211 protein-coding genes, 1 tRNA gene, 2 pseudogenes and 1 riboswitch (2 of these 215 running past the window's edge) are annotated in these 227352 nt (G+C 67.4%); of the genes and pseudogenes, 92 read left to right on the forward strand and 122 right to left on the reverse strand.

Annotated elements, in window-relative coordinates; all coding sequences use genetic code 11:
- From ABD104_RS07010 to ABD104_RS07040, 7 genes are all read right to left on the reverse strand, one after another.
- On the reverse strand, window positions 1–181 hold the start of the coding sequence (locus tag ABD104_RS07010) for a type II and III secretion system protein family protein (RefSeq protein WP_279814104.1). Its footprint begins 1139 nt before the window's first position; only the first 181 of its 1320 coding nucleotides appear in the window; it begins with the start codon at window positions 179–181; the stop codon falls past the left edge of the window.
- 14 nt (window positions 182–195) lie between these two features.
- On the reverse strand, window positions 196–1158 hold the full coding sequence (cpaB, locus tag ABD104_RS07015; RefSeq protein ID WP_087839326.1) for a Flp pilus assembly protein CpaB: 963 nt from the start codon (window positions 1156–1158) through the stop codon (window positions 196–198).
- 48 nt (window positions 1159–1206) lie between these two features.
- Window positions 1207–1737, reverse strand: coding sequence for a TadE/TadG family type IV pilus assembly protein (locus ABD104_RS07020; protein ID WP_087839325.1), 531 nt, complete (start codon window positions 1735–1737; stop codon window positions 1207–1209).
- The gene (locus tag ABD104_RS07025) at window positions 1734–2369 is read right to left on the reverse strand and encodes a TadE/TadG family type IV pilus assembly protein (protein WP_087839324.1); all 636 of its coding nucleotides are present in this window, start codon (window positions 2367–2369) and stop codon (window positions 1734–1736) included. The genes ABD104_RS07020 and ABD104_RS07025 overlap by 4 nt, the downstream gene beginning before the upstream one ends.
- Window positions 2370–2391: 22 nt before the next feature.
- Window positions 2392–2937: an A24 family peptidase gene (locus ABD104_RS07030; RefSeq protein WP_087839323.1), complete on the reverse strand. Its 546-nt coding sequence runs from the start codon at window positions 2935–2937 to the stop codon at window positions 2392–2394.
- Window positions 2938–2988: 51 nt separating this feature from the next.
- A complete protein-coding gene (locus ABD104_RS07035; protein WP_343927323.1) occupies window positions 2989–3162 on the reverse strand; it encodes a Flp family type IVb pilin in 174 nt (57 codons plus the stop codon).
- A gap of 136 nt (window positions 3163–3298) precedes the next feature.
- Complete coding sequence (locus ABD104_RS07040; RefSeq protein ID WP_132979974.1) at window positions 3299–4096, reverse strand: MHYT domain-containing protein; 798 nt, start codon at window positions 4094–4096, stop codon at window positions 3299–3301.
- Window positions 4097–4585: 489 nt separating this feature from the next.
- On the opposite strand from ABD104_RS07040, the gene ABD104_RS07045 reads away from it, so the two are divergent.
- From ABD104_RS07045 to ABD104_RS07055, 3 genes are all read left to right on the forward strand, one after another.
- Entirely contained in the window at window positions 4586–6142 is a 1557-nt protein-coding gene (locus tag ABD104_RS07045; RefSeq protein WP_243724552.1) for a ShlB/FhaC/HecB family hemolysin secretion/activation protein, read from the forward strand.
- Between the two features lie 278 nt (window positions 6143–6420).
- On the forward strand, window positions 6421–8613 hold the full coding sequence (locus tag ABD104_RS07050) for a collagen-like triple helix repeat-containing protein (RefSeq protein WP_279814087.1): 2193 nt from the start codon (window positions 6421–6423) through the stop codon (window positions 8611–8613).
- Between the two features lie 32 nt (window positions 8614–8645).
- On the forward strand, window positions 8646–9224 hold the full coding sequence (locus ABD104_RS07055) for a MarR family winged helix-turn-helix transcriptional regulator (protein ID WP_243724551.1): 579 nt from the start codon (window positions 8646–8648) through the stop codon (window positions 9222–9224).
- A 144-nt stretch (window positions 9225–9368) separates the two neighbouring features.
- Here the strand turns inward: ABD104_RS07055 and ABD104_RS07060 are convergent, their stop codons facing one another.
- Window positions 9369–10607 (reverse strand): MFS transporter, encoded by a 1239-nt coding sequence (locus ABD104_RS07060; RefSeq protein ID WP_343927324.1) that lies wholly within the window; start codon window positions 10605–10607, stop codon window positions 9369–9371.
- Window positions 10608–10716: 109 nt separating this feature from the next.
- Window positions 10717–10867: riboswitch (FMN riboswitch) on the forward strand.
- Window positions 10868–10976: 109 nt separating this feature from the next.
- Between ABD104_RS07060 and ribB the strand changes: the two genes are divergently transcribed.
- On the forward strand, window positions 10977–11642 hold the full coding sequence (ribB, locus tag ABD104_RS07065) for a 3,4-dihydroxy-2-butanone-4-phosphate synthase (protein WP_087839315.1): 666 nt from the start codon (window positions 10977–10979) through the stop codon (window positions 11640–11642).
- Between the two features lie 15 nt (window positions 11643–11657).
- The gene (locus ABD104_RS07070; RefSeq protein ID WP_343927325.1) at window positions 11658–12515 is read left to right on the forward strand and encodes an SIR2 family NAD-dependent protein deacylase; all 858 of its coding nucleotides are present in this window, start codon (window positions 11658–11660) and stop codon (window positions 12513–12515) included.
- A 3-nt stretch (window positions 12516–12518) separates the two neighbouring features.
- Here the strand turns inward: ABD104_RS07070 and ABD104_RS07075 are convergent, their stop codons facing one another.
- The gene (locus ABD104_RS07075; protein WP_279814072.1) at window positions 12519–13184 is read right to left on the reverse strand and encodes a GntR family transcriptional regulator; all 666 of its coding nucleotides are present in this window, start codon (window positions 13182–13184) and stop codon (window positions 12519–12521) included.
- Between the two features lie 85 nt (window positions 13185–13269).
- Here ABD104_RS07075 and ABD104_RS07080 point away from each other — a divergent pair, with 85 nt between their 5' ends.
- From ABD104_RS07080 to ABD104_RS07105, 6 genes are read left to right on the forward strand one after another with little or no spacing between them, the layout of a single operon-like run.
- Window positions 13270–14148, forward strand: coding sequence for a fumarylacetoacetate hydrolase family protein (locus ABD104_RS07080; protein ID WP_343927326.1), 879 nt, complete (start codon window positions 13270–13272; stop codon window positions 14146–14148).
- Entirely contained in the window at window positions 14145–15020 is an 876-nt protein-coding gene (locus ABD104_RS07085) for a polysaccharide deacetylase family protein (protein WP_343927327.1), read from the forward strand. Before ABD104_RS07080 ends, ABD104_RS07085 begins: the two co-directional genes overlap by 4 nt.
- A gap of 28 nt (window positions 15021–15048) precedes the next feature.
- Window positions 15049–16020 carry a tripartite tricarboxylate transporter substrate binding protein gene (locus tag ABD104_RS07090; RefSeq protein WP_343927328.1) on the forward strand — a complete coding sequence of 324 codons (972 nt, stop codon included), beginning with the start codon at window positions 15049–15051 and terminating at the stop codon, window positions 16018–16020.
- A 52-nt stretch (window positions 16021–16072) separates the two neighbouring features.
- Complete coding sequence (locus ABD104_RS07095) at window positions 16073–17053, forward strand: tripartite tricarboxylate transporter substrate binding protein (RefSeq protein ID WP_087839310.1); 981 nt, start codon at window positions 16073–16075, stop codon at window positions 17051–17053.
- A 16-nt stretch (window positions 17054–17069) separates the two neighbouring features.
- The gene (locus ABD104_RS07100; protein ID WP_343927329.1) at window positions 17070–18773 is read left to right on the forward strand and encodes a CocE/NonD family hydrolase; all 1704 of its coding nucleotides are present in this window, start codon (window positions 17070–17072) and stop codon (window positions 18771–18773) included.
- 42 nt (window positions 18774–18815) lie between these two features.
- The gene (locus tag ABD104_RS07105) at window positions 18816–19235 is read left to right on the forward strand and encodes a carboxymuconolactone decarboxylase family protein (RefSeq protein ID WP_087839309.1); all 420 of its coding nucleotides are present in this window, start codon (window positions 18816–18818) and stop codon (window positions 19233–19235) included.
- A gap of 63 nt (window positions 19236–19298) precedes the next feature.
- Here the strand turns inward: ABD104_RS07105 and ABD104_RS07110 are convergent, their stop codons facing one another.
- From ABD104_RS07110 to ABD104_RS07120, 3 genes are all read right to left on the reverse strand, one after another.
- On the reverse strand, window positions 19299–20987 hold the full coding sequence (locus ABD104_RS07110) for a tannase/feruloyl esterase family alpha/beta hydrolase (protein WP_338618537.1): 1689 nt from the start codon (window positions 20985–20987) through the stop codon (window positions 19299–19301).
- Between the two features lie 509 nt (window positions 20988–21496).
- Entirely contained in the window at window positions 21497–22339 is an 843-nt protein-coding gene (locus ABD104_RS07115) for a sulfurtransferase (RefSeq protein WP_132979966.1), read from the reverse strand.
- A gap of 37 nt (window positions 22340–22376) precedes the next feature.
- Complete coding sequence (locus ABD104_RS07120) at window positions 22377–23159, reverse strand: tripartite tricarboxylate transporter substrate binding protein (protein ID WP_165963190.1); 783 nt, start codon at window positions 23157–23159, stop codon at window positions 22377–22379.
- A gap of 8 nt (window positions 23160–23167) precedes the next feature.
- On the opposite strand from ABD104_RS07120, the gene ABD104_RS07125 reads away from it, so the two are divergent.
- Window positions 23168–23641 carry a LysE family translocator gene (locus ABD104_RS07125; RefSeq protein WP_087839305.1) on the forward strand — a complete coding sequence of 158 codons (474 nt, stop codon included), beginning with the start codon at window positions 23168–23170 and terminating at the stop codon, window positions 23639–23641.
- A 48-nt stretch (window positions 23642–23689) separates the two neighbouring features.
- Here the strand turns inward: ABD104_RS07125 and ABD104_RS07130 are convergent, their stop codons facing one another.
- From ABD104_RS07130 to ABD104_RS07160, 7 genes are all read right to left on the reverse strand, one after another.
- Window positions 23690–24529 carry an alpha/beta fold hydrolase gene (locus tag ABD104_RS07130; RefSeq protein WP_087839526.1) on the reverse strand — a complete coding sequence of 280 codons (840 nt, stop codon included), beginning with the start codon at window positions 24527–24529 and terminating at the stop codon, window positions 23690–23692.
- Window positions 24516–24962, reverse strand: coding sequence for a carboxymuconolactone decarboxylase family protein (locus ABD104_RS07135; RefSeq protein WP_207958651.1), 447 nt, complete (start codon window positions 24960–24962; stop codon window positions 24516–24518). Before ABD104_RS07135 ends, ABD104_RS07130 begins: the two co-directional genes overlap by 14 nt.
- 3 nt (window positions 24963–24965) lie before the next feature.
- Window positions 24966–25904 carry a DODA-type extradiol aromatic ring-opening family dioxygenase gene (locus ABD104_RS07140; RefSeq protein ID WP_087839304.1) on the reverse strand — a complete coding sequence of 313 codons (939 nt, stop codon included), beginning with the start codon at window positions 25902–25904 and terminating at the stop codon, window positions 24966–24968.
- Window positions 25901–26833: a PdxA family dehydrogenase gene (locus tag ABD104_RS07145; protein WP_165963188.1), complete on the reverse strand. Its 933-nt coding sequence runs from the start codon at window positions 26831–26833 to the stop codon at window positions 25901–25903. Before ABD104_RS07145 ends, ABD104_RS07140 begins: the two co-directional genes overlap by 4 nt.
- A gap of 71 nt (window positions 26834–26904) precedes the next feature.
- Window positions 26905–27384 carry an aromatic-ring-hydroxylating dioxygenase subunit beta gene (locus ABD104_RS07150; protein ID WP_243724548.1) on the reverse strand — a complete coding sequence of 160 codons (480 nt, stop codon included), beginning with the start codon at window positions 27382–27384 and terminating at the stop codon, window positions 26905–26907.
- 1 nt (window position 27385) lies between these two features.
- Window positions 27386–28612 carry an aromatic ring-hydroxylating oxygenase subunit alpha gene (locus ABD104_RS07155; RefSeq protein ID WP_087839302.1) on the reverse strand — a complete coding sequence of 409 codons (1227 nt, stop codon included), beginning with the start codon at window positions 28610–28612 and terminating at the stop codon, window positions 27386–27388.
- Between the two features lie 43 nt (window positions 28613–28655).
- A complete protein-coding gene (locus tag ABD104_RS07160) occupies window positions 28656–29321 on the reverse strand; it encodes a GntR family transcriptional regulator (protein WP_087839301.1) in 666 nt (221 codons plus the stop codon).
- Between the two features lie 177 nt (window positions 29322–29498).
- On the opposite strand from ABD104_RS07160, the gene ABD104_RS07165 reads away from it, so the two are divergent.
- Window positions 29499–30467, forward strand: a complete 969-nt coding sequence (locus ABD104_RS07165) for a Bug family tripartite tricarboxylate transporter substrate binding protein (protein ID WP_087839300.1) — start codon at window positions 29499–29501, stop codon at window positions 30465–30467.
- Window positions 30468–30470: 3 nt separating this feature from the next.
- Entirely contained in the window at window positions 30471–30863 is a 393-nt protein-coding gene (locus ABD104_RS30315) for a Rieske 2Fe-2S domain-containing protein (protein ID WP_369597221.1), read from the forward strand.
- A 51-nt stretch (window positions 30864–30914) separates the two neighbouring features.
- Here the strand turns inward: ABD104_RS30315 and ABD104_RS07170 are convergent, their stop codons facing one another.
- The 9 genes from ABD104_RS07170 to cysS form a co-directional block, all read right to left on the reverse strand.
- Window positions 30915–31646: an ABC transporter substrate-binding protein gene (locus ABD104_RS07170; protein ID WP_140416868.1), complete on the reverse strand. Its 732-nt coding sequence runs from the start codon at window positions 31644–31646 to the stop codon at window positions 30915–30917.
- Window positions 31619–31813, reverse strand: coding sequence for a hypothetical protein (locus ABD104_RS07175; protein WP_087839297.1), 195 nt, complete (start codon window positions 31811–31813; stop codon window positions 31619–31621). Before ABD104_RS07175 ends, ABD104_RS07170 begins: the two co-directional genes overlap by 28 nt.
- Before the next feature lie 51 nt (window positions 31814–31864).
- Complete coding sequence (locus ABD104_RS07180) at window positions 31865–32185, reverse strand: Arm DNA-binding domain-containing protein (protein WP_132979964.1); 321 nt, start codon at window positions 32183–32185, stop codon at window positions 31865–31867.
- A gap of 176 nt (window positions 32186–32361) precedes the next feature.
- A tRNA-Ser gene (locus tag ABD104_RS07185) sits at window positions 32362–32453 on the reverse strand.
- Between the two features lie 102 nt (window positions 32454–32555).
- Window positions 32556–33815, reverse strand: coding sequence for an aspartate kinase (locus tag ABD104_RS07190; RefSeq protein WP_087839295.1), 1260 nt, complete (start codon window positions 33813–33815; stop codon window positions 32556–32558).
- Window positions 33816–33986: 171 nt separating this feature from the next.
- Window positions 33987–35423, reverse strand: coding sequence for a tRNA lysidine(34) synthetase TilS (tilS, locus tag ABD104_RS07195; RefSeq protein ID WP_343927330.1), 1437 nt, complete (start codon window positions 35421–35423; stop codon window positions 33987–33989).
- Window positions 35392–36360 carry an acetyl-CoA carboxylase carboxyltransferase subunit alpha gene (locus ABD104_RS07200; protein ID WP_087839293.1) on the reverse strand — a complete coding sequence of 323 codons (969 nt, stop codon included), beginning with the start codon at window positions 36358–36360 and terminating at the stop codon, window positions 35392–35394. The genes tilS and ABD104_RS07200 overlap by 32 nt, the downstream gene beginning before the upstream one ends.
- Window positions 36361–36532: 172 nt before the next feature.
- Window positions 36533–37195, reverse strand: a complete 663-nt coding sequence (locus ABD104_RS07205) for a DNA-3-methyladenine glycosylase family protein (protein WP_087839523.1) — start codon at window positions 37193–37195, stop codon at window positions 36533–36535.
- 33 nt (window positions 37196–37228) lie between these two features.
- A complete protein-coding gene (gene cysS / locus ABD104_RS07210) occupies window positions 37229–38611 on the reverse strand; it encodes a cysteine--tRNA ligase (protein ID WP_132979962.1) in 1383 nt (460 codons plus the stop codon).
- A gap of 196 nt (window positions 38612–38807) precedes the next feature.
- On the opposite strand from cysS, the gene ABD104_RS07215 reads away from it, so the two are divergent.
- From ABD104_RS07215 to ABD104_RS07230, 4 genes are all read left to right on the forward strand, one after another.
- Window positions 38808–39542 carry a tetratricopeptide repeat protein gene (locus ABD104_RS07215; RefSeq protein WP_087839291.1) on the forward strand — a complete coding sequence of 245 codons (735 nt, stop codon included), beginning with the start codon at window positions 38808–38810 and terminating at the stop codon, window positions 39540–39542.
- A complete protein-coding gene (locus ABD104_RS07220) occupies window positions 39539–40105 on the forward strand; it encodes a peptidylprolyl isomerase (protein ID WP_087839290.1) in 567 nt (188 codons plus the stop codon). The genes ABD104_RS07215 and ABD104_RS07220 overlap by 4 nt, the downstream gene beginning before the upstream one ends.
- A complete protein-coding gene (locus ABD104_RS07225) occupies window positions 40102–40605 on the forward strand; it encodes a peptidylprolyl isomerase (protein ID WP_087839289.1) in 504 nt (167 codons plus the stop codon). Before ABD104_RS07220 ends, ABD104_RS07225 begins: the two co-directional genes overlap by 4 nt.
- A gap of 124 nt (window positions 40606–40729) precedes the next feature.
- Window positions 40730–41494, forward strand: coding sequence for a UDP-2,3-diacylglucosamine diphosphatase (locus ABD104_RS07230; protein ID WP_279814240.1), 765 nt, complete (start codon window positions 40730–40732; stop codon window positions 41492–41494).
- A 24-nt stretch (window positions 41495–41518) separates the two neighbouring features.
- Here the strand turns inward: ABD104_RS07230 and ABD104_RS07235 are convergent, their stop codons facing one another.
- Complete coding sequence (locus ABD104_RS07235; protein ID WP_087839287.1) at window positions 41519–42667, reverse strand: PrpF domain-containing protein; 1149 nt, start codon at window positions 42665–42667, stop codon at window positions 41519–41521.
- On the reverse strand, window positions 42654–43424 hold the full coding sequence (locus ABD104_RS07240; protein WP_087839286.1) for an RNA methyltransferase: 771 nt from the start codon (window positions 43422–43424) through the stop codon (window positions 42654–42656). Before ABD104_RS07240 ends, ABD104_RS07235 begins: the two co-directional genes overlap by 14 nt.
- Window positions 43425–43477: 53 nt before the next feature.
- On the opposite strand from ABD104_RS07240, the gene ABD104_RS07245 reads away from it, so the two are divergent.
- The 4 genes from ABD104_RS07245 (at window position 43478) to cls (ending at window position 47406) form a co-directional block, all read left to right on the forward strand.
- Window positions 43478–44293, forward strand: a complete 816-nt coding sequence (locus ABD104_RS07245; protein WP_087839285.1) for an inositol monophosphatase family protein — start codon at window positions 43478–43480, stop codon at window positions 44291–44293.
- A 136-nt stretch (window positions 44294–44429) separates the two neighbouring features.
- Window positions 44430–45242 (forward strand): undecaprenyl-diphosphate phosphatase, encoded by an 813-nt coding sequence (locus tag ABD104_RS07250; protein WP_087839284.1) that lies wholly within the window; start codon window positions 44430–44432, stop codon window positions 45240–45242.
- A gap of 128 nt (window positions 45243–45370) precedes the next feature.
- The gene (locus ABD104_RS07255) at window positions 45371–45958 is read left to right on the forward strand and encodes a GTP cyclohydrolase II (RefSeq protein WP_087839283.1); all 588 of its coding nucleotides are present in this window, start codon (window positions 45371–45373) and stop codon (window positions 45956–45958) included.
- Between the two features lie 8 nt (window positions 45959–45966).
- The gene (gene cls, locus ABD104_RS07260) at window positions 45967–47406 is read left to right on the forward strand and encodes a cardiolipin synthase (protein WP_087839282.1); all 1440 of its coding nucleotides are present in this window, start codon (window positions 45967–45969) and stop codon (window positions 47404–47406) included.
- Window positions 47407–47418: 12 nt separating this feature from the next.
- On the opposite strand, the gene ABD104_RS07265 is transcribed toward cls, so the two are convergent.
- Window positions 47419–49083, reverse strand: coding sequence for a Na+/H+ antiporter (locus ABD104_RS07265; protein ID WP_087839281.1), 1665 nt, complete (start codon window positions 49081–49083; stop codon window positions 47419–47421).
- Window positions 49084–49156: 73 nt separating this feature from the next.
- Window positions 49157–50770, reverse strand: coding sequence for a glutamate--cysteine ligase (gene gshA, locus ABD104_RS07270; RefSeq protein ID WP_343927331.1), 1614 nt, complete (start codon window positions 50768–50770; stop codon window positions 49157–49159).
- A 289-nt stretch (window positions 50771–51059) separates the two neighbouring features.
- Between gshA and ABD104_RS07275 the strand changes: the two genes are divergently transcribed.
- The gene (locus ABD104_RS07275) at window positions 51060–52628 is read left to right on the forward strand and encodes a gamma-glutamyltransferase family protein (RefSeq protein WP_343927358.1); all 1569 of its coding nucleotides are present in this window, start codon (window positions 51060–51062) and stop codon (window positions 52626–52628) included.
- A gap of 111 nt (window positions 52629–52739) precedes the next feature.
- Window positions 52740–53153 (forward strand): hypothetical protein, encoded by a 414-nt coding sequence (locus ABD104_RS07280; RefSeq protein ID WP_140416867.1) that lies wholly within the window; start codon window positions 52740–52742, stop codon window positions 53151–53153.
- A 63-nt stretch (window positions 53154–53216) separates the two neighbouring features.
- Here the strand turns inward: ABD104_RS07280 and ABD104_RS07285 are convergent, their stop codons facing one another.
- The 9 genes from ABD104_RS07285 to glgA form a co-directional block, all read right to left on the reverse strand.
- Window positions 53217–54515 carry a solute carrier family 23 protein gene (locus tag ABD104_RS07285; RefSeq protein ID WP_087839278.1) on the reverse strand — a complete coding sequence of 433 codons (1299 nt, stop codon included), beginning with the start codon at window positions 54513–54515 and terminating at the stop codon, window positions 53217–53219.
- Window positions 54516–54614: 99 nt separating this feature from the next.
- Complete coding sequence (gene treY / locus ABD104_RS07290; RefSeq protein ID WP_087839277.1) at window positions 54615–57302, reverse strand: malto-oligosyltrehalose synthase; 2688 nt, start codon at window positions 57300–57302, stop codon at window positions 54615–54617.
- Complete coding sequence (gene malQ / locus ABD104_RS07295) at window positions 57299–59419, reverse strand: 4-alpha-glucanotransferase (protein ID WP_279814002.1); 2121 nt, start codon at window positions 59417–59419, stop codon at window positions 57299–57301. The genes treY and malQ overlap by 4 nt, the downstream gene beginning before the upstream one ends.
- The gene (gene treZ, locus ABD104_RS07300) at window positions 59416–61206 is read right to left on the reverse strand and encodes a malto-oligosyltrehalose trehalohydrolase (RefSeq protein ID WP_279813999.1); all 1791 of its coding nucleotides are present in this window, start codon (window positions 61204–61206) and stop codon (window positions 59416–59418) included. The genes malQ and treZ overlap by 4 nt, the downstream gene beginning before the upstream one ends.
- Complete coding sequence (gene glgX / locus ABD104_RS07305) at window positions 61203–63290, reverse strand: glycogen debranching protein GlgX (protein ID WP_279813996.1); 2088 nt, start codon at window positions 63288–63290, stop codon at window positions 61203–61205. Before glgX ends, treZ begins: the two co-directional genes overlap by 4 nt.
- Before the next feature lie 2 nt (window positions 63291–63292).
- The gene (gene glgB / locus ABD104_RS07310; RefSeq protein WP_132979952.1) at window positions 63293–65488 is read right to left on the reverse strand and encodes a 1,4-alpha-glucan branching protein GlgB; all 2196 of its coding nucleotides are present in this window, start codon (window positions 65486–65488) and stop codon (window positions 63293–63295) included.
- Window positions 65469–68843, reverse strand: coding sequence for a maltose alpha-D-glucosyltransferase (treS, locus tag ABD104_RS07315; protein ID WP_132979951.1), 3375 nt, complete (start codon window positions 68841–68843; stop codon window positions 65469–65471). Before treS ends, glgB begins: the two co-directional genes overlap by 20 nt.
- Before the next feature lie 40 nt (window positions 68844–68883).
- Window positions 68884–71925 carry an alpha-1,4-glucan--maltose-1-phosphate maltosyltransferase gene (locus ABD104_RS07320; RefSeq protein WP_132979950.1) on the reverse strand — a complete coding sequence of 1014 codons (3042 nt, stop codon included), beginning with the start codon at window positions 71923–71925 and terminating at the stop codon, window positions 68884–68886.
- A complete protein-coding gene (glgA, locus tag ABD104_RS07325) occupies window positions 71925–73451 on the reverse strand; it encodes a glycogen synthase GlgA (protein ID WP_132979949.1) in 1527 nt (508 codons plus the stop codon). The genes ABD104_RS07320 and glgA overlap by 1 nt, the downstream gene beginning before the upstream one ends.
- A 330-nt stretch (window positions 73452–73781) precedes the next feature.
- On the opposite strand from glgA, the gene ABD104_RS07330 reads away from it, so the two are divergent.
- Window positions 73782–74180, forward strand: coding sequence for an ankyrin repeat domain-containing protein (locus ABD104_RS07330; RefSeq protein WP_087839269.1), 399 nt, complete (start codon window positions 73782–73784; stop codon window positions 74178–74180).
- A gap of 21 nt (window positions 74181–74201) precedes the next feature.
- Here the strand turns inward: ABD104_RS07330 and ABD104_RS07335 are convergent, their stop codons facing one another.
- Window positions 74202–75392 (reverse strand): MFS transporter, encoded by a 1191-nt coding sequence (locus tag ABD104_RS07335; protein ID WP_087839268.1) that lies wholly within the window; start codon window positions 75390–75392, stop codon window positions 74202–74204.
- Between the two features lie 140 nt (window positions 75393–75532).
- On the opposite strand from ABD104_RS07335, the gene ABD104_RS07340 reads away from it, so the two are divergent.
- Window positions 75533–76948, forward strand: a complete 1416-nt coding sequence (locus tag ABD104_RS07340) for an MFS transporter (RefSeq protein WP_132979948.1) — start codon at window positions 75533–75535, stop codon at window positions 76946–76948.
- On the opposite strand, the gene ABD104_RS07345 is transcribed toward ABD104_RS07340, so the two are convergent.
- From ABD104_RS07345 to ABD104_RS07370, 6 genes are all read right to left on the reverse strand, one after another.
- Entirely contained in the window at window positions 76949–78559 is a 1611-nt protein-coding gene (locus tag ABD104_RS07345; RefSeq protein WP_132979947.1) for a sulfite reductase subunit alpha, read from the reverse strand.
- Entirely contained in the window at window positions 78556–79554 is a 999-nt protein-coding gene (locus tag ABD104_RS07350; protein WP_243724547.1) for an FAD:protein FMN transferase, read from the reverse strand. Before ABD104_RS07350 ends, ABD104_RS07345 begins: the two co-directional genes overlap by 4 nt.
- Before the next feature lie 166 nt (window positions 79555–79720).
- The gene (locus tag ABD104_RS07355) at window positions 79721–80524 is read right to left on the reverse strand and encodes a DUF4198 domain-containing protein (RefSeq protein ID WP_371695861.1); all 804 of its coding nucleotides are present in this window, start codon (window positions 80522–80524) and stop codon (window positions 79721–79723) included.
- A 37-nt stretch (window positions 80525–80561) separates the two neighbouring features.
- Window positions 80562–81074: a DUF2271 domain-containing protein gene (locus ABD104_RS07360; RefSeq protein WP_087839264.1), complete on the reverse strand. Its 513-nt coding sequence runs from the start codon at window positions 81072–81074 to the stop codon at window positions 80562–80564.
- 13 nt (window positions 81075–81087) lie between these two features.
- On the reverse strand, window positions 81088–81726 hold the full coding sequence (locus tag ABD104_RS07365; protein WP_087839263.1) for a PepSY-associated TM helix domain-containing protein: 639 nt from the start codon (window positions 81724–81726) through the stop codon (window positions 81088–81090).
- Between the two features lie 129 nt (window positions 81727–81855).
- Complete coding sequence (locus ABD104_RS07370) at window positions 81856–82071, reverse strand: dodecin (RefSeq protein WP_087839262.1); 216 nt, start codon at window positions 82069–82071, stop codon at window positions 81856–81858.
- A gap of 100 nt (window positions 82072–82171) precedes the next feature.
- Here ABD104_RS07370 and mdtD point away from each other — a divergent pair, with 100 nt between their 5' ends.
- A complete protein-coding gene (gene mdtD, locus ABD104_RS07375; RefSeq protein WP_087839261.1) occupies window positions 82172–83632 on the forward strand; it encodes a multidrug transporter subunit MdtD in 1461 nt (486 codons plus the stop codon).
- 51 nt (window positions 83633–83683) lie between these two features.
- A complete protein-coding gene (locus tag ABD104_RS07380) occupies window positions 83684–84592 on the forward strand; it encodes a recombination-associated protein RdgC (protein WP_087839260.1) in 909 nt (302 codons plus the stop codon).
- A gap of 30 nt (window positions 84593–84622) precedes the next feature.
- Here ABD104_RS07380 and ABD104_RS07385 read toward each other — a convergent pair whose 3' ends face one another.
- The 3 genes from ABD104_RS07385 to ABD104_RS07395 all read right to left on the reverse strand — a co-directional run bounded on the left by ABD104_RS07385 (window position 84623) and on the right by ABD104_RS07395 (window position 88652).
- A complete protein-coding gene (locus ABD104_RS07385) occupies window positions 84623–86017 on the reverse strand; it encodes an MFS transporter (RefSeq protein ID WP_132979945.1) in 1395 nt (464 codons plus the stop codon).
- 24 nt (window positions 86018–86041) lie between these two features.
- On the reverse strand, window positions 86042–87760 hold the full coding sequence (locus ABD104_RS07390) for a sulfatase-like hydrolase/transferase (RefSeq protein ID WP_087839258.1): 1719 nt from the start codon (window positions 87758–87760) through the stop codon (window positions 86042–86044).
- Window positions 87761–87932: 172 nt separating this feature from the next.
- Window positions 87933–88652: a TerC family protein gene (locus ABD104_RS07395; protein WP_087839257.1), complete on the reverse strand. Its 720-nt coding sequence runs from the start codon at window positions 88650–88652 to the stop codon at window positions 87933–87935.
- 389 nt (window positions 88653–89041) lie between these two features.
- Between ABD104_RS07395 and ABD104_RS07400 the strand changes: the two genes are divergently transcribed.
- Window positions 89042–90019 carry a threo-3-hydroxy-L-aspartate ammonia-lyase gene (locus ABD104_RS07400; RefSeq protein ID WP_087839256.1) on the forward strand — a complete coding sequence of 326 codons (978 nt, stop codon included), beginning with the start codon at window positions 89042–89044 and terminating at the stop codon, window positions 90017–90019.
- Here the strand turns inward: ABD104_RS07400 and ABD104_RS07405 are convergent.
- Together ABD104_RS07405 and ABD104_RS07410 are read right to left on the reverse strand one after the other, a co-directional pair.
- Entirely contained in the window at window positions 90007–90360 is a 354-nt protein-coding gene (locus ABD104_RS07405) for a hypothetical protein (RefSeq protein ID WP_132979944.1), read from the reverse strand. The genes ABD104_RS07400 and ABD104_RS07405 overlap by 13 nt on opposite strands.
- A gap of 161 nt (window positions 90361–90521) precedes the next feature.
- On the reverse strand, window positions 90522–91448 hold the full coding sequence (locus tag ABD104_RS07410) for an AraC family transcriptional regulator (protein ID WP_087839254.1): 927 nt from the start codon (window positions 91446–91448) through the stop codon (window positions 90522–90524).
- Window positions 91449–91599: 151 nt separating this feature from the next.
- Here ABD104_RS07410 and ABD104_RS07415 point away from each other — a divergent pair, with 151 nt between their 5' ends.
- Genes ABD104_RS07415 through ABD104_RS07445 form a run of 7 tightly spaced genes read left to right on the forward strand, consistent with a single transcriptional unit; the run spans window position 91600 to window position 97633 of the window.
- Window positions 91600–91809, forward strand: coding sequence for a hypothetical protein (locus ABD104_RS07415; protein ID WP_243724573.1), 210 nt, complete (start codon window positions 91600–91602; stop codon window positions 91807–91809).
- Window positions 91810–91826: 17 nt separating this feature from the next.
- Complete coding sequence (locus ABD104_RS07420) at window positions 91827–92831, forward strand: amino acid ABC transporter substrate-binding protein (RefSeq protein WP_343927359.1); 1005 nt, start codon at window positions 91827–91829, stop codon at window positions 92829–92831.
- A 55-nt stretch (window positions 92832–92886) separates the two neighbouring features.
- A complete protein-coding gene (locus ABD104_RS07425; protein WP_132979943.1) occupies window positions 92887–93759 on the forward strand; it encodes a branched-chain amino acid ABC transporter permease in 873 nt (290 codons plus the stop codon).
- A complete protein-coding gene (locus ABD104_RS07430; RefSeq protein WP_087839251.1) occupies window positions 93756–94703 on the forward strand; it encodes a branched-chain amino acid ABC transporter permease in 948 nt (315 codons plus the stop codon). The genes ABD104_RS07425 and ABD104_RS07430 overlap by 4 nt, the downstream gene beginning before the upstream one ends.
- Window positions 94700–95425 (forward strand): ABC transporter ATP-binding protein, encoded by a 726-nt coding sequence (locus ABD104_RS07435; protein ID WP_132979942.1) that lies wholly within the window; start codon window positions 94700–94702, stop codon window positions 95423–95425. Before ABD104_RS07430 ends, ABD104_RS07435 begins: the two co-directional genes overlap by 4 nt.
- A complete protein-coding gene (locus ABD104_RS07440; RefSeq protein WP_132979941.1) occupies window positions 95418–96134 on the forward strand; it encodes an ABC transporter ATP-binding protein in 717 nt (238 codons plus the stop codon). Before ABD104_RS07435 ends, ABD104_RS07440 begins: the two co-directional genes overlap by 8 nt.
- A gap of 47 nt (window positions 96135–96181) precedes the next feature.
- Window positions 96182–97633 (forward strand): aldehyde dehydrogenase, encoded by a 1452-nt coding sequence (locus ABD104_RS07445; RefSeq protein ID WP_132979940.1) that lies wholly within the window; start codon window positions 96182–96184, stop codon window positions 97631–97633.
- Window positions 97634–97693: 60 nt separating this feature from the next.
- Here ABD104_RS07445 and ABD104_RS07450 read toward each other — a convergent pair whose 3' ends face one another.
- From ABD104_RS07450 to ABD104_RS07480, 7 genes are all read right to left on the reverse strand, one after another.
- Window positions 97694–98203: a hypothetical protein gene (locus tag ABD104_RS07450; protein WP_165404699.1), complete on the reverse strand. Its 510-nt coding sequence runs from the start codon at window positions 98201–98203 to the stop codon at window positions 97694–97696.
- Between the two features lie 132 nt (window positions 98204–98335).
- On the reverse strand, window positions 98336–99625 hold the full coding sequence (locus ABD104_RS07455) for an MFS transporter (RefSeq protein ID WP_132979939.1): 1290 nt from the start codon (window positions 99623–99625) through the stop codon (window positions 98336–98338).
- 84 nt (window positions 99626–99709) lie between these two features.
- Window positions 99710–100423 (reverse strand): ABC transporter ATP-binding protein, encoded by a 714-nt coding sequence (locus ABD104_RS07460; RefSeq protein WP_087839245.1) that lies wholly within the window; start codon window positions 100421–100423, stop codon window positions 99710–99712.
- Window positions 100420–101199: an ABC transporter ATP-binding protein gene (locus ABD104_RS07465; RefSeq protein WP_087839244.1), complete on the reverse strand. Its 780-nt coding sequence runs from the start codon at window positions 101197–101199 to the stop codon at window positions 100420–100422. Before ABD104_RS07465 ends, ABD104_RS07460 begins: the two co-directional genes overlap by 4 nt.
- Before the next feature lies 1 nt (window position 101200).
- Window positions 101201–102058, reverse strand: a complete 858-nt coding sequence (locus ABD104_RS07470; protein ID WP_087839243.1) for a branched-chain amino acid ABC transporter permease — start codon at window positions 102056–102058, stop codon at window positions 101201–101203.
- A gap of 15 nt (window positions 102059–102073) precedes the next feature.
- A complete protein-coding gene (locus ABD104_RS07475) occupies window positions 102074–102955 on the reverse strand; it encodes a branched-chain amino acid ABC transporter permease (protein WP_132979938.1) in 882 nt (293 codons plus the stop codon).
- 239 nt (window positions 102956–103194) lie between these two features.
- A complete protein-coding gene (locus ABD104_RS07480) occupies window positions 103195–104346 on the reverse strand; it encodes an ABC transporter substrate-binding protein (protein WP_087839241.1) in 1152 nt (383 codons plus the stop codon).
- Window positions 104347–104542: 196 nt separating this feature from the next.
- On the opposite strand from ABD104_RS07480, the gene epsC reads away from it, so the two are divergent.
- A complete protein-coding gene (gene epsC / locus ABD104_RS07485; RefSeq protein WP_087839240.1) occupies window positions 104543–105463 on the forward strand; it encodes a serine O-acetyltransferase EpsC in 921 nt (306 codons plus the stop codon).
- A 26-nt stretch (window positions 105464–105489) separates the two neighbouring features.
- Here the strand turns inward: epsC and ABD104_RS07490 are convergent, their stop codons facing one another.
- The 6 genes from ABD104_RS07490 to ABD104_RS07515 form a co-directional block, all read right to left on the reverse strand.
- The gene (locus ABD104_RS07490) at window positions 105490–106005 is read right to left on the reverse strand and encodes a GDYXXLXY domain-containing protein (RefSeq protein ID WP_243724545.1); all 516 of its coding nucleotides are present in this window, start codon (window positions 106003–106005) and stop codon (window positions 105490–105492) included.
- Window positions 105998–107035, reverse strand: a complete 1038-nt coding sequence (locus ABD104_RS07495; RefSeq protein ID WP_132979937.1) for a DUF4401 domain-containing protein — start codon at window positions 107033–107035, stop codon at window positions 105998–106000. The genes ABD104_RS07490 and ABD104_RS07495 overlap by 8 nt, the downstream gene beginning before the upstream one ends.
- A complete protein-coding gene (locus ABD104_RS07500) occupies window positions 107032–108033 on the reverse strand; it encodes a DUF2157 domain-containing protein (RefSeq protein ID WP_132979936.1) in 1002 nt (333 codons plus the stop codon). Before ABD104_RS07500 ends, ABD104_RS07495 begins: the two co-directional genes overlap by 4 nt.
- A complete protein-coding gene (locus ABD104_RS07505) occupies window positions 108030–109517 on the reverse strand; it encodes an HDOD domain-containing protein (RefSeq protein ID WP_087839236.1) in 1488 nt (495 codons plus the stop codon). The genes ABD104_RS07500 and ABD104_RS07505 overlap by 4 nt, the downstream gene beginning before the upstream one ends.
- Window positions 109518–109538: 21 nt before the next feature.
- Window positions 109539–111197 (reverse strand): putative bifunctional diguanylate cyclase/phosphodiesterase, encoded by a 1659-nt coding sequence (locus ABD104_RS07510; protein ID WP_165963187.1) that lies wholly within the window; start codon window positions 111195–111197, stop codon window positions 109539–109541.
- Between the two features lie 186 nt (window positions 111198–111383).
- Window positions 111384–112565 carry an HPP family protein gene (locus ABD104_RS07515; RefSeq protein ID WP_087839234.1) on the reverse strand — a complete coding sequence of 394 codons (1182 nt, stop codon included), beginning with the start codon at window positions 112563–112565 and terminating at the stop codon, window positions 111384–111386.
- Between the two features lie 184 nt (window positions 112566–112749).
- Between ABD104_RS07515 and ABD104_RS07520 the strand changes: the two genes are divergently transcribed.
- The gene (locus ABD104_RS07520; protein WP_087839233.1) at window positions 112750–113859 is read left to right on the forward strand and encodes an alkene reductase; all 1110 of its coding nucleotides are present in this window, start codon (window positions 112750–112752) and stop codon (window positions 113857–113859) included.
- Between the two features lie 81 nt (window positions 113860–113940).
- On the opposite strand, the gene ABD104_RS07525 is transcribed toward ABD104_RS07520, so the two are convergent.
- The 4 genes and pseudogenes from ABD104_RS07525 to ABD104_RS07540 form a co-directional block, all read right to left on the reverse strand.
- A complete protein-coding gene (locus ABD104_RS07525; protein ID WP_087839232.1) occupies window positions 113941–114147 on the reverse strand; it encodes a hypothetical protein in 207 nt (68 codons plus the stop codon).
- Between the two features lie 20 nt (window positions 114148–114167).
- Window positions 114168–115069, reverse strand: a pseudogene (locus ABD104_RS07530) (DUF4382 domain-containing protein).
- A gap of 134 nt (window positions 115070–115203) precedes the next feature.
- Window positions 115204–116067, reverse strand: coding sequence for a hypothetical protein (locus ABD104_RS07535; protein WP_343927332.1), 864 nt, complete (start codon window positions 116065–116067; stop codon window positions 115204–115206).
- 66 nt (window positions 116068–116133) lie between these two features.
- Window positions 116134–117174 (reverse strand): LacI family DNA-binding transcriptional regulator, encoded by a 1041-nt coding sequence (locus ABD104_RS07540; RefSeq protein ID WP_087841771.1) that lies wholly within the window; start codon window positions 117172–117174, stop codon window positions 116134–116136.
- Window positions 117175–117389: 215 nt separating this feature from the next.
- On the opposite strand from ABD104_RS07540, the gene ABD104_RS07545 reads away from it, so the two are divergent.
- The 4 genes from ABD104_RS07545 (at window position 117390) to ABD104_RS07560 (ending at window position 122866) form a co-directional block, all read left to right on the forward strand.
- Window positions 117390–118361, forward strand: coding sequence for a Bug family tripartite tricarboxylate transporter substrate binding protein (locus ABD104_RS07545; RefSeq protein ID WP_087841772.1), 972 nt, complete (start codon window positions 117390–117392; stop codon window positions 118359–118361).
- A gap of 22 nt (window positions 118362–118383) precedes the next feature.
- Window positions 118384–119733, forward strand: a complete 1350-nt coding sequence (gene gudD, locus ABD104_RS07550) for a glucarate dehydratase (RefSeq protein ID WP_087841773.1) — start codon at window positions 118384–118386, stop codon at window positions 119731–119733.
- Window positions 119734–120405: 672 nt separating this feature from the next.
- Window positions 120406–122139, forward strand: a complete 1734-nt coding sequence (locus ABD104_RS07555; RefSeq protein ID WP_343927333.1) for an MBL fold metallo-hydrolase — start codon at window positions 120406–120408, stop codon at window positions 122137–122139.
- 40 nt (window positions 122140–122179) lie between these two features.
- Window positions 122180–122866 (forward strand): tetratricopeptide repeat protein, encoded by a 687-nt coding sequence (locus tag ABD104_RS07560; RefSeq protein ID WP_279813881.1) that lies wholly within the window; start codon window positions 122180–122182, stop codon window positions 122864–122866.
- Window positions 122867–122873: 7 nt separating this feature from the next.
- On the opposite strand, the gene dmeF is transcribed toward ABD104_RS07560, so the two are convergent.
- On the reverse strand, window positions 122874–123851 hold the full coding sequence (gene dmeF / locus ABD104_RS07565) for a CDF family Co(II)/Ni(II) efflux transporter DmeF (protein ID WP_087841776.1): 978 nt from the start codon (window positions 123849–123851) through the stop codon (window positions 122874–122876).
- 73 nt (window positions 123852–123924) lie between these two features.
- On the opposite strand from dmeF, the gene ABD104_RS07570 reads away from it, so the two are divergent.
- The 3 genes and pseudogenes from ABD104_RS07570 to ABD104_RS07580 all read left to right on the forward strand — a co-directional run bounded on the left by ABD104_RS07570 (window position 123925) and on the right by ABD104_RS07580 (window position 125448).
- Complete coding sequence (locus tag ABD104_RS07570) at window positions 123925–124200, forward strand: metal/formaldehyde-sensitive transcriptional repressor (RefSeq protein WP_087841777.1); 276 nt, start codon at window positions 123925–123927, stop codon at window positions 124198–124200.
- 25 nt (window positions 124201–124225) lie between these two features.
- Window positions 124226–124600, forward strand: a pseudogene (locus tag ABD104_RS07575) (YkvA family protein); the annotation flags it as partial.
- Between the two features lie 17 nt (window positions 124601–124617).
- Window positions 124618–125448: an arylamine N-acetyltransferase family protein gene (locus tag ABD104_RS07580; RefSeq protein ID WP_132980418.1), complete on the forward strand. Its 831-nt coding sequence runs from the start codon at window positions 124618–124620 to the stop codon at window positions 125446–125448.
- On the opposite strand, the gene ABD104_RS07585 is transcribed toward ABD104_RS07580, so the two are convergent.
- The 4 genes from ABD104_RS07585 to ABD104_RS07600 all read right to left on the reverse strand — a co-directional run bounded on the left by ABD104_RS07585 (window position 125419) and on the right by ABD104_RS07600 (window position 128376).
- Entirely contained in the window at window positions 125419–126096 is a 678-nt protein-coding gene (locus tag ABD104_RS07585; protein ID WP_132980417.1) for a DUF4276 family protein, read from the reverse strand. The genes ABD104_RS07580 and ABD104_RS07585 overlap by 30 nt on opposite strands.
- 15 nt (window positions 126097–126111) lie before the next feature.
- Entirely contained in the window at window positions 126112–127542 is a 1431-nt protein-coding gene (locus tag ABD104_RS07590; RefSeq protein WP_132980416.1) for an AAA family ATPase, read from the reverse strand.
- Between the two features lie 153 nt (window positions 127543–127695).
- Window positions 127696–128109, reverse strand: coding sequence for a type II toxin-antitoxin system VapC family toxin (locus tag ABD104_RS07595; protein WP_132980415.1), 414 nt, complete (start codon window positions 128107–128109; stop codon window positions 127696–127698).
- A gap of 9 nt (window positions 128110–128118) precedes the next feature.
- A complete protein-coding gene (locus ABD104_RS07600; RefSeq protein ID WP_087841819.1) occupies window positions 128119–128376 on the reverse strand; it encodes a type II toxin-antitoxin system Phd/YefM family antitoxin in 258 nt (85 codons plus the stop codon).
- A 216-nt stretch (window positions 128377–128592) separates the two neighbouring features.
- Between ABD104_RS07600 and mutS the strand changes: the two genes are divergently transcribed.
- Both mutS and ABD104_RS07610 read left to right on the forward strand, forming a co-directional pair.
- Window positions 128593–131217 (forward strand): DNA mismatch repair protein MutS, encoded by a 2625-nt coding sequence (gene mutS, locus ABD104_RS07605; RefSeq protein ID WP_425543318.1) that lies wholly within the window; start codon window positions 128593–128595, stop codon window positions 131215–131217.
- On the forward strand, window positions 131214–132251 hold the full coding sequence (locus tag ABD104_RS07610) for a hypothetical protein (RefSeq protein ID WP_132980414.1): 1038 nt from the start codon (window positions 131214–131216) through the stop codon (window positions 132249–132251). The genes mutS and ABD104_RS07610 overlap by 4 nt, the downstream gene beginning before the upstream one ends.
- A gap of 16 nt (window positions 132252–132267) precedes the next feature.
- Here the strand turns inward: ABD104_RS07610 and ABD104_RS07615 are convergent, their stop codons facing one another.
- Window positions 132268–132870: an FKBP-type peptidyl-prolyl cis-trans isomerase gene (locus tag ABD104_RS07615; RefSeq protein WP_243724628.1), complete on the reverse strand. Its 603-nt coding sequence runs from the start codon at window positions 132868–132870 to the stop codon at window positions 132268–132270.
- Between the two features lie 79 nt (window positions 132871–132949).
- Here ABD104_RS07615 and ABD104_RS07620 point away from each other — a divergent pair, with 79 nt between their 5' ends.
- A complete protein-coding gene (locus ABD104_RS07620; protein ID WP_087841782.1) occupies window positions 132950–134095 on the forward strand; it encodes a JmjC domain-containing protein in 1146 nt (381 codons plus the stop codon).
- A 22-nt stretch (window positions 134096–134117) separates the two neighbouring features.
- Here ABD104_RS07620 and ABD104_RS07625 read toward each other — a convergent pair whose 3' ends face one another.
- The 3 genes from ABD104_RS07625 to ABD104_RS07635 form a co-directional block, all read right to left on the reverse strand.
- On the reverse strand, window positions 134118–134588 hold the full coding sequence (locus tag ABD104_RS07625) for a GlcG/HbpS family heme-binding protein (protein WP_343927334.1): 471 nt from the start codon (window positions 134586–134588) through the stop codon (window positions 134118–134120).
- A gap of 91 nt (window positions 134589–134679) precedes the next feature.
- Window positions 134680–135297, reverse strand: coding sequence for a response regulator transcription factor (locus ABD104_RS07630; RefSeq protein WP_132980413.1), 618 nt, complete (start codon window positions 135295–135297; stop codon window positions 134680–134682).
- Window positions 135294–136898 (reverse strand): sensor histidine kinase, encoded by a 1605-nt coding sequence (locus ABD104_RS07635; protein ID WP_343927335.1) that lies wholly within the window; start codon window positions 136896–136898, stop codon window positions 135294–135296. Before ABD104_RS07635 ends, ABD104_RS07630 begins: the two co-directional genes overlap by 4 nt.
- Before the next feature lie 138 nt (window positions 136899–137036).
- On the opposite strand from ABD104_RS07635, the gene ABD104_RS07640 reads away from it, so the two are divergent.
- Together ABD104_RS07640 and ABD104_RS07645 are read left to right on the forward strand one after the other, a co-directional pair.
- The gene (locus ABD104_RS07640) at window positions 137037–137327 is read left to right on the forward strand and encodes an ArsR/SmtB family transcription factor (protein WP_087841786.1); all 291 of its coding nucleotides are present in this window, start codon (window positions 137037–137039) and stop codon (window positions 137325–137327) included.
- Between the two features lie 274 nt (window positions 137328–137601).
- A complete protein-coding gene (locus ABD104_RS07645) occupies window positions 137602–137826 on the forward strand; it encodes a hypothetical protein (RefSeq protein WP_087841787.1) in 225 nt (74 codons plus the stop codon).
- Window positions 137827–137932: 106 nt separating this feature from the next.
- On the opposite strand, the gene ABD104_RS07650 is transcribed toward ABD104_RS07645, so the two are convergent.
- From ABD104_RS07650 to ABD104_RS07675, 6 genes are all read right to left on the reverse strand, one after another.
- Window positions 137933–138715, reverse strand: a complete 783-nt coding sequence (locus ABD104_RS07650) for an MBL fold metallo-hydrolase (protein ID WP_279813852.1) — start codon at window positions 138713–138715, stop codon at window positions 137933–137935.
- 131 nt (window positions 138716–138846) lie between these two features.
- Window positions 138847–140034 (reverse strand): NlpB/DapX family lipoprotein, encoded by a 1188-nt coding sequence (gene bamC, locus ABD104_RS07655; RefSeq protein ID WP_087841788.1) that lies wholly within the window; start codon window positions 140032–140034, stop codon window positions 138847–138849.
- An 84-nt stretch (window positions 140035–140118) separates the two neighbouring features.
- Window positions 140119–141018 carry a 4-hydroxy-tetrahydrodipicolinate synthase gene (gene dapA, locus ABD104_RS07660; protein WP_087841789.1) on the reverse strand — a complete coding sequence of 300 codons (900 nt, stop codon included), beginning with the start codon at window positions 141016–141018 and terminating at the stop codon, window positions 140119–140121.
- A gap of 170 nt (window positions 141019–141188) precedes the next feature.
- The gene (locus ABD104_RS07665; RefSeq protein WP_087841822.1) at window positions 141189–141836 is read right to left on the reverse strand and encodes a site-2 protease family protein; all 648 of its coding nucleotides are present in this window, start codon (window positions 141834–141836) and stop codon (window positions 141189–141191) included.
- Between the two features lie 64 nt (window positions 141837–141900).
- Window positions 141901–142530 carry an L-threonylcarbamoyladenylate synthase gene (locus ABD104_RS07670; RefSeq protein ID WP_087841790.1) on the reverse strand — a complete coding sequence of 210 codons (630 nt, stop codon included), beginning with the start codon at window positions 142528–142530 and terminating at the stop codon, window positions 141901–141903.
- A gap of 72 nt (window positions 142531–142602) precedes the next feature.
- Window positions 142603–143961, reverse strand: a complete 1359-nt coding sequence (locus tag ABD104_RS07675; RefSeq protein WP_087841791.1) for a tryptophan--tRNA ligase — start codon at window positions 143959–143961, stop codon at window positions 142603–142605.
- Between the two features lie 119 nt (window positions 143962–144080).
- Here ABD104_RS07675 and ABD104_RS07680 point away from each other — a divergent pair, with 119 nt between their 5' ends.
- The gene (locus ABD104_RS07680) at window positions 144081–144296 is read left to right on the forward strand and encodes an RNA-binding S4 domain-containing protein (protein WP_087841792.1); all 216 of its coding nucleotides are present in this window, start codon (window positions 144081–144083) and stop codon (window positions 144294–144296) included.
- A 37-nt stretch (window positions 144297–144333) separates the two neighbouring features.
- On the opposite strand, the gene polA is transcribed toward ABD104_RS07680, so the two are convergent.
- Entirely contained in the window at window positions 144334–147054 is a 2721-nt protein-coding gene (polA, locus tag ABD104_RS07685; RefSeq protein ID WP_343927336.1) for a DNA polymerase I, read from the reverse strand.
- On the opposite strand from polA, the gene ABD104_RS07690 reads away from it, so the two are divergent.
- The 5 genes from ABD104_RS07690 (at window position 147053) to infA (ending at window position 150754) form a co-directional block, all read left to right on the forward strand.
- Window positions 147053–147844 carry an LOG family protein gene (locus ABD104_RS07690; RefSeq protein WP_132980405.1) on the forward strand — a complete coding sequence of 264 codons (792 nt, stop codon included), beginning with the start codon at window positions 147053–147055 and terminating at the stop codon, window positions 147842–147844. The genes polA and ABD104_RS07690 overlap by 2 nt on opposite strands.
- 85 nt (window positions 147845–147929) lie before the next feature.
- A complete protein-coding gene (locus ABD104_RS07695; protein ID WP_279813835.1) occupies window positions 147930–148898 on the forward strand; it encodes a homoserine kinase in 969 nt (322 codons plus the stop codon).
- A gap of 77 nt (window positions 148899–148975) precedes the next feature.
- Entirely contained in the window at window positions 148976–149761 is a 786-nt protein-coding gene (locus ABD104_RS07700; RefSeq protein ID WP_279813832.1) for a BPSS1780 family membrane protein, read from the forward strand.
- 247 nt (window positions 149762–150008) lie between these two features.
- The gene (locus tag ABD104_RS07705) at window positions 150009–150212 is read left to right on the forward strand and encodes a cold-shock protein (RefSeq protein ID WP_087841797.1); all 204 of its coding nucleotides are present in this window, start codon (window positions 150009–150011) and stop codon (window positions 150210–150212) included.
- Between the two features lie 275 nt (window positions 150213–150487).
- Window positions 150488–150754, forward strand: coding sequence for a translation initiation factor IF-1 (gene infA / locus ABD104_RS07710; RefSeq protein ID WP_087841798.1), 267 nt, complete (start codon window positions 150488–150490; stop codon window positions 150752–150754).
- Between the two features lie 40 nt (window positions 150755–150794).
- Here the strand turns inward: infA and ABD104_RS07715 are convergent, their stop codons facing one another.
- The gene (locus ABD104_RS07715) at window positions 150795–153083 is read right to left on the reverse strand and encodes a UvrD-helicase domain-containing protein (RefSeq protein WP_279813825.1); all 2289 of its coding nucleotides are present in this window, start codon (window positions 153081–153083) and stop codon (window positions 150795–150797) included.
- A gap of 178 nt (window positions 153084–153261) precedes the next feature.
- On the opposite strand from ABD104_RS07715, the gene leuS reads away from it, so the two are divergent.
- The 7 genes from leuS (at window position 153262) to ABD104_RS07750 (ending at window position 161630) form a co-directional block, all read left to right on the forward strand.
- Window positions 153262–155922, forward strand: coding sequence for a leucine--tRNA ligase (gene leuS / locus ABD104_RS07720; RefSeq protein WP_343927337.1), 2661 nt, complete (start codon window positions 153262–153264; stop codon window positions 155920–155922).
- Window positions 155923–156179: 257 nt separating this feature from the next.
- Entirely contained in the window at window positions 156180–156674 is a 495-nt protein-coding gene (locus ABD104_RS07725) for an LPS-assembly lipoprotein LptE (RefSeq protein WP_343927338.1), read from the forward strand.
- A 199-nt stretch (window positions 156675–156873) separates the two neighbouring features.
- Complete coding sequence (holA, locus tag ABD104_RS07730; protein ID WP_279813818.1) at window positions 156874–157908, forward strand: DNA polymerase III subunit delta; 1035 nt, start codon at window positions 156874–156876, stop codon at window positions 157906–157908.
- A 34-nt stretch (window positions 157909–157942) separates the two neighbouring features.
- Window positions 157943–159202, forward strand: a complete 1260-nt coding sequence (locus ABD104_RS07735) for a glutamate-5-semialdehyde dehydrogenase (RefSeq protein ID WP_343927360.1) — start codon at window positions 157943–157945, stop codon at window positions 159200–159202.
- Between the two features lie 100 nt (window positions 159203–159302).
- A complete protein-coding gene (locus tag ABD104_RS07740) occupies window positions 159303–159725 on the forward strand; it encodes a CopD family protein (RefSeq protein WP_087841804.1) in 423 nt (140 codons plus the stop codon).
- A 12-nt stretch (window positions 159726–159737) separates the two neighbouring features.
- Window positions 159738–161237 carry a THUMP domain-containing class I SAM-dependent RNA methyltransferase gene (locus ABD104_RS07745; protein ID WP_087841805.1) on the forward strand — a complete coding sequence of 500 codons (1500 nt, stop codon included), beginning with the start codon at window positions 159738–159740 and terminating at the stop codon, window positions 161235–161237.
- A 201-nt stretch (window positions 161238–161438) separates the two neighbouring features.
- Entirely contained in the window at window positions 161439–161630 is a 192-nt protein-coding gene (locus ABD104_RS07750; protein WP_132980396.1) for a hypothetical protein, read from the forward strand.
- Between the two features lie 133 nt (window positions 161631–161763).
- On the opposite strand, the gene adeC is transcribed toward ABD104_RS07750, so the two are convergent.
- From adeC to ABD104_RS07765, 3 genes are all read right to left on the reverse strand, one after another.
- Window positions 161764–163215 carry an AdeC/AdeK/OprM family multidrug efflux complex outer membrane factor gene (adeC, locus tag ABD104_RS07755; RefSeq protein ID WP_087841807.1) on the reverse strand — a complete coding sequence of 484 codons (1452 nt, stop codon included), beginning with the start codon at window positions 163213–163215 and terminating at the stop codon, window positions 161764–161766.
- 1 nt (window position 163216) lies between these two features.
- Complete coding sequence (locus ABD104_RS07760; protein ID WP_087841808.1) at window positions 163217–166399, reverse strand: efflux RND transporter permease subunit; 3183 nt, start codon at window positions 166397–166399, stop codon at window positions 163217–163219.
- Window positions 166400–166550: 151 nt separating this feature from the next.
- A complete protein-coding gene (locus ABD104_RS07765) occupies window positions 166551–167759 on the reverse strand; it encodes an efflux RND transporter periplasmic adaptor subunit (protein ID WP_087841809.1) in 1209 nt (402 codons plus the stop codon).
- Between the two features lie 490 nt (window positions 167760–168249).
- On the opposite strand from ABD104_RS07765, the gene ypfJ reads away from it, so the two are divergent.
- Window positions 168250–169101: a KPN_02809 family neutral zinc metallopeptidase gene (ypfJ, locus tag ABD104_RS07770; protein WP_343927339.1), complete on the forward strand. Its 852-nt coding sequence runs from the start codon at window positions 168250–168252 to the stop codon at window positions 169099–169101.
- Between the two features lie 79 nt (window positions 169102–169180).
- Here ypfJ and ABD104_RS07775 read toward each other — a convergent pair whose 3' ends face one another.
- Window positions 169181–170434: a class I SAM-dependent methyltransferase gene (locus ABD104_RS07775; protein ID WP_087841811.1), complete on the reverse strand. Its 1254-nt coding sequence runs from the start codon at window positions 170432–170434 to the stop codon at window positions 169181–169183.
- A 192-nt stretch (window positions 170435–170626) separates the two neighbouring features.
- On the reverse strand, window positions 170627–171169 hold the full coding sequence (locus ABD104_RS07780) for a YaeQ family protein (RefSeq protein ID WP_087841812.1): 543 nt from the start codon (window positions 171167–171169) through the stop codon (window positions 170627–170629).
- A 265-nt stretch (window positions 171170–171434) separates the two neighbouring features.
- Here ABD104_RS07780 and ABD104_RS07785 point away from each other — a divergent pair, with 265 nt between their 5' ends.
- On the forward strand, window positions 171435–171794 hold the full coding sequence (locus ABD104_RS07785; protein WP_338618463.1) for an H-NS histone family protein: 360 nt from the start codon (window positions 171435–171437) through the stop codon (window positions 171792–171794).
- Window positions 171795–171917: 123 nt separating this feature from the next.
- On the opposite strand, the gene ABD104_RS07790 is transcribed toward ABD104_RS07785, so the two are convergent.
- The gene (locus tag ABD104_RS07790; protein WP_087841814.1) at window positions 171918–172262 is read right to left on the reverse strand and encodes a DMT family protein; all 345 of its coding nucleotides are present in this window, start codon (window positions 172260–172262) and stop codon (window positions 171918–171920) included.
- Between the two features lie 167 nt (window positions 172263–172429).
- Here ABD104_RS07790 and ABD104_RS07795 point away from each other — a divergent pair, with 167 nt between their 5' ends.
- A complete protein-coding gene (locus ABD104_RS07795; RefSeq protein WP_165963284.1) occupies window positions 172430–173068 on the forward strand; it encodes a TetR family transcriptional regulator in 639 nt (212 codons plus the stop codon).
- A 10-nt stretch (window positions 173069–173078) separates the two neighbouring features.
- Here the strand turns inward: ABD104_RS07795 and ABD104_RS07800 are convergent, their stop codons facing one another.
- Window positions 173079–173762, reverse strand: coding sequence for a DUF4136 domain-containing protein (locus tag ABD104_RS07800; protein WP_279813797.1), 684 nt, complete (start codon window positions 173760–173762; stop codon window positions 173079–173081).
- Between the two features lie 142 nt (window positions 173763–173904).
- Between ABD104_RS07800 and pepN the strand changes: the two genes are divergently transcribed.
- Both pepN and ABD104_RS07810 read left to right on the forward strand, forming a co-directional pair.
- Window positions 173905–176601: an aminopeptidase N gene (gene pepN / locus ABD104_RS07805; RefSeq protein WP_132980394.1), complete on the forward strand. Its 2697-nt coding sequence runs from the start codon at window positions 173905–173907 to the stop codon at window positions 176599–176601.
- The gene (locus ABD104_RS07810) at window positions 176598–177614 is read left to right on the forward strand and encodes a class 1 fructose-bisphosphatase (protein WP_087841818.1); all 1017 of its coding nucleotides are present in this window, start codon (window positions 176598–176600) and stop codon (window positions 177612–177614) included. Before pepN ends, ABD104_RS07810 begins: the two co-directional genes overlap by 4 nt.
- 166 nt (window positions 177615–177780) lie before the next feature.
- Here the strand turns inward: ABD104_RS07810 and ABD104_RS07815 are convergent, their stop codons facing one another.
- Both ABD104_RS07815 and ABD104_RS07820 read right to left on the reverse strand, forming a co-directional pair.
- On the reverse strand, window positions 177781–179226 hold the full coding sequence (locus ABD104_RS07815; RefSeq protein ID WP_132980393.1) for a glutamine synthetase family protein: 1446 nt from the start codon (window positions 179224–179226) through the stop codon (window positions 177781–177783).
- A gap of 8 nt (window positions 179227–179234) precedes the next feature.
- Window positions 179235–180539: an aromatic ring-hydroxylating dioxygenase subunit alpha gene (locus ABD104_RS07820; RefSeq protein ID WP_087841030.1), complete on the reverse strand. Its 1305-nt coding sequence runs from the start codon at window positions 180537–180539 to the stop codon at window positions 179235–179237.
- Between the two features lie 311 nt (window positions 180540–180850).
- Between ABD104_RS07820 and ABD104_RS07825 the strand changes: the two genes are divergently transcribed.
- Both ABD104_RS07825 and ABD104_RS07830 read left to right on the forward strand, forming a co-directional pair.
- A complete protein-coding gene (locus ABD104_RS07825; RefSeq protein ID WP_087841029.1) occupies window positions 180851–181579 on the forward strand; it encodes a GntR family transcriptional regulator in 729 nt (242 codons plus the stop codon).
- A 3-nt stretch (window positions 181580–181582) separates the two neighbouring features.
- Window positions 181583–182785 (forward strand): MFS transporter, encoded by a 1203-nt coding sequence (locus tag ABD104_RS07830; RefSeq protein WP_279813785.1) that lies wholly within the window; start codon window positions 181583–181585, stop codon window positions 182783–182785.
- A 62-nt stretch (window positions 182786–182847) separates the two neighbouring features.
- On the opposite strand, the gene lpxO is transcribed toward ABD104_RS07830, so the two are convergent.
- Both lpxO and ABD104_RS07840 read right to left on the reverse strand, forming a co-directional pair.
- Window positions 182848–183747 (reverse strand): lipid A hydroxylase LpxO, encoded by a 900-nt coding sequence (gene lpxO / locus ABD104_RS07835; RefSeq protein ID WP_087841027.1) that lies wholly within the window; start codon window positions 183745–183747, stop codon window positions 182848–182850.
- Window positions 183748–183763: 16 nt separating this feature from the next.
- On the reverse strand, window positions 183764–184738 hold the full coding sequence (locus ABD104_RS07840) for a quinone oxidoreductase family protein (protein WP_279813782.1): 975 nt from the start codon (window positions 184736–184738) through the stop codon (window positions 183764–183766).
- Between the two features lie 109 nt (window positions 184739–184847).
- Here ABD104_RS07840 and upp point away from each other — a divergent pair, with 109 nt between their 5' ends.
- The gene (upp, locus tag ABD104_RS07845) at window positions 184848–185498 is read left to right on the forward strand and encodes a uracil phosphoribosyltransferase (RefSeq protein WP_087841025.1); all 651 of its coding nucleotides are present in this window, start codon (window positions 184848–184850) and stop codon (window positions 185496–185498) included.
- Window positions 185499–185517: 19 nt separating this feature from the next.
- Here the strand turns inward: upp and ABD104_RS07850 are convergent, their stop codons facing one another.
- The 6 genes from ABD104_RS07850 to ABD104_RS07875 form a co-directional block, all read right to left on the reverse strand.
- Window positions 185518–186381 carry an N-acetylmuramoyl-L-alanine amidase gene (locus ABD104_RS07850; protein WP_303395847.1) on the reverse strand — a complete coding sequence of 288 codons (864 nt, stop codon included), beginning with the start codon at window positions 186379–186381 and terminating at the stop codon, window positions 185518–185520.
- 82 nt (window positions 186382–186463) lie between these two features.
- A complete protein-coding gene (locus ABD104_RS07855) occupies window positions 186464–188077 on the reverse strand; it encodes a DHA2 family efflux MFS transporter permease subunit (RefSeq protein ID WP_087841024.1) in 1614 nt (537 codons plus the stop codon).
- Between the two features lie 25 nt (window positions 188078–188102).
- Window positions 188103–189413, reverse strand: a complete 1311-nt coding sequence (locus tag ABD104_RS07860; protein WP_087841023.1) for an HlyD/EmrA/EmrK family protein — start codon at window positions 189411–189413, stop codon at window positions 188103–188105.
- A gap of 57 nt (window positions 189414–189470) precedes the next feature.
- Complete coding sequence (locus ABD104_RS07865) at window positions 189471–190895, reverse strand: efflux transporter outer membrane subunit (protein ID WP_087841022.1); 1425 nt, start codon at window positions 190893–190895, stop codon at window positions 189471–189473.
- Between the two features lie 94 nt (window positions 190896–190989).
- Entirely contained in the window at window positions 190990–191478 is a 489-nt protein-coding gene (locus tag ABD104_RS07870) for a MarR family winged helix-turn-helix transcriptional regulator (RefSeq protein ID WP_087841021.1), read from the reverse strand.
- A gap of 106 nt (window positions 191479–191584) precedes the next feature.
- Window positions 191585–193105, reverse strand: a complete 1521-nt coding sequence (locus ABD104_RS07875; protein ID WP_343927340.1) for a helicase HerA-like domain-containing protein — start codon at window positions 193103–193105, stop codon at window positions 191585–191587.
- Window positions 193106–193338: 233 nt separating this feature from the next.
- Here ABD104_RS07875 and ABD104_RS07880 point away from each other — a divergent pair, with 233 nt between their 5' ends.
- The 10 genes from ABD104_RS07880 to ABD104_RS07925 all read left to right on the forward strand — a co-directional run bounded on the left by ABD104_RS07880 (window position 193339) and on the right by ABD104_RS07925 (window position 201150).
- On the forward strand, window positions 193339–194073 hold the full coding sequence (locus ABD104_RS07880) for a YebC/PmpR family DNA-binding transcriptional regulator (protein WP_132980387.1): 735 nt from the start codon (window positions 193339–193341) through the stop codon (window positions 194071–194073).
- On the forward strand, window positions 194070–195365 hold the full coding sequence (gene purD, locus ABD104_RS07885) for a phosphoribosylamine--glycine ligase (protein WP_132980386.1): 1296 nt from the start codon (window positions 194070–194072) through the stop codon (window positions 195363–195365). The genes ABD104_RS07880 and purD overlap by 4 nt, the downstream gene beginning before the upstream one ends.
- The gene (gene hemF, locus ABD104_RS07890; RefSeq protein ID WP_087841017.1) at window positions 195362–196270 is read left to right on the forward strand and encodes an oxygen-dependent coproporphyrinogen oxidase; all 909 of its coding nucleotides are present in this window, start codon (window positions 195362–195364) and stop codon (window positions 196268–196270) included. The genes purD and hemF overlap by 4 nt, the downstream gene beginning before the upstream one ends.
- Entirely contained in the window at window positions 196267–196896 is a 630-nt protein-coding gene (gene nadD / locus ABD104_RS07895; protein WP_254914665.1) for a nicotinate (nicotinamide) nucleotide adenylyltransferase, read from the forward strand. Before hemF ends, nadD begins: the two co-directional genes overlap by 4 nt.
- 2 nt (window positions 196897–196898) lie before the next feature.
- A complete protein-coding gene (gene rsfS, locus ABD104_RS07900; RefSeq protein ID WP_087841015.1) occupies window positions 196899–197258 on the forward strand; it encodes a ribosome silencing factor in 360 nt (119 codons plus the stop codon).
- A gap of 91 nt (window positions 197259–197349) precedes the next feature.
- Window positions 197350–197823 (forward strand): 23S rRNA (pseudouridine(1915)-N(3))-methyltransferase RlmH, encoded by a 474-nt coding sequence (gene rlmH / locus ABD104_RS07905; RefSeq protein ID WP_087841014.1) that lies wholly within the window; start codon window positions 197350–197352, stop codon window positions 197821–197823.
- A gap of 146 nt (window positions 197824–197969) precedes the next feature.
- Window positions 197970–198566, forward strand: a complete 597-nt coding sequence (locus tag ABD104_RS07910) for a Maf family protein (protein WP_132980384.1) — start codon at window positions 197970–197972, stop codon at window positions 198564–198566.
- A gap of 67 nt (window positions 198567–198633) precedes the next feature.
- A complete protein-coding gene (gene rng, locus ABD104_RS07915; RefSeq protein WP_087841012.1) occupies window positions 198634–200100 on the forward strand; it encodes a ribonuclease G in 1467 nt (488 codons plus the stop codon).
- A 124-nt stretch (window positions 200101–200224) separates the two neighbouring features.
- Window positions 200225–200719, forward strand: coding sequence for a GNAT family N-acetyltransferase (locus ABD104_RS07920; protein ID WP_343927341.1), 495 nt, complete (start codon window positions 200225–200227; stop codon window positions 200717–200719).
- Between the two features lie 20 nt (window positions 200720–200739).
- The gene (locus ABD104_RS07925) at window positions 200740–201150 is read left to right on the forward strand and encodes an acyl-CoA thioesterase (RefSeq protein WP_087841010.1); all 411 of its coding nucleotides are present in this window, start codon (window positions 200740–200742) and stop codon (window positions 201148–201150) included.
- 257 nt (window positions 201151–201407) lie between these two features.
- Here the strand turns inward: ABD104_RS07925 and ABD104_RS07930 are convergent, their stop codons facing one another.
- Complete coding sequence (locus ABD104_RS07930; protein WP_087841009.1) at window positions 201408–202307, reverse strand: LysR family transcriptional regulator; 900 nt, start codon at window positions 202305–202307, stop codon at window positions 201408–201410.
- Between the two features lie 91 nt (window positions 202308–202398).
- Between ABD104_RS07930 and ABD104_RS07935 the strand changes: the two genes are divergently transcribed.
- From ABD104_RS07935 to ABD104_RS07950, 4 genes are all read left to right on the forward strand, one after another.
- Complete coding sequence (locus ABD104_RS07935) at window positions 202399–202824, forward strand: GlcG/HbpS family heme-binding protein (protein WP_132980383.1); 426 nt, start codon at window positions 202399–202401, stop codon at window positions 202822–202824.
- Between the two features lie 29 nt (window positions 202825–202853).
- Entirely contained in the window at window positions 202854–203756 is a 903-nt protein-coding gene (locus ABD104_RS07940; protein WP_343927342.1) for a VOC family protein, read from the forward strand.
- Window positions 203757–203859: 103 nt separating this feature from the next.
- Window positions 203860–205404, forward strand: coding sequence for a bifunctional 3-(3-hydroxy-phenyl)propionate/3-hydroxycinnamic acid hydroxylase (locus ABD104_RS07945; RefSeq protein ID WP_279813736.1), 1545 nt, complete (start codon window positions 203860–203862; stop codon window positions 205402–205404).
- A 22-nt stretch (window positions 205405–205426) separates the two neighbouring features.
- Complete coding sequence (locus ABD104_RS07950) at window positions 205427–206410, forward strand: Bug family tripartite tricarboxylate transporter substrate binding protein (protein ID WP_165963283.1); 984 nt, start codon at window positions 205427–205429, stop codon at window positions 206408–206410.
- Window positions 206411–206486: 76 nt separating this feature from the next.
- Here ABD104_RS07950 and ABD104_RS07955 read toward each other — a convergent pair whose 3' ends face one another.
- The 8 genes from ABD104_RS07955 to rpsP form a co-directional block, all read right to left on the reverse strand.
- Window positions 206487–206867 carry a DUF3597 domain-containing protein gene (locus ABD104_RS07955; protein ID WP_087841004.1) on the reverse strand — a complete coding sequence of 127 codons (381 nt, stop codon included), beginning with the start codon at window positions 206865–206867 and terminating at the stop codon, window positions 206487–206489.
- Between the two features lie 109 nt (window positions 206868–206976).
- Window positions 206977–207228, reverse strand: coding sequence for a hypothetical protein (locus tag ABD104_RS07960; protein ID WP_130359865.1), 252 nt, complete (start codon window positions 207226–207228; stop codon window positions 206977–206979).
- A gap of 106 nt (window positions 207229–207334) precedes the next feature.
- Complete coding sequence (locus ABD104_RS07965; RefSeq protein WP_087841002.1) at window positions 207335–208330, reverse strand: CobD/CbiB family protein; 996 nt, start codon at window positions 208328–208330, stop codon at window positions 207335–207337.
- A 68-nt stretch (window positions 208331–208398) separates the two neighbouring features.
- Window positions 208399–209181, reverse strand: a complete 783-nt coding sequence (locus tag ABD104_RS07970; protein ID WP_087841001.1) for a CoA pyrophosphatase — start codon at window positions 209179–209181, stop codon at window positions 208399–208401.
- 142 nt (window positions 209182–209323) lie between these two features.
- The gene (gene rplS / locus ABD104_RS07975; protein WP_087841000.1) at window positions 209324–209707 is read right to left on the reverse strand and encodes a 50S ribosomal protein L19; all 384 of its coding nucleotides are present in this window, start codon (window positions 209705–209707) and stop codon (window positions 209324–209326) included.
- A gap of 122 nt (window positions 209708–209829) precedes the next feature.
- The gene (gene trmD / locus ABD104_RS07980) at window positions 209830–210603 is read right to left on the reverse strand and encodes a tRNA (guanosine(37)-N1)-methyltransferase TrmD (RefSeq protein ID WP_087841053.1); all 774 of its coding nucleotides are present in this window, start codon (window positions 210601–210603) and stop codon (window positions 209830–209832) included.
- Window positions 210604–210651: 48 nt separating this feature from the next.
- Window positions 210652–211260, reverse strand: a complete 609-nt coding sequence (rimM, locus tag ABD104_RS07985) for a ribosome maturation factor RimM (RefSeq protein ID WP_087841052.1) — start codon at window positions 211258–211260, stop codon at window positions 210652–210654.
- Window positions 211261–211267: 7 nt separating this feature from the next.
- A complete protein-coding gene (gene rpsP, locus ABD104_RS07990) occupies window positions 211268–211528 on the reverse strand; it encodes a 30S ribosomal protein S16 (RefSeq protein ID WP_087840999.1) in 261 nt (86 codons plus the stop codon).
- A 126-nt stretch (window positions 211529–211654) separates the two neighbouring features.
- On the opposite strand from rpsP, the gene ABD104_RS07995 reads away from it, so the two are divergent.
- Complete coding sequence (locus ABD104_RS07995; protein WP_243724625.1) at window positions 211655–212101, forward strand: TM2 domain-containing protein; 447 nt, start codon at window positions 211655–211657, stop codon at window positions 212099–212101.
- A gap of 7 nt (window positions 212102–212108) precedes the next feature.
- On the opposite strand, the gene ABD104_RS08000 is transcribed toward ABD104_RS07995, so the two are convergent.
- Window positions 212109–213245 carry a PA0069 family radical SAM protein gene (locus ABD104_RS08000; RefSeq protein ID WP_243724624.1) on the reverse strand — a complete coding sequence of 379 codons (1137 nt, stop codon included), beginning with the start codon at window positions 213243–213245 and terminating at the stop codon, window positions 212109–212111.
- Window positions 213246–213365: 120 nt separating this feature from the next.
- On the opposite strand from ABD104_RS08000, the gene ABD104_RS08005 reads away from it, so the two are divergent.
- Window positions 213366–214232, forward strand: a complete 867-nt coding sequence (locus ABD104_RS08005) for an alpha/beta hydrolase (RefSeq protein ID WP_338618426.1) — start codon at window positions 213366–213368, stop codon at window positions 214230–214232.
- Between the two features lie 39 nt (window positions 214233–214271).
- Here the strand turns inward: ABD104_RS08005 and ABD104_RS08010 are convergent, their stop codons facing one another.
- Window positions 214272–214973 (reverse strand): GntR family transcriptional regulator, encoded by a 702-nt coding sequence (locus tag ABD104_RS08010; protein WP_087840996.1) that lies wholly within the window; start codon window positions 214971–214973, stop codon window positions 214272–214274.
- A 201-nt stretch (window positions 214974–215174) separates the two neighbouring features.
- On the opposite strand from ABD104_RS08010, the gene ABD104_RS08015 reads away from it, so the two are divergent.
- From ABD104_RS08015 to ABD104_RS08030, 4 genes are read left to right on the forward strand one after another with little or no spacing between them, the layout of a single operon-like run.
- The gene (locus ABD104_RS08015; protein ID WP_338618424.1) at window positions 215175–216164 is read left to right on the forward strand and encodes a Bug family tripartite tricarboxylate transporter substrate binding protein; all 990 of its coding nucleotides are present in this window, start codon (window positions 215175–215177) and stop codon (window positions 216162–216164) included.
- 18 nt (window positions 216165–216182) lie between these two features.
- Window positions 216183–216929, forward strand: coding sequence for an SDR family NAD(P)-dependent oxidoreductase (locus ABD104_RS08020; RefSeq protein ID WP_338618423.1), 747 nt, complete (start codon window positions 216183–216185; stop codon window positions 216927–216929).
- 30 nt (window positions 216930–216959) lie between these two features.
- Window positions 216960–219104, forward strand: a complete 2145-nt coding sequence (locus ABD104_RS08025; RefSeq protein WP_343927343.1) for an ATP-dependent helicase — start codon at window positions 216960–216962, stop codon at window positions 219102–219104.
- Window positions 219101–219490, forward strand: coding sequence for a YbaN family protein (locus ABD104_RS08030; RefSeq protein ID WP_425543320.1), 390 nt, complete (start codon window positions 219101–219103; stop codon window positions 219488–219490). Before ABD104_RS08025 ends, ABD104_RS08030 begins: the two co-directional genes overlap by 4 nt.
- 92 nt (window positions 219491–219582) lie before the next feature.
- Here ABD104_RS08030 and ABD104_RS08035 read toward each other — a convergent pair whose 3' ends face one another.
- The 7 genes from ABD104_RS08035 to ABD104_RS08065 are packed head-to-tail and all read right to left on the reverse strand — an operon-like array spanning window position 219583 to window position 226414.
- The gene (locus tag ABD104_RS08035; RefSeq protein ID WP_343927344.1) at window positions 219583–220905 is read right to left on the reverse strand and encodes a sulfate adenylyltransferase subunit 1; all 1323 of its coding nucleotides are present in this window, start codon (window positions 220903–220905) and stop codon (window positions 219583–219585) included.
- Window positions 220905–221819 carry a sulfate adenylyltransferase subunit CysD gene (gene cysD / locus ABD104_RS08040; RefSeq protein WP_087840991.1) on the reverse strand — a complete coding sequence of 305 codons (915 nt, stop codon included), beginning with the start codon at window positions 221817–221819 and terminating at the stop codon, window positions 220905–220907. The genes ABD104_RS08035 and cysD overlap by 1 nt, the downstream gene beginning before the upstream one ends.
- Window positions 221820–221822: 3 nt before the next feature.
- Window positions 221823–222569, reverse strand: a complete 747-nt coding sequence (locus tag ABD104_RS08045; RefSeq protein WP_087840990.1) for a phosphoadenylyl-sulfate reductase — start codon at window positions 222567–222569, stop codon at window positions 221823–221825.
- Window positions 222570–222572: 3 nt separating this feature from the next.
- Window positions 222573–223631, reverse strand: coding sequence for a sulfate/molybdate ABC transporter ATP-binding protein (locus ABD104_RS08050; protein ID WP_087840989.1), 1059 nt, complete (start codon window positions 223629–223631; stop codon window positions 222573–222575).
- 22 nt (window positions 223632–223653) lie between these two features.
- Window positions 223654–224553: a sulfate ABC transporter permease subunit CysW gene (cysW, locus tag ABD104_RS08055; RefSeq protein ID WP_279813691.1), complete on the reverse strand. Its 900-nt coding sequence runs from the start codon at window positions 224551–224553 to the stop codon at window positions 223654–223656.
- Window positions 224550–225428 (reverse strand): sulfate ABC transporter permease subunit CysT, encoded by an 879-nt coding sequence (cysT, locus tag ABD104_RS08060; protein ID WP_371696078.1) that lies wholly within the window; start codon window positions 225426–225428, stop codon window positions 224550–224552. Before cysT ends, cysW begins: the two co-directional genes overlap by 4 nt.
- 8 nt (window positions 225429–225436) lie before the next feature.
- Window positions 225437–226414, reverse strand: coding sequence for a sulfate ABC transporter substrate-binding protein (locus ABD104_RS08065; protein ID WP_243724631.1), 978 nt, complete (start codon window positions 226412–226414; stop codon window positions 225437–225439).
- 292 nt (window positions 226415–226706) lie between these two features.
- Here ABD104_RS08065 and ABD104_RS08070 point away from each other — a divergent pair, with 292 nt between their 5' ends.
- Window positions 226707–227352 carry the 5' portion of a CysB family HTH-type transcriptional regulator gene (locus ABD104_RS08070; protein ID WP_087840986.1) on the forward strand. It continues 314 nt past the right edge of the window, so only the first 646 of its 960 coding nucleotides appear in the window; it begins with the start codon at window positions 226707–226709; its stop codon lies off the right edge, out of view.

Consider the following 227352-nt stretch of genomic DNA (forward strand, 5'->3'; position numbering starts at 1 on the left):
CGACCACCGACACCCGCTCCAGGTTGCCGGGAATGTTCAGTTGATATTGATCGCGCACCGCCACCGAGATCTGGCGCGGACCGCTCTCGTCGGCAGCGCGCGCCGGCACGGCGAAGGACAGCGTCAATGCCATGGCCAGGGGCGCCAGACGCCGCACGAAAGCCTGTTTGCTGATTTTCATTGAGGTTCTACCCGTTAAAACCCGACGACTTCACGCTTGGTGCCGCGCACCACTTCCACCGTATTGCTCTCGACCTTGGGCGCGGGGGCGGGTGGCCGCGGGCGGTATTGCACAACCGGCGCCGGCCGCTTCGTCGCCCCACCCGACAGGCCCGTCAGTTCCAGGCCGGCATACGCCTGGTTGTCGGCCAGCTCGAGCGCCTCGCGCTGCTCCTTGGTCAGGCCGCTCTTGCCGGCCAGCACCGGAGGCGGCTCGGGAAACAGGCTCGCGTCGGGCGCGGTGGCATCGGTGGGATTGCGCAGCACCAGTTGCAGCTTGCCGTTCTGCGTTGCCAGCAGCAGGCGGTTCACATCGGCGGTGGGCACCGCAAGCACCGCGGTGCGTGCCGGTGGAGGCGGATTGTTCGCGCGCACCATCGTCGCGCCGTCGTCCGATGGCGCATCGCCCGCGGCCGACGCGCTGCCATAGGTCAGCACCCGCAAGCGCGACAACAGCAGCCTGGCCTGGGTCCGCGAGACATCCTGCCCCTGGCGGAGCGTGAAGAACACGTCCACGAAATCGCCCGGCGAAACACGGTTGCCCGTGCCGACGACCTCGTCGACCGGCACCGCCACCGCGCGTTCGCCGTCGTTCAGCAGCAGCGTCAGGCCCTTGACCAGGATGCTGTCGGTCACGGGCGTGCCGGGACCGATGTCGAACTTGGGAATCTTGCCCGACAGATCGCTGGTCGCGCGGTAGGCGCCGGCCGGATCGATAGGCAACTCCACGACCTTGAGCGCGCCCGTGTCGATGGGCACCCCGCCCGGCAGCAGCTTGTCCGCCACGACCACCGGAATCCGCTTTTCGGACAGCGGCGTGGGGGCAGCAGCCGGCTTGGCTACCGGTGCCGGCTTGGTGGCCAACACGAAGGCATAGCCCCCCAGCAGCACGGCCAACAACACCAGCATGGCCGCGACGATCTTGGTTACGTTGTTCATCTGCTTGTCGCCTCGATACTCGAAAAAAACCTCACGCGTCGGCCCCGGTCACGAGCCCGACGTATTCCTTCCCAATTGCACGGTTGCCGCGGCCGACAGATGCTGCGGGATCCAGGCCGTGTTCTCGCCGAACAGCGACTGCAGCCAATTGCCCAGCGGCAGCAGTTCCGGTATGAGCGGATATTTCCGGTAGTCGACATAGGTCACGACCAGCGACGCGCAGCGCAGCCCCGCGGCGTAGGTACATGCCTGCGAGGGCTTGAGCTCGCAGGACACGGGCGCCAGCCCCATCGCCGCGCGGCGCCGCGTCAGCCAATCGACCGACTGCGCCACGGCCCCGCAGGCCTCGGCCTGCAGCGACGCCCCTTCCGGCAATCCCGCCAGCCTCGACTGCAGGGCCACGCGCGCCCCTTCTTCGGCCGCGCGCGACAGCGATTGCTGGGCGACGAAGATGCAGCCATAGCTGATGATCCCGAACAGGACCACCAGGAACAGCACGCATACCAGCGAAAACTCCAGCGCGGCGATGCCTCGCTGCGACCGGGTCGTCCGGACGGATTCGAACAGGGCGCATTTCATGCACCACCTCCGGACGAACCCAGTTGCAAGGCGCCGGGATCCAGCGCCACCCTGGCCGTTGCGCTCAGTACCTCGGGAATGACGAGAAAGGTGCCCGGCAGCGACGGCACGAGGGGGTTCGCGCTATAGGCATAGCTCACGTTCAGCGTCGCGAAGCACATTTCTTCCTGCCTGTAGCCGCAGGCCACCGATGATCCGGCGGCGGGCGTCCCCAGCGTCGCGGAGCACGACGATGCCGTGTCGATGGTGCCGTCCGCCTTCAGGCAAGGCCCCTTGATCGAGGCGGTGCACGTCGGCGTGACCGCCCCGCCCCCAATCTCGCCCAGCCATGCCGCGCGCAGCTTCGCCACTTCGCAGCCATGCTCCAGACGCCCCTGCATCTGCGCCATGAAACCGGCGCCCGCCGTGGCAGGCATGTAGTACCGCAGGCTGGCGCGCGCGCCCTCCTCGACCGCCAGCGTCAGCGACTGCTGGGTCGTGAAGATCAGGCCGAAGCTCAGCACGCCGTAGAAGACCAGGAAGAAAATGGGGAAGATCAAGGCGAATTCGGTCGCATAGGCACCCCGCTGCGAGGCGGCGCCATGCCGTCGAACCTTCTTCGCCACCGTGCTCATGTCAGCGCGTTCCACCATTGCTTCGATTTCCGCCCAGTTTCTATGCCGCATGAACGGCCCATATCGCGCCCAGCGCGAGATACGCTGCATAGGGAATGCCAACGCGTCCAGCCCGGACACCCGACACCCACGACGCCATCCGCTGCACCGCGACAGGACTGCATATCCTTTCCTGCACGCCGGCCAACTGCAGGACCGCCCAGTTGCCCAGCGGATGATTCCGGTGAACCACCGAAACCAGGGCATGGATGCCCGCCATTCCGCTGCCCAGCAACCAGGCAACGAGCAAAGGCGTCGGCTCCAGCCAGAAACCCAGTACCGCAAAGAACTTCACATCCCCGGCGCCCATGGCCTTGAACACATAGAGCGGCACGAGAAAGACCAGCGCCAGCAGCACGCCCATGCCGGCATTCGCCCACTGGGCGGTAAAACCCTCCGGCGCCGTTGCGCCCAGGGCCAGCCACCCCAGTTTGGCCAGCAATCCCGCCAGGACCAGCCAGTTGAAAACCCGGCGGAAAAGCAGGTCGCTGCCGATTACCAAGGCACAAAAAAAGAAAAACGCGAGAATCTGGCTGCTATTAACCATGATTACTAGCCCGGACCGGATCGGTCCGGGCAATTTCTCAGTCCTTCGGTATCACTCCGGCGTGGTCGGCAGCTCCTTGACCACTTTTCCAAACATTTCCTTGAGTCCGGTGCCCAGCTGGGTCAGGACGCCGATGATCACGACGGCAATCAATCCCGCGATCAGGCCATATTCAATGGCGGTCGCGCCATCGTCTTCCTTCAGGAACTTCATCACTTGATTCATTCTAATCTCCATCTCTGAAAAAAAAGGAAACATTTACATCGGCATTAACAGCCGATTCATTCATGACTGCATTCTTATATTTTCGATGACACCTCCCCTGAGAAAATGCCAGAAAAGCGAATATCTCCATGGCCGGTTATTTGCGATTTTCCGGGCGTTGGCGCGAGTAAATGACGTGGTCGACCCGGTGCGCGGCATTGGACCGCACCTCTTCGGAACTGCGGTGCAGCTCGATGCGCATGACGACCAGCGTCACGACGGAAATCAGGAATACCGCATAGGGCAGCACGCTGCCGTCCAGCTGCCAGCCGGCGAAGGTGCGCGGGGTGGAACAGATGATGGTGCCGGCGGCCACGCCCGTGTAATGCATGCCGCAGACCGCCATGGCCATGACCACCGCGGCGATGACGCGCTGCAGCTCGCTGGTCAGGTTGAAGGCCAGCCAGATGGCCGCGGTCGCGGCGGCCATGGCGATCGCCACGGAGAGCAGCACCAAGCCGATGTTCCAGTCGAAGAAGGCGTCCATGCGCATGGAGCCCATGCCGATGTAATGCATGCCGGCCACACCGAATCCCCCCAGCATGCCGGCCGTCAGGCAGCGGTCCAGAGAAAACCGCGCGCTGCCCACGTACCAGAGCGCGGCGCCGGCAAACACCACGGCGACGAGCAGGCTGAGCAGGTTGAGCCAGAGTCCGTACGCCACGCCCAGCGGAATAACCTGGGCGAGCATGCCGATGAAATGCATGCTCCATATACCCACTCCGCCGAGGGCTATGCCGGCCACGATGACATACCCTACGTGCACGCCGCCATCCAGCGTTCGGATACGGCTGGCAGCCAATAACGCCACGTACGCGCCCAATGCCGAAATCACAAAGGACAGCGCGACCAAGCTAGCGTCAAAACGTAGAGAGAGAATATCCCCAGGCTGCATAGATTCTCTTTATGTAACGCTCGGTTACGCACACCCTACAGGCATCGTTCCGAGCTTGTCAATATCTGCTTTCCCAAGAATCCCTATTAATCGGATGAAGGCAAGCGCCAGGAAATCGCTAATCTTTCCCGGCATCTTCGTTAATGGCCAGATAATCGCAAGTTTGCGATTATTTATTCCGATCGAAAGACGTCCGATTAAAAGAGTTTTAGTATCTGCCGGTAACGTCCTACAAACGTCCCACTATGAAAAACACCGTCCTACCCTTGTTGAACGCACCCTAAGGGGGTATTCATATGGCACACTTCGCGCGATGACGATCGTTTACGCATATTTGCTTCATATTCCCCAATGACCTCGTTTTCATCGGGAAAACCCGAACTCCGCACACTTAATCTGGCCTTGCTGGCCGCGGTTGCCATATATCCGTTAGCGGCACCGGCTGCCGATAGCCCCCTTCGGGGAAACCCGGCGGAATCGCTGCCTCCGGTGTCGGTCCCGGCTCCGGCGCCGGCCCCGTCGGTATCCGTTCCGGCGCCCGCGCAGAACGAGGCCATCCAGGCCTTGCTGGCGCACAGGCTGGTGCCCAGGCAGTTCGACGTATCCGGCGTCACGGCGGTCGACTTCCAGAAGGTGGTCGACCTGCTGGAGCCGCTGGCGGGCAAGGAGATCACCGTCGCCGAGCTGATCCAGCGTACCGATGCCATCACCCAGCTCTATCGCGACGCCGGGTACGCGCTGTCCTTCGCCTTGATCCAGTCGCAGGACTTCCGCGACGGGCTGGTCAAGGTGACCGTGGTCGAAGGCTATGTGGGCAGCACCCGCATCGAGGGCGACGCCGGCAACGCCGCGGCCAAGATCCGCGACTACGCCGCGCGCATCGAGGCCGAGCGGCCCCTGACGCGAGCGACGCTCGAGCGCTACCTGAACCTGATGACCACGGTGGCCGGCGCCACGGTCAAGCCGGAACTCTCGCTTCCCAAGCGCGCCGACGGCTCCACGGAACTGGTCGTGAACGTCGGCTACAAGGCGTTCCGGCTGGACACCGGCATCGGCAACCTGGGTACCGGCGTCCACGCCATGCTGACCGCGACGGCCAACAGCCTGACGCCGCTGGCCGAACAGATCCAGGTCACCACGGCGGTGCCGCGCGGCAGCGATCACCTGGAGTACTACGCGGCCAATGTCGCCGTGCCGGTGGGCAGCGACGGCATGACCGTACGCGCGGAGGCCTACAGCTACGCAGCCAACCCCGAGAACGACAGCCTGAACGCGCAGAACATCGACCGCCGGGTCCGCAACCAGCGGGCCGGGCTCAGCGTGAGCTATCCCTTCCTGCTGGCCAATCGGGAATCGCTGACAGGAACGGCGGGCTTCTACGCCTCGCGCAACAACGACACGTACAGCAGCCGCATCACCGGCAACCAGGTCACGCTCAGCAACCACCTGCGCGTGCTGCGCGCCGAGCTGGCCTACGCCCAGGCCAGCGATACGCAATCGCGGCGCATCACGGCCGGGATCTACAAAGGCGTGGACGGACTGGGCGCCGAGCAAAGCGCCAACAGCAGCTATGACCTGGGCTTCACTCGCTATACGCTGGCGGCCAACCAGAACTTCACGCTGCCTCATCAGTTCGGAATCTCGCTGGCCGCGCTGGGCCAGTACAGTTCCGACTCGCTGCCCACGTCCGAACAGCTCACGTTCGGCGGACAGCGCTTCGGGCGCGGCTATCCCGCGGGCGAACTGGGCGGGGACAAGGGCTACGGCGCCTCGATCGAGCTGAACCGGCGCTTCGCGGTGGGCCTGCCCTACCTGCAGAGCGTCACGCCCTACGTGCTGGCCGACTATGCCCACGTCAGCCTGAACAACAAGAACTTCACGCTGGCCACGGACACGCTGACGTCGCTGGCCCTGGGCCTGCGGGTCACCGACCAGCGCCACTACGCGTTCGACGTGAACCTGGCCAAGCCCGTCGGCGACAAGCCGGTCAACAGCGGCAACCGGCCGCTGCGACTGAACGCCAACTACTCGCTGCGGTTCGACTGACCCGCGCTCGTCTTCGTTACGTAACAGGGGGTTCCCTGCTACGTAACGAACCCCCGCCTCCCCCGTCTTTTCGCCCCGCTTCCCAGGGAATTTCGGCCCATCGTCTCAGCCGCACGAATTCCCTGAGTTTTCGATTTATCCCCTGTTTGCAAGGTTTTCCGGGTGTTCCGAGGCGATTGCCCCGCTTCTCCGTCCGCTTGCGGTTGCACATTGGCACAGCTTTTGCTCGATAGGCGCAGCAGGCAGTGTCGCCGCTTCAGCGATAAAGGGGAATAACCATGCATAAAGAACAAACGAAGCCGGGCCCTCGCGTCCTGGTAGCCGCCTTGGTACTCGCACTCTCGACATTGGCCGGTTGCTCCGGATCCGGTGCGATCACCTCCGGATTGGGAGGAGGTTCCGACCCCACCAATCCCAACAACCCCAACAATCCGGGTGATCCGAACAACCCCAACAATCCGAACAACCCCGGCAACCCCGGTGACCCGGGCAATCCGGGCAATCCGGGCAACCCCGGCAATCCTGGCAACCCGGGTGATCCCGGCAACCCCGGAGATCCTGGCAATCCTGGCGGCACGCCCGTCACGGGCGTCCTGGCGCCCACGCTGGGCAATGTCGGCCAGGCGGTCGACAACGTGGTCGACACCGGACTGGCCGGCACGCTGCACAACGTCGGCACCAAGCTCGACGGCGTGGTCGCCCCCGTAGGCAACACGGTGACGGGCCTGACTCAACAAGTGGGAGCCGCGACCGGCCTGGGCGCCCCCGTGGACAACTTGCTGACCTCGGTAGGCGGCTCGGTGAAGGACTTGGGCCAATCGCTGGACGACACCGGCCTGCCCGTCAAGCTGGGCCTGGGCGGCGTGGTCGCGGGCCTGGGCGACACGGTCGCCAGCGCCGGTGGCCTGGTGAACGCGACCGAAGGCAATCCCAACCCCCTGGGCAATGTGCTCAACAACCTGAGCGGCACGGTCTCCACCCTGACCGGCACGCTGGCCTCCGACGATGGCCTGCTGAGCCCGGTCTCGCAATTGCTCAACGGCCTGGGCGAAGGTGGCACCGTTCAGAACCCCGTGCTGCAGCCGGCCCTGACCAACACGGGCAGCGCCGTGGACAACCTGGTGGACCTGAAGCTGGGCCAGACGCTGGGCCAAGTAGGCGCCGGCCTGGATCCGGCGGTCAGCCCCATCGTCGGCACCGCCACGCAGCTCACGCAACAGGTCGGCGACAAGACCGGCCTGGGCGCGCCGGTGAATGATCTTCTCGTCTCCGTGGGCGGCGCCGTCTCCAACCTGGGTGAGAGCCTGGGTGGCAAGCTTCCGGTTGCCGGCACCGGCGTGAGCGGCCTGGTATCCGGGCTGGGAGCGACGGTCGCCAGCGCCGGCGGCGTGGTGCATGCTTCCGATGCCAACAAGAACCCCGTCGGCAACGTGCTGGCCAACCTGACCGGATCGGTGGACAGCCTGACCGCCGGCCTGGGCCTGAGCATCGAAGGCGGACTGGTCGACAAGGCCGGCAGCGCCACGTCGCCCTCGGCCGCCGGCGCCGACGGCGGCCTGCTCTCACCCGTCACCGGCCTGCTCGGCGGCGTCGCGGGCGGCGAAGGCGGTGTGCTGGCTCCTGTCACCAACCTGCTGAACGGCGCCACCGGCGGCGAAGGTGGCGTGCTGGCTCCGGTCACCGGTCTGCTCGGCGGCGTCACCGGCGGCGAAGGCGGCGTGCTGGCCCCGGTCACCAACCTGCTGAACGGCGCCACTGGCGGCGAAGGCGGCGTGCTGGCTCCGGTCACCAACCTGCTTGGCGGCCTGACCGGCGGCACGGGCGGCGAAGGCGGCGGACTGCTGCAACCCATCCTGTCCGGCAATCTCGAAGGCCTGCTGGGCGGCAGCAACGGACTCCTCGCCCCGATCACCAGCGGCCTGCTGGGCGGCATCGGCAGCGACGCCAAGCCGATCCTCCATCCCTCGCTGGCCAATACGGGAAGCGCGGTCGACAACCTCGTTCCGCTCAACGCCAAGGAAACCCTGGGCAATGTCGGCACGGCTCTCGACCCGGTCGTCACTCCGGTCGCGAACCTGGTGTCCGGCACGACGCAGACGGTGGGCGCGGCCACCGGCCTGGGCGAACCGGTCAACGGCCTCCTGACCTCGCTGGGCAGCAGCCTGAGCGGCGTCGGCACCAACCTCGGCGGCAACGTGCCTGCCGTCGGCACCGGCCTGGGCGGCCTGGTGAACGGCCTGGGACAGACCGTCTCCAGCGTGGGAGGCCTGGTGCATGCCACGCCCGAGAACACCAACCCCGTGGGCAACGTCCTGACCAACCTGACCGGCGCCGTCAACAGCCTGACCGCGGGTGTCGGACAAGGCACCGGCCTGGGTGGCGGCACGGGAGGTGGCGAAGGCAACGGTGGCCTGCTGAACCCGGTCACCGGATTGCTGGGCGGGCTGCTGGGCGGCTTGGGCAAGCATTGAAAGGAGAGGCCATGCTTCACTGGGAGAACGTAATGAGTTCCTCGAGCCATTCGGTCCACGGATCGATACCCCGGGAACCCGAGGAAACGGACAGCGACAGCCAGGAGATGCTCAACAGCATCGTCACGATGCTCGGCCGCCGCCTGACGGTCTACACCTCGCTATACCAGACAGCATTGGCCGAACGACTGGGGCTGGGCATGGTCGACGTGAAGGCGCTCGAACTCGTCATCGAGTTCGAGCCCATCACGACCGGCCAGCTGGCCTGCCTGGCAGGCATCAGCTCGGGCGGGACGACGGCGGTGATCGACCGACTGGAAGCCACCGGCTTCGTGGTCCGCGACAAGCATCCGTTGGACCGGCGCATCGTCGTCATTCGGCCGGTGCGCGAGAAGTGCGCGGAGATCGAACGCCATATGCGCGCGGTGGCCGAGGACGTCGCGCACATCGGCGCCCGCTACGAGCGCGATCAGTTGTCCGCCGTCCATGGCTTTCTGGCGCAATGCGTGCATGCGCTCAAGACCGAGGCCCTGGGCATGCTGGGAGAAGGCGGCAACGCCCCGAACCTGGAAGGACGCCGCCATCCCGGGGACGACAAGCGGCGCAACTGATTTGCCCTCCTGACCGACATCTCCATCTGCCCGCGCAAGCGGGCATTTTTTTGCCGCCGGGCCGCCCCAAGGCAAAAAAGCGCCCCCTCGGGGGGCAGCGCCGCCGCATAGCGGCAAGCGTGGGGGCATTTTCTACCGCGAGGCTCAGCCGGCCTTGCGCCCGCGGACGAACCATCCCAGCGACGCCATCTGCAATACCCCCAGTGCGGCGAACGCCACCGCGAACGCCGCGCCCCGCCCCAGGCCGGCCTGCGTCAATCCGTCGACGACCACGCCTATGCCCCACTGGATCACGAAGGCGCCGACGAATACGAACATGTTGTAGAGCGTCACCAGCCGCCCCGCCGCCTCGCGGGGAAACTGCGTGGACAGATAGGGCTGCATCAGCATGATGGGCGCAACGCCCGCCGCCATCACCAGCCAGAGCAGCCAGGCCAGCGGCCCGCCGGCGAAGGCCAGCAGGAAGATCACGACGAAACAGCACAGATAGCCCGCCAGCGCGATGTTCAGCAGACCGAAGCGCCGCTGCAGCGGTGGACTGGCGAAACCCATGACGACGTAGCCCAGCGTCATCACCAGCATCATGACCAGCAGCATCGAGGCGCTGCCGGCGGGGCTCATGCCCAGGACGTCCGTCATCCATGGTCCGGCCCACAGCGTCTGCAGGGCGATGATGCCGCCCTGCCCGATGGCCGACAGCGGCATCACGCGCAGGATCTCGGGGTGCCTGAGCAGCCCCCACAGCGAGACCTGCGCCGCGCCCGGACGACCGGTCCCCAGCACGCTCACGTCATGATCAGGCACCACGCGCCACAGCAGGACCGCGACCACCGCCAGCGACAGGCCTGACAACAGATGAACGCTGCGCCAGCCGAAATGCCCGGCCAGCGTGGCCGCGGGCGACGTGAAGAACACCGCGCCGCCGGTGCCGGCGACCAGCAGCCACAAGCCCAGTTGCGCCTGCCGCTCCACCGGATAGCAGCGCCGGAAATACGAGAACGGCGCCATCAGGCTGGCCGCCACGCCGGCACCGATGAGAACGCGGCCCGCCGAAGTGACCGCGAAGCTGCCTGCCCAGACCATGACGAAGGAACCCAGGGCGGCGATGGCCAGCAGGCAGGCCTCGACCCGCCGAGCACCGTAGCGGTCCAGCCAGACGCCCAGCGGCGCCTGCATGGCCGCCAGGGAAACGAAGAACGCCGACGACAGCCAGCCGAGCTGCGATTTGCTGAGCGACAGGTCCTGCGTGATGAACGGCGCCAGCGCGGCATTGACCGAGCGCAGGCCGTAGGAAAAGAAATAGGCGGCGGCGAAACAGGCAAAGATCAACAGGGACTGCCGTCCGCCGATCTGGGGCGGCCGCATATCGTTATCGTTGGGCATGGGCAAAGACAGGTCTCCTCGAACGGCAAGAATACCCGAGGCGCCGTGAGGGCGTTCGCCAAGGCCCGGCGGCACATCTGCTACGATAGCCCTGCCGCCTGTCTGGGCGGTGCGTCTTCAGGGCGGGGTGGAAATCCCCACCGGCGGTAGGGTGTCCTCGCACACCGAGCCCGCGAGCGCTTGCCGGCCCTCCGGCAAGGTCAGCAGATCCGGTCCCATGCCGGAGCCGACGGTCATAGTCCGGATGAAAGAAGACGGGAACACGCGCCGCGTCCCGGCCTGCGTCCGCGCAGCCATGGGCGGCGCGCCTCCTACGGCGCCCACCAGCGCCATGCCCTGAACGCTTCCTGTTTCCTACGGAGCGTTTTCATGCAGTCCCTGCAACAGTACTTCGAAGCCACCACCGCCGAACAACGGCTGCTCGCGGCCCTGGCCGCGCTGAAACTCGGCCAGCCTGTCGTGCTGCTGGACGACGAGGATCGCGAGAACGAGGCGGACCTCATCATCGCCGCCGAATCCATCACCGAACCCATCATGGCGCGCATGATCCGCGATTGCAGCGGCATCGTCTGCCTGTGCCTGACGCCCGAGAGCGTGGATGCGCTCGGGCTGCCGCAGATGACCTCCCGCAACCGCAGCCGCAACGGCACCGCGTTCACGGTCAGCATCGAGGCCCGCGAGGGCGTCAGCACGGGCGTCTCCGCGGCGGACCGGATCACCACGGTGCGCGCCGCGCTGACCGGCGATCCGGCGGCCCTGGTCAGCCCCGGCCACATGTTCCCGCTGCGCGCCGATCCGCGCGGCGTGCTGGGCCGCCGCGGCCACACCGAGGGATCGGTGGACCTGGCTGCGCTGGCCGGCCTCGCCCCCGCCGCGCTGCTGTGCGAACTGATGCACGAGGACGGCAGCATGATGCGCGGCGACGCGGCGCTGGCCTATGCCCGCGAACACGGCTGGCCGCTGCTGACGATCGAGGACATCGTGACGTGGCGTTCGCGCGCCGACCTGCCGGCCGAGGAAGCCATCGCGGCCTGAGGGGGACACGGCCCCATGCCATTCCCCATCCGCCAGCCTGATATCGAACAGGCCGCCCGGCTCATCGACGAGGCCGACTGCCTCGTCATCGCCGCCGGCGCGGGCATGGGCATCGACTCGGGCCTGCCCGACTTCCGCGGCCAGCACGGCTTCTGGCGGGCCTACCCGGCCCTGGGGCGCCACGGCCTCGATTTCACCAGCATCGCCTCGCCGCGGGCCTTCAGGCGGGATCCGCGGCTTGCCTGGGGTTTCTATGGCCACAGGCTGGCGCTGTACCGCACCACCGCGCCGCACGCGGGCTTCGCGCTGCTGCGCGACTGGGCCCGCGAACTGCCCCGGGGCTGCGTGGTCTTCACCAGCAACGTCGACGGCCAGTTCCAGCGCGCCGGATTCGACGACGGCGACATCACCGAATGCCACGGCTCGCTGCATTTCCTGCAATGCCTGGCCCCCTGCTGCGAAGCCATCTGGCCGGCCACCGACTTCATCCCGGACGTCGACGAGGAACATTGTCTGCTGCGCGGCGAACCGCCCGCCTGTCCGCGCTGCGGCGGCTGCGCCCGCCCTAACGTGCTGATGTTCGGCGACGCGGACTGGATCGATGACCGTGCCCAGGCCCAGGCCCGCCGCCTGGAGGCGCGGCTGCGGCTGTCGTCGCGGCCGGTGGTGGTGGAGATAGGCGCCGGGCAGGCCGTCCCCACCGTGCGCCACTTCAGCCAGCAACTGGCCTTCGACAGGCGGGCGCCGGTCATCCGCATCAATCCCCGCGAACCGGAAGTCCCCGGGCTGCCCCAGGCCGTCGGCCTGCCGCTGAATGCGCTGGAAGCGCTGCGCGCCATCGACGCGGCCCGCGAGGGCCGTGCCGATGGCTAGGCCCTAACCCTGCTGGCCCGACAACGCGGCCGTCCGCTCGTAGTGCCGGGCCAGCAACTCCTTGGCCGCTTCCAGGTTCCCCGCCATCACGGCCTCGAAGATGGCCCGGTGCTCGTCCAGTTCGTTGCGCCGCTTGTAGGCCTTGCGCGCCGCCAATTGCCGATAGCGGTAGGCGCGGTCGTAGAGCTGCTCGCAGAATCCCATCAGCGTGGGCGACCCGCACGCGGACAACAGGGCGAAGTGGAACGCGCGATGCTGCCGTTCCCACACCGGGTTTTCTTCATAGCTGTCCTCGTCCACCGAGCGCGGCGTGCGCGACAGGCGGTGGAAGGCGAGCAGCAGCGCTTCCTCCCATTGCGGACTGCGCCGGGCCAGCCCCTGCTCGAGCGCCAGCGACTCCAGCGCCACACGGTTGCGCAGGATGTCCTCCAGTTCGTCGGCCGATACCGACGCGGCCGCGAATCCGCGCTGGTCGTTGTGCACGGCCAGGCCCTCGGCGACGAGGCGGCTGAGCGCCTCGCGCAACGGGCTCGCGCCTATGGCGTAATGCTGCCGCAGTCGATGCATCGGCAGCTTCTGCCCGGGGGGCCACAGACCGTCGAGCAGATCGGCGCGCAGGCGTTCGTAGATCTGCACGGTCATGCTGGGAGCGATATCGGCATCTAACATGCGGGGGTTTTCCTCAGGTTACCGACATTATTTTAGCTCGATAGAATTTTGTCGATATTTTTCTCCATACGGAGTTTTATCGACAATGGCTCATCCTTTTGTTTCCTTCACACTCCCAGGCCAGGACACCGTCCGCATCGGCGTGGTCGCGGACGGCAGCGTCGCCGAAATCGCCGATTCCGGCCATCCGTTCAAGCCCGGAGGCGCGCTGGCGGCGCTGGCCTCGCAAGGCCCGCAAGCCATGCGGGCAGCCGCCGACTGCGCCCTGGCGGGCGTCAAGCGCGTCCCGCTGGCCGAGGTCCGCCTGCTGCCCCCCGTACCCCAGCCCGGCAAGATCATCTGCCTGGGCCTGAACTACGCGGACCACGCCGCCGAAGGCGGCAACGCCAAGCCCTCGTATCCGAGCTTCTTCATGCGCGGCGCCACCTCGCTCATCGCCCACGGCGCGCCGCTGCTGCGCCCACGGGTATCGGACAAGCTGGACTTCGAGGCGGAACTGGCGGTGGTGATCGGCAAGCGGGCGCGGCACCTGACGCCGGACGACGCCCTGTCGGCCGTCGCCGGATACGCATGCTTCAACGATGCGACCCTGCGCGACTACCAGCGCCGTACCGCGCAATGGACCATAGGCAAGAACTTCGACGGCACGGGCGCCTTCGGACCGTGGCTGGTCCCGGCCGACGCCCTGCCCCCCGGCGCATCGGGCCTGAAGATCGAATCGCGCCTGAACGGCCGCGTCATGCAAAGCGACAACACCTCGAACATGCTGTTCCCGGTGGCCGAGACCCTGTGCCTGCTGACCGAGGCGCTGACGCTGGAGCCCGGCGACGTCATCGCGATGGGCACGCCCGCCGGCGTGGGGTATGCGCGCAAGCCGCCGGTATGGATGCAACCCGGCGACCGCATCGAGATCGAGATCGAAGGCCTGGGCACCCTGGCCAATACCGTGAAGGACGAAGCATGACCGACATCGCAGCAAGCGCAGCCACCCCGCGCATTACCCGACTGCCCGACGATTTCCGCTGGCCGGGCGGCAAGCGCATCGCCGTGATCTTCAACATCGCGTTCGAGGCCTGGTCGGATGGCCAGGCGCCGGGCATCGGCCCCATGGGCAACGTGCTCAAGCCGGGCTACTTCGACACCAATGCGCACTCGTGGGCATCGTTCGGCGTCAACCGCGGCATCCACCGCCTGATCGGCATCGCCGAAAAGCACGGCATCAAGACCAGCGTGATGGTCAACGGCGTCATCTGCGAACGCGACCCCGCCACCGTGCGCCGCATCGCCGAGCTCGGCCACGAGATCGTCAATCACTCGTGGGGCATGGACGTGATTCCGGTCTACCTGGACGAGGCCGCCGAACGCGCGAACCTGCGCCGCAACCACGACCGGCTGGCCGGCACCTCCGGCACGGCACCCACCGGCTGGATCAGCCCGCGCGGCACGGGCAGCCTCATCAGTTCGCGGCTGCTGGCCGAGGCCGGCTATCTGCACCACGGCGACATGAACGACGACGACCGGCCCTACGTCATGGACTTCGGGCAGCACCGCATCGTCGCCATCCCGCTCACCATGGACGTCAATGACCTGCCCACCTGCATCCGCTACGGCCAGGGGCCGCGGCACATGCTCGAGACCTTCGAGGACTGCTTTGCCGCCTTCCGGGAACGCGAGACCGCGCCCCTGATGCTGGACGTCACGGCCCACACGCACGTCATGGGCCGTCCCTCGGGAGCCTGGGTCTACGACGAGATCATGGGCCGCGTGGCCAAGGCCGATGACGTCTGGATCGGCACGCGACAGGAGATGGCCCGGTACGTCCTCGACACGATCTGAACAGCGCACCGCGCACGGAGGAGACAACATGAAATCCCTGAGCATGGCCGCGGCGGCGCTGGCCGCCTGCGGCCTCGCATCCCCTGCCCTGGCACTGGCCGAACCGGCCTGGCCCGCCAAGCCTGTCCGCTTCGTCGTCGCGTTCGCGCCCGCCGGCCCGGCCGACATCATCGCCCGTCTGCTCGGACATCGCCTGGGCGAAGCCCTGGGCCAGAGCATCGTGGTGGAGAACCGGCCGGGGGCCGGTGGCTCGGTGGCTTCGGCCGCCGTGGCGCGCGCCGATCCCGACGGCTACACCCTGCTCATCAACACCAGTTCCTATGCCGTCAATCCGGCCATGCAGCGCAACCTGGGCTTCGATGCCGAGAAGGACCTGACGCTGGCGGCGCTGGTGGCCTCGAGCCCCAACCTGATCGTGACCGCGCCCAACCTGAAGGCCAGGACGCTGCAGGAGGTCATCGCCACGGCGAAGTCCGGCGACTACAACTACGGCACGGCCGGCGCCGGCACCACGCCGCACCTGACCGCCGAATACCTGTTCAAGGTGCTGGCCCGCACGCCCGTCACCCACATTCCCTACCAGGGCGCCGGCCCCGCGCTGACGGCGGCCGCGGCCGGGCAGACGCAGCTCGCCAGCGTGGCCCTGCCCGCGGCGGTGGAACTGGTCAAGGCCGGCAAGGTGCGCGGCCTGGTCGTGACCGGCAGCAAGCGCTCGGCGGCGCTGCCCGAGGTGCCCACCGTGGCCGAGTCGGGCTTCCCCGGTTTCGAGGACGTGACCTGGGTGGGCGTATTCGCGCCGGCCAGGACGCCCGATGCGGTGCTCCAGCGCCTGAACGACGAGGTCGCGCGCATCCAGCGCGACCCCGAGTTCCAGGCCAGGCTGGCCGCCACCGGCTTCGAGCCGCTGGGCGGCACGCTGCCGCAGGCCAGGAAGTACCTGCACGACGAACTGGCCAAGTGGGCCAAGGTCGTGAAGGAAACCGGCGCCCAGGCGAACTGACCGACAAACGAACCGGCGGCGCCCCCGCCGCCGATCCCAGGAGAAGACCCTCATGCCTCATCGCAGACAAGCCCTCGCCCTGCTGGGCGCGCTGCCGCTGGCGGCTGCGCTGCCGGCCCGCGCCCAGGGCGATTTTCCCTCGCGTCCCATCAGGCTCCTGGTGGCCTTCGCGGCCGGCGGCAGCCCCGACCTGCTGGCGCGCCTGATCGGCAACCAGGTCGGCAAGCAGACGGGCCAGAGCGTGGTGATCGAGAACCGCGCCGGCGCCAACGGCATCATCGCCGCCGAGGCAGCCGCCCATGCCGCCCCGGACGGCTACACGCTGCTGCTGACCACCGGTTCGCAGGCGATCAACCCCAGCATCTACAGCAAGCTTCCATACGACACGGTGCAGGACTTCACGCCGGTGAGCCTGCTGACGGTGGCCCCGGCGTTGACACTGGTGGTCAATCCCAAGTTCCCCGGCAAGACCTTCGCCGAGTTCCTCGACATGGCGCGCAAGCCCGAAAGCCGCATCACCTTCGGCTCGCCAGGCACCGGCAACACGCTGCACCTGGTGGGCGAGCTGCTGAACGCGACGGCCGGCACGCACATGCTGCACGTGCCCTACAAAGGAGGCGCGCCCGCGCTGAACGCCGTGATCGCCGGCGACGTCAGCGCATGCTTCCTGAGCACGGCCGCGGCCATCATCGCGGTCAAGGCCGGGCAGGTCCGCCCGCTGGCGGTCACCAGCCGCCAACGCATCGCCGCGTTTCCCGACGTCCCGACCATGGCGGAAAGCGGTGTGCCCGACATGGACTACAACGGCGGCTGGGTCGGCATCTTCGCGCCCGGAAAAACGCCGCCCCCCATCGTGCAGCGCCTGTACGCCGAGATCGACAAGGCCATGCGGGTGCCCGAGGTGAAGGAAAAGATGGAAGCCTGGGACAGTCCGCCCGCGCAATCGTCGCCGCAGGAATTCACCCGCTTCTTCCAGGCCGAGATGGACAAGTTCGCGCGCATCGTCAAGCTTGCCCACGTACCCATGCAATGAAGAGATTCCCCGCACCATGATCCCGACCCGCACCACCACCGAGAACGGCATGATCTTCGAACGCGACGTCGCGCTGGCGATGTCCGACGGCACCGTGCTGCGCGCCAATGTCTTCCGGCCCGAGGCCGCGGGCCGCCTCCCGGTGGTCATGGCCATGGGCGCCTACGGCAAGGACGTCCATTTCGCGGATGCCTACCAGCCCCAATGGCAGGTCCTGAAGAAAATCTACCCGGGTCTGGACACCGAGGGCACGACCGGACGCTACCTGCGCTGGGAAGTCGTCGACCCCGAGCGCTGGGTGCCCGACGGCTTCGTCGTGATCCAGGTCGATTCGCGCGGCACGGGCCGCTCCGAGGGCTACCTCGATCCATTCGGGCCCATCGAGACGCGCGATCTCTATGAATGGATAGAGTGGGCGGGCGGCCAGCCATGGTCCAATGGCAAGGTAGGCCTGATCGGCGTGTCCTATCTCGCGATCAAGCAGTGGCAGGTGGCCGCCTTGCGGCCCCCGCACCTTGCCGCCATCGTGCCTTGGGAAGGATCCAGCGACCTGTACCGCGACGGCAGCTATCACGGCGGCATCCTGAGCAACAGCTTCACCGAGGCCTGGTGGCCGCGCCAGGTGCTGGCCAATCAGTACGGCAGCGGCGCCAGCACCCACCGCGACCGCCTGACCGGCGAACGCACCACCGGCCCCGACCTGCCCGAAGCCATCCTGCGGGGCAGCCGCGCGGACCACCCGCGCGACCGCCTGGAGCATCCACTGGACGACGCCTGGAACCAGGCCCGCGAAGCCGACTTGTCCGCGATCCAGGTACCCATCCTGTCGGCCGCGAACTGGGGCGGACCGGGCATGCACCTGCGCGGCAACTTCGAAGGTTTCCTGCGTGCCGGATCGCGGGACAAATGGCTGTTCGCCCACATCGGCACCCACTACGAGAGCTTCTACCTGCCCCGCTACGTCGCCCTGCAAAAACGTTTCTTCGACCACTATCTGCGCGGCGCGGACAACGGCTGGGACCGCGAGCCTCGTGTCCAGCTGGCCATCCGCCGTCCCGACGGCACCGCCGAGCTGCGCCAGGAACACGAATGGCCGCTGGCCCGGACACGATGGACGCGCTTGCATCTGGACGCGGACGCGCTGATGCTGGCGCCGCAGGCGCCCGGGGCAGGCGGCCGGGCGGTGTTCGACGCGATGGGCGAAGGCTTGCACTTCTCGACCGCGCCGTTCGAAGAGGACGTCGAATTCACCGGCCCCGCGAGCCTGCGCCTGTGGGCGTCGTCATCGACCGCCGACATGGACATCTTCGCCGTGCTGCGCGTGTTCGACCCGGAGGGCAAGGAAGCCAGCTTCATCGGCGCGCACGAACGGGTACCCATGGCGCTGGGCTGGCTGCGCGCCTCGCGCAGGAAGACGGATCCCGCCCGCAGCCTGCCCTACCGGCCCTGGCATACGCACGATGAAATCCAGGAACTCGAGCCGGGCCAGGCCTATCCGCTGGATATCGAGATCTGGCCCACCAGCATGGTCTTCCCGCGTGGCTGGCGCCTGGTGCTGACGCTGCAGGGCCATGACTTCATCGTCGACCCGCCGGGGCGCTTGCGCCACGACCATCCGCAGGACCGGCCGGCCGGGATCTTCGACGGCCGGACCACCGTCCACACCGGTGGCGAACGGGACAGCTACCTGCTGATGCCCCTGATCCCGGCCCGCGGTTGAAGGAAGGGTTATGCTCGCGCAGTACCGATCCAGGAGACGAGCATGACCCGATCCAACCGTACCGCGCTTGGCGGCAGCTACAACGAAGCCTTGTTCGAACAGGGCCTGGCCACCCGCCGCGAGGTGCTCGGCCGCGAATACGTGGACGCCTCGCTGGCCAAGGCCGCCGAGGACCCGCTGCGCATGGAACTGCAGCAGCTGGTCACGCAGCATTGCTGGGGCGACGTCTGGAACCGGCCCGGGCTCGACCGGCGCACTCGCAGCTTCCTGAACCTGGCCATGATCACGGCACTGAACCGTCCGCACGAGCTGCGGCTGCACGTGCGCGGCGCGATCAACAACGGCCTGACCAAGGAAGAGATCAACGAGGTCTTCCTGCAGGCCGCCATCTATTGCGGCGTGCCCGCGGCTCTGGACGGGCAGCGGGTGATGCTGGAGGTGTTCGCGGAAATGGGGATCTGAGGAAAAACCATGGCCGGCGCGGCGGGGCGGGCGCGAAGGCCGCCTCGCCGGCTCGTGCACGGTTTACGCCGGATCGGCTACGGGCAGCGTGCACGTGAAGCTGGCGGCGTCGTCTATCGACCCGGTTCCCTTGTAGCGCGGGTACGCGGGATACGGGCAAAGCGGACGCGTCCGGCTGGCCGGAATCGCGGGCGTCACCGCGGCGAGATCGGCGTTGCCCGGTGTTGCCTGCGCAACGATGGCATCCGGTGCCTTGCCACGCTCGACCCAATCCATGATGGGTGCCAGCCGGTCGAAGGTGTCGGTGCTGGGACCTCCCCTGCAATGGCCCATGCCCGGCACAAGGAAAAGCCTGGCGAACCGGCCCGTTTGCTCGCGGCTCGAATTGAGTGCCACGACGGATTCGTAGTAGTCGATGGTGTCGACGGCGTTCGGTCCGCTGTCCCCCGTGCCGTGATAGAAGATCATCTTGCCTCCCCGGTCGCGATAGCGCCCCAGATCCGGGTCCGACATCAGCCACGGCGCATTGACGGTCATCGAATTGCCCCAGGTATCCCAATCGACATCATCCAGGGGCCGGAATCCCGGCTGGGGCGGGGTCATGAACAGGATCGGCGTCGGGTCGATATTCAGTTTCCACTGGATATCCAGAATCGGCCCCTGCCCCGTGATGCGCGCAGCCTGACCGGAAGACGTCATCCAGGCGGCGTCGATGCGATAGCCGCGGACCGGGACCTCGCCTGGGGCTCGATAGCCCGGCACCTTGAACGCGGCGCCACCGGAGTCGACCGGCCCGTCCAGGACGGCTTCCCAGATACCCACCTGTTCGGCCGACAGGCATTCCGGGGTCTTCTCTCCGGTGCAAAGCAGCGCTTTCGGGCGGAACGTGCAGGCGGCCACATTGCTGATCATGCCGTCGACCGCGCCATCCTGCGCGTCGCAGGCAGCCAGCAGCTCGCGCTGGAACAACTGGCGATCGGCCTGCGGCATCGCCTCGTGGAAGCGCGGCATGCCATTGATATCCCGGGACACCACCGCGGCGGCCTTCTGCCAACCCCAGATCCGGGCCGCCACGACCCGGCCGAAGTCGAATACCGGAGCGCCCGCGACGATGCCATCGAACTCGTCCGGAAAACGCTGCGCAAAAGCCATGCCCTGCCGCCCCCCGGTGGAGCATCCATCGAAATACGAGCGCTCGATCGCGTCGCCATAGTAGTCCGCGATCAGGCTTTTGGCGGCCTTGGACGTCTTGATGATGGCCCCGTAGCCGAAATCCACCCTCGCCTGGGGATCGAAGCCGAAGGCCTCGGGCGCCGGCAGGTCGGCATTGTCGTGGCCGCCGTTCTGGGAAACCACCGCGAAACCCTGCTCCAGGGCCGTCTTCGCTCCGCCCGTCGGTCCATACGCGGGAGCCAGCGTGCCTTCGAGCCCGCTGCCGCCTTGAAAGAGGAAGCGCCGATTCCACTCGAGCGGCAGACGAAGTTCGAACTTCGTCGCGTAGCGCTTTCCGTCCACGCCTGTCCGGGGTTCCAGGGAACCCTGGACCACACAGTGGGCCGGCAGGAAGGTTGCCGCGGTCGGAGCGGACTTCTCCGTGGCGGCCGGTACCCAGGTGGCGCTGGTGATGACACCCTTGTGCTCTGCGCTGCTGAAATCCTTGACTGCCGCGCAGGCTGCCTCTCCGGTCAGCGCCTGAGGCTCAGGCACCGCGCCCGACCCACCGCAGCCGGCAACCGCCAGAACCGCCGCCAAACCTCCGGCGCCCCACCCAACAGCCAGATATCCACCCGATGCATGCATAGTGCGGTCCCCCTTATTGGCGCCGATGGCGGCGATATTTATAAAGTATCTTGATATAAAAATACCTTACATAAAACTGAGACTTACGCGAATAGGGTTAGTCCTGAATGGCGCAGGTAACGTGCCGCGGCGGCGCAACTGCCGCGATCGGCCACGCCATGCGGAGAAGCAGACGACAACAAAAAACCCCTTGATTTCTCAAGGGGTTTCTTGGCACATCTGATCTGGCGAGCGGTGTCATTCAAAAGATGGCCTATGATCCGCATGAATGCTTGCTCTAGCTGGTTTTGTTTTTGGCAACTACCCCCATAAATACCCCCACCCTCTCGCGCTGCTAAATCGCCATCAGCCGGTAGGGGTTCAGCAGCCGCTCATAGGGAAAGCCATGGACAGCCCGACCGGACCGCCGCCGCAAACCACCACGTCGAAATGGTCGACGGCGCGGTGCCTGGAATGCTGCGTCATGCTTGCCCCCTTTCAGCGGCGCTGCGCGCCATGCGCTCGGGACTCTTGTTCCATTCGGACCACGAACCCACGTACAGGCGCGGCTCGACTCCCAGCGCGTTAAGCGTCAAGACGGATAGCGCCGACAACACCCCGCCGCCGCAGTACACGACGACATCGCGGCCGGCTTTCACGCCGGCGTCCTCGTACAGCGACTCGATTTCGCTCACGGTGCGCAGCACGCCCGCCGGCGTCCACTGCTCGGCGGAAGGCAGGTTCCTGGCGCGGGGGATGCTGCCCGCAAGAAATGAATTCTCGTCGCGCGCATCGATGAGCAAGGTGCCGGAGCCCAGTTGCTCCACCTCGTCGACGAGGATCTGCGGCATGTTCCCCGGCTGCAGCCTGAGCTGCTCCGACGCGGCGGTCGCGACGCGATGGGTTTCGCCCTGGGCCACCGGCCCGCCATGATTGATCCACGCTTCCAAGCCGCCGTCGAGCACCTTGACGTTCTTGAGCCCCGCCCAGCGCAGCACCCACCAGCCGCGCGCGGCCAGCGCCACCGACGGCCCGTACACCACGACCTCGGTCTCGGCATCCACGCCCCAGGCCCTGAGCCGGTGCTCGAGTTGCTCGCGCTCCGGCAAGGGCAGATTGCCGGAATCCGGCGCAGGCTGCGCCGCGAAGACCTCGCGTATCTGTCCGTACACGGCGCCGAGAATGTGGCAATCGCGGTAGTCCCTGAACTCGTCCTCGGGCTCGCCCAGCCTGACGTCGATAAACAGCCGGTTCGCGTTGGCGCGTTCCAGCAATTGCTCGGGCTGCACGATATCGCCCGACAGGGACGACAACTTGTGTTTCATCGATCGAATCCTTCGCTCATCCAGGCCGGCCGGAACGTCAATCCGCCACCGGCAGATTCCGCTCCTTGATCAGTTTCTTCCAGAATTCCGTTTCCGAGCGCACCACGTCGGTCAGCGCGGCGGTGCTGGTATCGGGCAGTTCCGCGGCCCAGCCCTTGACCGTTTCCTGGGTGGCCGGAGATTTGGCGATCGCGGTGATTTCATCCGCCAGGCTCTTCGTAACCGCGGGATCCATGTTCTTGGGACCGAACACGGCGATCCACGCGCCGATGGCGGGCACGTCGCGCAGCCCCAGTTCATGCAGCGTAGGCACGCCGGTGGCCACGGCGCTGCGTTCGGCGGAGCTCACGGCAAGCGCTTCCATCGTCCCCGCACTGATGTACGGCCAAGCCGTCACCAGGGAAATGATGGCGATGTCCACATCTCCCGCCATCACTGCCTGCAACTGCCTGGAACCCGTGCTGTAGGGAACGTGCACCATGTGCGTACCCGCGCTGATGTTGATCAGCTCGCCCAGGTAGTGCATGCCCGTGCCCACGCCGGCAGAGGCGAAGTCGATCTTGCTGCCGCTCGGTTTGGCCTGGTCGATCAGATTCTTGAAGGTCTTGAACTTCCCCGCTTTCGCGACGATCACGTAGGGCGTCGTCGTGATCTGCGCGATCGGCTGCAGATCGCGCAGGCCATCCGCATTCTTCTCATTGGAGGCCGCGCGGATCGTGATCGAGGATCCGGTCACCAGCAGGTTGTACCCATCGGCGGGAGTTCCCATGATGTGTTTGGCCGCCACCTCGCCGCCCGCGCCCGGTTTGGGCTCCACCACGAAGCACGCTGGCCCTTGCCGCCTTGGTCGGCATAGGCGGCGTGCTGGTCGCGTCCAGCATCGGCTATGCCGCCCTGCAATTGGCCGGCGCGGCCTACCTCGTCCATCTCGGCATCAAGAAATGGCGCACCGCCTCCGCGCCCCTGCAAACCGCGAGCCGCGAAAGCATGCCGTCGCCCGCCAGCCTCTTCACCCAAGGCATGTTCGTCGCGCTATCCAACCCCAAGGCCATCCTGTTCTTCCTGGCCCTGCTGCCGCAATTCATCCAGGCCAATCGCCCCTTGCTGCCGCAGTTCGCCGCTCTTACCTCGATACTGCTGGCTTTCTCGTTTTCGGCGCTGATGGGCTACTCGGTGCTCGCGCGCACAGGGCGACGGCTTGCGCCGGGAAGTGCAGGCCTGGTGGCGGCGAATCGCATCATCGCCATCGTTTTCGTGGGATTGGGCGTATTCATGCTGGCCAGGGCCGTCACCGGGCGTTAGCAAGAGTCCCGTTCAAGCGAGCAAGGCGCCTGGCTTTCCATACGCTGCTCAAGGAGCGGCGAGGAAATCACCGACAAGACGGTTGAACGTCGCCGTCCATTCGATTTGTGTCCAGTGCCCGCAATGAGGGAACACATGCAGTTGAGCGCGCGGAAGAAGCGACGCTAATTTGATTGAATTCTGCAGAGGAATTACCTGATCTTCACGCCCATGGACGACAAGCGTCTCATGCTGCAGGGTTCGCAGCTGCTCCTCTGGTGTCGCTAGCGCCTCTATGTAACGCTGCCGAGGGCCGGGCGAGAACATGCGGCCGAACCGTTCCTGCACCCCGGGACGGATACTCGCCCGATAGCGCAACTCAGCCAACTCATCGGACACCAACTTGCGGTCATAGGCGAACACATCCAGCAATCCCTTCATATTCTGAAGCGATGGCTCATAGCCCCACACGGCGTCAAGGCCGGGCGTGAGCGGGAACGACGTCCCCACGCTCCCCATCAGCACCAGGCGGCGAACCCGGTCGGGATGGCGACTCGCAACCGCCAGTGAAACACCTCCGCCGAACGAGTTGCCAACCAAGTCGACCTGGGGAAGAGAGAGGGCATCCAGGAAGCCGATCAGATGATCGACCCAGGTATCCAGATCGTATGAAACAGACGGCGGCGCTTCGGTGTATCCGAACCCTACCATGTCGGGCGCCAGGACGCGCGCACGCTCGGCCAGGGGACCGATATTCAGGCGCCAATTCGCCCAGGCCGTAACGCCCGGCCCTGAACCGTGAATCAACAGTACCGGATGGCCTTCGCCCTGGTCGTGGTAGTTCGTATCGATCTGGCCAACTCGCAACCTCAGGCCAATTTCAGGATTCTCGGAATTAGTCACGGCCAGTCCCCTCCTCCTGTTCGCAGATGCGAGCGAGGATCTCCGCACCTCGATTGGCGGCAGACAAGCCGCGGAACAAATAGCACAGGTTCACGACCGCTTGCATTTCGTCCCAGCTCGCTCCCGCCTTGCGGGCAGCGATACCGTGCAGAACGGCGGCATCGCTGAGATCCATGAGCAACATCCCGAACAACAAGAGCTGCGCCGTCTTTACATCGAAGCACTTCGGATACATCCCATGCTCTCGCGCCTCTTCCTGCAAGCGCAGCATCGTCGGATCGATCGCCCCGGTCACATGGAAACGCGCTTCGATACGGGGCGGGAGAAAACCTACCAACTCTTCATATATCTTGGTACGACTTTCAATACTCCGGCTTTCGTCGGAATAGGAGCCCATCCGCTTGCTCACGCTCCCGACGTCGATTCGTGCAGGCAACATGTCTTACTCCTTGGGTTGTTGCGGCCAATACGCAAACCCCAACCCAGTCTTCGCATGATGGGCGGGAATGTAATCGACTATCTCGCCTTTCCATTGGCACGCGGCAGCGGCAACGATCCATGCGCGGATCTCGCCGGAGCCGCCACGCATGGTGGCCGAGTCCATCGTAAAGAGATGCTGGAGGTCTCGGCCCCTGTTGGTTGCGATGCGATCAAGAATCCATTTGTCCATGGGCGTATCGATCCATCCGGCTCTTGGACCGACCGGATCATGCGACAACCCTCCGGACGCATAAATGGCGACGCGTTCTTTGCGCGTGGCCAGGATGCGCGCAAGCGCCTCGCCGAGCTGCCAACACCGGGCGGCGGTTGGCAAGGGCGGAAAGTAGCAATTCAGGTACAGGGGGATGATCGGCACGTCCAACCTGGGAAGCAGGCGCTTGGCCGGATAGACGATCATGTGCGAGGTGCCCCGCTCCGAATGCGGCCCCATGGGATTCATGACCGAGGAGCTGGCCATATCGAAACCATCGTTCAGAAGCTCTTCGAGCAAATGGTTCGACAATTCCTTGTGCACCGGCACATGGATCCGCGACGCTCGAGGCGGTTGATCGACATAGAACGGCGCTTCGGAACCCCACACCTCATCGCCGGTAAACAGGCACATCGCCGGATTGCACCGTGCGTCGAACATGTCCTCCTGATCGTCGCCGACGAAAATCACCGCGTCGGGTCGATACGCTTCCAGCTGTTTCCGCAGGACCTCGAAGGCTGCATCGATCCGATTCACGTAGCTGCGAATGACCTCCGGCGTTTCGAGCTTCGCAGTATGCGGCTGCGAATCCTTCATGTAGTCGGGAATCGCGCCATAGACCTTCGGCCACAGCTCAGGTGGGCAGAACATCGCCGGCGCGTGGGAGGATGCCAGACCAAGACCTATCATTCTCCGTCTCCAGTGGGAAATGTATTCGAAACATGGAGCAATGCTTGGACCAAGGCTTCCGGATTCGCAACTCCCTTGCCCGCGATGTCCATCGCCGTTCCATGTCCTACCGAGGAAAACACGACCGGGGTGCCGATCGACATCGCGGCAGCCATGTTAGGCGCCGCCACCCTTGCAGCGACATGTCCCTGGTCGTGCAGCATGACGACGAACGCATCGCAGTCCTTCCTGGGCAAGAGCGTATCGGCCCCGATAGGTCCGATAAGATCCATGCCATCGTCACGCAGCTTGCCAATCGCTGGCGCGATGATTTCGATCTCCTCGCGGCCGAACAGGCCAGACTCGCCAGCATGCGGATTGACGCCCGATACGCCTATCCGCGGCCGGGCGATACCCAGCCGGCCCAGAGCCTGTGCAGTCGTACGAATGACCTTCTCTACCCGGTCTTGCGTAATGGCAGTCAAGGCGTCCCTGACACTGAGGTGCAGGGTCACGTGAGCGACTCTGGTTCTTTCCCAGCAGAGCATCAATCCGACTTCATCGACCGGCGTCCCCGTACGGCGCGCCAGGTACGACGGATGTCCGTCGAACGCAATGCCTGCTTGTTTGATGGCGGTCTCATGGATCGGCGAACCGACCACTGCATCGACCACTCCTGCTTTCGCCGCATCGACCGCTGCATCCAGCGCCGCGATGGTTGCCGCACCCGACGCGGCCGACACCTCGCCGATTCGAAAGCTTTCGTCCAAGCTCGGGACGTCCATCAGGGCCAGCCCCTGGTCCAGGCTGGCAATGTCCGCCATTGACCGCAGCAGGCGGTAGTCGGCCCGCAGTCCGCAAAGCTTCGCGTGCGCGTCCAACGCCCGTTTGTCGCCAAACAGAACCAGACTCAGGCTGTTGCGGATACGCGGGTCGTCGGATGCCTTCAATGCGATTTCCGGTCCGATCCCCGATGGATCTCCCAACGTAACCGCGATTCTTTTCAGCGCCATTGAGAAACTCACAAAGGCAATGCCAGCAATGTGTCGATACGCGAGCTGTCACAGACCACGATGCGCTCCGCGAAAGCCGGCTTGGAGGCTCTAAGCGAGACCACATCGCGATAGACGCCTGCCGCGAACATGGACATTTCACCGGTCCGCATTGTCCGCACCACCAGAAAGCTGGTTTCGGCATGAATCAGCGGGCCGTCAACCGACAACACCACCGGACGCCCCATGACGTGCCGGTAGCGTTGCCCCTCGTAGACATTCGCCTCGCGCAGCGACTTGACCCGATCCGCCAGCATTCCTCTGGAGTCGGCACATAGCACGCCAAACGGATAGCCGCTTTGCTCGTTATCGATCGAGGTGATCTTGTAATTGCACTGTTCTTCGAAGAAATCAGGCCAGCGCTCCAGCTCGTCCCTATCTATGGCTCTGCCGTAGTCTTCCATCAAAGCCGCCAGCGCGGACACCAGATGTTCTTTGTTCTCTTCCATCTCACAGTCCCATATGGTTACGGTACTCTTTCCAGAAACCCCGGATAGAGGTCTCGGAAGCACGGGAAGACGAAGACTCGGCCCCTTCTCCCCCCATAAGAACCACAGACTCGGCGTCGTTGGATCCAGCGATTCCTCGTTGGACGAATCCACCCACAGCACCGTCCTCCATCGAGACGTAACCAGCCGGCCCCACGAGGTTGGAGTGCTTCATGCGCAGCTTCTGCAGGGCCTCGTCGTCATCCGTGAAACCTATGAGCGTCCACACGAGGTCTGTGCGGTCCGGGCCCTTCGGAACGATTTGCCGAACGGCCAAGCTGTTGTGAATCGCCTGCAACACGAACCCCGGAAATATCGACAGAATCTGTACGTGGCAACCGTCGCCGAATTCGTCAACGATGTTGAGAACGCTCTTGTCGTTAAGAAGAAAGTTCTCTTCCTGATTGCTGCGCAACCCTTCCTTCTTGAACTCGTCGTCCTGGCCCCCGCTATGGCTCAGGGAATAGCTGACATGGTGCCCGCCGCTTTCGGCCACGATCACCCCTCCTCCCTGCGAGAGCCGAGAGACCTTGAACGTTGCGAAAAAGGTATGCAGCAAGCTGGAGTGGTACGTATCTTTCGCGTTCTCGAAGTAGAGCTTCCAATTGTTGGGAAGCGCCTGGGTGTACTGGCCGTAGATTCGCAGCGGCTTGTGCAGAACCCGCTTCACCCGGCTGGCGACTTCGTCACCCAGATATTCTTCAACAGGCGGAGTCTTCTCACTCAAGGTTCCGAAGATCAGACCACAGTACACTTCGACACGCAGTTTTCGCGGCCCGTGGTCGGCCGTATCGAAACTGTCCGGCATACCGCCGGCGCCATTCACGCCGCGGCGGAAGGCCACCGTCTTGAGATTGCCCTGCAAATCATGCGTCCATGCGTGGTAGACACACGTGAACTTGCGGGCCTTGCCCTTGTTTTGCAGGGCCAGCAGCGAGCCCCGGTGCGAACAACGGTTTTCGAACGCTCGGATGACGCCGCCCTCATCACGGCATACGATCACCGGCATGTCGCCGACAAACGTCGTCTTGTAGTCCCCCGACTCGGGCAACTCTGCCTCTAGGCCGAGAAAGCTCCATGTATCGCCTTGGTAAATGCGTTCTTGTTCCTGTCGATAGATCGCATCGTCTCCATAGACCCAATAGGGAACGCGGGTCAGATCTCCTTTTGTCCACTCGCGATACTGCATGCTGCACCTCCGATGACTGATTTGCCGTGTGTTGTTATAGGATTCAACTCGACTCGCGCATGAATGCCTGGACAGCCTGTCCCGTCTGCAGGCTGTGCGCGCGCAGCAACTCGCAAGCGCGGTCTGCATCCCGGGCCAGGACGGCATCGACGATTGCGGCATGCTCCTGAGCCACGTTCCGCTGGGGCGGCCGCTCCTTGAGGAACAATCTCCGGAACCGATCGGACTGGTCATGCAGCACGGAGCAAAACTGCGTCACCATCGGCATGTCGCAGCCCGAGACCAGGCAAAGATGGAATTCACGGTGCGTCCGCTCCCACTCGTCCAGGAACGGGACGAAACCGTCGCGTTGCTCGATCCGGGTGAGGCGATGAAAAACCGCGACAAGCTTTTCTTCCCAGGCCAGATCGCCCAGCTCGATCGCATGGCGTAAGGCAAACGGCTCCATATGGGCCCTAAGTGCCGTGACTTCGGCCAGCTTCTTGATCGACGCTTCGACGACACGAAAACCGCGCTGGTCTTCGGCAACGACAAAACCCTCCGCCATCAGGCGAAGCAACGCCTCTCGAACAGGGCTGAGACTGACGCCGTACTGCTCCCCCAGCGACTCCAGATGGAGCCGCGACTCGGGGAGCACCTCGCCGGTCAGGATCGCTTCCCGCAGACGGGTAGTGAGGGTAGTCGCAATGCTGGTTTTAGAACTTGCCATGCTTGGCCTCTCCGCGCCCTTAGCTTCCCTTCAGGGTTTCGGCCAAGAGCAATTTCGAAATCACTTTATTTTTTTGAATCCTATCATCACAAATCGAATCAGACAAATAATTTCGAATTTATTGACAAGAATATTGAAACTTCATACAGTGGCCGGCATAAAGCCAAGGAGACCTCCATGCCACGCAAAGCCGCCATAGCACTAGCCCTCAGCGCAGCCTTCACGGCCGGTGCTGCCCATGCCCAATCCCCCTACCCTGATCGTCCCGTGAAAATCGTGGTGCCCTATCCCGCCGGCGGGTACTACGATCACGTCGCGAGAGTCATCGCGGAAGCGCTTCGGGCGTCGCTCAAACAAGGCTTCATCGTCGAGAACAAAGTCGGGGCGAACGGCATCATTGGTGCCACCCAAGTGGCCAAAGCTCCGGCCGACGGCTACACACTGCTGCTGGCCGCCGTAGGACCCAATGCCATTTCCCCCGCGTTGACGCCCAATCTGACGTACGACCCTATCGCGGACTTCTCGCCGATTTCTCTGCTCGTTTCCGCACCGAACGTACTCGTCGTACCGGCATCTTCGAGCGCGCGGAATCTTGCAGACCTGGTTGCCGCCTCACGCAAGGCCCCTATGAACTATGCGCATAACGGGGTCGGCAGTTCCGTGCACCTGGGGATGGAGCTATTGAAGGGAGCAACGGGTATGCAAATGGTGGGGGTGCCCTATCGCGGCAGCGCCCCTGCAGTCGTCGCGGTGATCGGTGGAGAAGTCCAGGCGTCGTTTGGCTCGGTCCTGGACGTTCTGCCACAGATCCAGGCGGGACGGCTACGCGCGCTGGCGGTCGGCAGCTCCACCAAGATCGCCGCCATCGGCGGCGTTCCGACAGTCGCGGAACAAGGCATCTCCGGCTTCGAGTCTTCAGCCTGGAGTGGTTTGATGGCTCCCGCGCGCACCCCCAAGCATATCGTCGACACACTCAATCGTGCCGTCAACAGCGCGCTGAAAGACCCCGCCGTCGTCAAGCAACTATCTCCCGGCGGAGAACTTCAGACTCTGGGAGGCAGCCCGGAGGAGTTCGCCTCTTATCTGAAGAGCGAACTTGCAAAATGGCAGAAGGTAGTGACGGACAACGACATCAAGACAGACTGAGCCGTGCCGCACGCGACGCCCTGTTCAACCGTTCCGGAAGACAGGGACGGTTCGAACGCGAAGCAGATCTACCTCTGCCGCATGTCCGACGTGCGCGAAGGACGCCCCGCATCGGTCGCCGTACCGGGGCTTTCGCGCCTGGTGATCTTCCAGGTAGGGCACGCGTACTTCGCTGCCCATGATCGTTGCACGCATGGCAACGCATTGCTCAGCGAAGGCGCGCAAATGGGGAGCGTGGTTTATTGCCCGCTGCATGGAGGAGCGTTCGATATCGCTAGCGGAGCTGCGATATCACCCCCCTGCCGTACTCCACTCTCCCTTCTCCCCATCCGTCTTGAAGGTGGAGGCATCTGGCTTTGCCGAAATTGGAAACAGCCTTGGGCCTCGGAGCGGTAGAGACGCAACGCCCCGACTCTCACCCTCGATACTGTTGTTCTTCTCGTACCGTCACAACGGTACGGGAAACAACTCCTCCACCGTCATGGGCCGCGCGATCATGTCCTGGCGCAACAGGTAGCGCAGCAGCGTCTCCAGCGCCGGCCGGTTCGGCTCGACGCCGTAGACCCAGGGATCTCCGCCTGGAAACAGACGCTTCATCTCTTCCACATCCTGCCGCATCCACGGCAGCATGCAGGCCAGCGTCCCGGTATCTTCCAGCCGCCGCCAGGCCGCGCGCCTGGCCGACTCGAAGGCGTCGAACAGGCTGCGGGCCACGAAGGGATGGCGCTGCAGCACGTCCCTGCGAATCACTACCAGGTGCATGATGGGGAAAATGCCCGTGCGCGACAGGTATTCGCGCTCCACGGCCCTGAAGTCCGGGAAGAGCCGCTCGACGTTGCCCCGGTCCAGGGACGCGGGCAGGCGGGAACCGAGGTACGCGTCGATGGCCCCCTCGTCCAGCAAATCGCTCAGCGACCGTCCGTCGTCGTTCCGGACGATGTCGACCGGCTTGAGCAGGGGCGGCGCCTGCGGATCGCCGTGGCTGCCGGTGCCGTTCACCGCCCCCTGCACCCACTGGACGTTCGAAAAATCGACGCCGTATTCCTCTTGCAGCACGCCGCGGATGTAGACCGCCGCGGTCATCGTGTAAAGCGGCACGCCTATCCGCTTCCCGGCCAGATCGCGCGGGCTCGCGATGCCCGCGCCGCGGTTCACGCACACGTAGCCATGGCGGAACATGCGCGACGGGAAACCGGTATGCCGACGAACCGGTCGTCGCCGCGCGCCAGGCCGCAGGCGTATTCGGACAGCGACATTTCCCCCGCATCGAACTCCAGGTTGGCCATGCGATCGAAGATCGAGCGGGGGTCCAGGTCATGGACATACTGCAGGTCGACACCCGGCACGTCGACTTCCCCCAGGACCAGGGGCAGCGTCCGGTCGTATAGCGTGCAGGCTCAATGCGCCCACCATTCCCGGGCGGCCTGCTCAAACGTCAGGGCCTCGGGCGCGCTGGCCTGCTGCTTGCGCGCCGCCACTGGATCAGCTCCCGAAGCCAGGATCTTCCGCCCTTTTTGGTGCCGCTCGCGGGCCTGAGCCAAAGAAACGTCGGGATAGACGCCCAGCGCCAGCACCTTTTCCTTGCCCTGGTAACGGTATTTCCAGCGCCAGTACTTGCCTACCTGGTTGACCAGCAAGTACAGCCCTCCTCCGTCCGCCATCTTCCGGGGCTTGTCCTGGGGCTTCGCCTGTCGCACGGCGGTATCTGTGAGCGGCATTGGGGGTATCTGTGAAGACGGGGTATCTTGATGATACCCCCAGAAATACCCCCAAATACCCCGGCTGTAGGCGAACTCTGGCGAACCGTTCCGGGCAAGAAAAAACCCGCATCGCCTTAGCTGATGCGGGTTTCTGGACTTCTACGAACTTTGGCGAATCACCAAAAATCGATAACTGGCGGAAGCGGTGGGATTCGAACCCACGATGCAGTTTTAGCCGCATACTCCCTTAGCAGGGGAGCCCCTTCGGCCACTCGGGCACGCTTCCGAAAGAGCCGGCAGTGTACCACGGTCCGAGGGGGGATCCAGCCGCTGGCGGCCGAAAAATTTGCAGTTTCCCCTCGCGGCCGGGTGCCCCGCGGCCCCGCTTTTACTGCGCGGCGCCCTGGTCCAGGCCGAACGCCTTGTGCAGCGCGCGCACGGCCAGTTCCATGTACTTGTCCTCGATGACCACCGAGGTCTTGATCTCGCTGGTGCTGATCATCTGGATGTTGATGCCCTCTTCCGACAGGGTCCGGAACATCAGGCTGGCGATGCCGGCGTGCGAACGCATGCCGATGCCGACGATGGAAACCTTGCAGACCTTGTCGTCGGACACGACTTCGCGCGCGCCGATGGCCTGGACCACCTTGCCGTTCAAGACGTCCAGCGCCTTCTTGAACTCGCCGCGGTTGACGGTGAAGGAGAAGTCGGTGGTGCCGGCGACGGACTGGTTCTGGACGATCATGTCGACGTCGATGTTGGCGTCGGCGATCGGGCCCAGGATGGAGAAGGCGATGCCGGGCTTGTCCGGCACGGCCACGACCGTGATCTTGGCTTCGTCCCGGCTGAATGCGATGCCGGATACAACGGCGGCTTCCATTTTCTCGTCTTCCTCAAAAGTAATCAGGGTGCCCGACTTCATTTCTTCGTCGAGCGAAATCATCGGATCGGTCAGCGACGACAGCACGCGGGTGGGCACGCGGTACTTGCCCGCGAACTCGACCGAGCGGATCTGCAGGACCTTGGAGCCCAGCGAGGCCATCTCCAGCATTTCCTCGAACGACACGACGTTCAGGCGCCGGGCCTCGGGCACGACGCGCGGGTCGGTGGTGTAGACGCCGTCGACGTCGGTGTAGATCAGGCATTCCGCGGCCTGGAGCGCGGCCGCGACGGCCACGGCCGACGTGTCCGAGCCGCCCCGGCCCAGGGTGGTGATGTTGCCGGCGTCGTCCACGCCCTGGAAACCGGTGACGATGACCACGCGGCCGGCATCGAGGTCGGCGCGGATGCGGGCATCGTCGATCGACGAGATGCGCGCCTTGGTATAGGCCGAGTCGGTGCGCACGGGCACCTGCCAGCCGGCGTAGCTGCGGGCGTCCACGCCCTGCGCCTTCAGCGCCATGGCCAGGAGACCCACGCTGACCTGCTCGCCGGTCGAGGCGATCATGTCGAGCTCGCGCGGATCGGGCTGTTCCTGGATTTCCTTGGCCAGGCCGATGAGCCGGTTGGTCTCGCCCGACATGGCCGAGGGGACCACCACGATCTGGTGCCCGGCCGCGTGCCATTTGGCCACGCGCCGAGCCACGTTCTTGATGCGCTCGACCGAGCCCATCGACGTACCGCCATACTTGTGAACGATTAGTGCCATTGTCTTGTGTCGCTTAACGCATGCTTGTGCCTGGGCTGCCGCGGAATGGCCTGCCAAGCCGGTTTGGCCAGGAAAAAGGCTAACCATAAATGGTAGCCCAGCTGCGCCAATTCCGCAAAACGGCGGGATGTTGCCACCCCGTCCCCCGGGGCGCGCGGACCTCGGCCGCCGTCAGGACGTCACGGTGGCGCCGGGATGGTCGGGCACCCATTCCAGGCGGATGCCCGGCGAAGCCTGCGGCAGCCGCGCGTCGGCGCCCAGCCCCGCGGCGTAGGCCATGATCTCGCCGCGGTACAAGAGCGGCAGTCGCTCGCGTTCCCAGGTGGGAATGCCCCGCTCCTGGTAGAGATTCTTCAGGCTACGGCTGGGGCTTTGCGCCGTCACCTTCAGCCGTTCGCGGCCCCGGCGCCAGCGCATGGTCAAGGCCGTGTTGCGCAGCCAGTCCGGGGCGATGCCCGACTCCTCGACCGCGAACACCAGCGTGCCGCCCATGGCCTCGAGCCGGATGGCGGGTTCGCCGGCCCATCTGAATTCCACACTGGCCGCCTGTACCGCCAGCGGCGCGCGCTCCCTGCTCTCCACGATGACATAATCCCGATAACGGCGCACCTGCCTGTCGCCATGGCGCAGCAACAACTGCCTGTCGTGCGCCGCGTCCTGCAATTGCCTGGCCATTTCCCGCAAGCGGGCTTCCGGCGGCGCGGCCACATCGTGGCCGGCCAGCCAGAGCCGCAGCACCATCGCCCTGCGCGCGGGCCCCAGCCGGTTCAGTCCCGACAGGCGCAGCGCGCTGCCGTAGGGAGGACGCTGTTCCTGGATCGCGTCCAGGTCGGACTGCGCCACTTCCCTCAGCAAGGCCGCCGTCTCGGCGGACCGGCGCGCGTGGCGGTCCAGGGTATTGCGATACCCCGGCCAGTGGCGCTCGATGGCGGGCAGGATTTCCGCGCGCAGGATGCCCCGGGCGTAGCGGGCATCGAGGTTGCTGGGGTCCCGGACAGCCTCGAAACCGGTGCGCGCCGAATAGGCGTGCATGAACGCAAGTATCCGACTTCTGGGCACCGCAAGCCAGGGACGAAGGTAACGAATCCCATCCTTGCGGGTTTCCCCCGCCATCGCTCCCATGCCGTCGGTGCCCGCGCCCCGCAGCAGGCGCAGCAGCACGGTCTCGGCCTGGTCGTCCAGGTGATGGGCAAGCAGGATGGTGTCGATGCCGGTTTCGGCCGCCATGGCGGCCAGGGCGCGGTAGCGGGCCTCGCGCGCCGCGGCCTCGGTGCCGGCGGGATCGGCGGGATCCACCCGCACCCGGCGCACGTCCAGCGGCAGGCCCAGGCGAGCCGCCAGATCGGCCGCCAGTCCGGCCCAGGCATCCGCGTCGGGATGCAGGCCGTGGTGGACGTGGAACAGCCGCATTGCCAGGCCCCGCCGCGCGGCCCATTCGGCGGCCTTCACGGCCAGCGCGGCCGAATCGGGGCCGGCGCTCAAGGCTACGGCGAACCGCCCTTCCAACGGCGGCATGGCATCCAGCGCCCGGCCCAGCAGCTCGGACGCATGCAGGGCCGCTACGTCCGCGCCGGCGTCAGGACTGGACGGTTTCCTTGAAGCGGCCATAGGCCATGACCCGCTCGAGACGCGTGGTGACCAGGTCGCCGGCCTTGACGCCCTGGAACTGGCGCAGCGCGTCGGACAGGGCGCGCCGCAGCAGTTGGGCCATGTGCTTGGGATCGCGATGGGCGCCGCCGACGGGTTCGCTGACGATCTTGTCGACCAGGCCCAGCGCCTTCAGGCGATGCGCCGTGATGCCCAGCACTTCGGCGGCTTCGGAGGCCTTCTCCTGGCTGCGCCACAGGATGGACGCGCAGCCTTCGGGCGAGATGACCGAGTAGGTGGCGTATTGCAGCATCAGCACGCAATCGGCCACCGCGATGGCCAGCGCCCCGCCGGAACCGCCTTCGCCGATGATGGTCGTGATGATGGGAACCTGCAGTTCGGCCATCGCATACAGGTTGTGGCCGATGGCCTCGGACTGTCCGCGGGCCTCGGCGTCGATGCCGGGATAGGCCCCCGGGGTGTCGACGAAGGTGAAGACCGGCAGGCCGAACTTCTCGGCCAGGCGCATCAGCCTCAGGGCCTTGCGATAGCCCTCGGGCCGCGGCATGCCGAAGTTGCGTGCCGCGCGCTCCTTCGTGTCCCGCCCCTTCTGGTGGCCGATGACCATGCACGGCATGCCGTTGAACCGCGCCATGCCGCCCACGATGGAACGGTCGTCGGCGAACATGCGGTCGCCATGCAATTCATGGAAATCGGTGAAGATGTCCCGCACGTAGTCCAGCGTGTAGGGGCGCTGCGGATGACGCGCCACCAGGGCGGTCTGCCACGGCGTCAGCTTGGAATAGATATCCTTGGCCAGCGCCTGGCTTTTCTGCTGCAGCCGGCTGATCTCCTCGGAGATATCGACGGCGGAATCGGCCTGCACGAAGCGCAGTTCCTCGATCTTGCCCTCGAGCTCGGCCAGCGGTTGTTCGAATTCAAGAAATGCGTTGCGCATCAGGCCCTCCCAAGGGGCAGCGGACGCCCAGGCGTCCAACTTCGTTCATCACCAACTCAATCACTCCAACCCCCCCACCCACCCGGTGTGCAGACCCAGGATGCGGTGGATCCGGCTCCGCCGGTCCACCCGCATCGCCCCCCGGGGGGCGCGCGTCAGCGCGTAGGGGGGGCTATAAACTTTTCCACAAATACCACGTCGCCACCGTGCACCACGGCTTCCAGGCCTGGGCCACTTCCCTGGCCTCGAAGCGCGACACGGGCTCGCCGCTGAAATAGTGCAGCGAAATGGCGCGCAGCAGCCCCGGGTCGTCCAGCGGCAGAATATCCGGCCGCCGCAGATTAAAAATCAGGAACATGTCCGCTGTCCAGCGACCGATGCCACGAATCGCGGTCAATTCGGCGATCACGGCCTCGTCGTCCATCTCCGTCCACTGGTCGGGATGCACCAGGCGCTGCTGGAAATGGGCGGCCAGGTCCAGCAGGTATTCGGCCTTGCGCTGCGACAGGCCGGCCTCGCGCAGGCCGGCCAGGCCCAGCTTGCCGACCACCCCGGCGGTGACGCGGCGGCCGCAGGCGGCCAGGCAGCGCTCCCAGGCGGCATCGGCGGCCTTGGTCGAGATCTGCTGGCCGATGATGGCGCGCGCCAGCGTCACGAAAGGCTCGCCCTGCGTCGCGAGGTGGACCTCGGGATGCAGGGGGATCAGTTTCTTGAGGATACGGTCGCGCTTGAGCAGGTGCGCGACCGCGGCGTCCCAGTACGGGGGCTTGTCGGTGCCGGCGAAAGAGACGGCGGGCACGGACCCTCCCGGCTCGGCCGTGGCATGGAGCTTCATGTTCAACATCTGGTGTTCAGCGATTCGCGGCACTCAGGCTCGACGCCAGACGGTCACGCCACCCGGCTTGTCCTCGAGGACGATGCCGTCGGCCAGCAGTTCGGCGCGGATGCGGTCGGCCGCCGCGAAGTCCTTGTCCTTCTTGGCCTGCGCCCGTTGGGCGATGCGAGCCTCGATGTCCGCCGCGCCGCCGTCCTCGTCGGCCGCCTTGCCCTGCAGGAAGGCGCGCGGCTCCTGCTGCAGCAATCCCAGCAGGCCGCCCAGGGCCTTGAGCTGGCCCGCGGCGCGGGGTGAGGCCGTCTTGTTGACCTCGGCTGCGAGGTCGAACAGCACGGCGATGGCTTCCGGGGTATTGAAATCGTCGTCCATGGCGGCCCGGAAGGCTTGCCCGGAGGGGTCGTCCCAGTCGGCGCCCAGCGCGTCGGGCTCGGCATTGCCCAGCGCGGTGTAGAGCCGCGTCAGCGCGGCCCGGGCATCGGCCAGGTTGTCCGCGGCATAGTTCTGCGGACTGCGGTAGTGGCTGCGGACGACGAAATAGCGGACCACCTCGGCGTCGTAGTGCTTGAGCGTGTCGCGCACGGTGAAGAAGTTGCCCAGCGACTTGGACATCTTCTCGGCATCGACCATGAGCGGACCGCAGTGCATCCAGGCGTTGGCCAGCGTGCCGCCGTAGGCGCCTTCGCTCTGCGCGATCTCGTTCTCGTGGTGGGGAAACTTCAGGTCGGGCCCGCCGCCATGGATGTCGAGCGGCATGCCCAGCAATTCACGGCTCATGGCCGAGCATTCGATGTGCCAACCCGGGCGTCCCGGCCCGTAGTCCGACTCCCAGCGGGACTCGGGCGGTTCGGAGGGCTTGGCGGCCTTCCACAGGACGAAATCCAGCGGATCGCGCTTGGACGCGTCCACCTGCACCCGTTCGCCGGCCCGCAGGTCGTCCAGCGACTTGCCGGACAGCTTGCCGTAGCCGGGAAACTGGCGCACGGCATAGTTGACGTCGCCGTCGTCGGCACGGTAGGCCAGGCCCTTGTCCTCGAGCAGGCGCACGATCTCCAGCATCTTGCCCACGTGCTCGGTCGCGCGCGGCTCGAAGTCCGGCGGCTGCACGCCCAGCGCCTTCTCGTCCTCGTGCATGGCATCGATGAAGAAGCCGGTAACCTCGGAAATGCGCTTGCCGGTCTCGACCGCCTTGCGGATGATCTTGTCGTCGATGTCGGTAATATTGCGGACGTAGGTGACCCGGTAGCCGCTGGCGCGCAGCCAGCGCTGCACCACGTCGAAGCTGATCAGCATGCGCGCATGGCCGAGGTGGCAATAGTCATATACCGTCATGCCGCAGACATACATGCGCACGCACCCCGGTTCCACCGGTTGGAAAGGTTGCTTGGCACGAGCGAGCGTATTGTAGATATGGAGCATGGGTAGGACCACCCCCTACGCGCTTCGCGCGCCCCCTCGAGGGGGCGGCACTGGCGGACCGGCAAAGCCGGATCCGCTGTGCCCTGGGCCGAGCAGAGGGTATCGGGGCGCGCGTTGCGCTTTGGGCTATTAGAATGGCGATTATATCAACTGGACGGAGCGGCCCTGGCCGCTCCTCATCTGCGGGCAGAATCGTTTGACCACGAACCACGTACCTATCTTCCGCCTGCGCGGGGGTGCGGGCCGCGCGGCGGCCCTGGCGGGCGTCCTGGCGCTGGGCATCGCGCTGGCGCCCGCCCCGCTTCCCGCCCAGACCACCACGGCCACGCCGCCGGTGCTGGCGCCGTCCTCCGATGGCGATCAGGCCATCCCCTGGCTCAGCAACCTGCTCGAGGCCCTCAAGCCCGGCGTCGACACCCGCCTGCCCGAATCGAGCCGCGCCCTGGCGCAGCGGCTGGAGCGCCAGCTGGACGAAGGCAAGGCCGCCCAGACCCTGGCCGAGATCGACCAGCACCTGGCCGCCGACACGCAGAAGTCGCCCGACGCCACCAACGCGCAGTTGCTCTTCCTGAAGGGCCGCGCGCTGAACCTGCTGGGCCGCCGCGACGAGGCCAAGGCCATCTATCGCGACATGACCGAACGCTTCCCCGAGCTGCCCGAGCCCTGGAACAACCTGGCCGCGCTGGAGGTGGCCGACGGCCGGCTGGACCAGGCCAAGGTGGCCCTGGAGATGGCCATCCGCACCGACCCGAACTACGCCGTCGCGCGCGAGAACCTGGGCGATTTGTATATCATGCTGGCGGCGCGCTCATACGGCACGGCCACCAAGCTGAATCCGCGCGACGCCGGCGCGAGCCAGAAGGAAACCGAGACCCGGAAACTCCTGGAGCCGCCGGCGTCCTCCGAACCTCCCCCCAGGACACCCCGATGAAACTGCTTTTCTCCAGCCTGGCGCTGGCTGCCGCGCTGGCTTCGCCGGCCGCGCTTGCCGCGCCGCAGGTCGCGTTGCAGACCTCCATGGGCCGCATCGTGCTCGAACTGGACGAGGCGCGCGCGCCCGCCACCGTCGCCAATTTCCTGCAGTACGTGCGCGAGGGCCACTACGACGGCACGATCTTCCACCGCGTCATCAACGGCTTCATGATCCAGGGCGGCGGCATGACCGCCGACATGAAGGAAAAGCCCACGCGCCCCGGCATACGTAACGAAGCCTCAAATGGCTTGAAAAACACGGCCTATACCGTGAGCATGGCCCGTACGCCCGACCCGCACTCGGCCTCGGCGCAGTTCTTCATCAACGTTGCCGACAACGACTTCCTGAACTATCGCGAGCCCACGACCCGAGGCTGGGGCTACGCGGTATTCGGCAAGGTGGTACAGGGCAAGGAAGTGGTCGACAAGATCAAGGCCGTACCCACCGCCACGCGGGGCCAGAACGAAGGCGTCCCGCTACAACCCATCGTGATCCAAAAAGCTGAGGTCCTGAACAAATGACTACCCGCGTCAACCTGCACACCAACCACGGCCTGATCGGCCTGGAACTGGACGGCGAGAAAGCCCCCAAGACCGTCGAGAACTTCGTCTCCTACGTCAAGAGCGGCCACTACGACAACACGATCTTCCACCGTGTCATCAACGGCTTCATGATCCAGGGCGGCGGCTTCGAGCCCGGCATGTCGCAGAAGCCCACCCAGGCCCCGATCGAGAACGAGGCCGCCAACGGCCTGAAGAACGACCGCTATACCGTCGCGATGGCGCGCACCAACGCCCCGCACTCGGCTTCGGCGCAGTTCTTCATCAACGTCGCCAACAACGACTTCCTGAACTTCAGTTCGCCCACGCCGCAGGGCTGGGGCTACGCCGTGTTCGGCAAGGTCGTCGAGGGCGCCGACGTGGTCGACAAGATCAAGGGCGTGAAGACCGGCAGCCGCGCCGGCCACCAGGACGTGCCCGTCGAGGACGTGGTCGTCACCAAGGCAGAAGTCGTCCAATAACGCCACGGGCCGGGGCCGGCGGCGAAGCGCCCGCTTCCCGAACCGGCCGGCAGCCGGCCCGGCCCCATCGAGAGTTTCCGTGACCGGCTCCCCTCTTCCCGGGACATCCGCTTCCCATTCCGTCCTGACTTTCTCCGGCCCCGTCTGGCTGGCATCCGACATGCACCTGGGCCCCGACGGGCCCGCCACGCGCGAAGCCTTCCTGGCCTTCCTGCAGGCCGCGGCCGACGGCGCCTGTGCCCTGCTGCTGCCGGGCGACATCTTCGACGCCTGGGTGGGCGATGACGAGATCGACGCCCCCGCGCCGTGGCTGCAGTCCGTCCTGGACGGACTGCGGGCCGCGTCCGCGCAGATTCCGGTCCATCTCGGACCTGGCAACCGCGATTTCCTGATGGGCAAGCGCCTGGCCGAGGCCACCGGCACCCGCCTGCTGCCCGAACCGGTCGTGCTGCGCACCGACGGCGGCGAGTTCCTGCTGTCGCACGGCGATGCCCTTTGTACCGACGACGTGGAATACCAGCAGTTCCGCGCCATGGTGCGCAATCCGCAATGGCAGGCGCAGTTCCTGGCCCAGCCGCTGGCGGCCCGCCAGGCCATCGCCCGGCAGATGCGCGAGCGCAGCATGGCCGAGAAGAGCCGCAAGGCGGCCGACATCATGGACGTGAACCAGCAGGCCGTGGAAGGCGCGCTGCGCGCCCACGGCGTCACCCGCATGATCCATGGCCACACGCACCGGCCCGGCCGGCAGGTGTTCGAGCTGAACGGCCGGCGGTGCGAGCGCTGGGTGCTGCAGGACTGGGACCTGGACGATGCGGCCGATCCGCGCGGCGGCTGGCTGGCGATCGACCAGGACGGCCCCGTCTACCACGACATCGCGCTGGACGACTAAACCGGCGCGCGCTCCCCCGGGGCCTCAGAACAGGCGGCCCGGGCCGGCGGGCACGTGCACCCAGCCGCTCATCAGGCAGCGCGCCGTACGGGACACCGTGGCGCGTTCCAGCCCCCACCCGTTCCCGTTGCTGACCACGGTCGCCCAGGCGGCCTGTACCCCGCTGGCGTGGCCGATCCGGGTCGCCACGCCGGGCAGCGTGCGCGCCACCTGCGATACCACCGATCCGGGCACCGCGGCGGCCACCGCCAGCGAAATCGCGCCGCGGGTGCCGAAGCCGCGCTGCATGCGCCCTTCCGCCATGCTCCGCGCGAGCACGTCGATACTGTCGCGCGAGACGTCGCCGCCCCCCGCCGCCTTGTACGACATGGGCGGCGCCACCCAGACCAGCCTGGGCAGCGCGGCGCCGGGTTTTTCGGCTCGCGCGCGGGACATCAGCCCCATGGCCACCGCCCCCGCTATCCGCACCGACTCCAGCCGGGCGAGCGTCTTGGCGTCGCGATTGAAGGTATCGGGCTTCTCGCGGCCATGGAGCCCGAGGTCCGAGGCGCGCGCGAAGATCGTTGCCTCGTCGGTCCGGACCAGGCTGACCGGCAAGGGGGCCATGCCCTCGACCTCCAGCACGTCCTGCACGCGCCCCGTGGGAAGCAGGCTGGCCGCGCCATCGTCGATGAAATCCAGCCGCACCTCGGCGGCGGGAAAGGGCACGCCGTCCTCGGTGAAGACGCCGTCTTCCAGCACTTCCCCGCCGCGGACCTCGACGTGGGCCGCCAGCCATCGTCCGGGATGCGGCTGCCAGATGCGTACCACCGTCGTACCCTCGCGGGCCGGGACCAGTCCCTGCTGGATGGCGTACGGCCCCACGGCCACGGCCAGGCTGCCGCCGTTGGTGGACCAGTCGATGACCGGACGGTCGATGGCGACCTGCCCGCAGCGGTATTCCACGTCGCAATCGTCGCGGCTGGAAGCGTCCACCACCACCACCTTGCTGGTGGACGGGCTGGCCCCGCCCATGCCGTCGGTCTGGCGGGAATACGGATCGGGGCTGCCCAGCACCCGCAGCAGCACGCGGTCGCGCTGCTCGGGGTCGCGGGGCAGGTCCCGGGCATTGAAGAACACGCCCTTGCTGGTTCCCCCGCGCATGTAGACGGCGGGAATCTTAAGAACTGCCATGGGGAATCTTTCGGGATTGCGCGATCATTGCGGTACATACGCCCCGCAACAGGTCCGTTTCCTCGCGGCTCAGGCCGGAACGGGCGAAAAGGTGGCGCATGCGCGGCATCAGCTTCTTGGGATGCCGGGGATCCAGGTAGCCGACCGCGATCAGGGCCTGCTCCCAATGAGCCAGCAGCGCTTCCACCGCTTCGCCCGAGGCCGGCTCGGCGCGCGGGCCGGCCACCGCCAGCGCCTCGGCCCCCAGCAGCGCGTAGCGCAGCTCGTAGGCGGCCAGTTGCAAGGCCTGCGCGACATTGAGCGACGAATATTCAGGGTTGGCGGGAATGTGGCAGATCCGGTGGCACATTCCCACCTGTTCGTTGGTCAGGCCCGAACGCTCGGTACCCAGCACGATCGCCGCCTGGACCCCGTCCTGCCCGTCCGCGCTGCCGGCCAGGTGCTCGCGCACCAGTTCGGCGGCCTGCCGCATGTCGCAGGCCGGCGGGCCGAGGTCGCGGTGGCGGGCGGTCATCGCGAACGCCATGGTCACGGGCGCCAGGGCTTCTTCCAGGGTGTCGCAGACGCGCGCGGCCGCCAGCACGTCGGTGGCGCCGCTGGCCAGCGCGATCGCCTCCGGATGGGCCGGCGTATCGGGAATTCGCGGGTTGACCAGCACCAGGCGGGCGAACCCCATGGTCTTGATCGCCCGTGCCGCGGACCCCACATTTCCGGGGTGGCTGGGTTCGACCATGACGAAACTGACTCGGGAAAGCATGTGTCCTTTAAACTAGAGGGGTTTCACCAATTCCCAGCCCTATCGGCTCTCTTATGCATCCCATGCTCAACACCGCCGTCAAGGCGGCCAGGCGCGCCGGCGCCATCATCAATCGCGCCAGCCTGGACCTCGATCTGGTCAAGGTGTCTCAGAAGGGACCGGGCGATTTCGTCACCGAAGTCGACAAAGCTGCGGAAGCGGCCATTGTTGAGATTTTGAAGACGGCCTACCCCGACCACGGAATTCTAGCCGAAGAGTCCGGCGAGGCCCCGGGCGCCGCCGACGCCAACGGCCAGCAGGAAAACCTCTGGATCATCGATCCGCTGGACGGCACGACCAACTTCATCCACGGCATGCCGGTCTACGCGGTCTCGATCGCGCTGATGCAGCGCGGCCAGGTCACCCAGGCCTGCGTCTTCGATCCGTCCCGCAACGAGCTGTTCACCGCCACCCGCGGCGCCGGCGCCTTCCTGAACGACCGGCGCATCCGCGTCTCGCGCCGCACCCGCATGCCCGAGACCCTGATCGGCACCAGCTTCGCGCCGGACCCCAGCGGCAAGCGGCTGGCGCTGTGGACCAAGACCTTCGGCCAGATCTCGGCCACCACCTCCGGCGTGCGCCGCCAGGGGTCTTCGGTACTGGACCTGGCCAACGTCGCGGCGGGCCGGCTCGACGGCTACTACGGCTGCGGCCTGAAGCCCTGGGACCTGGCCGCGGGCAGCCTGCTGATCCTCGAGGCCGGCGGCCTGATCGGCGACTTCGATGGCGAACAGGGCTGGATGCAGAACGGCGAAGTCGTCGCCGCCACCCCCAAGGTCTTCCCCCAGCTCCTGTCCCTGCTGGAACCGCTCAAGGAAGCAAGGGGCTGAAACACCCTCCTCCAGGCCTGCCCGCCGCCGGTTCTACAATGGCACCGGCCTCGCGGGTGCCTTGCCGGACCGGCTCCGGGCTCTCCAGCCGCCACCCGCGCCCATCCATCTCGTCCGCCCGCGGACGCCGACACTCATGACCGAAAACACGCTTTACCTGATCAAAGCCTTCTTCCTCGGCATCATCGAGGGCCTGACCGAATTCCTGCCCGTTTCCAGCACCGGACACCTGATCCTGGTGGGGGACTGGATCCACTTCTTCTCCGGGGATGCCAAGGTATTCGAAGTCGTCATCCAGTTCGGCGCCATCCTGGCGGTCATCTGGATCTTCCGCGAGAAGGTCGCCCACATCCTGGCTGGCATCCTGACCGGCGACAGGTTCTCGCTGAAGTTCGCGCGCAACATCATCATCGCCTTCCTGCCCGCGGCCATCGTCGGCGTGACCTTCCTGAAAGAAATCAAGACGGTGCTGTTCACCCCCGGGGTGGTCGCGACGACCCTGATCATCGGCGGCATCATCATCCTGTTCGTCGAGCGCAAGCCCCAGGGCGAGGTCAAGACCCAGAACATCAGCGAGATCACCGGTTTCCAGGCGCTGATGGTGGGACTGGCCCAGTGCCTGGCCATGATCCCCGGCACCTCGCGCTCGGGCGCCACCATCATCGGCGGCATGGCCGCCGGCCTCAAGCGCACCACCGCCACCGAATTCTCGTTCTTCCTGGCCATGCCCACGATGCTGGCAGCCTCGGTCTACGACGCCTGGAAGAACCATGAATCGCTGACCAGCAATGACGTCACCGCCATCGGCATCGGCTTCCTGGCGGCCTTCGTCGCCGCGCTGGTGGTGGTCCGGGCGCTGATGCGCTTCGTCGCCAACCATTCGTACCGGGTGTTCGGCTGGTATCGTATTGCCCTTGGAGCGGTCATCATCCTCTGGATGATGATCTAAGGGAGGACCACCCCCTACGCGCTTCGCGCGCCCCCTCAAGGGGACGGCACGGGCGGACCGGCGGAGCCGGATCCGCCGTGCCCTGGAAAATCCGGGACGCGTGCAGGGTGGCCTCAACAGGAATTAGCATGGTGACCATCAAGAACCGGGTTGTCGTTCCCCTTGAAGAGGGGGGGATTCCGCCGGAATTCATCACTTTCAACGGGTTCACGGAGGAGCACGTGGCCATCGTGTTCCCGCAGCTCAAGCCGGGCGGCACGCCGCCGCTGGTGCGCGTGCATTCGGAGTGCCTGACGGGCGATGTGTTCGGATCGCAGTTGTGCGATTGCGGCCCGCAGTTGCATGAGGCGCTGTCGTGCTTCTCGCGCGAGGGCGGGATCCTGTTGTACCTGCGCCAGGAAGGACGCGGCATCGGGCTGTACGCCAAGCTCTCGGCGTACGCCCTGCAAAAGAAGGGCCTGGACACCTTCGAGGCCAACCGGCACCTGAACCTGCCCGAGGATGCCCGCAGCTTCGAGCCCGCGGCGCAGATGCTCCAGGCGCTGGGCGTGGCGCGCATCCGGCTGCTGACCAACAATCCCGACAAGGCCAGCCAGCTCGAGGAACACGGCATCGACATCGAAAGCATCATCCCCACCGGGGTCTACCTGAACCCCAACAACCGCCGCTACCTCGAAGCCAAGGTGCGCCACAAGCAGCACACCATTCCCCTGTAGGTCGGCACATGGCCCAAGCCGACCTGCACCACCACCTGATCAATGCATGGTCCGTCGGCTGGGCGCTCTACATCGCCAGCGTCACGGTATGGATCGTGCTCCAGAGGCGCCCGCCCCTGTCGACGGTACTGTGGATATTGGTGCTGGCCCAACTGCCCTACATCGGCTATGCCGTCTACTATTTCTTCGGCCCCCAGCGCCTGAAGCGGCGGCGCCTGAAAAGGCTGCGCAGCCGCCTGCTGATCGCCAGCCAGACCGAACGCGCCCTGCTGCGCGAGCACGACCACGATACCCCGCCGCCGGTGGCGCGCATGGCGGCCCTGGCCCGCACCACCAGCGACATCCCACTGTCCTCGGCCACCGACGTGCGCCTGCTGGTGGGAGGCGAACAGACCTACGATGCGTTCATGGAGGCCATCGCCGGCGCACGCCACCACGTCCATCTGGAGTTCTACATCTTCAAGCCCGACCGCATCGGCACCGCGATCCGCGACCTGCTGATCGAGAAGGCACGCCAGGGAATCACGGTGCGGCTGCTGGTGGACGCCCTGGGCTCCGACCGCCTGGGCCGGCGCTTCCTGGCACCGCTGCGCGAGGCCGGGGCGCAGGTGGGCTTTTTCCATAACGTGCGCATCGGCCGCCGCTGGCGCCCCGTGACCAACTACCGCAATCACCGCAAGATCCTGATCTGCGACGGCAGGATAGGCTTCACGGGCGGGCTGAACGTCACCGACGACGAGGACGAGCGCGTGCGTCCCGACGCCTATCACGACGTGCACCTGCGCGTGGAAGGCGGGGCCGTGCGCTGGCTGCAGATGGTGTTCCTGGAGGACTGGGCCTACACCACCGGGCAGCGCACCGACGATTGCGAACTCGACACGCTGCTGCCCGAGGTGCCGGGTGGCCCGCACCAGTTGCAGATCCTGGTCTCCGGCCCCGACGATCCGCGCCAGTCCATCCACCGTACCCAGGTGGCGGCCATCCATGCGGCGACCGAGCGCGTGTGGCTGACGACAGCCTATTTCGTGCCCAGCGAAGCGGCATTGATGAGCCTGACCAGCGCCGCCCTGAAAGGCGTGGACGTGCGCCTGCTGGTGCCCCGGCGCAGCGACTCGCTGGTGGTGACCGCGGCCTCGCGCTCGTACTTCGACGAACTGCTGGAGGCGGGCGTCAAGATCTGGGAGTACCGGGACCGCATGCTGCACTCCAAGACGCTGCTAGTGGACGACACCTATTCGTTCATCGGCACGGCCAACTTCGACAACCGCAGCTTCGACCTGAACTTCGAGGTCACGGCCCTGGTCTACGGCGAGGACATGGCCCGCCAGCTGGGCCGGCAGTTCGAGCTCGACCTGCGCCATGCGGCCCGCGTCCCCAAGGACAGGCAATCGCCCTTCGTGCGCCGCCTGTTCGACGCCTCGGCGCGGCTGTTTTCGCCGATGCTGTAGGGCCTGCCGCCGTCAGTGCTTGCTGACCAACGGCCCGGACAGCCAGTTCTCGGCCAGGTCCACGTCGCGCAGCAGCACGGCGAACACGTCGTCGTCGATCAGGCGCGCATCGCGCAGCCGGTACAGCTCGGTGCGCTGGGCGTAGATCGCGGCCATGCGCAGGTCGCGTTCGAAATTGCGGTGCTGGTTGGCCCGTTGGGCGATCTCGGCCGTGTCGCTTTCGGCATCGATGCGGTTGCGGTAGATCTGGGCCAGCGTGGCGGCGATGTCGGCCAGCATGGCCTTCGCGTCGTCATCGGCCAGCTCCCTGTCCATGCGGGCCTGCGCCTGCTCCAGGCCGGCCTGCGCGGCCAGCGCCAGGCGCAGCCGCGCTTCGCGCTCTTCCTTTTCCTTCATGGTCTCGACCGGCGTCGGCACCTTGGGCAGCACCAGCGGCAGCAATGAGCTGCCCAGCAGCAGCGAGCACAGGATCACCCCCGTCGCCAGAAAGATCAGCAGGTCGCGGCCGGGAAACGGCACCCCGGCGGAGATCTCCAGCGGCACCGTCAGCACGCCCGCCATCGTGATCGAGCCGCGCACCCCGGACAGCGACGTGGTCAGGATCACCCAGGTGTTGACCTTGCGCACGGGAGAGCCCTGCAACAGCATGCGAAAGCTCTTCAGGTGGTAGGTGACCCAGACCCACAGGAAACGCAGCGCGATCAGCGCCACCGTGATCGCCACCACATAGGCGAACAGGTGCCAGACCGGCACGTTGCCCGCCTCCCTCGCGTCGGCATGCGCCAACCCGATGACGCTGGGCAGTTGCAGGCCCAACAGGATGAAGGTCATGCCATTGAACACGAATTCCAGCATGGACCAGACGCTGTTGCTCTGCAGCCGCATGGCCGACGACCCCTGCCCCGATTCGGTATAGGTCATGGCGATGCCCGCCGCCACGGCGGACAGGATGCCGGACACGCCGAAATGCTCGGCCACCAGGTAGGCCGCGAACGGCGTCAGCATCAGCAGCACGACTTGTATGGCCGGCTCGTCGTCGGTCCAGCGCGCCACCATCCTGCGGCCCAGGCTCAGCAGCCATGCCAGGGCGCCGCCCACGGCCAGGCCGCCCAGGGCGATGACGAGGAAGCTCAGGCTGGCCTGCCACAGCGAGAACGACCCGGTCAGGACCGCCGCGATCGCGAACTTGAAGGCCACCAGGCCCGAGGCGTCGTTCATCAGGCTCTCTCCTTCCAGCACGTGCTGCAGCTTGGGAGGAAGCCGGTTCTTGCCGACGATGGCCGATACCGCCACGGCGTCGGTGGGGGACAGCACCGCGCCCAGCGCGAAGGCGACGGGCAGCGAGATGGCGGGTATCAGCCAGTGGATGAAATAGCCCACGCCGACCACGGTGAAGATCACCAAGCCCAGCGCCAGGGCGAGAATCGGGCCGCGCAGCTGGTACAGCTGGCGCTTGGGAATGCGCCAGCCATCGACGAACAGCAGCGGCGGAATGAACAGCAGCAGGAACAGCTCGGGATCGAATCTCACCTTCAGGCCGAAGGCCGGTGCCGCCAACAGCGCGCCGATGGCGATCTGGAACAGGGGTAGCGGCAACCGTATCGGGGACAGCCTGGACACCACCCCCGACATCGCCACTGCCAGCAGCAGCATCAGCACAGTGAAGACGATTTGCATGGAAACACGGCCTGGCGAGGAAAACCGTCGTCAAGCCTACCACCAAACCGGACCGGACCCGGACCTTCCCCGGCTACTTGCCCAGCAGGCCGGCCTGGTACGCCGCCACGAACTGGCCGAAATCGCCCGTCTGCACGCGCTCCAGTTCGCGCTGTTCGGCCAGGGACTGTTCGGCCAGGGCACGAAAGCCCGCCAGTTGCTCGCCGGTGCAGGGCTGGGCGCGGAAGTGCTCCGCATGCTGCCGGCTCGTTTCCAGCATGAAGGCCTGGAACGTCATCCCGCTGGCGCGCAGGGCTTCGAGCACGCGGGCCGACGGCGTCAGCTCGGGCGCTTCGACCTTGGCGCGCTGCGCGGCCACCGAGGCCGCGTAACCGGTCTCGCCGTGGACCCGGTCGAGCAGGTCGGCACAGGCGGCGATGCGATCCAGCAATTCTTCGGCCCACGCACGCAGGCCGATCTCGCTGCCCTCGCGGTTCAGGACCAGGCCGGGCTGGCGGCCCCGCTTGACCACGGTCAGGAAGTTGTTGGCGCTGAGCCGGCAATGTCCGCCGTCGCCGAACAGCGGGCTTTCCTGCAGCGTGCAATACAGCAGGAAGGCATCCAGGAAGCGGCTGGTGGTCTCGTCCATGCCCACGGGCAGGAAGGGATCGATATCCATGCAGCGCACTTCCACGTACTGCACGCCGCGTTCGGCCAGCGCGCGCAAGGGCCGCTCGCCGCTTCGGGCGACGCGCTTGGGCCGGATGCTCGAATAGTATTCGTTCTCGATCTGCAGGATGTTGGTGTTGAGCTGCACCCACTCCCCATCGCGCACCGTGCCTATCTTCTCGTACTCGGGCCAGGGCGTGCTGACCGCTTCGTACAGGCGCGCGACGTAGGTCGACAGATCGTTGTAGCAGGGCTTCAGGCCGGCCTGGGCCTTGTTCTGGTAGCCCAGGTCGCTCATGCGCAGGCTGGTGGCATGAGGCAGATACAGCGTCTGGTCGTCCAGCCGCTCGAGCTGGTGCGGGCGGCCCTGCAGGAAATCGACCGACAGCGCCGGCGAGGCGCCGAACAGGTACATCAGCAGCCAGCTGTAGCGGTTGAAGTTGCGTATCAACCCGACGTAGCGGGCCGACTGGCGATCCTTGTCCGAGATCCCGGCGGGCTCGCCGGCGTCGGCCAGCGGCGGCCAGAGATCTTCCGAGAACGAGAAGTTGTAATGGATGCCGGCGATGCACTGCATGGCCTTGCCGTAGCGATAGGCCAGGCCGCGCCGGTACACGTGCTTGAGCATGCCGATGTTGGAAGTCCCGAACCACGCGATGGGAATGTCCTTCTCGGGCGGCAGGCCGCACGGCATGGACTGGTTCCACAACAGCTCGCCGCCCAGTTCGCCGTGGACGAAGCGATGGATGTCGCGCAGCTCGGCCAGCAGCGACTCGTGGCCGACGTGGGTGCCAGTGATCAGTTCGATCAGGGCTTCCGAATAGTCCGTGGTGATGCTCGGGTGCGTCAGCGCAGCGCCCAGCGCGGCCGGGTGCGGGGTCATCGCCAGGTGACCCTGGGGGTCGACGCGCAGGCTTTCTCGTTCGATGCCATGAAGCCTGCGGGCCAGCACGGCGCGATGCGCGGGCTGGTCCAGCAACGCCAGGCGGCGGTCTAGCAGATCACTCACGGATGTCCTTGAATTCGTACGGCCTCGCATGGCCGCGGCCGGCATGGGCGTGTTTATATCCCAATTGCCGCCCACGCGCCTACGCGGCAGGGCGGCACATTATAGGTGTGGGGCCGGATGCTCCTGGAATTCCCTTACAAGGCTGCGTTCTTTTCGTGGCTGCCGTAGCCAAGCATACCCCGGCCAGCCTTTCCCCCGCCGAGCCGGGGGAAATACCCCACGCTCCCGCGGTCTGGGCCACAATCACGCTTTCCACAGCCCACGGAATGCGTCGATGCCGCTCTCGTTCAGCCCCAACCCCGTACGCGGCAGCCGCGCCATGGCCGTCGCTCCGCACGCACTGGCCTCGCAAAGCGCGCTGGCCGTCATGCGCGAAGGCGGCAATGCCGTCGAGGCGATGATCGCGGCGGCGGCCACCATAGCGGTCGTCTATCCCCACATGAACAGCATCGGCGGGGATGGCTTCTGGCTGATCAGCCGCCCGGGCCAGCCGCCCTTGGCGCTGGAAGCCTGCGGCGCGGCGGCGGCCGCCGCCGACATCGCCTCGTACCGGGAGCGCGGCCTGGACGCGATCCCGTTCCGGGGCGGCCTGGCCGCCAACACGGTGGCCGGCACGGTATCGGGCTGGAATGCCGCCCACGAATGGTCCCGGCGCGAACTCGGCGGCCGCCTGCCGCTGGCCCGCCTGCTGGCGGACGCCGTCGACTACGCCCGCCGCGGCATGCCGGTCACCGCCAGCCAGGCCGCCTGCACCCAGGCCAAGCGCGAGGAACTCTCGGGCGTTCCGGGATTCGCCGACACCTTTCTTCCCGGCGGGGCGCCTCCCGCGGCCGGCGCCCTGTTCCGCCAGCCGCGGCTGGCCGATACCCTGGAACATCTGGCGCGCGCCGGCCTGGACGACTTCTACCGGGGCGAACTGGCCCAAGCCATGGCCCGCGATCTTGCCGACGCCGGCAGCCCGCTCGTGGCGGCCGACCTGGCCGCCCACCAGCCGGTCTGGAAGACGGCGCTGGTGCTGGAACACAGCCGCGGCAAGGTCTACAACGTCCCTCCTCCCACCCAGGGCCTGGTGTCGCTGCTTATCCTGGGCCAGCTGGACCGCCGCCTGCCCCGCGAACTGGATCCCGCCGGCGCGGACTACGTCCATCTTTGCGTCGAGGCGACCAAGCTGGCCTTCGGCGTGCGCGACGCCCACATCACCGACCCGGCGCACATGGATGTCGACCCCCAGTCCCTGCTGGCCCCGCGGGAATTGGACGCCATGGCCGCCAGGATCTCAGCGGACCGGGCCGCCCCGTGGGGCCAGGGCAAGGGGCCGGCCGATACGATATGGATGGGCGCGGTGGACGCCCAGGGCGTCGCGGTGAGCTTCATCCAGAGCATCTATCACGAGTTCGGCAGCGGCGTCGTGCTGCCCGGGTCGGGGGTCAACTGGCAGAACCGGGGATGCAGCTTCTCGCTCGACCCGCGATCGCGCAATCCGCTGATGCCCCGCCGCAAGCCCTTCCACACCCTGAATCCCGCCATGGCCCACCTGGCCGACGGGCGCACGCTGGTCTACGGCAACATGGGCGGCGACGGCCAGCCCCAGTCGCAAAGCGCCGTCTTCACCCGCATCGTGCACTTCGGCATGAATCCCCAGGCGGCGGTGGACGCACCCCGCTGGCTGCTCGGCCGTACGTGGGGGCAATCTTCGGACACCCTGAAACTGGAGTCGCGCTTCGACCAGGCCACGGCCGACGCGCTGCGGGCACGCGGACACGAGGTCGAGATGCTGCGCCCCTATGACGAGACCATGGGCCACGCCGGTGCGATCCTGCGCCAGGCCGACGGTACGCTCGAGGGCGGCGCGGACCCGCGCAGCGACGGCTCCGTGGCCGCATGGTAGAGGTGGCGCCGATTACCAACGGACAAGATTCCACGTAAAACCTTACACAGCGTGGCCGCGAAGCCGTCTAGATTGAAAAGCGTGGTGTTTTCGATCTACGAGGAGCACGCGATGAAGCATACCGACTACGCGGCGCGGCCCCCCCATGGGGGCGGCTTTTCTTCCCTGGGCCGTACCGGGATGAAACACTTCGCCCTGGCCATCGGCCTTGCCGGCTGCTGCGCCGTGGCATACGCCCAGCAGGCGCCGACGCGGGACCAGGCCACCCAGGCCCTGCAGAACGCCATGCAAAGGGAAATCCAGTCCATGAACAACCAGCAGGGCTTCGATAGCCCGTCGGCGACCAGCATGACCCGCTCGCTGGAGGTCAAGGCGCTGAACAACTGCAGCGCCTCGGGCTCCCAGAGCGTGACCTGCGACGTCACGACCAGCGCGGACGTCAAGGGCAACCGCCGCGAGGGTACCCACCGCTACGAGTTCTACCAGCAGGGAGGCCGCTGGGAGGCCAGGCTGCCGGCCTCCTGAGGTCGAGCCCGGCAGGACGCCGGCGCGGCCGTCATGCCTTGCGCATGCCGGCCGCGCTTGCGTTCAGCGCTTGCCGGCCCCTGCCAGCAAGGCGTTGAGCAGGATGGCGCCGAAGGTGGCGGTACCGATTCCGCCCAGCGCGAAGCCGCCGAAATGCAGGGTGAAATCGCCCGTGCCCAGTACCAGCGTGACCGCGGCCACGATGAGGTTGCGGTTGTCGGAGAAATCGACCCGGTTCTCGACCCAGATCCGCGCGCCGGCCACGGCGATCAGCCCGAACACCACGATGGAGACGCCGCCCAGCACCGGCCCCGGGATAGTCAGGATGACCGCGCCGAACTTGGGCGAGAATCCCAGCAGGACGGCGATCAGCGCGGCGATCACGAACACCAGCGTCGAATAGATGCGGGTGACGGCCATGACGCCGATGTTCTCGGCATAGGTGGTCAGGCCCGTGCCGCCCACGCTGCCCGACAGCATGGTGGCGACGCCGTCGCCGACGAAGGCGCGGCCCACGTAGCGGTCCATGTTGTAGCCGGTCATGGCGCTCACCGCCTTCAGGTGCCCCAGGTTCTCGGCCACCAGGATCACCGCCACCGGCGCGATCAGGATCATCGCATCCAGCTTGAACACCGGGGCGGTGAAGCGGGGCAGCCCGAACCACGCGGCCTGCGCGACCGGCGCGAAATCGATGGGCTTGCCCAGTCCCATGCCGTTGGTCAGCAACGCGTAGAGCACATAGGCGAGCAGCAGTCCGGCCAGGATCAGCAGGCGCTGCAGCATGCCGCGCGTGAAGACCGCGACGACGCCCACGCACAGCACGGTCGCCAGCGCCATCCAGGCGTCGAAGGAATTGGCGGTGACGCCCTTGACCGCGATGGGCGCCAGGTTCAGGCCGATGACGGCCACCACCGCGCCCGTGACCACGGGAGGCATGAAACGCTCGATCCAGCCCGCGCCGGAAGCCATCACCACCAGCCCGATCAGCGCGTAGACGACGCCGCAGGCGATGATGCCGCCCAATGCCACGGCGATGTTGCCGTTCAGCCCCGACCCGCCGTATCCCGTGACCGCGATCACCAGCCCGATGAAGGCGAAGCTGGACCCCAGGTAGCTGGGCACCCTGCCGCCGACCACCAGGAAGAACAGCAGCGTGCCGATGCCCGACATGAAGATCGCCAGATTGGGATCGAAGCCCATCAGGAGCGGCGCGAGCACCGTCGAGCCGAACATCGCGACCACGTGCTGCACCCCCATGGCCAGCATCTGCGGCCACGGCAGACGCTCGTCGGGCGCGATGACGCGCCCCCCCTCCAGGCTGCCCGGCTGTTCGCGCCAGGCCGGAAAGTATGAACCCGCCATAGATACACTCCCTCGCTTTGTTTTGATTTTTGCCCACATGGAGCAGCGCAAGTGTAGAGGTTCCACCGGCCCGGCGGGTGGTCGGGAGCCAACGCGGGATCAGGCGTGCATCAGGGCGACCGGAAAGGCGGCCAGGGCGTCGGCCACGCGCACCGTCCCGCCGGCCACGGCGCAGGAGCGGCCGTCCAGGACGTTGCGCAGTGCGCCGTCCCTGACGAGGCCCGACAGGTCGATGGACGTGTCGCCCCAGGCCCCGGGGGGCACGTGCGGAACCGGCGATGGGCCGGAGGCCAGCACCAGCGCCGAAGCGTGCAGCGGCACGATCGCCACGGCGAACCGGTCCTCGTGGCGGCGGGCGAAGGCCAGCACCGCATCCCGGGCGTCGCCATGCGCCGCAAGCGGCAGATAGTCGCCGCGGCGGAACAGGTCCGGATCGCGCTGCCGCAAGGCCAGGGCGCGCCGGATCAGCTCGAACTTGATGTGCCCGTCGCGCCAGTTCGCCACCAGCGAGGCGCAATCGGCATCGGACGCCAACGCGGCGCGGCGCCGGCCGTAGTCCACCGGCCGGCGGTTGTCCGGATCGACCAGGCTGAAATCCCAGAACTCGGTACCCTGGTAGAGATCGGGCACGCCCGGCGTGGACAGCCGCAACAAGGTCTGGGCCAGGCCGTTCAGGGCGCCCGCCGCGCCGGCGCGCGCCACGAAGGCCGACAGTTCCAGCAGGCTGCGGCCGTTGCGGCGGGGATCGAGCACGGCGCGCAGGAAGGCGTCGCAGGCCTGCTCGTATTCGTCGGCGGGCGTCACCCAGCTGGAGCGCAGCTTGGCCTCGCGCAGGGACTTGGTCTGCCACTCCCCTACCCGCTCCGCCAGCGCCGCGATGCCGGCCTCGTCGGCGATGGCCAGATCCAGGGGCCAGGCGCCGAACAGGGTCTGATACAGCATGTATTCGTCCGCCGGCGCCGGACGCGGCCCCTCGCGCGCCTTGAGCGCCTCGTGGCGGCGCATCCATGCGCCCACCAGCCGCAGCCACTCGTCCCCGAACTCGCTCAGCACGGCCAGGCGCGCCCGGGCGTCCTCGCCGCGCTTGTGGTCATGGGTGGCGGTGGCCAGCATGGCATCGGGGAAACGGGCCGCGCGCGCCAACACCTTGCGGTGGAAACCTTCGGCATCCAGCGAGAACACGCCGGGATCGGAGCCGACCTCGTTGCGCGACAGCAGCCGTCCGTAGCGGTAGAACCCGGTATCCTCCACCGACTTGGCCGCCAGCGGCGCCGTCAGTTGCTGGAACCTGCGCAAGGCTTCCCGGCGCCAGGCCCGCAGCGCAGGCGTGGCCGGCGCGTCCGGCGCCTGTCCCAGCCATTGCGCCAGCAGTTCCAGCAACCCGTGATCGGCACGCCGCAGGACCTGCCGCGCGCCCTTGCAGGCGATTCCCATGGCCACCTCATCGGCCGCCAGGGGCGTCTCGCCCCCGACGTAGGTGCGGTAGACGGGAAAATGCACCAGCAGTTCGGTCAGCACCCGGCGGATGGCGGGCGCCCCCCAATCCCGGGTAGCGAGGTCGGTGCGCGCGATGCGGTGCAGTATGCGGACCAGCGCGTCGCACTCGCCCGCGAAGCTCTGCGCGACCAGCCGGCGCCGCACGTCCAGCACCAGCGCGCGAAAGCCGCGCGCCTCGCCCGACACGGCCTCCCATTGCGCCGTCAGGCGCGCCTCTCCCTCGGGGTGGTGCAGCAGCGCGCCCACGTCGTTCATGAAGTCGTAGCCGGTGGTCCCCTGCACGCGCCAGCTCGCCGGCAGGGGTTCGTCGGACGCCAGTATCTTCTCGACCACGATATACGGCACGTCGCGCGGACATCCGGCGGGCCGCCCGCCGTCGAGCGCGGCGAGGTTCTCGCGCAGGTAGCGGCAATAGGCCTCGGGATCGGCCAGTCCGTCGATGTGGTCCACGCGCACGCCATCGATCAGTCCCTCGGCGTACAGGCGAAACGGCAACGCATGGATGGCCTCGCGCGTGTCCTCCCTTTCCACGCGCACGCCGATCAGGTCGCTGACCTCGAAGAAGCGCCGCCAGTTGATTTCCTCGGCCGCCGTGCGCCACCACGCCAGCCGGTAGTGTTGCCGTTCCAAGAGCGCGTGCAGGCGCGCCCGGCCCTCTGGCCGCGTGGCGTCATAGGCCTCCGGAGGCTGGGCCGCGATCTCGGCCGCGCAATCGGGGGCGATCGGAAAGCGTGCGTCGAAATAGGCGATGACAGGCTCGCCCGTCTCCTCGTCCAGCCGTACCGACAACTGGCCGGCGGCCAGGACCTGGCCGTACTGCTCGCCCAGGAAAGGGGCCAGCACCTTGCCACACAGCGCCAGGTCGGCCGGTTCCCAGTCGATGTCGAAGAACTCGGCATAGGGGCTGGCGCGCCCCAGCTTGAGCACGCTCCACCACCAGGCATTCTCTTTTCCCACGCCCATGTGATTGGGCACGATATCCACGATCAGGCCCATGCCGTGCTCGCGCAGCCGCGCCACCAGCCTGCGCAGCCCCTCCTCCCCTCCCAGTTCGGGGCTCACGCAGCCGTAGTCCACGGTGTCGTAGCCGTGCATGGACCCCGGGCGGGCGCGCGTGATGGGCGAGGCATACAGATGGCTGATGCCGAGGTCGCGGAAATACCCGACCTGTGCGGCGGCTGCCTCGAAGGGAAAACCCGCGTGGAACTGCAGGCGCGCCGTGGCGCGCGGCACGCCGCAGGCGACGATGCCCTGCCCGGCGGCCCGCGCCGGGAAAACGGATCCATTCATGCCCTCCCCCTCGTCCTGGCCAGCAAGGCGGCGCGCCCGGCGGCGCCGGGCTCCTCGAACAACGATTCCACCGGTAGCGGCATGCGGCGCCGCCAGTTCGGATGCGTATCGACGGTGCCCGGCAGATTGGGTTGTTCCTGAAGGCCCAGCATGTCCTCCAGCGGCACGACCAGCAGCGGGGCCGGCGTTTGCGCCACGAAATCGAGCACCGCCGTCACCGGCGCCTCCGGCGGGAGCGGATCGCCGGCGCCCACCGTGCCGGCGCGGCCCAGGTCTTCCCACAGGCGGGCCCGGTCCTGGCCCCGCTCCGCCTGCTCGGCCTCGATGCCGCGGCCCTCGGCCAACAGGCCCAGTTCGGCTCGCCAACGGATGTCGGTACCCTGCCACCATCCCGCCACCGTCGGCAGATCGTGCGTCGTCGTGGTGGCCAGCGCCTGCCGCGACCAGCCGCCCGGCGCCCTGAACGGCGCGCCGGGCCAGGTCCCTTCCCGGTTGAACCACAGAACGTCCATGCCCAGCATGCCGGCGCGCGCGATCTGCTCGTTGAAGCCCTCGGGCACCGTGCCCAGGTTCTCGCCGATCACGATGGCGCGATGCCGCCACGACTCCAGCGCGATCAGGCGCATCATGTCCTGGAAGGGATAGCGCACATAGGCCCCCTCGTCCGGCGATGCGCCTTCCGGCACGAGCCACATGCGCGACAGGCCCAGCGCATGGTCGATGCGCACGCCGCCCGCGTGCGCCAGGCTGGCCCGCAGCAGCTCGATGAAGGCGCGGTAGCCGTTGGCGGCCAGCGCGCGCGGGGAAAACGCCGTCAGCCCCCACGCCTGGCCGCGCGGATTGAAGAGATCCGGCGGCGCCCCTGGCGACAACCGGGCCAGCACCTCCTCCTGCCGCGCCCAGGCATGGCTGCCCGAGGGATCCGTGCCGACCGCCAGGTCCGAGATCAGCCCGACAGGCATGCCGGCCCGGCGCGCCGCGGCCTGCACCTCGGCCAACCCGCGCGCGGCGAGCCATTGCAGGAAGACGTGGAATCGCACCTCGTGCTCGTGCTGCGCGGCAAAACGCGCCACCTCCGGGCTGGCGGGCGAGCGGAACGCCGCCGGCCATTGGCGCCAGCCCGACCGGTCCCGGGTCTGCTCCACGCGCCAGGCGTGGATGGCCTCGAAGCGCGCATGCGAACGCAGCGGTTCGCCGCCTTCCCGCTCGAATGCCTGGAAGTCCTCGTGCATGCGCGGTGGCGCATTGCGCGGAAAATCGTCGAACAAGGCCCGCAGCACGGCCAGCTTGGCCCGCCCGGCCGCAGGCCAGTCGACCAGCGACAGCCCCGCCAGCCGCGACAGCTCGTCCCCCAGCCCCCGCGCCGAGACGGCAGCCAGGGCCTGCGGCCCGAACAACGCGGCCGGATCGGCGTACAGGACGTTCAGGAACAATCGGCTGGAAGGGGCATAGGGGCTGTAGCGTCCCGGATCGGCGCTGAACATCGCGTGCACCGGACTGACGGCGATGGCGGACGCGCCCCGCGCGGCCGCCTGTTCGGCCAGCAGCCGCAAGGCGGTGAAATCGCCGAATCCCGAGCTGCCCGCGGCGATGGATGCCGCGGCATCGCGGCGCAGGCCGTAGAGCTGGACCCCCAGGGACCAGAGACGGGCCGGCGCGCCATGCAAGGCGTCATCGATCGCGAAGCACCGGTCCGGCGCGACGGCCAGCGTGCAGGCGGCCTGGCCCAGCTGCAAGGTGTGATAGCCGGGCCGGTCCACGCCAGGCAGGACGAGCGCGCCGCTGGCGCCGCGCCGGGCGATCCCGCTCATGCGCCCGCCGTCCTCGAAAGACAGCTGGAACGGCAACTCGGCCTCGCTCCCGGCCCAGGGCAGTTCGACCGGCGCTCCCGGCGACGCGGTCTTCAACGCCGGCAGCCCCTGTCCGCTTTCGTGCTCGAGCCGTTCCAGGCAATCGGCGACGCCCGCGGGCGTCTCCACGTCGAAGCCGAGTTCGGTCAGCAGGGTACGCAGCACCTCCGGCGCCACGACCTGCTCCCGGCCCATGGCATCCCGCCAATGCACGGCGACGCCGGCCGCGCCGGCCAGGCGCTCGAGGTCGTGATCGGGTCCTCTCATGAAGTCTGCGCCTCCGTCCAGGCAAGGGTGCACGTGGGATCGAGCACGCCCTGCCGCAAGCCGCGTGCCAGCCCCTGGCGACTCTCGAACAGCAGCGCAAAGGCCGCGCCGGGCTGCGTCGCCGTCACCGCGTCGTCGCCGAAATTGGAGGCGATCGCCAGCACGCGCCCATCCCCCAGGCTCCAGCGCGCCTCGACCGCGCTGTCGCTCAGGGCGCGCGCCCCCAGGGCCCGCGTCGCATCCAGGCTGGGCATCAGCGCCTCGCGCCGGCAGCGCAGCAGCGCCTGGTAATACGCAAACCAGCCCCCCGTGTCCTGGAACAGGCCGCGCCGCGACGCTTCGAAGGTGGATGCCTCGTTGGGATCCGGGATGGCGGCCCGCGCGGCGTCGTCGGCGAACGCGGGAAAACTCTCGAACTCCTTGCGCCGCCCTTCCCGCACCGCGCCGGCCAGTTCCGGACCATGGCAGGTGAAGTACAGGAACGGCGTTTCCACGCCGTATTCCTCGCCCATGAAGATCAACGGGATCTGGGGCGCCAGCAGCACCAGCGCCACCGCCGCGCGCAGCGCCTCGCTGCGGTCTCCCACCAGGGTCCGCAGGCGCTCGCCCAATGCCCGGTTGCCGATCTGGTCGTGGTTCTGAAGGAACAGCACGAAGCTGGTCGGCGGCAGGTGCGCCGACGGCCGGCCCCGGTGCTGGCCGCCGCGATGGGCCGACGGCTCGCCCTGGTAGACGAATCCCTCGGCCAGGCAGCGCGCCAGGCGCGCCGCCGGCCGTTCGTCATAGTCTCGGTAATAGCCCTGGTTCTCGCCCGTGAGCAGGCGATGCAGGACGTGGTGGCCGTCGTCGTTCCACTGCGCGTCGAACTCATGTTCCAGCAGCGGCACGGCGTTGCCATCGTGCTCGATGACCAGGTGCACGTGCCGTTGGCGGTCGGTCGCCTGCCGGATGGCGTGGGCCATCTCCTCCAGCCAGTCCTGCTCGGCAATCGCATGCACCGCATCCAGCCGCAAGCCGTCGAAACGGTATTCGTGCAGCCAGTACGCGGCGTTGCCGGTGAAGAATTCCCGCACCGGCCGGCGGCGGAAATCGATGGCCGGCCCCCATGGGGTGTGCACGTCGTCGCGGAAGAAGGACGGCGCATAGGCGTGCAGGTAATTGCCGTCCGGCCCGAAATGGTTGTAGACCACGTCCAGGAAAACCATCAGCCCCAGGCCATGGGCCTCGTCGATCAGGGCCTTGAGGGACTCCGGCGTGCCGTAGGCGCGGTCCGGCGCATAAGGGAGCACGCCGTCGTAGCCCCAGTTCCGGGTGCCGGGAAAATCGGCGATGGGCATCAGCTCGATGGCCGTCACTCCCAGTTCGGCCAGGCGCGGCAGGTGGCCGCGCACGCCGTCGAAGCCGCCCATGGCGCCCACGTGCAGTTCGTAGATGACCGCCTCGCTCCAGGGTCGGCCGCGCCATCTCGTATTGCGCCACCGGTAGGCGGCCGGATCGACGACCACGCTGGCATCGTGCACGTCGCCGTCCTGCATGCGCGAGGCGGGATCCGGCACCGCGGTTCCGTCCGCCAGGCGATACCGGTAGCGCGTGCCCGCGCCGCGAGCCACCTCGGCCTCGAACCAGCCTTCCCGCCTGGCCTGCATGGGGACCACGGACGCTTGCGCCGTGCCGGGATCGAGCTCCACCGACACCGCCTGCTGGCCCGGCGCCCACAGGCGAAAGCGCGTCCTGTCCGGCCCCAGCAGGCGAGCACCGAATTTCTCGGAAAGCAGAGTTTTCTTCATGGCGAGTTCATCCTGCAACCCAGCAGCACCACGCTGCGCGGGGCCAGCTCCAGCGGCATCTGGACCACGTCGGCCTCGGGCGCCTCCGGGCGGCTGCTGTCGATCAGCATGCGCCAGCGCACGGCCGGCGCGGGCAAGGCGAACGAGACGGCATGGCCGTGGCCGTTGACCAGCAGCTGCGTGACTTCGATGCGGCCGTCGTGCCGGACCGCCCGCCGCAGCACCAGCGCGCGCCGGCCGGGATCGTTCCACGCCTGGCTGTCGACCCGTTCCCCATGCTCGTCGAACCAGCCGATCTCGGCCAGGCCATCCTCGACGAAGTGGTAGTCCGCCATGTAGCGCTCACTGCGCAGGGACGGATACTCGTGCCGCAGCGCGGCCAGCCTCGCAACGAAGGCCGTCATGGCCCGGCCTTCGCCGGAGGCGGCCAGGCGCCAGTCGAACCAGGAGATCTCGTTGTCCTGGCAATAGGCATTGTTGTTGCCGGACTGGGTACGGCCGAACTCGTCTCCGCCCAGCAGCATGGGCGTGCCGTGCGCACAGAACAGCGTCGCCAGCATGGCCCGCGCCACCGCCGCCCGGGTCTCCAGCACGGCCGGATCCAGGGTCGGTCCCTCGACGCCCCAATTGCTGCTGTGATTCTCGTTGCTTCCGTCGCGTCCTTCCTCGCCGTTGGCCTCGTTGCGCTTGTGGGTGTAGCTGACCAGGTCCGCCAGCGTGAAACCGTCGTGCGCGGTGACGAAGTTGATCGAGGCCCACGTCCGGCGATGGCGGCGGTTGAACAAATCGCCCGATCCCGCCAGCCGCGTGGCCAGCTCCGGCCGCACGCCCTCGTCGCCGCGCCAGAAACGGCGCACGGTATCGCGGAAGCGGTCGTTCCACTCGGCGAATCCCGGCGGATGATGGCCAACGTGATAACCGTCGGGGCCGATGTCCCAGGGTTCTGAAATCAGCTTGAGGCGCGACAGCAGCGGGTCCTGCAGCAGCGCGTCGAAGAAGCCCGCCCCCGGATCGAAGCCGCCGGCCTCGCGGCCCAGCGTCACGCCCAGGTCGAAGCGGAAGCCGTCCACGCGAAAGGCCTCGGCCCAGTAGCGCAACGAATCCATCACCATCTGGATCACACGGGGATGCGACAGGTTCAGCGTGTTGCCGCAACCCGTGTCATTGATGTAGTGACGCTCGTCGCCGGGCACCAGGCGGTAGTAGCTGGCATTGTCCAGCCCGCGCCACGACAGGGTCGGCCCGGTCTCGCTGGCTTCGCAGGTATGGTTGTAGACCACGTCCAGGATCACTTCGATGCCGGCCGCGTGCAGGTTGCGCACGGCGGTCCGGATCTCGTGCAGCTCGTTGCGCGACAGATAGGCGGGCTCGGGCGCGAAGAACGACAGGCTGCTGTAGCCCCAGTAATTGCGCAGGCCGCGCTCGACCAGGAAACGGTCGTTGACGTGGGCATGGATGGGCAGCAGTTCCAGCGACGTGACGCCCAGCGACAGCAGATGATCGATCAGCGCGGGATTGGTCAGCGCGCGAAAGGTGCCCCGCTCGATGGGCCGCATGTCCTCGCGCGAGATCGACATCCCCCGCACGTGGGCCTCGTAGATCACGGTCTGGCCCCACGGCCATTCCGGCCGCTGGTCTCCGTGCCAGTCGAAGGCATCGTCCACGACCACGCACTTGGGCACCGCGGCGGCGCTGTCGCGGCGGTCCATGCCGCGATCCTCGCGCCGGAAGCCGTTCAGCGCGTCGGTCCAGCGCAGCGACCCGGCCAGCTTGCGGGCATACGGGTCGATCAGCAGCTTGTGCGGATTGAAACGGTGGCCATGCTGCGGCTCGTAGGGGCCGAACGCCCGGTAGCCGTATACCTGCCCCGGCCCCGCCCGCGGCAGATAGCCGTGCCAGACTTCGTCGGTGCACTCGGGCAGGGGCATGCGCGCGATTTCCTTGCGCCCCGATTCATCGAACAGGCACAGATCGATGCGGTGCGCGTGCGCCGAGAACACGGCGAAGTTCACGCCCATTCCGTCGCAGTGGGCGCCCAGGGGATAGGGGCGGCCCGGCAGCAAGCGATCGACGACGGCGCCCATGGTCACTCTGGCTCGAGCAGCAAGGTGGCCAGCGGCGGCAAGGTCAACACCAGCGAATGGGGCAGGCCGTGCGCGGCTTGCTGCCGCGCCTCGACCGCTCCGGCGTTGCCCACGCCCGAACCGCCGTAGTCGGCCGCGTCGGTGTTGACGATCTCGCGCCACCGCCCCGCCCGGGGCACGCCCAGCCGGTAGTCGCCGCGGGGGATAGGCGTCATGTTGCACACCGCCAGCACGCAGCGCTCGCCGTCCATGCGCAGGTAGGCGAACACGCTGTTGCGGTCGTCGTCGCCGATCACCCAGCGGAACCCCGCCGGATCGCCGTCCAGCCTGTGCAGCGCGGGCCTGCCGGCATAGACGCGGTTCAGGTCGCCCACCAGCCGCTGCACGCCGGCATGCAGCGGATCGGCCAGCGCCTCCCAGGCCAGTTGTCCGTCATGGTTCCACTCGCGCTCCTGGGCGAGCTCCCCGCCCATGAACAGCAGCTTCCTGCCCGGATGGCTCCACATGAAGCCGAAATAGGCCCGCAGACTGGCGAAGCGCTGCCAGCGGTCGCCGGGCATCTTGCCGATCAGCGAACCCTTGCCGTGGACCACCTCGTCATGCGAGAGCGGCAGCACGAACTGCTCGGAATAGGCATACACCATGCCGAAGGTCAGGTCGTGATGGTGATAGTGCCGGTGCACGGGGTCCCGCTGCATGTAGCGCAGCGTGTCGTGCATCCATCCCATGTTCCACTTGTAGTGGAAACCCAGCCCGCCCGCTTCCGGCGGCGCGGTCACCCCCGGCCAGGCGGTGGACTCCTCGGCGATCATCATGGCATCGGGAAAGAAACGCCGCACCCTGCCGTTCAGGTCTCGCAGGAACGCGATGGCCTCCAGGTTCTCCCGCCCGCCGTGCACGTTCGGCAGCCATTCGCCCGCGCGGCGGCTGTAGTCGCGATACAGCATGGACGCGACCGCATCCACCCGGAGCCCGTCCACGTGATAGCGGCGCAGCCAGTACAGGGCGCTGGCCCGCATGAAGTTGCACACCTCGTTGCGGCCCAGGTTGTAGATGTACGTGTTCCAGTCCTGGTGGAAGCCTTCGCGCGGGTCCTGGTACTCGTACAGCGCCGTGCCGTCGAAACGCGCCAGCCCATGGGGGTCGGTGGGGAAATGCGCGGGCACCCAGTCCAGGATCACGCCCAACCCGGCCGCATGGCAGCGATCGACGAACGCGGCGAAATCGCGCGGCGTGCCATGGCGCGCCGTCGGCGCGAACATTCCCAGCGGCTGGTAGCCCCAGGAACCGCCGAAGGGATACTCCATGATGGGCAGCAGCTCGAGATGCGTGAACCCCATGCCGGCCACGTAGGGAATCAGGCGGTCGGCCAGCTCATGCCAGGACCAGGTTCCGCCGTCCTCCTTCCTGAGCCAGGAACCGGCATGCACCTCGTAGATCGAGATGGGCGCATCGGGCGCATGGCGCGCCGCTCGGCCCTCCATCCATGCCGCATCGGTCCATGCGTAGGGCGCGGGATCGGCGACCACCGAGGCCGAGCCTGGTGCCGGCTCGGCCTGGAAGGCGCACGGATCGGCCTTCTGCGGCAGCAGGCTGCCATCGGGGCCCAGCAGTTCGTACTTGTAGGGTTCCCCGTGCGACAGCCTGGGCACGAACAGCTCCCAGACGCCCGCGGCATGGCGCAGGCGCATGGGATGGCGACGGCCGTCCCATGCGTTGAAATTCCCGACCACCGATACGCGGCGGGCATTGGGCGCCCACACCGCGAAACGCACGCCCGGGACGCCCTCCATCGTGGTGCAATGGGCGCCCAGGCAGGTCTCCAGGCCGTCGTGGTCGCCCCGCGCCAGCATGGCAAGGTCCTCGTCGCCCAGGATGAGGCCGAACGCGTAGGGATCCTCGGCCTCCTGGAAAGCACCGGGCCACTGGATGCGCAGGCGGTAGCCCGTGCGGCCGGGCAGGAAGCCGGCATCGGCCTGGGCCTCGAACACGCCGCCGCCCGACGGCCTCAGGTCCACGACGCCGCCCGTATCCGACACGGCCTGCACGGTCAGGGCGCCGGGCAGGAAGGCGCGCAGCCACAGGCGGCCGTCGCGCAGCTGCGGCCCCAGCACGGAGAAAGGGTCGGGGTGCCGGCCGCCGGCCAGGGCCTCGATATCGGCGGGGGCCATCCCGCCGTCACGGCTGTTGTCCGTCAAGATCCTCTTGCCTCCGTATTGCCGGTTCGATCCGGGCCGCCAACGTCACCAGGCCCCGCAGCGGCACTCCTATCCACGCCGGCCGGTTGGCGGCTTCATAGCACACCTCGTAGGCGGCCTTCTCGATCAGGAACAGCGATAGCAGCGCATCCTCGTCCTGGCTGTCCACCCACGGGCGAGGCGCCGACGCCGCCGCCTCGCGATAGGCGTCCAGGAACGCGCCCGACGCCTCGACGCGGAACCGTTCGAGCAGGACGTCCCGGCGCTGCGCCACGGTGTCGACGGACGGACCGGCGATGGGATTGGCGCCGGCCGCGGGGACCGTGGCATCCGGCGCCCGCGCCACCACCGCCGATGCGTAGTCGAACGAGCGCAGCAGGCCGGCCACGTCGCGCAGCGGATTGCGCTTGCGCCGCCGTTCTTCCATGGTGCGTGCCGGCTCCCCCTCGAAATCGATGATGTAGGCATCGTTCTGCGCCACCAGGACCTGCCCCAGGTGGAAGTCTCCATGCACCCGCGTCAGCCAGGCATGGCGGACGGACTGGCCAAGGCGGTCCATGGCGGCTTCGAGCAGGTGGCGGTTGTCCAGCAGGAGCGCGGCCTCGGCCGCCAGGTCGCCCCAGTCGCGGCCCGCGGCCAGGATGGCCAGGGCCTGGTCCAGGCTCTGCCGGGCATCGTCCACCCAGCGCCCGACGTCCTCGCGCGAAGCCTCGACCGGCGCGAAGGCCGGATCGTCGGAAGGCATCGCCAGCGCGGCGTGCAGCTCGCCCAGGCGCCGGCCCACGGCGGCGGCCAGCGTCGCGTAGCCGCGCAGTTCCTGGCCATAGTCCTCGGCGCTTTCGGCGGTCAGCGCGGCATCGTCCAGGGTCCGGTGCAGGTACTCCAGCGTCCAGTTCCACGCATCGCCCTGGTTGTCCACGTACTGCTGGGCCAGCATCAGCGTGTGCGGCGTGCCGTCCTCGTCCACGCGCACCACCTCACCCAGCAGCGCCGCCGTGTTGCGGAATCCCAGCCGCGTCAGATGGCGCGTCATCTCGCTTTCCGGATGGATGCCGGCCGTGACCCGGCGCACGATCTTCAATACCGCCATCGTCCCGGCCACCAGCGAACTGTTGGACTGCTCGGCCGACAGCCACTGGATGGGCGTGTCCGCATCGACCGCCACGGTCTCCAGGCCAGGCTCGGGCAGGAACCGTATGCGGGCGTCCCCGCCCCCGTCGGCGGCGATGCGCGACTCCAGCTCGATGCCGTTCTTCAGGCTGTCGAACACCGCGATGGCGAAACTCTGCAGGCTGAACGCATCGGTCACCATGCCCACCATGGGTCCGCGCCGTACCCGCGCCAGCGCCAGTTGCTGCTGCAGCTGCGGCAGGGTTTCCTCCCAGATCAGCCCCAGGGGCACCACGTAGCGCTCGCGCCGCTGGCCCAGGTCGGCCTCGATCTCCGTCAGGTACAGCTCGTCGGCGGCGGGCAGCCGCACGCCGTAGACCACGCGCCCCGAAACGATGCGTTCGTGCTTGGAGGCGAACCAGCGCCGCAGCGCCAGGTATTCCGGCAGGACGGCATGCTCCAGCGTACGGCGCGACTCGGTAGTCAGGTCATAGCCCGTCTTGCCGCGCAACACCAGCGTCCGGAACTCGCGCAACTGGTCGGCGGTGGCCAGGTGCCAGTTCGGCGGCGTCGCCGAGGCGCTCAACTCGAACCAATAGAAGCCATAGGGCGGCAGGGTCAGCAGATAGGTCAGGCGTCCGATCGCGGGGAATGCCGTCCCCCCGGTCAGCTCGACCGGCACCCTGCCGTCGAATTCAGCCAGGTCCAGTTCCACCGCCTGGGGCGTGTGCGACAGGTTGGCCACGCACAGGATGGTGGTTTCCTCGTGCTCGCGCAGGTACGCCAGGATCTTGCGGTTGCCCGGATAGAGAAACCGCAGGCCGCCGCGGCCGAACACCCGATACTGGCGCCGCTTGCCCAGCATGCGGCGCATCCAGTTCAACAGCGAATGGGCGTCGCCGGACTGGGCTTCGACGTTCACCGCCTCGTAGCCATACAGATTGCCCATCAGCGGCGGCAGCACCAGTCGCTCGGGGTCGGCGCGCGAGAACCCGCCATTGCGGTCGGGCGACCATTGCATGGGCGTGCGTACGCCGTCGCGGTCGCCCAGGTGGATGTTGTCCCCCATGCCGATCTCGTCGCCGTAGTAGATGACGGGCGTGCCCGGCATGGTCAGGAGCAGGCTGTGCATCAGTTCTATGCGGCGGCGGTCGCGCTCCATCAGCGGCGCGAGGCGCCGGCGTATCCCGAGGTTGAGGCGGGCCCGGCGGTCGGCGGCATACACCTCCCACAGGTAGTCGCGCTCGCTGCTGGTCACCATCTCCAGCGTCAGTTCGTCGTGGTTGCGCAGGAAGATCGCCCACTGGCAGTTGTCCGGAATGTCCGGCGTCTGCTGCATGATGTCCGTGATGGGAAAGCGGTCCTCCTTGGCGATGGCCATGTACATGCGCGGCATCAGCGGGAAGTGGAAGGACATGTGGCACTCGTCGCCCTGTCCGAAATATTCCTGCGCGTCCTCGGGCCATTGATTGGCCTCGGCCAGCAGCATGCGATCGTCGTAGGACGCTTCCAGGTCCTGCCGGATGCGCTTCAGGATGGCATGGGTCTCGGGCAGGTTCTCGTTGTTGGTGCCCTCCCGTTCGACCAGGTAGGGCACGGCGTCCAGCCGCAGGCCATCGACGCCCAGGTCCAGCCAGAAATGCATGACGCTCAGGATGGCCTTGAGCACGCGCGGATTGTCGTAGTTCAGGTCGGGCTGGTGCGAATAGAAGCGGTGCCAGAAATAGGCCCCGGCCACCGGATCCCAGGTCCAGTTCGACTTCTCGGTATCGATGAAGATGATGCGCGTACCGGCGTAGGCCTGGTCGTTGTCGGACCACACGTAGAAATTGCGCGCGGCCGAACCCGGCTTGGCGTGGCGCGCGCGCTGGAACCATGGATGCTGGTCCGAAGTGTGGTTGACCACCAGTTCGGTGATCACGCGCATGCCGCGCTCGTGGGCCGCCGCGATGAAACGCCGCACGTCCGCCAGTTCGCCGTAGTCCGGATGCACGCCCCGGTACTCGGCGATGTCGTAGCCGTCGTCGCGCCGGGGAGAGGGATAGAAAGGCAGCAGCCAGATCGTGTCCACGCCCAGTTGCGCGATGTAGTCGAGCTTGGACAGCAGCCCTGGAAAATCCCCGATGCCATCGTTGTTGGCGTCGAAGAAGGACTTGACGTGCAGCTGGTAGATGACCGCGTCCTTGTACCAGAGCGGATCGCCCCGGTTCACGGCATTCACGGATGTCTCGCGCTTGTTGTTCATGCGTCCTCGCCTGCCGATGGATCCCCGAAGGGAGCGGATCCTAGAATCGCCGGGAAATGCGCCATATCCCGTAGGGGCCGCCAGGTTCGAGCCACACGTGCTGCATCTTTCCATGCCAATCGAAGCGGTACCCGCGCAACAGGTCTTCGGCATGCAGCGTGCCATCGTCCGGCAACCCGAACTCCCACAGCGGAAGTTCGACGTTGGCGCCCTGCGCGCCGTGCGGGTCGAGGTTCACCACCACCAGCACCACGTTGTCGCGTTCCGGCGTCGCCCTGGTATAGGCCAGCACGTGATCATTATCGGTGTTGAGAAACCCGGTGCCTGTATGGATATGCAACGCCGGGTTGTCGCGTCGTATCCGGTTCAGGACGCCGATCTCGGCCACGATGTTGCCCGGCCGGTTCCAGTCCCAGGCCCGGATCTCGTATTTCTCGGAATCGAGATATTCCTCCTTGCCGGGTACCGGCGTGCCCTCGCACAGCTCGAAGCCGCTGTACATGCCCCAGGAACCCGACAACGTGGTCGCCAGCGCGGCCCGGATCAGGAAACCCGGCCGGCCCGACGTCTGCAGATGGCGCGGATTGATGTCGGGAGTATTGACGAAGAAATTGGGGCGGAAAAAATCGGATACAGGCGGCCGCGATATTTCCTCGAGGTAGTCGGTGAGTTCCCGGCGGGTCTCGCGCCACGTGAAGTAGGTATAGGATTGCGAGAACCCCAGCTTGGCCAGCCGGTACATCATCTTGGGCCGGGTAAAGGCCTCCGACAGGAACACGACGTCGGGATGGCGCGCATGCACCTGGCCGATCAGCCACTCCCAGAAAGGCAGCGGCTTGGTGTGCGGATTGTCCACCCGGAAGATCCGTATCCCCTCGGCCGCCCAGAACAGCACCACGTCCAGCAGGGCCAGCCACAGGCCGGAGGCGGCATCGCGTCCGTTCGCGGCGCGCGCGTAGAAATCGACGTTGACGATGTCCTCGTATTTCTTGGGCGGATTCTCGGCATAGCGCAGCGAGCCGTCGGCGCGCCAGGCGAACCAGTCGGGATGACGGGCCAGCCACGGGTGATCGGGCGAGCACTGGATGGCGAAATCCAGGGCGATCTCCAGGCCGTGCCGGGCAGCCTCGCCCACCAGCGCGCGGAAATCGTCCAGCGTCCCCAGTTCGGGGTGTATCGCGTCGTGCCCGCCCTCTTCCGAACCGATGGCGTAGGGGCTGCCGGGATCCCCGGGCTCGGCCACGAGGCTGTTGTTGCGGCCCTTTCGGTGGCGGCGGCCGATGGGGTGGATGGGCGGGAAGTACAGCACGTCGAAGCCCATGTCCCGTATCGCGGGCAGGCGTGCCGCGACGTCGGCGAAGGTGCCGTGCCGGTGCGGATCGCCGCTTTGCGAACGCGGGAAGCACTCGTACCAGCTGCCGAACCGGGCGGTCCGGCGTTCGACCCGCACCGGGAACTCGGCCGAGCGCGACGCGAATTCGCGGGGCTCCAGCGCCTGTACCAGGGCGGCGGCCTGCGGCGACCGTATCCACGCCAGGCAGTCCTCGGTGGGCAGCTCCGCCAGGCCGCGGGCGGCTTCCTCGGCCCGGGCCCGCGTCTCGGCTCCGGCCTGGGTAGCGCGGCCCAGCACCTTCAGTATCCAGCCACGGACCTCCTCCACTTCCACCGCCACGTCCACGCCCGCATCGGTCTTCTTGCGAAGTTCGTCCAGGAACGTCGCATAGGTATCGCGCCAGGCCTCGATCGCGTAGTAGCCCATGCCCACGCGCTCGGGCCGGCACACGGCCTCCCAGCGATCGTTGCCCAGGTGCACCATGGGCACCCGGGTCCAGGCCTCCTCGTCGGCGGCGCGCCAGAGCACGTCGGCGGCCAGCTTGTCGTGGCCGTCCATGAAGATATCCGCGCGCACCGCGAGCGCCTCGCCGGGCGTGCGTTTCACCGCGAACCGGCCCTGTTCGATGACGGGCTCGACCGCCTCGATCGCCACGCGGGCCGCGCCCATGGCCGCGGTCAGCGACCGGCGGCGCGGCGGCCCTGACAGCACGGGGGGCGCGGATCCCAGTTCGATGGCCTGCGCGGCGCCGGGCCCCAGCCTCGCGGGCACGCCGCCATCGACCGGCCGTTGCACGCGATCGGGCAGCCTGGCCTGGATCATGGGCCAATCCACCGCCGATGCGGCCAGCAGGTCGGGATTGAACAGCAGCAGATGACTGCGCCTGCCCCGCTGCCCGACGGCACGGCGCAGCAACATGGCGATGGGCGCGTCCGCGCCGCCCAGCGGCGACAGTGTCACGTCATCGGCCGGCGCGCGGGCCAGCCAGCGATTCGCGGCACGAAGCTCGTCGCCCAGGTCCAGCTGGCCGTGCGGCGTGCCATCCAGCCCGTGCCGTTCGTATCCCATGGGCACCAGCCAGCCCGCGCCGCACGTGGCGGCGGCCCACAGCGCACGGATCGAGGCGCGTTGCCGCACCTCGGCATCCGGCACGCCGACGCCCGCCGCGCCGGGGCCGTAAGGATCGGCCGGAAAGGCCAGCACGGCGCAGCCGGTGTCCGCCAGCGCGTGCCACTCGTCCATGAACCAGGCGCTGCGGAAATCCCACCAGGCCAGCGACGAAAACACATGGGAAAAACCCACTCCGCGCAGCCCTCGCACCGCCTCGCGCGACAGGCCGGGCGTCCAGGCCAGCAGGTCCAGTCCGTCCTCGCGCCCGCGCAGCGACGCGAGCTTGCCTGCCCACGGGCCGGCCGCGTCCCATCCCCGGACCAGCAGGCCGCGCACGCCCAGTTCGCCCCACGCCGGCGCGCGCGCCGCCCAGTCGACGGCAGCTTCGCCGCCGGCCGGTGGACAATCCAGATAAAGCTCCAGCCGGCGCCGCGTGGCGGCGCGCGCCAGCACACCGCACGAGGCCTCGTCGCCTGCCTCGCGCGCGTCGGCCAGCACCTGCCCGAATCCCAGCCCGGCGGCCGTCTCGAGCCACGCGCGCCAGGGCGCCGCCAGCGCGCCCGCCTCGTCCAGCACCGGCCCCAGGGCCGAAGCCCTGGCATGGTAGATACGCAGCGGCGGTCGACGTCGCGCCGCCATCAGGCCCGTTTCCGTATGGCGGTCTCGGCCGGAGCGCTGGCCGCCTCCGGACGGCGGGCCACCATGGGCGCGCCCACGGGAGCGACCGGCGCGAGCATGCGGTACAGCTCGACATATTGGGCGGCGGAAGCTTCCCAGCCGAAGTGGCGGGTCATCCCGTTCTTCTGCAGGGCCGCCCACCGCTGCGGCTGGGCAAAGGCCTCCAGCGCCCGCTCGACCGCCGCCATCATGTCGGCGGGTGTGTCCCCGTCGAACAGAATGCCCGTGGCCGATCCGACCTCGGCATCCGGCGCCTGGGACAGCCCGGCGATGCTGTCGGCCAGGCCACCGACACGCGACGCAATGGGCACGGTCCCGTACAGCATGGAATACAGCGGCGTCAGGCCGAATGGCTCGAAGCGGCTGCCGTGCAGCAGCATGTCGGCGCCGGCATGCAGCAGGTGCCCGCGGCGTTCGTCATAGCCGATGTGCACGCCCAGGTTGCGCGGATGCCGCGCGGCCAGTTCCTGCAATGCCTCTTCCAGCGCGCGCTCGCCGCAGCCGAGCACGGCGATCTGCAGACGCGGATGCGCCGCCAGCAGCATGGGGAACACCTCGATCGCGAGATCCGCCATCTTCTGCGAGGTCAGGCGACTGCCCATCGCCAGCAGCGGCGCCTCGGGGTCGGTGGGCAGGCCGAATGCGCGCTGCATCTCCAGCTTGTTGCGGATCTTGCCGCGCAGGTCCATGGCGGAAAAATGCTCGGGCAGATAGGGATCGCAAGCGGGATCCCAGACCTCGGTGTCGATGCCGTTGGGAATGGCGTGCAGTTCATGGGCGCGCTGGCCCAGTACGCCCTCCAGTCCATGGCCGAACGCCGGGGTCAGGATCTCGCGCGCGTAGGTCGCGCTGACCGTCGTGATCTTGTCGGCGTAGCGCAACCCCGCCTTCATGAAGTTCAGGTTGCCCCAGAATTCCACGCCCTCGCTGCCACGATAGGCGGGCGGGATGCCGAGCTCCTCCGCCAGGCGCAGCGGGAAGTTGCCCTGGAACGCGAGATTGTGGATGGTCAACACCGTCTTGGGCCGCTTGACGCCGGCCGCGTGCAGATACAGCGGCGTCAGGGCCGCGTGCCAGTCGTGGGCATGGACCACGTGCGGAACCCTGATCGGCGTCTCGCCCACCGAAATCCGCTTTGCCGCCTGGGCCAGCGCGGCAAAGCGGATTCCATTGTCGGGAAACTCCCTCCCGTCCGCATCCAGGTAGGGGTTGCCGGGGCGCACGTACAGGGCGTCGTTGCGCAGCAGCAGCACCGGTATCTCGGTATCGGCGACCCATCCCGCCCAGACCTCGGCATCGCCCCCGATCAATCCGGGCAGATCGGCCACCTTCTCCAGGTCGCTGGCGGCATGCAGCGCGCTTTCATAGGCGGGCATGAAGATGGTCGCGTCGACGTGCGCGTCGCGCAGGGCCCGTGCCAGGCCGCTTACCGCATCGCCCAGGCCCCCCGTCTTGGCGAGCGGCAGGGCCTCCGACGTTACTAGCATGACTCTCGGCAGCAAGATGTTTCTCCGGCAAAAGACGCTTCCCCATGGGCAGCTGATGATTGGGTCGGGACTTCACACGCGCAGGGATGTTTCTCGTGCGGCGGGCGGGTGCCGCGCCGGATAATGTCCATCCTCGCCGATAAAAATTACCGCTGTGAGTAAGATGTACACGTCCGATGCGGCATTCTTCCCGGGATGGGCATCCCTTGCCGGGGACAAGGGCAATATGCATGCCATGGTGCGCCGCGCGCGCCCCGCATGGCGCCAGGTTGTAACGACATTCTTCCCGCGCACCGCGTGGAAGCCTTTGATCACCAAAAGAGAAACACCATGAGCCCTAGCGATTCCTACCAGCCCAACGATGCCGTGCTGGCCCTGGCCACCAAGCTGTTCGATCTTGCACGCGCGGGAGAAACCGAAACGCTGGCCGCCTACCTCGCCGCCGGGGCGCCCGCGGACCTGACCAACCAGAAAGGGGATAGCCTGATCATGCTGGCGGCCTACCATGGCCATGCCGGCACGGTCAGGACGCTGCTGGAGCACGGCGCGGATCCCAACCGCGTCAACGACCGGGGGCAGAGCCCGCTGGCCGGGGCCGTGTTCAAGGGAGAAGAGGAGGTGGTGCGGGCGCTGCTGGACGGCGGCGCGAATCCCGACCTGGGCACGCCGTCGGCAAGGGAAACGGCGCGCATGTTCGGGCGGGCCGACCTGTTCGGCCTCCCGAACTGAACGCGGCAGGAAACGCCGGCCTCAGGCCGCCGCGCGGCGCGTGCGGCCCGCCTGCCACAACAGGGGAAGCAGCACGATCGCCACGGCCGGATACAGCAGCCAATTGATGGTTTCCCATCCCGAGGCGTTGAGCAGCCGGCCCGACGAGAACGACGCCACGGCCACGGAACCGAACACGAGGAAATCGTTCAGGGCCTGGACCTTGGTGCGCTCCTCGGGCCGGTAGCAGTCGGTGACCATGGCGGTGGCGCCGATGAAACCGAAGTTCCAGCCCACGCCCAGGAAGACCAGCGACAGCCAGAAATGCCCCACGCTCAGGCCATGCAGCGCGACCGCTCCGGACACCGCCATGAGGAGCAGGCCGGCCATCGTCACCCACTCCTTGCCGAAGCGCGTGATCAGCCTGCCGGTGACGAAGCTCGGCCCGTACATCGCCAGCACGTGCCACTGGATGCCCAGCGCGGCCTCGCCCACCGTGTGTCCGCACGCCACCATCGCGATGGGCGCGGCCGTCATGACGAAGCTCATCATCCCGTACGAGACGATGCCCGCGGTCACCGCCACCACGAAGCGGCCCGAGGCCGCGATCTCGCGCAGCGGCCGCCCCCCGCCCTGCTCGGCCGCGGGACGCACCGATCCGCGCAGCAGAATCAGCACCGGCAGCGCCGCGAGCGCCAGCACGGCCTGGCCGACGAAGCTGCCGGCGAAGGGAATGGCGCCGATCGCGTCGCGCGTCCAGATCACGGTCTGGGGTCCGATGACCGCGCCTACCAGTCCGCCCACCATGACCCAGGAAATCGCCCGCGCCTTGAACGCCGCGTCGGCCCCGTCGGTCGCCCCGAAGCGGTAGCTCTGCACGCACGATCCGTAGGTACCGGCGATGGCGGTGGCGACGCAGAACAGCGCGAACATGCCCGTGGCGATGCTGTAGGCCGCCAGCAGCCCGGCCACGCCGCCGATCACCGCGCCCAGCATGTAGGCGGCGCGGCGCCCCAGCCTGCGCATCAGCATGGCCGCCGGGATCGTCCCCAGCGCGAGGCCGAGGTTGTAGAGGCTGACGGGCAGCGTCGCCAGCGATTTGTCGGTGGCCAGCATCTGCCCCACCAGCCCGCCCAGCGAAATGACGATGGCGGGATTGGCCCCACCCAGCGACTGCGCACAACTGAGCACCAGCGCATTGCGGCGCACATCCTTCTCGGTCAATGCATTCATGCTCGTACGCGGACGTCCCGGTTTCGATGTTTTTATGATTCTAGGTTATTTGGACCGCTCGACATCCGGCTCCGGTCAAATATCGCGGCACACGGCATATACTGCCCGGGCCCGATCCGGCCTCACCCCACGCGCCGCCCATGACCGCCCCCACCGCCAAGCCCAACATCATCTGGCTCATCGTCGCCGCCGCCTTCTTCATGGAAACGCTGGACGGCACGGTGATCGCGACCGCCCTGCCGCAAATGGCCGCCACCTTCCGTACCAACCCGGTCAACCTCAGCATAGGCATGACGTCCTATCTGGTGACCCTGGCCGTGTTCATCCCCATCAGCGGCTGGGTCGCGGACAGGCTCGGCACACGCCGCGTCTTCGCCTGGGCGGTCGCCGCCTTCACGCTGGCCTCCGTCTTGTGCGCGCTGAGCACCAGCGTCGCGCAATTCACCGCCGCGCGGGTGTTCCAGGGCATGGCGGGCGCGATGATGGTGCCCGTGGGACGGCTGGCGGTGCTGCGCAACACCGGCAAGGAAGACCTGGTCCGCGCCATGGCCTTCATCGTCTGGCCGGGACTGATCGCGCCCGTGATCGGCCCCCCGCTGGGAGGCTTCCTGGCGACCTACCTGAGCTGGCAGTGGATCTTCCTCCTGAACGTCCCCCTGGGCGTGGCCGGCATCTTCCTGATCCGCGCCTATATCCCCGAATCCGCCCCGCAGCCACGGCGGCCGCTGGACACGGCGGGCTTCGCCCTGAGCGGCCTCGCGCTCAGCTTCCTGATGGTCGGAGTGGAGCTCCTGGGATACGGCGGACGGTGGCAACTGGGCGCCCTGCTCGTCGCCGGCAGCATCGCGCTGGGCGTGGCGCTGGCCGCGCACCTGCGCCGCCACCCCCATCCGTTGATCGACCCCACCATCATGGCCGTGCCGTCGTTCCGCACCGTCATGATAGGCGGCACGATCGCCCGCACGGCGATCAGCGCCATGCCTTTTTTGCTGCCGCTGCTGTTCCAGGTGGGCTTCGGCCTGAACGCCTTCGAGGCCGGCATGCTGTACCTGGCCAGCATGCTGGGCAATTTGGGCATGAAGCTGGGCACGACGCAGGCGCTGCGCCGCTTCGGCTTCCGCAACGTGCTGGTCTTCAACGGCGCGCTGGCGGGGGCCTCGATCGCCTTGTGCGCCGTACTGTCGCCCGATACGCCCGTGCCGGTAGTCGTGGCGATCATGCTGGTGTGCGGCCTGACCCGCTCGATGCAGTTCACCGGACTGACTTCCATGGCCTTCGCCGAGGTCCCGCACCCGCAGATGAGCAGCGCCAACACCCTGTTCAGTACCACCCAGCAGATGTCCATGGGCCTGGGCATCGCGGTCGGGGCCGTGGTGCTGCATCTTACCGCCGCCGCACGCGACATCGGCGGCGCGACCTACGACGTCACGGACTTCCGGATCGCCTTCCTGGTCGTGGGCCTGCTGGCCCTGAGCAGCCTGCTGAGCTTCGTGCGGCTGCGGCACGACGCCGGTGCCGAGGTCAGCGGACACCGGCGCAGCGGCGGCACCGCCTGATCAGTACACGTCGCGCCGATAGCGGCCCTGTTCGGCCAATTCGTCCAGGCGATCGCGGCCCAGGATGCGTTCGAGTTCGGCCGCGACACCCGCCGCCATGCCTTGCAGGCTGCCGCAGACGTAGATCGCGGCGTCATCGTCCACCCACGCCCGCAGTTCGCCTGCCGCGGCGGGCAGGCAGTCCTGCACGTAGCGCGGCCAGCCGGCCGTGCGCGAGAACGCCAGATCCAGCCGCTCGAGCACGCCCTGCTCGCGCCACGCCTGGATTTCGTCGCGATGGAAAAAGTCGTGCTCCGGCGTGCGTTCTCCGAACAGCAGCCAGTTGCGATGCGCCCCGGCGGCGGCGCGCGCCTTCAGGTGCGCGCGCAAGCCCGCCATGCCCGTGCCGTTGCCGATCAGGATCAACGGCCGCCCAGGCGCAGGCGGACGAAAGCCGCCATTGCGCCGCAGCCGTACGTCCACCTTGCCGCCCACGCGGACATGCCGGGTCAGCCATCCCGACCCCAGTCCCAGCCGGCCGTCGGGATACCGCATCTGCCGCACCAGGAGCTCCAGGCGGCCATCGGCCGGCAGCGAGGCGATCGAATACTCGCGATGGGGGATGCGCGGCAGCGCCTCCAGCAGCGCCGGGGCCGGCAAGCCGCGCAGCGCGGCGCGTCCGGCCTCGTCATGGGGCAGCACCCGTGCCGCCAGCGCATCGCCCAGCGATTGCCCGCCGTCCACCCCCATGGCGCCATCCAGGCCCAGCGCGGCCAGCAGCGACGCGACGTCATCGGGAGCATTGCGCGGCCCGATCTCGGCGATGTCGCCGGCCTCCCAGTCGGCCGGGGATGCATCCGCGGCCACCAGGGCCAGGTGATAGGCGGGGCCGCCGGGACTGCCGTCGTTCAGCAATCGGCGCTCGGCCAGCGTCCAGGCCCGGTAGCTGGGCGCAGCCCAGTCTTCCATTTCCGCGCTCGCGCCCAGCACGTTCAGGTAGTGCTGCCAGTGGCGCAACGCACCCTCGTCGCCATCGTCCACCAGGATAGGATCGAACATGGGCTCGGCGCCCTGCCGGTGCAGCCAGTTCGCCAGCGACTGGCCGAAGGCGCAATAGCGCTGGTAGCTGCTGTCGCCCAGGGCCAGCACGCCGTAGCTCATGCCGTGCAGGGCCAGTTCGCCGGCCAGCGTCTTGCGCGCGAAGCCGGCGACGCTGTCCGGGGCATCGCCCTCGCCCGTCGTGCTGACCACGAACAGGGCCTGGCGGAAACGCTGCAGGGCCGAACCGCCCATCTCCGCCAGGTTGGCCAGATGCACGGGCAATCCGGCGGCCTGGAGCGCCTGCGCGCTGCGCCGCGCGATCTGCTCGGCGAAGCCCGTCTGGCTGGCATAGGCCACCAGCAGCGCATCGGCCGCGATCGGGCCGCCGGACGGAGACGCCGCGGCGCGCCATGCCAGCGCGGTCCATACGCAGAACGCCACATAGCAGGCGACTACCAGTCCCCCTGCCACGGCGCGGTGCGCCGCCGGCGACAGCGGCAGCACGGCGGCCACCAGGACCAGGGCCGCCAGCAGCAACAACACCGCCACGCCCGCCCGGCGCGCGGATGCCGCGCGAGATTCGTCGTTCATTCCATCATCGCCGCGAAATTGGGCGTCATCGTTTCCCGGTACCCCTGGGCGGTGCGCTGTACGAACTGCGCCGCCAGCCCGCGACGCGCCGCCCAGCGCAGCCCCTCGTCCGGCCCCATCACCGTCAGCGCCGTCGCCAGCGCATCGGCGGCCATGCACTCGGGGTGCAGGACCGTGACCGAGACGACGCCGTTGCCGATGGGCGCGCCGGTGCGCGGGTCCAGGGTATGGCTGTACATGCCCTGCCCATCGGAGACATGGCGCCGGTAGTCGCCCGAGGTGGCAACCGCCAGGCCCTCCAGGGCCACCAGCGTCGGCGGCACGGACGACTCGCCGTTCGCATCCCAGGCCCGGTCCAGCTCCACCCACCAGGGCGTACCGTCCGGCTTCACCCCGTGGCCGGCCAGCTCGCCGCCTATCTCCACCAGATAGCCCGCCACGCCGGCGCGCCGCAGGCAGCGGGCCACGGCGTCGACCGCGTAGCCCTTGGCGATGCCGGACAGGTCCACATGGGCCCCGCCTGGTTGCCGCGCACGGCGGCCCGCCACGTCCAGTTCGATCCGCTCCCAGCCCACGCGCCCACGCACGGCCTCGATCTCGGCCGCAGACGGCCGGGCGCGCGGCCCCTGCGGCCCGAACCCCCACAGGTCGACCAGCGGCCCCACCGTAGGATCGTAGGCGCCCCCGCTTTCGCGGGCCACGCTCAGCGCCTGCTCCAGCACCACGAACAAGGCATCGGGCAAGACGTGCCAACTCCCCGCCGGCGCGGCATTGAAGCGGCTCAGGTCCGTATCGTCCCGCCAGTTGCTCATCTCGTCGATGACCCCGTCCAGCGTCGCCCGCACCCGCTCGTCCAGGTCCGGCGGCACCCCGCCATCATCCACCAGCCTGACCGACCAGCTCGTCCCCATCGTCGGGCCGCCCATGGAAACCACCCGAGCCCCGCTCCCATAGCCCCGCCGCGCCTGCTCCGACACCGCCAGCGGCACGAGCACTCGCCCCTCCCTACGCCCTTCGGGCTCGTTACCATGGCCGGCAGCCAGCGAAGCACCGCTGCCACAACCCAAGATAGCGGCACCAGGCCCAGGATGCGGTGGATCCGGCTCCGCCGGTCTACCCGCATCGCCCCCTGGGGGGCGCCCGAAGGGCGTACGGGGGGGCTTATTCAGGCAAGACCTCGAACGTCGCGATGTAGGTCGACCGGCGCTCCTTCGCCTTGTCGAAGGTGGTCTTGTCGTCCTTGGTCTCGGCTTCCAGCCAGTACATGCCGGGCTCGGGCCAGGTCACCGTGAACTTGCCGTCGGCATCGGTGCGCGTCTTCATTTCATGCAACTGGTCGCGGTAGCGGATCCCGCCCGGCACGATGGACACTTCTATGCCGGCCGCGGGCTTGCCATCGAGCAGCAGCCGGAAACTGGCTTCTTCCTTGGCGAACAAATCGTTCGGATGGGTGATGGGCGCCAGTTCCAGCCCCTGTCCGGTGGGCTTGAGCACCGTGTCGGTCGGCTTGCCCACCGTCACGAAGGTCTCCAGGCGGCTGTTGGCCTGCGTGACCCGCAGGTCCTGGGCGTCGGCCGGCACCTCTTGCGCGAACTTCTCGGCCGTGCCGCGCCAGCGCTTGTTCTTGCCGTTTTCCTTGTACGACGCGAACACGCCGTTGTTGACCACCGCCATCTTGTAGGTGCCGGCCTGGGTCAGGCGCACGTCGAAGGTGCTGCGATAGCGGCCCGTGGACTGGTTCTCGGCCTTGGCCGCGGTGCCGTCGGGAGCGGTCACCGACAGGTTGTTCAGTTGCAGCGGAAAGTGCTCGAAGTAGAAGAGGTCGTTGGACACGGCGGCGTCCACCGTCACCCACGGATCCGCGCCCGACAGCACCGTGGCCGAGGGCAGCATCCACATGCGGTGCGCCTGGGCCGACAGGGGCAGGCTGAACGCCAGGGCCAGCGCGGCCCACTTGAGAGACATCTTCATGTTCTTTTCCTCGGAAGGGGTTGCTAGGGAATCAGGGTTTGGTTTCCAGCGCGACGCGACCCAGCTCGTGCTGGCCACGCGCCTCGCCCTTCTCGGGCGCGCGCGGCGGCCACTGGAACGGGATGCGCAGCAACTCGCGGCCGCCGACCTCGCGCGCGGCTTCGACCACCAGCTCGTACTTGCCTTCGGCCAGCTTGCCCAGCGGCGCCTTGCCGTCGCTGAACGCCAGTTGATGCTCGCCCACGGGCCGCGTGGCGCCGCTGATGCCGTCGGCGGGCATGGTCAGTTCGCGGCCGGTGCGGCGCCACCACTGGCGCATGTCCTTGAGCCACTTCGTGCCTTCGTCGTTCTTGAGCTTGACGTCGTACCAGACCGCCAGGTTGGCGGCGACCTTCTGGTCCGGCCCCTCCACCCACACCGCCACGTACGGACGGTGGTACTCGGCCACGTTCAGCCGGGGGATCTCGATCCTTACCGCCAGGTCGGCGGCCTGGGCCTGCCCGACCATCAGGCCGGTGACGGCCACCGGGATCAATGTACGCATAGCCAGAACCTCTTCAATGAATGAATACGAATGCCAGGAACAGCGGCACGGCCACGCCCAGCGCCACCATGGGCCAGGTGACGGGCCGGTTGCGCGAATGGATCTGCAGCAGGAAGAAACCGGTCACGCAGAACACCAGACAGGCGACCGCGAAAATATCCAGGAACCACTTCCAGGCCTCGCCCGTGTTGCGGCCCTTGTGCAGGTCGTTGAAATACGAGATCCAGCCGCGGTCGGTGCTCTCGTACTTCACCGCGCCGTCGGGCAGCTCGACGCTCAGCCAGGCGTCGCCACCGGGGCGTGGCAGGGAAACATAGATCTCGTCGGACGACCATTCGGCCAGCTGGTCGCCGATCGCCACGGACAACTGGTCTTCCAGCCATTGCCGCAGCGCCGGCGGCAATGGCGCCTTGTCGGCCCCGCCTTCAGGCGCCAGCGCGCGCGCCAGTTCGGCCGGCACCTGCGCTTCCTTCGAGACGACGCGCGGATGGGCTTCGATCTGGGAGGCGTGGTTCAGCGTGATGCCGGTGGCGGCGAACAGCAGCATGCCGACGAGACAGATCGCCGAGCTGATCCAGTGCCATTGATGCAGATGCTTCAACCAGAATGAGCGACGCTTCTGCTCCAGGAAGCGATCCGACTGTTTGTCCATACGGCGGTGCGCGGCACTGCATGCTTGAGATGATTAAGATCAATAATGATAACAATTCTCAAGCACTGTAGCCAGCACCGGGCCGGCGCGCAGGCGGCGGCCTCCCGCCGCCGCCCTTGCCTCGGGAGCCTACTTCGAGTCCTCCAGGCGCACCCCCACCTTCAGGCCCACCTGCCAGTGCGCGATCTTGCCGTCCTCGATGTGGCCCCGCACCTGGGTGACCTCGAACCATGCCAGATGGCGCATCGTCCGGGCCGCGCGATCGATCGCGTTGCGGATCGCGTCGTCGCTGGACTTCGTCGAGGACCCGACCAATTCGAGCTGCTTGTACACGTGTTCCGACATCGTCGTCTCCTGGTTGCCTGGGATGCCGGCCAGCAAAGGCCATTCCCGGCGCCGCGCGGCACCGGGAGCCGGCCAGGCCACCTTAGTCCAAGCCGCGGGCATGAATCAAGCTATCCTATGGCACCCGCCCGCCTCCCGCCCGCCGACCGTGGAACACAGAAAAACGCTGAACATCACCCTTTGGCTCGTCGCCATCGGCCTCTTCATGCAGACGCTGGACACCACCATCGTCAATACGGCCCTGCCGGCGATGGCGGCAAGCCTGGGCGAAAGCCCCCTGCGCATGCAATCGGTGGTGATCTCGTATGCGCTGACCATGGCCGTGCTGATCCCCGCCTCGGGCTGGGTCGCCGACCGCTTCGGCACGCGCAAGGTGTATTTCTCGGCCATCGTCCTTTTCACGCTTGGCTCCGTGCTGTGCGCGGTCTCGCAGAACCTCAGCCAGCTCGTCGCTTCACGCGTGGTCCAGGGCGCCGGCGGCGCGATGCTGATGCCGGTGGGCCGGCTGGTCATCCTGCGCAGTTTCCCCCAGGAGCGCCTGCTGCCCGCGCTGAGCTTCGTCGCCATCCCGGCCATGGTCGGCCCCATGATCGGCCCCGTGCTGGGCGGCTGGCTGTCCGAGCAGTTCTCCTGGCACTGGGTGTTTTTGATCAACATCCCGGTCGGCCTGGCCGGCGCGATAGCCACGCGCACCTTCATGATCGACAAGCGCGAGAAGCAGCCGGCCTCCTTCGACGGCGTGGGCTACGGACTGCTGGCCTTCGGCATGGCGGCCATCTCGCTCTCGCTGGACGGGTTCTCGGGCCGCGCCACGGGCCACGCTACCGTCGTACTCATGCTGGTGTTCGGCCTGATCAGCATCGTCACCTACTGGCTGCGCGCGGGCAGGCAGGCCGCGCCGCTGTTCTCGCCCACCCTCTTCCACATCCATACGTTCACCATAGGCTTGCTGGGCAACCTGTTCGCGCGCCTGGGCAGCAGCGGCATGCCCTTCCTGCTGCCGCTGCTGCTGCAGGTCAGCCTGGGCTATTCGCCCACGCATTCGGGCCTGATGATGCTGCCCGTGGCCGCGGCCGGCATGCTCAGCAAGCGCCTCGCGACCTCGCTCATCACCCGCTACGGCTATCGCCACGTCCTCGTGGTCAATACGGTGCTGGTCGGCCTGACCATCGTCTCGTTCTCGCTGGTCGATGTCTCGCACCCGGTCTGGACCCAGGTGCTGCTGATGGCCTTCTTCGGCGCGGTGAACTCGCTGCAGTTCACCGCGATGAACACGCTGACGCTCAAGGATCTGGGCCAGCAAGGCGCCAGCAGCGGCAACAGCATCCTGTCCATGATGCAGATGCTGGCGATCAGCCTGAGCGTGACGGTGGCCGGCGGCATCCTGGCCGCGTTCAGCCACCTGGTGGACCATGGCGCGCCCGAGGACGCGCTGGCCGCCTTCCACGCCACCTTCATCTGCATCGGCCTGCTCACCGCGGCTTCGGCGTGGATCTTCTGGCAACTGTCGCCCGACGTGCCGCGCGAATCCAAGAAGGATGACTCGCTGGACCTGGGGTAACGAAGGGCGAAGGCCGCGTCGTATAGAATCGACCCTTTTGCGCGGCCCGCCATGTGGTTCAAGAATCTACAGATCTATCGCCTTCCCGCCCCCTGGCCCATGACGCCCGAGGGGCTCGATGAACTGCTCCGGCCCCAGGTCTTCGCCCCCGGCTCCAGCCTGGAGCTGCAGACGCAGGGATGGGCGCCCCCGCTGGAAAACGGCAGCCTGCTGGCCCACGGCGTGAACGGCCAGTTGCTGATCACGCTGCGCACCGAGAAGAAACTGCTCCCGACCACCGTCATCAATCAGGTGGCCAAGGCCAAGGCCCAGGAGATCGAAGAGCAGCAAGGCTTCAAGCCGGGCCGCAAGCAGATGAAGGAGATCAAGGAGAACGTCAAGGAAACGCTGCTGCCGCGCGCCTTCAGCATCCTGCGCGACACCCGCGCGTGGATAGACACGCGCAACGGCTGGCTGTGCATCGACGCTTCCTCGGCGGCGCGCTGCGACGAACTGCTGCAGCTCCTGAACCGGGCCATCGACAAATTCCCGCTGGCCAACCTGCACGTGCAGACCTCGCCCGCGGCCGCCATGACGGAATGGCTGGCCGGCGGCGAAGCTCCCGCCAATTTCACGATCGACCAGGACACCGAGCTGCGCTCCACCGGCGAAGGCCGCGCCACGGTGCGCTACGTGCGGCAATCCATCGAGGCCGAGGACGTGCGCCGCCACATCGAGGCCGGCAAGCAGTGCACCCGGCTCGCCATGACCTGGGCCGACCGCATCTCGTTCGTGCTGAGCGAATCGCTGGCCATCAAGCGCATCGCGCCGCTGGACGTGCTCAAGGAAAACGCCGACGCCCTGGCGCAGAACGACGCCGAACGCTTCGACGCCGATTTCACGCTGATGTCGGGCGAACTGGCCAAGTTGATCGCCGACGTGGTCGATGCCCTGGGGGGCGAGGCCCCGTCGATGCGCTGACGGCCGCGCGGGCAGCGCGAGCAGCCTGGACTACGAGCGCCGGGCGCTCCAGGCCGCCAGGGCCGGCGCCAGCGCGAACAGGCCGAACAGCCAGGCGGACGCGGTGCGGGCGCCTTCGATGCCGCCGGGGTCGGCCAGGCCGGCGGCATTGGCCACCATGCCGGCCACCGCCGATCCCAGCGCGATCGCATAGAGCTGCAGGGTCGTCACCGCGCCCGAAGCGAGGTTCTCCTGGCCCGCGGGGGCCGAGCGGAACACCCGCGTGACCAGGTGCGACCAGCACATGCCTATCCCGAACCCGACCCCGGCCAGCGCCGCGCACAGCGCGGCGAACGCCACGCCGCCCGACTCGCCCGGCGGTACCAGCACGGCCAGCGCGGCCAGGCCCGCCGCGGTCACCACCGGCCCGGCACGGACCAGGCGCACGACGGCGGCGCCGGTATATCCCGAGAACATCAGCGAGGCCAGCGTCCAGCCGCCCGCCATGACCGCCGTCAGGTAACCCGCCACGAGCGGCGTCTGGCCGTGCAGGGTCTGCAGGAAATACGGCACGAAGATCTCGCTGGTCAAGCCGATGATGAGCATGGCCATCGTCAGGTAGCAAGCGCCCAGCACCGTGCGGGTCGAATAGGCGCCCGTGGGCATCAGCCGCGACGAGGCCTTCACGTCCAGCCGCCCCATCCCTGCCACCAGCGCCAGCCCCACCGCCACGCCGGCGGCGTTCCAGGCCAGTTCATGCGAGAGGCTGCCCACCGAGACGACCATCACCGAGCACGCCAGCAGCGCCAGCTTGCCCCAGGGCACGCCCGCCGCGGCCGACGACGACGCGGGCGCGGCGGCCGGCACCAGCTTATGGACGATGGCCGCCAGCGCGGCGGCTACCGGCAGCAGCGACAGGAAGGCCGGGCGCCACCACCCCAGCGAGGCGAACAGGCCGCCCAGGGCCGGGCCCGACAACGTCGCCACGCCCCACATCGCCGAGACGAAGGCCAGCGCGCGCGGCCACAGGCGCGGCTCGTACACCATCCGTATCAGCGCATAGGACAAGGCCAGCAGCACGCCGCCGGCGAGCCCCTGGACGGTCCGCCCGGCAAGCAGCCACCACATGGCCGGCGCGGTGGCGCAGACCAGCGACCCCAGGCAGAACAGCGCCAACGCGCCCAGATAGGCGCGGCGCGGCCCGATCCGGTCGATCAGCCGATAGGACAGCGCCGAGCCGAGGATGGACGCCACCACGAACAGCGTCGTGCTCCAGGCGTAGTACGCCAGCCCGCCGATGCTGTGCACGATGGTGGGCATGATGGTGGTGACGACGTAGACGTTGATGGCGTGGAGCGCCACGCCGCCGGCCAGCGCCAGCGAACGCAGCGCGTTGCGGCCGGTCATCAGTTCGAAGGGAGAGGATTTTTCCTGGGGGGAAGACATGCGTAGGTCCGTGGACACGCGCACTCAGCGTGCGACGAGCGAGCGGACCGGATTGTAAGGGCGGACCGGCAGGCTGTGGCCCACGGGCAGGACATCGGAGAACTCCAGCGAAGCGCCCTCGTGCACTTCGCGGAAGGTGTTGGCTCCGTACAGGTTCTTGCCCTGCACGTAATGCACGCCTTCGATGGCCGACGGCGAGCGGACATCGTGCCCCAGCCGGTTCGCCAGCCAGCGCGACATCTCGAAATGGCTGATCCAGCCCGCCCGGCGCATGGGTTCGGACACGGATTCGGGCGCATCGCGACTCCAGGACAGTACCGGGACGTCGGCCACCTCGGGTTCCAGCACGTTGTGCCCCCACATGCCCCGCGCCCCCAGCAACTGCCCGTGGTCGCCGGTGATCGCCAGGTGGCGCGGGCCCGGCAGGCGGTCGAACTCGTCCAGCATGCGATCCAGCAGCGCGTCCAGGTACAGCACGGAATTGTCGTAGGCGTTGCGCTGGCGCTCCGCGCGCGGCTGATCATGGCTGTCCGGCCAGCGCGCGTAGCGGTCCCGCGCGTGCGCATAGTTGGCTTCGTAGGGCGCGTGCGTCGACCGCAGCAGGACCACGACGAAGGTCTTCTCGGCCCAGGCCTGTTCCCGCAGCAGCGACAGGATCGCCTCGTCGCCCTGCCTGCCGAACCGGGCCGGCTCGTCCTCGCGGGTGATCGACACGTCGACGTAGCGGCTGCCGACGTCGTTGAGCAGCTTGGACTCCTGGGACGAGATCCAGTAGGTCTTGAAGCCCGCCTCCTTGGCGAATTTGAACAGGTTCGTGGACAGCCCCCGGATCTGCGCCAGCTGGCCGGGCTCGCGCACGGCGTTCAGGATCAGCGGCATGCTGGCCGCGGTGGAAACGGCCGCCGCCACCCCATGGCGCGCAACCAATCCCTGCTCCATGCGCCGCGCCAGGTTGGGGGTCGTGTCCCGTTCGTAGCCCATGATGCCCAGGTGCTGGCTGCGCAGCGAATCGGCCACGAACAGCCAGACGTGCCGCGCATCCGAGGCAAAGGGCACGACCTCGGGCTGGGCGATGGCCGCCACCGGCGCAGGCGCGGCGTGGAGCGATCCGCGCAGCACGTTGTGCACCAGGAAGAAGCTGAAGGTATTGAGGGAGTTGTGCAGGCCGCTGCGGGTGGGGCCGGGCAGGAAGGAATTCAGGTCGCGGTAGGTGGCGCGATAAGGCTTGGATAGCAGGCCCGCGGCCACCAGCATGACCCCCAGCGCGCGCTGCCAGCGCCGCACGTCCGACCGCATGTAAGTCATGAACAGCCACCACGCGGCCAGGTACGGAATCAGCACCGCGAACAGCACGTGGACGTGGTCGCCGAAATCGGCCAGCGCCACTTCCCGCACGTCGCCGAATTCCGAGAACAGGCTGGCCAGCACCACGGGATCGAGCGGCCGGCCGGCGTAGGAGATGTGGCTGAGCTGGACCAGCTCCATGCCGCCCAGCAGCACCAGGATGCACGTCACGAACACCCGGCTGCCCGACAGCCACAGGCCCAGGTTGAAGGCCAGCAGCGCCGCGAAGTAGTTCAGTTCGAAATCGGCCTGGTTGGCGACCGTGAACCACTGCTGGATCCAGTCGTCCAGCATCAGCAGCGATGTGGTCAGCAGGGCCAGCGCGCCCCGCTGGGCGAGGTGCCGCCAGTTCCACGTCCCGGGCCGGGGCATCAGGGTCAGGGAATAATTCGTCGTCATTCGCACTCGATCAAGCGGCCCGCGGCCTTCCTACGTAAAGAACGGCGTCCGGCCGAAACCGGGCGCCGTTCTGCTGCGGGCGGAGTATCCACCCCGGGAAAGCCGCAAGCTTAACCCAGTTCGCCCCTGCCGCGAGAGGGGGTATTTCCCTCGCACGGCCTGGGCGGCGGCGTCACGCCGCGTTGGATTCGGGTTGCCCCTTGCCGCGATTGTTGACGACCATCCGGGCGCCGCCAAGGATGGCAACCAGCGCCAGCGGATACAGCACCCACTGTACCCAGGCGTGGGCCTGGAACCAGGGCTTGACCAGCGGTTCGCCCATCACCATCTTGGCCGCGGTCACGACCAGCACGCCGGCGCCGATGTAGATGATGGCCGGATAACGTTCCATCAGGCGCAGGATCAGGCGACTGCCCCAGACCATGATGGGCACGCTGATCAACAGGCCCAGCACCACCAGCAGGAAACTGCCGTGCGCCGCGCCGGCCACCGCCAGCACGTTGTCCACGCCCATGACCGCGTCGGCGATCACGATGGTCTTGATGGCGGCGACGAAGCTGGTATTGGCCGCGCCGCTTCCGTGCTCGTCCTCTTCGGCGGTCAGGAGCCGATACGCGATCCACAGCAGCGCCAGGCCGCCCACCAGCATGAGGCCGGGGATCTTCAGCAGCCATACCACGGCCAGCGTCATCAACGTACGGACCACGATGGCGCCGACCGTGCCCCAGACGATGGCCTTCTTCTGCAAGGCCGGCGGCAGGTTGCGCGCGGCCAGCGCGATGACGATGGCGTTGTCGCCGGCCAGCACGATGTCGATCACGATGATGGACGCGAGCGCGAACAGGAATTGGGTGGTGAAAGTTTCTGCGGCGAAAGCCGAAAGCCATTCCACGAGTTGTTCTCCAGAGAAGTTGACGGCCTCTGCTGGCGACAGGAATGACTGGGGACGGGAGTACCCATGCAGGACCTGAGGCCAGGCTGCAAAGGTCTTGTTCAATCACCGGGCGGTGATCCGCACGACCGGAGGAAGCGGACTTCCACGTATTGACGATCGTACGAAAGAGCCTGTTGGACTCTCGAACTACTCCCCTTTGGAGGGACATGCCATAGACATGTCAGCCGGCATTTTCGCCTGCCCGCCGGCTTCGCGTCAACATCGGGGGATACCCCAAGAGAACGGCGCCGCCTGGGGATTCCCGGCAGGCCGCGCCTCCGGCGATCCGCTTCGTATATGCTTGGCTCCTCGGCCGCCTCCGGCCGGCACCCAGGTGGAAAAACACCATGTCCGTCGCCTTCCCCGCCATCGAAGCGGCCGCCGCGCTGCTCGCCGGCCACGCCCACCGCACGCCGGTGCTGACTTCGCATACCGTCGACGCCCGCACCGGGGCCACGGTCTTTTTCAAGTGCGAGAATTTCCAGCGCATGGGGGCCTTCAAGTTCCGCGGCGCCTATCACGCGCTGGCCCGGCTTCCGGATGATGCCCGCCGGCGCGGCGTGGTGGCCTATTCGTCCGGCAACCATGCCCAGGCCGTCGCGCTGGCGGGCCAACTGCTGGGCATACCGGCCACCATCGTCATGCCGTCGGATGCCCCGCGGGTCAAGCTGGAAGCCACGCGCGGCTACGGCGCCCGCGTGGTGCTGTATGACCGGGACACGCAACGGCGCGAGGACATCGCGGCCGAACTGGCGGACCGCGAGGGACTGACCACCATCCCTCCCTTCGACCATCCCGACGTCATCGCCGGCCAGGGCACCGCCGCGCTGGAACTGCTGCGCGAGACCGGACCGCTGGACTACCTGCTGGTCCCCTGCGGCGGCGGCGGATTGCTGTCGGGGTCCGCCATCGCGGCCAACGCCTGCGCGCCGGGCATCCGGGTCATAGGGGTGGAGCCGGCCGCGGGCGACGACGTCACCCGCTCGTTCCGCAGCGGCACGCTGCAATCGGTCGACAATCCCGACACCATCGCCGATGGCGCGCGCACGCAATCGGCGGGCCGGTACACCTTCCCGCTCATCCAGTCCCACGTCCACGACATGCTGACGGTGACCGACGACGAACTGCTGCGCGCGATGTTCTTCCTGATGGAGCGGATGAAGTTCGTGCTCGAACCCACCGGCGCCCTGGGCGCGGCCGCGCTGCTGTCCGGCAAGGTCGATGCGCGCGGCAAGCGCGTGGGCGTCATCGTCTCGGGCGGCAACGTCGACCTGTTCGCACTGGCGCCCTACCTGGCCAAGGGCCGCGCCGCCTACGGCGCGTAGTGCTCCACGCCCGCCGCCGGCGCCACCGGTGCGGCCACCTCGGCATGGGCGGGACGAAACGTCACGATGGCCATCAGCAGGATGGCCAGCGCCAGGTCTCGCCGGGGCGTCTCGTAGCGCTGCGAGCGGAAACGCCGGAAGCCCCACATCACCAGCACGATGAAGCCCCCCATCAGCGCTGCCGCCAGGAAGGAACCGGCGTATTGCGCCAGCACCGGCACGCGCTCGCTGAACGGCCCCTCGGGCAGCGGCCCGCGCAGCGCGCTGGACACGAGGAACATCAGCCCCAGCGCCCCGGCCAGCGCTCCCCACGACAAATCCCGTCCGACGAAAACCTTCACGACATTCACACCCAAGGCTAGATGGGAAAAGTATAGCTTTCGATTTTCTCCCGGGACCCGGCGCCGGGCCGCCCCGAGGCGGGTCCCGGCCTTCTCGGGGGCTGCCGCGTAGCGGCTGGGGCTCAACCATGCTGGGCGCGCGAAGCGCGTAGGGGGGACCTCTACGGCCAGGCAGAGTACGTGAGATCCTCGCGGCCCGCTTCTTCGAGTACCCGGCGGCGGTAGCTGCCGGGAGGCATGCCCATGTGGCGCTTGAAGAAACGGTTGAAGTGCGCGGTGTCGCGGAACCCCAGGCCGTAGGCGACCTGGGCCACGGGCAGCGGCGACTGCTGCAGGCGTATCCGGGCCTCCTGCAACAGGCGCTCGTGCACCACGGCCAGCGGGCCGCAGCCGGCGCTGCGCATGGACGCGGCATGCAGCCGGCGTTCGGTCACCCCCAGCGTGCGGGCGTAGCGGGAAATCGGCCAGTGCTCGCGGAAGTGCATCTCGACCACGCGCAGGAAACGCTGGAACACGACGGAACCGGGCCGGTCGCCGGTAGGCGCCTCGGGGTCGATGTCGCTCATGCGCCAGAGATGCGTCAGGACGATGGACAGGTAGGCGACGGCGATCCCCGCGGCGCCCTTGGCCGCCTGGCGCAGCTCATGGCTGACGGCTTCGAACACGGGACAGAGCATGTCCCGCCCGGCCGCCATCTCGTCCGGCCCGATGTGCAGCAGGCGGTCGGCCACGTTGCGCAGGGCCGCGGCATGCTGGCTGGCGGCCGACGCGCGCGACACCAGCTCCTCGGCCGCCGACAGCATGTAGCCGGCACCGCCGGCCTCCAGGCGGATGGATTGCGCCATGCCGGGTGGCAGCCAGGCCAGGCAAGGCGCGCGCAATGCGAGCTGGCCATGGCGCAGCGTGGCCACGCCCTTCCCCGCCGTCAGCAGCAAGGCATGGCTGCGCCCCTGCCTGCGCGCGGCCTCGACCACCCATTCGCGCGCGGCCAGCGCGGGCATCATCACTTCGCTCTCCATCAGGGTGGCCAGCGGCGTCTCGCCGATGTCCGGATGCACGTCGGGCAGGGAATGCGGATAAACGGCCATGCGGATCCTCGGGAAGGCGGGCAAAAAAGTACAAGTATTCGTCCGATTTCATCAATGCCTGCAACTTTACACGGCCGAGCCCTCTAGCCAGAATTTGTACGTCGCTACAACAAAACTCCGCGATTGTTACAAAATTACCGGGAGACACACCATGCTCACCTCGTCCCTGAAATCGCTGCGCCGCCTGGGCACGGCCGTTGCCCTGTCGGCGTTCTCGCTCGCCCTTCCGGCCCATGCCCAGGACGCCGTCACCATCGGCTACGCGGTGTCCAAGACCGGCGTCAACGCCGGCGGCGCGGGCATCACGACCATTCCCAACTACAAGCTCTGGTCCATGAGGTCAACCAGGCTGGCGGCCTGAAGGTCGGTGCCAAGCGCCTGCCCATCAAGGTCGTCGAATACGACGACCGCTCCAGCTCCGAGGACGCCGTGCGCGCCGTCGAGCGCCTCATCACGCAGGACAAGGTCGACTTCCTGCTGCCTCCGTGGTCGACCGCGATGAACCTGGCCGTCGCGCCCACCTTCCACCGCTACGGCTATCCGCTGCTGGCGGGCTCGGCGGTGACCGAACGCGCGCCCGAGTTCGCCAAGCGCTGGCCCAACAGCTACTGGCTGCTGGGCACCGGTTCGCAATACGCCGAGGCCCTGGTCGACCAGTTGACCAGCCTGCGCAAGGCCGGCAAGATCGGCGACTCCATCGCCATGGTCTCCATCGCCGACGGTTTCGGCATCGAGCTGGCCACCGCGGCGCGCGCCGCGTTCCAGAAGGCCGGCTTCAAGCTGGCCTACGCCAAGACCTACCCGGTCGGCACGCAGGACCTGGCCCCCATCGTGACCGAAGCCAGGAACCTGAACCCCGACGTCTTCATCGCGTTCAGCTATCCGCCCGACACCATGGCCATCACCGACCAGGCGCGGGTGCTGGGCTTCAATCCCAAGGTGTTCTACACCGGGGTGGGCACCGCCTTCCCGCTGTACAAGAACCGCTTCGGCGCGAACGTCGAGGGCGTGGCCAGCCTGGGCGGCATCGACGCCAACAGCCCCGCCGTCAAGGCCTACATCCAGCGCCACAAGGAAGTGACCGGGGCCGAACCGGACCGCTGGGCCAGCCTGGTCACCTATGCCGGACTGCAGGTGCTGCAACAGGCCATCGAGAAGGCCGGGACCCTGGACCGCAAGGCCGTGTCGGCCAAGATCGCCAGCGAGGAGTTCGACACCATCCTGGGCCGCATCAACCTGAAGAACCACATGGTGCCCAACATGCTGACGCTGGGCCAATGGCAGAACGGCGAGTTCGTCGGCATCGAGCCGGCCAGCCACGCCGGCGCCGCCAAGCTGGTCTTCCCCAAGTCCGCCTGGCAGGCCGGCGCCGCCGCGCGCTGACCCTCAACCCGCGCCGTCCGGCACGCCGCCGGATGGCGCGCGACAGGAATCCCGTATGTTCATCGATGCACTCTTCTCCGGCATCACGCTGGGAGGCATGTACGCGCTCGTCGCCATGGGGCTGACCCTGCAGTATGGCGTCTCGCGCATCATGAATCTGGCCTATGGCGAGTTTCTCGTCGCCGCGGCTTTCTGCGCCTACCTCCTGATGACCGGTCTCCAGATCGCGCCCCTGTGGGGCCTGCTGCTGATCGTCCCCGTCGCCTTCGCCCTGAACTGGCTGGTCTACAGCTTCCTGCTGACGCCGCTGGTCAGGCGCACCCGCACGCGCGCCGCGCTGAAGGTGGACAGCATCCTGGCCACGTTCGGCCTGCTGTTCATCGTGCAGGGCGTGATGCAGGTCACCTTCGGCGGCAACTACTACAGCTATTCCTACCTGAACGAACCCGTGCGCATCCTGGATTCGGTACTGGCCCTGAACCGGTTGCTGGCCCTGGGCTTCGCCGCGGTGTTCGGCATCGGCTTCTACCTGGCGCTGACCCGCACCCGCCTGGGCACCGCCATCCGGGCGGTGGCGGTGGACCCGGTGGCCGCGCGCCTGGTCGCCATCGACGTGCGCTGGGCCTCGGCCCTGGCCTTCGCCGCCGGCGGCGCGCTGGCTGCCAGCGGCGGCGTGCTGGTCAGCATGTTCCTGACCTTCAACGCCAACATGGGCGTGATCTTCACCATGAAGGCGCTGATCGTGATCATCATGGGCGGCGTGGGCAACGTCCTGGGCGCGCTGGTCGCGGGCCTGCTGCTGGGCCTGGCGGAATCCTTCATCGCCACCTACGTGGATCCCGGACTGACGATCGCCGTGACCTACGGCGTGTTCCTGCTGGTGTTGCTGGTGCGTCCCACCGGCCTGTTCGGGAGGGCCGCGCGATGAACGCCCCGCTGCGCATTCCCCTGATCGCCGGTGTCGCCGTGCTGGCCGTGCTGGCCGGCGTGCCCCTGGTGGCCGACGGCTATGGCCTGTCGCTGGCCATCAACATCCTCAACTACGCGGTGCTGGCCACCGCCTGGGCGATGTTCTCGGGCCCCACCCGCTACGTGTCGCTGGCCACGGTCGCCTTCTTCGGCATCGGCGCCTATACCGTGGCGGTCCTGGGCGATGCCCTGCCCTGGCCGGCGGTACTGGCGGCCGCCGCCGTGGTCGGCCTGGTGGTCGCTGTCGTCGTCGGGCTGTCCACCCTCAGGCTGGCCGGTGTCTACTTCGTCATCTTCACCTTCGGGCTGACCGAGCTCATCCGCCAGCTGGTCACCTGGTACGAGGTGAACGTGTCCAACTCCATCGGCCGCTATGTATTCCTGGACATCAGCCAGGAACAAATCTACTGGCAGTTGCTGGCGCTGGGCGCGGTGCTGTTCGTGGCCACCCTGCTGCTGGGCCGCTCCCGCCTGGGCTTCGCGCTGCGCATCATCGGCGCGGACGAAACGGTGGCCCGGCACTGCGGGATCGACACCACCCGCGCGAAGGTGCTGTTGTTCGCGCTCAGCGCCGTGTTCATGACACTGTCGGGCGCGATCATGGCGCCGCGCTGGACCTACATCGACCCGGCCATCGCGTTCAATCCCGTCATGTCGTTCCAGGTGCTGATCATGGCGCTGCTGGGCGGCGTGCAACGGCTGTACGGCCCGCTGCTGGGCGTCATCCCCCTCGCGCTGCTGTTCGAATACCTGGGCGCGAACTTCCCCAACCACTACAGCATCCTGCTCGGCGCCGTCTTCATGATCATCGTCTACCTGCTGCCCAACGGCGTCGTCGGCCTCGCCCGGCGGCTGCGCAAGGCCGACCGCGCGGCGGCGCCCGCCGCCAGGGAGGCATCATGAACAGCCTGCGCATTTCCCAACTGCGGAAAACCTTCGGCGGCCTGACCGCGGTCAACGACCTGAGCTTCTCGGTCGAGGCCAGCGAGATCGTCGGCCTGCTGGGGCCGAACGGTTCGGGCAAGACCACGGTCATGAACCTGATCTCGGGCGCCCTGGCGCCGGATGCGGGCGACATCGAACTGGCGGGTCTGCCCATCGCCGGCAAGGCCCCCCACAAGGTGGCGCACGCGGGCGTGGCCCGGACCTTCCAACTGGTGCGAGTGCTGGCCGACATGGACGCGACCGAGAACGTCGTGGCGGGCCTGGCCTTCTCGCGCGAACCGATGTGGGGCGCGCAGGCCACGGCCAGAGCCGCCGAACTGCTGGCGCGCGTCGGCCTGGCGCGCCATGCCCGGACGCTGGCCGGCGAACTGACCTACATCGACCAGAAGCGGCTGGAGCTGGCGCGCGCCCTGGCCCTGTCGCCCCGCCTGCTGTTGCTGGACGAATGGCTGGCCGGCCTGAATCCGTCCGAGCTGCTCGAAGGCATCGCGCTGGTGCGCTCGCTCAAGGACGAGGGCATGAGCATCATCCTGGTCGAGCACGTCATGGATGCCGTGCACTCGCTGTGCGATCGCTGCGTCGTGATGAACGCGGGCGCCAAGATCGCCGAGGGTACGCCCGCCGCCGTCCTGTCGGATCCGGAAGTGATCCGCGCCTACCTGGGAGACGCCAGTGCTTGAAGTCGCCAACCTGTCCGTCGCCTACGGCAAGCATACGGCGCTGCGCAAGGTCGCGCTGTCGGTCGGGCCGGGCGAGATCGTCGTCATGCTGGGTGCCAACGGCGCCGGCAAGAGCACGCTGCTCAAGGCCGTGGCCGGCCTCGTCCCGCACGACGGCCAGGCCGTGGTGCGCCTGTCGGGGCAGGACATCGCCGCGACGCCCGCCCATCGTATCGTCGAGCTGGGCATCGCCCTGGTCCCCGAGGGCCGGGGCATCTTCGGCGAACTCACGGTGCGCGAGAACCTGCGGCTGGGCGCCTATGCGCACCGCGCCCGGGAAACCGAGGCCGCGACCCTGGAACGCGTGCTGGCCCTGTTCCCCCGGCTGGGCGAGCGCCTGGGCCAGACCGCCCGCACCATGAGCGGCGGCGAGCAACAGATGGTCGCCATCGGCCGGGCGCTGATGTCGCGGCCGGAGATCCTGCTGCTGGACGAGCCGTCGCTGGGCCTGTCTCCCTTGATGAGCGCCGAGCTGTTCAAGTCCCTGGCCGCCGTCCGGCAGGACGGTGTCGGCATCCTGCTGGTCGAGCAGAATGCCCGCCTGAGCCTGGCGATCGCCCAGCGCGGCTACCTGATCGAGAACGGCGCCATCGCCGGCGAAGGCGAAGCAGGCGCGCTGATGAACGATCCGGCCGTGCAACAGGCCTATCTCGGCATGGCGAAAGCCTGACGCGAATCAAGGCGGCCGCGGGGCCGCCATTACTGGAGTCAACCACCATGTTCGACATCAAGCTCCTGATCGACGATGAAGACCGCGACGCTACCGGCGGCGCCACGTTCGTGCGGCGCGACCCGGTCACCGGCGCCGACAGCACGCGTGCCGCGGCCGCCACGGTGGCCGATGCCCGCGCCGCCGCCGATGCCGCCGCGGCAGCCTTTCCGGCCTGGGCCGCGCTGGGTCCTGGCGAACGGCGGCAGTTGCTGAACCGGGCGGCCGACCTGCTCGATCAGCGCACGCCGGGGTTCATCGCCCGCATGATCGCCGAAACCGGCGCCACGCGCGGCTGGGCCGGATTCAATGCGCACCTGGCCGCGGGCATCCTGCGCGAGGCCGCCGCCATGACGACGCAGATCGCTGGCGAGGTGATTCCCTCCGACGTGCCTGGCAGCCTGGCCATGGCCGTCCGCCAGCCGGTGGGCGTGGTCCTGGGCATCGCGCCCTGGAACGCGCCCATCATCCTGGGCACGCGCTCGATCGCCATGCCCCTGGCCTGCGGCAATACCGTCGTGTTCAAGGTGTCGGAGCTGTGCCCCGCCACGCACCACCTGATCGCCCAGACCCTGCGTGACGCCGGCCTGCCCGCCGGCACCGTCAATGTCGTCTCCAACGCGCCCGACGACGCGCCCGCCGTGGTCGAGGCCTTGATCGCCCATCCCGCGATCCGGCGGGTCAACTTCACCGGCTCGACCCGCGTCGGCCGCATCATCGCCCAGAGCGCCGCCCGCCACCTGAAGCCCGTCCTGCTGGAACTGGGCGGCAAGGCGCCCTTGCTGGTGCTCGACGACGCCGATCTCGACGCCGCAGTCGACGCGGCGGCTTTCGGCGCCTTCATGAACCAGGGCCAGATCTGCATGTCCACCGAACGCCTGGTCGTCGACGACGCCATCGCCGATGCCTTTGCCGCCAGGTTCGCCGCCAAGGCGGCTTCGCTGCCCGCCGGCGATCCCCGCCGCGACGACGTCGTGCTGGGTGCGGTCGTGACGCCGGAAGCCATCCAGCGCATCCGGCGCCTGATCGACGATGCCGTGTCCAAGGGGGCCAAGCTCATTGCCGGCGGCGGCATCGAAGGCAACATCATGGCGGCCACCGTACTCGACAAGGTGACCCCGGCGATGGAAATCTACGGCGAGGAATCCTTCGGCCCGGTGGTGTGCATCGTTCGGGTCAGCGGCACCGAAGAAGCCATACGCGTGGCCAACGACAGCGAGTACGGACTATCGTCGGCCGTGTTCAGCCGCGACATCGCGCGGGCGATGGAAGTGGCCAAGCGCATCGAGAGCGGCATCTGCCACATCAACGGCCCCACCGTGCACGACGAGGCGCAGATGCCGTTCGGCGGCGTCAAGGCCAGCGGCTACGGCCGCTTCGGCGGCAAGGCGGGCATCCACGAATTCACCGAACTGCGCTGGATCACCGTCCAGACCACGCCGCGGCACTATCCGTTCTGACGTAGTCTCAGGCAAAAAAAATGCCGCCCCGAGGGGCGGCATTTTTCATCCAGCAGCCTGTCAGGCGGCGGCGGGAGCCGAAGCGGCCGACTGCTCGGCGGCGGCCGGAGCGGCAACCGGAGCAACTGCCTTCTTCGCCACGCGCTTGGCGGCGGGCTTCTTCGCGGCAGGCTTGGCAGCCGGCTTGGCGGCAGGCTTGGCAGCCGGCTTCACCGCGGGCTTGGCGGCCTTGGCGGCGGGCTTGGCAGCAGCCTTCTTGGCCGGAGCGGCGGCCTTGGCTTTCTTGGCAGCAGGCTTCTTGTCGCCTGCGGCCACGACAGCCTTGGCTTCCTTCACGGCGGCCTTGACGGCCTTCTCGTAAAGGCTCACGCGCTGAGCGGCGTCCTTGCGGGCCTTCTCCGAACGCTCGAGCGCCTTCTTGGCGGCATCGCCCAGACGCACGGCGGCGGCTTCGAGCTTCGCCAGCACGCCGGCCGACTTGGCCGGAGCGGCTTTCTTGGCGACCTTCGCGGCCGGCTTCTTGGCTGCCGGCTTGGCGGCGGCCTTAACGGGTTGCGATTTCTTAACCATATCAATCTCTAAAAGTCGAGGCCCGAAGTGTTAATGGTGCTCAAAACAATGTCAACCCTTTTGGATGCCAACGACGAAAATTTTTGCTTCGGCACCACGCGCGATGTCACGTCATCGCATCGTGCATGATCGTCATGACGACGTCCGGCCGAACGTTGCGCGAGCGATGATCCATACCGCCACGCCGCACAGCGCGGCGAGCGTTCCGACTGCGACGATGGGCGCGACCGGCAGCATGCCGACCGCCGTGCTGCCCAGCGCGCCGCCCAGCATCTGCGATGCGCCCAGCACCGCGGCACCCACGCCCGCCATCGCTCCCGCGTCCTGCAATCCCAGCGCGAAGAGGGTCGGCATGATGAAGCCGCCGAAGAAAAGACTGGCCGCCATCGCCACGACGAAGACCGCGATCTCCCACCATTGCCCGTGCGCGCCACGCAGCGCGAGCCCGACCGCCAGGGCGGCCAGGCCGGCGCAGGCCGCGCCGCGCACGCCCGCGTACAACACACGCTGGGGCGGCACGCCTCGCTGCGAGAGGCGCGCGGTCGTCAGCGATCCCGCCAGCACCGCGGCCGAGGCCAGCGCGAACGCGATCGCATAGACCGAACTGGACACGCCCATGCCGTCGATCAGCACGAAAGGCGACCCGCTGATGAAGACGAACATGCCGCAGAACACGACACCCAGCGCGCACGACAGGGCGCGCGCATGAGGCAGCGCTAGAAAGCTCCGATAGCCCGCGGGGCGCCCGCCGCCTTCTCGCTGCGGCTGGCCCGGGCCCGCCTGCCGGTCTTCGGAAGCGGGTGCCGCCGGCTGCACGCCCCGGAGCGCGCGCAGCCGTCCCGCCCGCAGGCGGATCCCGACGATGGCGGCCAGCAGCAGCCCCGCCCCGGCCAGCACCGCGAACAGGCCGCGCCAGCCCACCGCGTGGATGACGAACGCTCCGATCAGCGGCGCCACGATGGGCGCCAGGCTCAGCACCGCGACGATGAAGGACTGGATGGTGGCCCGCTGCTGCGGTTGGGGAAAGACGTCGCGGACCAGCGCGATGCCGGCCACCGATGCGGCCGACGCGCCGAAGCCCTGGACCGCCCGCCAGCCGATCAGCGCGGCGCCGTCCGCCGCCAGCGTGCAGGCGATGGCCGCCACCACGTACACGGCCAGGCCGAGCAGGATGACGCGCAAGCGCCCGTGGCGATCGGACAAGGGTCCCCAGGCCAGTTGGCCGAATCCGAAGGTCAGCATGAAGGCGCCCAGCGTCGCCTGCATCTGCGAGTCGGTGGCGCCGAGTTCGGCGCCGATGGCCGGCAACCCCGGCAGGCTGATGTCGATGGACAGGGGCGGCAGGCCGGCCAGCATGCCCAGCACGACGATGAAGCCGACCGGCAGTGCGATCCGGGTCGGCGGGGAATGCCTTGCTTGCACGAAGCGATCTCCTGGCTGGTACGCGCCCCGGTTTCACCGGGACGCCAAAGAGCGGAGGATATCGTGCTTTTGCCGGAGCGGCCCTCAGCCGCCCAGGTAGGCTTCCACCAGCCTGCGATCGCCCAGCAGTTCCTTGCCGGAGCCCGACAAGGCGATGCCGCCCGTCTCGAGCACGTAGCCGCGATGGGCGATCTTGAGCGCCTGCCGCACGTTCTGCTCGACCAGGAAGATCGTCAATCCCTGCCGGTTGATCTCGCGCAGGATGCGGAAGATCTCCTGCACGATGATGGGCGCCAGCCCCATGGAGGGCTCGTCCAGCAGCAGCAGCCGCGGCTTGGCCATCAGCGCCCGTCCGATCGCCAGCATCTGCTGCTCGCCGCCTGACAGGTTGCCCGCCATGCCGTTCAGGCGCTCTTTGAGCCGGGGGAAAAGTTCGAACACGCGATCCAGGTCGGCGCCGATCCCGCCCTTGTCGCGCCGGGTATAGGCGCCCAGCTCGAGGTTCTCGCGCACCGTCATCGTGGTCAGGATGGCACGGCCCTCGGCCACCTGCACGATGCCCTTGGAGACGATACGGTGCGGCGCCAGGCGCGAGATGTCCTCGCCCTGGAACGTGACGGTGCCCGCTTCCTTGGGGATCAGGCCCGACAAGGCCAGCAGCGTGGTGGATTTGCCGGCGCCGTTGGCGCCGACCAGCGTCGTGATCTCGCCTTCGCGCAGCTCGAGGTCTATGCCCTTGACCGCGGCGATGTGGCCATAGGAAACCTTCAGGCCGTCGACTTTCAGCAGCGGATTCATGCTTGCACCTCGTCCGCCACGTCGTCCTCGCGTCCCAGGTAGGCTTCGATCACCATCGGATTGTTGCGGATTTCCTCGGGCAGGCCCTCGGCGATGATCCGACCGAAATTCAGCACCGCGATACGGTCGCACAGGCCCATCACGAAGCGCATGTCGTGCTCGATCATGAAGATGGTGTAGCCCCGCGCCTTGATGTTCTGGATCTCGGCCATCAGGTCCACTTTCTCGCCGGTGTTCATGCCCGCCACGGGTTCGTCCAGCAGCAGCAGCTTGGGCTCGGTCGCCAGCGCCCGGGCCAGCTCCAGCTTGCGCTGGTCGCCGTAGGAGAGGTTGTCCGCGGTCTGGTGCGCCTTGTGCTCCAGCTTGACCCAGGACAGCAGCTCGAGCGCCCGTTCGCGCGCGCGGCGTTCCTGGGCGCGGAACCCGGGCAGCGCCAGCAGCAGGCCTGCCGGACCGTAGTCCAGGTGGCGGTGCATGCCGACCACCACGTTCTCGAGCAGCGACATTTCCTTGAAGATGCGGATGTTCTGGAACGTGCGGGCGATGCCGCGCCGGGTGATCTGGTGCGGCTTGGCACCGACGAGGCTCTGGCCGTCGAAGGTAAGCGAGCCGCCGGTCGGATCGAGCAGGCCCGTGATCAGGTTGAACACCGTCGTCTTGCCCGCGCCGTTGGGGCCGATCAGACCGAAGATCGTTCCCTGCGGAACCTCGATGTTGACGTCCTGCAGCACGTGCAGGCCGCCGAAGCTCTTGGAGATGGATTGCAGTTTCAGCATGTCATTGGCTCCGCCGGCGGAACCAGCTGCGCAGCAGCGCCGGGTCCCAGATGCCCTTGGGCAGGAACAGCACGATCAGGACCAGGATCACGCCGTTGATGACGAGCCGGAAATCGTTGAACGCGCGCAGCGTCTCGGGCAGCAGCGTCAGGATCACGGCGCCGGCCACGGGCCCGGCCAGGCTGCCGATGCCGCCCAGTATGGTCATGGTCAGGATCTCGACGCCCCGGTCGAACCCGTATTCGTTGGGTCCGATGAAGAAGGTCAGGTGGGCGTTCAGCGCGCCCGCGAGGCCCGCCAGCAACGCCCCCAGGACGAAGGCCAGCATCTTGGTGTTGTTGACGTCGATGCCCATCAGTCCGGCGGCGGTCTCGTCTTCCTTGATGGCCTCGAACGCGCGGCCGACCTTCGAGCGCAGCAGCCGGAACAGCACCGCCAGCGACAACGCCACGGCCAGCGCGATGTGCCACCACTGCGTCAGCTGGGGGATGCCGTTCAGGCCCAGGGCACCGCCCGTCCACGACTCCGTGTTCAGGATCACGACCCGGACCACCTCGCCGAAGCCCAGCGTGGCCATGGCCAGGTAGACCCCGGACAGGCGCAGCGTGGGCTTGCCGATGACGAAGGCCACCAGCATGGGCGCGGCCATGCCGCCCAGCAGCGCCACCGGAAAGGACATCTCGAAATTCATCGTCAGGATGGACGCGGTGTAGGCGCCTATCCCCATGAAGGCGGCATTGGCCATGGCCAGCATGCCGCAGGAAAGCGTCAGGTAGATCGACAGGGCCAGCAGGGCGTTGGTGCCCAGGGTCAGCACCAGGTTGCTGTAGATCGACCAGAAGTTATCGAACCATTCCATTTCTTGTCTGCGTCCTTATGCCTTGCGTTCCAGCACCTTGCCGAACAAGCCCTGCGGCCGGACGAGCAGGATCAGGAACAGGAGGCCGAAGGCTACGGCGTCGCGCATGGTCGACCCGATGTAGGCCACCGACAGCACCTCCGCGAAGCCCAGGAACAGCCCGCCTATCATGGCGCCGCGTATGTCGCCCATGCCGCCCAGGATGATGACGGCGATGCCCTTGTGCAGCATGGGCTGGCCCATCAGCGGGAACACCGCGTTGGAATAAAGGCCGATCAGCACGCCGGCCACGCCGCCCAGGGCGGCAGCGGCGAAGGAGGTCAGCATGAACAGCCCCTCGACGTTGATGCCCAGCAGCGAGGCGGCCTTGGGCGATTCGGCGATGGCGCGCAGCCCCCTGCCCAGCTGGGTACGCTTCATGACGACCATCAGCGCTGCCATCAGCGCGAACGACAGGAAGATGATGATGAGCTCGATCACCGTCATGTGCAGCCCGGCGATCTCGATGGCGTCGTCGGGCACCAGGCCGGACGGGAAGCGCATGTTCGCGGCGCCATAGATGCCCTGCATGCCGCTGTTGAGCGCGATGGCCACGCCTATGGTGGCGATCATGGGTATGAGGTGCGGCGCGTTGCGCTTGCGCAGGCGCTTCAGGACGAGCACGTCGATCAGGATGCCGACGATGCCGCTGCCCACCGCCGCGGCGGCCAGGCCGGCCCACAGGGGCAGGTCGAACTGGGTGATCAGTTGCAGCGCCACGTAGGCGCCGACCATGAACACCGCGCCGTGCGAGAGATTGATGACGCCCAGCACGCCGAATACCAGCGTGAAGCCGAGCGCGAACAGAGCGTAAACGCACCCCAGCGATAGTGCGTTGACGAGTTGCTGTTGGAACATGCCCCCCCCTACGCGCTTCGCGCGCCCCCCAGGGGGCGGCGCTGGAGGACCGGCGGAGCCGGATCCTCGGCGCCCTGGATCGGGCGGCCTACTTTTTGCCAGGGCCGGATACAGGAGCGAAGCAGCAAGATTACCAATGGAAAATGGGCACGAGCCCTACTTTGCTATTACAAAGGGCGCGGGAGTCCCGCGCCCTTTCGGATCGCCGGCGCGAGGCCGGCGGATTCCGCGGGTGCCGCTTATTTCTCGATGACGTAGCGGCCGCCGCGGGTGACCATCACGATGGGAGTCTGGACCGCATCGTAGCCGCCGGGCTTGCCGGCGGCGCCCTTGGCCTGGCGGAACTGGAAGGCTCCGGTCGCGCCGGTGATCTTCACCGCGGGCAGCGCCGCCCGGAGGGCGTCGCGGTCGGCCTGCAGGTTGCCCGAGAGCTTCACCTTCTTCAGGGCTTCGGCGACGATGTGCATCGCGTCGTAGGCCTGGGCGGCGAACTGGTCCGGCGCCACATTGTACTTCGCCTTGTAGGCGGCGATGAACTTGGTGTTCTCGGGGGTCGCGTTCTCGATCGACCAGGGGCTGCCGACCCACAGGCCGTCGGCCCGTTCCTTGGCCAGGTCGAACACCTTGACCGAGTTCATGCCGTTGCCGCCGATGAAGGGCACGTTCAGGCCCAGCTGGCGGGCCTGGACCATGATGGGGCCGCCCTCGGCGATCAGCGCCGACAGCACCACGGCGTCGGGATTGGTGGCCTTGATCTTGGTCAGCTGGGCCTTGAAGTCGACGTCGCCCTTGGCGAAGGTCTCGGTCGTGGTGACCGGGATCTTCAGGTCTTCCAGGGCCTTCTTGAAGTTGTCGTAGCCGCTCTTGGTGAACACGTCGTCGTTGCCGTAGAACACCGCGACCTTCTTGATGCCGTTGTGCTTGGCGGCGACGCGGATGGTCTCGGGCAGCACGTCGGCCTCGGTGACCGAGTTGCGGAAGACGTAGTTGCCGATGGAAGTGATGCCGTCGGCGGTGTTCGAGGTGCCGAACACCGGGGTCTTGGCGGCCTGCGCGATCGGGTCGGCGGCCTGGGCCGAGTTGGACAGCGTCGGGCCGAAGATCAGCACGACCTTGTCCTGGAATACCAGTTTCTTGAAGACGTTGATGGCTTCTTCCTTCTTGCCCTGTTCGTCTTCGATGACCAGCTTGATGGTGTTGCCGTTGACGCCGCCCGCGGCGTTGAGTTCGTCGGCGGCGAGCTGGAAGCCATTGCGGATGGCGGCGCCGTACTGGCCGGCACCGCCGGACAGGGCGGCCGCCAGGCCGATCTTGACGTCGGCGGCCTGGGCGAACGCAGCGGCGCCGAGGGCGGCCGCTGCCACCAGCGATTGACTGAAAATGCGGTTCATGTGAGTGTCCCTATAGGTGTCGCGTTTGCGCCTGGGCGTCCACGGCGCGGGACGGCGCGGGCCCCGGGCGCGGGCGACTTGGCGCGATATTCTACCGTTTCGGGCCATACCAGACGAGTCGAAAGGGTTTCCCCTAGCGGGGAAAGCCGCTTCGACTATGCTTGTGGGCATTGCCCACGCAACTCATTTTTCCGTCATGAACCTACCGCACACGCCCTCCCCGGACATCGCTCCCGAGTGGCACCTGGCCGACATCGTCGAGCAGTTGCGCACCTCGCGCGAGATCGAGCACAAGATCCGCTACCTGGACCGGGTGCGCGAGCTGCCCTCGCGCGAAGCCCTGGTCACCGTGCTGGACGGCCTGTCGGCCGCGCTCTTCCCCACCCATTACGGCCGCTGCAAGCTGACCGACGACAGCATCGATTATTTCGTCGGCAACACGCTGAACGCCACGCTCAACCTGCTTTGCGAACAGGTCCGCCGCGCGCTGTATTTCTCGGAAGCGCCGGACACCCACGACAAGCAGAACCTGCAGGGCAAGGCGATCGAGATCACCCGTCGCTTCGCCTCGCAACTGCCGGCCATCCGCGCGGTCCTGGTCAGCGACCTGCACGCGGCCTACCAGGGCGATCCGGCCGCCACCAGCATTTCCGAGATCCTGCTGTCCTACCCCGGCATCAAGGCCATCATCCACTACCGGCTGGCCCACGCGATCCACAAGCTGGGCGCCCCGTTCCTGGCACGGCTGATCTCGGACATCGCCCACTCGGCCACCGGCATCGACATCCACCCGGCCGCCCAGATCGGCGCCAGTTTCTTCATCGACCACGGCACCGGCGTGGTGATCGGCGAAACCACGATCATCGGCGAGCGGGTCCGCCTCTACCAGGCCGTCACGCTGGGCGCCAAGCGCTTCCCCGCCGATCCCGACGGCAAGCTCACCAAGGGCATCGCCCGCCACCCCATCGTCGAGGACGATGTGGTCATCTACGCCGGCGCGACCATCCTGGGCCGCATCACCATCGGCCGGGGCTCGACGGTCGGCGGCAACGTCTGGCTGACCCAGAGCGTGCCGGCCAACACCAACGTCAACCAGGCAAAGAACCAGGAAGACTGATCCCGCGGGGCCCCTGCCCCGGGCCCTTACGGCCGCTCGCCGCGAGGGCCGAGCCACCCCAGGTCGGCATCCTGCAGGCCGACCAGCAGCGCCCGTCCGTCCCCTCCCACGCGCAGCGCGCCATAGCGGGCGCGCTCGAAGTCCCCGGCCCGCCCCTCCTGGAAGAAATAGGCGTCGGTGGCGATCCGGATCCGCCCGTCGCGCACCGTGTAGGCCAGCCGGTTCTCGCGCTCGGCCAGCGGCGTGCCGTCGTCCAGGCGAACCAGGGCTGCGCGGCTGGAGCCAGCCTCGCGCCGGACGACGATGGCTCCCGCGGCGGGCAGGTCCTCGCCCAGGCGCTGGCGCAGCTCGCGCGCCAGCGCCCAGTCCAGCGCCATGTAATCGCCCTGCATCAGCGACCGGGGATCGACCGGCGCCAGCTCCAGCGACACCAGCGTCCCGCTGGCCAGCAGCGACTCGTTGCGCCAGATCGAAGCGTTGACCAGGCCCAGCACCAGGACCAGTCCGGCGGCGATCAGCCAGCGGGCCATGCGCTCAGTCATGGCCGCCCTCCGGCGCGCCCAGCCTGGCGATGCCGCGCCAGGCCAGCAGCAGCACGCCCCCCAGCGCCAGCAGCACCGCCGCCTTGCGCGGCAGGCTCCAGGCCTGTGCGTAGTAGAACCAACCCACGCTCCACAGCGCCACCAGCAGCCCGCCCACCCAGAGCGGGGTCCGGGCACGGGCGTAGCCCAGCACCGCCGTCATCAGGCCGAAGGCCACTCCCGGAGCCCAGGCCCCGGCCAGGACCAGGGCGCAGGCCGTGGCGGCGGCCCAGCCGCGGACGGCCGGTCGGGCGCGGACCGACAGGCGCCAGGCGACCCAGGCCAGCGGCAACGCCGCCAGCACATGTGCGGCCCAGGCCAGCGCACGCCAGGCGGGCGGCACGGACAGGTCCATGCCGTGCAACAGTGCGCCGGCCAGGCCCAGCACCCACAACGCCAGGGTCACGCCCCAGGACAACGGCGCCTGCCCCTGCCCCAGGCGATGCGCCCATCGTGTCTCGCCCAGCCAGGCCGCCGCGCAGGCCCAGGCCGCGATGACCGGCACGGGACTCGGCCAGTCCAGTTCGCGGAAACATCCCTCGCCCGCCAACAGCAAGGCCATGACGCCGAAACAGCGGGCGATCGCGCTCGGCATGACGATCGCCAGGACCAGTCCCAGCCCCGCCGCCGCCAGGAAAGTCCCCCAGACCGGCAGCCAGGCCGCCCCGGCGACGGCGACGGCGCCATAACCCGCCAGGCAGAGGCTGAGCGCGAACTGCGCCCGCAACTCGGGCGGCTGGCCCTGCAGCAGCATGCGCGCGACGATCAGCAGCAGCACGCCCACCACCACCAGGCTATGCGAATCGAAAGGATCCGGCAGGACCAGCCCCGCGAAAACCAGCAGCAGGAGGCCGCCCAGCCAGCCGCACACGCCCAGCATCAGGCGCACGTGCCAGGGCGTTGCCACTTGCGCCTGTGCCATGGGCGGGACATCGCCCTCGGCCAGCCCCTGGCGGCGCAGCTGGTCCCAGACCTGCGGCAGGCCGTTCATGCCTCCTCCGCCCAGCGGGCCTGCAGGCGCCGCAACCAGACGGCCGCGCCCGCCGAGGCCGCGATCAGGAAACCGCCGACGACGAGCAGGGCCAGCTCGCCCTGATCGCCTTGCGCCAGCAGGCGCGCGAGCCCGGCCGTCGCGACCGCGATCGCCGCCAGGCAGCACAGGGTCAGCATGGGCAGGTCACGGCGCCATTGGTAGAACAGGAAACCGCCGGCCAGGGCCAGGGCCATCACGGCCCGGTTGGCCCAGGCCAGGATGCCGCCGGCACGCGCGTCATCCAGGATGGCGCCGACCAGCGCGCTCACGACGATGGCCAGCACCAGCACGCCGGCCAGCCGGGGCAGGAAACGCATCCGGCCGCCGTCGGCGAGCCGCCCGCCCAGCGCTTCGGCCGCCGCGGCGGCGGCCAGGTCCAGCCAGAACAGCCAGGGATGCGGCCATCCCCCGTCCAGCGCGGCCAGCAGGATGGGCGAGAACCGCCCCACGTAGAGCTGGGCGGCCAGGTTGGCCAGCACCAGCAGCAGCGCCCATGCCGCGGCCGACCGCGACACGGCCACCCAGGGCAGGATGAGGAGGCCCCATGCCAGGAACAACTGGTAGCTGTCGGCTCCCGTCTGGTAGTGCTGGCCCAGATAGGCCAGCAGCGCGCCGCACAGGATCATCGCGAACAGCAGCGCCACCCGGCCCGCCGGGCGCGCCGTGCCCAGGCGCCAAGCCACCGCGGCGGATGCCGCCAGCAGGGCCTGCAACAGCGCGAACTTGGCGATGGGCGGCCATTCCTGCCAGTTGAAAGCCACCAGGAAAATGATGCCGGCGGCGCAGGCCAGCGTGCCGCCGTAGGCGCATACCCGTTCAAGGAAACGCCGCCAGGCCGGTCCGTCGGGCAGCACCGCCGCCAACCGCAGCCCTTCTTCGGCGGCCCCGGCCGATAACGCCTTGCGCCGTGCCAGCTCGATCAACTGGCGATGCACGGCGGCGCGGCCGCCGCTCAAGGCGCTTCGCGAGCCGCCGTGCGGGCGTGGCCGAAGAATCGGCCCAGCTCCCGTGCCAGCTCGTTCAGGGCGGCCATTTCCTCGGGAAGAATCTTGCGCGCCAGCTGAGCGCTGTTCCAGTCGCCATAGATCAGCGCCACCGTATCCTTGTCCGCGCGCACGGGCAGCAGCACGAAGGCGTGCGAATCGGGCACGGCATCGCGGAACCAGCGCGGGATGTGGACGCTGAACTTGGGATCGCTGGCGTTCTCGATGAAGATTCCCACTGAATTGGTGATGGCCAGGTGGAAGACGTCCACCGAGAATATCTCATTGAAGCGCAGTTGGGGGAGCAGTTGCTCGATGCCGCGGCCGAATCCCAGCCGCGCCTCGAAGGTATGGCGACGCGGATCGCGCACGAAAACGATGGTGCGCGAGAACTGCATGCCGGCCAGCATGGCTTCGGACGCCATGGCCAGCACGGGTCCCAGGTGGTGCTCGGACGGCAGCGAGCGCAGGTCGCGCATGCCCTCGCGCAGCGTGCGCTCGGCGTTGTGCGATCCGCCCTGTGTCGACTCCGCGTGCAGGTCGTCGATTTCCTGGATGAAACGCTGGCTGGCCCGCTCGCGGGTCAGCTCCTCCATGATCTCGTACAGCGGCTCGGGCGCCACCGCCAGCGCGTGCGCATAGCGTTGAACCGTCTCGCGCATCCGCCGCTCGCGCAATTCGACGTCGCCGCCCGCGATGGTCATGCTGCGCGACATCTGTACCGAGAAGCTGGCCACCGCGCGCAGCCATCGGTCGTGGTCCAGCACGACGTCCTGGTCGGCCGGCAGGCCGGCAAGGTCGAAGGGCTCCATGCCGCGCCGGATCACCGCCGGCAGCCCCCACCGCTCGGCGGCGTCCTCGCCCAGCTCTTCGAAGCTGATGCCCAGCACCTCGGCCGACACCTCGTCCTCGGTACGGCGATATTCCAGGGCATGCTCCCGGATCTGGGTCCATTCGCTCTCGAGATAGAAGATGCACAGCAGCTTGCCGAGCTGGCGCATCAGCGTACAGACCACCGCTTCCTCGCTGGTCAGCAGCTCGCGCACCTCGCATACCTTGCGCGCCACGCAGCCCGCCAGCATCGCCCGGTTCAGCTCCAGCTTGGCGTCGAGCCGCTGCAATTGCAGATGGGACTGCTGGAAATGATCCACCAGCTTGAGGCCCAGCACCAGGTGGCCCACGGCCTCGATGCCCAGCACGACCAGCGCGCGGGACACCGTGGTGATATTGCCGCCGAAGGCCATGTACATGGCCGAATTGGCCAGTCGGATGACGCGCTGCGTCAGCGTGAAGTCCGACAGGACGATCTGGGCCAGCGCCGTGATGTCGTGGTCGTCCCCCTTCATCGCCGAGATCGTGGCACGCAGGGAATCCGACAGCAGCGGGAAGTCGCCGCGCTCGTTGATGCGCGACCACAGCTTGCGGGTCAACGCGTGGCGTTGTTGGGTATCCGGCATGGGGGAATCCGTCTACCGGCGTCAGCTCGCCAGCGGCCGCAGCTCGCCGGTTTCGAATTTGTGCGCCAGTTCGTTGATGGGCAGGGCCTTGCATACCAGCCAGCCCTGGATCAATTCGCAACCGCTGGCCACCAGCAGGTCGCGCTGGGCCTCGGTTTCGACGCCCTCGGCCACCAGGTCCAGGCCCAGCGTGCCGGCCAGCCCGACGATGGCGTCGACGATGGCCTGGTCATTGCGCGAGGAAGGCAGGTTGCTGATGAAACGCCGGTCGATCTTCAGGGCGGCCAGGGGAAAACTCTGCAGGTAGGCCAGGCTGGAATAGCCGGTGCCGAAATCGTCCACGGCGAAGCGCACCCCCAGATCGGTCAATTCCTCGAGCAGGGACTTGGCGTGGGCCGGATCCTCCATCAGCACGCTTTCGGTGATCTCGAGCACGATGCGCCGGGGCGCCAGCCCCGTCAGCTTGAACGCCTCGCGCACCGCGGCCGGGAAGCGCTTGTCGCGGAACTGCTGGGCCGAGACGTTGACGCTGGCATATTGCAGATGGATGCCGCGCGCGTCCCACTGCATGAGCTGCATGCAGGCATTCTTCAGGGCCCATCCGCCCAGGAAATTGATCAGGCCGGCCGATTCGGCCAGCGAGATGAATATCTCCGGCGAAACGGCGCCCAGCACGGGGTGATGCCAGCGCATCAAGGCCTCGATCCCTGTCACCTGCCCGTTGCGCGCCTCGACGATGGGCTGGTAGTGCAGCGAGAACTCGCCGTTGCGGATGCCGCTGTGCAGGTCAGATTCGAGCCTGAGCGTGTCGGGCCGGTTGCCGGCCGCGCGCCGTTCGTAGAAGGCGAAGCTGTAGCCGCGATTGCGGCCGGCCTGCGCCAGCGCCTCGTCCACGTGGTGGAGCAATTGGTCGCAGCCGTTCGCCCGGTCGGGGAACAGCACGGCACCGATGCGTACCGACAGTTGCAGCGTCTGCCCCTCGTGGGAATACGGCAGCTGGATCGCATCGGACACCCGGCGGGCGAACTCCTCGACGTAGCCGCGGTCGGGCACGTCGCGCAACAGGATGAGGAAGGCGTCGCTGTAGCAGCGCGCCACGAACTCCCGGGCATGGCAGGCGCCCTTGAGCCGCAGCGCGGTCTCGTGCAGGATGCGGTCGCCGGCCTCGTAGCCGAAGGCCTGGTTGACGCGATGGAACTCGTCGATGTCTATCTGCAGCAGGGCCACGCGGTAGCCCTTGTCCAGCGCCTCCTGCTTGGCCCGTTCGATCTCGTGGCGCGCCGAGGCCAGGTTGTCCAGCCCCGTCAGCACGTCGTGGTACATGGCGTAGGTCAGGCATTGCTCGTTGTCGGCCCAGGCCGACACGTCATGCCCGACCACCAGCAACTGCCCCGGCTCGGTCGCGTCGGGCGCGACGCGCAACTCCACCAGCCGGGGATAGGTCAGCGTCTTGATCAGGTGCAGCGTGCACTTCTGCACCTCGCCCGTCTGCTGGGCCTGGCGCAGGCAGGCTTCGAGCAGGGACACGTCCTCCTGCGGGACCAGGTCTCGCAGCGTCACGATGCGCAGGTATTCGCGGTGATAGCCGATGAACGCAAGCCCCGGCTCGGAGATGTACAGGAACCGGCCCTGCTGGTCGATGCGCGCGAAGAAGTCGATGGCGCTTTCGAAAGAGGCCACCGGATCGGCGCAAACGCGGTCTAAGGTATCAAGTCGCATGGAGGGACGGGCTCAAGGGAGGCCCGGAACCACGCCTGGACAGCTGGACGATAGCAGGGCCTGTCTCCGGTCAACGTACTTGCAACGGTATTAACGGCGGGCCCGCCGCCAAGTTGAGACGCGCTTCGACGCGGAATAGACCCCGAATCACGCGTCTCTTCCGGCTCCAACCGCCCGCGACAGGGCCTTGACAAGATCGGTCTGCGTGATGATGCCGGCCAGCGTGCGTTCCTCGTCGATGACGGGGATATGGTGATGGCCGCCGTCGGCGAACATCGGAATCAGCTCGATCACGTAGCGGCTCGCGCTGACCACCCGGACATGGCGGGTCATGATCTGCGAAATGACCCGCGGACGCCCGCCGGCCCCGGGCGCGAGACCGATCAGCGCCCGCAGCCGCCCTCCCCACCCCTCGGGCCGGTCCATTTCCAGCTGCCTCATGAAGTCGGCCACCGTCACGATGCCCACCACGCCGCGGGCCTGGTCGATCACCGGCAGCGCCTTGATGCGATGCTGGCGCATCAGCGCCCAGGCGTCCTTGAGCGGCATGTCCGGCTTGGCGCTGAGCGGGGTGCGCGTCATGATGTCCCGGCACCGAAGCTCCCCCAGGCTGCGCCGGTAGGCGGCCATTTCCGCATGGTGCAGCAGGTCCTCCAGGTCGTCGGGACTGACGTCCAGCACCTGGTTGTAGTGAGCCAGCGCGGCGTCGAGGTCGGCCGCGGTGAAACGCGACCGGGGGCCGGGCACGGGCTTGGCCTGGGCATGGGGATAGCGGCGTCCCGTCAGGCTGTTGTAGGCCAGGCCGGCCACGATCAGCAGCACGGAGTTGGCCAGCACGGGAAACAGCGCGTAGCGGTAGTCGGCCGCCTGGGCCAGCACCGCGGTCAGGGCCGCCGCTCCCCCCGGAGGATGCAGGCAGCGCAGCGACAGCATCACCACGATGGCGCCTCCCACCGCCAGCGCGGCCGCCAGGACCGGATCGCCCACCAGATTGACGCAGGCGATGCCCACCAGCGCCGACAGCGTGTTCCCGCCTATCACCGACCACGGCTGGGCCAGGGGGCTGGCCGGCAAGGCGAACACCAGTACCGCGCTCGCGCCCAGCGGGGCGACCATCCAGGCGGCGGCCCCCAGGCTGCCGGCCATCGCACGGCTCGCCCAGGCGGCCAGCAGGATCCCGGCCAGGGCTCCCAGGACGATGCGCACGCGCTCCCTGCCGTTGATGCGCATCCGGCCCGGCCGGAACGAACCCAGCCAGGAGCACAGCGTGGAGACGGACAAGACGGGAAGCGACGCGGAAACCCGGGAGGAAGCGGAGCGATCGGACATGGAACGACGGCGACAGCGGCACGGCAGACGGAGACCAGCCGGGCATAGTACCGGATTTGCGGCAGGGCTCCGCCGGCCGGATAACCCCTACGGCACAACGGACATGAGCATATATCGTCACTTAACGATATATGATTCGAGAGTCATCGATATGATTCGCCGCATCTCTAAACCAGGATTTCCTATGACCACGCTGTACGATCCCATCACCGTCGGCGACCTCCGGCTCGCCAACCGCATCGTCATGGCCCCGCTGACCCGCAACCGGTCGCCGCGGGCCGTCCCCCAGCCGGTCACGGCCACCTACTACAGCCAGCGCGCCAGCGCCGGCCTGCTAATCACCGAAGCCACCGCCATCAGCCACCAGGGCCAGGGCTATGCCGACGTGCCCGGCCTGTATTCGGAAGAGCAACTGGCCGGCTGGCGGCGGGTGACCGACGCGGTCCACGCCGCGGGCGGCAAGATCGTCGTCCAGCTCTGGCACGTGGGACGCATATCGCACACCTCGCTGCAGCCGGACGGCGGCGCGCCGGTGGCGCCTTCGGCCATCCGGGCCAACGCCAAGACCTACCTCGTCGGGCCGGACGGGAGTGGATTCGTCCCGACCTCGGAGCCGCGCGCGCTGCGCCTGGATGAACTGCCCGGCATCGTGGCCGACTACCGGCGCGCCGCCCGCGCGGCCATCGAGGCCGGCTTTGACGGCGTCGAGCTGCATGCCGCCAACGGCTACCTGATCGATCAGTTCCTGCGCTCGGGCAGCAACCGCCGCGACGACGCCTACGGCGGCTCGATCGAGAACCGGGCGCGCCTGCTGACGGAAGTGCTGGACGCCATCACCGACGAAATCGGTGCCGGCCGCACCGGCATCCGTATCTCGCCCGTCACGCCGGCCAACGACGCCTCGGACCCCGAACCCCAACCCCTGTTCGAGTACGTGGTCCGCAAGCTGGCCGGCTACGGGCTGGCCTACGTCCACGTCATCGAGGGCGCGACGGGCGGCGCCCGCGACTACCGCCAGGGCGACGCGCCGTTCGACTACGCCGCGCTGAAAGCGGCCTACGCCCAGGCCGGCGGCCGGGGCGCGTGGATGACCAACAACGGCTACGACCGCGCGGCCGCCGAGCAAGCGGTCGAGAGCGGGGCCGCGGATCTCGTGGCCTTCGGCAAGCTCTTCATCGCCAACCCGGACCTCGTGCGCCGCCTGCGCGAGCGTGCTCCGCTCAACACGCCGGACAACACCACGTTCTACGGCGGCACGGAAAAGGGGTACATCGACTACCCCGCCCTGGCCTGACCGGCCTGGACGGACAAGGGGGACGGGCCAACGGCGCCGTCCCCTGCGCCCCGTACCAGCGGCGCCTCCGCTCTTACTCTGCTAGCAACGGCCCTTCTTCGCCTGTCCCGGCGGGCAGAAGCGCGGCCCGGGATAACCGCCCCGGTAGGCCGGTTGATACTCGTAGTAATACCCCGGCGAATCGTAGTAGTACCCCGGCGCCGGGGCCACGACGGCCCCTCCCGGGGTGTACACCGCGCATCCGCCCAGCGCGGTCGCCGCAACGATGGCGGTCAGGATGGATTTCATGATTGCTCCTTGCGTACCGATCAGAACGCGAAGTCCCGCGTTGCCGGTCCCGTACCGATATCGACGGACGAGGACTTCACGGCGCCCGTCGAAGTCGTGGCCTCTATCGTGTAGCGTCCGGCCACGGTCGCGTCCGGGACCAGGGGAATGGGCAGCGTGGTCTGGTAGGTGCCGACCACCGGCGCGGCGGCGGGCAGGTTCATGCCATAGGCGCCGGTCGCCAGGTTGGCGAACGTCGAGGCCACTTCGAACTTCGCCCCGCCCGTCGTCTGCAAGGCGCGCAGCGACGCTTCGGCGCTCAACGGCGTCACGGTTCCCGACACGGTGTTGAAGGCCGACGGCGGCGGAGCGATCGGCGCCGTCGACGTGGAGACCGTCGTGCTGGCTCCGGCCACCACCGGCACCGACCGGATGATGCCTACGCCGCGCGCGGCCGATGCCGGCGGCACGACCACGACGTCGACGTTGCCGGCCGTGCTGCTCTGTTCGATGGGCGACAGCGTGAACGCGCCTTCGCTCGTGGCCACGGTGCCCTTGACGACCTCGCCGCCGCGCTCGGCATAGACGCGCGAACCGGCCGGCGCGTAGCCGACCACCTTGCCGCTCACCACGATGGGAATGGCGGTCACCACGGGCTTGAGATTGAAGCCGCCATTGCCGCGCGCGACGATGGACTTACAGGCATCGAAGTCCAGTACGAGATCGGTCAGCGTATCGGGCGCAACGGTGAACGGCCGGATGACATCGACGTTCGGATTGCCGTTCACACGGATCTTACTGACGGTTACGAAGACATGATCGAAGCCACAGGCAGGCGCATCGGTCATCGAGACTTGCAGCGTGCCTGGGGGGGAGCGGACGAGCCGTCTCCGCCGCCGCATGCCGCCAATCCCAATGCCCCCGCGCATCCCAGAGCCAGCATGCCATATGGAAATCTGTTGTTCGCCACGACGACCTCCTTTCGGTAAAGCGTGAACGCGGGGCGAGCATACGGCGGAGAGTGTTCGGGACGTGTAATCTACATGTAAGCTCTGTAAATGACGCGGGAACCCTTGGTTACATGCCGCTCTCGGCCTTCGCGCCGCGCGCTTCCTTCAGCGCCACGGTCAGATTCGCCACCTTCCGCTTCAAGTCGGCATTCTCGGCCCTGAGTGCGCGCACCAGGCCCTGGAGCTCTGCCACATCGGTACTCTCGGGCGGCAGGTCGTCCTCCCCTTCCCCGCCCCCGGCCGCCGCCGGCTCATCCGCCGGACGGGCCCTGGCCTTCTTTTCGCGCACCTGGCGCGCCGCGCGCCGCAGCTCGTCCTTGCCGCCAGCCACGGCCACGACCTGCTCCTCGGCCGGCAGCGTGGCGACGGCCGCCGCCGCGCTGATGGAGATGGTGCCCGACTTGACCGCGGCCACGAGTTCGGGCGCGGCCGCTTTCTGTATCTGCTCGATCTGGGCGACGGTGGCCGTGCTGAGCCGGGCGGCCCGGGCCACCGCCTCGCGCGTCGCCATCGCAGGCCGTGCCGGCTCGGCGGGCGCGCCGCCATCCCGCGTGGGCGGCGTCTCGGCGGCGTCCGCCGGCGCGGCGGGGGCCGGTGCGGCGGCCGCCCGCGCCTGCAGGATGTCCTTCTTGCGCAAGGCCAGCACGCCCCGCTGGTAGTCGGAAATGCTGCGCCGGCCCAGGTGGTTGTCTATCATCCAGAGCCGCACGTCATCCATCGAACGGAACGTCGTGTTCTGCACGGTCCGGAATTCGATGCCGTGCTTCCTGCATATGCCGTAGCGGTTGTGCCCATCGACCAGCACGTTGCCCCACAGCACCAGCGCATCGCGGCACCCTTCGGCCAGCAGGCTGCCCTCCAGCGCGGCGTACTCGTCTTCGCTCAGCGGATCGATGTAAGCCCGCAGTTCTTCGTTGATTTCTATGTCCATGCAAACCTTCATCGCGGATCGGCCGGAAGTTTAATCGACGCGATTCCCGGACGCGGCCGGAACCCGTCAGGCGCTTTCGCGCGCGACGATGCGGAAGCCGATCTCGACGATGGATGCCGCCGGCCGCTGTCCGCCGGCGCGGGCCGCGATCATTTCCGCGGCCTTGGCCCCGATCGCGGCCCCGTCCACGTGCACCGAGGTGATGGAAGGCGACATCGACGCGGCGATATCCATGTCGCCGAAACCGACGACGGCCAGTTGTCCGGGCACGTCCACGCCCTGCACCATGGCCTCGGTAAGGACGCCCGCCGCCATCAGGTCGGATGTGCAGAAGACGCCGTCGATGTCCTTGCCGCTGCGCCGCAGCGCGCGCAGGCCCTCGCGTCCCTGCGCATGCGTGGTCGGCGCGGGCAGATAAAGCGCGACGGGCTCGGGCAGGCCCATTGCGAGCGCCGCACGCACGTAGCTCGCGGCGCGCAGGTGCGCCCGCTCGTCATCCCCGCTCAACACCGCCAGACGGGTCTTGCCGGCCTCGAACAGATAACGGCTGACGGCCGCGCCGATCTGCTCGTGCGACACGCTCAACAGCATGTCGATGGGCGTGGCCGTGGTGTCCCAGGTCTCGACGACGGGGATGCCGGAAGCCTGGAGCAGGCGGCGCCCCTGCGGCGAATGCATGACGCCGGTCAGCACGATGCCGTCGGGGCGACGGCCGATGATGGCCCGCAGCAGCGCGTCCTCGCGCGGTACGTCGTAGCCGCTCTGCCCCACCATGAGCTGGTAGCCCCGCGCATCGAGCGACTCCGTCAGGGCCGTCAGCATGCCCGCGAACAAGGACCCCGCGACCGACGGCACCAGCACGGTCACCAGATGGCTGCGCGACAGCCGCAGCGCGCCCGCCATCAGATTCGGCACGTAGCCCAGCGCCGCGATGGCGGCATTGACCTTCTCCAGCGTGGCCGGGGAAACCTGCTGCGGCGTATTGATGGCACGCGATACGGTGATCATCGAGACGCCGGCCGCCTGGGCCACTTCGCGCACGGTCACCCGCGCCCGCTCGGCCGGCTGGTCGGAAACAGAGGCAGGCTTACGAACGGAGGCAGACATCGGCGGCGTGGCGGCGGTACGGGTAGGACATGAGACGAAAGGCTAACCCGGCGCGCCCGCCGATAGCGATCCACGGGACCTGGGTTTCCACCTATGGCGTCTCCACGGCCCGGGATCATACATTCTGCCCACGCGGATGTTAACGTTAACAAGTCATGAACAACGCTGACATCCCGGATTGGTAACGTTAACATTCACAAGAATACGGAGACGACATGAACGCCAAAGCACGCGCATGGATAATCGGGATGGCCCTGGCGGCAGCCTCCGGCGCAGCCCACGCCTGGCCCGACAAGCCGGTGACCATGGTGGTCCCCTTCCCGCCGGGCGGCGCGACGGACTCGGTGGCGCGTGCCGTCGCCAACAAGCTGCAGGAACGGCTCAAGCAATCCTTCGTGGTCGAGAACAAGGCCGGCGCCACCGGCACCATAGGGGCCGCGCAGGTCGCCCGCGCGGTGCCGGACGGCTACACGCTCATGGTCACCTCGCTCGCGCCGCTGGTCGTCGCGGAACACCTGATGAAGGACCTGCCCTATGCTCCGGCCAAGGACTTCACCTACCTTACCGTCGCCGTGCAGGCCCCCAATGTCCTGGTGGTCAGCCCTTCCCTGGCGCCCAAGGTGGGCAACGTCCAGGATGTCCTCTCGCTGCTCCGGTCCCGGCCGGGGGCGGTCAGCTTCGCCACCTCGGGGGCGGGCTCGTCGGACCACCTGACCGCGGAACTGTTCTGGCAGAAAACCGGGACGAAGGGACTGCACGTTCCGTACAAGGGCGGCGCGCCCGCCATCGCCGACCTGCTGGGCAACCAGGTCGACATGTCGTTCCAGAACGTCAACGCCGTACTGCCCCACATCAAGGCCGGCAAGCTCAAGGCCATCGCCGTCACGGGCAACACCCGCTCGCAGGTGCTGCCCGACGTGCCCACCTTCGCCGAAGCGGCGGTGCCCGGCCTGGTGGTCTATTCCTGGCAAGCCGTCGTCGCGCCCAAGGGATTGCCGGCCGACCTGCGCAACCAGATCTCGGCCGCGCTGACCGACGCCATCAAGGATCCCGCCGTCAGCAAGCCTTTCACCGACGTCGGCCTGGAAGTCGTGGCGAACTCGAGCGATGAGTTCACACGCTTCCAACGGCAGGAAAGCGCGCGCTGGAAGGAAGTGATCGAGACCGGAAACATCTCCATCCAATAACGCGACCGCCCCGGAAACGATCATGCCTTCTGCTTTCCCGCCAGCCGGACACACGCCCACCGTCACCCGCATGCGGGTGGTTCCGGTGGCCGGCCGCGACTCCATGCTGCTCAACCTCAGCGGTGCCCATGCGCCCTACTTCACTCGCAACCTGGTCATCCTGACCGACAGCGCCGGCCATACCGGCGTGGGCGAAGTACCGGGCGGCGAGAACATCCGCGCGACGCTGGAAGACGCGCGCGACTTCATCGTCGGCAGCTCCATCGGCCGCTATACCGACACGCTCAACCGGATGCGCAATACCTTCGCTGGCCGCGACGACGCGGGCCGCGGGCACCAGACGTTCGACCTGCGCGTTGCCATCCACGCCGTCACGGCTGTCGAATCGGCGCTGCTCGATCTGCTGGGCCAGCACCTGGAGGTGCCGGTGGCCGCGCTGCTGGGCGAAGGCATACAACGCACGTCGGTGCAGATGCTGGGCTACCTGTTCTACGTGGGCGACCGCGCGCAAACCCCGCTGCCCTACGCCAGCGCTCCGGAGGAAGCGGACGACTGGCTGCGCCTGCGGCACGAAAAGGCGCTGACGCCCGAGGCCATCGTCGGGCTGGCCGAAGCCGCCTATCGGCGCTATGGATTCGAGGACTTCAAGCTCAAGGGCGGAGCGCTGCGCGGCGAGGAAGAGATCGAGGCCATCCACGCCCTGCATGAACGCTTTCCCAGGGCGCGCATCACGCTCGATCCCAATGGCGGCTGGCTGCTGCGCGACGCCATCCGCCTGTGCCGCGACATGCATGGCGTGATGGCCTATGCGGAGGACCCCTGCGGCGCCGAGGGCACGTACTCCGGCCGCGAGACCATGGCCGAGTTCCGGCGGGCAACCGGACTGCCCACGGCCACCAACATGGTCGCCACCGACTGGCGTGAAATGGCACACGCCCTGTCGCTGCAATCCGTCGACATTCCCCTTGCCGATCCGCACTTCTGGACCCTGCAGGGCTCGGTGCGCGTCGCCCAGGCCTGCCAGGCGTTCGGCCTGACCTGGGGCTCGCATTCCAACAATCATTTCGACATCTCGCTGGCGATGTTCACCCACGTGGGAGCGGCCGCGCCGGGCCGGGTCACCGCGCTCGACACGCACTGGATATGGCAGGACGGCCAGAATCTGACGCGCAATCCGCTGCAGATCCGCGGCGGCCGCATCGAACTGCCCCAGGCTCCCGGGCTGGGCATCGAACTCGACATGGACGCGGTCGAGCAGGCGCACCAACTCTACAAACGGCACGGCCTGGGCGCACGCGACGATGCCATGGCCATGCAGTACCTGATACCGGGCTGGAGGTTCGACAACAAGAAACCCTGCCTGGTCCGCTGAAGAAAGCCGCCGGGGCGGCCAATCATTCCGACTTGCACAAGAACACCAAGGAGACAAGCAAGATGAGCACTGCATCGCGACAGGCAGGAAAACTGCTGCCGGCGTTCATCGCCGCGGCCCTTCTGGCTGGCTGTGGCGGGGGCGACGACGGAAGCGCAGGTCCCGTGCGCCCGGGTCCGCCGGGAGCGACGGTTTCGTTCCGAACGGCCGGCCTGGTCCAAGGCCTTCCCCATCTGGAAACCGATTCCGGCGGCAGGCAGACCGTACACGTCACCATCCTGACGCAGACGGGCCTGAAGACGCTGTCCACCGCCCCCAGCACGCCGGAACGTGCGGCGGCGATCAAGGACGGGCTCGTGCCGGGCAATCTCGTGGACTGGCTCGCATCCCCGGCCGGTACCGTCATCGTGCCCGAGGACGGTTCGCCTGCCTTCAACGTGATCCTGTCCAAGGGCTCGTCGTCGGCTGCCCAGTTCAACCTGCAGAAGTACGGCGCGGCGGTCACCCGCAACGACGGCGCCCCGGGGCCCATGGTGGCCGCCGGATGGGTCTACGGCAAGACCGGGTCGACCATCACGGTCGGCGACGGCACGACAGTCACCGCGGACCAGGCGGGCCGGGCGTATGCCAAGCCGATCAAGCGCTACGAGGAAACCTACACCGTCGCTTCCGATGCAAGGGTCTTCAACGTCAACACCGAGGACTACGCCAAAAAGCGAGACGTCCACGTTCGGCGCCATCCCCGTCACCGCCGACTACCACTATGGCACCACCTCGCGCCAGGCCGCATATCTGCTGTTCGACGACAACTACTTGAACGCGGATCGCGCCAAGGTCGTGGCGATCTGGTACTTCACCCCGCCCTCCAAATCCGATGGCAAACCCACCTGGGACGTTCCCACGCAAAGCCCCATGCTGGGGGACAAGGGCATCGATCCGGTTTCAGGCCTGCCCTACGTGGCCATCAACGCGACCTCGGTATCCTCCGCGCCCTACAGCCGCAGCACCGAGCCGTTCGAGATGGTGAAGAACACCATGTACTACGTCGGCGACAACGAAGTGGCCTCGTACGTGCTGAAGGCCGACATGGGGACCGCGGACACCTCCGACGACAAGGTCATCAAGATCGACGCGGGCTGGCCCAACAGCGGCTACCAATACTGGAAGAACATGGAGCTGGTGGGGATAGACCCCCGGTCGGTCACCGACCTGTGGCTCACGCATGGCCACGCCGACCACTACGGCACGGCCGTCGAGCAGCTCAAGATGATGGACAACGCCGGCAAGACCATGGACGTCTGGGCGTCGAAAGAGGACGTGGCGGGCGTCAAGAGCGACCTGCAAGGCAACGCGTGGGACATCCCCGGCGCCCTGCCCGAATCGGAAACCGCCCTGCGTGCCCGCACCAACAAGTTCTACGACTACGACCGGTGGTACGACTTCGGCAACGTGAAGATCATGGTGATCTGGTCGCCCGGCCACACGCCGGGGTCCACCAACATGCTCTTTCGCGTGAAGAATCCGGCAGACGGCAAGTTCTACACCTTCGGCTATCACGGCGGGTATGGCTTCAACGGCCTGAACTCCCCGACTGCCGCCAACGGTTGGCGCCGCCTGTCCTTCCAGCACGGCTTCAGCTACCTGCAGAGCACCGTCGAAGTGGATTTCGTGGCGCCGCAGCATACCAATCAGTATCCCATCGTCGAGGTCTACCAGGCGCTCAAGGCCTACAACCGGGATCCGGCCAACGCCGGAAAGCAACTCACGATGATGGAGGCGATGACCTCCAGGGTCTACGATGCGCCGGTCCTGGGCGGCGGCAAGATCACGAGCGAATTCGCCAACCAATTGGAGAAACGTCGCTCGGTGGCCTCGTACCGGGCCAGCGATGAAGCCAACCGCTCGTACAAGAGCATAGAGACCTCGGGCCCCTTCAAGCCTGGCCGGGAAGCGGGCCTGGCCAACGTCCGGGCGACACTGCTTGACGAAGGGAAAATCATCCAGGGCTTCGTCGGCGCCCAGAACAAGAACCCGTCGATCCCGCTGCTGGCCAATGGCATCGTGATCCCGACGGACAGCTACGTGAACGACCCTGGCGGCTTCTACGTCCAGGTTGCAGTCGACGTGCAGGACAGCACATACAAGGGCTACATCCCCCCAGGATACAAGCAGGCAAGTCCGGGTATGGGCACCGAGATCACCTATGACGGCGGTCCGGTCGAATCGGTGCATGCGGCCACGGGCACCTTCCACCCGCCCGAGTACCTGCGGACCCAGCGCCTGAACAGCCTGGCCGAGGCACAAGCCGTCCTGGCCAGGGTCGCCAAGGGCCGGACAGTCACGCTGTCGCTTACGCCGGCGAGCGAGATCGTCGTGCCGGCCAACGTCGCCGATGCCTTCCGCTAAGGCCGTCGACGGGACAGGGCCACGGCCGCGAGAAACGGCCGTGCCCGCGCGCATGGCCGCGTGGCTGGTCCTGGGCGGATGGCTTGCCGTAGCGGCCGGGGGAGACATTCCCGGCGCGCGGCCCGGCGACGATGCCGCGGCGGCATACGAAATGGCACGCCATTACGGTGGCCTGACCGGCGCGGCGCTTGATCGCCAGAAGTCTTTCGGCTACATGAGCAAGGCTGCCGAGCTTGGGCACGGCCCTGCGCAGGTCGATCTTGCCTTCATGTACTACAACGGCAACGACCGCGTACCCAAGGATCTTTCCCAGGCGTTCCGCCTGTTCCGCAAGGCGGCGGCGGGCGGATCGGTGATCGCGCAATGCATGCTGGGCGATTTCTATGGGCAGGGACTGGGAGGCGCTCCGCGGGACGACAAGGAAGCATTCAAGTGGCATCGGTTGGCCGCCTCCGGGAATGACCGCTGCTCCCCCAAGTCCCAGTACGCCCTGTACCAGGCCTATGCGGCGGGCCGGGGAGTCGCCAGGGATACGCGTACAGCGGTCGCCTGGCTGGAACGCGCGGCCCAGGCGGGCAACCCGGTGGCCCAGGCCAGGCTGGGACGGGCCTACCTCGAAGGTGACCTCGTTCCCATCGACCTTGAACAGGGCAAGGCATGGCTGAAGAAATCACGCGAAGGCGTCGCCCCTCACGATGATGAAGAGGAAGGCGCTCACGACCATTAGGGCCTGTTCACGCCAGATTGGCGCCCGCCGGAACGGTCGGCATGCGATTGACCTCCACGGTGACGTGGACCAGTTCCTCGTGGATGGCCAAGGCTTCCCGGAAATAGGAAGGCGTGGCCGGCGTATCGGTCACGATACCCAGGATGCAGGCATACTTGCCCTTGCCGACCCGCCAGACGTGGAGATCCGTGATCGTCGCCTTGAACGGGCAGGCCGCGACCACCTCGCGGATCTCGGCCACGACGGGCGCATCCATTTCCGCATCGAGCAGGACTTTTCCCGAGGCCCGCAGCAGGCCGTACGCCCAGACGGCGACCAGGCCGGCGCCGACGATGCCCATGACCGGATCCAGCCAGGCCGCCCCCCATAGCTTGCCGCCGAACAGCGCGATGATGGCCAGCACCGACGTGGCGGCATCGGCCACGACGTGCAGGTAGGCCGAACGCAGGTTCAGGTCGCTGCCGTGCTCGTGGTCGTGGTCATGCCCATGATGATGGTCATGTCCGTGGCCGTGATCGTGTCCGTGATGCCCGTCCTTCAACAGCCACGCGCAGGCGAGATTGACGAGCAGGCCGACGGCCGCGATGGCGATGGCTTGATCGTAGTGGATCGTCGCGGGGGACATCAGCCGCTGGACGGATTCGTAGAGCATCAGCGCGGCCACGCCGGCCAGGAACAGCGCGCTCGTATAACCGCCCAGCACTTCGATCTTCCAGGTCCCGAACGCAAAGCGTCCGTCGTTCGCGTAGCGCCGTGCCGCGCCGTAGGCCAGCACCGCCAGGCCCAGCGCCAGGGCGTGGGAACTCATGTGCCACCCGTCGGCCAGCAACGCCATCGAATTGAACATGTAGCCGCCCACGATCTCGGCGACCATCATCGCCGCCGTGAGCAGCACCGCCCGGCGGGTGTTGCGTTCGGCCAGGGGATTGCCTTCGTCGAAGACGTGACTGTGGGTCCAATCCTGGGAAATGAGGGATGTCGACATGATGCGGCCCGTTCCGGTGTATCGTGTATATACTATACCCCAGTATAGTTCCAATGAAAGGCGACGGCCATCCATGGCACACACCCTCCACAACCAGAAGCAGCTCCTGACGCGCGTGCGCCGGATCAAGGGACAGGCCGCGGCCCTGGAGACCGCCCTCACCCAGGAAGCCGGCTGCGTGGCGATCCTGCAGCAGATCGCCGCGATACGTGGCGCGGTGAACGGGCTGATGGCCGAGGTGCTGGAAGGGCACATCCGCGAACACCTGGGCCGTGCCGACGTACCCGCCGACGTCCGCGCGGCCGACCTGGAAGAAGTCGTGGCCGCCGTGCGGTCCTACATGAAGTGACGCCTGGACACGCGCCATGATCAAGCGGATGAAGCAGTGGGCCCGGCGCATCAAGCAGGACGTCGTCGCGGTCTGGCTGGCGGCCCGGGATCCCCGCACCCCCTGGATGGCCAAGGTGCTCGCCCTGCTGGTGGCCGCCTATGCGGTCTCCCCCATCGACCTCATTCCCGACTTCATCCCCGTGCTGGGATACCTGGACGACCTCATCATCGTTCCGCTCGGCATCCTGCTGGTGGTGCGCCTCATCCCCGCCGGCCTGATGGCCGAATTCAGGCGGTCGGCCGCGGACATGTCGAGCCGGCCGGTCAGCCGGGTGGCCGCGGCCGTGTTCATCGCGGTTTGGATACTCGCCGCGGCGCTACTCCTGTTAGTCTTCTTCCAGAAGGCGGCATCCGCCTGACTCGACAAGGAGACCCGGTGGGCAATACGTTCGACATCGACGCGTACCTGGCACGGCTCGGATACCAGGGCTCCACGGCCCCTTCCCTCGCGACGCTGGACGCGCTGACCAGCGCCCACTCGCAATCCATTCCGTTCGAGAACCTGGACGTGCTGCTGCGCCGGCCCATCCACCTCGAACCCCAGCGCCTGTACGACAAGCTCGTCACCGCGCGCCGCGGCGGCTATTGCTTCGAGCTGAACGGCCTGTTCCTGGAACTGCTCGCGCAGTTGGGCTTTGCCGCGCGCCCCCTGGCGGCGCGAGTGCGCCTGGGCACGACCGATCGCAGCATCATGGTTCAACGCACGCACCTGACGCTGGCGGTGACCCTGGACGGGCAGGACTGGATCACCGATGTCGGCGTCGGCGCGACCTCGCTCACGCGCGCCCTGCGTCTGGAGGATGGCCTGATCCAGGCCACGTCCCACGACGAGCGGCGCCTGGTGCGCGAGGACGGCAGGTGGTACCACCAGGTGCAGCATGCCGGCCAGTGGGTCGACGTCTTCGAGTTCACCGGCGAGGACATGCCCATGGTCGACCGCGAGGTGGCGAACTGGTACACCAGCACGCATCCCGCTTCGCACTTCCTGCAAGGACTCACAGCGGCGCGTGTACTGCCCAAGGGTCGCCGGGTGACCTTGTCCGGCAAGGTCCTGAAATTCCGCGCGGCCGACGGCCATGCCCGGGAACAGGAACTGGACGGCCCGCAGGCGCTCCAGGCGGCGCTGCGTGAACATTTCGGGATCGATCTGCCCATCGACATGCTGAGGAAGATCCCGCTACCTCTGACTCCTATTGCGCTGCTCTGATAGGCCCAGAGTAGCTTCATGCGCTTGTCCTGAGATCGCACTGAAGTTGGTACGAAAAAATTCTTTGACTTGGTCTTCAGCAAACTGGAAAGACGCAAGTTGACGCAGCATGCCTGGATCGAAAATCTCCGCCACGCGATGCCGTGCGGCTTCCGGACTGAACCGTCGCCGATGCCTTCCCGTCACTTCGGCTGCGGTCGCCAGCGATTCGAACAGTTTGCCCTTAGGGTCTGCAAGCTCTTCCACGGCAACGGCCTTGGGGAGTTTGAGTGGGATACGTCCATCGGGATTGCCTGCTGCTGAACGGATCGCTAATTCGTCCAGCAGCAGCCAACTTTCGGTCATACGCACAGGCACAAGGCAGATATGCGGAAAGTGGGATGCAGACTCGGCCAGCGCTGTCCGGATTTCTTGAACGCGTTGCTCAAGGGGCTCGCGCTCTGCATCTCTGTGAATAAACAGCAAATCGCATGGGAAAAGCTCTATTACCCGAGGAATCCTGAATTTGAGCGCGCCTGAATGAAGACCTTCGGCGAATAGCGTTCGATGGGGAAGCGGGCTCCATGCATCCAAGAGAAACTGGACAATGGGTAGCAGAGTCCGATCCGATGTTCCATCGGTGAGTAGAGTAACTGTCAGAGTTTTCATACACGGACCACCCGATCAGGCACTTTGAAAAAGATCTGGCGTCTCAATCGGCAAATGGTCCACAACGTGTTTCGGACCATTGCTCTTCGACCTCATCCTCATGCCAGAGAGGTAGGCGTGCAACTCGCCCCGTGTGATGAATCCCGCATCGGACGCGCCCGGTGCACGAGCGCGCCAAGTTCCACCAATCGGTTTGAAGTTTGCGAACGAGGCCCCGCGCAGGCGCAAAGACTCCGCAAACAGCAATTCGTCGTCTAAAAGCTCGGCCACAACCAGTGGCGAATGGGTATTGATGATGACCTGCCGCAGCGAATGCTGAACGGCAAACTCTTCTCCCTGCAGGTCGGCATCAGAAAGCTCCTTGACCAGGCGAAGCATCTCTGGAATGCGCAAAGGATGGATGCCGTTCTCAGGCTCTTCCAGGCATACCAGTCCTTTGGCATCTGGATCACTGGCAAGCACTGCAAGCGCAAGGAACCGAAGCGTGCCGTCCGACAATGAACTCGCGGAATACGGACGACCATCACTCATCTTCACCGACAGTGTGCGCTGTTGCCGCGTCTCGTCGGTATCTACGTCCAAGGCTGTTACGCCGGGAATCAGATCGGCCAATCTGTTTGCGATGTCGCTGTACCCGCCCAGACGGAACAACGTATTGGGCATATGCTCACCCGTAGAGGAAAGCGATGCTTCGCCAAATACATCGTCCGGCGCGCGCAACGCCGAAGGCTCCAATTGCAGCATGCGCCACGACTGCATTTCCCGGCGGGCAGCCAAAGCTGTCGGGTGCGACGACAAATTAACGCCGGAAAGAATGGTTTGCGGGCTTTTGCGGGCGGAAATCTTCTGAGGCTGCCCACCACCACGGTCGCTGCGCAGCAAAATCGTGGTGTCCGCATCCTTGCTGTCTGTTTCGATGAATGGAGACGTACGCGCCCCGGGCCCAAAGATCAGTTTTCTATTCTTGGCCAGATCAGCACCAGCATTGAAAGAAAGAAATTTTTGCGCTTCGCTGGATGGCTTCGCACGCAGCTCTTCGTGTTCGATGTAGATCGGATCCTTGGAGGAGCCAGATGGAGCTTCGGTATTGAGTCGAAGTACCAATGAGTACTCCAGCAGCGTTGCCGTAGGCTTCACACTGCGGTCGAAATCATCGACAACCTCATTGGGAACAATCATTTCCGCAAGAAATTCCATCCGAAGCTCTTTCTTCCCCTTTTCATGGAAGAACAGAGACCCGAACTCTGACGCCCGACCATGCGTGCCGCGCACATTGCTGCATGCCTTGAGAATCGGCATGGACGCCAAATCGCACAAGAAAGTAATCGCATCGAACAGATTCGATTTCCCGACGCCATTGGCACCGGCAATGCATGTGAACAGACCAAACTGGACGTCGATATCCCGCAGGTTCTTGAACCCGACGACCTTTAAACGAGTCAACATGATGTTCCTTGGACAATTTGCAGGCGCTGCTCTGGCTGAAGCCACCCAAGTAATCCGTGACAGCTTCTAACTAAGTGACCCACACTCGAAAGATTTTACCTCCTGCTAAGTACGGAGAAGCGAACTTCGGCAGCATCGCAGACGAGTTGTCGATCACCCCGCCTTCGCCTCGAACGGATTAAAGACCTCCACCCCAAAGGGAGCGAAATCGCCGGCGTTGCGTGTCACCACTACCAGTTGGTGCTGCTGCGCGGTGGCAGCAATCATCGCATCCTCATACAGCGTGTCGGAGCGCCGGTGCATCAGTCGCGCCCAGCGCCTGAAGGTTTCCGCATCCATGGGCAGGACGTTGTACGAGGCAGCCACCAGATCGGCCCAGCGAGCGATTTCGTCGGCCTTGTCCGGATCCTGGTCGCGCGTCAGTTCGATGCCGGCGTCAATCTCTCCCAACGTGACCGCAGACAGATAAAGGTCGCCATCGGCAATGGACCGGAGCCAGGCGACGACGGCGCCATGCGGGCGCGGCCGTCGCAATTCGGAAATGACGTTAGTGTCCAGCAGATACATGCGGCGCGCTCAGCGAATAGGCGCAATGCGTCGGCGCCGTGCCGCCCCACGTGGCGGCACGAGGCACTCCGTACGTGCGGTATCCGAAAGCAGCAGTTCCTTCAACGACGGCTTGGCCGCTGCACGCAGGCGTTTCCATTCGGCGGCGGGGACGAGCACCGCGGCTTCGGCTCCACGCTTGGTCACCATCTGCGGTCCCTCCGAGAGACACGCCTCAAGAAACTCGCTGAAGCGCGCCTTTGCGTCCTGTATGGCCCAGCTTTTCATGATGCAGCACCCCATAAAAGACTAGTCATCTGACTAGTTTACAACTTGACTCCATCTCCTACAATCGATCCGTGGCAATCTGTCTCATACTCGCTGGTAGTCGACAGCCCTCACTACAATGCCATATTTGGCAGGACAGCACTCCGCTTTCCAGTAGAACCTGGTCAAAGTTGTCCATTGCTCTCATCCAGCGCCTCACGAACTTATTGATTTTTAATGAAAGAATCGGATACCAGCGCACACACCCCCATGATGCAGCAGTATCTCCGCCTGAAGGCCGAAGCCGGCCCTCTGCTGCTGTTCTACCGCATGGGCGATTTCTACGAGCTGTTCTACGACGACGCGGAAAAGGCCTCGCGTCTGTTGAACCTGACGCTCACCACCCGCGGCGCCTCCAATGGCGTGCCCATACGGATGGCGGGCGTGCCGTTCCATGCCGTCGAACAATACCTGGGCAGGCTGGTCAAGCTGGGCGAATCGGTCGCGATCTGCGAGCAGATCGGCGATCCCGCCACGTCCAAGGGACCGGTGGAACGCCGGATCGTCCGCATCGTGACGCCCGGCACGCTGACCGACGAGGCCCTGCTTCCGGCCAAGGCCGACCGCGCCGTCGCCGCGGTCCAGCCGGGCAACGGCAAGACCGGCCGCGTGGGCATCGCCTGGCTGAACCTGGCCAGCGGTGAATTCCGATTGACCGAATGCGCGCCCACCCTGCTGGCGAGCGAGCTGCACCGCATCGCGCCGGCGGAAGTGATCCTGGCAGAAGGCCAGCCGCTGCCGGTCGATTTCAGCGCCCCCATCAGCCCGGTTCCGGTCTGGCACTTCGAAACCAGCGGTGCCCGCCAGCAATTGCTGAACCACTTCGGCACGGACTCGCTGGCCGGATTCGACGTCGAGGACATGCCCGAGGCGATCTGCGCGGCCGGCGCGCTGTTGCGCTATGTCTCGAACACGCAGTCCCAGGCGCTGGCGCACGTGCAGCAGCTGACCGCCGATCGCGCCAGCCAGTACGTGCTGCTCGATCCCGTCACCCGCCGCAACCTGGAGTTGACCGAAACCCTGCGCGGCGAAGAGTCCCCCACGCTGTTCTCGGTGCTGGACCACTGCCAGACGCCCATGGGCAGCCGGCTGCTGCGCCGCTGGCTGCACCACCCGCTGCGCGACAACGCCCCTGCGGCGGCCCGCCTGCGCGCCATCGAGACCTTGCTCGATGGCGGCGATCCGCGCCTGCTGCAGGACGCGCTGGCGCCGCTTCCCGATGTGGAGCGCATCTCCGCGCGGGTGGCCCTGCGCTCGGTGCGGCCGCGGGAGCTGGCCAGCCTGCGCGATGCGCTGGCGCTGCTGCCTGGGCTGCACGCCATGGTACTGCGCCTGGCCGGCGAAGGCTCGATGCTGTCGGCCGATCCCCAGGCGCGGCTGCCCGAACTGGCAGCCCAGCTCGCGCCCGATCCCGCCATCGGCGAGCTGCTGGCGCGCGCCATCGCCGCCGAACCGGGCGTCAATGTGCGCGACGGCGGCGTGCTCGCCGCAGGCTTCGATGCCGAGCTCGACGAACTGCGCGCGCTGGAATCGCACAGCGGCGACTTCCTGGTGCAATTGGAGAAACGCGAGCGGGAACGCACGGGCATCGCCAACCTGCGCGTGGAGTTCAACCGGGTGCACGGTTTTTTCATCGAGGTCACGCGCGGCCAGACCGACAAGGTCCCAGACGACTACCGCCGCCGCCAGACGCTCAAGAACGCCGAACGCTACATCACTCCCGAACTCAAGACCTGGGAAGACAAGATCCTGTCCGCCCAGGACCGCGCGCTGGCGCGCGAGAAATGGCTGTACGAGCAATTGCTGGACACGCTGGCGCCGCACGTGCGCGCGCTGACGCGAACGGCCGCGGCGCTGGCCGAGATCGACGTGCTGGCCGCCCTCGCCTTCCATGCCCGCAACAACGACTGGGTCGCGCCCGAGCTGCTGGATACGGCCGAGATCCATATCGAACAGGGCCGCCATCCGGTCGTGGAACGGGTCATCGAGCGCTTCACGCCCAACGATTGCCGGCTGGCGCAGACCCGGCGCATGCTGCTGATCACCGGTCCCAACATGGGCGGTAAATCGACCTACATGCGGCAGACCGCGCTGATCGTGCTGCTGGCGCGCATCGGCAGCTTCGTGCCGGCGCGGGCTGCGCGCATCGGCCGCATCGATCGCATCTTCACCCGCATCGGCGCCGCCGACGACCTGGCGGGCGGACGCTCCACCTTCATGATGGAGATGATCGAGGCCGCCGCCATCCTGGCATCCAGCACGTCCGACAGCCTGGTGCTGATGGACGAGATCGGCCGCGGCACCTCGACCTACGACGGCCTTGCGCTGGCCTGGGCGATCGCCTTCCAGCTCGTATCGCAGAATCGCGCGCTGACCCTGTTCGCCACGCACTATTTCGAACTGACGCGCCTGCCATCGGTACGCCCCGAGGTCGCCAACGTCCACCTGGCCGCGGCGGAGTCGCACAAGGGAATCGTGTTCCTGCACGAGGTGCGCGAAGGCCCCGCCAGCCGCAGCTACGGTATCCAGGTCGCGCAGCGCGCGGGTATTCCCGCCGCGGTCGTGCGCATGGCGCGGCGCGAGCTGGAGAAGCTGGAGACGCAGGGAGCCCAGGTCCCGCAGATGGCGCTGTTCGCGCCGCCGCAAGACGAGGCGGCCCAGGCGCAGGAAATGGAGCAGGCACGGGATCACGCCATGGAGGCCGTGCGGGACGCACTCGATGGCATCGACCCGGACCGCCTCAGCCCGCGCGAGGCGCTGGATGAACTCTACCGGCTCAAGAGCCTGGCCCAGCCGCAATGACCGCCACGCCGCCACGCCCGCTTTCCTGGCCCCGCCTTCTGCTGGCGGCGGCACTGGCGTGCGCGTCCATGGCGCCGGCGGCGGCCGCCACCAACGCCGAATCGGGCTATGCGGCCCGCCATGGTTTTGCCTTCGCCCTGCTGGGCGGGGTGCCCGCGCATGACGGCGAGGAAGCGGCCGTTGCCCAGGCGCTGGCGCAGTTCGGCACCGAGACCGACCTGGCCATCCATACCGGCAACATCAAGGGCCGCGACGAGCGCTGCGACGACAAGACCTATGCCCGCCGGCACGCGCTGCTGGACGGCAGTCCCGTCCCGCTGGTGCTGGTTCCGGGCGAAAACGACTGGGCCGAGTGCGACCGCCCCGCCGCCGGGCAGTTCGGGCCCGTCGAACGCCTGAACCGGCTGCGCGAGCTGTTTTTCGATCCGGACGATTCGCTGGGCATGCTCAAGCTGGACCTGCAGCGCCAGAGCGAGACCGCCCGCTTCCGCGGCTATCCCGAGAACGCGCGCTGGGAATACGGAGACGTACTGTTCGTCACGCTGAACATCCCGGGCAACCAGAACAATTACCGCACGGGAGCCGGGCGCAACGGCGAATACGAGGAAAGGATCCAGGCCGATGCCTCGTGGCTGCGGCAGGCCTTCGCCGCCGCCACGCGGCTCAAGGCGCGCGGCCTGGTCCTGGCCTTTTCCGCCGACCCGCATTTCGAGGGCCGGCACACCGTGGCCGGCGGCGTGGATCCCTACGCCACGCTCAAGACCGACCTGGCCCGGCTGGCCTCCAAATATGCCGGCCAGGTCCTGGTCGTGCACGGCGGCGGCACGTCGCCCGACCGGCATCGGCCCGGCCATGCCCTGGCGGATCACCCGGTCAAGTTCAACGGCAAGACCCTGCAGAACGTCGCGCGCGTCGCGATGCCGGCCGCCCCCGGGCCCGCTCATTGGCTCAAGGTGAGCGTGGAGCCGGGCAACCGGGATGTCTTCCGGATAGAAAACGCCAACACGGTGCTGCGCCCCCCGCAGCCCCGCTAACGCCGGACGCGGCGGCTCAATGCAGGGTGCCGGGATTGCGGCGGGCCTCGATCAGCGCGTCCAGGACATCGTCGCTCTCGTCCTCGCTGTCGGCGTACCCTTGCTCGATCTCCTCCTGGTCGGCCGGGCGGACCTCCAGCAGCTTGATCCGTACGCGCAGCGCCATGCCCGCGTAGGGATGGTTGGCGTCGAGCACCACCTTGTCGTCGGTCAGGTCCGTGACGGAGAAGATCAGCGCGTTCTCGTCGCCCTCGCCGTCGTCGGGCTCGACCTCGGTTTCCTCGTCGTCCCCGGTATCGCCAGGCACGCCTTCGAACTGCATGCCCACCTCGATCGGCTCCGGAAAGCGCGAACGCGGTTCGACCCGCAGCAGTTCCGGGTCGTAGTCGCCGAACGCGTCGCTCGGCTCGAGGTGGAAAGTCTGCTCGAAACCGGCGGTCTTGCCCTCCAGGCCGTCGTCCAGGCGGGGCAGCAGGCTGTCGAGCCCGCGATAGAGGAAGCTCACGGGGCCACCGCTGTCATCGAGCGCTTCCCCGTCCGTGCTCATGATCCAGAACTCGACCGTGACGACGGTATTCTCGCCGACGGCCAGGGACGGATCGCTGTTGGAAGCGGTCATAATCTTGGTTTCCCGTATACGTTGGATGGCCTTTCATTCTACAGGCTGGCCCCGCCCCTCCCGGACGCAAAGCATTCCCATGACACCCGACCTTCCCACCCGCCTCCTGGGCGGCCTCTCGCCATCCCGGTTCATGCAGCGCCACTGGCAGCGCAAGCCGCTGTTGATACGCGGCGCCTTCGAGAATTTCCGGCCGCCGCTCTCCATCGCCCAGGTCAAGCGGCTGGCCCGCCGCGACGACGTCGAATCCCGGCTGGTGTGGCGCGAGCAAGGCGCGTGGCAGATGGAGCACGGCCCGTTCGGGCGGCTGCCCTCCGCGCGCGAACCGGAATGGACGCTGCTGGTCCAGGGCGTGAACCTGCACGACGACGCGGCGGCCAACCTGATGGCGCAGTTCCGCTTCATTCCCGATGCGCGGCTGGACGACGTGATGATCAGCGTCGCCACCGACCGCGGCGGCGTCGGTCCGCACTTCGACAGCTACGACGTGTTCCTGCTGCAGGCCAGCGGACGCCGGCGCTGGCGCATCGGCCGCCAGCGCGACCTGGAGCTGGATCCGGACGCGCCGCTCAAGGTGCTGCGCCGTTTCGAGCCCACCGAGGAGTTCGTGCTGGAAGCGGGCGACATGCTGTACCTGCCGCCCGCCTACGCCCACGACGGCATCGCCGAAGGCGACGACTGCATGACGATTTCCATCGGTTTCCGCTCGCCGTCGCTGGCCGAACTGGCGCGCGGCATGCTGGAGTTCGCGTCCGAATCTCTGACCGAGCGCCTGCCGTCGGCGCTGCGGGGTCACTACAAGGACGCCGGCCAGCCCGCGGCAAGGCAGCCCGCGGCCCTGCCCGAGGCCATGGTCGAGGCCGCGCTGGCCGCCGTATCGGCGGTGAAGTTCGACGCCGCGCTGGCCGCACGCTACCTGGGCCGCTGGTTGACCGAGCCCAAGCCGGAGGTCGTGTTCGATGCTCCCGACCCCGCGACGCTGCCCGACCTGGAAGCGGACTGGCCGTCATCGGGCGAGCTGGTGCTGGATCGCCGCACGCTGATGATCCACCGGGGACGGATGCTGTTCATCAACGGCGAAAAGGCCGAGGTCGATGCGACCCCGGCCCTTCGTGGACTGGCGGACCTGCGCCGCCTGGCGTGCGTCTCGGCGAAGCCGGACGACGGCGAACGCGCGGCCCTGCAGGAGTGGCTGGAAGCGGGTTGGCTTCGCTACGACTCCTGAAGCCAGGGCCCGCCAATCTTGCCTACTTGCGCGCGGCCAGCGCGACGTTGATGCATTCCTCGTCCAGGTTGCCGCCCGGCGCGCCGCCGACGCCGATCGCGCCGATGGTGTCGTTGCCGACCTTGATGGGCACGCCGCCCGCCAGGATCAGGAAGTCGTTGATCGCCACCATTTGGCGCGCGCCGGGGTTGTTCTCGATCGCATTGGCCAGCGCCGAGGTGGGAGCGCGCATCGTCAGCGAGGTATAGGCCTTGCGGCGCGAGGCATCGGCGGTGTGCGGGCCGGACAGGTCGGACCGCAGCATGGCCAGCACGTTGCCGCCGCGATCGACCACGGTGGCGGCGACCTGGTAGTTCTTGGCCGCGCAGGCTTGCACGGCGGCCTGGGCCAGCTCGGTGGCCTGGGACAGCGTCAGCGACGCGGGCGTTTGCGCGTAGGCGCTGGAACCGGCGCAGGCCGCCAGGACGAACAGGGTCTTGAGCAGACGGGACATCGTTTTTTCCTCCTGTGGAATCGACACCCGCAGTGTGCCGGCGCGCAGGCCGGCCGCCCATCGTGCCCGCTACGCACCGGCATCCGTAGCCCTACGGATGCCCTCCCGGTCCCGGCTCCTGGCTGGCCTGCGCCAGGCGGGCGAACTCGACCACCGACGTACTGCCTATCTTCTCGGAGATATGGGCGCGATGGGTCTCCACCGTGCGCGGAGACAGCTCCAGCGCCGCGGCGATCTCCTTGGTGGCATAGCCCTGCGCCACCAGAGCCAGGACCTGGCGCTCGCGCTCGGTCAGGCGCGCGAGCAAGGCGCGCTGCTCGTCCTGCTCGCGATAGCGGGCCAGCGCGGCAAAGGCGGCGTTGATCGCCTCCATCAGCACGTGCTCGTCCACCGGCTTGCTCAGGAAATCCACCGCCCCCGCCTTGAAGGCTCGCCGGCATGCCTGCATGTCGCCATGGCCGGTCAGCAGGACGATGGGCCAGCCGCAACCCGACTCCTGGAGCTTCTGCTGCAGTTGCAGGCCCGTGATGGCCGGCATGCGCAAGTCCAGCACGATGCAGCCCGGCTCCAGCTCCGGCTGGCGGGACAAGAAATCCAGCGGATGGGCGAAGGTCTCCACGCGCAGGCCATACGTGGACAGCAACAGCGCCACCGCGTCGCGCACGGCGCGGTCGTCGTCGACCAGATAGACGGGGGGTTGGGAGGTCACGCCGTGGGCTCCTGTGGGGTTCGCCGGTCCCTGGCCAGCGGCAGCAGCACGGTGAACCGGGCACCGCCCTGGGGCCGGTTGGCCGCCGAGATGCTGCCGTCGAAATGGTGGACGATGCTCTCGCAAATGGCCAGGCCCAGCCCCATGCCGTCCGCCTTGTCGGAACGGAAGGGCTCGAAGACGTGCGGCAGCATGTCCGGCGCCACGCCCGGGCCGTCGTCGCTGACCACGATGCGGGCCATGCCCTCGCTCTCGTCGAGGCTCAGCACGATGCGCCGCCTTTCCAGCGGAACCACGGCCAGCGCATCGGCGGCGTTGCGGATCAGGTTGTACATGACCTGCCCCGCCTGCACCCGGTCCACCCACGCGACGGGCGCCGGCTGGGTCGCCTGCGTTTCAAGCCGCACGCCGCGGGCCGACAGGTCCGCTCCCATCAGCGCCACCATGTCGGCCGCCACCTCGCCCAGGTCGCAAGCCTGCGCCGCCGGCGGGTGGGCGCCGACGTAAGCGCGCATGCGGGCCAGGATGTCCGCGGCCCGGCGGGCCTGCTGCACGTTGGCTTCCAGCACGCGGCGCATGGCGTCCGGCTCCGTACCGGGCAGGCCGGCAAGGCGCAGCGCGGCCTGGCTCTGGCTGAGCAGCGCGGTCAGCGGCTGGTTCAGCTCGTGCGCGATTCCCGAGGCCATTTCTCCCATCGCATTGACGCTCGCCGCGTGCGCCAGGGTGGCTTCCTGCTTGCTCAGCCGACCGGCCTGGCGGGCCCGCTCGGCATCGCCCCGTGCCTGCACGGCACGGAGCCGCTGCACGGCCAGCAAGGCCGCCAGCGCCAGCAGCGCCAGGGACACCAGGACCAACAGGGCCAGCGGCCGGCCCAGTGCCAGGTCGCCCCACCCCGGATGGCGGGACAGCCGCAGCATGATGGGCTGGCCGGCGTTTTCCAGCATGCGTACCGCCGCCATGGCGGGCGGATGCAGCCCCTTCCGTGGCGGGGCCGCGCCATGGTCGATCCCGGCCGCCGCCCCGTCCAGGCGCAGGGCCAGCCGCGTCCCCATGGGCAATTCATCGGCCGCGACCAGCTCGGCCAGGTCTACGGTCAGCACCAGCGCCAGTTGACCCGCCGCGGGGGGCAATCGCTTGACCAGCAGATAGCGGGGCTGGCCCGGCTCCGGCACCGTGCTGACCGGCCGCCCCGGCTGGGCCGCGGCGATCACCGCGCCCAGGCGTTGCGGCTCCAGGGGCGGGAGGCCCGACCGGCGGCTGGACACCAGCGTGCGCCAGCCAGCCTGGGACGACGGTTGTTCCCAACCGATCAGGTCCACTCCTTCGATGCGTGGATAGAAAGCGCGGATGGCGCCCGCCACCTGCCTGATCTCCTCGAGCAGGATACGGTCCGATCGCTGCGCCAGCGCCGCCATGCTGGTCAGGTGGGCGTCGTGCTGCGCGATACGCTGCGACACGAGCCCGGCCACGGCGTCGGCCGCGCCGTCCAGGTCCGCGCGCAACCGGTCCAGCGCCTGGCGATACAGCACGACGGCTCCGGCCAGCACCAGCACCAGCCAGGCCCCCGCCAGGACCACGGCCATCGCGGATTGACGTTTCATCATGGGTGCAGATAGTACTTGCAGGCGCCCCGCCACGCTCGCCTCCCGCTCGGAATCCCCATGCCGGCAGGCATATCGGAGACTGGCGATCTATAATTCGATCCATGGCGATATTCTTCGCCCATTCAGTCTTCCGCCATGGATCTCGACGCCACCATCAAGGCGCTGGCGCATCCGGTGCGACGCGACATTCTGCAGTGGCTCAAGGAGCCCGAACGCCATTTCGCGGGGCAGGAACACCCGCTCGAAGTCGGCGTCTGCGCCGGAATGTTCGAACGTTGCGGCCTGTCCCAGTCGACCGTTTCCGCCCACCTGGCCACCCTGCAGCGCGCCGGTCTCGTCACGACCCGGCGCATCGGGCAATGGGTGTTCTACAAGCGCAATGAAGAAGCCATCGCCACGCTGCTCGATCAGTTGCGCAAGCTCTGACTGCGCGGGAAATTCCCGGCGCGGCGGGTCGAAATGTTGCGTCAAAAACCACAAACCGAAACCCTTGCGCACATTATTGACCAATCGGATACACAAATTGCTTACGCAAATCTTACTTCCAGCTTCCACCATGGAAAATACCTAGAGACGCTGATAGAATTTACCCGTGCTCGAATAACGGCAGACACAGCAGCCCTTGTTTGGGTAATAACGGGAAATAGCGCTATTTCTGGTTTGTGTGTATTACGACTGACACCTCAAAGGAAAAGAGATCATGAAGAAGACCCTGCTCCTGGCCTCGCTGCTGGCAATCGCTCTGTCGGCTTGCGGCAAGAAGGAAGAAACCGCTCCGGCCCCCGCCGAGTCGACCCCTCCCGCCGCCACCACCCCGGCTGAGCCCGCCCCCGCCCCGGCCGAACCCGCTGCTCCGGCTCCCGCCGAGCCCGCCGCTCCGGCCGACCAGGCCCCTGCCGCCCCGGCTCCCGCCCAGCAGCAGTAAGTCGAATGCGGAAACGCGGCCGGCCCCGCCGGCTCCGGGTTCCTGCCAATCGACGGCCGCATGCGCGGCCAAGAAAAAGCCCGTAGTTATGAACTGCGGGCTTTTCTCATTGACTCAGCGTCACCCAATCGAACCCGGTGTCCTGGTCCGCCACGCCGATCTCCTGGGGCTGCCAACCCAATATCGGCGCAAGCGCCGAGCGCGCCAGTTCCGGCACATTGTTTTTCTTGCTCAGATGCGCCGCGTGCAGGAACTTCAGGCGCGACCGGTCCATCACGCGCAGGATGTCGGCCGCCGCCGCATTCGACAGGTGGCCGTAGCGGCCGGCTATCCGGTATTTCAGCGAAACGGGGTAATCGCTGCGCGCCAGCATGTCCGGGCAATGATTGCATTCCAGCACCAAGGCATCGCAGCCGGACAGCGTCCGGTGAACGTGCGGCGTGCCCTCGCCCAGGTCCGTCAGCACGCCCAGCCGCCACTGGCCGTCGTCCAGCACATACTGCACCGGCTCGCGGGCGTCGTGGGGCACCGGAAACGGCTGCACGCGCAAGCCGCCGATGGCAAAGGCGGTGTGGCTGTCGCAGCAGACGGCGGTCATGCCTTCGGGGATGCGGGCGGCAACGGCCGCACGCGTGCCCGTGGTCAGATGCACCGGAATGCCATGGCGGCGGGCCAGGCGGAACACGCCGCCGATGTGGTCGCCATGCTCGTGCGTCACCAGGATGCCGTTCAGGGATGAAGGCTCGATGCCACGGCCGAGCAGGCGCCTTTCGACCTCCCTCAACCCGAACCCGCAATCGATCATGACGCGGGTCACCGACAGCCCTTCCCTGGCCTCGACGACGAGGGCATTGCCCTCGCTGCCGCTGCCAAGACTCGTATAGCGCATGAAGCCCACCTAGGAAATCCACCCCCGGGCGGCCTGCGACCGCTCCCCCTCCAGGGGGCGGCGCTGGCGGACCGGCAAAGCCGGATCCGCGGCGCCCTGGATCAGACGGGACTCATGGCCGACCCCAACCATTACTTCAGCTGGTTGGACAGGACGTTCAGGATACGCCGGCCGGTGGCGGTGTTCTCGGGCGCCCCCTGCGCGTTCAGCACGGTGACCTGGGTACGGTCATTGGAGGTGACCAGTTTCACGCGGTACTGCGGACGGGTCTCGGGCTTGTCGCTGCCGCGTCCGAACAGGCGGCCGAAGAAGCCCGGCTTGCTGTCGGTGCTGGCCGCGTCGGTATCGACGTAGCGGACGTAGTAGACACCCTCGGCGCGGTTGCGGTCCTCGACGGTGAAGCCGCCACGGTCCAGGGCCAGGCCCACGCGGCGCCAGGCACGATCGAACGGCTCGGCGATCTGCAGGGCACCGGTGTCGCCCGAGCCGGTCACCAGTTGCGGCGCCGCGCCGGTGGCCACGGGCGCCGCATTGGTCACGGCCGCCTTGGCACGGTCGAAATCGGCGCCCAGGCGGACCATCAGGCGGCTCAGCATTTCTGCTTCCAGGCCCGGGTCGTTGGGACGCGAGGTCCAGGTGGTCTGGCTCTTCTCCGCGCCGGTCAGCACCTCGACCGCGCCGCGATGGCTGATGTAGATCTCGGTGCTGTTGCCCACGCGCTCGAGGCGGGTGCGGAACATGTCGCGTTCGCCGGTGGACCACAGCGAATCGAAGACCTTGCCGATGGTGTTGCGGATGAAGTCCTGCGGGATCTTCGCCCTGTTCTCGGCCCAATCGGTTTCCATCACGCCGGCCTGGGGCAGGTCTTCGCGCATCAGGAAGCCCAGGTCCTGCCAGAACTGGCGCACGACCGGATAGAGCTGCTCGGGCGAGCGATCGACGACCACCAGCCAGCGCTGGTCGCCATCGCGTTCCACGCGCATGTCCGAACGCTCGGGCAGCACGTTGCTGGCGGCCGGCTGCCGGGTTTCAGGCTGGGCCGTGGAGTAGCTGGAGAAGGTCGTGGTCGAGGGCGCCGGCGGCGTCGACCCGGAAGAGGTCTGGGAGGGGATCTGGAACCGGTTGTCGGTGGGAAGCTGCGTCAGGTCGGGAGGCACTTCCAGCTTGGCCGAGGGCGGCTTGGATGCGCTCTTGTAGTCGATGGACTCTTCCTTGCCCAGCAACTGGTTGACGCTGCTGCAACCCGCGAACAGCACGGACAGGGAAATCAGCGCCGGCAGGACCGCCACGCGCGGCAAACTCGTACGAACTGCATTCATTGATGGGTAACTCCTGAAGCCACCGCCGGCCCATGCGGGGTCCGGCGGGTCATGTCGGGGCGAAACATGGGGGGCGTGTGGGGTTCAGATCTCGACACCGGCCGCCTTGAGCGCCTCGCGCACCGCAGCGTGGTGCTGCGCGCCGAGTTCGGTCATGGGCAGGCGATATCCCAGCGCCGTGCGTCCCATCCGGGCCAGGGCCCACTTGACGGGAATGGGATTGGGTTCGAGGAAGAGGTTGCGGTTCAGCAGCGCCAGGCGCTGATTGATCCGGGCGGCCAGGCGGGCATCGCCGGCCAAGGCCGCCACGCAAAGCTCATGCATCAGGCGCGGCGTGACGTTCGCGGTGACCGAGATGTTGCCCCGGGCCCCCAGCAGCATCAGCGCCGCCGCCGTGGGATCGTCGCCGCTGTAGATCGCGAAACCCTCGGGTACCTGGCCAAGCAGCAACGCGCCCCGGCCGATATCGCCCGTGGCGTCCTTCAGGCCGACGATGCCGGGCACCTGCGCCAGGCGCACCGTGGTCTCGCCCGCCATGTCGCAGCCGGTGCGGCCCGGCACGTTGTACAGGATCATGGGCAGGTCGACCGCCTCGGCGATGGTCTTGAAGTGCCGGTACAGGCCTTCCTGCGTGGGACGGTTGTAGTAAGGCACCACGGACAGGCCGGCATCGGCGCCGACCTTCTTGGCCGCCTCGGTCAGCTCGATGGCTTCCGCCGTGGAGTTGGCGCCGGTACCGGCGATGACCGGCGCGCGGCCCGCCACGTGCTGGACGGCAAAGCGGATCAGTTCGACATGCTCGTCCACCGACACGGTCGGCGATTCGCCCGTCGTTCCCACCACCACGAAGCCATCGGTGCCCTCAGCCAGGTGCCAGTCGAGCAAAGCCCGGAAGGCCTCGAAATCGAGCTTCCCGTCTGGCTGCATCGGAGTGACGATTGCGACGATGCTGCCTTCAATAGGAGTGCGAGATGTGGTTGCCATACGCTGCCAGGGTGACCCGAAACGGGACGACGAAAAGGGAAATCAATGGAGTATACCGCCTGTAGAGGCTCGCTCCTACGCCGCGCGCGCCTCCCAGGAAACCGCGGATCCGGCTCCGCCGGTCCGCCGGTTTCGCCCCCTGGGGGGCGCGCGTCAGCGCGTAGGGGGGGTCACAGAAACAATCGAACGATGGCGTCACCCAGGGCGAGCATGGGCTGGACCAGGAAGCCCAGCATGCCGGTCATCAGCAGCACGAGCAGGATCATCATGCCGTAGGGCTCGATCTTGGAGTATTTCCACGCCAGGCCGTGCGGCAGCAGGCTGAAGATGATGCGGCCGCCATCCAGTGGCGGAATGGGCAGGAGGTTCAGGGCCATCAGCATCAGGTTGACCTGTACGCCCGCCACCGCCATGGCGACGAAGAAGGTCTCGTCCACGCCGGACTGGACCATGAGCTTGAGCCCTACCGCCCAGATGATGGCCATGACGAGGTTGATGCCGGGGCCGGCGGCGGCCACCCACAGCATGTCCTGCTTGGGCCGGCGCAGGCGGCCGAAGTCGACGGGCACGGGCTTGGCCCAGCCGAACAGCAGGCCCGCCCCGCCCAGCAGCTTGCTGGTCAGCAGGATGACCGCCGGCACCAGCAGGGTGCCGATAGGATCGATGTGCTTGATCGGATTGAGCGTCACGCGCCCGGCCTGGGTGGCCGTATCGTCCCCGAACATGCGCGCCACGTATCCGTGGGCGGCCTCGTGCAGGGTAATGGCGAAGATCAACGGGATCGCATAGACCGCGATTGTCTGAATGATGGAATCCATCGCGGCATTGTAGCGGCAGAGCATGGCCGTCCGGCGACGGCCATGCGCTTTTCCGGACCGGGGATTACCCCGCGATGCCGAGGGTGGCGGGGTCGCCCCGGCCACGGCGCACGACCTCCGGCTCCGGGCCGGTCAGGTCCACCACGGTGGTCGGTTCGAAGGGACAGGCGCCCCCATCGACCACCGCCGCCAGTTCATGTTCGTAGCGCTCGCGTATCTGCTCGGCGTCGTTGAGCGGCTCGTCCTCGTTGGCGGGAATCAGCGTGCTGGACAACAGCGGCGCGCCCATTTCCTCCAGCAGGCACAGCGCGATCGGATGGTCCGGCACGCGTATGCCTATGGTCTTGCGCGAAGGGTGGGACAGCCGGCGCGGCACCTCGCGCGTGGCCTCGAGGATGAACGTCCAGGGGCCGGGCGTGGCGGCCTTCAGCAACCGGTATTGCTGGTTGTCGACGTGGGCGAACTGGCCGATCTCGGCCAGGTCACGGCACAGCACCGTCAGGTGGTGCCGCTCGTCCACGCCACGCAGGCGCCGAAGCGCCTCGGCGGCATGCTTGTCGTCCAACGGCGCCACCAGGGCATAGCTGGAATCGGTGGGGATGGCCACCAGCCCGCCGGCGCGGATCAGCTGCACCGCCTGCTTGAGCAGGCGCAGTTGGGGATTCTGAGGATGAACCGAGAAAAACTGTGCCACGTCGACCGACCCTCGCAAACATCGACCACGCCCGGAAACCGTCCGGGCACCTTGTCGCCGGAGCCCGGCGGCTCAATCGGCTGCCAGCGCGCGCAGCTCGGCGGCCAGCTTGTCCAGCGCGGCATCGCGGCCGGCGGCATCCGCGAAGCGCGAGCCGCGCGCGACCACCGCGCCATCGACCTCCAGCACGTAGGAGTCGCCTTCCGCCCGGATCGCCTTGGCCGGGTCGGGCAGCGCGCGCAGCTGCTTGATGACCGCTCCGGCCGCCTGCGCGTCGGCATGGGCCTCGGACAGCAGCAGGTCCTGTCCGTCGGCCGCCAGGAAGCGGAAGCGGAAGCGCCCGTCATCGTCGCGGAAGCTGACGAAACGGGCCTGCTTGCCCGCCTTCTTCTTCGCGGGCTGCGCCGCCGGCGACGCACGCGGGGTGTCCAGCCCCACGGCGGCCCGCAGTTCGGCCAGGAACGGCCCGCCGATGGCGCGCGCCTTGCGGGCGCCTTCCAGCAGGATGTCCTCGATCTCGTCGGGACGGGCCATCAGGGTGTCGTAGCGCTCGCGCATGGGCCCGATTTCGCGCTCGATGCGTTCGTATAGCGCCTGCTTGGCGTCGCCCCAGCCCAGGCCGTCTTCCAGCGAACGCCGGAACGCGGCGGCCTCGCCCTCGTCGGCGAAGGCCCGGTAGATCGTGTAGAGCTGGGAGTTGTCCGGATCCTTGGGTTCGCCCGGCAGGCGCGAATCGGTCACGATGCGGCCGATGGCCTCGCGCAAATGCCTGGAGCCGCCCTCGAACAGGGGAATGGTGTTGTTGTAGCTCTTGGACATCTTGCGCCCGTCCAGGCCCGGCAGCGTGGCCACGGCCTCGTCGATCTGCACCTCGGGCAGCACGAACAGTTCGCGGCCGCCGCCGTACAGATGGCTGAATCGCTGGGCGATGTCGCGCGCCATCTCGATGTGCTGGATCTGGTCGCGGCCCACCGGCACGCGATGGGCGTTGAACAGCAGGATGTCGGCCGCCATCAGCACGGGATACGAGAACAATCCCATCGTCACGCCGGCGTCCGGGTCTTCGTTGTCGGCCACGTTCTGGTCCACCGCCGCCTTGTAGGCGTGGGCCCGGTTCATCAGGCCCTTGGCGGTGACGCAGGTCAGCAGCCAGCACAACTGGGGGATCTCGGGCAGGTCGGACTGCCGGTAGAAGGTGACGCGCCGGGGATCGAGGCCGGCGGCCAGCCAGGTCGCGGCGATCTGCAGGCGCGAGCGCTGCAGGCGGACGGGATCCTCGCACTTGATGAGCGCGTGATAGTCGGCCATGAAGAAGAAGGCATCGTTGTCGTCGTTGCGGCTGGCCAGGATGGCGGGGCGGATGGCCCCCACGTAGTTGCCCAGGTGGGGCGTGCCGGTGGTGGTGATGCCGGTGAGGATGCGGGTTCTCATGGGTCGAAGCGCGACGAGCGGGAAGATGGAACGTAGAGCCGCAGTGTACCTCCCGGGGCCATGGGATGCCCGGGCATGGCGGATAATGGCGGATTGCCTTTCATGTTCCCAGGACTGTCATGTCTTCGATCACGTTCACGCTGACGGGCGAGTTTGTGCCGTTGTGCGATTTGCTCAAGCTCACGGGGCTTGCCGACTCGGGAGGGGCGGGGAAGGCGCTGGTTGCGGCGGGGGTGGTGAAAGTGGATGGGAAGGTGGAATTGCGCAAGACGTGCAAGATACGGGCCGGCCAGGTCGTGGAAATGGACGGGGCGCGGATCCTGGTCCAGGGCTGATGACAGCGCCTGGACCGCCCCGCTCCGCTTCACCCGCTCAGTGCGCCTGTTCCCACGTATAGCCCGTGCCCACCTCGGCCACCAGCGGCACCTTCAGCTCGGCCACGTTGCACATCATCTCGGGCAGGCGGTGGGCGACGATTTCGCTTTCCTCGCGCGGAACTTCCAGGACGAGTTCGTCGTGCACCTGCATGACCAGGCGCGCGCCCAGCCGGTCGGCGTCCAGCCAGTCCTGCACGGCGACCATGGCCATCTTGATGAGGTCGGCGGCGGTGCCCTGCATGGGGGCGTTGATGGCGGCACGTTCGGCGGCCTGGCGGCGGGGGCCGCTGCCGCCGCGGATCTCGGGCAGCCACAGGCGGCGGCCGAAGACGGTTTCGACGTAGCCCCGCTCGCGCGCCTGTTCTCGGGTGTCGTCCATGTAGCGCGCCACGCCCGGGTAGCGGGCGAAATAGCGGTCGATGTAGTGCTTGGCGGCGTCGCGCGTGATGCCCAGGTTGCTGGCCAGGCCGAACGCGCTCATGCCGTAGATGAGGCCGAAGTTGATGACCTTGGCGTAGCGGCGCTGTTCGGCGTTGACCGCCTCGGGCTGGACGGCGAAGATCTCGGCCGCCGTGGCGCGGTGGATGTCCTCGCCGCGCGCGAAGGCCGACAGCAGGTTTTCGTCGCCGGAGATGTGGGCCATGATGCGCAGTTCGATCTGCGAGTAGTCGGCCGACATGATCAGATTGCCCGGCTCGGCCACGAAGGCCTCGCGCACGCGCCGCCCCTCGGGCGTGCGCACCGGGATGTTCTGCAGGTTGGGATCGCTGGAGGCCAGCCGGCCCGTGACCACGGCAGCCTGGGCGTAGCTGGTGTGCACGCGCCGGGTCCGGGCATTGATCATCTTGGGCAGCTTGTCGGTGTAGGTGGACTTGAGCTTGGCCAGGCCGCGGTAGCTCAGCAGCGCCTGCGGCAGCGGATAGTCCTCGGCCAGCTTGCTCAGCACGTCCTCGTCGGTGGACGGCGCGCCGCCCGCGGTCTTCTTGACCACCGGCAGCTGCAGCTTGCCGAACAGGATCTCGCCCAACTGCTTGGGCGAGTTCAGGTTGAACGGCTGGCCGGCCAGCTCGTAGGCGCGCTGCTCGAGCACCAGTAATTCCTGGCCGATGGCATGGCTCTGGCGGGCCAGTTCCTCGGGATCGATGCGCACGCCGTTGCGCTCGACGATGGTCAATACCCGCGACACGGGCAACTCGATGGCGTAGATGCGCGCCAGGCCGGCGTCGGCCTCGATGCGCGGGTACAGCGTGGCATGCAGCTGGAGCGTGTAATCGACATCCTCGCAGGCATACTGGGTGGCCACGTCGATGGCGACTTCGTCGAAGCAGAGCTGGTTGACGCCCTTGCCGCATACGTCGACGAAGGACAGGCCCTTGCGGCCCAGCCAGCGCTGCGACAGGTCGTCCAGCGACACGCTGCGGTGCGACTCCAGCACGTAGGCTTCGAGCATGGTGTCGTGCGCCACGCCGCGCAGCGCCACCCCGGCGTTGGCCAGGACGTGGGTGTCGTATTTGGCGTTGTGCAGCAGCTTGGGGGCGTCGGCGTTCTCCAGCCAGGGCGCCAGGCGCGCCAGCACTTCGTCCCTGGACAATTGCTCGCCTGCGTCCGGGTGCCGATGGGCCAGCGGGATGTAGCAGGCCTCGCCCGGCCTGACCGCGATGGACAGGCCCACCAGCCGGGCCTCCATTTCCACCAGCGAATCGGTCTCGGTATCCAGGGCGACCAGCGGCGCCGCCTGGATGGCGGCCAGCCAGCGGTCGAAGGCGGCCCAGTCGCTGACCGTCTCGTAGTTCACCGTTTCCGGCGCGGCCGGAGCATCCGCCTGCACGCGTGAATCGCCCTCGGGAATGCGGGACTCGTCGCCCGTCAGTTCGCGCAGCCAGGTGCGAAAGCCGTAGCGTTCGTACATGACCTCGAGCTTCTCGCGGTCGGCCTCGCGCATGGTGAGCGCGTCCAGGTCGGGAATGTGGGCGCTCAGGTCGCAGTCGGTACGTATGGTGATCAGGGATCGGGTCAGTTCGAAATTCGGGATCGCCGTGCGCAGGTTGGCGCCCGCCACGCCCTTGACGGTGTCGGCCTGCGCCACCAGTTCCTCCAGCGTGCCATACTGGGAGAGCCATTTGGCCGCCGTCTTGGGTCCGACCTTCTCCACGCCGGGCACGTTGTCGACCGAATCGCCGATCAGCATCAGGTAGTCCACGATGCGCTCGGGCGGCACGCCGAACTTCTTCACCACCCCTTCGGCATCCAGCGTCTCGGCGGTCATGGTGTTGACCAGCGTCACGTGGTCGTTGACCAGTTGCGCCATGTCCTTGTCGCCGGTGGAAACGATGCTGTGTATGCCCTGCTGCGCCGCGCGCAGGGCCAGCGTGCCGATGACGTCGTCGGCCTCGATCCCTTCGATGGCGAAGACCGGCCAGCCCTGGGCCCGTATGGCCTCGACGATGGGCCCGACCTGGCGCGCCAGGTCTTCGGGCATGCTGGCCCGGGTGGCCTTGTACTCGGGATAGAGCTCGTCGCGGAAGGTCTTGCCCGGCGCATCGAAGATGCAGGCGAGGTAGTCTGCCTTATGATCGTTCAGTGCGCGGCGCAGCATGTTCAGCACGCCGTACAGCGCGCCGGTCGGTTCCCCTTGCGCGTTGCGCAGGTCCGGCAGGGCGTGGTATGCGCGATAGAGGTAGCTGGACCCGTCCACCAACAGCAACGTCTTGATCATGATCAAACACAGAGAAATCGAAATAGGCAAGGAAACCCACGACAGCGGGAACGTCCCGAAGAAACCCGGACGCATCCCCGGCCTGCGAGATGTGGTGAGCGTGGAACGCGCCACCGCCACCAAGGCACGGGAGTCATGGCATGTGCTGGGGATTATGTCAGAGTTCTTCGAGGCGTCCGAACGCCTGGCGCAGATCCGGCCGGCGGTCAGCATCTTCGGCAGCGCCCGCATCCCCGCCGGCGACCCTCGCTACGACATGGCCGAGCTGATCGCCCGCAAGCTGTCCGAGGCCGGTTTCTCCGTCATTTCGGGCGGCGGCCCGGGCATCATGGAGGCGGCCAACAAGGGCGCCTACGAGGGCCCCAGCCCCAGCGTCGGACTGAACATCGAACTGCCCCACGAGCAGTCGAACAACGCCTACCAGAACATAAGCCTGTTCTTCCGCCACTTCTTCCCGCGCAAGGTGGCCTTCGTCAAGTTCACGTCGGCGTACGTGGTGCTGCCGGGAGGCTACGGGACGCTGGACGAGCTGTTCGAGGCGCTGACGCTCGTGCAGACCAACAAGAGCCGGAAGATGCCCATCATCCTGGTCGGCTCCGAATACTGGCGGGGACTGGTGGACTGGATCCGCGCCCAGCCGCTGGCGCAAGGGCTGATCTCGCCCAACGATCCCGACCTGCTGCAGGTGATCGACGACCCCCAGGCCATCGTCGATGCCATCTTCGATTTCTACCAGCACGAGGGCTTCACCCAGTCCCCGGGCGAGCGCGAGCGGCTGCTGAACCTGTAGCACGCGCCACGGACGGGCCGGCGGCGGGGACGATGACGCTAGAATGCGGGGTAATCGTCGATACCCGCCCTCATCCCGCTTATCCATGGCCGTATTCACCCCCATCACCGAAACGGATGCCCGCGCTCTGCTTGCCGACTACACGCTGGGCGAGTTGCGCGCCCTGCGCGGCATCCCTTCCGGCATCGAAAACACCAACTATTTCCTTACGACCAGCCAGGGCGAATACGTGCTGACCCTGTTCGAGCGCCTGACGCGCGAGCAGCTGCCGTTCTACATCGACCTGATGACCCATCTGGCCGAACACGGGATTCCCGTCCCCCACCCCCAGGCGACGCGCGACGGCCGCCGGCTGGCGGAGCTGAACGGCAAGCCTTGCACCATCGCCACCCTGCTGCCGGGCAAGTGCGAGATGTCGCCCCAGGCCGCCCACTGCGAGCAGGTCGGCGCCACGCTGGCCCGCATGCACCTGGCCGGACGCGACTTCCCGTCGGTGCAGCCCAACCTGCTCGGGCTTGCCTGGTGGCAGCAGACCGCGCCCGTCGTCGCCCCCTACCTGGATCCGGCCGCGGCGGCCATGCTGCGCGACGAAGTGGACGTCCAGACGGCGTTCGCGCAGACCGATGCCTGCCGCGCGCTGCCGCAGGGTCCCGCGCACTGCGACCTGTTCCGCGACAACGTCCTGTTCGCCGGCACGCGCGAGGCGCCCGTCCTGGGCGGTTTCATCGACTTCTACTTCGCCGGCTGCGACACCTGGCTGTTCGACCTGGCGGTGTGCGCCAACGATTGGTGCATCACCCACGCCAGCGGCGCATTCCGCCCCGAGCTTGCCCAGGCGCTGCTGGGCGCCTATGCCCGGGTCCGGCCGCTGACGGACGCCGAGCGCGCCTCGTGGCGCACCGTGCTGCGGGCCGCCGCGCTGCGCTTCTGGATGTCCCGCCTGCGCGACTTCCACCTGCCGCGTCCGGCGCAGACGCTGACCCCGCACGACCCCACCCATTTCGAACGCATCCTGCGCCTGCGGCGCGATGGCGACCTTTTTCCGCTTCCCTGAACCATGACACACGCTTCCGACCGGCACGCGCCGACGAGGACCCACGCACACATCCCGCATACGCAGGGAGGCCGCTGATGCAAGCCGCTTCCCTTGCACCCAGTGCCGGCTGGCAATGGGCGCGCGACGGACTCGCCCTGTTCCGCCTGCAGCCCATGGCGATGTTCACCTGGGCCTTGACCGTGGGCTTCATGGTCCTGGTGGCCAGTATCCTGGCCCCCATCGGCCCCTTGCTGTTCGTCGTCGGCATGCCGGCGATCACGGTCATGACCCTGGAGGCCTGCCGCGCCATCGAGCAGGGCCGCACCGTGCTGCCCCTGCGCCTGTTCCTGGTGCTCAAGGCTCCGGGCTTGTTCAAGAAGCTGCTGGCGATGGGTGCCCTGTACGTGGCCGCCGTGCTGGCCGCGGGCCTGGTCGCCTTCCTGCCCTTCGCCGACGGCCTGAGCGAGGCGATGTCCGGCCTGTCGTCGGATGACGTCGGCGGCGTCCTGGCCGCCATGCGTGCCCCCATCGCCCTGTTCGGCATCTTCTACGTCATCATCGCCGGGCTGTTCTGGCATGCGCCGGCGCTGGTCGCCTGGCACCGGCTGGGCATCCGCAAGGCCCTGTTCTTTTCCGGCATCGCCTGCTGGCGCAACAAGGGCGCCTTCCTGATGTACGGCGCGACCTGGCTGCTCGTGGTGCTGGCCCTGGAACTGGGCGGCGGCCTGCTCGAGGCCGTCGGCCTGTCGCCGACGATTTCCGGGCTGATCCAGATGCCTTTCAATTTCGTCGCCGCCGCGGTCCTGTATTGCAGTTTTTATCCTACTTACACCAGCGTATTCGGAGCGCCGCCCGCGCCGGGTTTCAGCAACGGTACGTAAGGGATTTTGTGGGTGATTTTCTCAGTGAAAACCCGGGACTTCGCCCACGCCGCCGGCATTTTCCGGTTCAATCCGGCAAACGCGGTTGACGGGCACAACGATAGCCCGTATAACGGCGGGGCATGATTTTCAAGAGTACGAGTTGCTGTACAAAATCGCTTACCACTGCGGTACGGTTGTTCATGGTCTCCATCCTTGATTGTCTTGCTTACATTCGTTTGGTTTTTTCATTTCAAGGATAAACACCATGGAAACCGGTACCGTCAAATGGTTCAACGACGCCAAGGGTTTTGGCTTCATCACGGCTGATTCGGGCGGCGACGACCTGTTCGCCCACTTCTCCGAAATCCGTGTGGACGGATTCAAGACCCTGCAGGAAAACCAGAAGGTTCGTTTCGAAGTCACCGTTGGCCCCAAGGGCCGCCAGGCTTCCAACATCCAGCCCGTATAAGCTATAATCAGCTTATCCGCCGAAACCCCCGCTTGCGGGGGTTTTTGTTTTTGCCTGGAAGAAAAGCTCCCGCCAGGGGGCCATCCCCAGCTTCCGCGACACGGCAAACCCAAACCCAGGCGGCAGCCACTACGCCCCGGCCTTGCAACGGCTTCGGCGTTTCACCGCGAACTTCCCCGTCATCGATGGCGCCTCGCGCCACCTTGCCGCATGCCATGGCGTCGCCATGGCCGAAGCTCGCATTTATGCATTCGCATGCACAGGAGGAATTGACCATGGCGAATAAGGAAGAACTGATCGAAATGGAAGGCATCGTTGCCGAAGTGCTGCCCTCGACCAGCTTTCGCGTCACGCTGGAAAACGGCATGGAGGTTGCCGCCTACGCATCGGGCAAAATGCGCAAGCACCGCATCCGTATTCTGGCCGGCGACCGGGTCACGATGGAACTGTCTCCATACGACCTGACCAAGGGGCGCATCAGCTTCCGCCACAAGGACGGCCCGTCGCCCGCCCCCGGCCACCGCCCGCAGCGGCGCAACTGACATGCCGCGACAGGCGTGCCGCCACAAAGCCTGAAGCTGCTCAGACCGGATCGAGCTTGGCCATGGCGAGCGCCAGCGTCTTGGTTCCCACGCCGCCGAAATTGACCTGGACCTGGGCATCCTGGCCACTGCCCATGAGGCTGACGATGACCCCTTCGCCGAACTTCGGGTGCGCCACGCTCTGGCCCACCTTGAAGGTGCGCCCGTTGACCTCGACCCCGGCATCGGACGTGCGGCGGCTCGAATAGCCCTCGGACGAGCCCACATAGGGCGCGTCCTTGGCCGGCCGCGAAAAGCCGCCGCGCTCGGACTCGTCGCCCCAGGCGGCGTGTCCCCAGCCCCCGGCAGTATCCACCGCCTTGGCCCGGCCGTTGCGCGGCGTCAGCCACTTCAGCGACTCCTCGGGCACCTCGCTCAGGAACCGGGACTGCATGTTGTAGCGCGTCTGGCCATGCAGCATGCGCGTCTGCGAGAAGCTCAGGTACAGGCGCTCGCGGGCGCGCGTGACCGCCACGTACATCAGCCGCCGCTCTTCTTCCAGCCCGGATTGCTCCAGGACGCTGTTCTCGTGCGGGAACAGCCCTTCCTCCAGCCCGGTGATGAAGACCGCCTCGAACTCCAGCCCCTTGGCGGCGTGCACGGTCATGAGCTGGACCGCATCCTGCCCTTCGCTGGCCTGGTTGTCGCCGGCCTCCAGCGCCGCATGCGACAGGAAGGCCGCCAGCGGGGACGGCAGTTCGACGCCGGACTCGGGCAGCGTCTGCGCCAAGGCGCCGGCATCGGCCAGGCCATAGCCGTCCTCGGCGGCGAAGGCGGCCGCCGCGTTGACCAGTTCCCGCAGGTTCTCGATGCGCTCGGCGCCTTCTTTTTCCTGCAGGTAGTGCTGGATCAGGCCGCTGGCCTCGATCACGTGGTCCACGATCTCGTGCAGCGGCAGATTCTGCGTCTCGAAGCGCATGCGGTCGACCAGGCTCGCGAACTGGGCCAGATTGTTGCCGCCCCGGCCGGGCACCTGGCTGACCGCCGAATACAGGCTGCAATTGTGCAGGCGGGCGATGTCGGCCTGCTGCTCGAGCGTGCGGGCGCCAATGCCTCGTGCCGGGAAATTCACCACGCGCATCCAGGCGGTGTCGTCGTGCGGGTTCTCCATCAGGCGCAGGTAGGCCAGCGCGTGCTTGACCTCCTGGCGCTCGAAGAAGCGCAGGCCGCCATAGACTTTGTACGGGATGCCCGACGAGAACAGCGCATGTTCCAGCACCCGCGACTGGGCGTTGCTGCGGTACAGGATGGCGATCTCGCGGCGCAGCCTGCCCTCGCCCACCAGCGAGCGGATCTCCTCGATCACCCACTGGGCTTCCTGGGCGTCGGACAGCGCCTCGTACACGCGGATGGGCTCGCCATGCCCCTGGTCGGTCCACAGGTTCTTGCCCAGGCGGCCGGAGTTGTTGCGGATCAGGGTGTTGGCCGCATCCAGGATATGTCCGTGCGACCGGTAGTTCTGCTCGAGCCGGATGACCCGCTCGTGGGCGTATTCCCGCTCGAATTCCGCCATATTGCCGACGTTGGCGCCGCGGAACGCATAAATCGACTGGTCGTCGTCGCCCACGGCGAACAGGGCCGCGCCGCCGCCTGCCAGCAGCTTGAGCCAGCGATACTGCAGCCGGTTGGTATCCTGGAACTCGTCCACCAGGATGTGGCGGAAGCGGTGCTGGTAGTGCTCGCGAATGGGCGCGTTATGGGTCAGCAGCTCGTAGCAGCGCAGCAACAATTCGGGGAAGTCGACCACCCCCTCGCGCTGGCACTGGGCATCGTACATGCCGTAGAGCTCCACCATCTGCCGGTTGAAGCTGTCGTAGGCCTCGACCTCGGTGTGGCGCAGCCCCTCTTCCTTGGCGGCGTTGATGAAGTGCTGCACCTGGCGCGGCGGGTATTTCTCGTCGTCCACGCCCGCGCCCTTGAGCAGCCGCTTGATGGCCGACAACTGGTCGGCCGTGTCCAGGATCTGGAAGGTCTGAGGCAGCCCGGCATCGCGGTAATGCGCGCGCAGCATGCGGTTGCACAGGCCGTGGAAGGTGCCTATCCACATGCCGCGGGTGTTGATGGGCAGCAGCGCGCTGATGCGGGTCAGCATCTCGCGCGCGGCCTTGTTGGTGAAGGTGACCGCCATCAGCCCGTGCGGGCTGACCTGGCCGGTCTGGATCAGCCAGGCCATGCGCGTGGTCAACACCCGGGTCTTGCCGCTGCCGGCGCCAGCCAGCACCAGGGCGTGGCGCGGTTCGATCGTGACGGCGGCGTGTTGGGGGGGGTTGAGATTGTCGAGCAGGGACATGGGCGCAATGCTGGGAATGAGAGAGTGCGGCAGGCAGTCTAGCACCGCTGGCCCAGGAGGGCCCCGCCTGCTTCTATAATGAGGGGTTTAGCCGGCCGGCTGCCCCGCGCGAGCCGGCCCAGGCCCGCGGCCATGGCGTCATCGCCGCGCCAGAATACCCTAGACCAGCCCGGAACCCATGCAGGAACGCTACGCTCCCAACGAGATCGAATCCGCCGCCCAGAAGCACTGGGAAGCGACCAACGCCTACCTGACGGTAGAACACGCGAAGAACCCCGACGGCTCGGAAAAGCCCAAGTTCTACGCCTGCTCGATGCTGCCCTATCCCAGCGGCAAGCTGCACATGGGCCACGTGCGCAACTACACGATCAACGACGCCATGTACCGGCAGTTGCGCATGAAGGGCTACAACGTCCTGATGCCCATGGGCTGGGACGCCTTCGGCATGCCGGCCGAGAACGCCGCCATCAAGTCCAAGGTGCCGCCCGCCAAGTGGACCTACGACAACATCGCCTACATGAAGAAGCAGATGAAGGCGATGGGCCTGGGCATCGACTGGTCGCGCGAAATGACCGCCTGCGACCCGCGGTACTACAAGTGGAACCAGTGGCTGTTCCTGAAGATGCTGGAAAAAGGCATCGCCTACCGCAAGACCCAGGTGGTGAACTGGGATCCGGTGGACCAGACCGTGCTGGCCAACGAACAGGTCATCGACGGGCGCGGCTGGCGCTCGGGCGCGCTGGTGGAAAAGCGCGAGATCCCCGGCTACTACCTGCGCATCACCGATTACGCCGAGGAACTGCTGGACGAGGTCAAGAACAACCTGACCGGCTGGCCCGAGCGCGTGCGCCTGATGCAGGAACACTGGATAGGCAAGAGCGAGGGCACGCGCTTCGCCTTCACCCACGACATCCGCGACGCCGCCGGCCAGTTGATCCAGGACGGCCGCATGTACGTCTTCACGACGCGCGCCGACACCATCATGGGGGTCACGTTCTGCGCCGTCGCGCCCGAACACCCCCTGGCCCTGCACGCCGCCGCCACGGATCCCGCCCTGGCCGCCTTCATCGAGGAATGCCGCAAGGGCGGCGTAACCGAGGCCGAGCTGGCCACGCGCGACAAGGAAGGCCTGCCGACCGGCCTGACCGTGGTGCATCCGCTCACGGGCGAGGCTGTGCCGGTCTGGGTCGGCAACTACGTGCTGATGAGCTATGGCGACGGCGCGGTCATGGGCGTTCCCGCCCACGACGAACGCGACTTCGCGTTCGCCAGGAAATATGGCCTGCCCATCAAGCAGGTCATCGAGGCCGAAGGCCAGGTCTTCTCCACCGACGCCTGGCAGGAGTGGTATGGCGACAAGCAGGTGGCACGCACGGTGAACTCCGGCAAGTACGACGGCCTCGGCCACCAGGCCGCCGTCGATGCCATCGCGGCCGACCTCGCGGCCAAGGGCCTGGGCGAGAAGCGCACCACCTTCCGCCTGCGCGACTGGGGCGTTTCGCGCCAGCGCTACTGGGGCACGCCCATTCCCATCATCCACTGCGAGGCCTGCGGCCCGGTGCCGGTGCCCGAGAAGGACCTGCCGGTCGTGCTGCCCGAGGACCTGATCCCGGATGGCAGCGGCAACCCGCTGGCCAAGAGCGAATCGTTCCTGAAGTGCGTCTGTCCGCAATGCGGCAAGCCCGCCCGGCGCGAGACCGACACCATGGACACTTTCGTGGACTCGTCCTGGTACTTCATGCGCTATACCTCGCCCGGCAACGACGCCGCGATGGTCGACGAGCGCAACGACTACTGGATGCCGATGGACCAGTACATCGGCGGCATCGAGCACGCCGTGCTGCACCTCTTGTACGCCCGGTTCTGGACCAAGGTGATGCGCGACATGGGCCTGGTCAAGTTCGGCGAACCCTTCGTCAAGCTGCTGACGCAGGGCATGGTGCTCAACCACATCTATTCGCGCAAGAACGAAAAGGGCGGCATCGAATACTTCTGGCCCAACGAGGTCGAGAACCTGTACGACGCCAAGGGCGCCATCGTGGGCGCCAAGCTCAAGGCCGACGGCTCGCCGGTGGATTACGGCGGCGTGGGCACGATGTCCAAGTCCAAGAACAACGGCGTCGATCCGCAGTCGCTGATCGATACCCAGGGCGCGGACACGGCCCGGCTGTTCGTGATGTTCGCCAGCCCGCCCGAGCAGACCCTGGAATGGTCGGGCTCGGGCGTGGACGGCGCGCACCGCTTCCTGCGCCGCCTGTGGTCCTTCTGCCATGCGAACCGCGAACGCATCCAGGCGGCGCTGGGCCGCCCCGCCCCGGCCGACTGGTCGTCCGCCAGCCAGTCCGTGAAGCTGCTGCGCCGCGACGTCCATGCCATCCTGAAGCAGGCCGACTACGACTACCAGCGCATCCAGTACAACACCGTGGTCTCGGCCAGCATGAAGCTGCTGAACACGCTGGAGGATGCCAGGCTCGACGGCGAGACCGGCGACGCCGCGCTGGCCGAAGGTACGCGCATCCTGCTGTCGGTGCTGTATCCCATCGTGCCGCACCTGACCTGGCAGGCCTGGCGCGACCTGGGCTATGCCCAGGTCCATGGCGACCTGCTGGACGCGCCGTGGCCCGAGCTGGACGAGGCCGCGCTCGTGACCGACGAGGTCGAGCTGATGCTGCAGGTGAACGGCAAGCTGCGCGGTTCGCTGTCGGTGCCCAGCAGCGCCGACAAGGTCGCCATCGAGGCCCTGGCCGTCGCGCACGAGGCCGTGGGCAGGTTCCTGGAAGGGCGTCCCCCCAAACGCGTTATCGTTGTCCCTGGCAAACTAGTAAATGTGGTGGGCTAAAGGCAGGCCCCCCCGTACGCGCTGACGCGCGCCCGGCATGGTGAACCCCCAGCCGCTGCGCGGCAGCCCCCCAAGGGGGCCGGGACCCGCCTTGGGGCGGCCCGGCGCCGGGTCCCAGGGGGCGAATGCGGGTGGACCGGCAGAGCCGGATCCACCGCATCCTGGGGAAACTCAACGGGCTTCGTTGGTGAAGTCTTGATTTGGAAACTGGCATGAAACCGTTGTCCTCTTCGTCCTCTGCTGATATGCGACGCCGTATGCTGCTGCAAGCCGCGGCAAGCGGCGGGCTGGCGCTTCTGGCGGGCTGCGGCTTCGCGCTGCGGGGCACGGCCGACCTGCCCTTTTCCACGCTCTACATCGGCGCCGCCGACACCTCCGAGCTCGGCGCGCAATTGCGCCGCTACGTGCGCAACACGACCAATACGCGCATCGTCGAGGATTCCAAGGCGGCGGAAGCCCAGTTGCAGATCCTGCAGGAGACGCGCGAACGCAGCATCCTGTCGCTGGACGCCTCGGGCCGCGTGCGCGAATTCGAGCTGCGCTACCTGTTCGCCTTCCGCGTCCACGACGGCAAGGGCCAAGACTACATCCCGCCCACGACCATCGCGCTCAAGCGCGACCTGACCTTCAGCGACGCGAATACCCTGGCCAAGGACTCCGAAGCCAACCTGCTGTATCGCGACATGCAGAACGAAGCCGTGCAACAGGTGCTGCGCCGCATGGCCGCGGTCGAGTCCAAGCAGCCCAGTTGATGAAGAAGATGAGGCCCCCCCCTACGCGCTTCGCGCGCCCAGAATGGTGTGCCCCCAGCCGCTACGCGGCAGCCCCCAAGGGGGCCGGGACCCGCCTTGGGGCGGCCCGGCGTCGGGTCCCGAGGGGCGATGCTGGCGGACCGGCGGAGCCGGATCCGCGGCATCCTGGATCGCAGCGACGGTCCGCCGGAGGCACCCTATGAGGCAATTGCGTCCAGAACAACTGATTGCCCAGCTTCAGCGGGCGGGCGAGCAGCTGGAACCGCTGTATACGGTGACCGGTGACGAGCCCCTGCTCGTGATCGAGGCTTGCGACGCCTTGCGGGCGGCGGCCACGGCTGGCGGCTTCACGGAACGGGAAACGGTGGTGGCGGATGCCCGCAGCGACTGGAATGCGCTACTGAGCGCCTCGCAGTCGATCTCGCTGTTCGGCGATCGCCGGCTGCTGGAGCTGAAGATCCCGACCGGCAAGCCCGGCAAGACCGGGGGCGAGGTCATCGCGCGGCTGGCCCGGCAGGCACCGGGCCAGCGGGGCGAGAGCGTCACGGTGGTGATGCTGCCCAAGCTGGACAAGACGACCCGCTCGTCGGCCTGGTTCTCGGCGCTGGCCGAACACGGCATCGTCGTGGACGTGCCCACCATCGAACGGCCGATGCTGCCCGGCTGGGTGGGCGAGCGGCTGGCCCGGCAGCAGCAGCGCGCCGGCGGCGAGGTCCTCCAATGGCTGGCCGACCGCGTCGAGGGCAACCTGCTGGCCGCGCACCAGGAAATCCTCAAGCTGGGCCTGCTGTATCCGGAAGGCGCGCTGACGCTGGAACAGGTGCAGGACGCGGTCATGAACGTGGCGCGCTACGACGTATTCAAGCTGCGCGACGCCATGCTGGCGGGCGACGCCAAGCGCATGGTGCGCCTGATCGAAGGCCTGCGCGCCGAGGGCGAGGCCCTGCCGCTGGTGCTGTGGGCGGTGGGCGAGGAAATCCGCCTGCTGGCCCGCCTGGCCCAGGCCGGCCAGCAAGGGCAAAGCGTGCCGGCGCTGATGCGCACGCTGCGCTTTTTCGGCACGCATGAACAATTGGCCAACCAGGCACTCAAACGGCTGACGCCCCAGGCCTGGACCGCCGCCGTCCACCACGCCCACGAGGTGGACAAGATCATCAAAGGGCTGCGTGTTCCGGGACGCCTTCCGGATCCGTGGCACGAAATCACGCGGCTGGCGCTCAGGCTCGCGGCCTGAAACGCCCCGCCCCCTGCGATTCATACGAATGGAAATCTCTACGCTCGACCAAACCATGCGCCGGATCGGCGCCAGCGCCCGCGCCGCCGCCCGGCTGGTCGCCCGCGCCGACGACCGTGCCAAGGCCGCGGCGCTGCGCGCCATGGCTGCCGGCCTGCGCGACCACAAGGACTGGCTGCAGGCGGAAAACGCCAAGGACCTGGAAGCGGCCCGGGCGAACGGACTGGACGCGGCCATGGTCGACCGCCTGACGCTGTCCGACAAGGCCCTGGGGCTGATGGCCGCCGGCCTGGAGCAGATCGCCGCCATGCCCGATCCCGTGGGCGAACTGACCGAGACCCGCACGCGGCCCAACGGCATGCAGGTGGCGCGCATGCGGGTCCCGCTGGGCGTCATCGCCATCGTCTACGAGTCGCGCCCCAACGTCACCATCGACGCTGCCGCGCTGTGCCTGAAATCGGGCAACGCCACCATCCTGCGCGGGGGTTCCGAGGCCATCCATTCCAATACCGCGCTGGGCCGCATCGTGCGCGCGGGCCTGGAAGCCGCCGGCCTGCCCGCCGACGCCGTGCAGGTGGTCGAGACCACCGACCGGGCGGCCGTGGGCAAGCTCGCCACCATGACCGAGTTCGTGGACGTCATCGTCCCCCGGGGCGGCAAGGGGCTGATCAAGCGCCTGTCCGAGGAAGCGCGGGTGCCGGTCATCAAGCACCTGGACGGCATCTGCCACGTCTACGTCGACCGCGACGCCGACCTGGCCAAGGCCCACACCATCGCGTTCAACGCCAAGACCTACCGCTACGGCATTTGCGGCGCGATGGAAACCCTGCTGGTCCATGCCGGCGTGGCCAGGGCCTTCCTGCCCCCGATGGGACAGGCGCTTGCCGAACACGGCGTCGAAATGCGGGGCTGCGAGCGCACCCTCGCGCTGGTGCCGCAGGCCGTGCCCGCGACCGAGGAAGACTGGGACACGGAATACCTGGGCCCCATCCTGTCGATCAAGGTGGTGGACGACCTGGACCAGGCCATCGGCCACATCGAGGCCCATGGCTCCCGGCACACCGACTCCATCGTCACCGAGAACCTGTCCGCCGCCCGCCGCTTCCAGCGCGAGGTCGATTCGAGCTCGGTCTACGTCAACCTGCCGACCTGTTTCGCCGACGGCTACGAATATGGCCTGGGCGCCGAGATCGGCATCTCGACCAACAAGCTGCACGCCCGTGGGCCGGTCGGGCTGGAAGGGTTGACCACGCTGAAATGGATCCTGACCGGCGACGGCCAGACGCGGGGCTGACGCCGCGCGCCCTGCCATGCGGCGGATGCGGCCCGTTGGCCCGTCCCGCCGTCCGATTCCGCCGCCCTCGCGGCACGCATGCATCGACAAGGAAGCGCCTATGCTGTGGGTAAAAGCTTTTCACATCGTCTTCGTCGCCTCGTGGTTCGCCGGCCTGTTCTACCTGCCGCGCATCTTCGTCAACCTGGCGCAGGAAACCAATGCCGCCGCGGCCACGCGGCTGCTGGGCATGGCGCGCCGGCTGTTCCGCTTCACCACCATCCTGGCCGTGCCGGCCGTCCTGCTGGGCCTGTGGCTGTATGTGGGCTATGGTATAGGCCGCGGCCCCGGCAACGGCTGGATGCACGCCAAGCTGGCCGTGGTCGTGCTCGTCATCGGCTACCACCATGCCTGTGGCAGCCTGCTGCGCAAGTTCGAGGCCGGCCGCAACGCCCGGTCCCACGTGTTCTACCGCTGGTTCAACGAGGTTCCCGTGCTGCTGTTGCTGGCCGCCACGGTTCTCGTTGTCGTCAAACCCTTTTGATTGGCCCAAGTCTTGTCCGATACTCCCGAGCGCAAGAAACCCACGCTTTCCCTTCCCAGCCGTCCGCGGCAGTCCGGCGCCCCGCAGGATGCCGACCGGCGCGTCCGCTCGGGCCCGCGCGCCCACCGCGTGGCGCGGGCGGCGCTCGAAAGCGGCAAGCAGCCCACCGCGGCGGACGCACCGAGGGACGACGTCCCGGTCCGTCAAAGCCGTGAAGGCCGTCCCTCGGGGAAACCGCCGGCATCCGTGCCGGGCGACAATCGGGACCGGCGGCGACGCGACGACGAGCCTGGCGCGCGCCCGCGCGAGCGGCAGGCAGGCCGCCCGGCCCCCACGGCCGAACCCCGGCCCCGCGGCGCGCAGGCCGAGACCTTCGCCATGTTCGCGCCCTGCCCGCAGGGCCTGGAACAGGCGCTGGTCGACGAACTGCATGGGCTGGGATACGACGACGCCTACGCCGGTCGCGCCGGTGCCCATTTCACGGCCGACTGGAACGGCATGATGCGTGCCAATCTGGAATCGCGGCTGGCCACACGCGTCCTGGTCCGGGTCGCGCACGGCGCCGTGCGCGACGAGGACGAACTGCTGGAACTGGCCCGGGCCACTCCCTGGGAACGCTGGTTCGGCGCCGAGCAGACCCTGCGCGTGGATACCTCGGCCGTGCGCAGCCCGATGAAAAGCCTGCAATTCTGCAATCTGCGGGTCAAGGACGGCATCTGCGATCGCCTGCGCGAACTCGAGGGCGAACGTCCCAGCATCGATACCGTCCGGCCCGATGCGCGCGTGCATGCCTTCCTGGACGAAACCAGCGCCACGCTCTACCTGGACACCTCCGGCGAATCGCTGTTCAAGCGCGGCTGGCGTCTGGACAAGGGCGAGGCACCGCTGCGCGAGAATCTCGCGGCGGGCTTGCTGGCACTGTCCGGCTGGCCCGCCGACGTGCCGCTGATCGACCCCTTCTGCGGCAGCGGCACCATCCTGATCGAGGCGGCGCTCAAGGGATTGCGCGTGCCGCCCGGCATCTCGCGGCCCTTCGCCTTCGAGCGCCTGCGCGGCCACCAGGACCGCCGCTGGCGCGACCTGAAGGATGACGCCCGCGCCCGCATCCTGCCCGAACTACCCATGCAATTGGCCGGCGCCGACATCGATCCGCGCGCGATCGACGCGGCGCGCGAGAATGCCCACCGGGCGGGATTGACCGAAGACGCGGTCTATTTCGAGGTGGCCGATGCGCGCGACACCTGCCCGCTGGACGAACGCGCCGGCTGGCTGATTACCAATCCCCCCTACGGGGAACGCCTGGACCTGGAGGAAGACCGCCAGCTCTGGTCGGAGTGGGCCAGCACGCTCAAGCGGGAATTCGGCGGCTGGCAGTTGCACGTCATCACCAGCGACCTGGAACTCCCCCGCAAGCTGCGCCTGGACCCGTTCCGGCGCACGCCCGTCTACAACGGCGCGCTGGCCTGCCGGCTGTTTGGTTTCCAACTGGTCAAGGGCAGCTTCCGCCGCTGAACCTTCCTCCGGCGCCGTCAGGCGCCATTTTTCTGCCCTGTTGAGTGACTTATAAACATCCAAACTGAGGCTGGAGGGCAACACTTGACCGCTCATTCATGCTGCGATGCGACAAAGGCTTGCCTTATCCTGGGGTTTCCCCTAATATAGGGTTATCACCTAGGGGATAGCACCTAGGCAACCACTGTAAAGGATACAGCCATGAAATACGTTCAAGACAGCAAGCTGACCGACACGCTCGAGCGCGAACTGATCCGTGGCGAACTGGCCAACGAATTCGAACAGCCCCGTCCGTTCGAAGCCCTGCGCGCCGCGGCCAAGCAGGTTCTGAACCTGATCGCCGACCTGAAGGCGAACGCCCGCCGCTACAACGTCCAGTACGTCAACGGCTGATCGCAGCTCATGCGGTGCCCCGGCAAGGGCGTCCCCGTTCGCGGGAGACGCCCTTTGTTCATTCCGGGACCAGGCATGGACGGATGAAATGTCGACGGGTTGAATGACAAGGGGCGCCGCAGCGCCCCTTGTTTCATTGCACGGTAGAGGTTGGCGCCGCCTTGGCGGCCACCGTGTTCTCTTCCCAACCGCCCCCCAGCGACTTGTACAAGCCCACCAGGTTGTTCAGGCGCTGCGTGCGCGCCTGCAACAGGCTTTGTTCGGCGGTGAACAACGCGCGTTGCGCATCCAGCAGTTGCAGATAGCTGTCGACCCCGTTGCGATACCGCATGTCGGACAGTTCCAGGCTGCGGCGGGATGCATCCACCAGAGTCTGTTGCGACTGGATCTGCCGATCGAAGGTACCCTTGGCGTCGAGCGCGTCCGCCACTTCCCGGAAGGCCGTCTGGATCGTTTTCTCGTACTGGGCCACCGCGATGTTCTTGCGGGCTTCGGCCAGGTCGAGGTTGGCCCGGTTGCGGCCACCGTCGAAGATGGGCAGGCTGATCTGGGGCGCGAAGCTCCAGGCCAGCGAACCGCTGTCGAACAGCCCGGACAACTGGCTGCTGGCGGTTCCGAACGCGCCGGTGAGCGAGATCCTGGGGAAGAACGCGGCCCGGGCGGCACCGATATTGGCATTGGCACTGCGCAATTGCTGCTCGGCCGAGCGGATGTCGGGCCGGCGCTCGATGAGGTCGGACGACAGACCGACCGGCACGTCGGCCAGCAACGCCTGCTCGCTCAGCGGTCGCGGCGCGGGCAGGTCGGCCGGCAGGGGCTGGCCGATCAGCAACACGATCGCATTGGTGGCCTGGGCCCGGTTGCGCTCGGCGATGGCCTGCTCGGACAGCGCGCTCTGCACCAGCGACTCGGCCTGCTGGAGCTCAAGCTCGGAAGCCGCGCCGGCGTCGTAGCGCAGTTTGATCAGGTTGTACGAATCCTGCCTGGTCTTCAGCGTACGCTGGGCCAGCGCCAGCAGTTCGTCGCTGGAGCGCTCGTTCAGGTAGGCATTGGCCAGCTGGGCCACCAGGCTGATCTGCGTGCTGCGCCGTGTTTCCTCGCTGGCCAGGTACTGCGCCAGCGCGGCCTGGCTCAGGCTGCGGACGCGGCCGAACAGGTCCAGTTCGAACGCCGTCACGCCCAGGTTCACCTGGTACTGGCTGCCTATGGTCGAGCGGCCGGAGTACGACAGGTCGCCGGGCGTACGCTGGCGCGTGCCGTTGGCGTTGGCATTGACGCCGGGGAATTGGTCGGCGCGCGTCACGCCGTACTGGGCCCGGGCCGCTTCGATGTTCAGCACCGCCACGCGCAGGTCGCGGTTGTTCTCCAGCGACAGCGCGATCAGCCGTTGCAGACGTTCGTCGCCGAAGAACTGGCGCCAGCCTATGTCGGCCGTGGCCGGCTGCGAGCCGGCCGGCGCGGCGCCGTGGGCGGAGAAATCCGCCTCCACCGGTGCCGCCGGGCGCTCATAGGTCGGGATCATCGAGCATCCCCCCAGCAAGGCGGCGACGGCCACCGCCACGAGTGAGTATGCGGGTCGTTTCATATCAGTTTCCTTCATGCTTGACCGTTCCCGCCGCGCCGGCGTCGCCCTTGTTCGGCTCGTCGTCATGGTGCCCCATGACATGCAGCGATTCGGGCTTGGTCTTGAACAGCCTCAGCACCACCACGAAGAACACGGGCACCAGAAACACGGCCAGCAGCGTGGCGGAGATCATGCCGCCCATCACGCCGGTACCGATGGCGCGCTGCGCACCCGAGCTCGCGCCGGTGGCGATGGCCAGCGGCAGCACACCCAGGATGAACGCCAGCGAAGTCATGACGATGGGGCGGAAACGCAGGCGCGCCGCCTCGATCGTGGCCTCGGCCAGGCCCTTGCCCTCGGCATAGAGGTCCTTGGCGAATTCCACGATCAGGATCGCGTTCTTGGCCGACAGGCCGATGATGGTGATCAGGCCTACCTTGAAGAACACGTCGTTGGGCATGCCCACCAGCGTCACCGCCAGCACCGCGCCCAGGATCCCCAACGGCACCACCAGGATCACCGAGAACGGGATGGACCAGCTTTCATACAGCGCGGCCAGCACCAGGAACACCACCAGCAGCGACAGGGTCAGCAGGATGGGGACCTGGGCACCCGACACGCGCTCCTGCAGCGACTGGCCCGTCCATTCGTAGCCGATGCCCGGGGGCAGCTCGCGCACCAGGCGCTCCATCTCGCTCATGGCCTCGCCGGTACTGAAGCCCGGCTTGGCATCGCCCGAGATCTTGTAGGCGGGATAGCCGTTGTAGCGGATCACCTGCACCGGCCCCTTGGCCCACTCGGACGACGCGAATGCCGAGAACGGCACCAGGCCGCCGCTCGAGTTGGCGGCGTACAGGCGCAGCAGATCGTCCGGCGACATGCGGTCCCCGGCCTCGGCCTGCACGACCACGCGCTGGACGCGGCCGGCGTTGATGAAGTCGTTCACCACGGCCGAGCCCACCGACGTGGACAGCGCCGAACGGATGGAATCGAACGACACACCCAGGGCGTTGGCCTTCTCGCGATCGATCAGCAGCCGCAGTTCAGGCGCGTCCTCCAGGCCTTCGACGCGGGCGTACGCGATCACGGAGCTCTTGGCGACGGCGCCCAGCAACTGGTCGCGGGCGTCGCGCAGCGCGTTGTGGCCCAGCCCGCCACGGTCCTGCAGGCGGAACGTGAAGCCGGTCGCGTTGCCCAGTTCGGGAATGGCCGGCGGCACGATCGAGAACACCATGGCGTCCTTGATGCGGGCGAAGAAGCTGCCGTTGGCGCGCGCGGCCTCGGCCTGCGCCGATTCGTCCGCGCCGCGCTCGGACCAGTCCTTGAGGGTGGCGAACGACAGCGCCGCGTTCTGGCCCATGCCCGAGAAGCTGAAGCCCAGGATGGTGATGATGGACTTCACCGACGGCCGCTCGGAGTAATGCGCTTCCATGACCTCGACCGCCTCGCGGGTGCGGTTGGCCGAGGCGCCCGGGGGCGTCTGGATGTCGGTGATCACGTAGCCCTGGTCTTCCGCCGGCAGGAACGACGACGGCAGGCGCAGGAACGTATAGGCCATCACGGCCAGGATCGCCGCATAGATGACCATGTAGCGCCCGGTCTTGGCCAGCAGGCGGCCCACCCAGTTCTGGTAGCCGTCGGCCGTCCGGTTGAAGCTGCGGTTGAACCAGCCGAAGAAGCCCTTCTTCTCGTCATGCGCGCCCTTGGGGATCGGCTTGAGCAGCGTGGCGCACAGCGCCGGCGTCAGGGACAGCGCTAGGAAGCCCGAGAACATGATGGACGTGGCCATGGCCAGCGAGAACTGCCGGTAGATCACGCCCACCGAGCCGCTCATGAAGGCCAGCGGCAGGAACACGGCCGTCAGCACCAGTGTGATGCCGATGATGGCGCCGCTGATCTGGCCCATGGCCTTGCGGGTGGCTTCCTTGGGCGGCAGCCCTTCCTCGACCATGATGCGCTCGACGTTCTCCACCACCACGATGGCATCGTCCACCAGGATACCGATCACCAGCACCATGCCGAACATGGTCAGCACGTTGATCGAGAACCCGGCGATCAGCATGCACGCGAACGAGCCCATCAGGCAGATCGGCACCACGATGGACGGGATCAGCGTGTAGCGGAAGTTCTGCAGGAACAGGAACATCACCAGGAACACCAGCACCATGGCCTCGACCAGGGTATGGAGCACCTTCTCGATCGACGCCTTCACGAAGGGCGAGGTGTCGTACGGGATGTCGTACTTGTAGTCGGCGGGGAAATAGGCCGCCAGCTCTTCCATCTTGGCCTTGACGCCCTCTGCCGCCGACAGCGCGTTGGCGCCGGGCGCCAGTTGCACCGCCACGGCGGCGGTCGGCTTGCCGTTCAGGCGCGACGAGAACGCGTAGGTCTCGGCGCCGACCTCGATGCGCGCGACGTCGCGCAGGCGCACGGACGAGCCGTCCGGATTCGCGCGCAGCACGATGTTGCCGAACTCCTCGGGCGTGGCCAGCTGGCCGCGCACCGAGATGGTGGCGGTGATCTGCTGGTCCGGCAGATTGGGCTGGTCGCCGATGGCGCCCGCCGGTAACTGCACGTTCTGGCCGGCGATGGCGGCATTGACGTCGGCCGTGGACAGCTTGTAGCCCACCAGCTTGGCCGGATCGATCCAGATGCGCATGGCCCGCTGCGAGGCGAACAGCTGCGCCCGGCCCACGCCGGGGATACGGCGGATCTCGCTCAGCACGTTGCGGGTCAGATAGTCGCCCAGGCCCACGGCATCGGTTTCGCCGCTTTCCGAGGACAAGGTCAGCACCAGCAGGAAGTTGGTGCTGGCCTTCTCCACCCGCAGCCCTTGCTGCAGCACGGATTGCGGCAGGCGGGACTCGACCCGCTTGATGCGGTTCTGCACGTCCACCGCGGCCAGGTCGGGGTCGACCCCCGGCGCGAAGGTGATGTCGATTTCGGCGCGGCCAAAGTTGCTCTGCGACTCGAAATACAACATGCCCTGCGCGCCGTTGAGCTCGTCCTCGATCAGGCTGGTGATCGACTGGGCCACCGTTTCGGCCGACGCGCCGGGATAGGTGGCCGACACCGAGATGACCGGAGGCGCCACCGCCGGGTACTGCGACACCGGCAGGTTGGGAATGGCCAGGACGCCTGCCAGGATGATGAACAGCGCGACCACCCAGGCAAAAATCGGCCTGCTAATGAAAAATTGCGACATGTCTGGTGACTCTCTTAGAGATGCTTCGGGCGGCCCGACAGGACCCGGCTCGACTTTGACGAAGCCGGGTTCGCCCTGCCTGCGTCTCGACCGGACCGGTCTTCACCGGTCCGCGCACCCGGGGCGGATCGCGCGCCGGGCACGGTACCGATCACGACTTGCTGCCTTGCTGGCCAGCCGGCTGCGCCGGCGCGGGTTCGGCCGCGGGCTTCCAGGGTACGGGCTTGACCTGCGCGCCCGGACGCACCTTCTGGAAACCTTCGACGATGACCACGTCGTTGGGCTTGAGGCCCTGGGTCACGATCCAGCGATCGCCCACCGCGGCGCCGGTCTTGACGGGACGCGGCTCGACCTTGTTCTCGGCGCCGACCACGTAGACCGACGCATCGCCGTTGGCGCCGCGCTGCACCGCCTGCTGCGGCACGGTCAGCGCCGCCTCGTCGATACCCTGCTCGACCCGCACCCGCACGTACATCCCCGGCAGCAGGACGTTGTTCGGGTTCGGGAACTCGGCGCGCAGCGTGACCTGGCCGGTGCTTTGATCGACCGTGACGTCCGAGAAGAGCAGCTTGCCGGTCAGCGGATAACGCGAACCGTCGTCCAGCACGAGCGAGACACGGGCTTCGTTCGGCGCGACCTGCTTGATCTTGCCGCTATCGAAGGCCGCGCGCAGCTGGCTCAGTTGCGCCACGGACTGCGTGAAGTTGGCGTAGACCGGATCCAGGCGCTGGATGACCGCCAGCGGCGTGACCTCGCCCTGGCCGACCAGCGCGCCCTCGGTAACCAGCGCGCGGCCGATGCGGCCGGAAATCGGGGCCGTGACGGTGGCATAGTCCAGGCTGAGCTTGGCCCGGTCCAGCGCGGCCTTGGTGGCCGACACGGCCGCCTGCGCCTGCTTGTACGAAGCGACGGCGTTGTCGTACTCCTGCTTGCTGACCGCGTTCGCCTTCACCAGCGGCTCATAGCGCTCGGCCAGCATGCGGGCCTGGTACAGGTTGGCTTCGTCGCGCTCGAGATTGGCCTTGGCGCTGTTGTAGTCGGCCTGGAAAGGGGCCGGGTCGATCTTGAACAGCAGTTGGCCCGCCTTGACGTCGCTGCCCTCGCGGAACGCGCGCTGCAGCACGATGCCCGCCACGCGCGCGCGGACCTCGGCGATGCGGGTCGCTTCCAGGCGCCCGGGCAGTTCGTTGACGATGACTTCCTTGGTCGGCGTGATGGTGACCGTGCCGATCTCCATCGGAGGAGGCGCTCCCGCGCCCTGCTGCGCGCCACCGTTTCCTTTGCCGCAAGCAGACAGCGCCAGCAGGGTCGCCAGCGATACCGCGCCTAGCAGATAGGGTGAGCGTCTTTTGCGTTGCATAGCATTCCTCTAGGCATAGACGTCGCGGCACGGATGAAGCCGAAACGTAGTCGAAATCCCGGGATGACGAAAGCCTTGCGCGTCCGGCGGCCTGGCGCGCGCCGGGTGCGGACGGGAAGACATTGCGGACATCATGAAGCAGGCGATTATACAAACATTCATGGATGTTTGTATAAAAAGAACGAATTTTTTTGTTTCGTCAGTTGAGCGCGAGAATATGTCAAGTAGGCATTAACCCCTTGCAGGGCTAGGGCTTTTCCCGGCTTGCGTCGCGCCTAGCGCAGCATGCGCTCCCGAGGAGAAATGCTCCCACATTTTTGCGGCCCGTTGCTGCGCCTTTTGCGATTTTGCTCCGCCATCGTTGCGGCATAAACAACACCCCGCCTCCTCCGCGGCTCGGCGGGAGCGAGGCCGCGCCGGACCGGATCGGTTTATATTCTGGCCGTGCGCCCGCGCACCGCATCGAACGATAAAGGACAGAGGAAGCCCCATGCGTCTGGACAATGGCCGAGAAAGCAGCAACATCGAAGACCGGCGCGGCGGCGGTCCCCGCCTGGCGGGCCGCGGTTCACTGGGCATAGGCGCGGTGGTGCTGGCGCTGGTCGCCATGTACTTCGGCGTCGATCCATCCGTGGTTCTGGACCTGGCCTCCGGCCCCGGCCAGTCGGTCCAGGAATCGTCGGGACCGCCACCGGCCGACGACAAGCAGGCCCAGTTCGTCTCGAAGGTGCTGGCCGATACCGAGGACACCTGGAGCCAGCTATTCACCGCGTCCGGCAGCCGCTACACCGAGCCCAAGCTGGTCCTGTACTCGGGCGCCACGAATACCGCGTGCGGCACGGGCCAGGCGGCCATGGGGCCGTTCTACTGCCCCGGCGATGCCCGCGTCTATCTCGACATGAGCTTTTTCGAGGAAATGCAGCGTCGCCTGAACGCCCCGGGGGACTTCGCCCGCGCCTATGTGATCGCCCATGAGATCGGACATCATGTCCAGAACCTGCTGGGCACGGCCGACAAGGTCAATCGCCTGCAGCGGCGCTCCAGCCAGGTCGAGGCCAACCAGTTGTCGGTGCGGATGGAACTCCAGGCCGACTGCTACGCCGGCGTCTGGGCCTATCACGCCAATCGGGCCCGGCAGATCCTGGAGCCCGGCGACGTGGAAGCCGCCCTGAACGCCGCCTCGGCCATCGGCGACGATCGCCTGCAAAAGGAAGCCCAGGGCTACGTGGTCCCGGACGCCTTCACGCATGGCACATCGGCCCAGCGCGTGCGCTGGTTCAAACGTGGACTGGAAAGCGGCAATCCGGGCAACTGCGACACGTTCTCCGCGGCGTCGCTCTGACCGCCGCGTGAACACCCCGCCGCAATGCGCGAGCCCCGCCTAGGCGGGGCTCATTGCTTCGGCGGTGCCTGCCGGCACCTCAGCGATAGATGTAATCCCGGCGGAACGGATACGCCTGGCCGGCCGGCTCGTCGAGCTGGCTTGCATCGAATACGCCCTGACGCTGGCACAGCACCTGATTCAGCGAAATCCAGCCCTGCTCGAACGCCATGGCACAGCCGGCCAGGTACAGCCGGTAGGCCCGCACGGACTTGGCGCCCTGCTCGCCCGGCAAGATCCGGTAGGCCTCGTCCAGCTTGGCCTCGAGCCCGTCGCTCCAGGCCCACAGCGTGCGCGCGTAATGGGGGCGCAGATTCTCGACGTCGACGGCTTCCAGCCCGCCGTCGCTGAGCGTCTCCAGCACCTTGCTGACATGCACCAGTTCCCCGCCCGGGAATATGTACTTCTCGATGAAGTCTCCCATTCCGCTGCCGAGCTGGGCGTTATAGGTGCCACCGGAGGTGATCCCGTGGTTCATCACCAGGCCGCCCGGGCGCAGAAGCCGGCGGATCTTCGAGAAATAGGCGGTCAGCTGGGCACGCCCGACGTGCTCGAACATCCCGACGGACGCGATCTTGTCGTAGGGCTGGGTTTCCTCCAACTGACGATAATCCAGCAGCACCATCCGGACACGGTTCTGCAGCCCCTTTTCCTCGATCAGGCGATTGACGTGCGCATGCTGGTTCTTGGACAGGGTGATGCCGGTGGCGTCGACGCCGTAGTTCTCGGCGGCCCACAGCAGCAGGCCGCCCCATCCGGCGCCGATGTCCAGGAACCGCTCGCCTTCCTGGAGCCGCAGCTTGCGGCAGATATGGTCGAGCTTGGCTTCCTGGGCCTGGGCCAGCGTCATGCCGGAATCGCGGTAATAGGCACACGAATAGACGCGGCGCGGGTCCTGCCACAGGCCGTAGAAATCATCGGACAGGTCGTAGTGGAACTGGATCTGCCGCGCGTCGCGGTCCATGGTGTGGCGCATGGCCGACGTCGCCTTGCGCCCCAGTTCCGACAGCCAGCCGGGCGGGGAATTGTCCACGGGCGACTCCGTCAGTATGGCGGCGGCCGCCGCCATCAGGTCGCGCATGTTGCCGGTTATGTCGACGCGCCCCTCGACATAGTCTTCGCCCAATTGGCCGATACGCCCCCGCACCAGGTGGGAGACGGATCGCAATGTCCTGAGCTTGAACCCGACCTTCGCATTGTCGGCCCCCAGCCGGGTGCCATCGGGCAGTATGAGTTGAACGGGAATGGGTAAAGCCGAAAGCCGACGTTCCGCCTGAGAAAAAAGTGCATTCATGTAGGGTTTTCCGTATTCCACAACCTGTCAGTCGCGACAGACGCGCGTTTTTATCGGCGCTCAACCCGCACAGGCAAAGATCCCCCTAGGTCGGCGCTTTTCGGTAGACCAAACTCGTAACCACTTTGCTTTTTTATCCTAGCACCAAAAACGCGGACGTTCATGGCATCCCATGGCGTCCAAAAACCCTATTCATAATGAGGGATGCAGCCTTTCCGGCGTCAGTGTGGCGTCCCGCTCGCCATTACCCATCCAGGCCTGGCCTTCCTGCACGTTGCATTGCAGCTGCATGTTTCGTTCCGCGAGCCGGGCCAGCGCGGCGGTATCGTCGGGGGCCAGCCGGAAAATCTGCAGATTATCCAGCCGCGCCACCTTGTCCTGGTTCTGGCGCCACCACGCGTCGGCGGTGCGGCCATAGGCATAGAGCACCACCCGCGCGGCGCGGGCGCATGCCTTGCGCAGCCATTTCTCGTCCGGCAAGCCCACTTCTATCCAGACGTCCACGGCACCGGTCAGATCCTTGCGCCATAGATCCGGCTCGTCGTCGGTCGACAGCCCCCTGCCGAACGCCAGCTCCTCGTCCGCATTCAGCGCGAAGGCCAGTACCCGCACCATCATTCTTTCATCGGTTTCCGAGGGATGGCGCGCAACGACCAGGGAATGTTCCGCGTAGTACCCCCTGTCCATGTCCGCTACCTGCAGTACCGCCTTGTAAACCACCGAACGTAGAGCCATGTCTTTTCATGCGGCCGCCCGCGGCGGCCGTTCCTCAAAAATTCCGGAGTCGGACGGCCTTGCGCAGGCGACTCCGGGAAATTACCCAAGTAGGTTTCCGAATGAACTTCCGGCGCAAATGGCGCTCTATTCTTTTGAAAATGTATCCGTTTTCACATAAGGGCTTCACAGCTTGGAAAATTCGCTTCTAAAATGCGCTGGCAATCCCGCGTTCCAAATCGAGTATTTCCTCTGCCCTTCGCCTGAAAAAACCACCTGGACAAAAATGGCTAAAGATACCTACCAATCACTGCAGGCCCAAATCCGCAAGCTTCAGGAAAAAGCGGAAAGCGTTCGCCAGAAACAACGCCAGCCTGTCATCGCTTCCATTCTTCGCTCGATGCAGGAATTCTCGATCACGCTGGACGAGTTGAAAGCCGCCCAGGCCAAGGGCGGGGCGCCCCGCAAGCGGGCGAGCGGCACCGCCGCCAAGACCAGCGCGGCAAAACCCGCCAAGCAGGTCGCTCCCAAGTACCGCCATCCCGAAACCGGCGAAACCTGGACCGGCCGCGGCAAACCCCCGCGCTGGCTGGTGGCGGCCGAAGCCGGCGGCGCGACGCGCGACCAGTTTCTCATCGCCCAGTAATACGGCGCAGGCCGGCAGGGCCTTTGTAAAGGTGGTTTTACGATTCATATCCGTAAAACCACCTTTTTGATTGTTACCGGAAAGGTTTACCCGTCCAAAGCCTCGGATTATTACGGTCGTGAATTATTTCTTGAAGGCGAAATAAACCGCGCCCACCAGGCAGCACGCCGCCCATAAATGGTTCAGCCGCAGCCGCTCATCCATGAACAGCAAGGCGAACGGCACGAACACCGTCAGCGTCACCACCTCCTGCAATATCTTCATCTGCGTTACGCTAAGGAAATCGAAGCCGTAGCGGTTCGCGGGCACCATGATTGCATATTCAAAAAAAGCCAGCCCCCAGCTCGCCATCAGGGCCAGATACCACGGACTGCCATGGGCGTATCGCAGGTGTCCATACCATGCGAACGTCATGAATGTGTTGGATAACGCCAGAAGCCCCACGAATGCCAATATCTGGGCAGCCATGCGCCCTCTCCTCAGTCAAACAAGCCAAAACATGGTATGCTTACATACATTCATGCATGTATATAAGCATTGCGCAGGGGCACCTTAGCTAGATAGCCCATTCACTCACACACCTCCGTCCGGCTGCCTTCCAGGCTGATGCCGGACACCACCGGCTGGGCATGGCCATGGTACGCAAAACGAAAGAGGAAGCGCTCGAAACCCGCACCCGCATTCTCGAAACCGCCGAGCAGATCTTCAGCGAACAAGGCGTCTCGCACACGTCGCTGCAGGATATCGCGGCGGCCGCCAATGTAACCCGTGGCGCGATCTACTGGCACTTCAAGAACAAGACGGACCTGCTGGACGCGATGCTGCAGCGGGTCAAGATGCCGATCGAGGATGCGCTCGAGCGCAGTTGCGACGCCAACTCCCCGGATCCGCTCAACCAGTTGCGGCGCAGCGCCGTCGGCGCCATGCAATTGATCTCCGAGGGCGCGAGCGCGCAGCGGGTCTGTGAGATCCTGCTGTTCAAGTGCGAATATGTGGCGGAAACGGCGGACATGCGCCGTCGCCACGTGGAAAGCCGCAAGGTCGCCCTGGGCCGCTACGAAGACGGCTTCCGCCGCGCCATCGCCCTGGGGCAGCTTCCGCCCCACACCGACCCGCGCATAGCCGCCCTGGGCCTGCACGCCATCATGCATGGCCTGTTCATGGACTGGATGCTGGAACCTGGCGACTTCGACATCACCGAAGTGGGCGGCCGCGTCATCGACGACTTCCTGGCGGGGCTGAAGATCAGCCCGCCGCCGGCCCGGGCCGGCTGAGGCGCGAGCGCTACCTGCGCTGCTCCACCTCGTAGGTGACGTCCCGGACCTGTCCGTTCGTGTCGGGGAAACGATCGAAGATCGCCCGCACGAGGTAGGGCATCACCTGCGGAATGGAGTCGCCCGAGCCGGTGCTCACGGCCGTGGACTCGTAGACTTTCTGCCCGTTCTGCCTGGCGTCCCGGATCTCCACCCGCAGCGACGCGCGGGATGCGTCTACCGTGGTGGACGTCCAGGTCGGCGGATACGGGGGCCCCCAGGCAAAGCCCATGCCGCCGCGGCCGCGATAGCCGAAGCCGCCCCAGCCGTAGCCCCACGGCCCCCAGGGCCCGTAGAAGGGATCGTAGGCCGGACGCTCGATGCGCACCTGCACCGGCTCGACGCCGTACGAGAAGCTGACGGTGAAGCGGGCGGGCTTGCCCGCCTCGGCCTCGACCATGCCGGTGGGGCCGATGCCCGACCGGATCATGTCGGCGTATTCGCGATATTCCAGGCTGTCCCGCTGCGCCGCGGACGTATCGAATTTCCAGGTGGCGCCGACGGCATCGGCCGGCCATTGCTGGAAGGTCGTGACGCGGGCCGGCACCGTGGTCGCGCAGCCCGCGAGCAACGCCACGGCGGCCACCTTCGCGACGCGGCTGGCCCATGTCCAGCCGCCCCGTCCGAAGAAAGAATTACATTTGGATATCGACATGGTGCTTTCGCGTCCGCAGCAAGAATCGTAATTTAACCGTTATGGCGCTTGGACCGACACGAGGTGTTTCGGTTCTCGGCCGACGCGTCCCGCCCCGCCCCGCTACAATCCCATCCCTGCGCCGCCACTCGTTTCCGCCATCATGCGTACCGATACTCCCGTCACCATCAGACGCCAGAATTACCTTCCGTTTCCGTATGACATCGCGACGGTCAGGCTGGAATTCGACCTCGACCCCGCCGACACCCTGGTCCGTTCGCTGCTGGAGGTACGGCGTACCGGCGAAGGCCCGCTGGTCCTGGACGGCGAGGAACTGGAACTGGTCGCCGTCAAGGTGGACGGCCGGGACTGGAGCGGACACTACCAGGTGGACGGCAGCACCCTGACGCTGGACGACCTGGGCGTCCAGGCGCAGGTCGAGATCGTCTCGCGCTGCCGGCCCGAGGCCAATTCGGCGCTGATGGGGCTTTATATCTCGAACGGCGTCTTCTTCACGCAGTGCGAGGCCGAGGGCTTTCGCCGCATCACCTGGTTCCCCGACCGGCCCGACGTCATGTCGCGGTATTCGGTGGTGCTGCGGGCCGACAAGAAACGCTTCCCGCAATTGCTGTCCAACGGCAACCTGGTCAAGCAGGCCGACCTGCCCGATGGCCGCCACGAAGCGCATTGGGAAGACCCCTTTCCCAAGCCCTGCTACCTCTTCGCGCTGGTCGCGGGCACCCTGACCTGGCGCGAGTCCCGCATGCGCACCCGCTCGGGCCGCGAGGTGCTGCTGCAGGTCTACAGCGACCCCGGCAGCGAGGCCAAGACGCAGTACGCGCTGGAGTCGCTGGAGCGCGCCGTGCGCTGGGACGAGCAACGCTTCTCGCTCGAACTGGACCTGGACCGCTTCATGATCGTGGCCGCCCGCGATTTCAACATGGGCGCCATGGAGAACAAGGGCCTGAACATCTTCAACGCCGCCTACGTGCTGGCCGACCCGGAAAGCGCCACCGACGCCAACTTCAGCGCGATCGAAGCGGTGATCGGGCACGAGTATTTCCACAACTGGACCGGCAACCGCGTCACCTGCCGCGACTGGTTCCAACTGAGCCTGAAGGAAGGCCTGACCGTCTTCCGCGACCAGGAATTCACCGCCGACATGATGGCGCAGGGACTGGACGCGCAGGCGGCCGCCAGCGCGCGCACGGTCAAGCGCATCGACGACGTCGTGACGCTGCGGGCCGCGCAGTTCCCCGAGGATGCCGGCCCGATGGCGCACCCCATCCGGCCCGAGAGCTACCAGGAGATCGGCAACTTCTATACCGCCACGGTCTACGAGAAAGGGGCGGAAGTCATTCGCATGCAGCAGACCCTGCTGACGCCCGCGGGCTTCACGCGCGGGCTGGCCGAGTACTTCCGCCGGCACGATGGCCAGGCCGTCACCTGCGACGACTTCGTCGCCGCGATGGAGTCGGTCTACGTGCAGGATCACCCCGGACGCGACCTGTCCGTGTTCAGGCGCTGGTACAGCCAGGCCGGCACGCCGCGGGTGCGGGTGACGATCGAGCACGACGCCGCAACGCGGCGGTGCACGGTCACGCTCGCCCAGCGCTGCGAACCCGTGGGCGTGGAGCGCCTGCCGGGCGCGCCGGCCAAGCAGCCCTTCCACATTCCCTTCGCCATCGGCCTGCTGGATGCCCAAGGCCGGGCCCTGCCGCTCGAGCAGGCGGGCGGACACGAGGTGCGCGACACCGCGCTGCTCGAACTGACCACCGAGCACGCGCAATGGACGTTCGAGAACATCGACGCCAGGCCGGTACCCTCGCTGCTGCGCGACTTTTCCGCGCCGGTCATCGTCGAATACGACTACACCGATCACGAGCTCGCGCTGCTGATGAAGCACGATGGCAATGCCTTCGCCCGCTGGGAAGCCGGACAGCAACTGGCTACCCGCGTCATCCTGGCGGCCACCCGCGAACGGCAGGAGGGCAAGCCCTTCGTGCTGCATGGCGACTTCATCGAAGCCTGGCGCTCGGTGCTGGCCGCGCCGGGGCTGGATGCCGCCTACCGGGCTCGCGCCCTGACGCTGCCGTCGGAGAAGACGCTGGCCGAACACATGGCCAAGGTCGATCCGGTGGCGCTGGCCGCCGTGCGCGACGAAACCCTGGGCGCGCTCGGCCGCGCGCTGGCGGACGACTGGCGCGCCGCCATCGATGCCAACCAGACGCCGGGGGACTATTCGCCCGATCCGGTCAGCGCGGGCAAGCGCGCGCTGAAGAACCTCGCGCTGGCCACGCTGATGGCCGGCCGCGTGGACGGCGCGGCGGAACTGGCACTGCGCCAATACGACACGGCGCGCAACATGACGGACCGGCTGTCGGCCCTCTCCTCGCTGGTCAACTTCGGCGCGCCAGACGCCGCCGCGCGGGTGCTGGCCGACTTCTACGACCGCTGGCAGGACGACCCGCTGGTGGTGGACAAATGGTTCACCCTGCAGGCGACCGCCCGGGGCACCACGGTCCAGACCGTGGAAGGCCTGATGGCCCATACGGCGTTCTCGCTGCGCAATCCCAACCGCGCCCGCTCGCTGGTCTTCCAGTTCTGCCTGAACAATCCCTACGGCTTCCATCGCGCCGACGGCAGCGGCTACCGCTACTGGGCCAGCCAGGTCCTGGCGCTGGACGCCCTCAACCCGGAAATCGCGGCTCGCCTGGCCCGTGCGCTGGACCGCTGGGTCCGCTACGTACCCGAACTGAGCGACCCCATGCGCCAGGCGCTGCAGCAGGTGCGCAGCCATCCCGGCCTGTCGCGCAACGTCACCGAAATCGTTTCTAAAGCCCTGGAGATCGCCGCATGAAGCGCAAGACGCTTACCCAATTCCTGATCGAGCAGCAGCGCGGGGCCGCCGCCCTGCCCGCCGAAGTCCGCCTGCTGGTCGAAATCGTCGCCCGCGCCTGCAAGGCCATCGGCCACGCGGTCGGCAAGGGCGCGCTGGGCGGCGTGCTCGGCAGCCTGGAAACCGAGAACATCCAGGGCGAGGTGCAGAAGAAGCTGGACGTGCTGTCCAACGAAATCCTGCTGGAAGCCAACGAGTGGGGTGGCCAGCTGGCCGCCATGGCCTCCGAGGAAATGGAGACCGTCCACCTCATTCCCACCCACTACCCCAAGGGTGAATACCTGCTGCTGTTCGACCCGCTGGACGGCTCCAGCAACATCGACGTGAACGTGTCCATCGGCACGATCTTCTCGGTGCTGCGCGCGCCCGCCGAGGCCCGTGGCCGCGAGATCACCGAGCAGGACTTCCTGCAGCCGGGCTCGCAGCAGGTCGTGGCGGGCTACGCGCTGTACGGCCCGCAGACCATGCTGATCCTGACCGTGGGCACCGGCGTGTTCGGCTTCACCCTGGACCGCGAAGTCGGCTCGTGGGTGCTGACCCAGGAAAACATCCGCATTCCCGCCGACACCAAGGAATTCGCGATCAACATGTCCAACATGCGCCACTGGGCACCGCCGGTGCGGCGCTACATCGAGGAATGCCTGGCCGGCAAGACCGGACCGCGCGGCAAGGACTTCAACATGCGCTGGATCGCCTCCATGGTGGCCGACGTGCACCGCATCCTGAACCGCGGCGGCATCTTCATGTACCCGTGGGATGCGCGCGAACCGACCAAGCCCGGCAAGCTGCGCCTGATGTACGAAGCCAACCCGATGAGCATGCTGGTGGAACAGGCCGGCGGCGCCTCGACCAACGGCCTGCAGCGCATCCTGGACATCGAGCCCGCCGCGCTGCACGAACGCGTCAGCGTGATCCTGGGCTCGAAGAACGAAGTCGACCTCGTCACGAGCTATCACAAAGACGCGAGCAACTGATCCAGGAAACCGCGGATCCTGCTTTGCCAGGCCGCGCGCATCGCCCCTCGGGACCCGGCGCCGGGCCGCCCCGAGGCGGGTCCCGGCCCCCTTGGGGGGCTGCCGCGTAGCGGCTGGGGGCCCACCATGCGGGGCGCGCGTCAGCGCGTCGGGGGGGAAACCTCCCCTAGAACAGTTCGAAGTACTCGCGCTGTTCCCACTCGCTCACTTCGAGATTGAAGCGGGCGATCTCGGCTTCCTTGATGTGGCAGAAGTAATCCACGAAGCCGGCCCCCAGCCCCTCGCGCAGCACCGGATCGTCGCGCAAGCATCCCAGCGCCTCGGTCAGCGTATGCGGCAGGCTGGCGGCCTGGGTCTCGTAGGGCGCATCGGCCGACGGCCCGGGATCGAGGGCGCGGGCGATGCCATCCATGCCCGACAGCACCTGGGACGCGAAATACAGGTAGGGATTCGCCGCGGGTTCGCCCACCCGGTTCTCGATACGGGTCGCGGAGTCGCCCACGCCGCCCAGCACGCGCAGCATGACGCCACGGTTGTCCCGTCCCCAGATCGCCCGATCGGGCGCGAGCGAATACGGCCGGTAGCGCTTGTAGCCGTTGAGCGTCGGCGTGGACAGCGCGGTGGCGCCGCAGGCGTGGGCGAGCAGCCCGCCCAGGTAGTGGCGCCCCACCGGCGACAGGTCCTGGCCCGCCTCGGCGGGCACGAAGGCATTGCTGCCGTCGGACAGGCGGCGCAGGGATTGATGCAGGTGCCAGCCGCTGGACACGACGTTCGGGATGCGCGGGCGGCACATGAAAGTGGCATGGAAGCCTTCGCGGCGGCAGACCTGCTTGACCGCGTTGCGGAACAGGATCATGTCGTCGGCGGTCTTGAGCGCATCGCCCGGCGCGAAGGTGAACTCGAACTGGCTGGGACCGAACTCCACTTCCAGCGAACGCAGCGGGAGGTCCAGTTGCTGCGTGGTCTTGCGCACCAGTTCCATGACCGCGTCGACCGCGTCATAGCGCAGCTCGGTCAGGTACTGGTAGCCGTGCGACATCAGTTCGACATCCGGGGGCACGCCTGGCTGGCCGGGCTGGCCCGCGTCTTCCGGGCGCATGTGATGCTGCGCCACCCTGAAGACGTGGCACTCGACCTCCAGCCCCGTGATCAGGCCATACCCGGCTTCGTTCAGGTTCGCCAGCGTCTTGCGGAACAGCTGGCGGGTGTCGAACGGCACGGGTACGCCGGTCTGGAAATACGTGTCGCACAGCAGCCAGCCGGTATTGGGCGCCCAGGGCAGGACCTTGAACGTGGTGGGATCGGCCACCATCAGCACGTCGGCGGCGCCCTGCATCTCGGGGCGGCTGAAGCCGCCGCCGGACGTGAACACCGGGAACACCGTCCGGTGCGACGTATCCTTGGCGTACATGGTGGTGGTGATGGTGACGCCGCTCTTGAGCGCGCGCACCGCCTCCTGGGCCACCAGCGTCTTGCCGCGCAGGATCCCGTGCTGGTCGGGGAAGGAAAAACGCACGACATCCAGCTTGCCGCTCTCGAGGGCGGCGATGACGTCGCGCGCGGCTTGCTGCTGGACCTCGGACCACAGGCCGAACCGATCAACGAAAGACATGTCGCCCCCTACGCGGCCCACTCGGAACTCTTGCGGCGCTTCTCGTCCGCGACCTTCCAGTAATCGCTCCAGGTATCGTCCGGGCCGATGCCGTCGATGGACGGCGGGCCGGTGAATTCGCCCGCCTGCGACTCATCGATCATCATCAGGGCCTTTTCGCCACGCTCGGCCTGGTCGATGGCCTCGAGCAGCAGGCGACGATAGGCGACGATGCCCTTGTCGGTGGAGCCCAGGTGCTCGCGGGTACGGTCCTGGATCTTGCCTTGCGATTCCACGGCCCACTGGTCGTGCACGTTGATGTCGTGCCCCATCCCGGTGTAGGTCTGCGTCGCCTGCTCCTTGGCGTTGTATCCGTAGTTGTTGAAACGGCCCACGCGCGGCATGTAGTCCGGCAGCTCGTACAGCGCCAGGCGCTGCTCGCGCATCTGCTGCTTGTTCACCGGCTGGCCGAAGCTGGTGAAGATGGCGTACCAGTAGCAGCTTTCGTCATCGATGGGCACATGCCATTGAGCGATCGTCATCTCGGAGCTCATGGGAATGATGAAGGCCTGGGGGAAGACGAGATTGGTCACGCGCACGTGGGTCTGCTCGCCGCCCAGCCGGCGCAGCGCGGTCAGGCGCAGCCCGTAGTTGGCCGGATCGACCTTGATCTCGGGGCGGTCGTACTCGCGCAGCACCTTGGTGATGGGCAGGTTGGAGTCGGCCGACGCGCCGCGGAACTGTTTGCCGTAGCTGGCCTCGGTATCGCCGTCCTCGAAGAAGCGGTGCAGGTACGAAGCGTGGGCGGGGTCGATGCCGACCTCTAGCGCCTGCAGCCAGTTGCAGTCGAGATAGCCCTTGAAGGCGAAGGTGTATTCGTTCGGGGCGACGAAGCAGTCGAAGTGGGGAAACGCCGGAGGCTCGCCTTCGCCGATGTAGGCGAACAGGAGGCCGCTCTTCTCGACCACGGGATAGGACTTCTGCCTGATGCGCTGGGGCAGCTTGCTGCCTTCCGGCTCGGCCGGCGTTTCCAGACAGGCGCCATCGACGTCGAACAGCCAGCCATGGAACAGGCAGCGCAGTCCGCCATCCTCCAGGCGCCCGAAGGCCAGGTCGGCGCCGCGGTGCGGACAGTCCCGATCGAGCAGGCCGTAGCGTCCCTGCTCGTCGCGGAACAAGACGAAGTCCTGCCCCATGAGCTTGACCGGGCGGACCGGGCGATCGCCCTCCAGTTCGTCGACCAGGGCAACGGGCTGCCAGTACCGGCGCAGCAGGTTGCCGGCCGGCGTACCCACCCCCACGCGGGTGATGCGTTGATTCTGTTCAGGGGACATACGAACTCCAATGGGACGATGCGATGTATGCAAGATACTATTCTATGGATCCAACGATGTAAACCCATGCCATGCCGATCTTGATCACGCATCATTGCGAAGAATGCCATGAATCATTAATTATCTTTATTTTTCAAAAACTTAAACAACCACATCGTTTTCCCTAGCCTGACCTTGAACGGGGGCCTCCATAGCTGAAGAATGCCCCAGAATCATAAAACTGGATCCAGCCAATCAATTGGATACAATGAGCGCCGGTGATCGCGCCGCGCCTCGAGGGGCACGCGCCGCACCCGCAAAGGAGAGCGACATTGGAATCGCAACAGACGCGCGTATTGGTGCAACTGCGGGACCTGATACTCAAAGGGGAATTCACGCCCGGCGAACGTCTGGCCGAGATTCCGCTGGCCGAGAAGCTGGGCGTGTCGCGCACGCCCATTCGCCTGGCGCTGGCCGCCCTGGAACAGGAAGGGCTGATCGAGCCCTCGCCCACCAACGGCTACATGATGCGGCGCTTCACGCCGCGCGAGATCCACGATGCGATCGCGGTGCGCGGCCACCTGGAAGGCATGGCCGCCCGTCTGGTGGCCGAGCATGGCGTCTCGCGCCAGTTGTCGCTGGACCTGCGGGCCTGCCTGCAGGACGGCGACCGCGCGGTCAACAAGGCCGAGATGACCTATGACGACTATGCCCTGTACGGGGAAATGAACGATCGCTTCCATAAGCTGATCATCGATGCCGCCGGCAACTTCGCCCTGGCGCGCGCCATAGAAATGAACAATCGCCTGCCCTTCGCCTCGCCCAGCACCATGCTGCCGATGCAGAACACCGGGGACGAACGGCAGAAGTGGATGGTCTACGCCCACTTGCAGCATCACCGGCTGGTCCAGGCCATGGAGAAAGGCGAAGGTGCCCGTGCGCAGGCGCTGGCCGAGGAACACGTGGATGTCGCGCAAATGAACCTGGAATACGCGCTCGAGCGCCCGGAAACGGCGGCCCAGTTGCTGCCCGCCATGAAGATCGTCCTGGGCAAGGCCTGACGCATGGCCCTCGACAGAGGTTCCCAACGCACCGATTGGCCCGGTGTCGGCCTGGGCGTGGCCTGCGGCATCCTGGTCGCCCTGTGCGTGGGCAAGATGCCCCCCGCGCTGCCGCTGCTGCAGCAGGACCTGGGCTTGAGCCTGCGCGAGGTGGGCTGGGTCGTTTCCTTGTTCAGCACCATTGCCACCCTGTGCGCGGCAGGCATGGGACTCGTCTCCGGCCGCGTCGGCGCCTGGCGCTTCACCCTCGCCGGCCTGTGCGCGCTGATGGCCGGGGGGCTGCTGGGCGCGGTATCCGACAGCTATGCCATGCTGCTGGCCAGCCGCATCCTGGAAGGCACCGGGCAGATCGCAATCGTCGTGTCGGTACCCGCCCTGCTGACGGCGCTCAGCGCGCCGCACCAGACCCGCCTGGTGCTGGCCCTTTGGTCGGCCTACATGCCGCTGGGCATCAGCTTCGCGCTGCTGACGGCACCGTTGCTGCTCGAGGACGGCCACTGGCGCCTGCTATGGACGCTGATCGCCGGCGTGACGGCCGTGTGCGCGGTCTGGATGGGACACTGGCGCAAGCGCTATGTCCATGCCAGGCCGGCGGCGCGCTCGCTGGACTGGCGCAAGCTGACGGGCGGGCTGCGCCAGCTCGTGCCCTGGGTGCTGGGGCTCTCGTTCACGTTCTACGCCATCCAGTTCTTCACGGTAATGACCTTCCTGCCGACCTGGGCCATCCAGGAACGCGGGCTGTCGCTGCGCACCGCCTCCCTGCTGACCGCCGTCGTGATCTTCTTCAACGCCGGCGGCTCGGTGCTCGGCGCCTCGCTGTTGCAGCGCGGCCTGCGCGGCAGCTCGCTGATCATGACGGCCCATGTCGTCGTCGGCCTGTCGGCCTGCGCGATCTTCTCGGATTGGCTGCCGGATGCCGTCCGCTTCATGGCCTGCCTGAGCCTGAACCTGATCGGCGGCACCCTGCCGGCGGCCACCTTGTCGGCATCGCCGCGCCTGGCCAAGAGTCCGGACCAGATCGCCAGCCTCCAGGGGCTGTTCCTGCAGGGCTCCAACCTGGGCCAGTTCGCGGCCGCCCCGCTGGTGACCTGGGCCGTCACGTTGTCCGGCCCGGTGCCGGACTGGTCCCATGCCCTGCCGCTGATGGCGCTGTGCGCCACGACCGGCCTGGCCCTGGGAACCTTCGCCCGCTCGCGGGGACTATGAAAAACGGCCATGGCGCTCGCCGCCATGGCCGTTGCCTGCTGCCCCGAGGCCGCGCCTCTGGCTCAGATGTAGATGATCAGCGCGACCACGCCAATGATCAGGGCTGCCTTGGTCAGCCGGTAAACCGTGCGGTTCCAGTTCTTGAGCCTGCGGCGATACTGCCCGGCCACCCAGACGACATAGAACAGCTTGTTGATCAGGCCTGTCTTGTCGCCCTCTTCATTGGGCGAACTGGCGGCGGTCATGACCTTGCGCCCCATCCACTTGTTGAAGGCCTGCGCCCAGCGGTAGCGCAGCGGACGCTCGACGTCGCAGAACAGGATGATGCGGTCGCGGTCCGTCCCGTTCTCGGCCCAGTGGATGAAGGTCTCGTCGAACACCACGCTCTGCCCGTCGCGCCAGCTGTAGCGCTCGCCGTCCACCTCGATGAAGCAGCGGTCGTCGTTCGGCGTCTCCAGCCCCAGGTGGTAGCGCAGCGAGCCGGCGAACGGATCGCGGTGGGGATTGAGCTTCGCCCCGGGCGGCAGTTCGGCGAACATGGCGGCCTTGACCTCGGGAATGCCGCGCAGGATCTCGACCGTGCGGGGGCAGTACTCGTGCGCGGACGGATGCTGGGCCTCGTACCACTTCAGGTAGAACCGTTTCCAGCCCGACTTGAAGAAGGAGTTGAAACCCGCGTCGTTGTTCTTTTCCGCCGCGCGGATGCGCTGCGCGTCGCGCAGTTTCACCGCCTCGTCGCGGATGACCTCCCAGTTGTCGTCCAGCGCCTGCAGCGCCGGCAATTGCCGCACCGGGATGTACGGCACGGCGGGCACCCGGGAAAACAGGTACATGAACGCGTTGACGGGTGCCACGATCGAGGAATGGTCGAACAACTGCCTGAAGAAGCGCAGCCGGACCTTGCCCCGGAAGTGCACGTAGCCGATGGCGCCCAGGTACAGCGCGACGATGATCCATTTCATGTTCAGTCCTATCCCCCTACACCTCTAGTACGGTGGAGCCGGTGGTCTTGCGGGCGGCCAGCGACTCGTGGGCCTGGGCGATGTCCTCGAGCTTGAAGCGCTGCTCGATGCGCGGCTTGATCTTGCCCGCGACGACCAGCTCGAACAGGTCGGCCGCCGCGGCCTGCATTTTTTCCAGGGTATCCACGTGATGCGCCACGGTGGGCCGCGTCACGAACAGCGATCCCTTCTGCGCCAGGATGCCCAGGTTGACCCCGGTGACCGCGCCCGACGCGTTGCCGAAGCTGACCATCAGGCCCCGCTGCTGCAGGCAGTCGAGCGACGTTTCCCAGGTGTCCTTGCCCACGCCGTCGTAGACCACCGGCACTTTCTTGCCCTTGGTCAGCTCGAGCACGCGCTCGGCCACGTTCTCGCGGCTGTAGTCGATGACCTGCCACGCGCCGTTGGCCTTGGCCAGCGCCGCCTTTTCCGGCGAGGACACCGTACCGATCAATTTTACGCCCAAAGCCTTCGCCCACTGGCATGCGATCAGGCCGACGCCGCCGGCCGCGGCGTGGAACAGGATGGTCTCGTTGCCCTGCAGGCGGTAGGTCTGGCGGAACAGGTACTGCACCGTCAGCCCCTTGAGCATGATGGCCGCGGCCTGGTCGAAACCGACGCCGTCCGGGATGCGGACCACCTGGAAGGCGGGCATGTTGCGCACTTCCGCATAGGCGCCCAGCGGGCTCTGCCCATAGGCCACGCGGTCGCCCACCTTCAGGTGCCGGACCTTGGGCCCCACAGCGTCGACCACGCCCGCCGCCTCGAACCCCAGCACGGCGGGCAGCCGGGCAGGATACAGGCCGGTGCGGAAATAGATGTCGATGAAATTCAGGCCGACCGCGTGCTGCCGGATCCGGACTTCGCCGGGACCGGGGGCGGGCACGTCGACGTCAACCAGCTTGAGCACTTCGGGGCCGCCATGCTGCTCGATGCGTATCGCCTTGGACATCTGGAATCTCCTTGATGGGCAATGGTCATGCCGCATTCTAATCGCGCATACAATCGCGGAGAATATCGGCCGCGCCGAGGCGCCGTCCGCCCATCCTCAAGGTACGCATGTGAAGACCGATCCGCGCTTTCCCAACCTGTTCATCCTCGATCACCCGCTGATCCAGCACAAGCTGACCCACATGCGCGACAAGAACACGTCGACGCGGACGTTCCGCCAGTTGCTGCGCGAAATCTCGCAACTGATGGGCTACGAGGTCACCCGCAACCTGCCGCTGGCGCTGCGCCCCATCGAGACGCCCATGACGCCGATGGACGCGCCGGTGATCGCCGGCAAGAAGCTCGCCGTGGTGCCGGTGCTGCGCGCGGGCAGCGGCATGGCGGACGGACTGCTGGACCTGGTGCCCTCGGCCCGCGTCGGCCATATCGGCCTGTATCGCGACGATCAGCACCGGCCGGTGGAATACCTCGTGCGCCTGCCGGAGCTGGAAGGCCGCACCTTCATCCTGTGCGATCCGATGATAGGCACGGGCTATTCGGCCGCCCACGCCGTGGAGGCGTTGAAAAAGCGCGGCGTGCCGGCCTCGAACATCATCTTCGTCGCGCTGGTGGCCTCGCCCGAGGGCATGCAGGTCTATTGCGACCACCACCCCGACGTTCCCATGTACCTGGCGTCGCTGGACGACTACCTGGACGAGAACGCCTACATCGTGCCGGGGCTGGGCGACGCCGGCGACCGCCTCTTCGGGACCAAGAACTAGGCCGGCGTCCCCCGGGTTCCTACCAGGCCGACGCATCGCCCGCGCCCGCCGGCCCCGACGCTGCCACCAGCGCCGCCAGCACGCCGGCGGTCTCGGCATCCAGCACGCCGTCGTAGCGCGCGGGCCGGTAGTGCATCTGGAACGCCGCGACGACCGCCCGCATCTCGCGCTCGGGCGCCTCGAGGGGCGGCACCGCATAGCCCACCCGGGCCAGTTGCTGCCGGACCGAAGCCATGTCGGGCAGCCCCTGGGCAGCGAAGCGCGCCCCCAGCGCCTGGGCCACCGATTCGTCATACCATCGCCCCACGCCCTCGCGCGCCAGTTCGCGCCACGGAAACAGCGGCCCGGGGTCCTGCTTGCGCAGCGGCGCGATGTCGCTGTGGCCGACGATGTTCTCGGGCGCGACGCCGTGGCGCTCGGCAATGTCTCGCACCAGCGCCTTCACGGCCCGGATCTGCGACGGCCGGTACGGCTGCCAGGCCGGCGTGCCGTCGGCGGCGGTCCCGACCGGGCCGCGATTGACGATCTCTATGCCTATCGAACTGCGATTGAGCCAGGTATAGCCGCCCCACTCGCTCTGGCCGGCATGCCAGGCGGCGCGGCTCTCGTCCACCAGCCGGTAGATGCGCGGCGGCTCGTCGTCGGTGATCAGGTAATGGCTGCTGACCTCGCCCTGGCTGAGTATGCCCAGCGCCCGCGGCGACTCGGACACCGTGTAGTGGAGCACGATGAACCGCACGCGGCTGCCCTGGCTGCGTGCGCTGACGGACGTGTCGATGTCCAGGCCGGCCTTGCCTGGCGCCATCGGGGCACACCCCTGGAGCACCAGCAGGCCGGCAAGCCCGAGCATGGCCAGGGGCCGGGAAAGGTAAGACCGGGTCATCGGATTGCTGCTGCCGGGGAAATCCGATGGAATATAGTCGTTCGCGAGGCCGCCGTAAATTTCACGGCCGCCGCCCCGCCCTTCAGTGCGCGCCGCCCGCATCGACCGGGGCGCCCGCGCCGCGCTTGCCCGGCTTGGCCAGCCAGACCATAGCGGTCAGCACCAGGAAGATGATGGCCGAACCGTAGAAGATGTCGACCACGGACATTGTCAGCGCCTGCCCGTTGATCAGGTTGTTGACCGACGCCAGCGCCTGGTCCGGCGACATGCCCGCGCCCTGCATGCTCGAGAGCGCCTGCGACGTGGCGCCACTGCCGGCGGCGATGTGCTCGGTCAGGTGGGCATGATGCATGGCCGCCCGGTCCTCCCACATCGTCGTCGAGATGGAAGTGCCGAACGCCCCCGCGGTGATTCGCAGGAAGTTCGACAGGCCCGAGGCGCTGGCGATCTTGTCAGGCGGCAATCCGGCCAGGGTCAGCGACACCAGGGGCACGAAAAAGGCCGCCATCCCCGCACCCTGGATCACCGTGGGCTCGAGCAGGGTCACGATGTCGGCCTGCGGCGTGAAGTTCGAACGCATGAAGCTGACCGCGGCGAACACGCCGAAGGCGACGGTCACCAGGATGCGGGGATCCGTGCGCGCCAGCATGCGGCCGACGATGGGCGTGAACACGATGGCCAGCAACCCGATGGGCGCGGTCACCATGCCGGCGTCGGTAGCGGTGTAGCCCATCTGCGTCTGCAGCCACAGCGGCAAGAGCACCACGTTGCCGAAGAACACCGCGTAGGCGATCGACAACGTCAGCGCGCCGACGGTGAAATTGCGCCCCGCGAACAGCCGCAGGTCGACGACGGGATGCCGGTCGGTCAGTTCCCAGATGATGAAGAACACGAAGCCGACCACGGCGATGACGGCCAGCGTCACGATGGTGCCGCTGGCGAACCAGTCGAGCTCCTTGCCCTTGTCCAGCATGATCTGCAGCGCCGCGATCCAGACTACCAGCAGCACCAGCCCCATGGTGTCGATGGGCAGCTTGCGGATGGGCGATTCGCGCTTGTGGTAGATGCTCCAGCTCACCCATGCCGCCACCAGGCCGACGGGGATGTTGATGTAGAAGATCCACGGCCACGAATAGTTGTCGGAGATCCAGCCGCCCAGCAAGGGGCCGGCCACGGGAGCCACCAGGGTAGTCATGGCCCACAGCGCCAGCGCCATGCCGGATTTCTCGCGGGGGTAGCTGCCCAGCATCAGGGTCTGCGACAGCGGAATCATCGGGCCGGCCACCAGGCCCTGCAGCACGCGGAACGCGATCAGCGATTCCAGGTTGGGGGCGAGACCGCACAGCCACGACGCGACGATGAACAGCAGCACCGAGGCGATGAACAGCCGCACCTGCCCGAAGCGCATGGTCAGCCATCCCGTCAGCGGCAGCGAGATGGCATTGGCCACCGCGAACGAGGTGATCACCCAGGTACCCTGGCTGGTGCTGACCCCCAGGTCGCCCGAGATGGCCGGCAGCGACACGTTGGCGATGGACGTGTCGAGCACGTTCATGAACACCGCCGCCGACAGGGCGACCGTGCCCAGCAGGCGCTGGCCGCCCTGCAGCGGCGGATGGGCCGCCGCCGGACTGCCGGGCGCGGGGTTCGCGGCGGGCTCGTCGGCCGCCGCCGGGGAAGAAGCGTTGGTCGTCATGGAAGCATCCGTGGCCGGCGCGGCTTTACATCACGCCCGCGCCGTGGCGAGCGACCGTCGTCGCGCCGCCCAGCTCGGCACGGACGGGCGTCGAGATGTGCAGCGGCGAGGTCTTGGCCATCGCGGGCTTGGCTTCGGCCGCGCGGCCGCCCAGGTTCTGGGCGATGGTGGCGGCCACCAGGGCATCGGCATCCTCGCGGGCGTGGTCCATGACCGTGGTCGAGTAGGCGGGCTCGGTGCGCGTCGCCTCGGCCAGCGCGGGGCCGTCGGTGGACGACACGTCCACCGAGACGTTCATGGACAAGCCCACGCGCAGCGGATGCGCCTCGATTTCCTTGGGATCCAGGGCAATGCGCACCGGCACGCGCTGCACCACCTTGATCCAGTTGCCGGTGGCGTTCTGGGCAGGCAGCAGGGCGAACGCACTGCCGGTGCCGGCGCCCAGGCCGGCGACCTTGCCGTGGTATTCGACCTTCGAGCCGTAGACATCCGCCTCCAGCGTGACGGGCTGGCCGATGCGCATGCGGCCCAGTTGCACTTCCTTGAAGTTGGCATCCACCCACACCTGGTCCAACGGCACGATAGTCATCAGCGAGGCGCCGGGGGCCACGCGCTGCCCCACCTGCGCGCTGCGCTTGGCCACGTAGCCGGTCACGGGCGCGGGCAGCGTGGTGCGCGACAGGTTGATGTAGGCCTCGCGGACCTTGGCCGCGGCGCCCAGGACGTTGGGATGCTGCTCGACGCTGGTGCCGTCGGTAAGCGCGGTATTGGTGGCGAGCTGCTCGCGCGCGGCCACCAGGGCCGCCTGCGCCGAGGCCAGCGCCGACTTGGCGTTGCTGACCGCGGTTTCGGCGTGCAGCAGTTCTTCGCCGCTGACCGCGCCGGACGAGGCGAGCTCCTGCCGGCGCTTGGCATCGTTCTGGGCCTTGGCAAGATCGGCTTTCGCGCGCTCGATGTCGGCCTGGCGCACCGCGATGTTGGCGGTCAGCGCGCCGTTGTTGGCGTACAGCGTGCGCACCTGGCGCACGGTCTGGGCCAGCGCGGCCTGGGCCTGGTCCAGCGCCACCTGTGCGTCGGCCTTGTCCAGCAGGATCAGCGGATCGCCGGACTTCACGTAGTCGGTGTCATCGGCCTGGATGGCGACGACCGTGCTGGCGATCTGGGGCGTGATCTGCACCAGGTTGCCCTGCACGTAGGCGTCGTCGGTGCCTTCGTAATGGCGGGCCACCAGCGCCCACCAGGCGCCGTAGGCGACGGCGGCCACGGCGAACACGCCTGCGGCGCCCAGCAGCAGTTTCTTGCGGGGGTTCTTGGAAGCTTGTTGTGCGGTTTCCATCTCTTTTTCCCTTGCGCCGCGCTGCGCGCGGCATGAACAGGTGTTCGACTCGTTCGGCTAGCGCGCGGCGGCGACCGGCTCGGCCGGGCCGGCGGGCAGTTCCGCGCCGCCGCCCAGCGCCTTGGCCAGCGCGACGTCCAGCGTCAGAGCGCGGGCCTTCAGATCGGTATCCAGCCGGGTCTGCGTCAGCACCGCGCTCTGCGCGGTCAGCACGCTCAGGTAGTTGCCCAGGCCGGCGCGATAGCGCTTGACCGCCAGCTCGTAGGCCTGCTCGATGGCCTCGCGGGCCTTGCGCTGCTCGCCGCTCTCGCGGTCCAGCGCGCGGATCGACGCCAGCGTGTCGGCCACTTCGTTGACGGCATGCAGCACGGTCTGGTTGTAGGACGCGATGGCCAGATCGGTGTCCGCCGCCCGGCCCTTCAGGTTGGCATTGAGCCGCCCGCCCTCGAAGATCGGCAGGGTGATGGCCGGGCCGACGCCGATGATCTGGCTGCCGGACTTGAACAGATTGGACAGCCCCAGTGCCGACGTGCCGACGAAGCCGGCCAGGTTGACGTCGGGATAGAACATGGCCTTGGCCGCGTCGACGTTGCGCTGGGCGGACTCGACCCGCCACCGGGCAGCGACGATGTCGGCGCGCCGGCCCAGCAGCGACAGCGGTATGCTGGCCGGCACCTCGGTGCCGGGCGACACCAGCGGCACCGGCCGGATGGCCGCGCCGCGCTCCGGGCCGGCCCCCGCCAGCGCGGCCAGTTCGTTGCGCTGCAGGGCGATGCTCTCGTCGACCTGCGCCAGTTGCGTACGGGCTTCGGCCAGCGCCGAGTCGGCCTGCTTGACCTCCACCTGCGTATCCAGCCCCGAGGCATAGCGCTGGCGGGTCAGGTCGGCCACGCCCTCGCGCTGCCCGATGGCGGCCAGGAGCACATCGCGCTGAGCGAACAGACGCTGCAGGTTGAAGTAGGCCGATCCCACCGCGCTGGCCAGGATGCCCACCGCCGCCTGGTTCTCCGCCTGCGCCGCCCGGCTTTCGGACACCGCGGCCTTCAGCAGCGAGCCGTTCTTGTTCCAGAAGTCCAGTTCATAACTCACGTTCAGCGCCAGCCGCGAATCGGTGCGCACGCCGCCGGCCAGCGGCGCCGGGATGGCGCCATGCTCGGTATAGCGCTGGCGGGTGGCGGTGAAGGTACCGTCGACCTGGGGCAGGCCGTTCGCGCGGGCGTTGCCCACGGCTGCCTCGGCGCGCGCCAGGCGGGCCTGGGCGATGACGATGGACGGGCTGCCCGCGATGGCCTCATCGACCAGGCCGTCCAGTTGCGCATCGCCGTAGCGATGCCACCACTGCTGCACAGGCCACCTGACGTCGGCCTGCGCCATGCCCAGCGTGGGCGCATCGACCAGGCGGGCGTGCGAGGCGCCGTCCCGGTCCATGCCGGCGCACGCGGCCAGGGCGGCGACCAGGGGCACTAGCAAGATTTTTTTCATGGAAGCTTACGATCCGCTGAATTTAGTTGCCTTGCCTATTACTGCTTAGGCAGTCATAAAAACGAAACAAGGGCCGCGCCCCGATGGCCCGGCCTCAGCCGCGCTGGGCGCCGTTGGCCGCCATGCGGCGCAGCAAGGACTTCAATTGCTGGACTTCCTGTTCGGAAAAGTCGCGGGTGTGCAGATCGACCGCGTCGTGCAGGCGCTGCGGAACCTGCTCGGTGGCGCGCACGCCCTCTTCCGTCAGCTCCAGCTTGATGACCCGGCGGTCTTCCGCGCTGCGCACCCGCCGTATCAATCCCTTGGATTCGAGGCGGTCGAGCATGCGCGTCATGGCGCCGGTGTCCGAACAGGCGCTGCGCGCGAGTTCGGCCGCCGTTTCCCCCCGCCCCATGGCGAGCAACATCAGCGGACCCCATTGCATGGCCGTCAGGTCGAGCGCCGTCATTTCGGCATCGACGGCGCGCTGCAGCGACAAATGGGCCTGCTTGATCAGGTAGCCCACGCTTTCTTCCGGGTCGTAGCGCCGAATCAGGTCGGCCAGCTCCGGAGAAATGCGGGGGGACGAGGTGGAATCTGCCATGCCGGCATTATTGCTGCATAGGCAATGGTTGTCAATGCAGTAATAGACCCACTTATAGTCCCTGCTGGCGACAGGGGCTTCATGGCCGCGCCATGCGCGGCCGGTATCAGCGCCGCTTGCCCAGCAGCGAACCGAGCAGCCCGCGGGTCAGGTCGCGCGCGAGCTGGGTGCCCATCGAGCGCACGGCGCTGCGGGCGGCCGACTCCAGCACGCCTTCGCGGCGGCCGCCCCGGGGGCCGGTGGAACCGAACAGGATGTCGCGCAGGCCATCGGCCAGGCCGCCCTCGGACGCCGGCTGCTGGCCAGGCTGGGCCGGGGCCGCGGCGCCGCCCGAGGCGGCCGTGCCGCCCCCCGCGCGGGCAACCAGGATTTCATAGGCCGATTCCCGGTCGACGGCCTTTTCATAGATCCCCGCCACCAGCGACGACTGGCGCAGCGCCTGCCGCTCGGCGTCGGTGGCCGGGCCGATCCGGCTGCCCGGCGCGACCACGTAGGCGCGCTCGGTCGGTCCCGGCCGGCCCTTTTCGTCCAGCAGCGAGACCAGCGCCTCGCCCACGCCCAGCTCGGTGATGGCGGCGGCGATGTCCAGGCCCGGATTGGGCCGCATGGTGTCGGCCGCCGACTTCACCGCCTTCTGGTCGCGCGGCGTGAAGGCCCGCAGCGCGTGCTGCACGCGGTTGCCGAGCTGGCCCAGCACCGTCTCGGGGATGTCCAGCGGGTTCTGGGTGCAGAAATAGACGCCCACGGCCTTGGAACGGATCAGCCGGACCACCTGCTCGATCTTGTCCAGCAGCGCCTTGGGCGCGTCGTTGAACAACAGGTGCGCCTCGTCGAAGAAGAACACGAACTTCGGCTTGTCGGTGTCGCCGGCCTCGGGCAGGTGCTCGAACAGCGTGGACAGCATCCACAACAGGAAGGTCGCGTACAGCGTGGGCGACTGCATCAGCTTGTCGGCGGCCAGGATGTTGACCACGCCGCGCCCCTGGGCGTCCGTCTGCATCAGGTCGTCGATGTTCAGCATGGGTTCGCCGAAGAAGCGGTCGCCGCCCTGCGCCTCGAGCGCCAGCAGGCCGCGCTGGATCGCGCCCACCGAGGCGGCCGAGACGTTGCCGTAGCTGGTCTTGAACTGGGCGGCGTTGTCGCCCACGTACTGGAGCATCGCGCGCAGGTCCTTCAGGTCCAGCAGCAGCAGGCCGTTGTCGTCGGCGATGCGGAACACCATGGTCAGCACGCCGGACTGGGTGTCGTTCAGGTTCAGCATGCGGCCCAGCAGCAGCGGCCCCATGTCGGACACCGTGGCCCGCACCGGATGCCCCTGCTCGCCGAAGACGTCCCACAGCGTGGCCGGGCTCGCGCCCCAGGCCAGCTCGTCCAGCCCCAGCGACTTGAGCCGCTCCTGCAGCTTGGGCGTGGGCGCGCCGGCCTGGGAAATCCCGGTCAGGTCGCCCTTGACGTCGGCCATGAACACCGGCACGCCCTGGCGCGAGAAGGCTTCGGCCATGACCTGCAGGGTGACCGTCTTGCCGGTGCCGGTCGCGCCGGTGATGCAGCCGTGGCGGTTGGCCATGCCCGGCAGCAGGAAAAGCTCGGTTTTGGCGTTCTTGGCAAGGAGAATGGGAGCGGCCATGATGGTTCCGTTGGTCAAACTGGGCGGCGGGGTTGCGGGGATTCTGTGCGCAAGGCCCCGCTCTTGTCAAAAGCCGCGCCGGGCCTGGCTCCGCGCCCCGGTTCGGGAGCTTTCGCAGGGCTGGGATGGTGCGCGGTCTGTGGTATTGGCAGCAAGTGGACCTTCCTCCGGGAGCCGCCACCTGCCGGTCAAGCTAAAATGCCCCTTTCATCGTTACGACACAAGCGATTTCCATGGCCGGACATAGCAAATGGGCCAATATCCAGCACCGCAAAGGGCGCCAAGACGCCAAGCGCGGGAAGCTGTGGACCAAACTGATACGTGAAGTCACCGTGGCCGCCCGCGCCGGCGGCGCCGACCCCGACACCAACCCCCGCCTGCGCCTGGCGTGGGACAAGGCGACCGACGCCAACATGCCCAAGGACACCATCCAGCGGGCCATCGCGCGCGGCGCCGGCGGAGCCGACGGCGACAACTACGAGGAAGTCCGCTACGAAGGCTATGGCATCGGCGGAGCGGCCGTCATCGTCGACTGCATGACCGACAACCGCACGCGCACCGTGGCCGAGGTCCGCCACGCCTTCGCCAAGCACGGCGGCAACCTGGGCCAGGAAGGCTCGGTCGCCTTCATGTTCAAGCACTGCGGCCAGTTCCTGTTCGCCCCCGGGACGCCCGAGGACAAGGTCATGGAACTGGCGCTGGATGCCGGCGCCGAAGACGTCATCACCGACGACGAAGGCGTGATCGAGGTCATCTGTGCCCCCACCGACTACGTCGCCGTCAAGCAGGCCTTCGACGGCGCCGGCATGAAGGCCGAGATGGACGGCATCGTGATGAAGGCGCTCAACGAAACGGCCCTGTCCGGCGAGGACGCCGAGAAAATGCAGAAATTGCTGGACGTGCTGGAATCCCTGGACGACGTCCAGGAGGTCTACACCACCGCGGTCATGGACGAGTCACCCACATGAAGCTTCTCGTCATCGGCTCCGGCGGCCGCGAACACGCCCTGGCCTGGCAACTGGCCAAAGCCGCGAAGACCCAGAAGGTGTTCGTCGCCCCCGGCAACGGCGGCACGGCCCTGACCTCGCACCTGCAGAACATCTCCCTCACCGACCCGACGCAACTGGCCGACTTCGTCGAAAAGGAAGGCATAGGCCTGACCGTTGTCGGTCCCGAGGCCCCGCTCGCGGCCGGCGTGGTGGACATCTTCCGCGCGCGCGGCCTGAAGATCTTCGGTCCCACCAAGGCCGCCGCGCAGCTGGAAAGCTCCAAGGACTTCGCCAAGGCCTTCATGGTCCGGCACGGCATTCCCACCGCCAAGTACCAGACCTTCACCGACCCGGCGCAGGCGCACGCCTACATCGACCAGGAAGGCGCGCCCATCGTCATCAAGGCCGACGGCCTGGCCGCCGGCAAGGGCGTGGTGGTCGCCGCCTCGGTCCAGGAAGCCCACGCCGCGGTCGACGCCATGCTGGGCGACGGCAAGCTGGGCCAGGCGGGCGCCCGCGTGGTGATCGAGGAATGCCTCGAGGGCGAGGAAGCCAGCTTCATCGTGCTGTGCGACGGCAAGCACGTGCTGCCGCTGGCCACCAGCCAGGACCACAAGCGCCTCAAGGACAACGACGAAGGCCCCAACACCGGCGGCATGGGCGCCTACTCGCCCGCCCCCGTGGTCACGCCCGAGCTGCATGGCCGCATCATGCGCGAGGTCATTTGGCCCACCATCCAGGGCATGGCCAAGGACGGCATTCCGTTCACCGGCTTCCTGTACGCCGGCCTGATGATCGGCCCGAACGGCATCAAGGTGCTGGAATTCAACTGCCGCATGGGCGATCCGGAGACGCAGCCCATCATGATGCGCGTCAAGAGCGACCTGCTGGAAGTCTTCGAGCACGCGGTGGCCGGCACGCTGGACCAGGCCAACATCGACTGGGACCGCCGCACCGCGCTGGGCGTGGTCATGGCCGCCCACAACTATCCCGATACCCCGCGCACCGGCGACGTCATCCGCGGCCTGCCCGCCGAGACGCCCGACAGCATGGTGTTCCATGCCGGCACCACCGAAAGCGGCGGCGAGGTCCGGACCAGCGGCGGCCGGGTGCTGTGCGTCACGGCGCTGGGCGACTCCGCCCGGCTGGCGCAGCAGCGCGCCTACGACGTGCTGCAGTCCATCCAGTTCGACGGCGCGCAGTACCGCCGCGACATCGGCTGGCGCGCCATCACGCGCCGCAACGCCCCCGCGGAGCCCGGCACGGCATGAAGATAGACACCGCGCTGACCCGCGCCTATTTCACCGGCCTGCAGTCCCGCATCGTCCAGGCCCTGGAGGAAATCGAAGGCGGCCCCTTCCGTTCGGACGCCTGGGAGCGGGCCGAAGGCGGGGGCGGCGTCTCCCGGCTGATCGAGGGAGGCCGGGTGTTCGAACGCGGCGGCGTGCTGTTCAGCCACGTGACCGGCGCCACGCTGCCGCCCTCGGCCAGCGCCCACCGCCCCGAGCTGGCCGGACGCCCCTGGGAAGCCATGGGCGTCTCGCTGGTGATCCACCCGCGCAATCCCTACGTGCCCACGGTGCACATGAACGTGCGGGTGTTCATTGCCAAGTCCGTCCATGCATCGGACGACGATGACGTGTTCTGGTTCGGCGGCGGCATGGACCTGACCCCGTACTACCCCTTCGAGGAAGACGCGGTCCATTTCCACCGCGCGTGCAAGGCCGCGCTCGACCCCAGCGGCGCCGATCTCCATCCGCGCTTCAAGAAGTGGTGCGACGAGTACTTCTACCTCAAGCACCGCAAGGAAGCCCGGGGCCTGGGCGGCATCTTCTTCGACGACTTCAACGAAGGCGGCTTCGACCATGCCTTCGCCGCCACCCGTTCGGTGGGCGATGCCTTCCTGGATGCCTACCTGCCCATCGTGCGCCGGCGCCTGGCCCTGCCCTACGGCGAACGCGAACGCGACTTCCAGGCCTACCGCCGCGGACGCTACGTCGAGTTCAACCTGGTCTTCGACCGCGGCACGCTGTTCGGCCTGCAATCGGGCGGGCGCACGGAGTCCATCCTGATGTCCATGCCGCCGCTGGCGCAATGGCGCTACGACTGGCACCCCGAACCCGGTTCGCCCGAGGCCCGCCTCTACGAACTGCTGCCCCCCCGGGACTGGGTTTGAGCGCCTCCACGACACCTCGCATCGGTCTTCTGGGGGGCAGCTTCGACCCCATCCACGAAGCGCACCTGACGCTGGCCCGCACGGCGCTCGCCCACCTGGGCGCAGCCTCGGTCCAGCTCATACCCGCGGCCGCGCCGTGGCAGCGCCAGCCCCTGGCCGCCACGGCCGAACAGCGCGCGCAGATGGTCGCGCTGGCCATCGCCGGCCAGCCCGGTCTGGCCCTGAACCGGATCGAGATCGATCGCGGCGGTCCCAGCTACACCATCGATACCCTGCGCGCCCTGGCGGGCGGCACGGGCACGCCGGTTGCTGGAGACGCTCGCTACGTCTGGATCCTGGGCGCGGACCAATTGGCGAATTTCTGTACCTGGAATGAATGGCAGGGCATCGTCGCGCTGGCCGATCTCGCGGTGGCCGGCCGCCCTGGCAACGAGCCCGAGCCGCCCGCTGCGCTGCACGCGGAACTGGCGCGGCACGGGCGCACCCTGCACCGGCTGCCCATGCCCGAGATGGCGATATCCAGCTCCGGCATCCGGCAACGGCTGGCCCGCGGCGAATCGGTCGACGGCCTCGTTCCCCCCGCCGTACTTCGGTACATCACCCAGCATCGCCTGTATCAGGCCTGAATATGGACATACGCAAACTACAACGCGCCGTCGTCGATGCCCTCGAGGACGTCAAGGCGCAGAACATCACGGTGCTGAACACCACCCACCTGACCAGCCTGTTCGACCGCGTCGTCATCGCGAGCGGCACCTCGAACCGGCAGACCCGGGCCCTGGCTTCCAGCGTGAGCGAGAAGATCAAGGCCCTGGGCGGCGAGGTCATCGCCACCGAAGGCGAGGAAACCGGCGAGTGGGTGCTGGTGGACCTGGGCGACATCGTCGTCCATATCATGCAGCCGGCCATCCGCCAGTACTACAACCTGGAAGAGGTCTGGGGCGGCAAGCCCGTCCGGGTGAAGTTGAGTCCCCCCCCTACGCGCTGACGCGCGCCCCCCAGGGGGCGATGCGAGTGGACCGGCAAAGCCGGATCCACCGCATCCTGGGTCTGGACATCTGACTAACGAGGCTTGGGGCATGAAGCTCATCATCATCGCCGTGGGGCATCGCATGCCGGGCTGGGTGGACGAGGCCTATGCGGACTATGCCAAGCGCATGCCGCCCGACCTGCCGATCGAACTGCGCGAGGTGCGGCCGGAGCCGCGCACCACGGGCAAGACCGCCGCGCAGATGCAGGCGCTGGAAGCCCGGCGCATCGAAGCCGCCCTGCCCGCCGGCGGACGCTGGCTGGCCCTGGACGAGCGGGGCCGCGACCTGACCACGATGGACCTGTCCAAACAGATGCAGCAATGGCGCGACGACGGCCAGGACGTCGCCCTGCTGATAGGCGGGCCCGACGGGCTCGACCCCGACCTGAAGCGCCGCTGCCACGGCATGCTGCGGCTGTCCAGCCTGACGCTGCCGCATGGCATGGTGCGCGTGCTGCTGGCCGAGCAACTGTACCGGGCCTGGTCCATCCTGGCCAACCACCCCTATCATCGAGGCGGCTAGGATGAAACCCACCCCCTACCCGCTTACGCGGGCCCCCTCAAGGGGGCGACGCTGGCGGACCGGCAAAGCCGGATCCGCGGCGTCCTGGACCAACCAGCACCCGCTTCATCCGTCACGAAAGGCGCATCGCGCCATGGGGCGCTGACATGCCTCCCATCTACCTCGCCTCGCGCAGCCCGCGCCGCCGGGAACTCCTGGCGCAACTGGGCGTCGAGCACGAATTGCTGCTGCCGCCGCCCTCGAACGGTCCCGACGAGCCGCAGCTACCGGGCGAACCCGCCGCCGACTACGTGCGCCGCACGGCCCGCGAAAAAGCGCTGACCGGCGCCGAACTGCTGAAGCAGCGCAAGCTGGCCGAGCGCCCCATCCTGGCGGCGGACACGACCGTCATCCTGGACGGCGAGGTGCTGGGCAAGCCGGTCGACCGGGACGATGCCCAGCGCATCCTGGCCCGGCTGTCGGGGTCCGAGCACGAGGTGCACACGGCCCTCGCGCTGGTCCATCGCGGCGCGCTGCACGAAGACGTCTCGATCACCCGCGTGCGCTTTCGCGAACTGACGCCGCGCGACATCGCGCGCTATTGCGACACCGGCGAACCCTACGACAAGGCCGGCGCCTACGGCATACAAGGCCTGGGCGGCGTATTCGTGCAGCACATCGCCGGCAGCTTCACCGGCGTGATGGGCCTGCCGCTGTACGAGACGGCGCGCCTGCTGGGGCTGGCCGGCATCGTCCTGCCCTGATCCCGGCCCCGCCGGCACCCGACTCGCGGTAAGCTGCGGATAGTCGCGCACGCCACCGGCACATTCCATGACCGAAGACATTCTCATCAACGTATCCCCCTACGAAACCCGGGTCGCCGTCATCCAGCAGGGAGCCGTCCAGGAACTCCACATCGAGCGCACCTCGCAAAAGGGCTACGTCGGCAACATCTACCTCGGCCGCGTCGCGCGCGTGCTGCCGGGCATGCAAAGCGCCTTCATCGACATCGGCCTGGGCCGCGCCGCCTTCCTGCACATCGCCGACATCCGCGAAAGCCGCCAGGAGCGCGCCCACGGCGGCCACCCCGCCACGCCCATCGAGAAACTGCTGTTCGAGGGCCAGACCCTGATGGTGCAGGTCATCAAGGACCCCATCGGCACCAAGGGCGCCCGCCTGTCCACCCAGATCAGCGTGGCCGGCCGCATGCTGGTCTACCTGCCCTACGATCCCCACATCGGCATCTCGCAGCGCATCGAATCCGAGGCCGAGCGCAACCAGTTGCGCGACCGGGTCCAGCGCCTGGTGCCGGCCGAGGAGAAAGGCGGCTACATCGTGCGCACCCAGGCCGAGGATGCTTCCGACGAGGAACTCGCGGCCGACATCGCCTACCTGGGCAAGCTGTGGGCCATCATGCAGCAGCAGGCCCGCACCAAGGGGGCGCCGTGGCTGCTGCACGAAGACCTCAACCTCGCGCAGCGGGTGCTGCGCGACGTGGTCAGCACCGAGACGGCCTCCATCCAGATCGATTCGCGCAGCAGCTTCACCCGGCTGCTGGCCTGGGCGCGGGAGTTCACGCCCTCGGTCATCGACAAGGTCATGCACTACACCGGCGAACGCCCGCTGTTCGACCTCTACAACGTCGACGAGGAAATCAACCGGGGCCTGTCGCGCCGGGTCGAGCTGAAATCGGGCGGCTACCTCATCATCGACCAGACCGAGGCGCTGACCACCATCGACGTCAACACGGGCGGTTTCGTCGGCGGACGCAACTTCGACGACACCATCTTCAAGACCAATCTCGAGGCGGCGCAGGCCATCGCGCGCCAGTTGCGGCTGCGCAACCTGGGCGGCATCGTCATCCTCGACTTCATCGACATGGAGAACCTGGAACACCGCGAGGCGGTGCTGGGCGAACTGCGCAAGGCGCTGGCGCGCGACCGCACGCGCATCACGCTCAACGGCTTCACCCAGCTGGGACTGGTCGAGATGACGCGCAAGCGCACGCGCGAATCGCTCAGCCACGTGCTGTGCGAATCCTGCCCCACCTGCCAGGGCCGGGGCCAGGTCAAGACCGCGCGCACGCTGTGCTACGAGATCCTGCGCGAGATCCTGCGCGAGGCGCGGCAGTTCAACCCCAAGGAATTCCGCATCCTGGCCGCCCAGGCAGTGGTGGACCTGTTCCTGGAAGAGGAAAGCCAGAACCTGGCGGCGCTGGGCGATTTCATCGGCAAGCCGATCTCGCTGCAGGTCGAGGGTATTTATAGCCAGGAGCAGTACGACATAATTTTGATGTGATGCGGATGTCCTGGATCAAACGGCATGCGCACGCAACCACGGCCTAGGCATGGGCCGGGCTTGAACTCGTGTATCGTGTTCACGAGGCGCTCCTGACAATCGGCATATCCCTTTGCAGCCATCCATGACACTCCCATCCCTGCGCCCCCTCTCCATCAACGACTACGAACCCATCGCCTCGGTGGTCGACGACTGGTGGGGCGGCCGTCCCATGCGCGGCCTGTTGCAGCGCCTGTTCTTCGAGCACTTCCGCGACACCAGCTTCGTCGCCGGCCAGCCCGGGGAAGTGCGCGCCTTCCTGATCGGCTTCGTCTCGCAATCGGAAGCGGGCGTGGCCTACATCCATTTCGTCGGCGTCGACCCCACGCTGCGCGCCGCGGGCCTGGGGCGGGTGCTGTACGAGCGATTCTTCGATACCGTGCGGGCCCGCGGCTGCCGCGAAGTGCGCAGCATCACCTCGCCCGCCAATAGGGGCTCGATCGCCTTCCACCGGCGCATGGGCTTCGAGCTGGCGCCCGGAACCGGTGTCGTCGACGGCGTCCCCGTCCATCTCGACCATGCCGGCCCAGGCCAGCATCGCGTGTGCTTCCACAAGCCCATCGCGCCCGCCCTTTCCTGACGAACCCAGCCCGTCTCTCCATGCAAACCGCGCACACCTTCCGGCTCCCCTACAAGATCCACTTCTCGCGCTGCGACCCGGCCGGCATCATCTTCTATCCGCAGTACTTCATCCTGTTCAACGACCTGGTCGAGAGCTGGATAGACGCGATCCTGCCCGGCGGCTACCACGGCCTGGTGGGCGAGCGGCGGGTGGGCATGCCGACCGTGCACATCGAATCGGACTTCCGCGCAATCAGCCGCTTCGGCGAGCAGGTGTGGCTGGAACTGGAGGTCACGCGCGTAGGCAACCGCTCGCTCACGCTGGCCTGGCGCTGCGTGGGCACGGACGACGTCGTACGGATGTCGGCGGTCCAAACCCTGGTCACCACCTCGCTGGACACGCACAAATCGATCGCCCTGCCCGACGACCTGCGAACTGCAATAGGGTAGGGGGGGCCCCCCCCCTACGCCCTTCGGGCGCCCCCCAGGGGGCGAAACCGGCGGACTGGCAAAGCCAGATCCGCGGTTTCCTGGGTCTAGTTCCTTTATCTTGGGTTGGAGCACCTGTGCTTCGCTGGCTGCCAGCGGTAGCAACGGTGTGACATACCAAGATAAAGGAACTAGACCCAGGATGCGGTGGATCCTGGCTCCGCCGGTCCACCCGCATCGCCCCCTGGGGGGCGCGCGTCAGCGCGTAGGGGGGGGCCCTACCCTCTGAACAATTCGTGCACCTGCGCTCGCAGCCACATGTTGCCGGCGTCCTTGTGGAAGCGGCGCGGCCAGAACTGGTGGACTTCGATGGTGGGGACCTTCAGCGGCACGTCCACCATGCGGATGTCGGCATGCTGCACGCAGACGGTGGCCATGTCGTGCGGCACGGTAGCGATCAGGTCCGAGCTTTCGATGATGGGCAGCAGGCTCGTGAAATGCGAGGTCTCGAGCAGGATCCTGCGCCGCAGTCCCTTGCGCTGGAGATATTCCTCGAACAGGTGTTCCCGCCCCGGCCTGACCGCCGCATGCGGCAAGGCCAGGTATTGCTTGAGCGTGAGCGCATCGCCCACGTCGGGATGGCCGCGGCGCACGATGCAGACGTAGGGATTGCGGAACAGCAGCTGCTGGAACATGCCCGCCTTGTGCAGGTCGGGAAAATAGCCGATGGCCAGTTCGGCCTCGCCCGACTCCAGCGCCTCGGCCGCGGCGTGGCGCGGCATGGCCAGGGTGCGCAGGTTCAGCCCCGGGCCGGCCTGGACGAAACGCGCCAGCAGTTTGGGCACGAAGTTGATCTCGCCGATGTCGGGCGTGATCAGCGTGAAGGTGCGCTCGCTGGTGGCCGGGTCGAAGGTGTGGGCCTGCAGGATCTCGCTCTTGACCGTCTCCATGACGCGGCGCACCGCCGGAGCCAGCGCCAGCGCGCGCGGCGTGGGCTGCATCTGCGCCCCGGTCCGCACGAACAGCGCATCGTTGAACAGCGTGCGCAGGCGGGCCACGGCGGCGCTCATGGCCGGCTGGCTCAGGCCGATGGCCTCGGCCGCGCGCGACACGCTGCGATGCTCCAGCATGGCGTCGAACACACGCAACAGGTTCAGGTCCACATGACGAATATCCATGGGGTGGATTTTAACTATTCACCCAATCGTCTGGATAGATATTCCTCCGGCCCGTAGACTGCCCGCATCACTCATACGAACGGAGACTCCCATGCCCGGCCTGACCCTGGAACAGGCGAATGCCATCATCGCGGGCGCGCTGGCGCATGCCGCGGGCAAGGGCTACAAGCCCATGGCCGTGGTGGTGCTGGACGCCGCCGGCCATCTGAAGTCGGCCCAACGCCAGGACGGCGCCAGCATGTTCCGCGTGGACGTTGCCACCGGCAAGGCCTGGGCCGCGGTGGGCATGGACGCCTCCAGCCGCACGCTGGCGCAGCGCGCCAAGGACAACCCGAACTTCTTCGTCACGCTGGCGGCCACCGCGCAAGGACGCTTCCTGCCGCAGACCGGCGCCATCCTGATCCGCGATGCCGCGGGCGCCGTCCTGGGCGCGGCCGGCGCCAGCGGCGGCACGGGCGACGAGGACGAGGAAATCTGCATCGCCGGCGTCACGGCGGCCGGCTTGCAGGCGGGCTGACGCGGCACGCATCACGGAGCAATCACCCCATGGCATCTTCCACCATACAAGGGCTGCGTAGCGTGGCCCTGGAAGTCCCCGACCTCGACAAGGCGGAAGACTTCTATACCCGCATCTGGCACCTGGACGTCGTGGCCCGCGAGCCGGACGCTCTGTATTTCCGCGGCACCGGCCAGGACCACCATCTGCTGGCGCTGCACCGCGGCCCGCGAACGGCCATCCGCCACGTCACGCTGCGGGCGCACGACGAGGACGCCTTGCGCGCGGTCGCGCGCGCCGGCATCGAAGCGGGCGGAACGCTGGCAATCCCCATCGGCCCCGTGGCCGATCCAGCGGGCGGCCTCGGGCTGCTGCTGCGCGATCCCGATGGCCGGCTGATCCAGGTCGTGACCGGCGATGCCCGGCACGCCCAGGCAGCCGACGTGCCGGACCGCCCCGTGCGTCTCGCCCATGCTGTCCTGAACAGCGCCGACGTCGCCGCCACCCGGCGGTTCTTCGAGCAGGCGCTGGACTTCCGGCTGGCCGATCTCACCCGCATCATGGCCTTCATGAATTGCAATGCCGACCATCACACGATCGCGGTGGGCATCACCGACAACAACGCGCTGAACCACATCGCCTTCGTCATGCCGGACCTGGAGTCGGTCATGCGCGGCGGGGGCCGGATGAAGGACGCCGGCTACGCGATCGAATGGGGCCCGGGCCGCCACGGCCCCGGCGACAACGCCTTCAACTATTTCATCGGCCCCTTCGGCGAGGTGATCGAATACACGGCGGAGGTGGAACAGATCGACGACGGCTACGTCGCGGGCGGCCCCGATGACTGGAAATGGCCGCCGGGCCGCGTGGACCAGTGGGGCATCTCGCCGCCGCCATCGGCGCGCCTGAAGACCGCGCAAAGCGAAGTGTTCTTCGTACCTTCGTCGGCCTGACCCTTTTCCCGACTCACGGATCCATCATGCGACACCCTCACGCCCGGCTGGCGGGCATGGCCCGTCTCGCCCCGAAGAAACACCCCGCATCCGGAGGCCGGGCATGAACGCCTCCACGCATCCCCTGTACGACGTCGCCATCGTCGGCTTCGGCCCTTCGGGGGCGGTCGCCGCCGGACTGCTGGGCAACCAGGGATTCAAGGTCTACGTCTGCGACCGGCAGCACGACGTCTACGACAAGCCGCGCGCGATCGCGGTCGATCACGAGATCATGCGGGTCTTCCAGCAGCTGGGACTGGTCGATTCCATCTCCCGGTACGTGGAACCCTTCACGCCATCGGAGTACTTCGGCGTGGATGGCCAGCTGATCAAGCGGCTCACGATGGTCGAGCCGCCCTACCCTCTGGGCTACACGCCCTCGAACGTCTTCACCCAGCCTCCGGTGGAACGCATCCTGCGCGACCACGTCCAGCAACTGCCGAACGTGCGCGTCGAACTGGACACCACCCTGCTCGGCCTGGAACAGGACGCCTCGGGCGCCAGGCTGGACGTGGCCCACGCGAACGGCAGCCGCGCCAGCCTGCGCGCGAAGTACGTCATCGGCTGCGATGGCGCCTCCAGCACGGTGCGGGAGCTGGCGGGCATCGAACTGGAAGACCTGGAATTCGACGAACCCTGGCTGGTGGTGGACGTCCTGGCCAACGAACGCGGACTGGCCAAGCTGCCCCGCACCAGCGTGCAGTATTGCGAGCCCGACCGGCCGTGCACGCTGGTGATCGGTCCAGGCAACCACCGGCGCTGGGAAATCTCCCTCAAGCCGGACGAAGATCCCCGTGCCGTCACCCAGCCCGAAGCAACCTGGAAACTGCTCTCGCGCTGGCTGACACCGGAGGACGGCGAGCTCTGGCGCCAGGCAAGCTACCGTTTCCACGCGCTGGTGGCGCGCGACTGGCGCCGCGGACGCGTGTTCGTCGCCGGCGACGCCGCCCACCAGCAGCCCCCCTTCCTGGGCCAGGGCATGTGCCAGGGCATACGCGACGTCGCCAACCTGAACTGGAAACTGGCGGCCGTGCTGCGGCGGACGGTCACGGGCGCCCAGGCCGACGCGCTGCTCGACAGCTACGGCATCGAGCGCAAGCAGCACGTGCGCAGCCTGACCGGGCGCATCAAGGCCATCGGCGCGGTGATCTGCGAACGCGACGAGGCCCGGGCCCGCGCCCGCGACGCGCGCCTGCTGGACGAATGCGGCGGCACGGTACGCGACATGCCGCGCCAGGAAGTCATTCCGCCGCTGGAGCAAGGACTGTTGGCCCGAGCCGGCACTCCCGCCCGCGGCACGCTGTTCCCCCAACCCTGGATCAGGCAGGCGGGTGCCACCGTCCGCCTGGACCACGCGGCGGGAGACGGCTGGTGGCTGGTGCTGGACGCCCGCCATGCGGGAACCGTGCCGCCCCTTCCGCCGGCGTGGGGCATGACCACCCTGGACCTGGGTGCCCTGGCCGAGACCGAAGGCGTGTGCCGGGCGTGGTTCGAGCGTTACCGCTGCACGGCGGCCGTGGTGCGTCCCGACCGCTATGTCTACGGCGTCGCGGCCGATGCGCGCGAACTGGACGCCTTGCTGGACGAACTACGCAGCGCGCTGCATTGACCCATTACGCGAGGAGACAACGATGAACAGAAGACACGCCATCCGGACCCTGGCCACCCTGGCCGCCGTCCCGGCGCTTTCCCCCATGCGGTCGGCGCTGGCGCAGGCCTGGCCCGACAAACCGGTACGGCTGCTGCTGTCGCAGCCTCCCGGATCCGGTCCGGACAACATCGCCCGGCTGTTGTCCGAGCGGCTGTATCCCCGCTGGGGCCAGGCCGTCGTGATCGAGAACAAGCCGGGGGGCCAGAACACGGTGGGCGCGCAGGCTGCCGCCCGGTCGCCCGCCGACGGCTACAACTTTTATTTCGCGACGACCGCGGCGCTGGTCACCAACGCCTTCCTGTTCAAGCAGTTGCCCTATGACCCCGCCAAGGATTTCGTGCCGGTGGCCTTCGTCGCCCGCAGTCCGTTCGGCATCCTGGTCAAGGCCGATTCGCCCATCCGCAGCGTCGAGGAGCTGATCGCCAAGTCCAAGGCCGCCCCGGGCACCTTCACGCTGGGCAACGAGGGGCCGCGCACCTTCGGCGGGATGATCGCCCGCCTGTTCAATGCCCGCTCCGGCGCCCAGGCCAACCTGGTGCCCTACGTGTCGGTGGGCGTTTCCGCACAAAACCTGATGGGCGGGCACGTGGATGCGATCGTTGCCGACGTGGCCTCGACCGCGCAGCTCGCCAGGCAAGGGCGCCTGCGGCTGCTGGCGGTGACCTCGGACAAGCGCCTGGCCGACTGGCCGCAGGTGCCCGCGGTGTCCGAACTGCTGCCCGACTTCGACATGGTGGGCTGGTTCGCCATCGTCGCCCCCGCCGGCACGCCAGCGGCGGCGATCGAGCGGGTCAACCGCGACGTCAATGCGCTGCTGGCCGATGAAGAAGTCGCAGGACGCATCGCCGCCATCGGGCCGATCGCCGCGCCGGGCTACAGCCCCGCGCAGACCGGCGATTTCCTCAGGCACGAGCACGCACGATGGGCCCAGATCACCAAGGAAATCAACATCCTGCCGGAGTGAAACAAGAGCGATCGTAAAACAAAGGGCCCCCGTGCTTGCCGCTGCGCGCCGGCAAGCACGGGGGCCCTTTTTCCGATCACTTCTTCAGGTCGTCGGGAACCTTGCCGCCGTTGTCGGCCAGCTTCTGCATCACCTGTTTGTGCAGCCAGATGTTCATCGAAGCCGAATCGTTGGTATCGCCGCTGTAATGCAGTTCGGTCGCGAGCTGCTTGCGGGCCGCCAGGCTGCTGTCCAGCCCCAGCAGCTTCATCAGGTCGACGATGGACGTCTTCCAGTTGAGCTTCTCGGGATTCTTGGCCGCCATCGCGTTCAGGATGGACTCCACGTCCACCGCCGGCATCGCGGCCGGCGCCGGGACGCCACCGGGCGCGGGCGCGGCCGCAGGAGGCGCCTCCTTGGCTACGGCAGGATGGCTGGATGGGAAAATCTTGTCGAGTATGGCCTTGAAAATGCTCATATCTTCCCCTAATCGTCGTGAATGGCACATGCCTGCGCCGATTGTATAGATCGCCGTCCAGCGCCAAGCCCAGGGATGTAACGGGATGCAATAACTGAGAAACCCGGCCCTACAGCTTGAACCAGCGATCGTTCTCGATCTCGTCGGCGATGCGGATCTCGGCCTCGTCCAGGCATTCCTGCTCGGATTGCGCGGGAATGTCGCGCAGGGCCAGGGTCGGCCCGAGCAGCAGTCGCCTGCCCTCGCTCTGTTCGTAGATCTTGCAGTTGACGTCCCAGGTGCCCGGGCCACGCTGCAGCGGGTCTATCTCCACTTCCAGCACACGGGAAGTGCGATTCGGGCAATATTGGAAAGAGAACATGGCTGGCCCCGCTCCGGTCAGTTCGACCGGGCCACTATAGCGCCGGAAACCTCGCCTGGCCTCATGCAGTGCAGCATGGCGCCGGCCATGCCCGTCACGCCCGGCCTCAGGAGGCCCAGGACACCAGCGACAGCAGCAATAGCAGCGCCATCCAGAGCACCACCGCCCGCCACAGCAGCCCGACCGCCGCGTGAAGCGTGGCCGGGTCCGGCAGGCGCGCCGGCTCGTCGGGCGCCTCGGCGGCGGCGGTGAACTCGCTGGCCGCGGAGGCCGGCTGGACCGGCCCCACCAGATCGGGATCGACCGGCTCGACCGGCGGCTGCCACTTGCCCGACACCGGCGCCAGGCGTACGCCCAGCGCGCCCGCGGCGCTTTCCACCACCACTCCGCGCTGGGGGTCGTCCCAGCTGGAGGCGCGCTGGCGCCACCCGTACAAGGCATCCTCGAAATTGCCGACGATGGCGAAACCGACCGCGGTCATCCGGGCGGGAATCCAGTCCAGCAGGTGGAAGGCCCGGCGGGCCACTTCGCCAAAGGCATCGGTGCGATCGCCCCACTCCTGGCGGGCAATGCCCGCCAGCTTGTACAGCACGGCGCCGGACGGACCGGGCAGCAGCGCATACCAGAACAGGACCCCATAGACGTTCCGGTGCGAGGCCACCACGCCTTCCTCGATCGCGGTGCGGCAGATCTCCGGCACGGTCATGGTCTCGACGGACACGTTGCCGCCGGAAGCCCGCAGCCACTCCTGCAGGTGGCTGCGCGCCAGCGTGACGTCGCCACGGGCCAGCGCGAACTGGATCTCGGTGAAGTGGTGGCTGAACTGCCGGAACCCCAGCGTGAACCACAGGACGACGACATGGAACACCAGCGAGAAAACGGGATGCACCGACCATGCCAGCGACCCGATCAGCCATATCGCCAGGGTGGGGACGACCACCACCAGCAGCCAGCCCAGCACGGCATAGCCACGGCTGCCGGCGTCCAGCGCATGGCCCGCCCAGCGGCAGGCGGCGCGGGCGGCTTCATGGACGGCGTTGGAACGCGGCAGGGGCCGGACTTGTTCGGCAAGAAAGGCAAGAAGGAGTGCGAAGAAGCTCATGAGCGCATTCTAGATTGCATAGCCATGGTTTTGCATCATCCCTCGCGTGCGCGAGGTGGACACGGGGATCATGCGCGCAGGAATTGATAGAGATTGCGCAGCATGCCCGCCGTTGCCCCCCAGATGAAGAACTGCTTCCACGGCATCGAGTAGTAAGAGCGCAAGCCGCCTGCCGGCAGCGTGGCGCTGTGCAGCCGATGATTGGCCGGGTCCATCAGAAAGCGCAGCGGCACCTCGAATACTTCGGCCACCTCGAAGGGATCGGGACGCGGCGTGAAATCCGGGCGCACCAGCCCCACCAGCGGCACCACGCGGAATCCCGTGCCGGTGAAGTAATCCGGCAACTGGCCGATGACCTCCACCAATCCGCGCGGCAACCCGGTCTCTTCCTCGGTCTCGCGCAGCGCGGCGTCGGTCACCGACGAATCGCTGGGTTCCACCCGTCCGCCAGGAAAACTGACCTGGCCGGCGTGGTCATGAAGATGCGCGGTGCGCTGCGTCAGCATGACCTGGATGCCGTCGGGCCGCAGCATCATCGGAACCAGCACCGACGCCAGCCGCAGGGACCGGTCCGCGGCGCGGGCCGGATTGATGTCCTGCGCATCCGGCGTCCAGGCGGGCGGCGCGGCGAAACGGTCGCGCAGCGCCATCGGCGTCAGGCGCGTCTCGGGCACGGCGACCAGTCCGCCCGGGTTGGCGACCCAGGGCTGCGCGACCGGATCGAAGGCCGGGCGCTGCGGCGGACGCCGGGCAGGCGGAGCGAGGGAGTCGGGCTGGATTTCCTCCGGCGTATCGTCGATCTCGTCTGCCGGAGCGTCGCTATGTTGGTCGGTCGGAATGGATGATGACATGTGAAACGGAAATCCGGCGGAAACGCCGTCGTTATCGGCATGGCTAGAGCATACTCCCGAGGGGGCGCTTTTGCCTTGGGGCGGCCCGGCGGCAAAAAAAAGCGCCCCACACGGGGGCGCTCATTTTGCAGTACCGCGGGAATCAAGCCTTGGCAGCAGGCGCGTTGCGAACCAGCTTTTCCTTGATCCGGGCCGACTTGCCCGAACGGGAACGCAGGTAGTACAGCTTCGCGCGGCGCACGTCACCGCGACGCTTGACTTCGATCGACGCGATGGTCGGCGCGTACAGTTGGAACGTACGCTCGACGCCTTCACCCGACGAAATCTTGCGGACAATGAACGACGAGTTCAGGCCACGATTGCGCTTGGCGATGACCACGCCTTCGTATGCCTGGACGCGCTTGCGGTTGCCTTCAACCACGTTGACGTTGACCACCACGGTATCGCCGGGGGCGAATTCGGGAATGGTCTTGTTGGCCGTCAAGCGGGCCAGCTCTTCTTGCTCGAGGACTTGGATCAGGTCCATTTCTATCTCCAATGACCATCATACGTGGCGGTTCTGCTTTTGATGGCACCGCTACCAGAGGATGGGAACTCCCACCGGACTCATGCCCGGCAGGCTTGCTGCAACGCCGGCCGCCAGGGCGGTCAGCGCTTGTCTTCCCTTTGCAGGTCGGACAGAAACTTCTCGTCGTCGCGGCTCAACCACCCGCGCTCGCGTGCCGCCTCGATCAGGTCGGGGCGCTTCCTGCTCGTCGCTTCCAGCGACTGGCGGCGCCGCCAACGCTCGATGTTGGCATGATGCCCGGACAACAGCACGTCGGGCACCGGCTGGCCGTCATAGACTTCCGGCCGAGTATAGTGCGGACAGTCCAGCAAGCCGGACAACCGCTCGTTGAACGAATCCTGCACGGCGGATTCGTCGTCGTTCAGAACGCCGGGCAACAGCCTGACCGCGGCATCCATCATCGCCATCGCGGCGATTTCTCCGCCGGACAGCACGAAGTCCCCCAGCGACACTTCCTGCGTCACCCAGCGGTCGATGAACCGCTGGTCGATGCCTTCGTAGCGCCCGCACACCAGGATGGCCCCCGTTCCGCCGGCCAGTTCGCAAGCCTGGGCCTGGTCGAAACGACGCCCCTGCGGCGACAGCAACACCACCGGCGCCTCGGGCAAGCCGGCCTGCGCACGCTGGTCGCGCGCCGCGCACACGGCTTGCTCCAGAGGCTCGACCCGCATCACCATGCCGGGTCCGCCGCCATAGGGCCTGTCATCCACGGTGCGATGCACGTCCACCGTGAAGTCGCGCGGATTCCAGGCCTGCAACTGCCACCGGCCCTGCGCATGCGCCCGGCCGGTTACGCCCTGCTGGCTGATGGCCTCGAACATCGGGCCGAACAGCGTGATCACGTCGAACCGCAACATCTCGTCCATGGCCCGGGCCCAAGCCCTTTGTTCACGCCCGACGGGTCAGAAACCCTCGGGCCAATCGCTGTCTATGCGCCGGGCGTCGAGATCGACACCACGGATATACGCGTCGACGAAAGGCACCAGGGTCTCGCGCCGCCTGCCGCGCGCATCCAGCAGCGGCTGCGTCGGCTGGCCTGGAGCCACGGGTTCGACGCAGGCCACGTGCAGGATGGCATGCACCCCGTTGTCACTGACTTCCGTCACCGAGCCCAGGACGACCTCCCGGTCCGAGGCATCCTTGCCCGTCAATTCGCAGCCGATCAGGTCCACCCAATAGAACTCGCCTTCGGCAAGCCGGGGGAACTGGCTGCGCGGCACCAGCACCGTCCAACCCTTCCAGGCCAGGGCCTGGTCCCGGTCGGACACGCCGGGGAAGGTGGCCGTCACCACCGCGCCATGGCGCTTGGCGTCGGCCACTTCGACACGGCGCACTTCCGCGCCCTTGCGCAGCCACCATGTACGACTGCCCAACAAGGCCTCGGACTGGGCCGAATACGGCTGGACCTTCAGGCCGCCGCGCACGCCGAAGGCCTCCGCCACATGCCCGACCTCGACGAGATCGGCGGGCAGAGCGGGATCGCTAACGGACCCCGTGGACGCGGCGGACACCACGAAATCAGGCAGCCGGCGCGACCTTGGCGCCGTATTCCTTGACGAGACGGGCCACGGCCGGCGACAGCTGGGCGCCGTTCTTGGTCCAGTGCTCGACGCGGTCGAGCGCGATGCGCAGGCCTTCTTCACCCTCGGAAGCGACGGGGTTGTAGAAACCCACGCGCTCGATGAAGCGGCCATCGCGGCGATTGCGCGAATCGGCAGCAACGAGGTTGTAGAAGGGGCGCTTCTTCGAGCCGCCGCGGGACATACGAATCACCACCATAGGTAATTCCTTGGAAAAAGTTGACTAAGAAAAGCCCTAAAGTATAGCCCGGCCTGCTGGGCCTAGCAAGCAAGGATGCGGTAAAGTCCTTCAAAATCAAGGTCTTCTACGATGGATTCCCACCACATGTCCACATCTTCCGCCGACGATAAATCCCATATCCTTCCGCCGACCCGGAGTTTCCGCCACAAGACCGTGGCGGGACTGCTGGCCGCCGTGCTGGGCTGGGCCGGTGCGCATTGGTGGTACCTGGGCCGCCGGCACGGCTGGATCGTGCTGCTGTTCTCGCTGATCATGATAGGCACGGCGCTGCGCAGCGAAGCGTGGTATTTCCATCCCGCCTTCTTCCTGTTCCTCGTCCCGGCCGTCGCCGGCTTCATCGAAGCCATCGTCCTGTGCCTGACTCCCGACGCCAAGTTCGACGCCAAATACAACCCGGGACAGGCACGGCAAACGCGTACCGGCTGGGGGCCGGTATTGGTGGCCGGCATCACGCTGGCCGTGGGTACCGCCATCCTGATGCTGGGCATCGTGCTGCTGTTCCAGAGCCTGTTCGAGGGCATTCCCGCCTGAACGGGCCCTAGCCGAACAGCGGCATCTGGCCGGTGTCGGCGGGCGGTTCCTTGCCACGCGGCGAGCGGGGCGGCGGCCTGAACAGCCCTGTCTCCAGCTCGATGCGCCGGTCCGCCAGCCCGTGCCGGCGCGCGGCACGCCCGAAGCGCTGCGCGACCAGGTCGGCCCAGATGCCCTGGCCGCGCATGCGGCTGCCGAAGCGCGCGTCGTTGAGCTTGCCGCCGCGCAAGTCCTCCAGGCAGTGCAACACGCGGGCCTTGCGGTCGGGAAAGTGCGCTTCGAGCCAGTCCGAGAACACGTCCTTGACCTCCCAGGGCAGGCGCAGCATGGTGTAGAAAGCCGCCCGCGCACCGGCTTCCTTGGCCGCTTCCAGCACATGCTCGATGTGGTCGTCGGTAATGAAGGGAATGACGGGCGCCAGCGACACGCCGACCGGCACGCCGGCACCGGCCAGCGTCCGCACGGCTTCCAGCCGCTTCCATGGCGCCGCCGCGCGCGGCTCCAGCGTCCGGGCCACGTGTCCGTCCAGCGTACCGATCGATACGTAGACGGCGACCAGCTTCAGTTCCGCCAGCCTGGCCAGCAGATCGACGTCGCGCGCAACCAGTCCCCCCTTGGTGACCAGTGACACGGGATGCCGGGTTTCCAGCAGCAGTTCCAGCAGCCCCCGGGTCAGTTTCCACTGGCGCTCGATGGGCTGGTAGGCGTCGGTGGCCGAGCCGATGTTGATGACGTCCACCCGGTAGCCCGGGCGGCCCAGTTCGGCCCGGAGCGCCTCGACCGCGTTGGCCTTGGCGACGAGCCGGGTTTCGAAGTCCAGGCCGGGCGACCATCCCAGGTAGGCATGCGTGGGCCGCGCGAAGCAATACACGCAGCCGTGCTCGCAGCCGCGATAGGGATTGATGGCGCGGTCGAAGGGGATGTCCGGAGAGTCGTTGCGGGACAGGATCTTGCGCGCGCGCTCGATGGCGACCTCGGTCCGCAGCGGGGGCGGCTCTTCTTCCGGAGCGGCCCAGCCGTCGTCCACGGCGTCGCGCCGGTCGCCCTCGAACCGGTGCCTGACGTTGAGCACGGCACCGCGCCCGCGCTGCGGGACGGGAGGCGCCTGGGGATAGCCGTCTTGCGGCGAGTCATCGTGTTCCACACGCAATACTGTATATCCATACAGTATTGCGCACAATTGGCCCCCTGGTCTTTCAGCAAAAAATATTTTCCATAAAAATATATAATTTCTATAATTAATTAGAAATTCTCGGGACAACCCATGGACCACGCCCCGCTCTTCGCTCAACCTCCCCTGCCCTTTCCCGCCGCGCAGCGCTACGAAGACACGGTGCTGGAATGGGCCCGCGACCTGGATGCGGGCATCTTGCGCGCCCGTGACCTGGCCTATGGACCCGATCCGCAGCAACGCTACGACGTGTTCGCCGCCGGCGGCATGCGCGGCGCGCCGGTGCTGGTGTTCTGGCACGGCGGCGGCTGGACCAACGGCTACAAGGAGTATGTGCACTTCATGGCCGAGGCGGTGGTCCGGCGGGGACTGGTGTTCGTCGCGCCCACCTACCGGCTGGCGCCCCGGCACCGCCTGCCCGCCGCGTTCGACGACGCGGCCCTGCTGCTGGGCGAACTGCGGCGGACCGTGGGCCGGTGGGGAGGCGATGGCCGGAATCTCTACCTGTCGGGGCACTCGGCCGGCGGCGGCACCGCCGCGATGGCCGCCCTACGCAAGCGGGCCCTGGAGCGAGCGGGCGTGCCGCCCGGCGACATCCGCGGCTGCCTGCCCATCAGCGGCGTCATGGACCTGCACCATCCCTGCCCCGAGCCCGACAGCCTGGAGGAGCGGGTGTATACCACCCTGCTGGAACAGCCGTGCGAGGACGCGCTCATGAGCGCCATCAGCTGGACCGCCGGCAATCTCGTGCCGATGATGGCCAGTTATGGGGAGCGGGACAGCGCACGCGTGATCGGCGCCAATACGCGCATGTACGAACTGTTGAAGCACCAGCCGGCCGACGCCGGGCTGCACGCCTGGGAAGGCCTCGATCACTTCGACACACATCTGATGCTGGCCGACCCTGGCCATGCCTGGTATGGACACCTGGAGGCCCTGGTGGCGCGGACCAGCCGCTAGGATCGTTCACGCCAAAAGGCGCCTCGCGCAGGCCCCAGGCTACTCGGCGAAGCGCTCGCCCAGCACCTGCGCCGTACGCATCAGATGGCTGCGCAGCAGCTCGCAGGCCAGGCCGGCGTTGCGGGCCAGGGCCGCTTCCATCAATTGCGCGTGTTCACTCATCACGTCGTCCTCGAGCTGTTGCGCCGAGGATGTGTAGGCCAGCCGGATCCGGCGATAACGCTCGGAATGATCGATCAATTGCTCGTCGATGCGCATCAGCCACCTCGACCGCGCCGCGGCCAGCAGCGCGGCGTGGAACCCGCGATGGGCAGCTTCCCACAGTTCCACCGCCACGAGATCGTTGGGATCCTGGGGCAGGCGCGCCCGCGTCAGCTTGTAGTAGGCGGCCGTGATGCCGGCCCCCCAGTCGTCGTCGCCGTGTTCGATCGCATCCTGGAGCAGCAGCGTCTCGATCGAGGTGCGCGCGTGCATCAGGTCGATCATGTCGTCCCTGGACAAGGGCGATACGCTGAAGCCGCGCTGGCCGTCATTGCTGACCAGGCCTTCGCCGGACAACTGCATGAGGGCTTCGCGTATGGGGCTGATGCCCAGCTCGTAGCGCTGCTGCAAGGCCTGCAGCCTGAGCTTCTGGCCGGGAGCCAGCGCGCCGGCGATCACGTCGGCGCGCAGGTGCTGGTACGCCCGCTCGGACATGGTTTCCGAAGCCGCCTTGGGGGCGGGCGTTTCCGCTGATCGCATGAGGGTAGCGCTCCGACGACGGTTGAATATATACAAAATCCGTTATTCATAAATTTTAGCCGATGAGCTTGTTTCATTGGTGGCTCATCCAATGCCAGGGTTTATCCTTAAATTCATACGAGAAAAAATAATTTATATTTTTTTAACTTAATATATTTTACTAACTTAGTATAAATTTCCGCGGAACCTACAGGGAAAGCCATGACCGATCTCGCAAGACGCACCACGCTCGCCGCCTTCGCCGCGGCGGTTTCCCTGGCGGCGCTGTCCGCCCCCGCCGCGGCGGCCGGCTATCCCGACAAGCCGGTGAAAATCATCGTCGCCTACCCCGCGGGCGGCGACACCGACGTGCTGGCCCGCTGGATAGGCGAAAAGCTCAGCGCCAGATGGGGCCACCCCGTCGTGGTCGAGAACCGCAGCGGCGCGGCCGGCTCGATAGGCAGCGCCTACGTCGCCCGGTCCGCCGCCGACGGCTACACGCTGCTGCTGGCGCCCAACACGCTGGCCATCGTGCCCCATGTCCTCAAGCCCGGTACCGGCGCCGACTACAACGTCCAGGCCGACTTCACGCCCATCGCCGAGATCGGCACGCAGTCGCTGTTCCTGGCCAGTTCCCAGCAATCCGGCGTGAAGTCGGTCAAGGACGTGGTGGCGGGAGTGAAGGCGGGCACGCTGCAAAGCTATGCCAGCCCCGGCGCGGGGTCGCCCATGCACATACTGGCCGAGCTGTTCGACAAGGCGGCGGGTACCCGGATCAACCAGATCCCGTATCGCGGCAGCGCTCCGGCCATCGTCGACCTGGTGGGCGGACAGGTTCCGCTGATGTACACCACCCTCGGCCCCATTACCTCGTATGTCGCCAACGGCAAGCTGCACCTGCTGGCCGTGGCGGACCCGCAGCGCTCGCCCTTCGCGCCCGACGTCCCCACCTTCGCCGAACTGGGCTACAAGAACGTCGAGGTCGGCGCCTGGCAGGCCCTGCTGGGGCCGCGGGGGCTGCCGGCCGAGGTCGTGCAGAAGCTGAACGCGGCGGTGAACGAGATCATCAAGATGCCGGACATCGTTTCCCGGGCGGCGGTGATGGGGCTCACGCCCACGGGCGGCACGCCCGATGCGCTGGCCCGGCGCATCGCCGCCGACGACACGCGCTACGCCCGCATCATCAAGGAATTCGGCATCCAGGCCAACTGAGCGATGAAGGAACAGAACATGCACGACGCACGTCCCGCCGGCAAGGAAATCGCCTACGTCACCGGCGGCGCCTCGGGTATCGGCTACGCGACTGCCAGGCGCCTGGCCGTGGCGGGATTCCGCGTGGCCATCCTGGACCTGGGCGAGGACCGGGTCCAGGCGGCGGCAGGAGAACTGTCGGCGCTCGGGCTGGACGCGCAAGGCTACGTGGCCGACGTGCGCGACCGCGAGGCCTTGGCCGGCATCATGGACGGCGAAGGCCGGGTCGACGTGGTCGTCTGCGCGGCGGGCGTCTACACCCCCCGCCAGTTCGACGAAATCTCCGACGAGGACTTCCGGCGCACCGTCGATGTCAACCTGCTGGGCGTGTTCGTGCCCGCGCAGGAAGGCGCGCGCCGCATGCGGCCCGGCGGCCGCATCGTGACGGTGTCGTCGCGGGGCGCGCTGGGCGGCTACGGCTTCGCCGACTACGTCGCATCCAAGGCCGGGGTGATCGGCCTGACCCGGGCCATGGCGCTGGAACTGCGTCCGCGCCGCATCGCGGTCAACTCGATCGCGCCCGGTTTCACCGATACCCCGATGACCCGCACCATGCCGCCCGACCAGTACGCGAAGGCCGTCGCGCTGGAGCCCGGCGGGGCACCGGCGACGCCGGACGACATCGCCGTCGCCATCGAGTTCTTCGCCTCGCCCGCGACGAAGTTCATCACCGGCCAGACCCTGTTCGTGGACGGCGGCAAATCGCTGGGTGGCCTGGGCATCTGATATCCGGGCCGGCGGTTTACACTTCCCGCCATGAGTTCCCTATTGCTGACGCCGGAACAGCGGCAGATCGTCTCTCAAGCCGGCCAGTTCCTGCTGATCGACGCCGTGGCCGGCTCGGGCAAGACCACGACCCTGGCCCAATGCGTGGCCCATCGCGAGCGCCAGGGCACGCCGGCCGACGGCATCCTGGCGCTGGTGTTCACCGAGGCCGCCCGGCAGGTCTTTCTCCAGCGCCTGGCGCAGGCCGGTGCGTCGCGCTCGATCCGGGTCGCCACCTATGCGGAGTTCGCGCGGGGGCTGCTGGCCGATTGGCAGGCGCAAGGCCTGATCGACGGCGCCGAGGATTACCTTCCCGATGCCGAAGCCATGCGGCCCTGCGTATTCGAGGCCATCGAGGAAGCGGCGGCCGACCCGCAGGCGGACCGGGAATACGGCTATGACCTGAACAACCTGCACGCCGAGGTCATCATCAACCAGTTGTCCCGGCTCAAGGGCACGCTGGCCTTTGCCCGCTTCGCGGACGCATCGGACGCGGAACTGGCCGAAGAACTCGACCTGCCGCGCGGACTGCTGTCCATCTGCCGCACCTACGAACGGCTGCGCCGGATCGACGCCGGTCATTTCGCCTTCCAGAGCGAACACGATCTCGTCACCGACGTGCTGGCCATTGCCGACGAGCTGGGCGAGATCGTGTCCCTGCCCTGCCCCGCGCTGGTCGTGGCGGACGAATGGCACGACGCCAACGCGGCCCAGATCAGCCTGCTGCGCAAGCTGACCGGCCCTCGCACCCGCATCATCGCCGCCGGAGACAAGGAGCAGGTCGTCCATTCGTGGAACGGCGCCGACCCCCGCTACATGGGCGAGGCCTTCGAGCATCTCTTTCCCGGCACGCGGCGCCTGCCGCTGACCAGCTCGTTCCGCTGCGGCCCGACGCTGGGCGCCTGCGCGCAGGCCCTGACGGCCCAGGTCTTCCAGTCCGGACGATCCGAAGACACCGAAGTCGACATCGTGCGCTACGGCACGGGACCGGAAGACGATTGCTGCAGCCGGGTGGCGGATGCGCTCGCTGCCCTGCTCGAATCGGGCGCCGCGCGCAGCCTGGGCGATTGCGCCGTGGTGCTGCGCGACGCGCATCAGAGCATTGCCCTGGAGAACGCGCTGATCGCGCGTGACCTGCCCTATGCCACGGACGGCTGCCAAAGCTATTTCGATCGCATCGAGATCCTGATGCTGCGCGGCATCCTGCACATCGCGCGGCTGTCGATGGCGCCGGTGCGCGACCGTGGTGAAGTCAAGGCCATCCTGCGTGCGCTGGGCCTGTTCGCCGGCCTGGACTACACGGAAAGCGAATGGGCGGATGCCGAGCGCACCATCGCCACCGACCCCGAGACCATCCGCTATTTCTACAGCGGCCGGCTCAGCCGTACCGCGGACGCGCAGGAAACGGTGGATCCCGCCACTCGCCGCTGGCGCGCCCGTTTCGCCGAAGTCTGCGACCATCTCATCGCCCGGGCGCCCTCGCTGTCGGCCGGCGAATTGCTGACCCACGCGGCGGCGGAACTGCAACTGGCCGACGTCACGCGCCGCCTGTTCGTGCACAGGCTGGACGCCCAGGCCGTCGCCCGCTCCATCGACGGCTTCATTTCCTATGCAGACGCCACGGGGCTGGATGCCACCGGCCTGCTGGAGCACTTGCACCAGGCCCAGCGCCGCAGCGGCGCGCTCAAGAAGAACCGGCAGCCGCTGGTCCTGACCACCGCCCGCGCCGCCAAGGGCAAGGAATGGCGCTTCGTGCACATGCCCTTCATCGCCGACGGCGAGTTCCCGCAGGCGCACGCCGACCCGGCCGAGGAACGCCGGCTGTTCTACGTCGCCATGACGCGGACCAGCGAAAAGCTGTTCCTGTACACCCCGCAAGGCCACGACAGTCATTTCATACGCGCGCTCGACCTGCCCGCGGCCCGCGCGGCCGCGCGCACCCGGCCTGCCGCTGCCGCCGCACCGACCACGCCGCCCCGCGTCTACCTGGACGTTCCTTACGGAGAAAAGGATGCGGCCAAGCAACTGGGCGCGCAGTGGGACAACGTGCAGCGGAAATGGTGGATCTCGCCGGCCATGCCTCGCCGGCTCTTCGCCAAATGGCTGAGCGCCGACGACGGCCAGGGCCGGCCGTGAAACCCTGTTCCGATCCGGGCATCGTCGTCCGCGGCCTGATGCTGCTGGCGGCGCTGCTCTGCCTGGCCCTGGGCATCGTCGGCATCTTCGTGCCGGGCCTGCCGACCACGGTCTTCGTCCTGCTGGCGGCCTGGTTCGCGGCCCGTGGATCGCCCCGCCTGCTGGCCTGGCTGGAACGCCACCCGGTCTTCGGCGCCATGATCCGCAACTGGCGCACGGACCGCTCCGTCAGCCGCCGGGCCAAATGGAGCGCCACCATCACCATGGCCCTGTGCGCCGCCATCCTCTTCATCGCCCCCGTGCCGCGCTGGGCCGCCGGACTGTCCACCGCCATCATGCTGACGGTGGCCATATGGCTATGGATGAGACCCGAGCCACACTGCTAGGGAACCCACCCCCTACGCCCTTCGGGCGCCCCCTCAAGGGGGCGGCGCTGGCGGACCGGCAGAGCCGGATCCGCGGCGCCCTGGGATACCAGTCAGTGCGCGGAGAGAGATGTCAGCCGGATCAAGCCGGCCGCGGCCGTCTGGTGCGTGGCTTCGTCGATCAGGATGAATGCCCCGGTGGCCGCGATGTCGTCGTAGGCGTCCAGCGCCAGCGCATCGCGGGTGGCGATTTCCACGCGGCCGATGTCGTTCATCGCGAACGGCGCGTCGGCCGCCGGGACCTCGCCAAGCTCGTGGATGTCGCGCCGCGCCAGCACCGACTTGATCTTGGCCGAGGTCAGGCGAGTACCGTGCTTGAGCAGGTACTTGCGCGCGGGATTCAGGGCCTGGGTATCCAGCCAGCAGATCTCGGCCTGGAACTGCCGCGCCACGGCCGCCGGCGCCGACGCATGCACCAGCACATCGCCACGCGACACGTCCACGTCCTCGTCCAGCACGACGGTGACGGAATCGCCGGCGACGGCGGCCTCCACCTCCCCGCCGTGGACGACCAGCGACTTCACCGTCGCCGCCACGCCCGAGGGCTGGACCAGCACGCGGTCGCCCACGGCCAGCGTGCCGCTGGCGACCTGTCCCATGTAGCCACGGAAATCGTCGGCCCGGTCGCCGCCATGGCGCGCGACCAGTTGCACCGGGAAGCGCAGGGCCTTGCCGGAAGCGTCCGTGCGCACATCCAGCGCCTCGAGCAGTTCGAGCAGCGCCGGCCCCTGGTACCAGGGCGTGCGTCCGGACTTGCCGACGACGTTGTCGCCGGTCAGGGCCGACAGCGGCAGGACGTGGAAGCCGGCGATGCCCAGCTTCGCGGCCAGCGCCGCATAGGCCTCGCGGATGCGCTCGAACACCTCGCGGCTCCACTCGACCAGGTCCATCTTGTTGACCGCCACCACGATGTGGCGGATGCCCAGCAAGTGCGCCAGGGTACTGTGGCGCTTGGTCTGCGTCAGCAGCTGGCCATCCGCCGCCCGGGTCGCGTCGATCAGGATGATCGCGACGTCTGCCGTGGATGCGCCGGTCACCATGTTGCGCGTGTATTGTTCGTGCCCCGGGGCGTCGGCGATGATGAACTTGCGCACCGGCGTCGAGAAATAGCGGTACGCCACGTCGATCGTGATGCCCTGCTCGCGCTCGGCTTCCAGCCCGTCGGTCAGCAGCGACAGGTCGATGGTATCGCCCACCGTGCGCTTGTACTTGGCGCGCGAGATCGCGTCGAGCTGGTCGGCGAAGATGCCCTTGCTGTCGTACAGCAGCCGGCCGATCAGCGTCGACTTCCCATCGTCCACCGAACCGGCGGTGATCAGGCGCAGCACGCCCTTGTCGGCGGCGGAAAAAAATGCGGAATCGGTCATGGCGTTCATCAGAAATATCCTTCCTTCTTGCGGCGCTCCATCGAGGCTTCCGAGGTCTGGTCGTCCATGCGGGTGGCGCCGCGCTCGGTGATGTCCGTCACCGCCGTCTCGGCGATGATGGCCAGCGGATCCGCGGCCTCGGAGGCCACCGGGCAGGTGCACGAAATGTCGCCCACCGTACGAAAACGCACCGTCAGATTCTCGACCGATTCGCCCTCTTGTGGCGGCGTGAGCGGCGTCACCGGCACCAGCAGGCCCTTGCGCCGCACCACGTCCCGCTGGTGCGCGTAGTAGATCGACGGCAGCGCGAGGTTCTCGCGCGCGATGTACTGCCACACGTCCAGCTCGGTCCAGTTCGAAATGGGGAACACGCGCATGTTCTCGCCGGCGTGGACCCGCGTGTTGTACAGGTTCCAGACCTCGGGGCGCTGGGCCTTGGGATTCCATTGGCCGAACTCGTCGCGGAACGAGAAGATGCGTTCCTTGGCGCGCGCCTTTTCCTCGTCCCGGCGGGCGCCGCCTATGCAGGCGTCGAAGCCGAATTCCTCGATCGCCTCCAGCAGCGTGACGGCCTGCGCGGCGTTGCGCGAATCGGTCTCCTTGCGCAGCACGACCGAACCGCGCGCGATGGAATCCTCGACGCTGCGCACGATCAGTTGCTCGCCCAGCTCGGCGGCGCGGGCATCGCGAAAGGCGATGACCTCGTCGAAGTTGTGGCCGGTATCGATGTGCATCAGCGGGAACGGGAACTTGCCGGGCCGGAAGGCCTTCTCCGCCAGCCTGAGCAGCACGCATGAATCCTTGCCGCCGGAAAACAGCAGAACGGGCCGGGCACACTCGGCCGCGACTTCGCGCATGATGAAGATGGCTTCGGATTCCAGCCAGTCGAGATGGCTGCGCGTGGTGTTCAGGATAGCGGGCATGATTCAGCCTGATTGCTTGGTTGTGACGACGGAGACCGGGATGGCCGACAGGTTGCCGGCGTGCAGTCCGCACTCCTTGGAGTCGGACGATTCCCACCACCAGCGACCCGCGCGCAGGTCCTCGCCGGGCCGGATGGCGCGGGTACAGGGTTCGCAGCCGATCGAGGGATAACCCCGGTCGTGCAGCGGGTTGTAGGGAATGTCCAGCGCGCGGATGGCGGCCCAGACTTCCTCCTGGGTCCACAGCGCGAGCGGGTTGTACTTGTGCAGCCCGAACACGGGATCGGGCTCGTCCAGCGGCAGTTCACCGCGGGTCACCGCCTGTTCGCGCCGCTGCCCCGTGATCCAGGCGCTGCGGCCCGCCAGCACGCGCCGCAGCGGCTCGACCTTGCGGATCTCGCAGCAGGCCTTGCGCAGCTCGACGCTTTCGTAGAAGGCGTTCAGGCCATGGGTGGAAACGTAGCGCTCGACGGCGGCCGGATCGGGCCGCACGACACCGATGCCGCGGCCGTAGCGCCCCGCGATGCGGTCGACCATCGCGACGGTCTCGGCGTTGAGCCTGCCGGTGTCCAGCGTGAAGATCTCGATGGCCAACCCGCCATCCAGGATGGCATGGGTCAACAGCATGTCCTCGGCGGCCAGCGACGAGGCCAGCGCCACGTCGGCATGCGCGCGGGCGATGCCGCCCAGCCGGTCGACCAGTTCGGACCAGCGTTGCGACGGGAAGGAAGAAGTGGTCACGGCGGCCATGGCTCAGGTAAGAAAGACTTGCGCGTTGCGCGGCTTGACGACCAGCGCCTCGCCGCCCTTCAGGTCGAGCTGGCGGAAGACCTCGGCGGGCAGTTCCACCTCGACCGGCTGGTCCGACCCCTGGCGGGTGAGTTCCAGGTAGGCGCTGGGCCCCGACAGGTAGGCGCGGTTGAACGTGGTGACCAGGCCGATGTCGCCATCGCTGTAGCGCTGCACGTCGAATTCGTGCGGCCGGATGTAGGCCGTGGCCTTGGCATGCTGGGCGTCGGCCAGGTCCGGCGTGGGAATGGTCAGCCCGTCCGCGTGCAGCACGCCGGCATGGGCCTGCCCGTGGAACTGGTTGACGTCCCCCAGGAAACCATAGACGAAAGGCGTGGCGGGCCGTTCCCAGACCTCGGTGGGCGTGCCCACCTGCTCGATGCGGCCCGCGTTCATCAGGACCACCCGGTCGGCCACCTCCAGCGCCTCTTCCTGGTCGTGGGTGACGAACACGCTGGCCACGTGCAGTTCATCGTGCAGGCGTCGCAGCCAGCGGCGCAGTTCCTTGCGCACCTTGGCGTCCAGCGCGCCGAACGGCTCGTCCAGCAGCAGCACCCGCGGCTCGACGGCCAGCGCCCGCGCCAGCGCGATACGCTGGCGCTGCCCGCCCGACAGCTGCGAGGGATAGCGGTCGGCCAGCCAGTCCAGCTGGACCAGGTTCAGCAACTGGTGGACCTTGTCCTTGATCTGCGCCTCGGACGGGCGTTGCCCGCGCGGTTTGACGCGCAGGCCGAAGGCGACGTTCTCGAACACGGTCATGTGGCGGAACAGCGCGTAGTGCTGGAACACGAAGCCGACCTGGCGTTCGCGCACGTGCACGTCGGTGGCGTCTTCACCCGAGAAATAGACGCTGCCCTCGTCGGGCGTCTCGAGCCCGGCGATGATGCGCAGCAGGGTCGTCTTGCCGCAGCCCGACGGCCCGAGCAGCGCGACCAGCTCGCCCGACTCGATGTGCAGGGACACATCCTTGAGGGCATGGAAGTTTCCGAAACGCTTGGAGAGATGACGAACTTCGATACTCATGTCTTTTACCTTCCCGGGACGGTCAGCCGGCCACCTTCAGTTGCAACGGCGCGGCGCCTGGAAATTCGGAGGGGAGCGCCTGGTCCTTGAGTTGCCGGCCGCCGCGCCACTCGACCACGCTCTTGAGGACCAGCGTGACCAGGGCCAGCAGCGCGAGCACCGAGGCAACCGCGAACGAGGCTTGATAGGCATATTCGTTGTAGAGGATTTCCACGTGCAACGGAATGGTGTTGGTCAGGCCGCGGACATGGCCCGACACCACCGATACCGCGCCGAATTCTCCCATGGCCCGGGCGTTACACAGAATCACCCCGTACAAGAGGCCCCATTTGATGTTGGGCAGCGTCACGCGGCGGAACATCTGCCAGCCGGAGGCGCCCAGGGTAAGCGCCGCCTGTTCTTCCTCGCTGCCCTGGGCCTGCATGAGCGGAATCAGCTCGCGGGCGACGAACGGGAAAGTCACGAACAGCGTGGCCAGCACCACGCCGGGAACGGCGTAGACCACCTTCAGGTCGTAGGCCTTGAGCAGCGGTCCCAGCCAGCCGTGCGAGCCGAACAGCAGCACATAGATCAATCCCGCGACCACCGGCGAGACCGAGAACGGCAGGTCGATCAGCGTGACCAGCGCCTGCTTGCCGCGGAACTGGAACTTGGTGATGGCCCAGGCCGCCGCCACGCCCAGCGCCAGGTTCAGCGGCACGGCGATGGCCGCCACCAGCAGCGTCAGCCGGATCGCGGCCAGCGCGTCGGGCTCGACCAGGGCTTGCGCATACAGCTCCCAGCCCTTCTTCAGCGCCTCGGAGAACACCACCGCCAGCGGCAGCAGCAGGAACAGCGCGAGAAAGCCCAGCGACACCACGAGCAGCAGGCGCCGCACCCAGGCGGGTTCATCGAGGTGGACGGGCCGGATGGAGTTGCTCATAGGTTCTTCCCCAGGCCGCGCCGCGCCTGCCACCATTGCAGCAGGTTGATGAACAGCAGCAGCACGAAGGACAGCAGCAACATGACCAGGGCGATCGAGGCCGCGCCGGCATAGTCGTACTGTTCGAGCTTGGTGATGATGAGCAGCGGCGTGATCTCGGACACCATGGGCATGTTGCCGGCGATGAAGACCACCGAGCCGTACTCGCCCACGGCCCGCGCGAAGGCCAGCGCGAAGCCGGTCAGCAAGGCCGGCAGGATCGTGGGCAGGAGGACCTTCAGGAAGGTCTGCAGGCGGCTGGCGCCCAGGCTGGCCGCGGCCTCCTCCAGTTCGCGCTCGGCGTCCTCCAGCACCGGCTGCACCGTCCGGACCACGAACGGCAGACCGATGAAGATCAGCGCCACGACCACGCCCAGCGGCGTATAGGCCACCTTGATGCCCAGCGGCTCCAGCCAGCGGCCCATCCATCCGTTCGAGGCATACAGCGCGGTCAGGGCGATGCCCGCCACCGCGGTCGGCAGCGCGAACGGCAGGTCCACCAGCGCGTCGACGATCTTCTTGCCCGGGAACTCGTAGCGCACCAGCGTCCAGGCCACAGCCAGCCCGGCCACCAGGTTGACCAGCGCCGCCAGCAGCGCGGCGCCGAAAGTCAGCCGGTACGATGCCAGCACGCGGGGCGCGGTCACCGCCGTCCAGAACGTCTCCCAGTCCAGGGTCGCGCTCTTGAAGAACAGCGTGGACAGCGGGATCAGCACGATCAGGCTCAGGTAGAACACGGTGAAGCCCATGCTCAGCCCGAACCCGGGCAGCACGCCGAAGCGCCGCGCCCGCCCGGGCCTGGCCAGCGGCGGGTGCAGGATGCCGAGAGTGGAAATGGAGGCCTTCAACGCTTGCCCGGCTGGTAGAGCTGATCGAACGTGCCGCCATCCTCGAAGTGGGTCTTCTGGGCCTTCTGCCAGCCGCCGAAGACGTCATCGATCGTGATCAGGTTGACCTTGGGGAACGCCGAGGCGTACTTGGCGGCCACCTCGGGATTGCGGGGACGGTAGTAGTTCCTGGCGATGATCTCCTGCGCGTCCTTGGTGTACAGGTACTCCAGGTAGGCCTGCGCGGCCTGGCGCGTGCCTTTCTTGTCGACGTTCTTGTCGACCACGGCCACGGGCGGCTCGCACAGGATGGACAGCGAGGGCGCGACGATGTCGAACTTGTCCGGCCCCAGTTCCTTCAGCGACAACAGCGCCTCGTTCTCCCAGGCCAGCAGCACGTCGCCCTGGCCGCGTTCGACGAAGGTCGTGGTGGCGCCGCGCGCGCCGCTGTCGAGCACCGGCACGTGCTTGAACAGCTCGGCGATGAACTCGCGCGCCTTGGCCTCGCTGCCGCCCGGCTGCTTCAGGGCATAGGCCCAGGCCGCCAGGTAGTTCCAGCGCGCGCCGCCCGAGGTCTTGGGATTGGGCGTGATGACCGAGACGCCGGGCTTGATCAGGTCGCCCCAGTCCTTGATGCCCTTCGGGTTGCCTTTGCGCACCAGGAACACGATGGTCGAGGTATACGGCGAGCTGTTCTGCGGCAGCCGCTTCTGCCAATCGGCGGGCAGCAGGTTGCCGCGCGCGTGCAGGGCATCGATGTCATAAGCCAGGGCCAGCGTGACCACGTCGGCGTCCAGGCCGTCGATGACCGAGCGCGCCTGCGCACCGGAACCGCCATGCGACTGGCGGATGGTCAGGTCCACGCCGGCCTTTTTCTTGTATTCGGCCGCGAACGCCTTGTCCAGATCCTTGTACAGCTCGCGCGTCGGATCATAGGAAACGTTCAGCAGGGTCTGCTTCTGCTGTGCCGCAACAGGCGACACGGCGGCCGCCATGGCCAGCACGGCGATACCCAGGGTCCTTCCCAGCAATCCGGCCATCCGAGGCTCCATTCCATCTTTTCGAGGAATGCATGGTCGGTCACAAGCCCCATGCTTGGGAACGACATCTTGGATGGTTACTTATTTCCGACCGGTATAAACCCGCCCCGGCACAGAACAAATACGCCGTTATGCCCGGACGCGCATTAGATCATTTTCAAATTTTCGTTCTGATTTTTTTGTTTGCGACGCAACATGGCTGATCGCCGCCGGCCTCCGTCGCGCCGGCCCGAGCAGGAGAACCACCTTGAATTTCCAGCAACTGCGCTCCGTCCGCGAAGCCCTGCGCCGCAATTTCAACCTGACCGAGGTTGCCAACACCCTGTACACCTCGCAGCCGGGCGTCAGCCGCCAGATACGCGAGCTGGAGGATGAACTGGGTACGACGATCTTCGAGCGCGCCGGCAAGCGCCTGACCGGGCTGACCGAGCCGGGCAAGGAAATCGTCACGATCATCGAACGCCTGCTGCTCGAACAGGAGAACCTCAAGCGCGCGGCCCAGGAATTCAGCGCCCGCGACCAGGGGCGGCTGACCATCGCAACGACCCATACGCAGGCCCGCTACGCGCTGCCGGTGGTCGTGCAGGCGTTCCGGCGCAATTTTCCTCAGGTCCACCTGAACCTGCAGCAGGGCTCGCCCCTGCACATCGCCGAATGGGTGGCCAGCGGCCAGGCCGACATCGGCATCGCCACCGAAGGGCTGCAGGCCGACGGCAGGTTGTCGACCTTCGCCGGCTACCGGTGGAACCACGTCATCGTCGCGCCGCCAGGGCATCCCATCCTGGCGCGCGAGCGGCCCACGGTCGAGGAACTGGCCCGGCATCCTCTGATCACCTACGACACGGGTCTGACCGGCCGCTCGCACATCGACGAGGCCTTCTCGCGCGCCTCGA

This window comes from Pigmentiphaga daeguensis (genome assembly GCF_039523035.1).
Lineage (GTDB): Bacteria > Pseudomonadota > Gammaproteobacteria > Burkholderiales > Burkholderiaceae_B > Pigmentiphaga > Pigmentiphaga daeguensis.

Coding starts and splice junctions, on each gene's coding strand:
- ABD104_RS07995 (WP_243724625.1), top strand. CDS start 211,655: ATGTCCACATCTTCCGCCGACGATAAATCCCATATCCTTCCGCCGACC.
- cysS (WP_132979962.1), bottom strand. CDS start 38,611: ATGCTCCATATCTACAATACGCTCGCTCGTGCCAAGCAACCTTTCCAA.
- ABD104_RS07715 (WP_279813825.1), bottom strand. CDS start 153,083: ATGTCCCTGCTCGACAATCTCAACCCCCCCCAACACGCCGCCGTCACG.
- ABD104_RS07140 (WP_087839304.1), bottom strand. CDS start 25,904: ATGATAGGTCTTGGTCTGGCATCCTCCCACGCGCCGGCGATGTTCTGC.
- ABD104_RS07075 (WP_279814072.1), bottom strand. CDS start 13,184: ATGTTAGATGCCGATATCGCTCCCAGCATGACCGTGCAGATCTACGAA.
- ABD104_RS07030 (WP_087839323.1), bottom strand. CDS start 2,937: ATGGTTAATAGCAGCCAGATTCTCGCGTTTTTCTTTTTTTGTGCCTTG.
- adeC (WP_087841807.1), bottom strand. CDS start 163,215: ATGAAACGACCCGCATACTCACTCGTGGCGGTGGCCGTCGCCGCCTTG.
- ABD104_RS07635 (WP_343927335.1), bottom strand. CDS start 136,898: ATGAAACGTCAATCCGCGATGGCCGTGGTCCTGGCGGGGGCCTGGCTG.
- ABD104_RS07050 (WP_279814087.1), top strand. CDS start 6,421: ATGCATAAAGAACAAACGAAGCCGGGCCCTCGCGTCCTGGTAGCCGCC.
- ABD104_RS07225 (WP_087839289.1), top strand. CDS start 40,102: ATGACTACCCGCGTCAACCTGCACACCAACCACGGCCTGATCGGCCTG.
- malQ (WP_279814002.1), bottom strand. CDS start 59,419: ATGAGAGGACCCGATCACGACCTCGAGCGCCTGGCCGGCGCGGCCGGC.
- ABD104_RS07535 (WP_343927332.1), bottom strand. CDS start 116,067: ATGGACATAGAAATCAACGAAGAACTGCGGGCTTACATCGATCCGCTG.
- treS (WP_132979951.1), bottom strand. CDS start 68,843: ATGAACAACAAGCGCGAGACATCCGTGAATGCCGTGAACCGGGGCGAT.
- ABD104_RS07945 (WP_279813736.1), top strand. CDS start 203,860: ATGAACGCCTCCACGCATCCCCTGTACGACGTCGCCATCGTCGGCTTC.
- ABD104_RS07780 (WP_087841812.1), bottom strand. CDS start 171,169: ATGGCTCTACGTTCGGTGGTTTACAAGGCGGTACTGCAGGTAGCGGAC.
- ABD104_RS07105 (WP_087839309.1), top strand. CDS start 18,816: ATGACCCGATCCAACCGTACCGCGCTTGGCGGCAGCTACAACGAAGCC.
- mdtD (WP_087839261.1), top strand. CDS start 82,172: ATGAATCAAGCTATCCTATGGCACCCGCCCGCCTCCCGCCCGCCGACC.
- ABD104_RS07055 (WP_243724551.1), top strand. CDS start 8,646: ATGAGTTCCTCGAGCCATTCGGTCCACGGATCGATACCCCGGGAACCC.
- gudD (WP_087841773.1), top strand. CDS start 118,384: ATGCCTTCTGCTTTCCCGCCAGCCGGACACACGCCCACCGTCACCCGC.
- ABD104_RS07940 (WP_343927342.1), top strand. CDS start 202,854: ATGGCATCTTCCACCATACAAGGGCTGCGTAGCGTGGCCCTGGAAGTC.
- ABD104_RS07785 (WP_338618463.1), top strand. CDS start 171,435: ATGGCTAAAGATACCTACCAATCACTGCAGGCCCAAATCCGCAAGCTT.
- ABD104_RS07865 (WP_087841022.1), bottom strand. CDS start 190,895: ATGAAAAAAATCTTGCTAGTGCCCCTGGTCGCCGCCCTGGCCGCGTGC.
- glgX (WP_279813996.1), bottom strand. CDS start 63,290: ATGGGCGCCGTCGTCGATCGCTTGCTGCCGGGCCGCCCCTATCCCCTG.
- ABD104_RS07645 (WP_087841787.1), top strand. CDS start 137,602: ATGAAGAAGACCCTGCTCCTGGCCTCGCTGCTGGCAATCGCTCTGTCG.
- ABD104_RS07155 (WP_087839302.1), bottom strand. CDS start 28,612: ATGCAGTATCGCGAGTGGACAAAAGGAGATCTGACCCGCGTTCCCTAT.
- ABD104_RS07190 (WP_087839295.1), bottom strand. CDS start 33,815: ATGGCACTAATCGTTCACAAGTATGGCGGTACGTCGATGGGCTCGGTC.
- ABD104_RS07345 (WP_132979947.1), bottom strand. CDS start 78,559: ATGAACGACGAATCTCGCGCGGCATCCGCGCGCCGGGCGGGCGTGGCG.
- cysD (WP_087840991.1), bottom strand. CDS start 221,819: ATGCCCGCTATCCTGAACACCACGCGCAGCCATCTCGACTGGCTGGAA.
- treZ (WP_279813999.1), bottom strand. CDS start 61,206: ATGAAGAAAACTCTGCTTTCCGAGAAATTCGGTGCTCGCCTGCTGGGG.
- ABD104_RS07790 (WP_087841814.1), bottom strand. CDS start 172,262: ATGGCTGCCCAGATATTGGCATTCGTGGGGCTTCTGGCGTTATCCAAC.
- ABD104_RS07760 (WP_087841808.1), bottom strand. CDS start 166,399: ATGTCGCAATTTTTCATTAGCAGGCCGATTTTTGCCTGGGTGGTCGCG.
- ABD104_RS07220 (WP_087839290.1), top strand. CDS start 39,539: ATGAAACTGCTTTTCTCCAGCCTGGCGCTGGCTGCCGCGCTGGCTTCG.
- ypfJ (WP_343927339.1), top strand. CDS start 168,250: ATGCGTCTGGACAATGGCCGAGAAAGCAGCAACATCGAAGACCGGCGC.
- ABD104_RS07810 (WP_087841818.1), top strand. CDS start 176,598: ATGAAGCGCAAGACGCTTACCCAATTCCTGATCGAGCAGCAGCGCGGG.
- ribB (WP_087839315.1), top strand. CDS start 10,977: ATGCAGTCCCTGCAACAGTACTTCGAAGCCACCACCGCCGAACAACGG.
- ABD104_RS07640 (WP_087841786.1), top strand. CDS start 137,037: ATGGATCTCGACGCCACCATCAAGGCGCTGGCGCATCCGGTGCGACGC.
- ABD104_RS07380 (WP_087839260.1), top strand. CDS start 83,684: ATGTGGTTCAAGAATCTACAGATCTATCGCCTTCCCGCCCCCTGGCCC.
- ABD104_RS07150 (WP_243724548.1), bottom strand. CDS start 27,384: ATGGAAGAGAACAAAGAACATCTGGTGTCCGCGCTGGCGGCTTTGATG.
- ABD104_RS07515 (WP_087839234.1), bottom strand. CDS start 112,565: ATGTCCGATCGCTCCGCTTCCTCCCGGGTTTCCGCGTCGCTTCCCGTC.
- holA (WP_279813818.1), top strand. CDS start 156,874: ATGAGGCAATTGCGTCCAGAACAACTGATTGCCCAGCTTCAGCGGGCG.
- ABD104_RS07495 (WP_132979937.1), bottom strand. CDS start 107,035: ATGAACGGCCTGCCGCAGGTCTGGGACCAGCTGCGCCGCCAGGGGCTG.
- cls (WP_087839282.1), top strand. CDS start 45,967: ATGGCCCAAGCCGACCTGCACCACCACCTGATCAATGCATGGTCCGTC.
- hemF (WP_087841017.1), top strand. CDS start 195,362: ATGAAGATAGACACCGCGCTGACCCGCGCCTATTTCACCGGCCTGCAG.
- ABD104_RS07475 (WP_132979938.1), bottom strand. CDS start 102,955: ATGTTCCAACAGCAACTCGTCAACGCACTATCGCTGGGGTGCGTTTAC.
- ABD104_RS08005 (WP_338618426.1), top strand. CDS start 213,366: ATGGACCACGCCCCGCTCTTCGCTCAACCTCCCCTGCCCTTTCCCGCC.
- ABD104_RS07445 (WP_132979940.1), top strand. CDS start 96,182: ATGTTCGACATCAAGCTCCTGATCGACGATGAAGACCGCGACGCTACC.
- ABD104_RS07265 (WP_087839281.1), bottom strand. CDS start 49,083: ATGCAAATCGTCTTCACTGTGCTGATGCTGCTGCTGGCAGTGGCGATG.
- ABD104_RS08025 (WP_343927343.1), top strand. CDS start 216,960: ATGAGTTCCCTATTGCTGACGCCGGAACAGCGGCAGATCGTCTCTCAA.
- ABD104_RS08045 (WP_087840990.1), bottom strand. CDS start 222,569: ATGGCCGCCGTGACCACTTCTTCCTTCCCGTCGCAACGCTGGTCCGAA.
- ABD104_RS07520 (WP_087839233.1), top strand. CDS start 112,750: ATGACCACGCTGTACGATCCCATCACCGTCGGCGACCTCCGGCTCGCC.
- ABD104_RS07830 (WP_279813785.1), top strand. CDS start 181,583: ATGGCCCTCGACAGAGGTTCCCAACGCACCGATTGGCCCGGTGTCGGC.
- ABD104_RS07795 (WP_165963284.1), top strand. CDS start 172,430: ATGGTACGCAAAACGAAAGAGGAAGCGCTCGAAACCCGCACCCGCATT.
- ABD104_RS07385 (WP_132979945.1), bottom strand. CDS start 86,017: ATGTCTTCCCCCCAGGAAAAATCCTCTCCCTTCGAACTGATGACCGGC.
- ABD104_RS07480 (WP_087839241.1), bottom strand. CDS start 104,346: ATGAACCGCATTTTCAGTCAATCGCTGGTGGCAGCGGCCGCCCTCGGC.
- ABD104_RS07100 (WP_343927329.1), top strand. CDS start 17,070: ATGATCCCGACCCGCACCACCACCGAGAACGGCATGATCTTCGAACGC.
- ABD104_RS07950 (WP_165963283.1), top strand. CDS start 205,427: ATGAACAGAAGACACGCCATCCGGACCCTGGCCACCCTGGCCGCCGTC.
- purD (WP_132980386.1), top strand. CDS start 194,070: ATGAAGCTTCTCGTCATCGGCTCCGGCGGCCGCGAACACGCCCTGGCC.
- lpxO (WP_087841027.1), bottom strand. CDS start 183,747: ATGAAATGGATCATCGTCGCGCTGTACCTGGGCGCCATCGGCTACGTG.
- ABD104_RS07165 (WP_087839300.1), top strand. CDS start 29,499: ATGCCACGCAAAGCCGCCATAGCACTAGCCCTCAGCGCAGCCTTCACG.
- ABD104_RS07430 (WP_087839251.1), top strand. CDS start 93,756: ATGAACGCCCCGCTGCGCATTCCCCTGATCGCCGGTGTCGCCGTGCTG.
- ABD104_RS07820 (WP_087841030.1), bottom strand. CDS start 180,539: ATGTCCCCTGAACAGAATCAACGCATCACCCGCGTGGGGGTGGGTACG.
- ABD104_RS07070 (WP_343927325.1), top strand. CDS start 11,658: ATGCCATTCCCCATCCGCCAGCCTGATATCGAACAGGCCGCCCGGCTC.
- ABD104_RS07360 (WP_087839264.1), bottom strand. CDS start 81,074: ATGCGTACATTGATCCCGGTGGCCGTCACCGGCCTGATGGTCGGGCAG.
- ABD104_RS07860 (WP_087841023.1), bottom strand. CDS start 189,413: ATGGAAACCGCACAACAAGCTTCCAAGAACCCCCGCAAGAAACTGCTG.
- ABD104_RS07675 (WP_087841791.1), bottom strand. CDS start 143,961: ATGAGAACCCGCATCCTCACCGGCATCACCACCACCGGCACGCCCCAC.
- cpaB (WP_087839326.1), bottom strand. CDS start 1,158: ATGAACAACGTAACCAAGATCGTCGCGGCCATGCTGGTGTTGTTGGCC.
- ABD104_RS07700 (WP_279813832.1), top strand. CDS start 148,976: ATGCAAGCCGCTTCCCTTGCACCCAGTGCCGGCTGGCAATGGGCGCGC.
- ABD104_RS07910 (WP_132980384.1), top strand. CDS start 197,970: ATGCCTCCCATCTACCTCGCCTCGCGCAGCCCGCGCCGCCGGGAACTC.
- ABD104_RS07775 (WP_087841811.1), bottom strand. CDS start 170,434: ATGAATGCACTTTTTTCTCAGGCGGAACGTCGGCTTTCGGCTTTACCC.
- ABD104_RS07370 (WP_087839262.1), bottom strand. CDS start 82,071: ATGTCGGAACACGTGTACAAGCAGCTCGAATTGGTCGGGTCCTCGACG.
- ABD104_RS07115 (WP_132979966.1), bottom strand. CDS start 22,339: ATGAAACACAAGTTGTCGTCCCTGTCGGGCGATATCGTGCAGCCCGAG.
- ABD104_RS07170 (WP_140416868.1), bottom strand. CDS start 31,646: ATGTTCCGCCATGGCTACGTGTGCGTGAACCGCGGCGCGGGCATCGCG.
- ABD104_RS07695 (WP_279813835.1), top strand. CDS start 147,930: ATGGCCGTATTCACCCCCATCACCGAAACGGATGCCCGCGCTCTGCTT.
- ABD104_RS07870 (WP_087841021.1), bottom strand. CDS start 191,478: ATGGCAGATTCCACCTCGTCCCCCCGCATTTCTCCGGAGCTGGCCGAC.
- ABD104_RS07355 (WP_371695861.1), bottom strand. CDS start 80,524: ATGTCTCTCAAGTGGGCCGCGCTGGCCCTGGCGTTCAGCCTGCCCCTG.
- ABD104_RS07080 (WP_343927326.1), top strand. CDS start 13,270: ATGGCTCATCCTTTTGTTTCCTTCACACTCCCAGGCCAGGACACCGTC.
- ABD104_RS07365 (WP_087839263.1), bottom strand. CDS start 81,726: ATGGACAAACAGTCGGATCGCTTCCTGGAGCAGAAGCGTCGCTCATTC.
- rsfS (WP_087841015.1), top strand. CDS start 196,899: ATGGACATACGCAAACTACAACGCGCCGTCGTCGATGCCCTCGAGGAC.
- ABD104_RS07040 (WP_132979974.1), bottom strand. CDS start 4,096: ATGCAGCCTGGGGATATTCTCTCTCTACGTTTTGACGCTAGCTTGGTC.
- ABD104_RS08020 (WP_338618423.1), top strand. CDS start 216,183: ATGCACGACGCACGTCCCGCCGGCAAGGAAATCGCCTACGTCACCGGC.
- ABD104_RS07060 (WP_343927324.1), bottom strand. CDS start 10,607: ATGCCCAACGATAACGATATGCGGCCGCCCCAGATCGGCGGACGGCAG.
- ABD104_RS07505 (WP_087839236.1), bottom strand. CDS start 109,517: ATGCCGGATACCCAACAACGCCACGCGTTGACCCGCAAGCTGTGGTCG.
- ABD104_RS07205 (WP_087839523.1), bottom strand. CDS start 37,195: ATGAAGCTCCATGCCACGGCCGAGCCGGGAGGGTCCGTGCCCGCCGTC.
- rpsP (WP_087840999.1), bottom strand. CDS start 211,528: ATGGTGGTGATTCGTATGTCCCGCGGCGGCTCGAAGAAGCGCCCCTTC.
- ABD104_RS07135 (WP_207958651.1), bottom strand. CDS start 24,962: ATGTTGCCTGCACGAATCGACGTCGGGAGCGTGAGCAAGCGGATGGGC.
- ABD104_RS07250 (WP_087839284.1), top strand. CDS start 44,430: ATGACCGAAAACACGCTTTACCTGATCAAAGCCTTCTTCCTCGGCATC.
- ABD104_RS07035 (WP_343927323.1), bottom strand. CDS start 3,162: ATGAATCAAGTGATGAAGTTCCTGAAGGAAGACGATGGCGCGACCGCC.
- ABD104_RS07725 (WP_343927338.1), top strand. CDS start 156,180: ATGCTGCTGCAAGCCGCGGCAAGCGGCGGGCTGGCGCTTCTGGCGGGC.
- bamC (WP_087841788.1), bottom strand. CDS start 140,034: ATGAATGCAGTTCGTACGAGTTTGCCGCGCGTGGCGGTCCTGCCGGCG.
- ABD104_RS07740 (WP_087841804.1), top strand. CDS start 159,303: ATGCTGTGGGTAAAAGCTTTTCACATCGTCTTCGTCGCCTCGTGGTTC.
- ABD104_RS07555 (WP_343927333.1), top strand. CDS start 120,406: ATGCAAGGGTCTTCAACGTCAACACCGAGGACTACGCCAAAAAGCGAG.
- mutS (WP_425543318.1), top strand. CDS start 128,593: ATGAAAGAATCGGATACCAGCGCACACACCCCCATGATGCAGCAGTAT.
- ABD104_RS07665 (WP_087841822.1), bottom strand. CDS start 141,836: ATGGATTCCATCATTCAGACAATCGCGGTCTATGCGATCCCGTTGATC.
- ABD104_RS07415 (WP_243724573.1), top strand. CDS start 91,600: ATGCTCACCTCGTCCCTGAAATCGCTGCGCCGCCTGGGCACGGCCGTT.
- ABD104_RS07850 (WP_303395847.1), bottom strand. CDS start 186,381: ATGACCCGGTCTTACCTTTCCCGGCCCCTGGCCATGCTCGGGCTTGCC.
- ABD104_RS07955 (WP_087841004.1), bottom strand. CDS start 206,867: ATGAGCATTTTCAAGGCCATACTCGACAAGATTTTCCCATCCAGCCAT.
- glgA (WP_132979949.1), bottom strand. CDS start 73,451: ATGCTAGTAACGTCGGAGGCCCTGCCGCTCGCCAAGACGGGGGGCCTG.
- ABD104_RS07450 (WP_165404699.1), bottom strand. CDS start 98,203: ATGGTTAAGAAATCGCAACCCGTTAAGGCCGCCGCCAAGCCGGCAGCC.
- ABD104_RS07650 (WP_279813852.1), bottom strand. CDS start 138,715: ATGCGCTATACGAGTCTTGGCAGCGGCAGCGAGGGCAATGCCCTCGTC.
- ABD104_RS08050 (WP_087840989.1), bottom strand. CDS start 223,631: ATGAGTATCGAAGTTCGTCATCTCTCCAAGCGTTTCGGAAACTTCCAT.
- gshA (WP_343927331.1), bottom strand. CDS start 50,770: ATGCGAGGCCGTACGAATTCAAGGACATCCGTGAGTGATCTGCTAGAC.
- ABD104_RS07245 (WP_087839285.1), top strand. CDS start 43,478: ATGCATCCCATGCTCAACACCGCCGTCAAGGCGGCCAGGCGCGCCGGC.
- ABD104_RS07090 (WP_343927328.1), top strand. CDS start 15,049: ATGAAATCCCTGAGCATGGCCGCGGCGGCGCTGGCCGCCTGCGGCCTC.
- ABD104_RS07340 (WP_132979948.1), top strand. CDS start 75,533: ATGACCGCCCCCACCGCCAAGCCCAACATCATCTGGCTCATCGTCGCC.
- ABD104_RS07600 (WP_087841819.1), bottom strand. CDS start 128,376: ATGAAAAGCTGGGCCATACAGGACGCAAAGGCGCGCTTCAGCGAGTTT.
- ABD104_RS07840 (WP_279813782.1), bottom strand. CDS start 184,738: ATGTCCAAGGCGATACGCATCGAGCAGCATGGCGGCCCCGAAGTGCTC.
- ABD104_RS07570 (WP_087841777.1), top strand. CDS start 123,925: ATGGCACACACCCTCCACAACCAGAAGCAGCTCCTGACGCGCGTGCGC.
- ABD104_RS07925 (WP_087841010.1), top strand. CDS start 200,740: ATGCAAACCGCGCACACCTTCCGGCTCCCCTACAAGATCCACTTCTCG.
- ABD104_RS08010 (WP_087840996.1), bottom strand. CDS start 214,973: ATGCGATCAGCGGAAACGCCCGCCCCCAAGGCGGCTTCGGAAACCATG.
- ABD104_RS07620 (WP_087841782.1), top strand. CDS start 132,950: ATGACACCCGACCTTCCCACCCGCCTCCTGGGCGGCCTCTCGCCATCC.
- ABD104_RS07275 (WP_343927358.1), top strand. CDS start 51,060: ATGGCCGTCGCTCCGCACGCACTGGCCTCGCAAAGCGCGCTGGCCGTC.
- ABD104_RS07800 (WP_279813797.1), bottom strand. CDS start 173,762: ATGTCGATATCCAAATGTAATTCTTTCTTCGGACGGGGCGGCTGGACA.
- cysW (WP_279813691.1), bottom strand. CDS start 224,553: ATGAGCAACTCCATCCGGCCCGTCCACCTCGATGAACCCGCCTGGGTG.
- ABD104_RS08065 (WP_243724631.1), bottom strand. CDS start 226,414: ATGGCGGCCGCCGTGTCGCCTGTTGCGGCACAGCAGAAGCAGACCCTG.
- ABD104_RS07335 (WP_087839268.1), bottom strand. CDS start 75,392: ATGAATGCATTGACCGAGAAGGATGTGCGCCGCAATGCGCTGGTGCTC.
- ABD104_RS07615 (WP_243724628.1), bottom strand. CDS start 132,870: ATGACCGCTTCCAACAGCGATCCGTCCCTGGCCGTCGGCGAGAATACC.
- ABD104_RS07320 (WP_132979950.1), bottom strand. CDS start 71,925: ATGGCGGCGCGACGTCGACCGCCGCTGCGTATCTACCATGCCAGGGCT.
- ABD104_RS07610 (WP_132980414.1), top strand. CDS start 131,214: ATGACCGCCACGCCGCCACGCCCGCTTTCCTGGCCCCGCCTTCTGCTG.
- dmeF (WP_087841776.1), bottom strand. CDS start 123,851: ATGTCGACATCCCTCATTTCCCAGGATTGGACCCACAGTCACGTCTTC.
- ABD104_RS07470 (WP_087839243.1), bottom strand. CDS start 102,058: ATGGAATGGTTCGATAACTTCTGGTCGATCTACAGCAACCTGGTGCTG.
- ABD104_RS07705 (WP_087841797.1), top strand. CDS start 150,009: ATGGAAACCGGTACCGTCAAATGGTTCAACGACGCCAAGGGTTTTGGC.
- ABD104_RS07970 (WP_087841001.1), bottom strand. CDS start 209,181: ATGTCATCATCCATTCCGACCGACCAACATAGCGACGCTCCGGCAGAC.
- ABD104_RS07525 (WP_087839232.1), bottom strand. CDS start 114,147: ATGAAATCCATCCTGACCGCCATCGTTGCGGCGACCGCGCTGGGCGGA.
- ABD104_RS07240 (WP_087839286.1), bottom strand. CDS start 43,424: ATGCTTTCCCGAGTCAGTTTCGTCATGGTCGAACCCAGCCACCCCGGA.
- ABD104_RS07410 (WP_087839254.1), bottom strand. CDS start 91,448: ATGGCCGTTTATCCGCATTCCCTGCCCGACGTGCATCCGGACATCGGC.
- polA (WP_343927336.1), bottom strand. CDS start 147,054: ATGATCAAGACGTTGCTGTTGGTGGACGGGTCCAGCTACCTCTATCGC.
- ABD104_RS07540 (WP_087841771.1), bottom strand. CDS start 117,174: ATGTCTGCCTCCGTTCGTAAGCCTGCCTCTGTTTCCGACCAGCCGGCC.
- ABD104_RS07750 (WP_132980396.1), top strand. CDS start 161,439: ATGAAATACGTTCAAGACAGCAAGCTGACCGACACGCTCGAGCGCGAA.
- ABD104_RS07400 (WP_087839256.1), top strand. CDS start 89,042: ATGTCCGTCGCCTTCCCCGCCATCGAAGCGGCCGCCGCGCTGCTCGCC.
- ABD104_RS07875 (WP_343927340.1), bottom strand. CDS start 193,105: ATGGCCGCTCCCATTCTCCTTGCCAAGAACGCCAAAACCGAGCTTTTC.
- ABD104_RS07285 (WP_087839278.1), bottom strand. CDS start 54,515: ATGGCGGGTTCATACTTTCCGGCCTGGCGCGAACAGCCGGGCAGCCTG.
- ABD104_RS07160 (WP_087839301.1), bottom strand. CDS start 29,321: ATGGCAAGTTCTAAAACCAGCATTGCGACTACCCTCACTACCCGTCTG.
- treY (WP_087839277.1), bottom strand. CDS start 57,302: ATGAATGGATCCGTTTTCCCGGCGCGGGCCGCCGGGCAGGGCATCGTC.
- ABD104_RS07765 (WP_087841809.1), bottom strand. CDS start 167,759: ATGCAACGCAAAAGACGCTCACCCTATCTGCTAGGCGCGGTATCGCTG.
- ABD104_RS07855 (WP_087841024.1), bottom strand. CDS start 188,077: ATGACGACCAACGCTTCTTCCCCGGCGGCGGCCGACGAGCCCGCCGCG.
- ABD104_RS07280 (WP_140416867.1), top strand. CDS start 52,740: ATGAAGCATACCGACTACGCGGCGCGGCCCCCCCATGGGGGCGGCTTT.
- ABD104_RS07020 (WP_087839325.1), bottom strand. CDS start 1,737: ATGAAATGCGCCCTGTTCGAATCCGTCCGGACGACCCGGTCGCAGCGA.
- tilS (WP_343927330.1), bottom strand. CDS start 35,423: ATGGCCGCTTCAAGGAAACCGTCCAGTCCTGACGCCGGCGCGGACGTA.
- ABD104_RS07465 (WP_087839244.1), bottom strand. CDS start 101,199: ATGCTGAAACTGCAATCCATCTCCAAGAGCTTCGGCGGCCTGCACGTG.
- epsC (WP_087839240.1), top strand. CDS start 104,543: ATGAACCTACCGCACACGCCCTCCCCGGACATCGCTCCCGAGTGGCAC.
- ABD104_RS07435 (WP_132979942.1), top strand. CDS start 94,700: ATGAACAGCCTGCGCATTTCCCAACTGCGGAAAACCTTCGGCGGCCTG.
- ABD104_RS07255 (WP_087839283.1), top strand. CDS start 45,371: ATGGTGACCATCAAGAACCGGGTTGTCGTTCCCCTTGAAGAGGGGGGG.
- ABD104_RS07180 (WP_132979964.1), bottom strand. CDS start 32,185: ATGCCGCTCACAGATACCGCCGTGCGACAGGCGAAGCCCCAGGACAAG.
- rplS (WP_087841000.1), bottom strand. CDS start 209,707: ATGGACCTGATCCAAGTCCTCGAGCAAGAAGAGCTGGCCCGCTTGACG.
- ABD104_RS07390 (WP_087839258.1), bottom strand. CDS start 87,760: ATGACGACGAATTATTCCCTGACCCTGATGCCCCGGCCCGGGACGTGG.
- ABD104_RS07490 (WP_243724545.1), bottom strand. CDS start 106,005: ATGACTGAGCGCATGGCCCGCTGGCTGATCGCCGCCGGACTGGTCCTG.
- rng (WP_087841012.1), top strand. CDS start 198,634: ATGACCGAAGACATTCTCATCAACGTATCCCCCTACGAAACCCGGGTC.
- ABD104_RS07545 (WP_087841772.1), top strand. CDS start 117,390: ATGAACGCCAAAGCACGCGCATGGATAATCGGGATGGCCCTGGCGGCA.
- ABD104_RS07590 (WP_132980416.1), bottom strand. CDS start 127,542: ATGTTGACTCGTTTAAAGGTCGTCGGGTTCAAGAACCTGCGGGATATC.
- ABD104_RS07085 (WP_343927327.1), top strand. CDS start 14,145: ATGACCGACATCGCAGCAAGCGCAGCCACCCCGCGCATTACCCGACTG.
- ABD104_RS07965 (WP_087841002.1), bottom strand. CDS start 208,330: ATGAGCTTCTTCGCACTCCTTCTTGCCTTTCTTGCCGAACAAGTCCGG.
- ABD104_RS07425 (WP_132979943.1), top strand. CDS start 92,887: ATGTTCATCGATGCACTCTTCTCCGGCATCACGCTGGGAGGCATGTAC.
- ABD104_RS07920 (WP_343927341.1), top strand. CDS start 200,225: ATGACACTCCCATCCCTGCGCCCCCTCTCCATCAACGACTACGAACCC.
- ABD104_RS07880 (WP_132980387.1), top strand. CDS start 193,339: ATGGCCGGACATAGCAAATGGGCCAATATCCAGCACCGCAAAGGGCGC.
- rlmH (WP_087841014.1), top strand. CDS start 197,350: ATGAAGCTCATCATCATCGCCGTGGGGCATCGCATGCCGGGCTGGGTG.
- ABD104_RS07235 (WP_087839287.1), bottom strand. CDS start 42,667: ATGGCAGTTCTTAAGATTCCCGCCGTCTACATGCGCGGGGGAACCAGC.
- infA (WP_087841798.1), top strand. CDS start 150,488: ATGGCGAATAAGGAAGAACTGATCGAAATGGAAGGCATCGTTGCCGAA.
- ABD104_RS07330 (WP_087839269.1), top strand. CDS start 73,782: ATGAGCCCTAGCGATTCCTACCAGCCCAACGATGCCGTGCTGGCCCTG.
- leuS (WP_343927337.1), top strand. CDS start 153,262: ATGCAGGAACGCTACGCTCCCAACGAGATCGAATCCGCCGCCCAGAAG.
- ABD104_RS07585 (WP_132980417.1), bottom strand. CDS start 126,096: ATGAAAACTCTGACAGTTACTCTACTCACCGATGGAACATCGGATCGG.
- ABD104_RS07690 (WP_132980405.1), top strand. CDS start 147,053: ATGATCAAACACAGAGAAATCGAAATAGGCAAGGAAACCCACGACAGC.
- dapA (WP_087841789.1), bottom strand. CDS start 141,018: ATGGCAACCACATCTCGCACTCCTATTGAAGGCAGCATCGTCGCAATC.
- ABD104_RS08035 (WP_343927344.1), bottom strand. CDS start 220,905: ATGAACGCCATGACCGATTCCGCATTTTTTTCCGCCGCCGACAAGGGC.
- ABD104_RS07025 (WP_087839324.1), bottom strand. CDS start 2,369: ATGGTGGAACGCGCTGACATGAGCACGGTGGCGAAGAAGGTTCGACGG.
- ABD104_RS07815 (WP_132980393.1), bottom strand. CDS start 179,226: ATGTCTTTCGTTGATCGGTTCGGCCTGTGGTCCGAGGTCCAGCAGCAA.
- ABD104_RS07930 (WP_087841009.1), bottom strand. CDS start 202,307: ATGGATATTCGTCATGTGGACCTGAACCTGTTGCGTGTGTTCGACGCC.
- ABD104_RS07935 (WP_132980383.1), top strand. CDS start 202,399: ATGCCCGGCCTGACCCTGGAACAGGCGAATGCCATCATCGCGGGCGCG.
- ABD104_RS07095 (WP_087839310.1), top strand. CDS start 16,073: ATGCCTCATCGCAGACAAGCCCTCGCCCTGCTGGGCGCGCTGCCGCTG.
- ABD104_RS07595 (WP_132980415.1), bottom strand. CDS start 128,109: ATGTATCTGCTGGACACTAACGTCATTTCCGAATTGCGACGGCCGCGC.
- ABD104_RS08015 (WP_338618424.1), top strand. CDS start 215,175: ATGACCGATCTCGCAAGACGCACCACGCTCGCCGCCTTCGCCGCGGCG.
- ABD104_RS07960 (WP_130359865.1), bottom strand. CDS start 207,228: ATGTTCTCTTTCCAATATTGCCCGAATCGCACTTCCCGTGTGCTGGAA.
- ABD104_RS07460 (WP_087839245.1), bottom strand. CDS start 100,423: ATGAATCCGCTGCTGAAAGTCGACGGCCTGAAGGTTTCCTATGGCCAC.
- ABD104_RS07625 (WP_343927334.1), bottom strand. CDS start 134,588: ATGTCCCGTCTGCTCAAGACCCTGTTCGTCCTGGCGGCCTGCGCCGGT.
- ABD104_RS07680 (WP_087841792.1), top strand. CDS start 144,081: ATGTCTTCGATCACGTTCACGCTGACGGGCGAGTTTGTGCCGTTGTGC.
- ABD104_RS07200 (WP_087839293.1), bottom strand. CDS start 36,360: ATGCGCAACGCATTTCTTGAATTCGAACAACCGCTGGCCGAGCTCGAG.
- pepN (WP_132980394.1), top strand. CDS start 173,905: ATGCGTACCGATACTCCCGTCACCATCAGACGCCAGAATTACCTTCCG.